The sequence below is a fragment of the Pseudonocardia sp. ICBG1142 genome (assembly GCF_020496255.1).
In the GTDB taxonomy this organism is placed as follows: Bacteria; Actinomycetota; Actinomycetes; order Mycobacteriales; family Pseudonocardiaceae; genus Pseudonocardia.
This window is the reverse complement of sequence record NZ_JAHLJC010000030.1, coordinates 962,375-1,185,472: the sequence shown is the minus strand read 5'-3', so window position 1 is coordinate 1,185,472 and position 223,098 is coordinate 962,375. Positions and strand designations below refer to the sequence as shown.

Sequence of the window (223,098 nt, the reverse complement as noted above, 5' to 3'; positions counted from 1 at the left end):
GGCTGGCTGCTGCGGCTGTCCGTGGGCGGGCCCGCGCGGACGGCACTGACCCTGCCGCTGCTCGGGGCGCGGACACCCGTCGTCGCCCGCCGGGACGGGCGCCCGGTGCGCCTGGGCCTGCGCCACGCCGAGGTCCTCGCGCTGCTGGCGCTGCACCCGGAGGGGCTGACCGCCGACCAGCTCGCGGCCGCCCTCTACGGCGACGGCGGCCGCGCCATCACCGTGCGCGCCGAGGTGCACCGACTGCGGCGTGCCGTCGGTGAGGACACGGTGCGGACCCAGCCCTACCGGCTCGTCGCCGACGTCGACGCCGACTTCCTCCGGCTGCGCTCGGCGCTGCGGGAGGGTCGGGTCCGCGACGCCGCGGCCGAGGCCGCCCGTGGGCCGTTGCTGCCGACCTCCGACGCACCGGAGATCCGCCGGGCCCGCGAGCAGCTCGCCGTCGCGGTCCGGTCGGCGCTGCTGCGGGCCGACGACCCGGACGCGCTGTGGACCCTGGTCCGGGCCGGTCGGACCGCGGGCACCGACGACGAGGAGCTGCGCCACCGGCTGCGGGGTCTGCTGCCGTCGTCGGACCCGCGGCGCGACGAGCTCGGCTGAGGGCTCAGCCCGGGATGGTGGTCGGGGATGCCGTCGTCGTCGGTGTCCGGGAGGCGGCGACGCGGATCGAACCGGAGCAGGGCCGTCACCACCGCGACGACGAGTGCGGGCGGGCCGACCGGACGGAGCTCAGGACACCTGGACGGCGTCCACGACGAAGACGAGGGTCTCGTTGGGCGCGATGCCGCGGCCGCCCGGCCCGTACGCCTTGTCCGGCGGGATCACCAGCAGTCGGCGGCCGCCCTCGCGCATGCCGACCACACCCTCGTTCCAGCCGTCGATGACCGGGGCGTCGCCAACCTTCTCCAGTGGGAAGGTCTCGCCGCGGAACCAGGAGGCGTCGAGCTCCCGCTTGTCCGACCAGGTCACGAGGTCGTAGTGGGTCTGCACAGTGGAGCCGAGGACGACCTCGGGACCGGTGCCGACCACGAGGTCCTTGCTCAGGAGCTGCGCGGGCGGGGTGCAGGTGTCCGGCACGGTGATCGTCGGCTTGCTGCCGGGGTCCCCCGCCACGCCGATGTCGTCCACCGTGCAGACGGGCGGCGGCGCGGGGGCGGCCGCCGGTGCGGGGGCCGGTTCGGGGGCCGGGGAGGAACAGCCCGCCAGAGCGACGAGCAGGCCGAGGACGGCGAGGGAGCGCATGGAGTCGACCTTAGGGAGGGCGAGAATGACGGCCGTGGACACCCCGGCACGGATCGACCGCTTCGACGAGCTGGTGGAGCGCGCGCGGGCGCTCACCGCCGGACGACGACGGGCGCTGCTGGGCATCGCGGGCTCGCCCGGGGCCGGGAAGACGACCGTCGCACTGGCCCTGGTCCGCGCGCTCGCCACCGCGCCCCCGGCCGGGCTCGGCCCGGGCCGGGTCGCCCACGTCCCGATGGACGGCTACCACCTCGCCGACGTCGAGCTGGACCGGCTGGGCCGCCGTCACCGCAAGGGCGCCCCGGACACCTTCGACGCCGACGGCTACGCCGCACTGCTCGCCCGCCTGCGGGCCACCCCCACCGACGGCGCGGGCCCCGTGTACGCCCCGGCGTTCGACCGGGAGATCGAGCAGCCCGTGGCCGGGTCGATCCCGGTGCACCCGGAGTGCCGCCTCGTGGTCAGCGAGGGCAACTACCTGCTGCTCGACACCCCCACCTGGCGGGCGGTGCGGGCCGGGTTCGACGCGGTGTGGTTCCACGAGACCGACGAGGTGCTCCGGCTGGAACGCCTGGTCGCCCGGCACGTGCACTTCGGCAAGACCCCGGAGGCGGCGCGGGCCTGGGTGGAACGGACCGACGAGCCGAACGCCCGCCTGGTCGAGGCCTCCCGGGGCCGGGCCGACCTGGTCGTCGCGCTGCGCTCGGCGTAGACCCCGCACACGACGGCGGGCCGCCCCGGGAACTCCCGGGACGGCCCGCCGTCGTCGTGCGTGGGTCCTGCTACTCCTCGCCGGCCAGCGCGGTCGGCGGGGAGTCCGGCACCGGCTCGGACGGCTTGCGCTCACCGCGGAAGGTGAACTTGGCCTTGTCCGACCAGGCGTTGGAGCCCTCCTCCGCGGAGGTGTCGAGGCCCTCGACGTCGACGATGACGATCTGTCCGGCCTCGATCTCGCCGAACAGGATCTTCTCCGACAGCTGGTCCTCGATCTCCCGCTGGATCGTCCGGCGCAGCGGCCGGGCGCCCAGGACGGGGTCGAACCCGCGGTGGGCCAGCAGCTTCTTGGCGTTGTCGGTGAGCTCGATGCCCATGTCCTTGTTCGCCAGCTGCTTCTCCACCCGCCCGATCATCAGGTCGACCATCTGGATGATCTGTTCCTGGTTGAGCTGGTGGAAGACGATGATGTCGTCGATGCGGTTGAGGAACTCCGGCCTGAAGTGCTTCTTCAGCTCGTCGTTGACCTTCGTCTTCATCCGCTCGTAGTTCGACTTCTCGTCGCCGCCGGAGGAGAAGCCCAGCCCCACGGCCTTCGAGATGTCCTGGGTGCCCAGGTTCGAGGTGAAGATCAGCACGGTGTTCTTGAAGTCGACCGTGCGACCCTGGCCGTCGGTGAGACGGCCGTCCTCGAGCACCTGCAGGAGCGTGTTGTAGATCTCCTGGTGCGCCTTCTCGATCTCGTCGAACAGCACCACCGAGAACGGCTTGCGTCGCACCTTCTCGGTGAGCTGGCCGCCCTCCTCGTAGCCGACGTACCCGGGAGGGGCACCGAACAGCCGCGAGGCGGTGTAGCGGTCGTGGAACTCACCCATGTCGATCTGGATGAGGGCGTCGTCCTCGCCGAACAGGAAGTTCGCGAGCGCCTTGGACAGCTCGGTCTTACCGACACCGGACGGGCCGGCGAAGATGAACGAGCCGGACGGGCGCTTCGGGTCCTTCAGACCGGCGCGGGTACGACGGATCGCCTGCGAGACGGAGCGGACCGCGTCCTCCTGGCCGATGATCCGCTTGTGGACCTCGTCCTCCATCTTGAGCAGACGGGTCGTCTCCTCCTCGGTCAGCTTGAACACCGGGATGCCGGTCCAGTTCCCCAGCACCTCGGCGATCTGCTCGCCGTCGACCTCCGCGACGACGTCGAGGTCGCCCGACTTCCACTGCTTCTCGCGCTCGGCCTTCTCGCCGAGCAGGGTCTTCTCCTGGTCGCGCAGGTGCGCGGCCCGCTCGAAGTCCTGCGCGTCGATCGCCGACTCCTTGTCCCGGCGGACGTTCGCGATCTTCTCGTCGAACTCCCGCAGGTCCGGCGGAGCGGTCATCCGGCGGATGCGCATCCGGGCGCCGGCCTCGTCGATCAAGTCGATCGCCTTGTCCGGCAGGAAGCGGTCGTTGATGTAGCGGTCGGCCAGCGTCGCCGCCGAGGTCAGCGCGTCGTCGGTGATCGTGACGCGGTGGTGCGCCTCGTACCGGTCACGCAGCCCGCGCAGGATCTCGATCGTGTGCTCGACCGACGGCTCGGACACCTGGATCGGCTGGAAGCGGCGCTCCAGCGCGGGGTCCTTCTCGACGTACTTGCGGTACTCGTCGAGCGTCGTCGCACCGATGGTCTGCAGCTCGCCGCGGGCCAGCATCGGCTTGAGGATCGAGGCGGCGTCGATCGCGCCCTCGGCGGCACCCGCACCCACCAGGGTGTGGATCTCGTCGATGAACAGGATGATGTCGCCGCGGGTGCGGATCTCCTTGAGCACCTTCTTGAGGCGCTCCTCGAAGTCACCGCGGTAGCGGGAACCGGCGACCAGCGAGCCCAGGTCGAGGGTGTAGAGCTGCTTGTCCTTCAGCGTCTCCGGGACCTCGCCCTTGACGATCGCCTGGCCGAGGCCCTCGACGGCGGCGGTCTTGCCGACGCCGGCCTCACCGATCAGCACCGGGTTGTTCTTGGTCCTCCGCGAGAGGACCTGCATGATCCGCTCGATCTCCTTCTCCCGGCCGATGACCGGGTCCAGCTTGCCCTCGCGGGCCTGCTGGGTGAGGTTGCGACCGAACTGGTCCAGCACCAGCGACGAGGACGGGGTGCCCTCGCCACGGCCACCGGTGCCGCTCTCCTGCGGCTCCTTGCCCTGGTAGCCGGACAGCAGCTGGAGCACCTGCTGGCGGACACGGTTGAGGTCGGCGCCCAGCTTGACCAGCACCTGGGCCGCGACGCCCTCGCCCTCACGGATGAGCCCGAGCAGGATGTGCTCGGTCCCGATGTAGTTGTGGCCGAGCTGCAGCGCCTCGCGCAGCGACAGCTCCAGCACCTTCTTCGCCCGGGGGGTGAAGGGGATGTGGCCGGACGGGGCCTGCTGCCCCTGGCCGATGATCTCCTCGACCTGCTGTCGCACGCCCTCCAGAGCGATACCGAGGGACTCGAGCGCCTTCGCGGCGACGCCCTCTCCCTCGTGGATCAGGCCAAGGAGGATGTGCTCGGTCCCGATGTAGTTGTGGTTGAGCATCCGGGCCTCTTCTTGGGCCAGGACGACAACACGTCGCGCTCGGTCGGTGAACCTCTCGAACAATTCGCACTCCTTGCCTGCTGCGCCTCACTGACGGCGCGACCAGCATCTGTCGTACGGTCCGGGGCTCGCCCGAACCGACACTGCGCCCTCGCGTGACACCGCGCCAGGCCACCCTCGCGGGAGACCTCATACCACTGTATCGGTCGAAGGGGCCCCGGCGCCTCCACCTGACGTGCACCGGGGTACGTGCCGGCGGTAACACGGGGGACACCTGCCGTGTTCCCGGCGACTGTCAGCCGGTCGTGGCGGCGGCCTCCTCGCGTTCCCGCTCGGCCGCCTTGAACTGCCGGAACCCCTCCTCGTCGCGCCCGCGACGCCAGTAGCCGGAGATCGACAGGTCGTCCTTGGCGACGCCGCGCTCGCGGGTGAGATGCCTGCGGAGTTCGCGCACGGCGATCGCCTCGCCGTGCACGAAGGCGTGGACACGGCCGGGGAGGAACTCCAGATCCGCGACGACGGCGGGCAGCTGCTCCGAGTCCGGGTCGCCCCCGGCGTCGCTGCGGTACAGCCACCGCACGTCCACGTCGGGGCCGGTCGGCACGGCGATCTCGTCGCCGGGGGCCTCCACCTGCAGGACGGCGACGACCGGCCGGCCGGCCGGGATCCGCTCGAGCGCGGCGCAGATCGCGGGCAGCGCGGCCTCGTCGCCCACGAGCAGGTGCCAGTCGGCGTCCGGGTCCGGGGCGTAGGCGCCGCCCGGGCCGACCATCCGCAGCCGGTCGCCGGGGCGGGCCGCGGCCGCCCACGGGCCGGCGAGGCCGGTGTCGCCGTGGTGGACGAAGTCGATGACGAGCTCGCCGGCGGCGTGGTCGAGCGAGCGGACGGTGTAGGTCCGCTGGGCGGGCCACTGGTCACGCGGCAGCTCGGCGTGCACCCGGTCCATGTCCAGCGGCTCGGGGTACTCGACGCCGGGGAGCGGGAAGAGGATCTTGACGTAGCGGTCGGTGTACTCCGTGTCGGGGAACGCCGCCAGACCGTCGCCACCGGCGACGACGCGCACCATGTGCGGGCTCAGGCGTTCGGTGCGGAGCACCCGGAGATCGGTGACGGGGCGGGCCATCGGGCTGCCTCCCAACGACGAAGGGGAAGGGGCCGTCGCGACGGTACCCCTCCCCCGACCCCGTCGGTGAGGTAGACCTTAGTTCTCCTGGTGGTAGGCCTCGAGGACCTCGGCCGGGATGCGGCCGCGGTCGGAGACCTTCATTCCGCGGTTGCGGGCCCACTCGCGGATCGCCTGGTTCTGCTCGCGGTCGACCGACGGGCGGCGGGCCGCCGTGCTCGCCGAGCCGCTGCCGCGACGCCGGGTCGCGCCCCCGGCCCGGCGGGCCGCGGCGACGTAGTCGGCGAGCACGTCGCGCAGCTTCTTCGCGTTCCCGTCCGACAGGTCGATCTCGTAGTTGCGCCCGTCGATACCGAACTCGATCGTCTCGTCCGCCGCGTCACCGGTCAGATCGTCGACGAGCCGGACTTCCTTGATCTGCGCCATCTCCGCAGCCTCCTTGAATGGCCGAACACGTTCATGATGAGGGACCGGGGCCGACATCGGCGACTGCGCGACGCAATAGCAGGACGCAATACGACACCACCGGGTACCGGTTCCGACTCGAATCAGAGAGTATCCGAGAAATGATCGTGGCGTCGACCCGGGTCGGGAGAATGCGGCGAAACGAGCCCCACACCACTCGTACGGGTCCGACAAACACGACGTCCCCGGTCGCTGTTCGCGGCCGGGGACGTCGTCGGATGTGCGTTCGGAACCGGTTCAGGACTCCCCGCGGACCAGCGGGAACAGGATCGTCTCGCGGATTCCGAGGCCGGTCAGCGTCATCAGCAGACGGTCGATACCCATTCCCATGCCGCCGGTGGGCGGCATGCCGTACTCCATGGCACGCAGGAAGTCCTCGTCGAGCTGCATGGCCTCGGGGTCGCCCGCCGCGGCCTTGAGCGACTGGGCGTACAGGCGTTCCCGCTGCTCGACGGGGTCCACCAGCTCGGAGTAGGCCGTGGCCAGCTCCACCCCGAAGACGATGAGGTCCCAGGACTCCGACAGCCGGGGGTCGTCGCGGTGCGCACGGGTCAGCGGCCGCACCTCGACCGGGAAGTCCCGCACGAAGGTCGGCTCGAGCAGGGTGTGCTCGACCAGCTTCTCGAACAACTCGAGCACGATCTGGGCGGCCGTCGGATAATCGGTGATGTCGACGTCGTGCTCGTGCGCGATCCGTTGCAGTTCAGTCAGTTCGGTGTCCGGCGTCACATCCTGGCCGACGGCCTCGGACACCGATCCGTAGATGGTCACCGAACGCCACTCGCCACCGAGATCGTGCTCCGTGCCGTCGTGGTGGCGCACCGTGGTGGAACCGAACAGCGCCTGTGCCGAGGCCTGGATCAGCTCACGGGTCAGGACCGCCATGTCGTCGTAGGTCGCGTAGGCCTGGTAGGCCTCCAGCATCGCGAACTCCGGGGAATGCGTGGAGTCGATGCCCTCGTTCCGGAACACCCGGTTCAGCTCGAAGACGCGCTCGATACCGCCGACCACGCAACGCTTCAGGAACAGCTCCGGGGCGATCCGCAGATACAGATCGGAGTCGAGTGCGTTCGCGTGCGTGACGAACGGGCGCGCGGTGGCGCCGCCGTGCAGGTTCTGCAGCATCGGCGTCTCGACCTCGATGAAGTCGCGGCCGGTGAGCGACTCGCGGACGGTCCGCAGCACGGTGGACCGCGCGCGCACGGTCTCGCGGGCCTGCGGACGCAGGATGAGGTCGACGTAGCGCTGCCGGACCCGGTTCTCCTCGGAGAGCTCCTTGTGCGCGGTCGGCAGCGGCCGGACCGACTTCGCGGCGACCGACCACTCGTCGACCATCACCGAGAGCTCGCCCCGCCGCGAGGTGATGACCTCGCCGCGCACCGCGACGAAGTCACCCATGTCCACGACGGCCTTCCAGCCGGCCAGCGCGTCGGCGCCGACCCGGTCGAGCGACAGCATGGCCTGCAGCTCGGTGCCGTCGCCCTCGCGCAGCGTCGCGAAGCAGAGCTTGCCGGTGTTCCGCACGAAGATCACCCGGCCGGCGACGGCGACGGTCTCGCCCGTCGCGGTGTCCGCGGGCAGGTCCGGGTGGGCCTCGCGGACCTGGCGCAGCGAGTGCGTGCGGGGGACCTCGACGGGGTACGGGTCGGTGCCCGCGGCGATCAGCTCCGCGCGCTTGGCCCGGCGCACCCGCATCTGCTCGGGGAGGTCGGCCTCGGTCGCCGGGTCGGTCGGGGTGCCGGGAGTGTTCACGGCAGGTCAGGCTATCGGCGGTACCCGGGAGCGCCCGTCGTCACCCCCCTGACCGGCGACCGGCGCACGCGGCGGGCGTCGGGACCTCGCGCGGCGGCCGATCACCGGCCTACCGTGGGACGGTGCCCGACGACGAGGTGGACCGGGGCCGCACGTTCGGCGCCGTCGCCCCTGCCTACGACGACCACCGGCCCTCCTACCCCGACGCGGCCGTCGACCTGGCGCTGGCCGGGACCGGCCCGGGGCGGGTGCGGGTCCTCGACCTGGGCGCGGGGACCGGGAAGCTGACCCGGTCACTGGTGGCGCGCGGGCTCGGCGTCGTGGCGGTGGAACCGGACCCGGAGATGCTCGCGGTGCTGCGGGCACGCACCTCCGGCGCCGACGCCAGGGCCGGGTCCGCGGAGGCGATCCCGCTGCCCGACGGCGACGTCGACGCCGTGCTGGTCGGGCAGGCCCTGCACTGGTTCGACCTGGACCGGGCCGTACCGGAGATCGCCAGGGTGCTGCGCCCCGGCGGGGTGCTGGCCGGGCTGTGGAACAGCGGCGACCCCGACGTCGGCTGGGTCCGCGAGCTGGGCGAGCTGAGCGTGCACGGACGGCGGGTGCCCGACAACCCGGCCGGGGGTGGCAGCCCCACCCGGATGCCCGGCGAGCCCTGGTTCACCGACGCCCACCAGGAGCAGGTCACCTGGCCGCGGGCGACCGGCGTCGAGGAGCACGTCGCCGACATCGCCACCCACTCCTGGGCGCTCCTGAGCACCCCCGACGAGCGCGACGCGGTGTTCGCCGCCGTGCGCGGCTTCCTGCGCGAGCGGGTCGCCGACGCCGACGGCCGGTTCACGATGCCGATGCGCACCATCGTGTGGCGGGCCCGGCGCGCCTGAGCCCGTCAGCGGGTCCGGTGGTGACGCAGGTGGGTCAGCCGCAGCCCGTGCAGGGTCAGGTCCGGGACGTGGTGGGTGACGGTGTCGGCGCGCCCGTGCACGAGCTCCGCGAGCCCGCCGGTGACGATCACGCTGACCGGCAGCGCGTCGGGCCCCAGCTCGGCCAGGATCCGGCGGACCAGCCCGTCGACCTGTCCCGCCGCCCCGTAGAGCACCCCGGCCTGGACCGCCTCGACCGTCGTGCGGCCGATCACCGAGCGCGGCTCGACCAGGTCCACCGGCCGCAGCGACGACGCCCGCTCGGCCAGCGCCTGCATCGCGATGTCGACGCCCGGGGCCAGCGCGCCGCCGAGGAACTCGCCCTTCGCGGTGACCACGTCGATGTTCGTGCAGGTCCCGAGGTCGACGCAGATGCAGGTGGTGCCGAACAGGTGGTGCGCGGCGAGCGAGTTCACCACCCGGTCCGCGCCCACCTCGCGCGGGTGGTCCACCAGCAGCGGCACGCCGGTCCGCACCCCCGGCCCGACGACGAGCGTCCGCATCCGGTCCGACCAGCGCGCGAGCAGGGTGCGCAGCTCCCGCGACGGCCCGGGCACCGTGGACAGCGCGGCGACCGCGGTGACCTCGGGGAAGCGCGCGCCGAGCATCCCGGAGACGGTCAGGTCCAGCTCGTCGGCGGTGGCGGAGGTGTCGGTGCGCAGCCGCCAACGCCGCTCCGGCACCGGGTCGAGCCCCTCCGCATCGGTCCCGGTGTCGGGGTAGAGCCCCAGCGAGACGTGGGTGTTCCCGACGTCGATGCAGAGCAGCACCGCGTCGTCCCTACCGGGCCGCGCTGGTCAGCAGACCCGAGCCCGCCGGGGCGTGCCCCGGGTCGGCGCCCAGGTCCGCGATCCGGTTGTCGGCGTCGACGAAGACGACGCGCGGGCTGTAGTCGCGCAGCTCGGCCTCGTCGTAGGAGCCGTAGGAGATGAGGATGACCAGGTCACCGGGGTGCACCAGGTGCGCGGCGGCGCCGTTGATGCCGATCACCCCGGAGCCGGGCTCACCGGTGATCACGTAGGTCTCCAGGCGGGCGCCGTTGGTGATGTCGACGATGCTGACCTGCTCGCCCTCGAGGAGGTCGGCGGCCGCCATCAGGTCGGCGTCGACGGTGACCGAGCCGACGTAGTGCAGGTCGGCCTGCGTCACGGTGGCGCGGTGGATCTTGGACTTCATCATCGTGCGGTTCACGGCGGTTCTCCTCGGGAGGCGGTCAGAACGCGATGGGGGCGTTGTCGATGAGCCGGGTGGTGCCGACCCGGGCGGCGACGAGCAGGCGGCCGTCCCCGCACCCCGGAGCGGGAGCGGGGCCGAGGTCGGCGTCGCGCAGCTCCAGGTAGTCGACCTCGACCTCCGGCTCGGTCGCCAGCTCGGCGCGGGCGGCCTCCAGCACCGCGTCGTGCCCGCGGACCGACACCGCGGCACCGGCGGCCAGCGCCCGCGACAGCACGGCGGCGGCGCGACGCTGACCGGGGTCGAGGTAGACGTTGCGCGAGGACAGGGCCAGCCCGTCCTCCTCACGGACGGTCGGGACGCCGACGACCCGGGTCGGGAAGTCCAGGTCGCGCACCATCCGCCGGATCAGCGTGAGCTGCTGGTAGTCCTTCTCGCCGAACAGCGCGACGTCCGGGCCGACGATGTGGAACAGCTTCGACACGACGGTGAGGACGCCGTCGAAGTGGCCCGTGCGGGAGGCGCCCTCCAGCTCGTCGCCGAGCGGTCCTGCGGTGACCCGGGTCTGTGAGCCCGGCGGGTACATGTGCTCGACCTGCGGGGTGAACACCAGCTCGACGCCCTCGTCGCGGCAGGCGTCGAGGTCGGCCTCGATCGGGCGCGGGTAGCGGTCGAGGTCCTCGTCCGCACCGAACTGCAGCGGGTTCACGAAGATCGACACGACCGGGACGACGGCGCCGGGGATCCGCTTGGCGTGCCGGATCAGCTCGCGGTGGCCCTCGTGCAGCGCGCCCATCGTGGGGACGAGGACGACCTTGCGGCCGGCGCCGCGCAGCGCACGGGTGACCGCGGAGAGCTTCGCCGGGTCGCTGTGCACGGTCAGCCGGCCGGTGCCGTACCCGTTCCGGGTGGAGCCGGGGGTGCTCACTTCTCCTCCAGTGCGGTCTCGATGTCGCGGACGCCGTCGGGCCCGAGGAGCCCGGCGGCGGCGGCGCGGTGGGCGGTCCGCCCGGCCAGCGCGCGGTAGACGGCGGCCAGGTCGGGGTCGGCGTCGCCGATGCGGGCCAGATGGGTCCGGACGGTGCCGGCGTCGCCGCGGGCGACCGGTCCGGTCAGCGCGCGGTCGCCGTGACGCAGCGCGTTGTCCAGCGCGGCCGACAGCAGCGGCGCGACCAGACGCTCCGCGGGCGCGATGCCCGCGGTCTCCAGCAGCTGCACGCAGTCCCCGACCAGCGTGGTCAGATGGTTGGCGCCGTGGGCGAGTGCGGCGTGGTACAGCGGACGCATCGCCTCCGGGATGCGGACGGGCTCGGCCGACATCTCCAGCACGAGCGCCTCGGCGACGCTCCAGCCGACGGCGTCGCGCGGGTCGCCGTGCTCCGGGTCGCCGGGCGCGGTGACGCCGATGCAGCAGGCGGCGAGCCGTTCGACGTCCTCGGGGCGGCCGGTCACGGTCATCGCCGGGTGCAGCGCCAGCGGCAGTACGCCCTGCTCCGTCGCGGGGTCCAGCACCGCGACGCCGCGCGACCCCGCCGTGTGGACGGCGATCTGGCCCGGGCGGAAGCAGCCGGCGGCGGCGAGGCCGCGGACCAGGCCGGGCAGCACGTCGTCGGGGACGGCGAGCAGGACCAGGTCGGCACGGGAGCAGACCTCGTCGGGCGGGAGCAGGGGGACGTCGGGGAGCAGGGTCTCCGCCCGGCGCACCGAGGCCTGCGAGACCCCCGATGCGGCGACGACGACGTGGCCCGCACGGGCGAGCGCCGCACCGAGCACCGCGCCGACCCGACCGGCCGAGACCACCCCGACCGCGAGCCGCGCGGGGCGACCGCCATCGATCGCAGAGTCCATCACGAGAATCCGTTTCCTCCCGTTCCGGTCCTGGAGGCTTATTCAGGCTCCGTCAGGTAAGTGTGTAGAAGATGAGTCCGATGACTGCCGAGATTGTCGTTTTAAATGTGGCGTAGGGCCGCCGGTAGTCTGTGTGGAGAACTTTCCACGTTTTGATATGGGCGATGACTCGTTCGATGGTGGCGCGTGTGTGGTTGAGGCTCTTGTTGAATGTTTTTTGCCAGTCGAGAAGTTCCCGGCCGGGTGGTTTTTTGAACGGGGTGAGCATGCCGCGCCCGATGTATCCTTTATCGCCGATCGGGGGGTATGTGGCGAGGTGGTCGAGGGCGCCGGATTGGTCGAGGCAATATAGGTCGTGTCGGGAGCCTGGGGTCGGGTCGGAGATCCACGACAGCTGCCCTTCCAGGGTGGCTGCGACCTGGACGACGACGCCGGTGGTGCGATGCTTGCCCGACCACAGACCCGGCACCGCGGCCCATGACCAGCAGGGCAGCAAGGTTCCATCGATGATGTACTGCCGATCGGCACGAAGCTCCTCTGCCGTCGGAACGACACTCCGCAGCGCCTGTGCCAGCAACGGTGTCACCCCCGTGATCGCTCGACTAACCGTCGACTGCGACACCCCATAGGTTTCCGCCAACTCCCACTGCACACGATTCCCGCGCAGATACGCCAACGTGATCACCACCGACCAGAACAACCCCAGAACCGGCGGCCAAGACAAACATGCCTCCGTCGCGTCCCGCTGATCCTGCTCATACACTATAGCGACAAGATCCTGAATTTCATCACGCCGGAAACCAGTGGTATAGTACATACTGCGGCAGCCCGTTCATCTCGGATTGATTCGGCAAACCAATATTCGCGATGGACGGGCTGTCGCCCAACCCGACACGCCGGGCTAGATCGTTATTTCACGGGGCCTGAATAAGCCTCCTGGTGGGGTACCGGTCGGGCAATCCGCGGTCGGCGCGACCTCCGGTGGCCGCGCGCCGGACGCGAGGGTAGACGGGCCCCGGGTCCGGGGCGCGCTCCTGAGACCGGCCTCACCCCGGCCCCGCCCGTGATCGACGGTCGTGGAGGGGAGGGTTCGCGAGGCGGACGCAGGGCTCCACGACCGGTGATCACCGGCTGGTGGTCAGCGGGGGCGGTCCGGCTCGTCGTCCGGGCGGCGCATCGGGCGGGTCGGGCCGGGGTCGGACGGGTCGTCGTGGTGGCGGCCCCGGTGCTCGGTGGCCGGGGACTCGGGGCGGCCGACGGGCCGGGTGACGTCCTCTCCCGGGCCCGGACCGGGGCTCGCCGGCCCGGTACCTGGCCCCGGACCGGGGACGGGAGGCCCGGACGTGCCGGAGCGGAACCCGCGCCCAGCGCCGTCGTGCCCGGCGGAGCGGGCCGTGGTGGAACCGGATCCTCCCGAACCGGGTCCTCCCGAGCCGGGCCCTCCCGAGCCGGGCCCTCCGGAGCCTGCCGCCGGGGAAGCCGGGGCCGGGGAGCCGGACTGTGCGGGCCGAGCCCCCGGGGAGCCGGGGGCCCGGGAGCCGGTGCCGGAGCCGCTGCCGAGGCCGGGGCGCGCGGTCGGGTCCTGTGGGCGACCGGGAGCCCCCGGGCCACCGGCAGGCCGGGTGTCCGGCGCCGGCGGGGTGGTGCTCCGCCGGGCTTCCGCCCACCGGGGCGGGCGCAGCTCGTCGGGCCGTCCCCACGGCGCGGCGGCCGCCAGGGTGACGGGGCCGGGCGGGAGCGGCGGTACGGGCGGGCCGGCGGCGGCCGAGCCGCCGCCGTCGGGGAAGGTCGGGACGCGGAACTGGCCCGAGAAGCTGCCGTCCGGCGCGGCCGGGGGCGGCGGCTCCCAGTCCGACGGACGCTGCCGTGCCCAGGCTGCGACCAGCGCCTCCGGCACCCCGACGGCGACGGCGCGGGCCCGCAGCAGCGCGGCCAGCTTCTCGTCGTGCAGGGCGTGGGCGCTCTCCCGCACCGCGCCGCGCGCGATCCGGTTCCGCATGAACGCGAGCTCCGTGACCGCGGACTGGTAGTCGGCGACGGCCTTCGCCGCGGCCGTGCCGGAGCGGCGCCGCACCAGCGTGCGCCAGCCCCTCCGCCGGGACAGCCGGGCCAGCAGGGGCACCTCGCTGGGCGCGATCCACCCCGCGGCGGCGAACCCGGGCAGCTGGGCGGCGACGATCCGCGCCTCGCGGCGACGGGCGAACACCACGAGCAGGATCAGCCCCACGAAGATCGGGACCATCACGAACAGGTAGATCTGGTAGAAGCCGCCGGGCGTCGCGGCCAGCACCGACGCGCCGTTCCAGAGCGCGTGCAGCACCACCGCGGCGACGTAGCCGGCGATCATCGCCAGCACCCGGACCCCGATGCTGCGGCTGGCCGCCGCGATCCCGGCCGCGATGCCGATCATGCAGGTGAACAGCGGGTGCGCGAACGGCGAGGCGACGCCGCGGACGAACAGCGTCGCGAGGACCCCGGCCGACTCCGGCTCGGACACCGCGCGGCCCAGGTAGAGGATGTTCTCGCTGAACGCGAACCCGGCGGCGACGATCCCGGCGTAGACGACGCCGTCGACGATCCCGTCGAACTCACGGCGCCGGAACACCAGGAGCCCGATCAGGAACAGCCCCTTGGTGAACTCCTCGACGACCGGGGCGACCACGACCGGGCCGAACAGGTCACCCGCGCCGCGCCCGGCGGCCGCGTCGAGCACCGCCGAGGCGCTCGTGTTGATCAGCAGGGCGACCAGTGCGGCGAACCCGGCGCCCCAGAGGAACGCCCCCATCAGCATCCGAGGCGGCTCGGGCTCCCAGCGGTCCACCCAGAGGAACGCCGCCACCACCGGCACGACCGGCAGCAGCGCGGCCAGGGTCCCGACGACCACTCCCGGCGTCCCGATCGCGCGTTGCAGCACCCCGAGCGTGATCACCGCGAGCAGGGCCAGCACCACCAGGCCCACGACCGGCAGCAGCACGCCCCGGCGCTTGGCCGACGGCGCCGGCACCGGGGCGTACGGGCGGCCGAGCGTCGGGGACGTCATGACCCTCCAGCGTAGAGAACCGCCCCCCGCTGCGCGGGGGGACGCGCCTCAGCCGGCACGGATCCCACCGTCGGTGTCGTCCGGGTCGTCGGGGGAACGACAGCAGTACTCCAGCCAGAACGCGGCGCCGACCAGCAGCAGCGCGCTGACCACGCCGACCCCGGCGACGACGCTGTCCCGGAACGCGGCCACCACGACCGCGGCCCGCGGCAGCGTGTGCATCAGCACGCCCACCCACAACCCGGCGACGACAGCGCCCCCGACAGCGGAGGCCTTCGCGAGCAGCACCGCCCGAGCCGCGACGAGCGGCGGCACCGGCGCGGCCCCGTTCCGGCGGTCGATCCGGCGCCGCAGCACGACACCGCCCGCGGCCTCGGCGGCGGCGAGCACCGCGACGACGACCGCCGCGGCGACCGGCAACGTCGGCAGCATCCCGTAGGTCAGCTGGACGAGAATGTTGCCGAGCAGGGCCGCGACCACCGCAATGGCGGCGACGTCGCGGACCCGGGTCGGGCGCACGGTCGGGCGCGGGTCGTCGTCCGGGCCGTGCCCGGAGCGCCGACCGCCCGGTCCGGGCGCGGTCATGCCGGGTCCCGCAGCACGACGTCGTCGCGGCGGTGCACGCCCGCGCAGCCGTCCGGGCCGAGCCGGTCCAGCAGGTCGGCGACCGGGCCGTGCCCGTGCAGGACGGCGCCGGGCTCGGCGAGTAGCCACGGCAGCAGCACGGTGGCCCGGTCGGGGGTGCCGGGGTGCGGCAGGAGCAGCTCCGGGTCGTCCGAGGTCACCGGGGCGCCGTCGTCGGTCACCTGCACGATGTCGACGTCGAGGGTGCGCGGCCCCCACCGCTGCTCGCGGACCCGGCCCGAGGCGTCCTCGAGGGCCTGCCCGCGGCGCAGCCAGCCCCGGGCGTCGAGTGCCGGGTCGTCGGCGACGAGCACCGCGTTGAGGAAGTCCGGTTGGTCGGTCACGCCCCAGGGCGCCGTCTCGAACACCGGCGACACCGCCACGACGGCCGCCCCCAGGTCCGCAACGACCGTGCGCAGGTGCGCGGCCCGGTCGCCCAGGTTGGAGCCGAGGGACAGGACCGCGCGGGTCACGCCCGGCTCCGGGCCAGGACCACCGCGACGTCGTCGAAGGTCAGCGGGATCGGCGCCGACGGCTTGTGCAGCGTCACCTCGACGGCCGCGATCCGGGCGTCGAAGTCGAGCACGGCCTGCGCGATCTCCCCGGCGACGGCCTCGATCAGGTCGCGGGCCGGGCCGCCGACGATGCCCGCGGCCAGCTCGGCGAGCTCGCCGTAGTGCAGCGTGTCGGCCAGGTCGTCCGAGGCGGCGGCGGGCGCGAGGTCGGCGTGCACCACCAGGTCGACGACGAACTCCTGGCCGTCGCGGCGCTCGTGGTCGAACACGCCGTGGTGGCCGCGGACCCGCAGCCCCCGCAGCTCGATCCGGTCGCTCACCGCCCGGTCTCCCGCGGGGAGCGGGCGCGCGAGGCGCCGAGCCGGCAGGCGGCCGCGACCGCGATGGCGTCCATCGTGGACTCGACGTCGTGCACCCGCACACCCCAGGCGCCCGCGTTCGCCGCGAGCGCGCTGATCGCGGCGGTCGCGATGTCGCGGCCCGCCGGCGTGCGCGGATCGCCGTCGGCCGAGGCCAGCAGCTCGCCGAGGAACCGCTTGCGCGAGGCCCCGACCAGCACCGGGAAGCCCAGGTCGACGAACACGTCCAGCCGCCGCAGCAGCGCCCAGTTGTGCGAGGCGTTCTTGGCGAACCCGAGGCCGGGGTCGAGCACGATCCGGCCGGGGTCGACCCCGGCCATCACGGCGTGGTCGACCCGGGCGACGAGCTCGGACCGGACCTCGCCGATCACGTCCTCGTAGCCCGCGAGCTGCGCCATCCCGGCGCTGTGCCCGCGCCAGTGCATGATCACCCAGGGCGTCCGGGACTCGGCGACGACCGCGGCCATCCGCGGGTCGGCGAGGCCACCGGAGACGTCGTTGACCATCGCCGCACCGGCCTCGACGCAGGCCAGGGCGACCTCGGACCGGGTCGTGTCGACGCTGACCCGCACGCCCGCGGCGACGAGTTCGCGCACCACGGGCAGCACGCGCTCCCGCTCGGTCTCCGCGTCGATCCGCTGCGCGCCGGGCCGGGTCGACTCCCCGCCGACGTCGACGAGGTCGGCGCCGGCGTCGCGCATCGCGACGCCGTGCGCGACGGCGTGCGACCGGTCGACGTAGCGGCCGCCGTCGGAGAACGAGTCGGGGGTGACGTTCAGGATCCCCATGACCGCGCAGCGGCCGAGCTCGGGCAGCGCCCCGCCGGGGGCGACCACGTCAGCGCCCCCTGATCAGCGACAACGCCTCCGCGCGGGAGGACGCCGAGCTCTTGAACAGCCCGCGCACCGCCGAGGTGGTCGTGCGCGACCCCGGCTTGCGGATGCCGCGCATGGCCATGCACAGGTGCTCGGCCTCCAGCACGACGATCACCGCGCGCGGGTTCAGCTTGCGCACCAGCGCGTCGGCGATCTGCGCGGTCAGCCGCTCCTGCACCTGCGGGCGCTTGGCGTACAGATCCACCACCCGGGCCAGCTTGGACAGGCCGGTGACCTGCCCGTCGACGGCCGGGATGTAGCCGACGTGGGCCACTCCGTGGAAGGGCACCAGGTGGTGCTCGCAGGTGGAGAACATCGGGATGTCCTTGACCAGGACGAGCTCGCCGTGGCCCTCGTCGAACGTCTTCTCCAGCACCGAGTCCGGGTCGACGAACAGCCCGGCGAAGATCTCGCCGTAGGCGCGCGCGACCCGGGCCGGGGTCTCCTTGAGGCCCTCGCGGTCCGGGTCCTCCCCGACCGCGATCAGCAGCTCGCGGACGGCGCGTTCCGCACGGTCCAGGTCGATCCCGCCGGGCACGGCCTGGGTCACCCCGGCCGCCACCGCGGCGGACTCCACCGGACCGAGGCGTCCGTCCGTCGTCGACGTGCTCAGTGTCCTGCCTCCGGGTCGTGTCCGCGCCGCTGCTCGCCGGCGCCGGAGTCGTCCGCACCACCGGGCGCGCCGTTGCCGTGCACACCGTTGCCACTGCCGTCAGCAGTGCCGTTACCAGTGCTGTTGCCACTGCCGTTGCCGCCGTTGCCCGGTCCGGACCACGGACCGCCCTGGGCCGGCCCCTGCGGGCCGCCCTGCTGCGGCGGCTGCGCCCAGTTCGGCGGCGGCCAGCTCTGCCCCTGCGGGGTCGTCGCGGGCCGCCAGTCCGGCGGGGCACCGTAGTTCGGGGCGACGGCGGGCGGCGGGGGCTGCCCCGGGCCGCCGTAGGAACCGGCCCGGCCGTAGCCGTGTGCCGGGGCACCGTGCCCGTTGCCGGGCGCGCCGTAGCCGTTGCCGTTCCCGTTGCCGGAGCCGTACCCGCCGTCGTTCGGGGCGTCCGGGCGGCTCGGGACCGGGCCGCCGGCCGGGAACGGGGAGGCGCCGGGTGTGCCGGGCGCGTCGCCGTAGCCGTTCGCGGAGCCCGAGCCGACCTCGGCCGGGGTGCGCTCCTCCTCCTCGGGAGGCAGCACCTCGCCGCGCTCGTACGCCAGCTCGCGCCGGGTCTTGATCGGCGGCTTCTCCGACGGCGTGCGCACGCCGAAGTCGTCGAACGCGGTGATCCGCGGCCGCTTCTCCACCGACCCGAAGATCCGCTCGAGGTCCTTGCGGTTCAGGGTCTCCTTGTCCAGGAGCTCCAGCACCAGGTCGTCGAGCACGTCGCGGTAGGTGTTGAGGATCTCCCACGCCTCGGTGTGCGCGGCCTCGATGAGCTTGCGCACCTCCTCGTCGATCTCGTGGGCGACCTCGAGCGAGTAGTCGGCCTGGTTGCCCATCGAGCGGCCGAGGAACGGGTCGCCCTGCTCCCGGCCGTAACGGACGGCGCCGAGCTTGGCGCTCATGCCGTACTCGGTCACCATCGCGCGGGCGATCTTGGTGGCCTGGTCGATGTCGGAGGACGCACCGGTCGTGGGCTCGTGGAAGACGAGCTCCTCGGCCGAGCGACCGCCCATCGCGAACACCAGCCGCGCGATCATCTCGGCGCGGGTCATGAGGCCCTTGTCGTCCTCGGGGACGACGAGCGCGTGCCCACCGGTGCGACCGCGCGGCAAGATCGTGAGCTTGTAGACCGGCTCCAGGTCCGGCATCGCCCACGCGGCCAGCGCGTGCCCACCCTCGTGGTAGGCGGTGATCTTCTTCTCGCGCTCGGAGACGATCTTCGACTTGCGCCGGGGGCCGCCGACGACCCGGTCGACCGACTCCTCCAGCGCGGCGCCGTTGATCAGCGTCCCGTGCTCGCGGGCGGTCAGCAGCGCGGCCTCGTTGATCACGTTGGCCAGGTCGGCGCCGGACATGCCCACGGTGCGCTTGGCCAGCGACTCGAGGTCGACGTCGTCGGCGAAGGGCTTGCCCTTGGAGTGCACGGCCAGGATCGCGCGACGGCCCGCCAGGTCGGGGGCGCCGACCGGGATCTGCCGGTCGAACCGGCCGGGACGCAGCAGCGCCGGGTCCAGGATGTCGGGCCGGTTCGTCGCGGCGATCAGGATGATCCCGCCGCGGGCGTCGAAGCCGTCCATCTCGACGAGCAGCTGGTTCAGGGTCTGCTCGCGCTCGTCGTGACCGCCGCCGAGGCCGGCGCCGCGCTGGCGGCCGACCGCGTCGATCTCGTCGACGAAGATGATGCAGGGCGCGTTCTGCTTGGCCTGCTCGAACAGGTCACGCACGCGGGAGGCACCGACACCGACGAACATCTCGACGAAGTCGGAGCCCGAGATCGTGTAGAACGGCACGCCCGCCTCGCCGGCGACCGCACGGGCCAGCAGCGTCTTGCCGGTGCCGGGCGGGCCGTAGAGCAGGACGCCCTTGGGGATCTTCGCGCCCAGGGCCTGGTAGCGGCCCGGGTTCTGCAGGAAGTCCTTGATCTCGTAGAGCTCCTCGACCGCCTCGTCGGCGCCCGCCACGTCCGCGAACGTGTTCTTCGGCATGTCCTTGTTCAGCTGCTTGGCCTTGGACTTGCCGAAACTCATGACCCGGTTCCCGCCGCCCTGGGCGTTGTTCAGGAACCAGAACAGCAGGATCAGCACCAGCGCCAGCGGGATCATCGTGATCAGCAGCGTCGACAGGAACGAGTCCTGGCGCACGACGGTGTCGTACTCGGCGATCCCCGGGACCTGGCGGATCTGGTCGAAGATCTGGCCGGAGATCTGCGCCGGGTACTGGGTGAGGATCTGGGTGGTCTCGTTGCCGTTGACCTCGATCGGGCGGTCCAGCGTGAGGCGGAGCTGTTGCTCACGGTCCTCGACGAGGGCGTCCTTGACATTGCCCGACTGCACCTGGGAGAGCGCGACCGACGTCGTGACCTCGGTGTATCCACGGGTGTCGTCGAACAGCTGGCTGAACCCGAGATAGATCAGGAGCGCGACGAGGATCCAGATCAGCGGGTTGCGGAGCAGGCGCTTGCGGTCCATGCAACGTCGGCCTGGGTGGCCTTCACCTTCCCGGGAGTGGTTCTCGGCAGCGGCGGCGGACGGTGTACCGCCCCGCCGGAGGGCCCTGACCCGTCAGGATAGCCCCACGGTGGGTGGAGTGCTCCGGACGGACCTGGCCGGACCGCCCGGTGTGGGGGCGGACGTCCGGTGAACGAACCGGCGAGCTGCCCGGTTCCCCCACAGGGGTGTCCCGACGCACACGTCGGCACCGTCGTGTGGGACAACTGTGCAGCACGCTCGGTACCCGGACGGCGGCGGAGGGCAGCGGCGCCCTGCTCCGTCCGGACCAGCGGCGACGATCTGCGGGCCGGGAGGGACGATCGGATGGCGCTCGACACGGTGGCCGGACCTCGGCGGACGGTGTCGCTGCTCGCCACCGGACTCGCCGCCGCGGCGGCACTGGCGGTCTTCACCGCGCCGGCCGGGGCGGCCGTCGCCGTGCCCGTGACCGCGCCGCCCGCGGCCGCCGCACCGGCGCCGCCGGTCGTCACCGCGCCGCCGGCGACCACCGCCCGGGCCGACGCCGGCCCGCTGACGCCGCGCCCGGCCGTCGTCGCGGGGCCGGGGTCGATCGGGCCGGGCACCGTCACCGAGACCACCGGCGCGGGCCTGTGTACGGCCGGGTTCGTGTTCACCGCGGGCGAGCGCACCTTCCTCGGCCAGGCCGCGCACTGCGGCGGCACCGGCGACGAGACCGAGACCGACGGCTGCACCTCCGACGCGGTGCCGCTGGGCACCCCGGTGCTGGTGCACGGCCGCGGCGGGACCGTCACCGGGACGCTGGCCTGGAGCTCGTGGAACACCATGCAGGCCCGGGGCGAGCGCAACCCCGACGTCTGCGCCTACAACGACCTCGCGCTCGTCGAGCTGCCCGCGGGCGCCGGCCCCTCGGTGGGTGCCGCGGTGCCGTTCTTCGGCGGCCCCGGCGCGGTCCGCACCGCGCCGCTGCCCGCAGGGACCCCGGTCTTCGGCCTCACCAACCCGCCCGACGCCGACGGCGTCCGCACGGTCGGGGTGCGCGCCGGTGCAGCCGCCGCCGAGGTCGGCGGCGGCTGGGGGCACGCGATCTTCGCCGTGCAGGACGGTGTGGCCGGGGAGTCGGGCAGCCCGCTGCTCGACGCGCAGGGCCGCGCGGTCGGCGTGCTGTCCAGCCTCACCACCACCGACGACCTGCCCAGCATCGAGTACACCGACCTGGCGAAGGCGCTGGACTACGCCGCCCGCACCGACGGCCCGGCCGGTCTCGCGCTCGCCGGCGGGCACGCGTTCACCGCCGCCCCGCCCGGGGTGGACCCGCGGGCGCTGGCCACCCCCGCCGGGCCCGGGCTCGGCTGAGCCGCCCTCAGGCGTAGACCGACCGGTCGAGCGTGCCGATGTAGGGCAGGTCGCGGTAGCGCTCGGCGTAGTCGAGGCCGTAGCCGACGACGAACTCGTTCGGGATGTCGAAGCCGACGTAGCGGACCGGGACGTCGACCTTCACCGCGTCCGGCTTGCGCAGCAGCGTCACGACCTCCAGCGACGCGGGCGAGCGGGTCTGCAGGTTGCCCAGCAGCCAGTTCAGGGTCAGCCCCGAGTCGATGATGTCCTCGACGATCAGCACGTGCCGCCCGGCGATGTCGCGGTCGAGGTCCTTGAGGATCCGCACGACGCCCGACGACGACGTCGACGAGCCGTAGGAGCTGACCGCCATGAACTCCAGCTGGGCCGGGATGGGCAGCGCGCGGGCGAAGTCGGTCATGAACATGACGGCGCCCTTGAGGACGCCGATCAGCACGAGGTCGGACTCGCGGCCGTCACGCACGAGGTCGGCGTAGTCACCGGCGATCTGCTGCGCCAGCTCCGCGGTCTTCTCGCGCACCTGCTCCTCGGTGACCAGCACCGAGGAGATGTCCCCGTCGTACACCCGACCCCCTCGCACGGACCGTGTGCCGGTCCGGTCGACGCCTCCACCGGGTCCGCGGTCACGCCCGGTCACGCGGCCGACTGTGGCGGCGCAGCACGAGCCTGCCACGGGCGCGGGTCAGCACCAAGCCGCCGCCCAGCGCCGGCCCGCCCTGTCCGCGCCACGCCCCGACGAGGTCGTCGGCGGCCCGCAGCTGCGCGTCGGTGAGTGCCCGCGCGCCGGCTCCGGCGAGCCATTCCCGCAGGACCCGGCGTCGTACGGCGGGCTCGGCACCGGCCAGGACCCCGGCGTCGAGGGGGGTGCCGACGGCCTCACCGGCCCCCGCCCCGGGCCCGGCCGGCTCCGTCACTGCGATACCCGGCGGTGGGCCGTTGTCACCGGAATCACCCGGCCCCGGCTCCCCCGCCCGCGCGGCCCGCTCACCGTCCGTGGCCACGCGGGCCGCGGACAGCAACCGGGCAGCGGCCGCGGAGAGGGCGGCGTCGTCGTCGTGGAGCTGGTCCGCGGTGCGCGCCAGCGCAGCCGCGACCCCGCCGCCCAGCACGTCCTCCAGCAGCGGCAGCACCTCGTGCCGCAGCCGGGAGCGGACGAAGCGGGGGTCGGCGTTGTGCGGGTCGGCCCACACCTCGACGCCCGCGGCCGCGCAGGCCGCGACCGTGTCCGCCCGGCGCACCCCGAGCAGCGGGCGCAGCCACGGCTCGGACCACTCGCGCATCCCGGACAACGACCGGGCCCCGGAGCCCCGGCCGAGGCCCAGCAGCACGGTCTCGGCCTGGTCGTCGAGGGTGTGCCCGAGCAGCACCGGGGACGACGGCGACGGCCGCGCCGCCCGCAGCGCCGCGTACCGGGCGGTCCGGGCCGCGCCCTCGGGGCCGCCCGCGTCACCGACGACGACCGGGCACACCGACGCCGTCACGCCGAGCCCGCGCAGCCGCGCCGCGAGCGCGGCCGACCGCCCGGCGGACCCGTCCTGCAGCCCGTGGTCGACGACGACGGCGTGCACCGGCCCCGCGACGACCTCCCGGACCGCGAGCAGCAACGCGGTGGAGTCGGCACCGCCGGAGCAGCCGACCAGCGGCGGGGCGGCGGCCACGGCGGCGGGCAGCCGGGTCAGTGCCGCCCGCACCGCCCGCCGGACCCGGGCCGCCGCGGACTCATCACCCGTCAGGCGACGCGGCGCAGCCACGCGGGCGGGTCGTCCAGCTCGGCGCGGGTCGGGAGCGTCTCCGGCGACTCCCAGGCCCGGTTGATCCCGGCCATCCCGGCCTCGCGCTCGACGGCCCGGCAGAACGCGGCGCCGACGGCGTACTGGCGCATCTTCGCCTCGACCCCGAGCAGCGCGCGCAGGATCCGGTCGATGAGCCCGCCGCCGCGGCGGCGCTCGGTGAACCGGCGCCGGATGAGCGCGACGTCGGGGACCACATCCGGCCCGACGGCGTCCATGACGTGGTCCGCGTGCCCCTCCAGCAGGGTCGACAGGGCCAGCAGCCGGTCGAGCACGGCCCGCTGCTCGGGGCCCTGCAGCAGCTCGACCAGGGCGAGCACGTCGGCCTTGCGGCCGTCCTCGCCGCGCAGCGCGCGGATCGCGTCGGGCAGCCGGGCGAGCCGCGCGGTGTCGGGCTCCTGCAGCGACAGCAGCTCGGTGACCAGCCCGGCGAAGTGGTCGCGCAGCCAGGGCACCGCGGTGAACTGGAGCCGGTGGGTGGCCTCGTGCAGGCAGACCCAGAGGCCGAACTGGTCGCCGTCGACGTCGAGCGAGCGGGAGGCGGCGTAGACGTTCGGGGCGACGACGACGAGCCGGCCCGCCCCGCCGGGCCCGCCGAACGGGTCGTACTGGCCGAGCACGCGGGCGCCCATGTAGGCGAGCAGCGCGCCGAGCTGGACCCCGGAGCCGGCGGCGGTGACCGTGCGCAGCGGCCACGGCGAGTCGGGCAGCCGGGCGCCGGAGGTCAGCGCCTCCATCCCCCCGACGGCGGCACGTGCCCAGGCGGGCCGGTCCAGCACGTCGGCGGGCAGCAGCGGCAGGTCCGCCCCGAGGCCGGTGACCTCGCGGACGTGCCCCTCGGCGCGGGCTGAGTCGGCACGCAGGCGCTCCACCAGCGCACCGGCCACCGCGGGGGTGGTGCGGGGCCCGGCCGGCATCAGTGAGGCCGCCGTCGACGCGGCCAGGGACCAGTTCACCGGCAGCCCGGCGCCGGGGCGGGCGGGGCTGCGGCCGGTGACCGGGCCGGTCGTGTCGGTCTCCATGCGGCCCACGCTACCCGCGACGACGGGTGCGCGAGACCGGGTCAGCCGCGGCAGCCGCAGCGCGACAGCGTCGCCGCGATGCGGTCCAGCGCGGGCCGGGCGTCGGCCGGCGAGGTGCCGTTGGACAGCAGCGCGAACACCAGCAGCCTGCCGTCGACGTCCGTGACGACCCCGGCGAGGCTGGAGGCGCCGGACAGCGTGCCGGTCTTCGCGCGCACGACGCCGCGCCCGGCGACCGACCGCGGGTCGCCGAACCGGTCGGCGAGCGTGCCGCCACCACCGGCGACCGGGAGACCGGTGAGGATCGGGCGCAGGAACTGCACGTCGGTGGGGCTGTCGGACTGGGCCGCGGCCGAGGCCAGCACCGCGCCGAGCAGCCGGGCCGGGATCAGGTTGTCCCGGGACAGGCCGCTGCCGTCGGCGAGCCGGAGCCCGGACACGTCGTAGCCGGCCTGGACCAGGGCCTCGGTGACGGCCTTCGAGGCGCCGTCGAAGGACGCCTCGGCGTCCTTGGACACCGCGACCTGGCGGGCCATCGCCTCGGCGGTGACGTTGTCCGAGGCGGTGAGCATGTACTCGATGAGGCTCGCGACCGGCGGGGAGGACACGCTGCCGAGCACCGGCGCGTTCGCCGCGGCGACGCCCTCGCGGACGTCGGAGGCGCCGAGCGCGCGGGCCAGCGCCCTCCCGGCGGCCGCGGCGGGGTCGGTGCTGCGCGGGCCGTCCTGCTGCAGCGGGTCGGTGCGGCCGCCGTCGAGCATCAGCGCCGACATCGGGGGGACGTAGCCGTCCGCGACGTCGGTGGGCCCCCAGCCCGGGGCCTCGGCCGGGCCCTTCCAGAGGCTGGCGTCGGTGTAGACCGTGGTGATCGGCCGGCCGACGGCCTTCTTCACCTGCTCGGCGAGGTCGGCGATCCGTGCGGGCTCCGGGTAGAGCCCGTCCTGACCCTCGGGCAGCGCGGTCAGCGACGGGTCGCCGGAGCCGACGAGGACCACCGAGTCCGGGGTCGGGCCGGGCACGACCCTGGTCGCGAGCCGGTCGGTCGGGTTCAGCGACAGCAGCGCGGCCGCGGCGGTGAGCAGCTTCGTCGTCGAGCCGGGGACCATCCCGCGGTCGCCGTCGCGCTCCCAGATCGGCTTCACCCCGCGCGGGGCCGCGGAGTCCATGACGACCCCGGTCACCTCGCCGAGCTCTGGCGCGTCGAGCTGGGAGGACAGGGCCTGGGTGATCCCGGCGGCGCTCGGCACCGGCGCCGTCGGCGTGAGCGGGCGCAGGGCGGGCATCGGGACCGGCGGGTACTGGGCCGCGGTGGTGCCGAGCCCGAACGAGCTGCGGGCGTCCGGCCCCGCGAGTGCGACGGCACCGAACAGCGAGGCCAGTGCCATCACCGCGACGGCGACCACGGCGAACCGCCGGTAGCTGCGCTCCGGCCGGCGATGCCTGCGTCCCACGGACCCTCCTGTACCTGCTCGTCCGGCGGCCGACCTGCCCGCACGGGGGTGCGACGCGGGCCACATCGGCCCGCTCCGCCCTCACCGGCGTGCACCCGTGCCCACCCGGTCCCTCACACTAGGGGGCAGCACCGACACCGCCGGAGCGGGCGGGCCAGCGGCCCCGCCCCGGATCCGGTGGAGCCGTGACACAAGACCGCTGACCCTCTTCAAGGAGCAACGAACCGTGGACTTCGACGTCACCATCGAAATCCCCAAGGGCGGCCGGAACAAGTACGAGGTCGATCACGAGACCGGACGCATCCGGCTCGACCGCACCCTGTTCACCGCCACCCAGTACCCCGCCGACTACGGGTTCATCGACGACACCCTGGGCGAGGACGGGGATCCGCTGGACGCACTGGTCCTGGTCCAGGAGCCGACCTTCCCGGGGTGCGTCATCCGCTCCCGCGCGATCGGCATGTTCCGGATGAAGGACGAGAAGGGCGGCGACGACAAGGTCCTCTGCGTCCCCTCGGACGACCCCCGTCAGGAGCACCTGCGCGACATCCACCACCTGGCCGAGTTCGACCGGGCGGAGATCCAGCACTTCTTCGAGATCTACAAGACCCTGGAGCCGGGCAAGAGCGTCGAGGGCGCGTCCTGGGTCGGGCGGGCCGACGCCGAGCGCGAGATCAAGGCGTCCTACGAGCGCGCGAAGAGCGCCGGGCACTGATCGGTCGCCGGGGCGGCCGTCACCGGCCGCCCCGGACACCGGGTCACACCTTCTCGAACACCGCGGCGAGGCCCTGGCCACCGCCGATGCACATCGTCTCGAGCCCGTAGCGGGCGTCGCGGCGCTGCATCTCGCGGGTGAGGGTCGCCAGGATGCGGCCGCCGGTCGCGCCGACCGGGTGGCCCATCGAGATCCCCGAACCGTGCACGTTGGTGCGCTCGAAGTCGGCGTCGGTGAACTTCCACTCCCGCGTGCAGGCCAGCACCTGCGCCGCGAACGCCTCGTTCAGCTCGATCAGGTCGATGTCGGCCAGGGTCAGCCCGGCCGCGTCCAGGGCCTTGGCCGTCGCCGGGACCGGGCCGATGCCCATCGTCTTGGGCGGGACACCGCCCAGGCCCCAGGACACGACCCTCGCCAGCGGGCGCAGCCCCAGCTCGGCGGCCTTCTCCGGGCTGGTCACCACGCAGATCGCGGCGCCGTCGTTCTGGCCCGAGGCGTTGCCCGCGGTCACCGTGGCGTCCGGGTCGTCCTTGCCCAGGATCGGGCGCAGCGTCGCCAGCTTCTCGACCGTCGAGTCGGGGCGGACGTGCTCGTCGCGTTCCACGACGGTGTCGCCCTTGCGGCCCGGCACGGTCACCGGGACGATCTCCTCGCCGAACACCCCGGACTCCTGGGCCGCGGCAGCCCGACGGTGCGAGCGGACGGCGTACTCGTCCTGCTCGGCGCGCGGGATCGCGTACTCACGGCGCAGGTTCTCCGCGGTCTCCAGCATCCCGCCCGGCACCGGGAAGTTCTTCCCTCCCGCGGTGACGCGGCCGCGGGCCAGCGAGTCGTTCAGCATGACCCCGCCGCCCTTGACCCCCCACCGCATCCCGGTGGAGTAGAACGACGCTCCCGACATCGACTCGGCACCGCCGGCCAGCACGACCTCCGCCGCGCCGGTCCGCACCTGGGCGGCCGCGTAGAGCACCGCCTGCAGACCCGAGCCGCAGCGACGGTCGATCTGGATGCCGCCCGCGGTCACCGGCAGGCCCGCGTCGAGCGCGGCGACCCGGCCGATCGCCGGGGCGTCCATCGTCGGGTAGCAGTGGCCCAGCACGACGTCCTCGACCACATCGGGGTCCAGCCCGGTCCGGTCCATCACCGCGCGGATCACCGTCGCGGCCAGGGTGTGCGCCGGGACGTCGCGCAGCGACCCCCCGAACCCGCCGACCGGGGTCCGCAGCGGTTCACAGATCACCGCATCACGCATGGGGTCTCTCCTCCTAGACGAACTGCCGGGTCAGCCACTCGGCGACCAGGGCGGGCTTCTCGGAACCCTCGACCTCGACGGTCACGCCGATGGTGAGCTGGACACCGCCGGGGACGTCGCTGACGTCGGTCAGCTCGACCCTGGCGCGGATCCGGCTGCCCACCGGCAGCGGGCTGGTGAACCGGACCTTGTTCAGGCCGTAGTTCACGCCCATCTTGACCCCGTCCACCTTGTAGACGGACTGGACCAGCTTGGGCAGCAGCGACAGGGACAGGAAGCCGTGGGCGATCGTGGTCCCGAAGGGGCCGGACGCGGCCCGCTCGGCGTCGACGTGGATCCACTGGTGGTCGTCCGTGGCGTCGGCGAAGCCGTCGATCCGCTCCTGCGTGACGGTCAGCCAGGGCGAGGTCCCGATCTCGGTCCCCTTGGCCGCCCGCAGCTCGTCCACTCCGTCGAAGACGCGCATCTGTCACTCCGTTCGTGGTGCGTGGTCGGTGATCTGTCTCCCGCTCTCCCTACCGCACCGGGGGCCGTCCGGGGTGCGCCACGTCGTCGAACACACATGCCCCGCACCACACGAGGCGTGCAGCTTGGTTATGGTCACCTCGTCAGGAGCCGCCTTGAGCAGACGGGCACCGCTTCGACGTGGAAGGCCGACGCCCCATGACCCCGACCGCCCGCCGCCGATGACCAGCACCACCGCCCCGCCTCCCGGCCCGGACGGCCTCGTCCACCGGGCCGTGCCGTACCGGGACCCCGAGCACCAGGCCGTCGCGATCGCCGGGCCGGTGACCGAGGCGCTGGAGACCGGGCGCCGGGCGCTGGTGATCGTCGACCCGCGGTGCGCGGCGGTGCTGCGCCGCTCCCTCGGCCGCGACGCCGGGGTGGAGTTCCGCTCGCCGGACCGGATGCACTCGGCCCCGCCGTTCACGGTCGCGGGGCGCTGGAGCCGCGCGGTGCGCGAGGCACTCGCCGACGGCGCGTCCGGGGTCTGCACGGTCGGCCAGCCGGTCGAGCTGCCCCATGCGGACCCCGCCTACTGGACCCGCCTCGATCTCGCCCTCTCCCACGCCCTGCGCACGCTGCCCGTCGAGCTGCTGTGCTGCTTCCCCGACGCCGAGGCCGACCGGGCGCGCGCCGGGGCCCTGCACGACGAGTTCCTCGTCGACGGCGCCCCGGTCCCGAGCGACTGCCGGCGCGACGACCACGAGCTGCTGGCGGAGAACCCGCAGCGCCCGCCGGACGAGCTGGGGCCGCCGATCATGACGCTCCCGGTGACCCTGGACGACCTCGGGTCGATGCGGCGCGTCGTCGAGCGGCAGGCCGAGCTGTCAGGGCTGGGGCCCTCCCGGGTCTCCGACCTCGTGCTGGCGGTCAACGAGCTGATCAGCAACGGCGTCGAGCACGGGTCGGGCCACCCGGTCCTGCGGATGTGGCGCACCGAGGCGGGGCTGGTCTCGGAGATGAGCGACGCCGCGACGTGCCGGCTCGCGTTCCCCGGGCTGGCCGCACCGCCGGTCTCCGGGGAGCGTGGCCGCGGGATGTGGCTGGCCTCGGAGCTGTCGGACGTGCTGCAGGTGTGGACCGCGGAGGACGATCCCGGTCAGGTGACGGGCACGGTCGTGCGCGTCACGATGTCGCCCCCGTGAATCCCGGTACGGTCCCGGGGTGACCCGGCACGACCGCGCCGACCCGGTGACCCGCTTCCTGCGGATGGTGACCGGGCCGGAACCGCCGCTCGACGAGGCCGCACTGGCGATCGCCGCCGGCGGCGCCCCGGACCCGGAGGTCGCAGCGCTGTCCACCGCGCGGGCCCGCGCGACGCTCGACGAGCTCGCCGACGGCGTGACCGGGTTCGAGTCGCTGCTGCACCGGCTGTTCACCGAGGCCGGGTTCCGCGGCAACTCCACCGACTACGCCGACCCACGCAACTCCTTCCTGCCCGACGTCCTCGAACGCCGCACCGGCATCCCGATCACGCTGTCGGTCGTCGCGATCGAGGTCGGCCGCCGGGCCGGGGTGCCGCTGGAGGGTGTGGGCATGCCCGGGCACTTCCTCGTGCGGGTCCCCGGCACCCAGCGCCTCGTCGACGCCTTCGACGGCGGCAGGCGCCTCGATCCGGCGGGCTGCGAGGAGCTCTTCCGCGCGACGACGGGTGCCGGCCCGGAGGTGCCCTTCGACGCCGGCATGCTGCCGCGCAGCTCGACCCGCCAGATCCTCGCCCGGATGTTGGAGAACCTGCGGGCGACCTACGGCCGCGCCCGTGACCACGACGGCCTGGAGTGGGTGCTCCGGATGCGGCTGGGCCTGCGGCACCAGGGCCCGGAGCTCATCCGCGAGCTCGGCGAGATGCTCGCCGCGCAGGCCAGGTGGGACGAGGCGGCCCGGCTGATGGAGTCCTGGGTGGACGGTCCGGGGCGCGGGTCGCGCTCGGGCGCCGAGGTGCTGGACGAGGTGCGCACCGAGGCGATGCGGCACCGGGCCCACCTGAACTGATCAGGTGTGCGGGGCCCGGGTCGGCGCGCCGGAGTCCTCGCCGAAGCGCCACGGCTGCCCGGTCGACTCCAGCACGGCCATCCACAGGTCGCCGTGCGGGTCGACCTGGTTGCGACGGCTGACGGCCAGGCTCATGGGGATGTGCACGAACCGGCGTCGCACCCGTCCGACGACCATCGCGGTGCGCCCGGACATGGCCGCGTGCACCGCGGCCTGGGACAGCCGGACGGTGTAGACGCTGTCGTAGGGGTTCGCGGGGACGCTGCGGATGATGTAGCTGGGGTCGACGTAGCGGACGGTGGTCTCCATCCCGGCCTCGGCGAAGGAGTCGGCGATGCGCTCCTTGAGCCACGGGCCGACGTCGGAGAGCTTGGCGTTGCCGGAGGCGTCGGTGCGCCCCACCGGCGGCAGCATCTCCTGCCCCGCCCCCTCCGCGACGACGACGACCGCGTGCCCGCGCTGGGACACCCGTCGTCGCAGGTGGTGGAGCAGGCCGGTCTCGCCGTCCAGCTCGAAGGGCACCTCGGGGATCAGGACGGCGTCGGCGTCGGAGCGCACGAGCGAGGCGTAGCAGGCGATGAAGCCGGAGTGGCGGCCCATGAGCTTGACCAGCCCGACCCCGCCAGGGGTGGACTTGGCCTCCACGGTGACCGACCGGATGGCCTCGCTGGCCTGGGAGAACGCCGTCTGGAAGCCGAAGGACTGGTCGATGAACGGGATGTCGTTGTCGATCGTCTTCGGGATCCCGACGACGGCGATCCGCAGCCCCCGCTCCCCCACCACGCGGGCGATCTCCATCGCACCGCGCATGGTGCCGTCGCCGCCGATCACGAACAGCACGTTGAGGTGCATCTGCTCGAGGCAGTCGACGATCTCCTCGGGGTCCTGCGGACCGCGCGAGGTGCCGAGGAAGGTGCCGCCGTCGACCGGGATGTCGCGCACCGACTCCGGGGAGAGCTCGACGACGTCGTGGCCGTAGGAGGAGACGAAGCCGCGGTAGCCGTTGCGGAACCCGACCACCCGGCGCACGCCGTAGTGGTAGGTCAGGGTGCGGACCAGGCCGGAGATGACGTCGTTCAGACCCGGGCACAGTCCGCCGCAGGTGACGATCCCGGCGCGGGTCTTCGACGGGTCGAAGTAGATCTGCCGGCGGGGCCCGCACGGCTCCAGCCCCGGCAGCTCCTCCGGTTCGACGCCCCGGGCGCGGATCCCGGCGGCGGTGTCGTCGAGCAGGACCCGGTCGCCGGCGTCGACGTAGTGCTCGGTGGTGCGGCGGGCGTCGAGCAGCGGCGCCAGCGGTGAGGTGATGCGGGCCGGACCGAGCGTGTCGATGGCCAGGTCCCCGGGGGTGATGCTGCTGTACTCCGAGGTGGTCACGCGCACGCTCCGTCTGGATCGATTCGCCCGGGGGCCGGGCGATCATCGTGACGCACACCGGGCCGCTCGTCGATCCGACCCTCCGGGGACGACGCGGCGGGACCACCCGCGGGTGCGCCGGATCCGGCCGATCGGACCACCGTCGTCGCCGCTGGGTCATCGGCCGGTGCGCGGACCGCGCACATCGTTGCGTCGAGCATCGGCAGAGGTCACCGGTTTCGCCCACCCGCTCGCACACGCGCTGTGAACGGTTCGAGCACCCGGGGTGAACACCGCAGGTCGCATAGGGCAAAATTCGTCCATGCGGAGCAACGACCCCCGTCACACCTGGTCCACCGGATTCGCCCGCACCATCGCCGAGGAGCTGCGTCACGGCGTCGCGACCGGCGCGGTCACCTGGAGCGAGGCCGACGAGCTGCTCAACCGCCTGCGCACGGTCATCGACCAGGCGCTGGACGTGCATCCGCAGCCGCTGTGACGGCGTCGGCGTCCCCGACGGGTACGGCGCGGTAGGACCGCCCGACCCACACCAGCGGACGGCCGCGGCGGCGCAGCCCGAGCAGCTCGACGACCTCGGCCGCGACCAGCAACGACGCGCCGACCTCGGTGACCGACAGGACCCGGCAGCGCAGTGCGGTGCCCACCTCGACCAGCCACGGCTCCCCGGTCGGCAGGGTCACCCACCGGACGCCGGAGCCGAACCGCTGCGCGCCCGGGACGGCGAACGCCGCGGCGAGCCCGGTGTCGGCGTCGTCGAGCAGGTGCACGACGACCGTCCCGCCCCCGGCGAGCGCACGGGCCAACCGTGAGTCGCGGGCGGTCGAGAACGACACCGCCGGCGGGTCCACCCCGACCGAGGCGACCGACGACGCCGTCATCCCGACCGGCCCGTCGGGCCCGGTCGCGGTGAGCACCGCGACCCCGGCGGGGTGCCCGCGGAACGCCGTCCGCAGGCCCCCCGCCGGATCCGCGACGGTCACGCCCGCGCCAGGGCGAAGCGCTCCGCGGCGTCGGCCCAGTTCACGACGTTCCACCAGGCCTTGACGTAGTCGGGCTTCACGTTCTTGTACTGCAGGTAGAAGGCGTGTTCCCACATGTCGAGCAGGACGATTGGGGTCTGTCCGGCGGGGAGCTGGGACTGCTGGTCGTAGAGCTGGTGGATCAGCAGGCGGCCGCCGAGCTGGTCGTAGCCGAGGATGGCCCAGCCGGAGCCCTGGATGGTGGTGGCGGCGGCGGTGAAGTGGGCCTGGAATCCGTCGAAGGAGCCGAAGTCCTCGTCGATGGCGGCGGCGAGGTCGCCGGTGGGCTTGTCGCCGCCGTCGGGGGAGAGGTTGTTCCAGAAGGCGGAGTGGTTGACGTGGCCGCCGAGGTTGAACGCGAGGGTCTTCTCGAGTCCGACGATGGCGCCGAAGTCGTTGCGGTCCCGGGCCTCGGCGAGCTTGTCGAGGGTGGTGTTGAGGCCCTGGACGTAGGTGTTGTGGTGCTTGGAGTGGTGCAGCTCCATGATCTCGGGCGCGATGTGCGGGGCGAGCGCGGAGTAGTCGTAGGGCAGGTCCGGAAGCGTGTAGTCGGCCATGCCAGGAGCCTGGTAGCTGAACCCCACTTCAGGTCAAGTGTGACGACGGCCGCAGCCGTCAGCCGAGCCGTCCCGCGGCGATGATGCGGGCGAGGAACCGGCGGGTGCGCTCCTCGACCGGTTCCCCGAGCACCTGCTCCGGCGGGCCCGACTCCAGGACGACGCCCTCGTCGAGGAAGCAGACCCGGTCCGCGACCTGGCGGGCGAACCCCATCTCGTGGGTGGCCATCAGGATCGTCACCCCGTCCCGGGCGAGCTCGCGCACGATCTCCAGGACCTCACCGACCAGCTCCGGGTCGAGCGCGGAGGTGATCTCGTCGAGCAGCAGCAGCCGCGGCTGCACGGCCAGCGCCCGCGCGATCGCGACCCGCTGCTGCTGACCGCCGGAGAGACGGTCCGGGTACGCGTCCGCGAAGTCGCCGAGCCCGACCCGCTGCAGGAGCTCCCGGGCACGCCCGTCGGCCTCGTCCGACCCGACGCCGTGCACGACGTGCGGGGCCAGCGCGACGTTCTGCAGCGCCGTCATGTGCGGGAACAGGTTGTAGGACTGGAAGACCACCCCCATCCGCCTGCGGGCCGCGGCGTCGTCGGCGCGGGGGTCGGACACGTCGGTGCCGTCGAGCAGGATGCGGCCGTCGTCGATGTCCTCCAGCAGGTCGACGCAGCGCAGCAGGGTGGACTTGCCCGAGCCGGAGGCCCCGATCAGCGTGACGACCTCGTGTTCGGCGACGGTCAGGTCGATGCCGCGGAGCACGACGCGGTCGCCGTAGGTCTTCACCAGACCCGACACCTCGAGCACCGGGGTCACGAGCCGCTCCGGGCGCGGGTGGCGCGGCGGGCGAACGCGTCGGCGATCCGCCCGGTCGGGGCGGCGAGGGCCACGAACAGCAGCGCGGCGACCACGTAGGGGGTGAAGTTGAACGTGCGGGCGGACTCGATCTGGGCGGCCCGGATCGCGTCCACCGCACCGAGTACGGAGATCAGACCCACGTCCTTCTGCAGCGCGACGAAGTCGTTGAGCAGCGGCGGCAGCACGTTGCGCACCGCCTGCGGGAGCACCACCAGACGCAGCGACTGCCGTTGGGTCAGCCCGAGCGAGCGGGCGGCGGCACGCTGGGAGGGGTGCACCGACTCGATGCCGGCGCGGAACACCTCCGCCACGTAGGCGGAGTAGACCAGCACGAGCGTGAGGGTGCCGAGCACGGCGGCGTCGGTGGGGACCCCCTGCAGACGCAGGGCCGGGAGCCCGAACCCGATGAGGTAGAGGGCCACGAGCAGCGGGACACCGCGGAACAGGTCGACGTAGCCGGTCGCGAGCAGCCGCACCGGGAGGAAGACCGGACCGCGCAGGGTCCGCAGCACCGCGATCAGCAGGCCGAGAACGAGCACCCCGATCTCGGCGACGACCAGGACCCGCAGGTTCAGCCACAGACCGGACAGCACGGTGGGCAGCGACTCCCAGGCGATCTGCGGGTCCAGGAAGGTCTCCCGGACCCGTGGCCAGCCGGGTGATCCGGCCACCGCGGCGACGAGCAGTCCCGCGAAGACCAGGGTCGACGCCAGCGCGATCAGCGTGGACCGGCGGGACCGGGAACGGCGGTACGCGGCGCGTTCCCGGGCCAGCGGGCTCGGGGGCGGCGGCCCGGCGGCCGCGGCGGATGCGCTCATCGCAGCTCGGGAGCCGCCCCGTCGGCCTGGATCCACTGCTGCTCCAGCGCCGCGAGGGTGCCCCGCTCGCGGAGCCGGTCGACGGCGGCGGAGACGCACCCGGTCAGCGGGCTGTCCTTGTCCAGCACCGCGCCGAACTGCTCGGGGGTCCCCCCGGCGGGGAGCTGCCCGACGATCGTCGCCTCGGGCAGGTCACTGCCGACGATCTGGAACGCGGTGGGCAGGTCGACGACGAGCCCGTCGATCTGTCCGTTGGACAGCGCGAGCTTGCCGTCGTCGTTGGTGTTGTAGACCGCGGCCGGGGTGGTCGGGGCGACGGAGGCGTTCAGCTGCTCCAGGCTCGTCGTACCGATCTGGGCGCCGAGCCGGGCGCCCTTCAGCTGGGCGACGGTCGTGGATCGGGCCAGTGGCGAGGTCTTCAATGCGACGACGGCCTGCCGCACGTCGTAGTACGGGCTGGAGAAGTCGACCGCCCGCCTGCGCTCCTCGGTGATGGAGAACTCGGTGAGGTTCAGGTCGTAGGTCTTGGGGCCCGGCGCGATGGCGGCGTTGAACGGGACGCGCACCCAGGTGACCCGGTCGCGCGGGTACCCGAGATCGTCGGCGACGGCGTAGGCCACGGCGGACTCGAAACCGCGGCCGGACGTCGGGTCGTCGTCGAGGTACCACGGTGGGTAGACCGGCTGGTCGGTGCCGATCGTCAGGGTGCCCTGCGCCAGGGTCGGCAGGGCACCGGGCGCGCAGTCCGCCGCGGCGCCTCTACCCGTCGCGGCCGGGTCGGGCTGTGGCGCACAGCCGGCGATCGTGGCCGCGAGCAGCGCTGCGAGCAGGATCGTCGTCGTCCGGGCGCGCGTCATCCCCACATCCTTCACAGGGCGGCGGCCCCGGTCTTCGTGAACCGGGTCACGACACGGTGACGTCAGTGGTCGTCGCGCCCGGTGAGCGCGTGCTCCAGCTCGTCGGCGAGGTGGACGACCTGGCGGAACGGGAACTCGAACCCGTCGAGCGCGGCCGGGCCGAGCGGGATGGAGTGCCGGAACACCACGACGCCCTCCTCCGCGGCCAGCCCGCCGACCACCGACGGCCCGGCCAGCTCCAGGGCACGGCCGAGGTCGACCTCGCCGAGCCGGGCGACCGGGGACTCGATCTGCACCCACTCCTGGTCCGGGTCCGCGACGGCGGCCGCCGCGTCGGTGACCTCGACGCCGGGGCGGCCCGCACCCTCCCGCACCCGCTTCACGACGACGAGCTGGTCCCGGTCCTCGGTCGTCGGCAGCCGGAAGCGCAGCTCGTCCGCACCCTGGCGCACGATCTCGTACCGGACCACGACGTAGGCCTTCAGGTCCTCCCAGGTCGCCACGCCCGTCTCCCCCTCGATCGTCCGACGGGGCCCACCGGACCCCGTCGCCGACCCTAGCGTGATCCGGCCCCCGCACGGCCGGCCTCAGCTTCCCCGGTGGTGCGCCTCGCCCCGGTGGGCCCCCGCCGCACCCGAGGCTGCTCGGCAACTGCACCGAATCGTCCGAGCCCGGACTGATTCCACCGAGACGAACGGCCGGCAGGCCGACGGATCGTCCGTGCTCGGATCACCGGTGCCGAGATGCAGCTCAGCGGGCGCTGAAGATCCACAATTCCCGCTGAGCTGCATCTCGGCGGGTGTGGTCGCGGGGTCTGGCGGGGCGCGGTGTGGCGGGGCGCGGTGTGGCGGGGCGCCCGGCAGGCCGGCGACGGAGGCGCGGCACAGCGGGCCCCGGCGTGCAGCCGAGCGGGGCGGGGGGCAGGCCACGCGGGACAGGGCGAGCGGGGCACAGCACCCCGGGGCACGGAGGGGTCGGCGCCCTACCCCGCCAGCCCCGTGGTGATCAGCTGGTCCACCGGGGCGCGGTCGTCGGTCAGGACCGGCGTCCCCGCGGTGAACGCGGCGGTGCGGGCCGGGTCGAGGACCGCGCCCGCTTCGCCGGAGCGGGCGACGGCGGCGTCGAGCGCGGCCGGGTCGAGCGGCCGGTCCGAGGCGACGACCACGACGTTCCCGCCCCCGCCGGGGGCGAACTCGTCGGGGCGGGCGAGGAGCATCGTCGTCGCGAACCGGGACTGGACGGTCGCGGTGGCGGCCCGGACCAGGTCGAGCGGGTACCGGTCGATCACGTTGAGCACGTAGACCCCGCCCGGGCGCAGCACCCGCGCCACCTCGTCGAGGAACTCGGTGGTGGACAGGTGCCAGGGCACCGAGCGGGCACCGAAGGCGTCGCCCACGACGAGGTCGGCGGAGTCGTCGGGCAGCGCGGCGAGGTTCACCCGGGCGTCGCCGGTCCGGACTGTCGTGCCGGGGATCGCGCCGGCATCGAGCGAGCGGACCCCGAGGTCGATCACGCCGGGGTCCAGCTCCAGCACGGTCGAGGTGCTGCCGGGACGGGTCGCGGCGAGCCAGCGCGGCATGGTCAGCGCGCCGCCGCCGACGTGCACCGCGTCGACCGGGCGCGGCTGCGGGAACGCGGTGTCGATCGCGGCGGCGAACCGCTTCGTGTAGGCGAACTCCAGGTGCGCGGGATCGCCGAGGCGGACGTAGGAGTGACGCAGGTCGTCGAGCACCAGGTAGCGACCGGCCGGGTCCGCGGGGTCGGTCCGGACGGCGGCGCAGTAGTAGGTGGTGTCGGCGTCGCAGCGCCCCGGGAGCGCGACGAGCGCGACGGCCAGTAGGAGCGCCGCGGCGCCGCCTTTCGCGATGTCCGAGCGCCGCCGGCGGGGCGCGAGGACGAGCCCGAGCACGAGGCAGGCGGCGGCGGTGACCAGCAGGATCGCGCTCACCGGCAACAGTGCGACCAGCACGAACCCGGTGAGGAAGGTGCCGGCGAGCGACCCGAGGGTGCCCGCGGCGGACAGCCCGCCGACGACCTCGCCGGAGCGGTCCAGCCCGGTCAGCCGGGCCTTGGTGACGGCCGGGGTGACCGCGGCCAGCGCCGTCACCGAGACCAGGGTGGACGCGGCGACGAGCACGACCGCGGCGTACGGCCCGGCGCCGAGCAGCGGCCCGAGGAGCCGGACCACCGGCCGTACGGCCAGGGTGCCCAGCCCGCCGACGACCATCATCAGCGCGGCGACGGCGACCGGGTCGCGCTCGTCGGCCCACCGCCCGCCGAGCGAGGCTCCCGCCGCGATCCCGGCGAGGGCCACCCCGATCACGGCGGTGGTCGACTCGAGGGTCAGTCCGACGTAGGGCGCGACGAGCCGGGTCGCGAGGGTCTCGACGACGAGGATCGCCGCCCCCGAGACGACGACGGCGGTCCGGGCCATGGCGAGGCGCACCCCGCCATGGTGCCGGTCGGGGTCAGCCCTGCTTCAGCCGGAGCACGAGCTTGCCCGTGTTCTCGCCGCGGAACAGCTTGAGGAAGACCTCCGGGAAGTCGTCGACGGTGCCGTCGACGACGTCCTCGCGGCTGTGCAGGCGGCCCTCGGCGAGCCAGCCGGCGAGCTCCTTGCCGGCCTCGCCCCAGCGGGGGACGTAGTCCCCGACCAGGAAGCCCTCCATCCGGGCCCGACTGACCAGCAGGTTCATGTAGTTCTTCGGGCCGGTCATGCCGCCCTCGGCGTTGTACTGGCTGATCGCGCCGCAGAGGACGACGCGGGCGTGCATCGCGAGCCTGCCGAGCACGGCGTCGAGGATCTCCCCGCCGACGTTGTCGAAGTAGACGTCCACGCCGTCGGGGGCGAGCTCCTTCAGCCGCTGCGACACGTTCTCCGAGCGGTAGTCGATCGCGGCGTCGAACCCGAGCTCGTCGGTGATCCACGCGCACTTCTCCGGACCGCCCGCGATGCCGATGACCCGGGCGCCCTTGACCTTCGCGAGCTGCCCGACCACCGACCCGACGGCACCGGCCGCACCGGAGACGACGACCGTCTCCCCCTCCTTGAGGGCACCGACGTCGAACAGCCCGAAGTAGGCGGTCATGCCGGTCATGCCGAGCAGCGCGAGGTAGCGCTCCGGCGGCACGTCCGCGGTCGGCGAGACCTTCTGCAGGCCGCGGCCGTCGCTCTCGACGTACTCCTGGACGCCGAGCACGCCGGTGACGGTGTCGCCGACGGCGAAGTCCGGATTCTTCGAGGCGACGACCTCACCGAGGCCGAGCGCGCGCATCACCTCGCCGATCCCGACCGGGGGCGCGTACGAGCGACCCTCGTTCATCCAGCCGCGCATCGCCGGGTCCAGCGAGATGTGGCTGACCCGGACGACGATGCGGCCCTCGCCGGGCTCGGGCACCGGCTCGGTGGTGTGCTCCCACACCTCCGGGCCGGGGGTGCCCTGCGGGCTCGCGGCGAGCCGTACCTGGTGGTTGACCTCGTTGCTCATGACACCGGTCTACCCCGGACACGGGCGCGGCACCGCATCACGGTCGTCACGCGCGTGACGGGAATGTCGTTCGGTGACCGAACGGATCGTCGTCACAGGCCCAGGTGGCGCGCGATCAGCATCTTCTGCACCTCGGAGGTGCCCTCACCGACCTCGAGGATCTTCGCGTCGCGGTAGAACCGCCCGACCGGGTACTCGTTCATGAAGCCGTATCCGCCGAAGATCTGGGTGGCGTCGCGCGCGTTGTCCATCGCCGCGTTCGACGACACGAGCTTGGCGATCGCCGCCTCCTTCTTGAAGGGCGCGCCCGCGACGAGCAGCCGCGCGGCGTGCTGCCAGGCCAGCCGGGCGGTGTGCGCGCGGGCCTCCATCTCGGCGATCTTGAACTGGATCGCCTGGTAGGAGCCGATGGTGTTCCCGAACGCCTCGCGCTCGCCGGCGTAGCGCACGGACTCGTCGACGCAGCCCTGGGCCAGCCCGGTCGCCAGCGCCGCGATCGCGACCCGGCCCTCGTCGAGGATGGACAGGAACTGGGCGTAGCCGCGACCGCGCTCGCCGAGCAGGTTCGCCTCGGGGACGCGGACGTCGTCGAAGAAGAGCTCGCGGGTGTCGGAGCAGTTCCAGCCGACCTTGGAGTACTTCTCGCTCACCGTGAACCCGGGGGTGCCGGCCGGGACGAGGATCGCCGAGATCTCCTTGCGGCCGTCCGGCTTCTCACCGGTGACGGCGGTGACGGTGACCACCGAGGTGATGTCGGTGCCGGAGTTGGTGATGAAGCACTTCGACCCGTTGATCACCCATTCGCCGCCGTCGAGCCGGGCGGTGGTGCGGGTGGCGCCAGCGTCGGAGCCGCCACCGGGTTCGGTGAGCCCGAAGGCGCCCAGCGCGCGGCCCGCGGCGAGGTCGGGCAGCCAGCGCGACTTCTGCTCGTCGGTGCCGAACCGCAGGATCGGCATGGCACCGAGCCCGACGCCGGCCTCGACGGTGATCGCGACCGAGGAGTCGACCCGCGCCAGCTCCTCCAGGGCCAGGCAGAGGGCGTGGTAGTCGCCGCCCTGCCCGCCGTACTCCTCCGGGACGGGCAGGCCGAACAGGCCCATCTCGCCCATCTTCGCGGTGATCGCGTAGGGGAACTCCTCGCGGATGTAGAGGTCCCCGATGACCGGGGCCACCTCGGTGCGCGCGAACTCCTCGACCGCGGCGCGCAGCGCCTCGTACTCCTCGGCGGTGGTGGTGTCCTGGGCGACGGTCATGCCTGCTCCTCCGATACGGGCTCGACCACGAGCAGCACAGCGTCCTTCGCGACGGTGGCTCCGGCCCGGGCCCTCAGCTCGCGCACCGTCCCGTCGACGGGGGCGGTGAGCACGTGTTCCATCTTCATGGCCTCGACGACGACCAGCTTCTGACCTGCGACGACGGCGTCCCCGTCGGTGACCTCGACGACGGTGACCGTCCCCGGCATCGGCGAGACGACCGGACCGCCCGCGCCGCCGGCGATCGCGGCGGCCTCCGTCGGCGCCTGCTCCCGCAGGCTCCAGGCGTGCCCGTCGCGGCCGATCCAGACGACCCCGTCGGCACCCTCAGCGACGGCGAACCGGCGGGTGCGCCCGTCCTGGGTGTGCTCCACGACCCCCGGTGCGACGGCGGCGGTGCGGCACCGGACGACGGCCGCGGCGGGTGCTACCGACGCCGGGACGGCGGTGTCCCCCGGAACCCCGTCCGCCGGCCCGTCCGCGGCGGGCAGCGCCAGGTCGAACCCGGCCGCCCGGCCGCGGGCGCGCACCTCGACGGCACCGTCGGCGCCCCCGGTGACCAGGCGGCTCACCGTCCAGGCGGGCTCCCCTACCCGCCAGCCACCGGGGACGTCGAAGGGGTCCACCACGGGCCCGGCCGGCTCCCGGCGCAGCAGCCCGAGACCGGCGAGGGCACCGAGGACGTCGGCGGGGACCGTGTCGTCGACGAGTGCGGCGCCGCGCCGGGCGATCAGCCCGGTGTCGAGGCGCCCGGCGCGGACGTCGTCGTCGGCGAGCAGGGCCCGCAGGAACCCGATGTTGGAGTCGAGCCCGAGCAGCACCGTGTCGCGCAGCGCGGCGTCGAGCCGGCGCAGCGCCTCGTCGCGGGTGGCGCCGTGGGCGATCACTTTGGCCAGCATCGGGTCGTAGTCCGACCCGACCACGGTGCCGGTCTCGATCCCGGCGTCGACCCGCACCCCGGGCGGCGGTGTCCAGGCCAGCACCGGTCCGCCGGACGGGAGGAAGGTGAGCGCGTCACCAGAGACGGCGGCGGCCTCGGCGTACACCCGGGCCTCCACCGCGTGCCCGGTGAGGACCACGTCGTCCTGGGTGATCGGCAGCGGCTCCCCGGCGGCGACGCGCAGCTGCAGCTCGACCAGGTCCAGGCCGGTGACCTCCTCGGTGACCGGGTGCTCGACCTGCAGACGGGTGTTCATCTCCAGGAAGAAGAACTCCTCGGGCCGGTCGGAGCTCACGATGAACTCGACGGTGCCCGCGCCGGTGTAGCCGACCGAGCGCGCCGCCTCGCAGGCGGCGCGGCCCATCTCCGCGCGCTGCGTGGGGGTGAGCAGAGCCGACGGCGCCTCCTCGATGATCTTCTGGTGGCGGCGCTGCAGCGAGCACTCGCGCTCGCCGAGGTGCACGACGGTGCCGTGCGCGTCGGCCATCACCTGGATCTCGATGTGCCGCGGCGTGGTGACCAGCCGCTCGACGAGCAGGGTGTCGTCGCCGAAGGAACCGCGGGCCTCGCGACGCGCACCGGCGATCGCGTCGGCCAGCTGCTCGGGGGTGTGGACCTCGCGCATGCCCTTGCCGCCCCCGCCGGCCGACGGCTTGAGCAGCACCGGGTACCCGATGTCGGCGACGACGGCGGCCAGGTCGTCGTCGGTGAGGCCGGCGCCGTCGGACCCGGGCACGACCGGCACCCCGGCCTTCGCGACGGTCTGCTTGGCGCGGATCTTGTCGCCCATCGCCTCGATCGCCGACGACGGCGGCCCGACGAAGGCGATCCCCGCCCGTTCGCAGGCGGCGGCGAACGCGGTGTTCTCGGACAGGAAGCCGTAGCCGGGGTGGATCGCCTGCGCACCGGTGACCCGGGCGGCGGCGATCACGTTCTCCACCGACAGGTAGGACTCGCCCGCGGCGGCCGGGCCGATCCGGACGGCCTCGTCCGCGGCGCGGACGTGCGGGGCCGCGGCGTCGGCGTCGGAGTACACGGCGACCGACCGGACGCCCAGCGCACGCAGGGTGCGGATGACGCGGACCGCGATCTCGCCGCGGTTCGCGACCAGGACGGTGTCGAACAGTGCCGATCCCATGGGGGGCCTCACATCCGGAAGACGCCGAAGGCCGGGTCGGCCAGGGGCGCGTTGGCGGCGACGGACAGCGACAACCCGAGGACGGTGCGGGTGTCGGCGGGGTCGATGACGCCGTCGTCCCACAGCCGGGCGGTGGAGTAGTAGGGGTGTCCCTGCTCCTCGTACTGGGCGCGGATCGCGTCCGGGTCGGCGTTGCCGACGGTGCCGAGCACGGTGGCCGCCTGCTCGCCGCCCATGACCGAGATCCGGGCGTTCGGCCACATGAACAGGAACCGGGGCGAGTACGCCCGCCCGCACATGGCGTAGTTGCCGGCGCCGAAGGACCCGCCGATGACGACGGTCAGCTTCGGCACCCGAGTGGAGGCCACCGCGGTGACCATCTTCGCGCCGTTGCGGGCGATGCCGCCCGCCTCGTACTCGCGGCCGACCATGAACCCGGAGATGTTCTGCAGGAACACCAGCGGGATGCCGCGCTGGTCGCACAGCTCGACGAAGTGGGCGCCCTTGAGCGCGGACTCGGAGAACAGGATCCCGTTGTTGGCGACGATCCCGACCGGGTGGCCGTGGATCCGGGCGAACCCGGTCACCAGGGTGGTGCCGTACTCGGACTTGAACTCCGCGAACCGGGAGCCGTCGACGACGCGGGCGATCACCTCGCGCACGTCGTAGGGGGTGCGGGTGTCGGTGGGCACCGCGGCGTAGAGCCCGGCGGGGTCGACGGCGGGCTCCTCGGTGGGGCGCACCTCCCACGGCCGCGGGGCGCGCGGGCCGAGCGTCGCGACGATCGCGCGGACCCTGGCGAGCGCGTCCGCGTCGTCGACGGCGAGGTGGTCGGTGACGCCGGAGACCTTCGCGTGCAGGTCCCCGCCGCCCAGCTCCTCGGCGGTGACGACCTCGCCGGTCGCGGCCTTCACCAGCGGCGGGCCGCCCAGGAAGATCGTGCCCTGGTTGCGGACGATCACGGCCTCGTCGCTCATCGCGGGGACGTAGGCGCCACCCGCGGTGCAGGACCCGAGGACGGCCGCGATCTGCGGGATGCCCCGGCCCGACATCTGCGCCTGGTTGTAGAAGATGCGCCCGAAGTGCTCGCGGTCGGGGAACACGTCGTCCTGCTCGGGCAGGTACGCGCCCCCGGAGTCGACCAGGTACACACACGGCAGCCGGTTGTGCAGCGCCACCTCCTGCGCGCGCAGGTGCTTCTTGACCGTCATCGGGTAGTAGGTGCCGCCCTTGACGGTCGCGTCGTTGGCGACGACCACGACCTCCCGGCCGGCGACCCGCCCGACCCCGGTGATCATCCCGGCGCCGGGGGCCTGGTCGTCGTACATGCCGTGGGCCGCCAGCGGGGACAGCTCCAGGAACGGCGACGACGGGTCGACCAGCGCGTCCACCCGGTCGCGCGGCAGCAGCTTCCCGCGTTCGACGTGCCGGGCCCGCGAGCGCTCCGGCCCGCCGAGCCGGGTCCGCTCCAGCCGGTCGCGCAGGTCGGCGACCAGGGCGCGGTGCGCGGCGTCGTTCTCCACGGCGCGCGGGTCAGCCGGGTCCACCGCCGTGCCGAGCCGCGGGGCCTCCGGGGCCGGCGCGGGTGGGGCCTGCGGTGCCGTCATCGGACCTCCCGGGGAACGCTGTCTGTTAATGACTGTTAACAGGTTAGCGGTTGTTAACACGCGTCGTCCAGAGCCGGGGTCGGCGACCTCTACTCTGGGAGACGTGCGCCTGCTGCTGGTCGAGGACGAGAAGCCGCTCGCCGAACTGGTCCGCCGGGGCCTGACCGGGGAGGGGCACGAGGTGGAGGTCGCACACGACGGCCCCACCGGGCTGCAGCTCGCGCTGACCGGCCGGCACGACGTGGTCATCCTCGACATCATGCTGCCGGGCCTGTCGGGCTACCGGATCCTGCAGCACCTGCGCGACCGGGGCGTGTGGACGCCGGTGCTCATGCTGACCGCCAAGGACGGCGAGTACGACGAGGCCGACGCCTTCGACCTCGGCGCGGACGACTACCTGACCAAGCCGTTCTCGTTCGTCGTGCTGCAGGCCCGGCTGCGCGCGCTGTTGCGCCGGGCCGGGGAGGCCGCACCGACCGTCCTGCGGGTCGGGGACCTCACGCTGGACCCGGGGACCCACCGGGTGCACCGCGGCGAGACCGAGATCCCGCTGACCCCGCGCGAGTTCGGCGTGCTCGAGCACCTGATGCAGAACACCGGGCAGGTCGTGACCAAGACCGACATCCTGCGCTCGGTCTGGGACGCCCACTACGACGGCGAGGTCAACGTCGTCGAGGTCTACGTCGGCTACCTGCGCCGCAAGATCGACGCTCCGTTCGGGACGCACAGCATCGAGACGCTGCGCGGCGTCGGCTACCGGATGTCCGAGCCCGCGCCCGCGCCGCCCCGCTGACCTGCGGGGACCCGCTCAGCGACGACGGTCGGACGGCCGCCGCGGCGACGGCGTGACGACCGGCTCGCGCCCGGCCAGGGCGGGCTGGCGCCCGGCGGCCCGGGTGTCACGTGCCTCGCGGGTCGTCTCCCGGCCGGCGACGGCGGTGCCGGCGCGGCCCCGCTGCTCCCGCGGCGTGACGACCGGCAACGGCCGGGTGGCGTTCTCGTCGAACGGGCTGCCGACGGTGTTCGGCCGGATCGGCAGCGGGCCGGTCGGCGGGTCGAGACGACTGTGGGCGGGCGGTGCGGACACGTCGTCCTCCGGGTCGGGCGGGGCCGTCCCCTGAGCGCTGTCCGAGGGCCGACCGTCCGTGCCCGAGCCGTGGGTGACGGCCGGGTCACCGGGCGTGCACATCATGCCACCCGGACCGGCGGTCCCGCGCGGCGACGCACCCTGCACCGCCCCGGACTGCACCGCCCCGGCCTGCGCTGCCCCGGGCTGCACCGCCCCGGACTGCACCGCGACGTGCTCGGGCGCCCCGCGGTCGGCGTCGTCCTGCCCGCCGTGCCCCACCCAGGCGTCCGGGCCGAAGTCGGCGGGCTCCTCCTCCCGCGCCCACCGGGACCTGGTGGTCACCCGCGGGATCGGACCGGAGGGCCGGTCGTCGCACAGCTCCGCGGAGGGCCCGGCGTCGGCGCCGGCGTGCTCGACACCGACCGGCTCGGGGGTCTCCTCCTCGGGCAGCGGCGCCGGCGCGGCGGGCACGGTGACCCGGAACCGGGCCCCGCCCAGCTCCGGCGACGACGTCGCCTCCACCGTCCCGCCGTGCGCCGCGACCAGCTCGGCGACGATCGCGAGGCCGAGCCCGGAGCCGCCGTCGCCGCGGGCGCGGGCCTCGTCGAGCCGGACGAAGCGCTCGAAGACCCGGGCGCGGTCGGCCTCGGGGACGCCGTTGCCGTCGTCGTCGACCTCGATCACGGCGACGCCGTCCTCGGCGCGGACCGACACCGCGACCGTCGACGACGCGTGCCGCTTGGCGTTGTCGACCAGGTTGCGCAGCACCCGGACCAGCTGCCCGCGGTCACCGACCACCCGGACGGGCTCGCTGGTCACCCGGACCGCGACGGCGGTCTCGGCCGACGGACGCTCCCGCTCGGCGTCGGCGATCTCGTCGAGGTCGACCTCCTCGCGGCGCGGCGCGATGCCGCGCTCGTCGGCGCGGGCGAGGAACAGCAGGTTCTCGACCAGGCCGGTCAGCCGGGAGGCCTCCCCGCGCAGCACGTCGACGGTGGCCCGGTCCGCGGAGGACTCCGGCATCCCGGAGCCGAGCAGCTCCAGCCCGGTCGACACGGTCGCGAGCGGGCTGCGCAGCTCGTGGCTGGCGTCGGCGACGAAGCGGCGCTGGGTGGCCTGGGAGGACTCGAGCCGCCCGAGCATCTGGTTCATGGTGCGGGCGAGGCGGCCGACCTCGTCGCGCGCGACGGGTTCGTCGACACGCTGGGACAGATCCTTGTCCCCCATGCCCGCGACCCGGGCGCGCATGTCCTCCACCGGGCGCAGCGCGCGACCGGCGAACAGGTAGGTGAAGCCGCCGGCGACCAGCACCAGCAGCGGCACGCCGCCCGCGACGAGCCAGGTGACCAGGTCAACGGCCCGGTGCATCTGGTCGGTCGGCTGGGCGGAGTAGATCGTGATCGGCCGGTCGAAAGCCCGCACACCGAGCCCGACGACCATCATGTCCTCGGTCTCCAGCGGGCCGGACCGGGGGTCGAGCCCCGGGCCCCCGGCGTCGTGGTAGGTGACCGGCACGTCCATCTGGGACCGCGTCTCGTGCGGGGCGAGGACCCAGTCCACCAGCTGCGGCCGGTCGTCCAGCGGCTCGGAGGCGGCGAACACCTCGATGTTGCGCCCCTGGCCGTTCGACCCGACGCGGTCGTCCGGGGCACCGGTCCGGTCGCTCCAGGCGGTCACGACCTGCACGAAGTCGGTCCGGCGGGCGGTGGTGACCACCGCGTTCTCCTTGGCCGGGTCACCGGGGCGGTAGTCGGCGAAGTTCGCCTGGATCCGCTCGGCGACCTGCTGGGCGTTCGCCAGCAGCGCCTCCTCGGTGTTGCGCTTGAGCTGGCCCTCCAGGATCAGCACCAGCGACACACCGGCGACGACGAGCACCATCGCGACCGCCGCGGCCGCCGCCAGGGCGGACGCCGCGCGCACGCCGAGACGCTCACGCATCCGGCGCAGGGTCCTCATCACGCCCACGAGGGTATCGCCGTCGACCTGTGCGCAACCTGAGACGGACCGCACCAGGCGTTAACATCCGTTAACCGACGACGCTACGATCACCCGATGGCCGCAGCAGGAGCCTCTCCCCCGGACGGCGCGGGCACGCGCACGGAGGCCCCGTCGCGGCGCGAGCAGATCCTCACCGAGGCAGCCCGACTGTTCGCCCGGCACGGCTTCCACGGGGTGAGCATCGCCGACCTGGGCGCCGCGGTCGGCGTCAGCGGCCCCGCGCTCTACCGGCACTTCCCCGGCAAGGAGGCGCTGCTCGCGGAGCTGCTCATCGACATCTCCGAGCGGCTGCTCGACGGCGGGCGGGCCCGCGTGCACCACGACGACCCGCGGGCCGCGCTGGCCGACCTCGTCGACTTCCACGTCGCGTTCGCGACCCGCGAGCCGGAGCTGATCGTCGTGCAGGACCGGGACCTCGCGAACCTGCCCGAGGAGCCGCGCCGGACCGTGCGACGGCTGCAGCGCACCTACGTCGAGCTGTGGGTGGACACCCTGCGCCGGGTGCACCCCGACGTCGCCCCGGCCGAGGCCCGCACCGTCGCACACGGGGTGTTCGGCCTGCTCAACTCCACGCCGTACGCACCGCGAGCCGAGCAGCCGTCCGCGCGCGGCGCGGACGCCCGGGCCGCGGTGCTGCGCCGGATGGCACTGGCCGCGCTGGTCGCCGCCCCCGCGTGAGGGGCGGGCCTCAGACGCCGACGCGCTCCCGCTCGACCGGCACGGCCGGCGCGACGGCGGACCGGGCCCGCCGGTCCTCCCGGCGCGCGACGACGAGCAGCCGCAGCCCGTTCAGGCACACCAGCACCGTGGACAGCTCGTGCCCGGCGACGCCGACGACCAGGGGCAACGTCCCGACCAGGTCCCACCCGACCAGGACGACGATCACCGTGGCGGCGAAGGCCAGGTTCGCCCGCGCGATCCGCCGTGCCCGCCGGGCCAGCACCACCAGCGGCGCGAGCGAGCCGAGCGGGTCCCGGGTGAGCACGCCGTCGGCGGCCTCCAGGGACAGCGCCCCCGCCCCCTCGGAGACGACGAGCCCGACGTCGGCCGAGGCGAGCAGCGGTGCGTCGTTGATGCCGTCACCCGCGGCGAGCACTCGGCGACCCTTCGCCTGCTCGGCGCGGACGACCTCGACCTTGCCGTCGGGCAGCAGCCCGGCCCGGACCCGGGTCAGGCCGAGCCGGCCGGCGAGCACCCGGGCCGGGCGCTCGGCGTCGCCGGTGAGGACCTGCGGCTCGCCGCCGACCTCCCGGCGCAGCGCGGCCAGCGCGTCCGCGGCACCCGGGCGCGGCTCGTCGGACAGCCCGAGCACCCCGGCGGGCTCGCCGTCCACCAGCACCACGACGGCGGTCCGCCCCGCCTCCTGCAGCGCCGCGACCCCGGGGACCTCGACGTCGCCGGCGAGCTCCGGGCGCCCGACGGCGACGCTCCGCCCGTCGACGACCGCCCGCACCCCCTCGCCCGGGACCGCGGTGAACCCTTCGGCCCGTGGCAGCCGCAGGCCGCGTTCCAGGGCGTGCGCGCGGACCGCCCGGCCCAGCACGTGCTCGCTGCCGGCCTCGGCGGCCCCGGCCAGGGCGAGCAGCTCGTCGGCGGACCGGGACCCGAGCGGGGTCACCGACACCACCTGCGGGCGGCCGGAGGTCAGCGTGCCGGTCTTGTCCAGCACCACGGTGTCGACCTCGGCGAGCGCCTCCAGCACGGTGACGTCCTTGACCAGCGTCCCGCGCCGGCCGGACACCGCGACCGCGGCGAGCAGCGGCGGCATCGTCGCGAGCACGATCGCGCACGGCGAGGCCACGATCATGAAGACGATCGCGCGGAGCAGTGTCTCGGTGAACGGGGCACCGAGCAGCAGCGGCACGGTGAGCAGCAGGACCGTCCCCGCGACGACCAGCACCGAGTAGCGCTGCTCGACGCGCTCGATGAACAGCTGGCGGCCCGCCTTGGTCTCCGCGGCCCGCTCGACCTGCGCCGCGACCCCCGCGACGACCGTGTCCGCCGCGTCCCGCGAGACCCGGACCCGCAGCACGCCGGTGCCGTTCACGGTGCCCGCGAGCACCGTGTCGCCGGGGCCGGTGCGGGCCGGGACCGGCTCCCCGGTCAGCGCGGAGGTGTCGACCTCCGACACCCCGTCGAGCACGGTGCCGTCGCCGGGGATCCGCTCTCCCGGACGGACGACGACGACCTGTCCCGCGACGAGCCCGGCCGCGGGGACGGTGCGCTCGGCACCGTCGTCGTCGACGACGACGGCCGTCTCCGGGGCGAGGTCGAGCAGCGCGTCGATGCTGGCCCGGGTACGGGCGGTCATGACCGACTCCAGCGCCCCGGACGTCGCGAAGATGACGATGAGCAGGCCGCCGTCGAACCACTGTCCGATCGCCGCCGCCGCGACCGCGGCGACGATCATCAGCAGGTCGACGTCGAGCCGCTTCTCGCCGAGCGCACGCAGTCCCTCGAGCGCGGGCTCCCAGCCGCCGAGGACGTAGCAGGCCAGATAGAGGCCGACGACCACCGCGGACGGCGCGCCGAGCAGGTCGGCCCCGAGCGCGGCCAGGAAGGCCAGCAGGGCGGCCCCGGCCCAGCGGACCTCGGGGAGGGAGAGAGCGGATCGCATGCGTGGAACCGTACCTGCGCATGCACGAAGATATGCAGTCAGCCATCCAGATGCTGAGACGGTGGACCATCCGCGCAGTCACGCAGGTATCCTCGGCGGCGTGCACGAGTCCATTCCCGGCTTCGCGATGCCGCCCGAGGACGAGGTCCGCCGGGTGGCGGACGCGATGCGCATGCTCTCCGACCCGACCCGGGTCAAGATCCTCTGGGCACTGATGCAGGGCGAGTCCTCGGTGGCCTGCCTGGCCGACCTCGTCGGCGCCGCCCCCACCGCGGTGAGCCAGCACCTGTCGAAGCTGCGGCTCTCGGGCCTGGTGGAGAACCGGCGCGAGGGGACCTACGTCTACTACACGGTGGAGGACGCGACGGTCCGCGCCGTGCTGGAGCGCGTGCTCGGGCAGGTCGACACCGTCGAGTGATGACTCCTCGCCGGGGAGGCGTAGGCTTTCGGTTGCACACAACCGATCTCCCAGGGAGGGCCCCATGCCCCAGCTCAGCATCGGCACCGAGAGCGGCAGCCCGCTCGAGCTGCACTACACCGACCAGGGGTCCGGTGCGCCCGTCGTGCTGATCCACGGCTGGCCGCTCTCCGGCCGCTCCTGGGAGAAGCAGGTCCCGGCCCTGGTCGAGGCCGGCCATCGGGTCGTCACCTACGACCGTCGCGGCTTCGGGCAGTCCTCGCAGCCCTGGGACGGCTACGACTACGACACCTTCGCCGACGACCTGCACGCCCTGCTCGTGCACCTCGACCTGCGCGAGGCCACCCTCGTCGGGTTCTCGATGGGCGGCGGCGAGGTCGTCCGCTACATCGCGAAGCACGGCACCGACCGGGTCGCCCGCGCCGTGCTGGCCGCGGCCGTCCCGCCGTACCTGTACAAGTCCGACGACAACCCCGACGGCGGCCTCGACGACGCCACCATCGAGCAGTTCCAGGACGGTGTGACCGGCGACCGGATCGCCTTCCTGGACGGGTTCACGACGAACTTCTTCGCCGCGGGTGACCGCACCGACCTGATCAGCGAGCCGAGCCGGGTCCACCACCGCACGATCGCCGAGTTCGCGTCGCCGAAGGGCACCCTGGACTGCATCGCCGCGTTCGGGCGCACCGACTTCCGCGGCGACGTGCAGAAGGTCTCCGACGCCGGCATCCCGACCCTGGTCATCCACGGCGACGCCGACGCGATCGTCCCGTTCGAGGTGTCCGGCAAGCGCTCCCACGAGTCGATCAAGGGCGCGCAGCTCGTGCTGATCGAGGGTGGCCCGCACGGCCTCAACGCCACCCACCCCGAGGAGTTCAACGCCGCCCTGCTCGACTTCCTGAAGGCCTGACCGCCCGTCCCCGGGTTCCGCTGTGGGCGGAACCCGGGGACGACGGGGACCGTCCGGTCCTACCGTGCCCCCATGAACGAACCCCTCTGGCGGCACGCACTCGGCCGCGAGCTGCGACGACGCCGGCACGCCCGCGGCGAGACCCTGCACGCGACGGCCGGGCGCGCCGGGGTGTCCCCGCAGTACCTCTCGGAGGTGGAGCGGGGCCGCAAGGAACCCTCCAGCGAGATGATCGCCGCCGTCGCCGGGGCGCTCGGGACCGACCTGGCCGGGCTGACCGGCGGCGTCGCCGACGGCCTGGCGGCCGCGCCGCGACCCCGTGGGCCGCAGTGCGCCTACGCGCTCGCCGCCTGACCCTCACCGGCGTTCCCGGGTCCGCGGCGGCTGCGGCTCGAGCACCGTGTCGAGCAGGCCGTAGTCGCGCGCCGCGGCCGCGGTGAACACCCGGTCGTGGTCGGTGTCGGCACGCAGCCGTTCCACGGTCTGCCCGGTGTGGCGGGCCAGGATCTCCTCGATGTCGGCGCGGATCCGGACCAGCTCGTCGGCCTGCAGGATGAGGTCCGGGATGGACCCGCGGCCCTGCGCCGCGGGCTGGTGCAGCACGACCCGGGCGTGCGGCAACGCGCCCCGGCGGCCCTCGGTCCCGGCGGCGAGCAGCACCGCGCCCACCGACACGGCCTGGCCGACGCACGTCGTCGCGACCGGGCAGCGGACGTGGCGCAGCGTGTCGTAGATGCCGAGCATCGCGCTGGGGTCCCCGCCCCCGCAGTTGACGTAGAGCTGCACCTCGCGGTCGGGGTCGTCGGCCTCGAGGAACAGCAGCTGGGCGATCAGCGCGTTCGCGACGCCCGCGTCGATCTCGGTGCCCAGGTAGACGACACGCTCGGTGAGCAGGTGGGAGTAGACGTCGAGGACCCGCTCGCCGCTGGGGGTGCGGGCGATGACGTTCGGGATCGTGTAGGTGCTCATCGCCGTCACCGCCCCACGCCGAAGCCGGTCGGGACGGCACCGCGGCGCGGCACCACCTGGTCGAAGGAGTCCACGACGGCGTCGACGAAGCCGTAGTCGAGCGCCTCGGTCGCCGAGTACCAGCGGTCGTGCAGCGAGTCGGTGAAGATCCGGTCGACCGGCTGTCCGGTGTCCTGGGCGATCAGGCCGAGCACGGTGTCCCGGGTGTGGCGCAGGTCGTCGGCCTGCAGCTCGATGTCGACGGCGGTCCCGCCGATCCCCGACGAGCCCTGGTGCATCAGCACCCGCGAGTGCGGCAGCGCGCGCCGCTTGCCCGGCGTGCCCGCCGAGAGCAGGAACTGCCCGGCGCTGTAGGCGATGCCGAGCACGAGCGTCGACACGTCACAGGGCACCAGCCGGAACAGGTCCCGCAGCGCCAGCATCGCCGGTACCGACCCGCCGGGCGAGTGGATCCAGAAGGCGATGTCGGCGTCCGGGTCGCGGGCGGCCAGTGCCACGACCTGGGTGGCGAGCAGAGTGCCGTTGTCGTCGTCGAGGGGGCCGTCGAGCACGACGACCCGCTGGTCGTAGAGGTCGCGGCGGGCCCGGTCGTCGAAGCGGGGGCTGCGTGGTGAGTCGCTCATGACCCCACCGTGGCCGGGGTACGGCCCGGTCCGCGCCCGGTTCTGCCCTGGGCAGCTCCGCCCAGGGCGAACGGAGGCCTCAGCCGTCGAGGGCGGCGACGGCCCGGCGGGCCGCGATCGGGTCGGCGGCGGCGCAGGCCGCCCTGGCCCGCTCCCGGCACTGCTCCACCGTCAGCCCGGCCAGGGTCGCCCCGACCGCGGCGAGCGCCCCCGAGCCCATCGACAGGCTCGCGACGCCGAGCCCCACCAGCACCGCGGCGAGCCCCGGGTCGGCCGCGGCCTCGCCGCACACCCCGACCGGGGTGCCGGTGCGCGCCGAGGCCTCGCCGAGCAGCCCGATCAGCCGCAGCAGCGCCGGCTGCCACGGGTCGTTGAGCGCGGCCACCGGACCGGACTGGCGGTCCGCGGCGAACAGGTACTGGGCCAGGTCGTTGGTGCCGACCGAGACGAAGTCGACCTCGGCCATGATCTCGTCGGCGGTGAGCACCGCGGCCGGGATCTCGATCATCACGCCGGCCTGGGTGATCCCGTGCGCCCGGCAGCGCTCCACGAACCAGCGCGCCTCCTCGGCGGTGGCGACCATCGGTGCCATCACCTTGAGCTCGACGTCGGTCTCCTTCGCCGCGGCGGCGAGCGCGGCGAGCTGGCGATCCAGCACGCCGTCGCCGTTGCCGGGGACGCGGGCGATCCGCAGACCACGCACGCCGAGGGCGGGATTGGGCTCGCCGTCGAGCGACAGGAACGGCAGCGGCTTGTCCGCGCCGGCGTCGAGGGTGCGGGCGGTGACCGGCCTGCCGGCGAGCGCGGACAGCACCGCCGTGTAGACCTCGCGCTGGGCGGCCTCGGTCGGCTCGTCGGCCGCGGAGAGGAACGCGAGCTCGGTGCGGAACAGACCGACGCCCTCGGCCCGCGCGTCCGCAGCCTTCACCGCGCCGGGGCCGTCGCCGACGTTGGCCAGGACCGGCACGACCAGGCCGTCGGCGGTGCGGCCGACGCCGTCCCACTCGGCGGTGACCGAGGCGGCGGCGGCGAACGCGGTCGCCTCGTCCAGGGTGGCGACCTCGACGACCTCGCCGGTCCCGCCGTCGACGGTCAGTGCGGCGCCCTCGGCGATCCCGGCCGCGCCCGCGCAGCCGACGACCGCGGGGATCCCCAGCGAGCGCGCGAGGATCGCGGTGTGGCTGGTCGGGCCGCCCTGCTCGGTGACCAGGGCGAGCGCGACTCCCGGCTTCAGCCCGGCGGTGTCGGCCGGGGCCAGGTCGGTCGCGACGAGCACGGCGGGCGCGTCCAGGTCGGCCACGCCCGGTGCGGGCAGCCCCAGCAACTCGGCGACGATGCGGTCCCGCACGTCGTGGATGTCGCGGGCACGCTCGGCCATGTAGCCGCCCATCGAGGACAGCATCTCGGCGAAGGCGTTCGCCGCCTCCCACACCGCACGCGCGGCGGGCCGGCCCTGCCCGGTCACCAGGTTCTCCGCGTTCTCCAGCAGCGTGGGGTCCCCGACCATCGACACGGTCGCCTCGAGCACCTCCTTCGCGTCGCCGGTGACGGTCGCGGCACGTGCGCTCAGGCGCTGCGAGACCAGCTCGACGGCCGGCGCGATCCGCGCGGCCTCGGCGGCGGCGTCGGCCGGGGCGGGACCGGCGGCCGGCTCACCCGGCGGCTCGGCGACGCGGACGACGCGGCCGCCGGCGCGGCCGGGGCTGGCAGGGATTCCGGTGAGGGCGGTCGTGCTCGGCATGGAGTGGCTCCCGGGGTTACGTCGGCGTGACCCGTTGACAAACACAGTAAAATCCACATACTCAGACACAAGCAAGCATCGAAGCGGGAGCGAACAAAGATGTACGCAGCGGAGCGTCAGCAGTGGCTGCTCGACCGGACCCGGGACCGGGGCCGGGTCGACGTGGCCGCCGTCGCCGAGGAGCTCGATGTCACCCCCGAGACGATCCGCCGGGACCTCGGGGCCCTGGAGCGCCAGGGGCTCGTCCGCCGGGTGCACGGCGGGGCGATCCCGTCGGACCTGCTGAACTTCGAGCCCGGGGTCGGCCAGCGCGACAGCCAGTTCGGCGCGGAGAAGGAGCGGATCGCCAAGGCCGCACTCGCCGAGCTGGGCACCGCCGCAACCGTCCTGCTCGACGCCGGGACCACGACCTCCCGGCTCGCAAGCACGCTGCCCCGCGAACGCGACGTCACCGTCGTCACCAACTCGCTGCCGATCGCCTCCTCGCTGGCCGGACGTCCGAACGTGGACCTGCGGCTGCTCGGCGGCCGGGTCCGCGGGACGACGCTGGCCACCGTCGACGACTGGGGCACCGAGGTGCTGGCCGGTCTGACGATCGACGTCGCCTTCCTCGGGACCAACGGCTTCTCCGTGGCTCGCGGCCTCACCACACCCGACACGGGCGAGGGCGCGACCAAGCGGGCGATGCTGCGCGCCGCGCGCCGCACCGTCGTCCTCGCCGACGCCAGCAAGTTCGGCTCCGACCAGTTCGTCCGCTTCGGCACGCTGGCCGAGGTCGACACGCTGATCACCGACACCGGCCTCGCCGCGGCGGACGCCGCCGTGCTCGAGGCCGCCGGCCCCAAGGTGGTACGCGCATGACACCCCGTTCCGTCCCCGCTCCGCGGATGTTCGTGACGGTCACCCCGAACCCGAGCCTGGACCGGACCATCGCGCTGCCGCACCTGGTGCGCGGCGAGGTCCACCGGGCCGGATCGGTCCGGATCGACCCCGGTGGCAAGGGCGTCAACGTCGCCCGCGCCCTGGCCTCGGCCGGGCACCGCACGGTGGCCCTGATACCGTCGGGTGCCACGCCCGGCGAGCGGCTGGCCGCGCTGCTGGAGCCGACCGACGTCACGACCGTCGCGGTGCCGATCACCGAGGCCACCCGGGTGAACATCACCCTGGTCGAGCCGGACGGCGTCACCACGAAGATCAACGAGCGGGGTCCGCACCTGTCCGCCGACGAGGTCGAGGCCCTGATGGACCGGGCCTGCGCGCTCGGCGCGGGCGCGACCTGGCTGGTGGGCTGCGGCTCGCTGCCCTCGGGTGTGCGCGACGACTTCTACGCGGAGCTGGTCCGGCGCTGCCGCCGGCCCGGCCTGCGGATCGCCGTCGACACCTCGGACGCGCCGCTGCACCACGCCGTCACGGCGGCCCCCGACCTCGTGAAGCCCAACCACGCCGAGCTGGCCGAGCTCGTCGGGCGCCCCCTGGGCAGCCTCGGCGACGTGCTGCTGGCCGCCCGCGAGCTGCGTGCCCGCGGGATCGGCGCGGTCCTGGTCAGCCTGGGCGCCGGTGGCGCCCTGCTGGTCGACCGGTCCGGCGAGTACCACGCCCGGACCCCTCCGATCACCGTGCTCAGCACGGTGGGCGCCGGTGACTCCACCCTGGCCGGGTTCCTGGCCGCGGGCGGGGAGGGACCCGACGCCCTGCGCCACGCCGTGGCCTACGGCGCCGCCGCCTGCCGACTGCCCGGCTCCGCCACGCCGGGTCCGGCCGACATCCGAATCGACGACGTCGAACTGGCACCCACGCCGGACGTCACCCTCGCTCTCACCGGAGATGCCGCATGACCGCACTGATCACCGCTGATCTGGTCGACCTCGACGTGCCGTCGGCCGACAGGAAGACCGCCGTCACCGCCCTCGCCGAGCGCCTCGTGCGGGCGGGCCGGGTCACCGACCTGGACACCTTCCTCGCCGACATCGAGGCCCGCGAGGCCCAGATGCCGACCGGCCTGGAGGGCGGCATCGGCATCCCGCACTGCCGCTCCGCGGCCGTCACCGAGCCGACCCTGGCCTTCGGCCGGGCTCCGTCGGGTGTCGACTTCGGCGCCGAGGACGGCCCCGCCGACCTCATCTTCATGATCGCCGCCCCGGAGGGCGGGAACACCGACCACATGACGGTGCTCGCCGCGCTGGCCCGTCGCCTGGTCCGTGCCTCGTTCAAGAACGAGCTCCGCAACGCCACCGACCCGGCCGCCGTCGCGACCTTCATCCAGCAGGAGGTGGGAGCATGAAGCTCCTCGCCGTCACCGCGTGCCCGACGGGCATCGCCCACACCTACATGGCCGCCGAGGCCCTCGAGGTCGCCGCCGAGGAGGCGGGGCACGAGATCGTCGTCGAGACCCAGGGTTCGGCGGGCTCGACACCTTTCACCCAGGCCCAGCTCGACGAGGCCGAGGCGATCATCCTCGCCGCCGACGTCGAGGTGCGGGACAAGGAGCGCTTCGCGCACCTGCCGACCGTCACCTCCCCGGTCAAGAAGGCCATCGGCGGCGCGCCGGGGCTGATCGAGCAGGCCGTCGCGAAGGCCACCGCGCAGCCGAAGGGCTCGGCCGCGGCCGCCGTCCCGGCCCAGCGCGACGGGTCCGACCTGGACACCAAGAACTTCGGCTCGGGCTTCGGTTCCAAGCTCCGCGGCTGGCTGATGACCGGTGTCTCCTACGTCATCCCGTTCGTCGCGGCCGGCGGTCTGCTGATCGCGCTGGGCTTCGCGCTCGGCGGCTACCAGATCAACGAAGCCCCCGACGTCGTCTCCTTCGACGACAACGACGTCGCCTCGGTCGTGTTCGACCCGGGTGCGGTGCAGTCCTGGGCCGCGCTGTTCTTCCAGGTCGGCGGCCTGGCGTTCGGCTTCCTCGTCCCGGTCCTGGCCGGCTTCATCGCCTACGCCATCGCCGACCGCCCGGCACTGGTGCCCGGCTTCGTCGGCGGCATGATCGCCGTCCAGACCCATGCCGGGTTCCTCGGCGGCCTGGTCGCCGGCCTGCTCGCCGGTGCGGTCGTCTACGGCCTCAAGCTGTGGCAGCCGCCGCGCGCCCTGGCCGGGATCATGCCGGTGCTGGTGCTGCCGCTGATCGGCACCGCCGTCGTCGGCGCGATCATGTTCCTGGTCGTCGGCACGCCGCTCGCGGCCGCCACGACCGGCCTGACCAACTGGCTCAACGGCCTGTCGGGCACCAACGCGATCCTGCTCGGCGCCCTGCTCGGCCTGATGATGGCCTTCGACATGGGTGGCCCGGTCAACAAGGCCGCCTACGCCTTCGCCGTCGCCGGGCTGTCCACCGGGTCGGAGACCGCGCTGATGATCATGGCCGCGGTGCTGGCGGCCGGCATGACCCCGCCGCTGGCGCTGGCCCTGGCCACGACCGTCCGCAAGAACCTGTTCACGAAGGTCGAGCAGGAGAACGGCCGCGCCGCCTGGCTGCTGGGCGCCTCGTTCATCACCGAGGGCGCGATCCCGTTCGCCGCGGGCGACCCGCTGCGGGTCATCCCGTCGCTGATGGCCGGGTCCGCGGTCGCGGGCTCGCTGTCGATGGCCTTCGGCGCGACGCTGCGAGCCCCGCACGGCGGCATCTTCGTGGTCCCGCTGATCGGCAACCCGTTCGCCTACCTGCTGGCGATCGTCGCGGGCACCCTGGTCTCCGCCGCCCTGGTCGTCGGCCTGAAGTCGGCCCGCCGCACCCCGGCCCCGGCCGCCGTCGAGCAGCCCGCCGCCGCCCCGGCCGCCGCGCCGGTCGCCGGCTGACACCCACCACCCACATCGAGAGGAACACCGACATGGCCGAGCGCCGCGTGAAGGTGGGGTCGTCCGTCGGGCTGCACGCCCGCCCCGCCAACCTGTTCGTCACCGCCGCCAAGGAGCAGGGGGTGAAGGTGCAGATCGGGACCGCCGACGGTGAGCGTGGACCGGTCGACGCCGCCTCCATCCTGTCCGTGATGGGCCTGGGCGTGCAGTCCGGCGAGGAGGTCGTGCTGACCTCCTCCGACGACGAGCAGGGCGAGGCCGCCGTCGCCGCCCTGGCCGAGCTGCTGGAGCAGGACCTCGACGCGAGCTGACCCCGCGTCACCCCGTACGACCCGGACGCCCCGCCACGCCTCCCGCGCGGCGGGGCGTCCGGTCGTCCGCGGCCCGCTCCTGCCGCTGCCGCCACCGAGAGGCACGTTTCTGCCCTCCCAGGGGCGGGAACGTGCGGCTCAGTCCCGCAGGACGGTCACCCCACGCGGAGGCAGGGTCCCGGCCGGGCCGGTGAGCACCTCCGCCGCGCCGAGCGGCCCCAGGTCGACGGGGGCGTCGGTCCGGTTGACGACGAACCGGAACCCCTCGCGGCGGACCAGCTCCACCCGTCCCACCAGCTCGCCGGGCAGCTCGGACCCGATCCCGGCGGCGGACAGCAGGCGTCGCAGCAGCGGAGCACGGTCGGCGAGCCGGGTCGGGACGTAGGTCGCCGACCCGTCCCCGACCGGACGTCGGGTCACCGCGGGCAGCCCGGCCAGGTCACCCGCGGCCGGGTCGGTGCCACCGCCGGTCCAGCGGACGAGCACCTCGACGGCCGGGTCCACCACCTGCACGGCCTCGCTCCACAGGTCTCCGGTGGAGCCGTCGTCGAGCTCGACGACGGCGCCCGGGTCGAGCGGGGCGAACTCCTCGACCCGGATGCCCAGCAGGTCGCGCAGGGCGCCCGGATAGCCGCCGAGGACGGCGTGCGCGTCGTCGTCGACGGTGCCCGAGAAGTAGGTGGCGACCAGGTGCCCACCGGCCTCGACGTAGGCGGTCAGCGCGGCCGCGCGGTCCGGGCCGACCACGTGCAGCACCGGGGCGAGGACCAGCCCGTAGCCGGACAGGTCGGCGTCGGCCGGCACGACGTCGGCGCGGACCCCGACGTCGAGGAACGCCCGGTACCAGCCGAGCGCCTCAGCCTTGTAGCGCAGCTCGGCGGTCGGGGTGAACGGCTGCTCGGCGGCCCACCACGACGGCCAGTCCCACAGCACCGCGGCCGGCGCGGGGACCCGCCGCGCCCCGGCGACCGGGGCCAGCTCACGCAGCGTCGCCCCCAGCGCGGTCACGTCGCGGAACAGCGCCGAATCCGGCCCGGCGTGCGGCACCATCGCCGAGTGGAACTTCTCCGCGCCCGCCGCGGACTGGCGCCACTGGAAGAAGCAGAGGGCGTCGGCGCCGTGCGCGAGGTGGGTCAGCGCGTCGCGGGCGAGCTCCCCGGGGCGCTTCGCGCGGTTGACCGGCTGCCAGTTCACCGCCGACGTCGAGTGCTCCATCAGCCACCACGGGTGTCCGCCGGCGAGGTTGCCGGTGAGGTTGCCGGTGAGGTTGGCCGAGAACGACAGCTCGTCGCGGGCGTCCGGGCCGGGGAACACGTAGTGGTCGTTGGCGACGATGTCGACCTGCGGCGCCCACGTCGCGTAGTCCATGCCGTTCGTCTCGCCCATCACCATGAAGTTGGTCGTCACGGGCACGTCCGGGGTGAGCTCGCGCAGCAGGTCCCGCTCGGCACGCAGGTGGTCGAGCAGGGCGTCGGAGGAGAAGCGGGCGAAGTCGAGCTGCTGGGTCGGGTTCGGGTGGGTGCCCGGGCCGGTGCGGCGCGGGGTGCCGATCTCGTCCCACTCGCCGTAGTGCTGGGACCAGAACGCGGTGCCCCAGGCCTGGTTGAGCCGGTCGAGGTCGCCGTAGCGGCGCTGCAGCCAGGCCCGGAACGCGCGCTGCGCGTCCTCGGAGTGGTCGTGGACGTCGTGGCAGCCCAGCTCGTTGGACACGTGCCAGGCGGCGAGCGCGGGATGGTCGCCGTAGCGGCAGGCGAGGCGCTCGACCAGGGCGAGTGCGTGGCGGCGGAACACCGGGGAGGTCGGGCGGTGGTGCTGGCGCCCGCCCGGGGCGAGGATCCGGCCGTCGGCGTCGACGGTGAGGATCTCCGGGTGCCGGTGGTGCAGCCACGGCGGGGGTGAGGCCGTCGCCGTCGCGAGGTCGACGGCGATCCCGCCCGCGTGCAGCAGGTCCAGCACGTCGTCGAGCCAGCCGAGGTCCCAGCGGTCCGGTGCGGGCTGCAGCAGCGCCCAGGAGAAGACGCCGACGGTCACGATCGTCACCCCGGCCTCGCGCATGAGCGCGACGTCGGACTCCCACACCGCGCGCGGCCACTGCTCGGGGTTGTAGTCGGCCCCGAACTCGATGCGAGGACGGGAGGCACCGGGGGTGCGACGCAGCCAGCGGGTCATGCACACAGTGTGTCCGTGGCGATGTGCGATGTCGTGCGGATGTGTCCGACTTCGTGCAGATCAGGTTTCCCCGCGGTTACGGGCGGCGCCAGAGATGGCCCCGCCCCACGACGGCGGGGGACGATGCCGGGGCCCGACCCCCGTTCCCGACGACGCGAGCGGCCCGTCCCCGAACCGCGTCACCGCGCGGAGAACCGGAGAGCCTGCGTGAGCCCCTCGGAGACCACCGCACTCGCCCCCGACTCGCTGGCCGCGCACTCGGGCGTCGTCAGCGAGAGTGAGCAGAAGGCGCTGCGCGCCGACATCCGGCGGTTGTCCACGATGCTCGGCCGGACGCTGGCCGACGAGGCAGGTCCCGAGGTCCTGGAGCTGGTCGAGAAGGTGCGACGGGCGGCCCGGGACTCCGCACGCGGCGAGGCGGGGCCGGACGTCGTCGCGGCCCTGCTCGACGGGATCGACACCGGTACCGCGGTGCTGCTGGCGCGGGCGTTCTCCCAGTACTTCCAGCTGGCCAACGTCGCCGAGCAGCTGCACCGGTCACGGGAGCTGCGGGAGCTGCGACCGGCCGACGCGCGACCGCTGCGGGCGGTGCTGCGCCGCCTGGCGACCGAGGCCGACCCGGACGAGGTCGCCGACGTGCTGGCCAGGGCCGAGCTGCGCCCGGTGTTCACCGCGCACCCGACCGAGTCGACCCGGCAGTCGGTGCTGGGCATCCTGCGCCGGGTCGTGGACGCGCTCGACGCCCAGGCGCCCGACGAGGAGCTCGCGGCCCTGGTCGACCTGCTGTGGCAGACCGACGACATCCGCCCCGGCAAGCCGATGGTGATCGACGAGGCACGCAACGTCGCCTGGTTCGCGGCCCGGCTCGGCGAGCGGACCGTCCCGGACCTGCTGGGCGAGTTCGCCAGGGAGGCCGCCGACGCCGGGCTGGAGATCCCCGCCGACGCGCGTCCGCTCGTGCTGGGGTCGTGGGTCGGCGGCGACCGCGACGGCAATCCCAACGTCACCCCGGCGGTGACCCGTGAGGTGCTGGAGCTCAACGCCGACCGGGCGATCCGGATCCACACCGCGCTGGTGGAGAAGCTGGTCTTCGAGCTGTCGGTGTCGACGCGGGTGATGGGGGTGTCGGAGGAGCTGCGCGGCTCGCTGGCCCGGGACCGGCGCGCGCTGCCCGCGGTGCACGACCGCTTCATCCGGCTCAACGCGCACGAGCCGTACCGGCTCAAGCTGTCCTACGTCGCGGCCCGGTTGGAGAACACCCGCCGGCGGATCGCGACCGGCGCCGCGCACGAGGCGGGCGTCGACTACCTGGGGTCGGCCGGCTACCTGGAGGACCTGCTGGTCGTGGACCGATCGCTGCACGGCCACCACGGGGCCCGGATCGCCGGTGGCACCCTGGCCAGGGCGATCCGCTCGGCCCGCGCGCTGGGCCTGCACCTGGTCGAGCTGGACGTGCGCGAGCACTCGCAGAAGCACCACGACGCGCTCGGAGCGGTGTTCGACGGGCTCGGCGAGCTGGACCGACCCTACGCCGAGCTGACCCGCGACGAGCGGCGGGAGCTCCTGTCGGCGGAGCTGCGGAACAAGCGGCCGCTGTTCCGTCGCCACTACGGCGTGCCCGAGGCCGCCGCACCGGTGCTGGACCTGTTCGACACGGTGCACGCGCTGCAGCACGAGTTCGGCGAGGAGGTCGTGCGGACCTACATCGTCTCGATGGCCCGCGACGTCGACGACCTGCTCGCCGTCGCCGTGCTGGCCCGCGAGGCGTACATGGTCGAGATCGGCGACGACCCGCGCTCCTCGATCGACCTCGTGCCGCTGTTCGAGACGGTCGAGGAGCTGTCCCGGGCCGGGGAGCTGCTGGAGGGGCTGCTGTCGGACCCGGGGTACCGGCAGCAGGTCCGCAACCGCGGTGACCTGCAGGAGATCATGCTGGGGTACTCGGACTCGAACAAGGGCGCGGGGATCACCGCGTCGCAGTGGCAGATCCACCGGGCCCAGCGCCAGCTGCGTGACGTGGCCGCCGAGCACGGGGTGCGGCTGCGGCTGTTCCACGGCCGCGGCGGGTCGGTCGGACGCGGTGGCGGCCCGGCCGGCGAGGCGATCGCGTCGGCGCCGTTCGGGTCGGTCGACGCCACGATGAAGCTCACCGAGCAGGGCGAGGTCATCTCCGACAAGTACTCGCTGCCCAGCCTGGCGCACGACAACCTGGAGATCCTGCTGGCGTCGATGCTGGACGCGTCGCTGCTGCACCAGGCATCCCGCTGGCCCGCCGAGACCCTGAAGCGGTGGGACGAGGTCATGGACTGCGTGTCGGAGGCCGCCACCGCGACCTACCGGACCCTCGTCGACGACCCGGCCCTGCCGCTGTTCTTCACCGCGGCGACGCCGGTGGAGGAGCTGGGGCGGCTCAACGTCGGGTCGCGGCCGTCGAAGCGGCCGGGGCAGGGCGAGCCGACGCTCGACGACCTGCGCGCGATCCCGTGGGTGTTCGGCTGGACGCAGACCCGGATGGTGGTGCCCGGCTGGTACGGCCTGGGCTCGGGCCTGCGGGCGGCCCGCGAGGCGGGCTACGCCGAGGAGCTGGCCGAGATGCGGGAGTGGGCGTTCTTCCGGAACCTGATCGGCAACGTGGAGATGACGCTGGCCAAGACCGACCTGCGGATCGCGTCGAACTACGTCGCGACGCTGGTCGACCCGGAGCAGCAGGGACTGTTCGCGCAGATCCGCGCCGAGCACGAGCTGACCCGCCGCGAGCTGCTCGCGGTGACCGGCGAGGACCAGCTGCTCGCCAGGCACCCGGTGCTGCGCGGCACGCTGTCGGTGCGCGACGCCTACCTGGAGCCGCTGCACCACCTGCAGGTCGAGCTGCTCGCCCAGCGCCGGGCCGCGGGCAACGACCCGGACCCCGACCTGGAGCGCGCCCTGCTCCTGACCATCAACGGGATCGCGGCCGGGATGAAGAACACCGGCTGAGCCGCATCCCGCGGCACCGGAGGTGGCCGGGTACGTTCCGGACATGGAGCACGATCGGAACACACCCGGCCCCGAGGGCCCCGCGACCCGCCGGGTGGTCGCCTGGGTGCTGATCATCGCGCTGGCCGGGCTCCCGCTCAGCTACCTGGCCGGGACTGCCGGACCGCAGGTCGTCGTTGCGCTGGTGGTCGTCGCGCTGCTGGTCGGCGGCGTGGCGTTCTGGCTGCACCGCCGTACCCGCTGACCGGCCACCCGCCGGAACCGGTGCGGCCGCGGGCTGCTGGACTGCCCCGGTGCAGTACCGCCACGCCCCGGCCGCGAACCACGCGGCGCTCGACGCGGTGCTGGCGTCGGCACCGGGCCGCCCGACCCTCCCGGTCCGCCTGACCGTCGAGCTCGCCGGTCGCGCCCGCGCCCATCTGCCCGCCGACGCGCCGCTCACCGTGTGGGACCCGTGCTGCGGCGCCGGGCTGACCCTCACCGTGCTGGGCCTGCTCGTGCCCGGCATCGCGCGTCTGGTGGGCACCGACGCCGACCCCGAGCCGCTCGACCTGGCCCGCCGCAACCTCGCCCTGCTCGACCCCGGCGGTCTCGCCGCCCGCGCCGCAGACCTCGACGCCCTCGCCACCCGGCACGACAAGCCGTCCTACGCCGACGCCGCGACCGCCGCCCGGACCCTGGTCCCGGCGAGCACTCCGGCCTGGTCGGTCGCCGTCGCCGACGCCAGGGACACCGCCGCCGTCCGCGGTGTCCTCGCCGAGGCGTCCCCGGACGACGCCGGCCCGGACCTCGTCCTGGCCGACCTGCCACACGGGATCCGGACGACCTGGGCCGCCGCCCCCACCCGGCCCGCCGGCGCGGCCGCCGACACCCCGGCCCCCGACGCCGGGCCCGCCCGCGCCGCCGACCAGGACCAGGCCCCCGGGGTCGAGTTCCTGCGCGCGGTCGCGACCGCGCTCCGCCCGGACGCCGTGGTCGTGGCCGTCGGGCGCGGGCGGACGGTGCCGCTGCCGGGCGGGGTCCGGCCCCTCGACCGGGTCCGCGTGGGGCACCGGGCCGCCGTCCTGGTGCGGGCGGGCGCGCTGCTGGACGACTGAGCTGGACAGGGCTGCTCGCCACCCTCGCGCCGGGGCCGGGCCGCGCGACAGGGGTGCCGGCGGGGCGACGCGCCTCCGTGCCGGCGCGAACCGGTCCGCCGGCACCCTCCTTCCGAACTCGCTTACCGGGTAAGCGAGTTCGGAGAACCAGCACCCCGCGCGGCGCCGAGCAGGGCCACCGCCCCGCAGGTTCGGAGGCCGCCGGCGCGTGCCCGTCCGGGGCGCGCCCCGGACGGCGGCGGTCCGGGCGTGGCGACCCGATCCCGGTCACACTGGACCCCGACCCGACACCGACACCGAGGACGCATCCGTGAGCACGATCGACCTGAACGCCGACCTCGGCGAGTCCTGGGGCCGGTGGACCCTCGGCGACGACGAGGCGATGCTCGGGCTCGTCACCTCGGCGAACGTCGCGTGCGGGTTCCACGCCGGGGATCCCTCGACGCTGCGGGGCACGACCGCGGGGGCTGCCGGGGCGGGGGTCGTCGTCGGGGCGCAGGTGTCCTATCCGGACCTGCGCGGGTTCGGGCGCCGGTTCCTCGACATCGAGCCCGACGCGCTGACCGACGACGTGCTCTACCAGATCGGCGGTCTCGAGGCGCTCTGCCGGGCCGCGGGCACCCGGGTCCGCTACGTCAAGCCGCACGGCGCGCTCTACAACGCCACGCGGACCCACACCGCGCAGGCTCGCGCGGTCGTCCGGGCGGTGCTGGCGTACGACCCGTCGCTGCCGGTGCTCGGGCTGCCCGGGTCCGCGCTGCTCGCCGAGGCCGAGCGCGCCGGGCTGCGCGCGGTGGGCGAGTTCTTCGTCGACCGCGGCTACACCCCCGAGGGCGGGCTCGTCCCGCGCGGCGAGCCGGGAGCACTGCTCGACGACGCCACGGAGGCGGCCGAACGGCTCGTCCGCATGGTCGGGACGGGGACGGTGCGCGCGGTGGACGGCAGCGAGGTCGCCGTCCGCGCCGAGTCCGCCTGCCTGCACGGCGACTCCCCCGGTGCCGTCGCGACCGCCCGGCGGGTCCGTGACGAGCTCGCCCGGACCGGGATCGCCGTCGCACCGTTCGTGTGAGCGATGATCGGGCCATGACGAACGACCCGCACGCCTGGCTCGAGGACGTCACCGGCACCGAGGCCCTGGAGTGGGTGGCCCGGCGCAACGCCCGCACCGAGGCGCGGCTGACCGGCACCCCACTGTTCACCGAGCTGGAGTCGGGGATCCGCGAGGTCCTCGACTCCCGCGACCGGATCCCGTTCGTCACCGCCCGCGGCGGGTACTACTACAACTTCTGGACCGACGAGCAGCACCCGCGCGGCCTGTGGCGGCGCACCACACCGGAGTCCTACCGGAGCGCCGACACCGAGTGGGAGGTGCTGCTCGACGTCGACGCGCTCAACGAGGCCGAGGGCGAGAACTGGGTCTGGCACGGCGCCCGGTTCCTGCGCCCGGACCTCGACCGCGCCCTGGTCGACCTTTCCCGCGGCGGCGCCGACGCCGACGTCACCCGCGAGTTCGACCTGCCGACCCGCACCTTCGTCGAGGACGGGTTCTCCCGCCCCGAGGCGAAGGGCGGGATGAGCTGGATCGACCGCGACACCGTCTACCTGTCCACCGACCTCGGTCCGGGCACCATGACGACGTCGGGCTACCCGCGCACGGTGCGCCGGCTGCGCCGCGGCGAGGCCCTGGAGTCCGCCGAGCTGGTCTACGCCGGCGAGGAGACCGACCTCAGCATCTCGGCATTCCGCGACCACACCCCGGGCTTCGAGCGGGACTTCCTGCGCCGGGCACTGGCCTTCTACGCCGACGAGCTCCACCTGATCGGCGCGGACGGGAGCCTCACCAAGATCGACGTCCCGGACTCCGCGATGACCGACGTGCACCGCGAGTGGTGCACCGTCGAGCTGCGCGAGGACTGGGGGTCGTTCACCGCGGGCTCGCTGCTCGCCGCCCGCTTCGACGACGTCCTGGCCGGCACCCCGGACTGGGAGGTGCTGTTCGAGCCCACCGACTCCTCCTCGCTGGCCGGGTACACCTGGACCCGCCACCACCTCGTGCTCGACGTGCTGGAACACGTCGTCGACCGGCTCGTCGTGCTCACCCCCGGCGAGCAGGGCTGGGAGCGGTCACCGTTCGTCGGGGCGCCGGAGTTCGGGAGCGTCACGGTCGCCGCGGTCGACGCCGACGAGAGCGACGACGTCTGGCTGATCGTCACCGACTACCTGACCCCCTCGACGCTGTCGATCGCCACGGTCGGCGAGGCACCCCGGCCGCTGCGCAGCGCGCCCGCGTTCTTCGACGCGTCCCGCCACGTCATCGAGCAGCACTTCGTGACCAGCGACGACGGCACCCGCGTCCCCTACTTCCTGGTCCGGCCCACGGACCTGTCCTTCGACGGCTCCGCCCCGACCCTGCTCTACGGCTACGGCGGCTTCGAGATCCCGATGACGCCCGGCTACTCCGGCGCGACCGGCCGGTCCTGGCTGGAGCGCGGCGGCGTGTACGCGGTCGCGAACCTGCGCGGCGGCGGCGAGTACGGGCCGCGCTGGCACCGGGCGGCGCTGCGGGAGAAGCGCCCGCGCGCCTACGAGGACATGGCCGCCGTCGCACGGGACCTGATCGACCGCGGCATCACCTCACGCGCGCACCTCGCCGTGCAGGGCGGCAGCAACGGCGGGCTGATGGCGGGGAACATGCTGGTCCGCTACCCCGAGCTGTTCGGTGCGGTGGTGATCCAGGTGCCGCTGCTGGACATGAAGCGCTACAGCCACCTGCTCGCCGGCGCATCCTGGATGGCCGAGTACGGCGATCCGGACACCGACGACTGGGAGTTCATCCGGACGTTCTCGCCCTACCACCTGATCGACCCGGACGCCGACTACCCACCGACGATCCTGCTGACCTCCACCCGCGACGACCGGGTGCACCCCGGCCACGCCCGCAAGTTCACCGCCGCGCTGGAGGCCGCCGGCCACGACGTCACCTACTACGAGAACATCGAGGGCGGGCACGGCGGCGCCGCGGACAACGCGCAGGCCGCGAGGATGGCCGCACTGGCCTACGGATTCCTGTGGGAGAAGCTGGCATGAGCGACGTCGTGATCCGGGTGCGGGGCGAGCACGAGCGGCAGGTCCCCGCCGAGCGGGGTACCGCGCAGGTCGTCGTGGAGGCACAGGGCCCCGAGGCCGCGGCGGTGCGGTCCGAGGTCGAGCAGGGCACCGCGGCGCTCGTCGCCGACGTGCGCACCCTGCACGACCCCGGCGCGGGTCCGGTCCGGCGCTACGTCGTCGACCAGGCCCGCAGCTGGGTCGAGCAGCCGTCGTTCGAGGGCCGGCCGCAGCCGCCGGTGCACCACGCGTCGGTCTCGGTGTCGGTGGAGTTCGACGACGTCGCCCGGCTCGGCGCGTGGCTGTCCGGGGTGGGCCGGTTCGCCGGCGCGCAGGTGCGGGGGATCTCCTGGGACCTGGCTCGGGAGCACCGCCGCGAGATCGAGCGGTCGGCCCGCCAGGACGCGCTGCGTCAGGCCGTCGAGCGCGCCCAGGACTACGCCGACGCCCTCGACCTGGGCCCCGTCGCGCCGCGCTCGGTCGCCGACACCGGCATGCTCGGCGCGCACCAGCCGGTCGGGCTGAGCTTCAGTGCCCGCGCGATGTCCGCGCCGGGCGGGTTCGCCGAGGCCGACGGTGCTCTCGGCACGCTCCTCGCCCCGGACGACATCACCGTCCGGGCCGAGGTCGAGGCCGAGTTCGTCGTGCGCCGGGAGGGCTGAGCCCGCTCAGCCCTCCCGGGCCGCGATCTCGCCGTGCTCGGTGCGCAGCTCCCGCTTGAGGATCTTGCCGCTGGGGTTCTTCGGCAGCGCGTCGGCGAACACCACGTACTTGGGCCGCTTGTAGCCGGCGAGCTTCTCGCGGGCGTGCGCGTCGACCTGCTCGCGGGTCAGCGTCACGCCCTGCTTCGGCACCACCACCGCGGTGACGGCCTCGATCCAGTGCGGGTGGCTGACGCCGAACACGGCGACCTCGGCGACACCCTCGAGCAGGTAGAGCGCCTCCTCCACCTCGCGGGAGGCGACGTTCTCCCCACCAGTCTTGATCATGTCCTTCTTGCGGTCGACGACGGACAGGTACCCGTCGGCGGTCATCACGCCCAGGTCACCGGAGTGGAACCAGCCACCGGCGAACGCCTCGGCGGTCTTCTCCTCGTTCTCGTAGTACCCCAGCGTCACGTGCGGGCTGCGGTGCACGATCTCGCCGACCTCTCCCGGCCCGACCTCGTTGCCCTCGTCGTCGACGACGCGCGTCTCGACGTTCAGCGACGCCCGCCCGGCCGACCCGGCGTGGCTGAGCTGCTCGTCCGGGCCGAGCAGGGTGGCCAGCGGGGAGGTCTCGGTCTGGCCGTAGAAGTTCCACAGCCGCACCTCGGGCAGCCGCCGGGACAGCTCCTGCAGCACCTCGACCGGCATCGCCGCGGCACCGTAGTAGCCCTTGCGCAGGCTCGACAGGTCCCGGGTGTCGAAGTCCGGGTGGCGCAGCAGCGAGATCCACACCGTCGGCGGGCAGAAGAGCTTGGTGACCTTCTCCCGCTCGATCGTCTCCAGCAGCCGGGCCGGGTCCGGTGCCGGGAGGATGATGCTGGTGGCGCCCAGGTAGACGTCGACGGACAGGAAGCAGTCCAGCTGTGCGCAGTGGTAGAGCGGCAGCGAGTGCAGCTCGACGTCGTCGTGCTCCATGCCGCCGTCGACGACGCACGACACGTACTGGGCGATCAGCGATCGGCTCGGCAGCATGACGCCCTTGGGCCGCGACTCGGTGCCGGAGGTGTACATGAGGCGCAGCGGGTCGTCGTCGGTGATGTGCACGTCGGGCTCGCCGGGGTCGCCGTCGCCGTCGATCCAGGCGTCCAGGTCGGCCCAGTCCCCGGTCGGTGCCTGCCCGGACAGCCCGATCCAGGCCCGGACCGACGCCGGCTCCGAGGACTGTGCGAGCGCCTTCTCCCCGGTCGCGGCCAGCGCGTCCTCGACGACGAACGCCGTCGCCCCGGAGTGGTCGAGGATGAACGCGATCTCCTCGGCGTTCAGCATGAAGTTGATCGGCACGAGCACGACGCCGAGCCGCGCGGTGGCGTAGACGAGCACCGCGAACTGGCGGCAGTTGTGCGAGAGCAGCGCGAGCCGGTCGCCCTTGACCAGGCCCTGCCCGGCCAGTGCGGCGGCGCAGCGGTTCACCGCGGCGTCGAACTCGGCGAAGGTCCAGCGGGTGTCGCCGTCGACGACCGCGGTCTTGCCCGGGTACCGGACGGCCGTCCGGTGCAGCAGGTCCCCGAGCGTGTGCCGGCGCACCCGCCGGATCGACGCCGCGGTCAGCTCACTGAACTCGGTAGCACCGTTGCCCATGGGCGCATCCTGCCCGAGGACACCCCCGTCGTCACCTACGACCGTTCTCCGCGGATCCGACGACGTCGGCGGGGTCCGTGGCTTCCGCGCTGTCTTTGCCGTCCGCGCTGTCCGCGCTGTCTGTGCCGTCCGCGGCGTCCCGATCGTGCCCGGCCGGGACCCAGATCCCGGTCGGCTCGTCCCGCCCGCGCAGCGTCACCGACTCCGATGCCCGCCACCGCGCGGCCTCGCTCCCGGCGGCGTCGACGGCCCGGGCGGCCGCGACGACCCGCCCCGGCACCGACTTCGCCAGCTCGGTGAGCCGCGCCGCCTCGTTCACCGGGTCGCCGATCACCGTGTACTCGAAACGGCGCGGGTCGCCGATGTTGCCGGCCACCGCGTCGCCCGCGGAGACACCGATGCCGGCCTCGATCTCGGGCATCTCCTCGGCGAGGCGGGCGCCCAGGCAGCGGGCGGCGCTGAGCGCGGCGCCGGGGGCGTCGTCGAGGTCGAGCGGGGCGCCGAACACGGCGAGCGCGGCGTCGCCCTCGAACTTGTTGATCCACCCGCCGGCCTGCTCGACGCACTCGACGACCACCCCGAAGAAGCGGTTCAGCACCGCCACGACCTCCTCCGGCGGTCGGCGGGCGGCCATCGTCGTCGAACCGACGAGATCGACGAACAGCACCGCGACCGGCCGCACCTCGCCGCCGAGCCGGATGCCGTCACCGCGCGCCGACGCGGCCTCGGCGACGTCGCGGCCGACGTGGCGGCCGAACAGGTCACGGATCCGCTCCCGCTCGCGCAGCCCCTCGACCATGCTGTTCGTCCCGGCCTGGAGCTGCCCGAGCTCGGTGTTGTCGTAGACGGGCAGGCTCACGTCGAGATCACCGTTCTGCACACGGGCCAGTGCACGGCGCACGGCCAGCACCGGGTCGGCGATGGCGCGGGCGGCCCCGAGCGTCGTGATCAGTCCGACCCCGATCGCCGTGCCCCCCAGCGCGAGCATGGTGACCGCGAGCTGGGTGGGCGAGGAGTCCCCGAACACCAGGGCGACGAGCCCGGCCAGCATGATCCCGGAGATCGGGACCGCGGTGCCGAGCGCCCAGAACCCGACCGAGCGCAGCATGACCCCGGTGATCAGGCGACGCCGCTTCGGCGGCCGCCCGGACAGCACCCGGGCCGCAGCGCGGCGCAGGATCCGCTCGACCAGCAGGTAGGACAGGGCCGAGGTGGTCACGCCGCCGATCAGCACGGTGGCGGTGACCGAGAAGCCCAGCCGCCCGGAGTAGCGCAGGTTCAGGAAGCAGAACAGGACCGCGCCGACCACCCACAGCAGGGCGACCATCGACGAGATGCGGGCGGGTGCCCGCAGCACCAGCTGCCGCTCGTCGGCCTGGGGGTCCCGCGAGGAGCGACGCACGGTCAGCTTCCGGCGACCGAACCAGATCCCGACCGGCACCGCGACGAGGAGGTAGATCGCGAGCACGACGAGGTTGACCAGCCGGATCTCGACGGCGTCGAGCAGCTGTTCCCGGGGAAGCACGAAGGCCGCGATGACCAGCACCACGGCCGCGCCGATGACGTTCGCCGACGCCACGACGAGGGCCAGCAGCGCTCGTACCGGCAGGCCGACGACCTGGCGGCCCGGCCGCGTCGCGGGTCGCTGCGCATCCATGCGGCGAGTCTAGGCCGATCGAGTGAGCCCGGTCGCCGGAGACGGGAGGACGCCCGCCACCACGGTGCTGCGCAACAGGATGGCCGCCCACCCTCCGCACTCCCCCCACTGGGCCGAACATGCGACATCCCCTCCCCGATCGCGTGCTCCCGCCGGGCCGACGTTGTGGCCCGCACCTCACGGGTACTGGCTCCGGGTAGGACGCACGTCACCGACGGCCCGGCTCGCGCCGGGTCGTCACACAGAGGGGAACACCGGATGACCAGCACGTACGGCAGGACCGCGGGCGGACCGGCGGAGCACGCGGGCGCGGTCGCCCCCGGGCACGCCGACCCCGCGCACACCGACACCCTGCACACCGAGCACCGGCACGAGCACTCGACCGTGGACCCCCGTACGGGCGGTGTCCACCACGCGGGCGGTGTCCCGATCGCCGGCGGCCCGCGGCTGGACCGCATCCGCTGGGGCGCGGTGTGGATCGGCGCGCTGACCACGTTCGCGGTCAACATCGTCCTGCAGCTGCTGTTCTTCGCCTTCGGCTGGCTCACCATCGGTGGCGCCCCCGGCACGACGACGGCGGCCGTGGTCTCGGTGGTGATCGGTCTGCTCGCGTTCTTCCTCGGCGGGATGGCGACCGGCTCGTCGACGGTCTGGGACAACCCGGCCGACGGCGTGGTCAACGCCCTGGCCGTCTGGGTCCTGACCACGATGCTGCTGGTCGGGCTGGCCCTGGCCGGGGGCGGCGCGCTCGCCGGCTACGCCGGTTCGGCGTTCCCCGGCCTCGGCACGGGTGGCGCGGGTGTCGTCGGCCTCGCCCGTGAGGCCGCGGGCTGGTCGGTCCTGGCGATGGGTGTCTCGGCCGTCGCCGCGGCGATCGGTGGCGCCGTCGGTGCCCGCATGTGGCCGGGCGCCGCGCAGCGGACCGCCCGCGTCTGACCCGCCGGTCGCCCTCCGCGGCGGCCCAGGCACGTCGACCGCCCCCGCCACCGTCGCACCGCGACGGGGACGGGGGCGTCGTCGTGTCCGGGCGGCGAGGTGGAGCCCGGATCTCCACCCGGGGTCGATCCCGGGGTGGATCCGGCGGGGGCCCTCGCGCGGAAGTGTCGGAGAGGTCCGACCCCCGCGACGGCAGGAGCCATCCGATGACCACGACCACTCCCCCGACCGCGCCTGCGCCCGCCGCGGGCCGTGGCACCGTGCTGCGGCAGACGGCGATCTCGCTGCTGGTGGACGCGGGTCTGCCGTACCTGGTCTACGTGGTGCTGACCGGACAGGGCATGTCCGACGTCGCCGCGCTGGCCTGGTCCGCGCTGCCGCCCGCGCTGAACGTCCTGGTGCAGGCGGTGCGGCACCGCCGGCTCAACCCGGTCGGGGTGATCGTGCTGGTCACCATCGCGGCCGGGCTGGTGACGTCGCTGCTCAGCGGCGACGCCCGGTTCGCCGTCGCCCGCGACGCGATCCAGAGCGTCGCGTTCGGACTCCTGCTCGCCGGGTCGCTGGTGGTCGGGCGCCGCCCGCTGATGTTCCACGTGTGCCGGTTCTTCGGCGGCGCCCAGCGCCCCGACCTGCCCGCGCTGATGGAGCGCCAGTGGGACGCCAACCCGGTGTTCCGCCGGACGCTGCGCCGCGCGACCGGGGCCGCCGCCCTGGTCATGGCGCTGGAGGCGGCCCTGCGGATCACGCTGGCCTACACACTGGCGCCGGTGGTGGCGCTGCCGATCCTGTCGGTGCAGTCGGTCGTGGTGTGGACGGCGATGTCGGCGCTGCTGGTCGTCAGCGTGAAGCGGGCGGTGCGGGCGGGTCGCTGACCGGCCGAACGGGCAGCTCACCGTCGGAGACGACGGCGCTCACGGCCGGAGCCCCGCGAGCCGCTCGGCGGCCTGCTCCAGCACCTCGTCGCGCTTGCAGAAGGCGAACCGCACGTACGGCCGGTGTGCCGCGGCGGCCTGCGGCGACGGGCAGAACACCGACACCGGGACGGCCGCGACCCCGCACAGGCCGGGGAGCTTCCAGGCCAGGTCGACGCCGTCGTCGTAGCCGAGCGGGCGCGGGTCAGCGGTCACGAAGTAGGTGCCGCGCGGGGTGAGCACGTCGAACCCGGCCGCCCGCAGCCCGTCGGCCAGCAGGTCGCGCTTGCGGGTGAGATCGGCCGCGAGACCGGTGTAGAAGTCGTCGCCGAGGCCGAGGGCGTGCGCGACGGCCGGCTGGAACGGCGCCCCGCCGTGGAAGGTGAGGAACTGCTTGACCGCGCGCGGGGCGGCGACCAGCTCGGACGGGCCGTGCACCCAGCCGACCTTCCAGCCGGTCACCGAGAAGGTCTTCCCGGCCGAGGAGATCGTGAGGGTGCGGTCGGCGAGGCCGGGCAGCGACGCCATCGGGACGTGCTGCACGTCGTCGAAGACCATGTGCTCGTACACCTCGTCGGTGACGACCACCGCGTCGTGGGCGACCGCGAGCTCCCCGACCCGGGTCAGCTGGTCACGGGTGAGCACCGCGCCGGTCGGGTTGTGCGGGGTGTTGACCAGCACCACCCGGGTGCGGTCGGAGAACGCGGCGGCCAGCGCGTCGTCGTCGAAGCCGAACCCGGGCGGGAGCAGCGGCACGGTGCGCAGCGTGGCACCGGCCAGCGCGACGGCCGCGGCGTAGGAGTCGTAGGCCGGCTCGAACGCGACGACCTCGTCACCGGGTCCGCAGAGTCCGAGCAGGGTCGCGGCGATCGCCTCGGTCGCCCCCGTGGTGACGACGACGTCGGCCGGGTCGACGTCGAGGCCGTACCAGCGGTGCTGGTGCGCCGCGACGGCCTCGCGCAGCGCGGGCACGCCCGGGCCGGGCGGGTACTGGTTGCGGCCGCGCTCGGTGATGTTGGCGGCCGCGTCGGCGAGCAGCGATGCCGGACCGTCGGTGTCCGGGAAGCCCTGGCCGAGGTTGATCGCACCGGTCTCGACCGCGAGGCGGGAGATCTCGGTGAAGATCGTCGAGGTGAACGGGCGCATGCGCTCGACCAGCATGGGCCCGACACTATCCGGGTGTGCGGGTGGCGCAGCTCCTGATCGAGGTTCTGCGCGAACCCGTGCCGGTCCACGGACGCCGGTGGGTTCCACCGCGCCGGGACGAGCTCCTCCGGTGACCCGGTCGAGTCCGACTCAGTCGAGTCCGCGGACGATGTGGGACTCGTCGTCGTGCTGCTCGTCGTTCTCGATCGAGATGTCGTCGTTCATCGCATGGCCTCCTCACGGATGTCGGGTGACGAATGATGGACACACGGGGAGACGTTCGTCATCGGGGAAACGTTGCTGAACCGGCCTGTGGACCGATCCAGAGCCACCCGATCGGGTGAGCAGACCTGCCCACCCGATCGGGTCGTCCCGCGTCGTCGTCCCGCGTCCATGCCTCCGGTCTACCCGCTGATGCGGCCGACCAGGTGCAGCTTTTCCGCGTCCTTGGCGCTGCGCAGCGCCAGCCCCCACGCCCCCTTGGCGTCGGACCCGGTCACGAGCTCGACCTTCGCCGGGAGCAGCACCGGCTTGCGGAACACGACGTCGTAGGTGCAGGCGTCGGGGATCCGGCCCTCCAGCGAGGCGACGGCGTGCGCCGCGGTCCACATGCCGTGCGCGATCGCCCGCGGGAAGCCCATCGCCTTCGCGGTGAGCGAGTGCAGGTGGATCGGGTTCACGTCACCGGAGACGGCCGCGTAGCGGCGTCCGATGTCGCCCGGGACCCGCCACAGCGCGTTCGCCGACCCGGTGGGCACCGGCGGCTCGGCGATGTCGGCCGTGTCGGCCGTGTCGTCGCCGCCCGCCGTGCCGTCCGGGGCCTTCGCCCCGCGGGCCAGATAGGTGCTGCGGCCGGACCAGACGGTCTCCCCGTCCGCGGAGACCTCGCCGACCAGGTCGACCTGCGCCCCCTTGGGGTGCCGGGTGAACCGCTGCGCCCACACCCGGACGTCGAGCGTCTCGGTCGGGGCGATCGCCCGGTGCACGGTGATCCGATTGGCGATGTGCACCAGCCCGGGCAGCGGCAGCGGGAACGACCGGCCGGCCATCAGCACGACCTGCAGCGGGAACGTCAGCATGTGCGGGTAGGTCACCGGCAGGGCGTTGCCGACCCGGAACCCGCAGACCCGGGCGTAGTCGGCGAGGTGTCCCTGCTCGACCGTGACGCCGCGGCGGACCAGCTCGGTCGCGGGCAGCGACCGGCCGGAGCCGCCGGGGAGCGCCGCCCGGGCGGCCGCGGAGGCGTAGTACTGCCCCAGCGACGGCGGCCCGGGCAGCTCCGTGACCTTCCGATCCTCGGTCACGGTCATCAGGCCCCCAGCATCGACTGGCCGCAGACCCGCACGGTCTGCCCGTTGAGCCCGCCGGACTCGGCGCGGCCGAACCAGCCGATGGCCTCGGCGACGTCCACCGGCAGCCCGCCCTGCTTGAGGGAGTTGATCCGGCGGCCGCCCTCGCGGGTGGCGACGGGCATCTTCGCGGTCATGTCGGTCTCGATGAACCCGGGTGCGACGGCGTTGATCGTCGCGCCGCGCTCGGCGAAGCGCGGGGCGAGCGCCCGGACCATGCCGATCACACCGGCCTTGGAGGCGGCGTAGTTGGTCTGGCCGCGGTTGCCCGCGATGCCCGACTGCGAGGACACGCAGACCACGCGGCCCGCCTCGTGCAGCGGGGAGCCCTCGGCCAGCAGCGCCTCGTTGATCGTCAGCTGGGCGCCCAGGTTGACCGCGAGCACCGAGTTCCAGCGGTCGGCGGTCATGTTCGCGAGCAGCTTGTCGCGGGTGATGCCCGCGTTGTGCACCACGATGTCGACGCCGTCGTGCCGGTCGGCGAGGTGGCCGAGCAGCCGGTCCGCCGCGTCGGGGGCGGTGATGTCCAGCTGCAGCGCGGTGCCGCCGGTGCGGTTCGCGGTGCGGGCCAGTCCCTCACCGGCCGCCGGGATGTCGACGGCGACGATCGTCGCGCCGTCGCGGGCCAGGGTGTCGGCGATGGCCGCGCCGATGCCGCGTGCCGCACCGGTGACCACTGCGATGCGCCCGGCGAGCGGCTGCTCCTCGGCGCGCGGGTCGTCCACCTCGGCCGGCTCCTGCGGGGTCCCGACCGGCGCCGCGACGTGCGCGACCTGGCCGTCGACGTAGGCGGAGCGGGCCGACAGGAAGAACCGGACCGACGAGTCGATCGCGGCCGGGGTGACGTCGGAGGCCACGACGAGCAGGTTGGCCGTCGCGCCGAAGCGCAGCTCCTTGCCGATCGAGCGGACCAGGCCGTCGAGCGCCTGGGCGACGGCGGCCGCCTCCGCACCGGACGCCTCGCCCGGCTCGGCACCGATCAGCAGCACCCGGCCCGACGGGCCGAGCTTCTTCACCGCGGGGGTGAGGATCTGCTGGGCGGCGGCGAGGTCGGCCAGCGTCGTGGCACCGGACAGGTCCAGGACGACCCCGTACAGCCGGTCCTCGCCGGCCGCCGCGAGCGCGGGGACACCGTGGCTCTCGACGAACGCGGTGAGCGCCTTGGCGAACCGGCCCTCGCCGACGGCCGCGACGAGCACCGGGCCGGCCAGCAGCGGGTCCCCGGGGCGGTGCCGGCGCAGCGTCGGCACCGTGGGCAGCCCGAGCTGCTTGGCGATCGGGGTGTTGGACAGGGTCGCGAGCAGGTCGCTCATGCCGTTGCCTCCAGGATCGCGACGACGCCCTGGCCGCCGGCGGCGCAGATCGAGATCAGGCCGCGCTGGTTCTTCTTCTCGGTGTCGGCCTTCTCCCGCAGGAGCTTGGCCAGGGTCGCGACGATCCGGCCGCCGGTCGCGGCGAACGGGTGCCCCGCGGCGAGCGAGGAGCCCGCGACGTTGAGCTTGTCGTCGTCGATCGCGCCCAGCGGCGCGTCGAGGCCCAGGCGCTCCTTGCAGAAGCGGGGGTCCTCCCAGGCCTTGCGCTGCACGAGGACGACAGAGGCGAAGGCCTCGTGGATCTCGTACAGGTCGAAGTCCTGCAGGGACAGCCCGTTGCGCTCCAGCAGCCGCGGCACGGCGAACACCGGCGCGGTGAGCAGCCCGTCCGGGCCGTGGACGTAGTCGACGCCCGCGGTCTCGGCGTCCACGACGTGCGCCAGCACCGGCAGCTTGTGCTCGGCGGCCCACTCGTCGGAGCCGAGCAGGACCAGGGCGGCACCGTCGGTGAGCGGGGTCGAGTTGCCCGCGGTCATCGTGGCGTCGGGGCCCTTGCCGAAGACCGGCTTGAGCTTCGCGAGCTTCTCCACCGAGGAGTCGGCGCGCAGGTTGTTGTCCCGGGTCAGCTTCAGGTACGGCGTGACCAGGTCGTCGAAGAAGCCGCGGTCGTAGGCGGCGGCCAGGTTGTGGTGGCTGCGCACGGTGAGCTCGTCCTGCTCGGTGCGGCCGATGCCCCACTCCAGGGCGGTGCGTGCGGCGTGCTCGCCCATCGACAGGCCGGTGCGCGGCTCGGAGTTCTCCGGGATGTCCGGCACGATCTGCCCCGGGCGCAGCTGCCCCACCAGCTTGAGCCGGTCCACCGTGGTCTTCGCCGCGTTGAGCTTGACCAGCACGCGCCGCAGGTCGTCGTTCAGGGCGATCGGCGCGTCGGACGCGGTGTCCACGCCGCCGGCGACACCGGACTCGATCTGGCCGAGCGCGATCTTGTTGGCGACGGCGATGGTCGCCTCCAGACCGGTGCCGCAGGCCTGCTGCACGTCGTAGGCCGCGGTGGCGGGGCTCAGCCGGGAGCCGAGGACCGCCTCGCGGGTCAGGTTGAAGTCGCGGGAGTGCTTGAGCACGGCGCCGGCCACGACCTCACCCAGGCGCTCGCCGGCCAGCCCGAAGCGGGCCACCAGACCGTCGAGCGTCGTGGTGAGCATGTCGAGGTTCGAGGCGCCGGCGTAGGCACCGTTGGCCCGCGCGAACGGGATGCGGTTGCCACCGATGACGGCGGCGCGCCGGGTGCTGGCTGGCATGGGGATCGTCCCTCCTGGGTTCGGGTCCCGCCCCACCCGATCGGGGTGACCACGCTGCGCGCGGGCCCCGGTGGGCGGAGCATCGGGTCGTGGTTCGTCGTTACCACGGGGTAGCCGGTACTCAAGGTACACGGTACTATGGGTTTCGTGAAGGCCGGACGGGACAAGCGCGACAGCCGATGGGACGCCCACCGCGAGCAGCGGCGGGCCGCACTCGTGGGCTCTGCGATCGGTGCCATCCGCCGGCACGGCGCCGGCATCGGGATGGACGAGATCGCCGCGTCCGCCGCCACCAGCAAGACCGTGATCTACCGGCACTTCGGCGACCGGACCGGCCTCTACACCGCGATCTGCGAGTCGGTGGCCGGGGTCCTGCTCGCCGAGGTCCGCCGGGCCACCGCCGCGGCCCTGGCCGACTCCGGCCGTGGGCCGCGCGCCGCCGTCGCCGCCGGCATCGACGCCTACCTGAGACTCATCGAGATCGACCCGGAGCTGTACCGGTTCGTGGTACAGCGCCCGCTGCTCACCCAGGGAACCGCACGCCGCAGCCCCGCCACCGACGGCGGGCACGACCCGGTCAACGACCTCGTGACCGTGATCGGGGACGAGGTGGCCGCGGTCATCGCCGGCAACCTCGGCGACCCGGCCCCCGGGGAGACCGACCGGCGGGCCGCGGCCCGCATCTGGGGCCACGCGATCGTCGGACTGGTGCGCGGCGCCGCCGACGACTGGCTCGCCCGCCCCGACGGCACCCCGCGCGAGCAGCTCGCCACCCATCTCACCGACCTGGCCTGGTCCGGACTCTCCGGCCTGGCATCGCACGTGCAGGAGGTTCACCCGTGAACGCCCAGACCAGCACCCTGCCCACGCCCGACCGGATCCCCGCGGAGACCCTCCGCACGGTCGTCGACGGACGGTGGGCGCACGTCCGGCAGCAGACCCGCGAGCAGCTCGCGGCCAACGCCGACATGCGCGCGGACCCCGACCTGTCCTCGGCCGACTACCGCGGGCGCATCACCGACTCGCTCAAGTTCCTGACCTCCTCCGGCCGCCCACACACCGGCTTCGACCCGTCCGTCGGCGGCGAGGGCGACGTCGGCGGCGTGGTCACCGCGTTCGCCATGCTCGCCTACGGCGACCTGTCGCTGCTGGTCAAGGCCGGTGTCCAGTGGGGACTGTTCGGCGGCGCGGTCCAGGTGCTCGGCACCGAGCGCCACCACGAGCAGTACCTCCGCAAGATCATCGACGGGGAGCTGCTCGGCTGCTTCGCGATGACCGAGTCCGGCCACGGCTCGGACGTGCAGCACCTGCACACCACGGCCACCTACGACGCCGCGGCGGGCGAGTTCGTCGTCCACACCCCGTACCCGCAGGCACGCAAGGAGTACATCGGCAACGCCGCGCGCGACGGCCGGATGGCCGTGGTGTTCGCCCAGCTGGTCACCGGCGACGAGAAGCCCGGCGTGCACGCCTTCCTCGTGCCGCTGCGCGACTCCGACGGCAACGCCCTGCCCGGCGTGACCATCGGCGACGACGGGCGCAAGGCCGGCCTGAACGGCGTCGACAACGGGCGGCTGACCTTCGACCACGTGCGCATCCCGCGCGAGAACCTGCTCAACCGCTTCGCCGACGTCGCCCCGGACGGGACGTACTCGTCGTCGATCGAGAACGAGACCGCCCGCTTCTTCACCATGCTCGGCACGCTGGTCCGCGGCCGGATCTCGGTCGCCGGCGGTGCCGGCGGGGCCGCGCAGAAGGCACTCGCCCTGGCCGTGCGCTTCGGCGAGCGCCGCCGCCAGTTCGCCGACCCGGCGACCGGCGAGGAGATCGCCGTCCTCGACTACCTGGCCCACCAACAGAAGCTGCTGCCCGCGCTGGCGACCACGTACGCGCTGCACTTCACCCAGGACGACCTGGTGAAGCGGATGCACGACATCCAGGCGCCCGGCGCGGGCCCGGTCGGTGCGCGCGAGCAGCGCACCCTGGAGCAGTCCGCGGCGGGCATCAAGGCGATCGCCACCTGGCACGCCACGCACACCATCCAGACCTGCCGCGAGGCCTGCGGCGGCGCGGGCTACCTGGAGGAGAACCTGCTGCCCGCACTCAAGGCGGACACCGACGTGTTCACCACCTTCGAGGGCGACAACACGGTCCTGCTGCAGCTGCTGGCCAAGGAGCTGCTGTCGGACTACGGCCGCACGATCAAGAAGGGCAACCCGCTCGAGATCGCGCCGCTGCTCGGGCGTCAGCTCGCCGGGGTGCTCGCCGAGCGGACCGGCGCCGCGTCGCTGACCCGGCGGATCCCGTTCCGCGGGATCGACCTGACCGACCGCAGGCGCCGCCGGGAGCTGCTGGAGATCCGCCGCGCGGACACCCTGGCCGCCGCGATCCGCAACCTCGCCCCCGCGATGCGCAAGGGCAACGACGAGTTCACCGTCTTCAACTCCGCGCAGGACCTGCTGCTCGTCGCCGCGCGGGCGCACGTGGACACCCTCGTCGAGCGCTCGTTCTCCGACAAGCTCGCCACGATCGACGACCCGGCGGTGCGGGCACTGCTGGAGCGGGTCTACGACCTGCACGTGCTGAGCGTGATCGACCGCGAGCGCGCCTGGTACCTGGAGACCGGGCGGCTCACCGTCGCCGAGTCGCGCTCGATCCGGCCGCTGGTCAACGGCCTGTGCCGGGAGCTGCGGCCGTACGCCCGCACGCTGGTCGACGGCTTCGGCATCCCGGACGAGTGGCTGGCCTGCCCGATGCTGGACGACGAGGCCTGGACCCCGGCCCCCGGGCGACCGGCCGAGCCGCTGACCGAGCAGGTCGAGGCGGGCTGACCCGCCCCCGACCCGACACGACGACGGCCGGCCCCGGTGACCCGGGGCCGGCCGTCCGTCGTCGAGCCCGGGTCAGGCCGCGAGGCCCAGGGCGTCGAGGACCGCGCCGAGGGTCGACGACAGGTCGGCGACGGTGCTGTCGACGACCTCGGCGATCGGGGTGATCTCCGCCGCGCTGGCGGTGCCGGTGAGACCCAGCATCAGCAGCGGGGCGGCGACGGCAGCAGCGGCCAGACCTGCGATACGACGCTTGTCCATGGTGGTTCCTTCCTTCGGGGGGCTTTCGTACGGACCGACAGTGAAAGACCGGTGCACCCGATTTCCAGGTTCGGGCGGTACCTGTAACTGACCGCTTACATCGATGCGTTTGCCGTCATCTGTCGGACACACTCGGCGAGACCATGATCACGTCGATTTCTGGACATCTCATATCCAGGATGTGTAGTGTCCAGATCATGCGGATGGGACAGGGCGTCGAATGGGCACTGCACTGCTGCCTGAACCTGGCCTGGGTCGGTGACGCGGTGCCCGGCGCCCGGCTCGCCGGGTTCTACGACCTGCCGGCCGCGTACCTGAACAAGCAGCTGCAGACGCTGGTCCGGGCCGGGATCTGCGAGTCCGTCCCGGGTCCGCGCGGCGGCTTCCGGCTCGCCCGACCGACGGAGCAGGTGTCGCTGCTCGACGTCGTCGTCGCGGTCGAGGGACCGGAGGACGCGTTCCGCTGCACCTCGATCCTCGGAGCGGCACCGGGCGGCGACCCGTCGCTCGACTACTCCGGCCACTGCGCGATCTCACTGTCCATGCGCTCGGCCGAGCTGGCCTGGCGCCGGGAGCTGGCCGGCCGCTCGCTCGCCGACGTCGCCGCGGACGTCGTCCGCACCGCCCCGGAGGCGCCGCAGCGCGTCCGGGCCGCACTCGCACCGTGACCGCACCGGCCACGGCCACCACCCACCCGGAGGAGAACCTCATGGAACCGCGCATCACCCGGCCCTACCGCCACGTCCCGGACGGCTACCGCGCGCTGCTCGCGCTGGAGTCCTCCACCCGCGACGACACCGTCCTCCCCCGCGCCCTGCAGGAGCTCGTGCGGCTGCGCGCCTCACAGGTCAACGGCTGCGGGTTCTGCGTGGACATGCACTCCCACGACGCGCTCGACGCCGGGGAGAGCGTGGAGCGCCTGCTCTCCGTCGCCGCCTGGCGGGAGGCCCCGTGGTTCAGCAGGGCCGAGCGCGCCGCGCTCGCCCTGACCGAGGAGCTCACCCGGCTCGCCGACCGCCCCGACGCGGTGCCGGACCCGGTGTGGGACGAGGCCGCCGCCGTCTTCGACGAGAAGGCCCTGACCCAGCTGGTCCTCTCCGTCGCGACCATCAACGCCTGGAACCGGATCAGCGTCGCCACCCGGCAGGTGGCGGGGAGCCACCGCCGCGCCGCGGCCGCGGCGCGGCCCTGACCTTTCCCGCGCATCCGCGGACCGGCTGGTCGTCACGTCCCACGGCGGGGCAGCATCGTTTCCCTGCCCCGCCTCCGTGGGTAATCTGGCCCGTTCCGCCGTCGTTGTGTTCCAGATGAGGTGCCCGTGTCCCCCACCCCGGTCAACAGCGCCCCGATCCACCCCCCGGTCGACACCGAGGAGTCCGATCTGCGCGTCTCGGAGCGGAAGACCTCCGCCGCCGGGGCGAAGGCCGTTGCCATCTCCATGAAGCGCTCCCTCGCCGAACAGGGCGTGGTGAAGTCCGCCAAGAACCTGCTCACGATGAACCAGGTCGACGGCTTCGACTGCATGAGCTGCGCCTGGCCGGACCCGGCACCCGGCGAGCGGCACACCGCCGAGTTCTGCGAGAACGGCGCGAAGGCCGTGGCCTGGGAGGGCGACAACCGTCGCGTCACCCCGGAGTTCTTCGCCGAGCACTCCATCGCCGACCTGCGGGAGCGCAGCGCGCACTGGCTGGAGAGCCAGGGCAGGCTGACCCATCCGATGGTCCGCCGGGCCGGCGGCACGCACTACGAGCCCATCTCGTGGGACGACGCGTTCGACCTGGTGGGGACGCACCTGCGCGGCCTGTCGAGCCCGGACGAGGCGCTGTTCTACACCTCCGGCCGGGCCTCGAACGAGGCCGCGTTCGTCTACCAGCTCTTCGCCCGTGCCTACGGCACGAACAACCTGCCCGACTGCTCGAACATGTGCCACGAGTCGACCTCGGTCGGGCTGGCCGAGGCGATCGGCATCGGGAAGGGCTCGGTCTCGCTGCAGGACCTGCACGACGCCGACCTGATCGTCATCTCCGGGCAGAACCCGGGCACCAACCACCCGCGCATGCTCTCGGCGCTGGAGATCGCCAAGAAGAACGGCGCGCGGATCCTCGCCGTCAACCCGCTGCCCGAGGCCGGGCTGTTCAAGTTCGACAACCCGCAGACCGTGCGGGGCATGAGCGGCATCGGCACCCACCTGGCCGACGAGTTCCTGCAGATCCGCTCAGGTGGCGACCTCGCGCTGTGGCAGGCGTTCGGACACCTACTGCTCGCCGCCGAGGACCGCAACCCGGGCAGCGTGCTGGACCGCGACTTCATCGAGCGCCACACCCACGGCTTCGAGGCCTACGCCGCGCACGTGAAGGACCTGGACCGCGACGCCGTCGTCGCCGCGACCGGGCTCACCTGGGGCGAGATCGAGAAGGCCGCGGAGATGCTCGCGACCTCGAAGCGGATCGTGAACTGCTGGGCCATGGGCATCACCCAGCACCGCAACGCCGTGGCCACCATCAAGGAGTTGGTGAACGTCGCCCTGCTCCAGGGCATGATCGGCAAGCCGGGCGCGGGCCTGTGCCCGGTCCGCGGCCACTCCAACGTGCAGGGCGACCGCACGATGGGCATCTGGGAGCGGGTCGCGGACAGCTTCCTCGACGCGATCCGCGACGAGTTCGGCTTCGAGCCGCCCCGCGAGCACGGCTACGACTCGGTCGCCGCGGTGCAGGCGATGGCGGACGGGCGGGCGAGCGTCTTCGTCGGGCTGGGCGGCAACTTCTCCCAGGCGATGTCGGACACCGGCGTCACCGAGCCCGCGCTGGAGCGCTGCGCGCTGACCGTGCAGATCTCCACCAAGCTGAACCGGTCGCACGTCGTCGCCGGGACCGACGCGCTGATCCTGCCCACCCTCGGCCGCACCGAGAAGGACCTGACCGGCGGCCGGGCGCAGCGGGTCACCGTCGAGGACTCGATGTCGGCGGTGCACGCCTCGCACGGCCGCTCGGAGCCGGCCGGTGAGCTGCTGCGGTCCGAGGTCGACATCCTGTGCGGGATCGCGCGGGCCACCCTCGGCGCGGACCACCTCGTCCCGTGGGCCGACTTCGCCGCCGACTACGACCGCATCCGCGACCGGATCGGCCGGGTCGTCCCGGGCTGCGAGGCCTACACCGAGAAGGTCGCCCGCTCCGGCGGGTTCACCCTCCCCCACCCGCCCCGGGACAGCCGCACCTTCCCGACGGCGTCGGGCAAGGCGGAGTTCACCGTCAGCCCGCTGGAGGTGGTGACCCTGCCCGAGGGCCGCCTGGTCCTGCAGAGCCTGCGCAGCCACGACCAGTTCAACACCACGATCTACGGCCTGGACGACCGCTACCGCGGCATCCACTCCGGTCGTCGGGTCGTGTTCATCTCCGACGCCGACCTGCGTGAGCTGGGCTTCGCCGACGGCGACCGGGTGAACCTGGTCAGCGAGTGGACCGACGGCAGCGAGCGGCGCGCGGACGACTTCCGGCTGGTGTCCTACTCGACGCCGAAGGGCTGCATCGCCGCGTACTACCCGGAGACGAACCCGCTGATCCCGCTGGAGTCCTACGCGGAGTCGTCGCGGTGCCCGACGTCGAAGTGGGTCCAGGTCCGGCTGGAGCCCGCCACCCGGTGATCGACGTGTGAGCGCGCTCACCCGCCCGGTGACCCCCGGGCGGAATCGGCGTCACCCCTCGTGAGGTTGCACCGTGCGGCCACACGAGGGGGGACACACCGGTGACCACAACCGCAGTCACGGCGCCGAGCCGGTTACGGATCGCGCTGATCCTGGGTGCGTTGATCGCACTCGGCCCGCTCACGATCGACACCTACCTGCCAGCACTGCCCGACGTCGGGCGCGACCTCGTCGCGTCCGAGCCGGTCGTGCAGCTGACGCTGACCGGCACGCTCGCCGGTCTGGCGCTCGGCCAGCTGGTGATCGGCCCGCTGTCCGACGCCTACGGCCGCCGCAGGCTCCTGCTCGCCGGCACCGCCGTGCACGTGCTGGCCTCGGCGCTGGTCGCCGTCGCCCCGAGCATCGAGGTGCTGGCGGTGCTGCGGGTCCTGCAGGGCGTCGGCGCCTCGGCGGGCGCGGTGATCGGCCTCGCCGTGGTGCGCGACCTGTTCACCGGCCGGGCCGCGGCGACCATGCTCTCGCGGCTGATCCTGGTGATGGGCGCCTTCCCGGTGCTCGCCCCGACCCTCGGCGCTGCCCTGCTCAACTGGGTCTCCTGGCGCGGGGTGTTCCTGTTCCTGGCCGGCTACGGCCTGGTCATGCTGGCCGTGGTCACCTCGGGGCTGCCCGAGACCCTCCCCGTCTCCCGACGCCGGTCGGCCCGGTTCGGCGCCACCGTGGCGACCTACGGCGGGCTGCTGCGCGACCGGACCTTCGTCGGGCTGGTGCTCGTCGCGGGGCTCGCGATGGGCGCGCTGTTCAGCTACGTCTCCGGCGCCGCGTACGTCTACCAGCAGCAGTTCGGGATGGACCAGCAGACGTTCGGCATCGCCTTCGGCGCCGGTGCGATCTGGCTGGTCGTCGGCACCCAGCTCAACCCGGTGGTGCTGCGCCGGGTCGAGCCCCGCCGGGTGATGTCGATCGCCGTCGCCGCCGGCGTGCTCGTCGGGCTCGTGCTGGCCGTGCTCACCGCGACCGGCACCGGCGGGCTGCCCGCTGTGCTCGCCGGCGTGTGGGCACTGCTGCTGGCCTGCGGCTTCGTCCTGCCGAACGCGCCCGCGCTGGCACTGGCCCGGCACGGCGAGTCCGCCGGGACGGCGTCGGCACTGCTGGGGTCGCTGCAGTTCGGGATCGGCGCGGCGACGTCCCCGGTCGTCGGGCTGCTCGGCAACGACGCGGCCGCGATGGGCACCGCGATGTTCGGCGCGATCGCGCTCGCCGGGATCGCGCTGGTCGCCGTCGCCCGGCCGTGGACGCTGCCGGACCTGAACGAGGAGCCGGAGCTCGCGACCGCATGACGGCCGGCTCTTGACCTGAAGTCAGCTTCAGATCATAGCGTCCCGCACCATGGACGCGAGCACCTGGACGGCCCTGCGCACCGCGAGCACCGAACCCGGCAGGCGCACCCGCCCTGCGGGGGAGACGGCCCGCCGGATCCTGGACTTCGCCCGGCCGCACCGGCGGCGGATCGCGGCGTTCCTCGCCGTCAGCACCGCCGCCGCCGTGCTGACGGTGGCGGTGCCGCTGCTCGCCGGGCGGGCCACCGACGCGGTGACCCGCGGCGAGCCGCTGTCGGTGCTCGCGCTGCTGGCCGGTCTGATGGCGGCCGTCGCGCTGGTCGAGGCGGCGCTGTCGATGCTGACCCGCTGGTACTCGGCGAACCTCGGCGAGAGCCTGATCCACCAGCTGCGGACCACCGTGTTCGACCACGTACAACGGATGCCGGTCGCGTTCTTCACCCGCACCCGCACCGGCGCCCTGGTGTCCCGGCTGAACTCCGACGTCCTCGGGGCGCAGCGGGCGTTCTCCGACACCCTCGCCGGGGTGGTGTCCAACGTCGTCGTGCTGGCGCTGACGCTCGCCGCGATGCTGGTGATCTCCTGGCCGGTGACCCTGCTGGTGACGCTGCTGCTGCCGGCGTTCCTGGTCCCGGCCCGGCTGATGGGACGGCGGCTGGCCGCGCTGGAGCGGGCGGCCGCGGACCACAACGCGGCGATGAGCACCCGGATGACCGAGCGGTTCTCCGCGCCCGGCGCCACCCTGATCACGTTGTTCGGCCGCCCGGAGCAGGAGTCCGCGGAGTTCGCCGAGCGGGCCGACCGGGTCCGCGCGATCGGGGTGCGCTCGGCGATGCTGCAGTGGACGTTCGTGACGGCGCTGACGCTCGCGTCCTCGCTGGCCGTCGCCGTCGTCTACGGCGTCGGGGGCGGGTTCGCGCTGGCCGGGGCGCTGTCCGCGGGGAACGTCGTGGCGCTCGCGCTGCTCCTGACCCGGCTCTACCAGCCGCTGACCGCGCTGGCCGGGGCCCGGATGGAGATCATGGCGGTGCTCGTGAGCTTCGAGCGGGTGCTCGAGGTCCTCGACCTGGAGCCGATGATCACCGACGCGCCGGGCGCGCGCCTGGTGCCCGACGGGCCGGTCGGCGTCGAGTTCGACCGGGTGTCGTTCGCCTACCCGACCGCCGACCAGGTGTCGCTGGCGTCGCTGGAGGAGGTCGCGACGCTCGACACCCGCGGCGGTGAGCAGGTGCTGCACGACGTGTCGTTCACCGCGGCGCCCGGGGCGATGGTGGCGGTCGTCGGTTCGTCGGGGGCCGGGAAGTCCACCGTCGCCCAGCTGCTCGCCCGGCTCTACGACGTCACCTCCGGGGCGGTCCGGATCGGCGGTGTCGACGTGCGGGAGCTGACCGCGGCGTCGGTGCACCGCGCGGTCGGGTTCGTGACCCAGGACGGGCACCTGCTGCACGACACGGTGGCGGCGAACCTGCGGATCGGGGCACCGGAGGCGACGGACGCCGAGCTGTGGGCGGCGCTGCGCCGGGCCCGGCTCGACGGCCTGGTCGCGTCGCTGCCCGACGGGCTCGCGACGGTCGTCGGGGAGCGGGGGTACCGGCTCTCCGGCGGGGAGCGCCAGCGGATGACGATCGCCCGGGTGCTGCTGGCACGCCCGCGGATCGTGGTGCTGGACGAGGCCACGGCGAGCCTGGACACTACGTCGGAGGCCGCGGTGCAGGCGGCGCTGGCCGAGGCGCTGGACGGGCGGACCGCGCTCGTCATCGCGCACCGGCTGTCCACCGTCCGCGACGCCGACGAGATCCTCGTGCTCGAACAGGGCCGGATCGTCGAGCGCGGGGACCACGCCGCGCTGCTGGCCCGGGGCGGGCGCTACGCCGAGCTGTGGTCCGGTGCGGCGCCGGCCGCGGTCTAGCGGAAGTCCTCCGGAGACACCTCGTCGATGAACTCCCGGAACTCCTGCATCTGCTGCTCCGGTGGGGCGTCCGCCGGTCCGGCGGTGGCGGCGCGGGCCTGCGCGGCGGCGCCGGTGGTGTCGTCGCCGTCGGGGGGCAGGACGTCGTCGACGGCCTGGCCGACCTCGTCGAGGACGTGCTCGGCCATCCCGATCGGCAGCCCCTCGCGCACGGCCAGCGCCAACGCGTCCGACGGACGCACCACCAGCCGGGTGTCGCCGTCGAAGACCAGCTCGGCGGTGTAGACGCCGTCGACGAGGTCGGAGATCTCCACCCGTTCCAGGGTGCGCCCGAGCGCCTCGACGACCGGGAGCAGCACGTCCTGGGTGAGGGGGGTGCCCTCGTCGGCCCGCGGGCCGACGGCGATGACCTCGGCCTGCGGCGGCCGCAGGAACACCGGCACGCAGCGGTCGCCGTCGGCCTCGCCGAGCAGCAGCACCGGCTGGCGTGATCTGGCGTGCACGATCAGGCGCAGGACGTGCATCGTCCGGGTCATCTGCCCAGTGTCCCCCGCGACGGGGGGTGACGGAAGTCTCAGAACGAGACGATCCTCAGCCGCGGGCGAGCCAGGGCATCGTCGTCGCGGCGATGGTCAGGAACTGCACGTTCGCCTCCAGGGGGAGCCCGGCCATGGAGACCACGGCGTCGGCGACGTGCCGGACGTCGAAGGTGGGCTCGGGCCGGACCGAGCCGTCGGCCTGCTTCGCGCCGGTGGCGATGCCCGCGGTCATCTCGGTGGCCGCGTTGCCGATGTCGATCTGCCCGCAGGCGATGCCGAACGGACGGCCGTCGAGCGAGAGCGACTTGGTCAGCCCGGTGATCGCGTGCTTGGTGGCGGTGTAGGGCGCGCTGCCCGGCCGGGGGACGTGCGCGGAGATCGAGCCGTTGTTGATGATCCGGCCGCCCTGCGGGTCCTGGCCGCGCATCGCCCCGAACGCCGCCCGGGCGCAGAGGAACGAGCCGGTGAGGTTGACCGCGACGGCCGCGTTCCAGTCGTCGACGGAGATCTCGTCGACGGTGCCGCCCGCGCCGAACGTGCCGGCGTTGTTGACCAGCAGGTCGACCCGACCCCAGCGCTCGTGCACCGCAGCGAACAGGGCCTCGACCGACCGGGGGTCGGTGACGTCGGTGGGGACGACGAGCGTCCCGGCGCGGCCCGCCGCGACCTCGGTCAGTGCCTCGCGCCGACGACCGGCCAGCGCGACCCGCCAGCCGGCGTCGAGCAGACCGCGGGTCACCGCCTTGCCGATGCCCGACCCGGCCCCGGTCACCACCGCCACACCGCTCATGGGCCCACCCTGCCACGGCCCCGGCCGGTGCCCCCGGACGCAGATCGTCACGCGGCCGGCCCGGTCGACGGCACCTCGGGCTCTGCTTCCTGTTCATTGATCATTGTTGATCAGAACGGATGTTTCGCTCTCCGCACCTGCAGTAGCCAGCGGTGCTGGAGTCCTGGTCCGGCAGTCTGGACCGGTGACGATCGCGTTCCTGGATGATCTGTTTCACCTGCGTGTGCGGGGTCCACAGGGAGATGTCGGGGTCTCCGTCTCGATCCAGGATGTTGATCGCGGCAGCATGATCAGCATCCCACACGACCCCGCCCTTATGAGGGCAGTGAAGCCAGTCTCCGGAGCGACGACCGAGGGTCGACGTTCCGGGGATGACTTGCGACGTGTAGGCAGCGTTGACCAGCCGTAACGACGAACCTCGCCGTTCCGACACGTCATGGAGTGCTTGCGCGGTGATACCTTTGGTCCAGGCGGCCAGCCGACGGTTGGTACCAGGGCCTCGATCCCGGTTGTTGATCCGTCGGGTGAGGTCCTCGGCCACGATCACGTTCGCATTGTCAGCGACAGCATTCACTGCGCGATATGTGATATCCCGGACGCGGGTTTTCCAGGCTCGTTCTTGCCGGATTTTCTTGATCGTCCCGAGGTTATGACGGCGAACCCGTAGCGCTTTCGCATGATCACCGCGTAGGTCGGCGGCGTTCGCGATCGAGCGTAGTTTCGCCCGCCGGGCGTTACGCATCTTGAGCTGGTCGGAACGGGCACTCAGTAACGGGCCGAGCCCTTGACCATGGCGGCGGCCATCGGAATCGGTGAGTACTTCAGTGTATCCTTTGTCCACGCCGATGGCGCGATCACCGACGGGCCGGTGACTCGACCGCAATGATTGGTCGTCGATCTGGTAATGGACTTCGACCCGGCCACCGCGCAGGATTAGCCGGAGAGTTTTCTCTGGCGCGATTGTAGTGTTCAGCGGTACCGTGATCGGCGCACAGCCGGAGCCCCCAGGAACCTTGAGCCAAACATTTCCGCCCTCGGCGCGTGTGAACGTGCGAACCTGATCCGAACGGATGATGATTTGGTTTGCAGTATGGTTATGCCCGCGGCGCCAGCACTGCCGCATCCATCGGGACAGCAGCGGATCATCGACCCATTGATCCCGTTTCAATGCTGCGTACAGTCGCTTCCTCTCCTGGGGGGAAGCGGTACGCCGGTGGATCTTCTTCCGTACCTCGACCTTCGCGGCATCACGGTGCGCGCGGATGTCCGCGACCGCGTCCCGTACGGTCTCTTTCCAGGCGTTAGCTGGCACGTCGAATTCCTCAGCAGTGCCATCAGCCATCCATCGATCTCGAATAAACCTATCCGAGAGCCCTACCCCAGCGATCGAACCGAACTGGTTCCATACCATTGACCGCACACGCCCTAGACGCTGTGCCTGTTCAAGCAAGGCAGTGTACTTGCCTGCATTAATCCCTGCGGAGTAAGCAATTCTGGTGACCTTCATCAGGCCCCGCCCTCTATGAGGTCACGGTCTGCTTTAATCTGTTTCTCGTAACGCCGAAGCCCGTACAGACGGCATGAGAACGTATGAACGATCGCCAATAGGTCCTCCACGAGTTCCTGCTGCGGCGACAGAGACTCGGTGTTGGCGACAGTAATCTGACATCCGTTGCGGTCCGCAACATGGGCGATCAAGTCAAACCCGAAACGCGTCAATCGATCCTTATGTGCCACGACAAGACGCTCGACGCCGCCATCAGCGATCCGGTCGATCAGCCGCGTGAACTTCTTGCGTTTGAAGTTCATTCCACCGCCGATCTCAGTGACCCACTCCGTGACTGCAATTCCAGCATTTAAGCAAAACATTTCCATTGCCGCGACTTGCGACGCTAAATCATCTTTCTGTCCCGGTGACGACACTCGGCAATACACGACCGTCACCCGTTCCGCATCTGGTGCCCCCAACTGCAACACCGCCCGCACATCCGACTCGTCGAAGTAGCGCTGCCCGCTCGCCGTCCGCTTGGCCGTGATCCGGCCCTCGTACTCCCACCGACGCACCGTCGACGCGGACCTCCCCACTCGGGAAGCGAACTCGCCGATCCTGTACGTGGTCATAATAGACAAGTATAGAGAGCTCTAGAGAGGAACTCAATCACTAGTCACAGCTCTCCGGCCGTCTCGCGCGCGCACTAGAGAGCCGCAGACGACCCGAGCGCGCGGGCGTACGTAGCGCCCTCTAGCCCCGTCTCGGATCAACCCGAGAGAAGCGCAGACGAGTGCATCGGCCGTCGATCCAACTCTGTACCGCTCTCTTGCCCAGGAACTAGACAGCCCCATACGGCGGCATCGACACGCGCACATGCCACCGCATACCGCTGTCTAGGACGGTCGCGAGAGATCCGGATACGAGACGATCGACTCGATGCACTGCTCCTCTCCTGGCGGCGTCGCCGCAGCGTAGCAGGCCTGTGTCGAACGTGTGTGCGAGGGCCCGGATCAGGCTCGGAAGGCGGCCAGGGCGTCGGCCGTGCCTGCGAGCCCGTGTCGGCGCACCCGTCCGGCGGGTTCCCCGACGACGCGGGCGAAGGCCCGCGCGAACGCCGCCTCGGAGCGGTAGCCGAACCGGTGGGCCGCCTGCGCCACCGTCCCACTCCCCCCTGACAGGAACTCGGCGGCAGCGTGCATCCGCCACCGGGTCACGTAGCTCATCGCGGGCTCGCCGACGAGCTCGGTGAACCGGGCGGAGAACGCCGAGCGCGACATGGCCGCCGTCGCGGCGAGCGCGGCGACGGTCCAGTCCCGCTCCGGCTCGCGATGCACCGCGGCGAGCGCGCGGCCGATCCGGTCGTCGGCGAGCGCCCCGAGCCAGCCGGTGCGGGTGGCCGCGTCGGCCTGCAGCCGGCCGCGCACCGCCTGCAGGACCAGGACGTCGGCCAGCCGGGTGATCACCGCGTCGCTGCCGGGGCCACCGTGCTCGACCTCCGCGGCCAGCAGCCGCAGCGTGTCCTGCACCCGGTCCCCGATCGGCGACGGCTCCACCCGGACGAGGTCGGGCAGGCTCGCGACGAGGTCGCCCGCGGCGGGGTGGGAGAACCGGACCGCGCCGCACACCATCCGGGTCACCGGACCGTCGCCGCCGTGCCGGAGCAGGGCGTAGCGCCCGTCGAGCATCGGGTGCGGGATCGACCGGATGTCCGGAGCGAGCACGCCGGGCGCGCTGCGCAGCGCGTGCCCGGTCCCCCGCGGCACGACGACGAGCTCACCGGGCCGCAGCTCGCGGTCGGTCCCGTCCGCCGCCCCGCGGGCAGCGCCGCCGGCAGCGTCATCCCCCACGGTTCGCCGAGCTCGGAGCGGCAGTAGAAGACGCCGTCCATGCGCAGCACGTGCAGCGCCTCCCCGAGCGGGTCGGCGGCCGGGAACGGCGGCGCGGTGGACACGGTGCACAGCATGACAGTTCGTCCACAGCTCATCCCCACCTGTGGGCGAATTAGCATCATCTGTGGATACACAGCCATTCTGCGTCCGCTCGTTGGCGGTGATCGTGGACGGACACCGACGAGAGGAGTTCGACATGATCACCGTGCTGGGAGCGACCGGGAACGTGGGAGCACAGGTCGTCCGGGAGCTGACCGCCGCCGGGGTGGACGTCCGTGCCGTCGCCCGCCGCCCGGCCGTCGCCGCGCCGGGGGTGCGGCCGTGGCCGGGCGACCTCGGTGACCGGGACTTCCTGCGCCGGGCGTTCGACGGAGCGGCCGCAGCCTTCGTGCTGCTGCCCTTCGACGTCACCGCGCCCGACCACGCCGCCCACCAGGCCCGGCTCGGGGAGTCCGTCGTCGCCGCGCTGCGCGACGCGGCCGTGCCCCGGGTCGTCGCGCTGAGCTCGCTCGGGGCGGAGGTCCCGGGCGGCCCGGACCTCGCCGTGACCGGCTACCTGGGCAGCCTGCACGACCAGGAGGCCCGGCTGGCGACGCTCGACGCCCACGTCACCCAGGTCCGGCCGGGCCTGTTCCTGGAGTCGTTCCTGTGGTCGCTCGCCGCCATGCGGGCGCACGGGGTGCACGCGGACTCCGTGGACCCCGACGTCGCGCTGCCGATGGTCGCCACCCGCGACGTCGGATGGGCCGCCGCCGCGGCGCTGCTCGCCCCGGACGCGCCGGAGGTCGTCGAGGTGCAGGGCGCGGCGGACCGGACGGCGCCCGAGGTCGTCGCCGCGCTCGGGCCCGCACTGGGCCTGCCGGACCTGACCTACGTGCACGTCCCGGACGAGGAGATGGAGCAGCTGCTGCGCGGAGCCGGGATGCCGGCGGACGGGGCGCGGCTGCACGTCGCGATGAACCGGGCGTTCAACCGCGGGGAGATCCGCGCGCACGGGCCGCGGGGCGCCGTCGACGACGTGCTGACCGTCGAGCAGTGGGCGGCGGGGGTGACGCGATGACCGGGTTCCTCGACGGCGCCGCCGCCACCGGGGCGGGTCTGCTCGGCGGGATCTACCTGGCGTTCTCGGTCGCGGTGCTGCCCGCCCTGCGCCGTCGTCCCGCGGCGGAGGCGGTCGCGGTGATGCGCGGGGTGAACCGGGCGATCGTGAATCCGCTGTTCGGGACGCTGTTCGCCGGCACAGCGCCGCTCGCCTGCGCGGTGACGGTGGCCGGTGTGCTCGACGGGCAGCCGCTGCGGATCGCCGGCGGGGTCGCGGTGCTGGCCGGCTTCGTCGTGATCGCCGCGGTGAACATCCCGCTCAACAACGCCCTGGAACGCGACGGCGACTGGGTCGCCTTCGCCCCGCGCTGGAGCGCCGCGAACCACCTCCGGGGAGCGGTCTCGACACTCGGCGTGGCCCTGCTGCTGCTCTGAGTCGAACGTGTGTGCGACATCTCGGGGACCCGCCTGGCGCCGGCCGGGGAGGGCGGGGCACGCTGGTCGCCGCGCCCGCTCCCCCGGGTGCGGACCGGCCGTCGTCCGCGACGGCTCCGCGACGACGACCGGGGGAGCATGAACATCCACGAACGACAGCGACTGGCCGCCCTGCGCACCGACCGCGAGACGGTGCTCGCCGCCGCGGCGGCCCTGCGACACGAGGCCGTGCAGGCGCACTACGCCGGGCTCAGCCGACCCGAGATCGCGTTCGGGCTGGCCTCGGTGCTGGAGATGCTGGCGCTGCGGATCGCCGACCAGCCCCCGGACATCCGCGCGCACGTCGTGCGGATCGCCCGGGAGATGGCCGGCGACACGATGGACTCACCGACGGTCCGGCGCACCCGTCGTCGGTGATCCACCGGAGTTGTCCACAGGACTGTGCACAGCTGGGGACGGATCGAACCGGTGTTCGATCAGAGTCTAGCGGACGCCCTCCATCAGCACCTTCAGCTTCGGCACGAGCGCAAGCACCACGATGCCGACGACGATCGCAGCGGCCCCGGTGATGCCGAAGTACGCGGCTTCGTTCTCTTCGCTGTAGAAGTCTGCCAGGACTCCGGCGAGTACCGTCCCCATCGAGACCGACAGGAAGAACAGGGCCACCATCTGGGTGCGGAACGCCGCCGGGGCCAGCTTCGTCGACAGCGACTGACCGACCGGCGACGTGAAGAGCTCGCCGATGCAGAACACCAGAAGGATCCCAGCGACGGCCAGCATCGGGGTGCCGTTCGCTCCGGTACCTGCCAGCGGCACGAACAGCAGGAAGCCGACACCGATGATGATCGTGCCGATCGCCATCTTCGCCGGCGACGCCGGCTGACGCGGGCCGAGCTTGGTCCACACCGCGGCGAACACCCCGGCCAGCAGCACGACGAACAGCGGTTCGATCGCCTGGACCGATCCGGCCGGGATCTCGAACAACCCGAGTACCGAGCGGTTCAGGCGCTCGTCCGCGTAGATCGTCAACACGGTGAAGATCTGCTGGAAGATCGCCCAGAAGACGGCGCTGGCGATCCACATCGGCAAGAAGGCCAGCACACGGCGGCGCTCGACCCGGTTCACCTTGGAGCTGGTCAGCATGACGGAGAAGTAGGCGATCGTGGCGACCGCGACGACCCCGGTGACGATGTAACCCAGGCGCCCCGCCGTGATCACCCCGGTGACCGTGAGAATCAGCAGCACGACGACGACGGCCACACCGATCAGCCCGGCACGGGTCCGCTGGGCGGCTGGAAGTGGGTTGGGCGCAACCTTGCCCGCTGCAGGAAGGCTCCGACGGAAGAACGCGTACTGGACCAGACCGATCGCCATGCCGACCGCGGCGAGACCGAATCCGATGTGGAAGCTGTCCGTCCGGCTCTGCACTACCGGGGTGAGAATCTGTCCGAGCAACGCGCCGATGTTGACGCCCAGATAGAAGATCGAGAACCCGGCGTCGCGGCGGTCGTCACCCTCGCCGTAGAGCATCGCGACGATCGTCGATGCGTTGGCCTTGATTCCCCCGCTGCCGAGCGCAACCAGCACGAGACCACAGGCCAGGCCTACACCGCCTGGCAGGAGCGCCAGAGCGATGTGCCCGGCCATAACCGACACCGCGCTGCCGAAGAGAACCTGCTCCGGGCCGAACAGCCGATCGCCGAGCCATGCGGCGAGGATCGTCGAGAGGTAGACGGTCCCGCCGTAGGCTCCGACGACTCCTGCCGCAACTCCCTGGTTGTAGCCGAGGCCGCCGGCGGTGACCTCGTAGTACATGTAGTACAGCAGGATCGCCTGCATGCCGTAGAAGGAGAACCGCTCGAACATCTCGACGCCGAAGAGCGTCGCGAGCTGGACCGGATGGCCGAGAAAGGTCCTCTCCCGGCGCTGAGGGTTGGTCGTTGTATCGGACACCCGCTCGGTCTACCCCCTGCGTTTCAAGAGGTAAAGATCGGACACCCGCTGGTGGCTCACCGCCGCTCGGCGGAAGTCGTACGTGCCGCTGCGGTCCACTGCGGCCAGTGCGTCGGCGCAGCCGGGGCGAGCCGGGTCGACTGCGCGCGGGTCCTGCGTCCGCAGCCGACGACCTGCTGAGTCACGGTACCGCCTTGCAGGGCATGCAGACCGTCATCGGCTTCGTACAACAGCCGTCGACGGTGGCGGCACAGCCCGCAATACACGCTGCACATGCAATGTAGGCCGACGAGTCCCGTCCCGCTCACTGCCATGGCCTGCATCACCAAGACGTCATCGCCCTGCTTCTGCCATATCGCAAAGTCCCGGTGTCCGGCAGCTTGAGACCCTGAGAATTCTCGCGCCACGAGAACACGATTCTCGTCAGCCGCGAGCGCAGTCACCGTCATCTCTCCGCCGCCTCGCAGCCGATGACGTGCACCTTGTACCGCCGCAGGCTGAAAGGTGAACGCGTCCATTCCTGCACTATCCATGAGCAACCGAAAGTCGGAGTCGACCGCGAGCCGGTCCATCGCGCCGACGAGGTGACCGGCAGAGAGATCGTGATACCCCGCGGAGTGAAGTGCGGTGGCGCCGACCGCGAGCCGGCGAACAGGAGCGCCGGCCGCCGAGTTGACCAGCCTCGGCGAGGCCACAGCCGTCACCGCGACCGCCCCGCCCACACAGGCAGCTCGGAGAAAACTCGCCCGAGACACACCTGCTCGATCGACCGGACGGCTCGCCCGCTCACCGAGCGCGAGGACGATCTTCCCAGCACGATGAAATCCGAGGAGGCGGACCAGCGTCGCCACCATCCCAGCACCGACCTGACACCGGACCCCTGTTTCGTCGACCTGGACGAGAGTCGGCCTCCATGGAGGATTCTCGCCGTAGCAGACTTTGCGGAGATCAACAATCATCGGATCCGTAAGCGGTACGACCTCGATCTCCGATGCGATCTCATTCGAGACTATCTCGCTGATCCGGGCACACCGACCGCACGACGAGTCGAACGCAAGATAGAAGTGAACGGGAGCCATGACAACCACCCTCGCCTCGACGACCTCACCATCGACGTTAGGTCCAACCATATCGGAGTGCAATTACGATCCGTATGGGAACACTATCGAGTGAATTTGTCTCGCGATCGTTGAATAACACCCTTGTCGCCCGACGTGGGCTCGACGAGCCCCGCCTACAGGTCAGCAGGTCACGTGAGCTCTGCCGGCCCCTCTTCCGGGATCATCCCGATCCGGTCCGCCACGGCGGCCATGACGTCCTGGACGGCGACGGTGTCCGCCAGCGGCATGACCGGGCTCTCCGTCTCCCCCGCCGCGACCCGCCGGGTCACCTCCTCGATCTCGTGGCTGTAGCCGCGCCCGGTGGCCGGCAGCACGAGCTCCTCCGGGTCGGCGCCGTGCCGGTGCACCACGATCCGATCCGGGTGGTGGAACCGCGGCGGCACCTCGATCCAACCCTCGGTGCCGATCACCCGGGCCGAGCCGGGCATCGCGCACTGCAGGCTGACCTGCAGCGCGGCGCTGCGGCCGTCGGGCCAGCCGAGCAGGATCGACTCCTCCAGGTCCACACCGGACGGGGTGAGCGCGCCGCTCGCGGCGACCGTGCTCGGGCTGCCGAGCATCATCTGGGCGAAGGAGACCACGTAGACGCCGAGGTCGAACAGGGCACCGCCGCCCAGCTCCGGGGAGAAGAAGCGGTCGTCGTCGGCGGTGCGGTTGCGCACGCCGAGATCGGCCTGCACGGAGCGGACCTCCCCGATCGCGCCCTCGGCGACGAGCTCGCGCAGCCGGACGACGGCGGGGAAGAACCGCGTCCACATCGCCTCCATCACGAACACGCCCCGGTTGCGGGCGGCCGCGGCGATCTCGCGGGTCGCGACGGAGCTGACGGTGAACGCCTTCTCCACCATCAGTGCCTTGCCCGCCTCGATCGCGGCCAGGGCGATCGCCCGGTGCTGCGGGTGCGGGGTCGCGACGTAGAGGACGTCGACGTCCGGGTCGTCGAGGATCGCCCGGTAGCCGGTGTGCACCCGCGCGATCCCGTGCCGGCGGGCGAACTCCGCGCCGCGTTCCGCGGAACGTGACGCGACGGCGACGAGCTCGGCGCCGGGCACGTGCGCGAAGTCCGGCGCGACGGCGTCGGCGATGCGGCCCGGACCGATGATTCCCCACTTCACGCTCATGGCCCCGATCCTGCCCGGCCCCGGCGGGAAGTTCCCGGCGGCCGGCCGATGAGTCCGGTCACCGCGCCCGGTCCACCCCTTCGAACGGCGCCGGAACCCCCGGAGCCCAGATCCACACAGGAGCCCGCGATGCCGAACATGATCTTCGTCAACCTGCCGGTCGCCGACCTCGCCGCGGCGAAGGCCTTCTACTCCGCGCTCGGTTTCGGGCTGAACGAGCAGTTCTCCGACGAGCGCACCGCCTCGTTCGTCGTCAGCGACGCCATCGTCGTGATGGTGATGACCCAGGACCGGTTCCGGGAGTTCACCGAGCAGCCCGGCGTCGCCGACCCGCGGACCGCCCGTGAAGTCATCAACGCCTTCGGCGTGGACAGCCGCGACGAGGTCGACCGGCTGATCGAGGCCGGTCTGGCCGCCGGCGGCACCCTGTCCGGCAAGACCGAGGACCACGGCTTCATGTACGGCCGCGGCATCGACGACCCGGACGGCCACCACCTCGAGTTCGTGTGGATGGACCCGTCGGCCGTCGCCGGGGAGTGAGCCCGGGTCAGACCGCGCGCAGCGGGCGCACCTTGCGGACGAGTCCGTCGATCGCGAGCGCGTAGCCGTCGATGCCGAACCCGACGACGATCCCGGCCGCCACCGGCGAGACGAACGAGTGGTGCCGGAAGGTCTCGCGACCGTGCACGTTGGAGATGTGCACCTCGACCGTGGGGAGCTCGGCGCCCTCGATCGCGTCGTGCAGCGCGACCGAGGTGTGGGTGTAGGCGGCGGCGTTGAGGACCAGGCCGATCGCGTCGCCGCGCTTCACCGCGGTACCGGCCTCGTGGATCCAGTCGACGAGGACGCCCTCGTGGTTGGTCTGGCGGAAGTCCAGCTCGAGGTGGTGCGCGGCGGCCGACTCCCGGCACAGCGCCTCGACGTCGGTGAGCACGGTGGTCCCGTACACCTCCGGCTTGCGGGTCCCGAGCAGGTTGAGGTTCGGGCCGTTGAACACGAAGACGGTGGTCACACCCGCGATCCTCTCAGCCGCGCCAGCCGGGGCGGACCAGGCCCGACTCGTAGGCCAGGACGACCAGCTGCGCGCGGTCCCGCGCACCCAGCTTGGTCATCGTGCGGCTGACGTGGGTCTTCGCCGTCGTCGGACTCATGTGCAGGCGGGCGGCGATCTCGTCGTTGGACAGCACGGCCGCGACCTCGGCGAGGACCTCCCGCTCGCGGTCGGTGAGCTCGTCGAGCCGGACGGTGCCGTCGGGGCCGCCCCGCGAGCGCGCCGCGAACTCGGCGATCAGGGTGCGGGTGACCGCCGGGGCGAGCAGGGCCTCCCCGCTGTGGACGACCCGGATGGCGTGGATGAGGTCGGCCGGTTCGGAGTCCTTGACCAGGAAGCCACTGGCACCGCCGCGGATCGCGTCGAAGACGTAGGAGTCGTCGGTGAACGTGGTCAGGACGACGACCCGGGTGCCGGCGAGGTCCGGGTCGCCGGTGATCTCCCGCGTCGCGGTGATGCCGTCGGTGCCGGGCATCCGGATGTCCATGAGCACGACGTCCGGGTGGTGGTCGCGGACCGCGGCGACGGCCTGCGCGCCGTCGGCGGCCTCGGCGACCACGTCCAGGTCGGGCTGGGAGCCGAGCAGCGCGCGGAACCCGGAGCGGACGAGCGCCTGGTCGTCGGCGAGCAGGACACGGATCACCTGTCGGCTCCCGGGGTCGTGGGGTGGTCGGGGACGCGGCCCCGCGCGAGGAGGTCGGCCGGGGCGGGTTCGGTGGCGGCGGGTTCGGTGGCGGCCGGATCAGCGGTGGCCGGGTCAGCGGTGGTGGGGCCGGTGGCGGCGGGGCCGGCCGGGGGTGCGGGCAGGTGGGCGTGCACCCGGAACCCCTGCTCCGGGCCCGGCCCCGCCGCCAACGTCCCGCCGACCGAACGCGCACGCTCGCGCATGCCGGTCAGCCCCGTGCCGTCCACCGCGCCGGGGGCGGGGCCGGCACCGTCGTCGTCGACGGTCAGGTCCAGCGCGTCGTCGCCGAACCGCAGCGTGACCACCGCGGTGCCCGCCCCCGCGTGCCGACGCGTGTTGGTCAGCGACTCCTGCACGATCCGGTACGCGGCCAGGTCGACCCCCGTCGGCAACGGCCGCGGGGTCCCCTCGGTGGCGCGCCGCACCGGTAGCCCCGCGGCGCGCACCTCGTCGAGCAGCGCGTCGAGCCGGTCCAGACCGGGGGGTGGGCGCACGCGGGGCCTGCTCGTCGACCCCACGCAGCACCCCGAGGGTGGAGCGCATCTCGCGCAGCAGGTCGCGGCTGGCCCGCTTGATCTCGGTGAGCGCGGTGCGGGCCTGCTCCGGATCGTCGTCCATCAGGTAGAGCGCGACCCCGGCCTGCACGTTGATCAGGGAGACGTGGTGGCCCAGCACGTCGTGCAGCTCCTGGGCGATGCGCAGCCGCTCGGCGGCGGCGCTGCGCCGACGCTCGGCCTCGGCGGCCCGCCGGGCCTGCGCCGTGCGCTCGCGCCGCACCCGCCACAGGGCACCGGCCGCGACGAGCGCCGCCAGCCAGGCCAGCACCGGGGCGGTCGCCGGCCACGGGATCGGCCGCCCGGTCACGAGCAGCCACCCGGTCAGCACCGCCGCCGCGACGACCACCACCGCGAGGGCCCGATGGTGGTGCCCCGCGGCGACCGCGGACACCAGCGCCACGGCGAACGCGAACCCCAGCGGCCCCATCAGCGGGTACCCCAGACCCAGGTAGACGACGACCGCGGCCGCGCACACCGCGAGCGCCACGACCCGGTCCAGGTGCCGGAACAGCAGCGCGACCGGCCCCGCCGCGAGGAGCACGACGGCGAGCACGTCGAGCGGGAGCGCCGTCGTGCCCGGGTCCGGGTACCGCGCGATGCGGGCGACGGTGAACGCCGTCCCGCCCGCGGTGAACAGGCCGACGACCAGGGCAGGGACGAGGACCCGCGCGATCGGACCCCACATCGGACGTCGGTCGGCGAGCACGCGGGACACCGTAGACCGGGGCACCGACAGCAGGCGTCGTCCGGACGATGACCGGTGCCGTACACCCGGGGGAGTACGCGGACCGGCGCTCCTCCCCCGGTGGCGGCAGCGGGATCGGCGACCGAGGGCGGACGCCCGCGACCCCCCGGCACCGCGACGCTGGCTGTCATGACAGCGACTCCGGACACCCGTCCCGCACCCGGACCGGACAGCACCCCGGTACCGGCCACGCCCCTCCCGGCCGCGACCACACCGACCGCGCAGGGCCCGGCGACTCCGCTCCGGTCGGACGCCGTGCTCGCCTCCGACTCCGAGCGCGAGCACGTCACCGCCCGGCTGCGGACCGCCGCCGCCGAGGGGCGGCTGACCCTCGCCGAGTCCGACGAGCGGCAGGCCGCCGCCTACGCCGCCCGCACCCGCGACGAGCTCGTCCCGCTGCTCGCCGGGCTGCCCCGCCCGCCGCGGCCACGGCACCCCCGGCGTGGTCCGCTCACCCCCCGCGCTCGGCGCAACCTGCGCATCCACGCCGGGGTGACCGTCGTCGTGCTGCTCCTGCTGGTCCTGGGCGCGGTGCTCGGGCCGGCGCCGCTGTTCGCGCCGATCGGGCCGGCGTTCTGGCTGGGACTGATCCTCTTCGTGCACTCCCGGCGGGCCGAGCGCGAGGTCTCGCCGGACGAGGAGCTGCCCGAGGAACTGCGGTGACCGCCGTCGCCGAGCAGGCCGGGCGGACGGTGCGCGTACTGCTCGCGGTCGCCTGGACCGACGACGATTGACAGGCAACCAAATAGTTGCATAATTGGTCGCGTGGCCGACCTGGACCCCGTCTTCCGCGCACTCGCGGACCCGACGCGACGGCGCATCCTCGACCGGTTGCACGAGCAGGGTGAGTCGACGCTCGGCGCGCTGTGCGCGGGGTTGGACATGAGCCGGCAGGCCGTGTCCAAGCACCTCGCGCAGCTGGAGGCCGCCGGACTGGTGACGACCCTGCGGCGCGGCCGGGAGAAGCTCCACCACCTCGACCCGGTCCCCATCCAGGAGATCCACGACCGGTGGATCGGGAAGTTCGAGCGCAGCCGGGTGCAGGCGGTCACCGCCCTGCGCGCGGCGCTGGAGGAGAACGATGAGTGAGCGTCGCTACGTCTACACGACCTACATCCGCAGCACCGCCGAGCAGGTGTTCCGGGCGCTGACCACGCCGGAGTTCACCATGCAGTACTGGGGCGGCGCGGAGCTGACCTCGGACTGGCGCGTCGGGAGCCCGCTGGAGGCGGTCCACCCCGACCACGACGACTTCATCGGCGAGATCCTCGCCGTCGAGCCGCCGCACCGGCTGTCCTACACCTTCACCGGCCGCGCCGAACGGGCCGCGGGGCGGCCGCCGACCGTCGTCGAGTTCGCGCTCTCCCCGTTCGGCGACGAGGCGGTGAAGCTGCAGGTCGTCCACACCGGTTTCACCGACGACGAGCAGGGCGCACGGGACGCCCGCGACGTCGGCGAGGGCTGGCCCGCGATCCTGTCCGCGCTCAAGACGCTGCTGGAGACCGGCCGTCCGCTGGCCTCCCCCGGTCACTTCGCACCACGGACACCAGCGGCGCCTGCCCGGTGAGGCCGCGCCCGGACCTGCTCACCGTCGGTCCGGACCGCCGACCGGGCCCGGCGACGGCCCGGTCCCGGTGGCCGACGGGCGCCGTGATCGCCGGTCTCAGCGGCCGAACAGGCGGGCCCACCAGCCGCGGGACCGTCTTCCGGGCTCCGACCCGGTGCCGGGCCCCACCGTCGCGGGCCGGGCGGCGGCGCGGCGGCGTTCCCGGGCCGCGTGCCACCGCGCGACGACCTCGTCGGCGTCGAGCCTGCGGATCGGGACGCGCGGGCCCATCGGGTGGCGCATGTGGTCGACGACCCGGGAGTTGACCTCCTCGACGTGCTCGCGCACGCGGCGCTCGTCGACGAAGCGGGTGACGGTCTCGTCGATCCGGTCCAGCTCCTTGCGCAGCTGGAGCGACGGCGGGAGCAGCGCGTCACCCGGGACGCCCTCCCGCTCCAGGTAGCCACGGATCCACCAGTTCTCGTCGACCGGGCCGATCCGTCCCGCGCCGGGCAACGGCTTGCCCTTGCCGGGCAGGTCGTCGAAGTCGCCCCGCTCGACGGCCTCCCGGATCGTCCGGTCGACCGGCGACTCGAACCGCGGGTCAACACCGTTCATGGCTGCACCACCCCGTCACGAGGGTACCGGCGGGCACCGATTCCTGTCGGTGCTCGGGTGCACACTCCCGGCCATGACGACCACCTCCTCGGCGAGACTCACCACCGATCGTTCCCGCGACCTCGACCTGGCGCGCCACTACCCCGGCCGGCGGGCCGGGCACGTCGCGGCGCAGCAGCGGAGCGCGGGGTTCCCCGACCGCAACTGGCGCCTCGGGGCCGACGGGGAGCAGCGCACCGCGCACCTGTTGACCGCGCTGACCGGGCGGACCCGACGGGACCGGCTGCTCGGCAGGCCCGCGGCGTGGCAGGTCCTGCACTCGGTCCCGCTCGACGGCGGCGCCGCCGATCTCGACCACGTCCTCATCGGGCCGCCCGGCATCTGCGTCATCGACACCCGCCACCACCGCGGCCGCTCCCTGCTGCTCGACGGCGAGCGACTGGTCGTCGCCGGGACGGCCACGGACGCCGTCCCGCGGGCCCGGGCCGAGGCGCAGCGGGTCCGTGAGCTGCTGCTCCCCCGCCTCGGGCCTGCCGCCGCCTCGACGCCGGTCCGCCCGGTGATCGCGCTGGTCGGGGCGCCGATCCGGGTGCGCCGCTGGCCCGACGACGTCGTGGTCGCCACCGAGGGCGCGCTGGTGCATGCCCTGCGCGGGCTGACACCGGTGCTCGACCCGTGGGAGGTGGACCGGATCCACGCCGTGGCACGGCGCCCGGAGAGCTGGGGGTGAGGCGTGCGCCGGGTCACGGCGCCTTCCCCGCGCGGGGGCGGATCAGCATGCTCTCCCGGTGACCTCGACCGCACCGGCCCGGACCGGGCTGCACCGTGTCCCGATCCCGGCGGACGTCGCGCCGTCCGGGGTAGCGGCGGCGGTGCGCCGGCTCGCCCACCGGCCGCGGCTGGTCGCCTTCGGCGGGAGCTGGTCCTGGGGGGCGCTCGTCGCCACCGACCCGGTGTTCACCGCGCCGGCCGGGGCCGACCCGTTCGCCGTGCTCGACGCGCCGCCGCGGTCCGCGAGTCCGCAGGCGACCCCGGGCTCGCCCCGGGACGCGGGGGCGGACACCGGAACCGGCACCGGGACCGACGCAGGGATCGACGCAGGGATCGACAGGGCTGTCGGGGGCGGCTGGTTCGGGCTGGTGGACCACGCCCCGCCCGGCGTGCGACCGACGGCGGCGCTGTCCTGGTACCGCGACGTGCTGCGCCACGACGGCGAGCGCTGGTGGTTCGAGGCGCTGGTCGCCTGCGGCGCCCCGCTGCCGGGCCCGCCCGACCACCCGGGCGCGGTACACCCCGACTCCTGCTCGGCCGAGCGCCGGTACGCACGGCTGTGCGCCGACCTCGCCCGACCGGCGCCGGAACGGACGGCCCGGATCGCGGTCACCCGGTGGCCCGACCGGGACGCGCACCTGGCCGCGGTCGAGCGGTGCGTCACCGAGATCCGGCGCGGCGAGATCTTCCAGGCCAACATCGCGACCCGGCTGGAGGTCCGGCTCGACGGCGACCCGCACGAGGCGTGGGCCCGGCTCGTCGAGCCGGTCGCGCCCGCCCGCGCCGCGCTCGTCGTGACGCCGGAGCGGGCGGCGGTGGGCGCGAGCCCGGAGCTGTTCCTGCGCCGTGCCGGCGACCGGGTCACCACCGCACCGATCAAGGGCACCCGGCCGCGCACCGGCGGCGACGCCGACGACGCCGAACGTGCCCGGCTCGGCGCCTCGGTGAAGGACGCGGCGGAGAACGTCATGATCGTCGACCTGATGCGCAACGACCTGGCCCGGGTGGCGCGGCCCGGCGGGGTGCGGCCGGGGCGGCTGCTCGCCGTCGAACCGCACCCGGGGGTGTGGCACCTGGTGTCGCGGGTGCACGCGACCCTGCGCGAGGACGTCACCGACGCCGACCTGCTCACCGCCACGTTCCCGCCGGGTTCGGTCACCGGGGCGCCGAAGATCCGGGCCTGCGAGGTGATCGCCGACTGCGAGGACGGCGACCGCGGGCTGTTCACCGGCGCCGTCGGCGGGGTGAGCCCGCTGGCCGGGCTGGAGCTGAACGTCGCGATCCGCACCCTCGACCTCGGCCCCGCCGGGCCCGACGGCAGCCACACCGGCCGGCTCGGGGTCGGTGGGGGCATCACCGTCGACTCCGACCCGGCGGAGGAGTTCGGCGAGGTCCTGACCAAGGCGGCCCCGGTCCTGGCCGCGCTCGACGGCCCGCCACGGCCGGTCCGGCCGCACGTCGTGCGGCCCGCCGACCGGGCCGCGGGCCTGTTCGAGACGCTGGCCTGCGTCGACGGCCGGGCCCACCGGGTCGGCGAGCACGCGGCCCGGCTGCGTCGCTCCTACCTCGCGGTCACCGGCCGCCCCCTCGACGCGCGGGTCGAGGCCGAGGCCGCCGCGGCCGTCGCGGGGGCTGCCGGACACCACCGGGTCCGGGTCGAGGCGGCGCCGGACGACCCGTCGCGGGTCACGGTGCGCGCGGTCCCCTGGCCCGGGCCGGTCCCGCTCGACGCGCAGGGCGGTGTGGTCGCCGTGGTCCGGCGCAGCACCGACGGCGAGTCCCACAAGTTCGCCGACCGGCGGTGGCTCGACGCCCACGAGGCCACGGCGGCGGGCGGGGACGGCACGCCGCTGCTGTGCGACCCGACGGGGCTGGTGCTGGAGACGACGCGGTCCGCCGTCGCCGCCGTGCACCGCGGCCGGCTGTGGGTCCCCCCGCTCGACGGCCGCATCCTCCCGGGCACCGGCCGACGCGCGCTGCTCGACCTGCTCGGCCCCGACGCCGTGCGCATCGCGCCGCTACCCCTGGCCGCGCTCGCTGAGGCCGACGGGTTCCTGCTGGTCAACGCGCTGCGCGGAGTGCAGTGGGTGCGCCGGGTCGACGACGACGGCCGCACCGTCGCCGCCTGGACCGCCCCGGACCCGCTGACCCGCCGGCTCGCCGAGGCCCTGTCGGGCTGACCCGTCGCCCGGCGTCGGCGCCGCCCGGCCGGCTCGCCACCGCGCCCCCGCTCCACGGACGTGGTCCCCGCGCCCCGCCCGACCTCGCACGGTAGTCCCCCACCTCGTACACCTTGCAGACCGTGCGAGGTCCTCGGAAGATGTGCGAGGTCCGCCGCACCGGCAGGATCGGGTCGTGAGCACCGACCGGATCGCCACCGAGCTGCGCCGCCCCCTGCGCTGGGTCCCGCCGCTCCCGCTGCACCGCCCCCGGTTCCTGCGCCTGCTGCAGCGACTGTCCCGGCGCGGCAGGCCCGCCGCCGTCGACGGGGTCCGGTCGACCACGCATCCGGGCCCGCCGCTGCTGCGCGTGCACGTCCCCGACCACCGCACGACGCCCACGGCGCTGCTGTGGTTCCACGGCGGCGGCCTCGTGCTGGGCTCCCCCATGATCGACGACGAGCGGTGCGGCGAGCTCGCCGCGGAGCTGGGGATCGTCGTCGTCTCGGTGGACTACCGGCTCGCCCCCGGTGACCCGTTCCCGGCCGCGCTCGACGACTGCCACGCCGGCTGGACCTGGTTGCGCGACGCCGCCGGCCGGCTGGGGATCGACCCGGCGCGGATCGCCGTCGGCGGGGCGAGCGCCGGGGGCTGCCTGGCTGCCGCGCTGGTCCAGCGCCTGCACGACGAGGGCGGCCCGCAGCCGGTCGCGCAGTGGCTGGTCTACCCGATGCTCGACGACCGCACCGCCGCCCGCCGCGAGCTCGACCGGCCCCCGCACCGGGTGTGGAACAACCGCAACAACGAGGTCGGCTGGCACGCCTACCTGGGGCGCCCGCCCGGGACCGGTGAGCCCGCCCCGTACGCGGTGCCCGCCCGTCGCCCCGACCTGTCGGGGCTGCCGCCCGCCTGGATCGGCGTCGGCGACGTCGACCTGTTCCACGACGAGGACGTCACCTACGCGCGGCGGCTGCGCGAGGCCGGGGTGCCGGTCGAGCTCGACGTCGTCCCCGGCGCCCCGCACGGCTTCGACGGCTGGGGCAAGGGCATCGCGATCGCCGACGACTTCACCGCGCGCTCGGTCGCCTGGCTGCGTGGCGCGCTCGGCGGCTGACCACCCGGCCAGGTCCGGCAGCAGCGCGACCGGCTCGCGGACCGGTTCCGCGGGACCAGGCGCCTACCGGCCGAGGAACTCGCCCAGCGCCCGGGCCAACTCCGCAGGGCGCTCCATGTTCGGGTAGTGGGCGGTGCCCGGCACCGTCACGAGCCGCCCGTCGGGGACCCGTTCGACGGTGTCGGTAACGATCCGCAGGTGGTCGTCGGAGTCCAGCTCGCCGACGACGCCGAGCAGCGGCACCGCCAGGGCCGGGGCACGGTCCAGGGCGTCGTCGAGGAAGCCGATCGGCGGCGGCGGTGCGGCCGGGTCCGCGGGCAGGTGGTGGGCGAGCATGTCGACGGCCATCAGCCGGACCTCGGCGAGCACCTCCGGGTCGACGTCGGCCGCGGTCCGGTGCGGTCCGGGCACGAACTCCAGGAACACCGAGATCCAGCGCTCGGCGCCGAGGTCGAGGCGGGCCTGCTCCCAGCGGGCCAGCCTGTCGAGCATCCAGGGGCCGGTCCAGGTGGGCGCACCGGCGCCGGCGCCGCTGAGCACGACCCGGTCGACGAGGTCGGGCCGCTCCAGCGCGGTGTCGACGGCGGTCCGCGCGCCCATCGAGAGCCCCACCAGCACCACCGGCCCGGTACCGAGGTGGTCCAGCAGCGCGGCGACGTCGTCGTGCGGGCGGTATCCGTCGGGGCCCGGGTCCGACGAGGCGCCGTGCCCGCGCGCGTCCGGGACGACGACCCGGTGCCGGGCCGACAGCGCTTCGACCTGCCGGGCCCACATGCGGCCGTCGAGCGCTCCGCCGTGCAGCAGGACCAGCGGCGGCCGCCCGTCGGGGTGCGGACCGGTGTCGCGGTAGGCGATGCGACCGCCCGGTACGGGCAGGAACCCCGGGACGGTACTCCGGGCGAGAGCGAGAGTCATGACACCCAAGGTGTCATGCTTCGGCCGTTTTGACAACCGAGGTGTCATACTTGCCGGGTGACCGACATCGACCGGACCGCCGAGAAGCTCGCCGAGGTGTACGTCCTGGTGGGCCCGCTCTACCGGCGCGTGCTGCACGAGGTGGAGGGGATGGCGCCGGAGAACCGGGTGTCCGTCGGGGTGCGGGCGGTCCTCGACCAGCTCCGGCGGCACGGCCCGATGACCGTGCCCGAGATCGGCCGGTCGCAGTCGCTGAGCCGCCAGTTCGTGCAGCGCATGGTGGACGAGGCCCTCGCCGCGGGGCTGGTCGAGCGGATCGACAACCCGCGGCACCGCAGATCCAAGCTCGTCGCCGCGACCGCGGCCGGCCGTGCGGTGATCGACGACGTCGTCGGGCGCGAGCACGCCCGGCTGCGGGCGGTCGCCGAGCGCCTCCCGGCCGCCGACGTCGACGCCACCCTGCGCGTCCTCGCGACGATGGTCGCCGACCTCGCCGAGGTCGAACCCGGCGGCGGGCATTGACCCCCTCGGCCCCGTGACGCACGATCCGACCGAGATCGACCCCTCACCACTGGCGGTGCCCACGCATGTCCGACACGTTCACCTTCTCCGGCCGCGACGGCACCGCCGTCACCGCCTACCGCTGGCTCCCCGGCGAGGCGGGCGACCCGGTGCGCGGGATCGTCCAGATCACCCACGGCATGGGTGAGCACGCCCTGCGCTACCTCCCCCTGGCCGAGGCGCTGACCGCCCGCGGTTTCGCCGTCTACGCCCAGGACCACCGCGGCCACGGCGCCACCGCGGGCGGGCCCGAGAACTTCGGCGTCCTCGGCGACGACGGCTGGGCCCAGCTCGTCACCGACATCGGACTGCTGTCCGCGCACGCCCGCACCGAGCACCCCGGCGCCCCGCTGGTGCTGCTCGGCCACAGCATGGGCTCGTTCGCCGTGCAGCAGTTCCTCGTCGCGGACGGGACCCCGCCGGACGCGGTGGTGCTGTCCGGCACCGCGCTGCTCGACCTCATGGAGCAGGGACTGGACCTGTCCGCGCCGCTGGACCTGTCGTCGTTCAACGCGCCGTTCGAGCAGCGCACCGGCTTCGAGTGGCTCAGCCGCGACCCCGCGCAGGTCGACGCCTACGTGGCCGACGCCCGCTGCGGCTTCGGCATCGACCTGCCCGGCACGCAGGCGATGTTCGCCGCGGGCCGGCCGCTCGGCGACGTCGCCACCCTGAAGCGGATCCCGGGCGGGTTGCCGGTCTACGTCGTCGTCGGGGACGAGGACCCGGTCAACGCCGGGCTGGCCCTGGTGCGGCCGTTGGTCGAGCGCTACGCCGAGGCCGGGCTGCACGACGTCACGCTGAAGGTGTGGCCGGGCGCCCGGCACGAGGTGTTCAACGAGACCAACCGCGACGAGGTCGTCGCGGACCTGCTGTCCTGGCTCGACCGCGTCGTCCCCGGCAAGCGGGACGCCTGAGGTGCGCGTCGACACCACCGGCGGTTTCTCCGCCTCCCCGCTCGAGACCGAGGCGGCCGCGGTCGCCGCGGAGGCCGCGGGCTACGACGCCCTGTCGGTCCCCGAGACCGCGCACGACGCGTTCGTGTCGCTGGCGCTGGCCGCCCGGGCCACCAGCCGGATCCGGCTGCAGTCCGCGATCGCGGTGGCCTTCGCCCGCACTCCGATGACGCTGGCCTACCAGGCCAACGACGTGCAGCTGCTCTCCGGCGGTCGGTTCGACCTCGGGCTGGGCTCGCAGGTCCGCCCGCACATCGAGCGCCGGTTCGGGATGCCGTGGAGCCGGCCCGCGGCCCGGATGGAGGACTTCGTCTCCGCGCTGCGGGCGATCTTCCACGCCTGGGCCACCGGGGACCGGCTGCACCACCGCGGCGAGTTCTACTCCCACACCCTGATGACCGAGTTCTTCTCGCCGGGGCCGAACCCGCACGGGATGCCGCCGGTGATGCTGGCCGCGGTGGGCGAGCGGATGACCGAGGTCGCGGGCCGGGTCACCGACGGTCTGCTGGCGCACTCGCTGACCTCGCCGTCGTACCTGGCGGAGGTGACGCTGCCCGCGCTGCGCCGCGGGCGGGGCCGGGACGACCTCACCGGCTTCGACGTCTGCCTGCCGGTCTTCACCGTCCTGGGCGCCGATGCCGACGCCCGGGCCGTGGCCGAGGCCGGGGTGCGCCGTCAGATCGCCTTCTACGCCTCCACCCCGCCGTACCGCCCGGTGCTGGAGCACCACGGCCGCGGGGCGCTCGCCGACGAGCTCAACGGGCTGTCGCGCCGGCAGGCATGGGACGAGATGGCCGGCCTCGTCGACGACGACCTGCTGGGCCTGTTCGCCGTCGCCGGGGACCCGGCAACGGTCGCCTCCGGGATCGCGGACCGCTACCGGGACCTCGTCGACCGGGTGTCGCTCTACACCCCCTACGACGCCGACCCCGCCCTGGTGCTCGACGTCGTCACCCGGCTGCGCGCGGCCTGAGCACGCACGACGGCGGCCGGTGACCCACTCGGGTCACCGGCCGCCGGTCGTGCTGCGTACTACCGCAGGCCCAGCTTCTTGGAGCAGGCCGGCCACGCCTTCCAGCCCTGGGCCTCCAGGACGTTCTCGGCGACGCGGATCTGCTCGGACTTGCTGGCGTTGTGCGCCTTGCCCGACCCACCGAAGGCCTTCCAGGTGGACTGCGTGAACTGCAGGCCGCCGGAGAAGCCGTTGCCGGTGTTGGTGTTCCAGTTCCCGCTGGACTCGCACTCGGCGAGCTTGTCCCACGTCGAGGTGGAGACGGACTGCGTCGGCGCCACGACCGCCGCGGGAGCGACCTGGGCCGAGGTCTCGGGGGCGGCCGACGCGGGCCCGGCCAGGGCGAGCGGAGCGCCGAACGCCAGGACACCGGCGACGAGAGTTCCGACGAAACGCCCACGGATGGACATGCGAGTGCTGCTCATTGTTGATCACCTGAGGTCCGGACCCACGGCTTTCCGGGCGGGCCGGTCGCGCGGGGAGCGCAGTGCCGGTGTCGACGCGAGAGGACTCGCGGCCCGCGGCCCCGTCCCGGTCCGTGCAGATCGACTGGCCGGGGACCGCGGGACGGGGCCGTGGTGGCGTGGGCGGTTCCGGCGCTTCGGTGCAGCCCGGTCCAGTGGACCGGAGCGACCACGAAGGTCGCCGACCGGCCGAGATCAGGTCAAGCGGATGACCAGTGACGTATCACACGACAATAACGGCACAGCAAATCATCGCAGCTCAGAGGCATCTTCTGCCGATCACGGAACCGACCGAAAAGGCAGCGATACTTTCGATCCGGAGATGTTCCACCGGTCTCAACGGCGCTGTACGCCCTCGGCCCGGCGCAGGGTGAACACCGCGATCCGCACGACCATCGCGTCGAGCAGCAGACCGCCGAACGACCACGCGTCGAGCCAGGCGGTCCAGTTCGTCCCCTGCGCGACGGCGAGGAGCCCGGGCACGAGGAACAGCGCGACACCGAGCCCGCCGGCGACGGCGCAGGCGAGCAGCGCCGGACCGTCGGTCCGGCGCAGCAGCAGGAGCAGCGACACGACGGCGGCCGCGGCGACGAGCCCGTCGAGCCCGGCCAGGACCGGCCCGGTGGCGCCGAACGCGAGCCGGACGTGCACGGCCGCCGAGAGCACCAGCAGCACGGTCAGGATCCGGCGTCCGGTCACCAGGCCGCGGTCGTCGCTCATGGGGCCATCCTCGCCTACCGCACCCGCAGCACCAGGAGGCGGCAGTCGACCTGCTGCCCGGACCGGTAGGGCGCGACCTCGATCGAGACGGCCTCGAAGACGTCGGCGGCGGCGAGCCGGTCGACCTCGGCACGGTAGCCACCGGACTCCCAGACGTCGTCGAGGACGGTCGCGACCAGGTACCCGCCCGGCCGCACGACCCGGGTGAACTCGGCGAGCGCCGAGGGTCCGACGTGGGCGTGGGTGAGCGTCCCGACGCAGACGACGACGTCGTAGGAGTCGTCGGGCAGTGCCAGCGCGGCGGTCAGGTCGGCCTCGCGCAAGTCCCGGTACGCCCCGGTGGCGCGGGCCCGCTCCAGCATCCCGGGCGACAGGTCGATCCCGTCGACGGTGGTCGCACCGCGCTCGCGCAGGGCGACGCCGACGAGCCCGGTGCCGCAGCCGGCGTCGAGGATCTCGCCGCCGGGGCCCGCGGCCGCGACGACGGCGTCCGCGGTGACCGCGGGCGCGACGTAGCCCTGGGCCTCACCGGAGAGGTCGGCGTCGTAGGTGGGGGCCCACTCGTCGTAGAGCGCCCGGGCGTCGGCCGGGCCGCTCAGCGAGTAGGCGCGTTCCAGATGGGGGTCGCCCCCGGTGCTCGTGGCCATCGCCCGATCATGGTGGACGGCCCGTGGGCTGTCATGCGCGCCCGAGCAACCCCCGGCGCGGCGGGTCGGCGGCGAGCAGGGAGAGCGCGCACAGCGCGCCCCAGCCGGCGGCGACCATGGTCGCCTTCTCCCTGGCGTCGCGGTCGGGGAGCTGCGAGCCCAGCACCACGAGGTCGACGACGTCAGCGCCGACCCGCACCGCGATCGCGGCCTTGAGCGGGGTGCCGGCCGGGGCCAGCGCCATGGCCAGGCCGGACGCGAGGTCGCGCCCGCCGACCGCCCGCGCGAGCAGCGTGGTGCCCGCGGACGGGGTCCGCCCGCCGCCGGACAGCTTCGTCGGCGACAGCAGCACCTCCGGCTCCGCGGCGACGGCCGCACCGTAGGCGGCGGTGGCGGCGCCCAGCAGGCGGGGGATCCAGGTCAGGTCACGACGGGGCATGCACCCGGTGTACCCGTTCCGCGGCGGTTCTCGCCCGCCCGCACGGACCGGCGACCGAGCGGCCGGTGAGCGTGCCGAGTGCGAGCAGGGCCCCCCACGGCCCGATCACCCAGATCGGCCAGAAGTACCCCCCGCCCCCGCCCAGTGCGACGGCGGCCCAGATCGTCAGGACGATCACCGCGGTCAGCGCCCACGGCCCCCAGGTCGCGGCCAGGACGACCCGGCGGGCCCGGCGCTCGCGCTCCGGGTCGACGGGACGCGGCAGCCGGGGCAGGTCCGCCTCGACGGCGGCCAGCTCGGACGCCGTGCGCGCCGCGGCCACCTGCTCGCTGCGGGTGGAGAACTCGGCGAGGTCGAGCCGCCCGTCCCCCACGTGCCTGCCGAGCCGTTCCAGTGCGCGCTCCCGCTCGGCGTCACCGATGCGTACGTCCACCACGACCACCCTCCCACTCGGATACCAGAACTATCCACTATCCGTTTCGGGAGCACAAGTCAGAGTTCGTCGAGGAAGGCCAGCGCCGCCTCCGCCGAGGTGCGCCGCCAGGCGGCCAGCATCCGGTCGAACTCGTCGCCGCCGTCCCCCGCCGCTGCGGCGCGGTCCTGTTCCGCCCGCAGCGCCGCGACGATCGGGGCCAGCTCGCGGCGCTGGGCCTCGACCAGCGCGGTCGCGTCCCGGCCGTGCCGGTGCAGCACCGCCAGCTTGAGCAGGAACTCCGAGCGCAGGTCCCGCACGTGCGGCACCGGGATGCCCAGCCACGCGTCGACGTGGCCGCGGCCGGCGGGGGTGGCGGCGTAGAGGGTGCGGGGCGGGCCGCCCTTGGTCTCGACGGCCTCGGCGGTGATCAGGCCGGCGTCGACCAGCCTGCCGATCGCCCGGTAGACGACCGGGCGCGGGATCTGCCAGACCCGGCCCAGCTCGCCGTCGGCGGCGGTGAGCGCGGCGACGGCGAAACCGTGCACCGGGCGCTCGCCGGCCACGGCCAGCACGACCCACTCGGCGAGCCCGAGCCGTGGAAGCATCGGGCCAGCGTAGGGCCTCAGCGGTGGACGGCCGCCTCGTTCCCCGCATCCCAGGAGAAGCCGCGGTCGTAGAGGAAGCGCAGCTCGGGGTCGCTCTCCAGCACGAGCCGCTGGCCGTCCCCGGTCAGCTCGACCCGGCCGTCGGGCCGGGGCGTCCAGGTCAGCTCGGCGGTCCGGACGGCGGGCTCGACCAGTGAGGTCGCGCCGGACTGCGGCGCGTTCCACTCGACCCGGATCGTCCGGTCCCCGACGGGCCGCCAGGTCCCGCGGACGACGGTGCTGTCGGCGAGCCGCCCCGAGATCCCGGCGGAGCCGGTCTGCGGGTAGCCGGGTACCGGGAGCGACGGGCCGACGTAGGTCCACTGCCCCACGGCCACGTGCTGCCAGCGGCGGTCGTCGGCGAGCCGCCCGGCGGGGGCCGTCGGGTCCTCCACGACCCGGTAGACCCCGGCGAGCGCGATGTCGGAGCGCTGGAACGGGGGCTGGAACTGCTGGAACAGCGCGCCCTGCGCGGCGATCAGCACCAGTCCGAGCACCGGGACCAGCCATCGGGTCACCCGGCGGACCCGCGGCCACGGCAGCAGCCGCGGGGACCCCTCGGTCGCCGCCGTCGGACGCCCGGCCAGGAACCGGACCACCCGTGGCAGCTCGGGGGCCGCGACGAGCGCGAACCCGACCGTCAGGGCGAGTGCGAGCTGCTTGACCGGCACGTCGTAGGTCATGTTCAGCAGGAAGACCGTGCCGAGGGCGACGGTCCCGAGCAGGCCGCCGATCCACGCCGTGCGCCGGAACACCAGCAGCAGCACGACGACGAGCTCGGCGAACCCGGCCAGGAACTGGATCACCGGGGAGTAGGCCATGAACCCCCACAGCAGCCCCATCGGGCTCTTCTCGCCGGTCATGACGAGCGCCTCGGAGTAGTCGGCCCGACCCATCTGGGTCAGGTTCAGCTTGGACCAGACGTAGGGCTGCATGAGCAGGATCAGGACGAACCGCAGCAGCGCGTGCAGCGCCCACGCCACCCGGTTCCACCACGGCCGCGGCGCCGCCGCCTCCGCCGCCCCGGCCACCGCGGCGCCGTCCACAACGTCCTCCCGCCGCACCGCGGCGTCCCCCCTCGTCCCGGTCATGGGCCGACGGTAGGGCGCCACGGCACGGTCACGGATCCCTCGTCCGACCGATCCTCGGCGCCCGGCGCTCCTCCGCGAGTGGGAGACGTGTCGCACAGCCCGTCGATGCATCGCACACAACGATCAATGGGTAGACACATGGCGATGCGGCCGTACGACCGGCCGCGCATCCCGCCGCGGCACCGGCGCCCGGCCACACCCGAACCACGGCGTCGGCAGCGACGCCACGAGGAGGAACCGTGCCCACGACCGTGTCCGCCATGAAGACCGCCGGCCCGAACAAGCCGTTCGAGCGCGGCACCGTCGAGCGCCGCGACCCGCGGCCGCACGACGTCGTCATCGACATCGCCTACGCCGGGATCTGCCACTCCGACATCCACCAGGCCCGCGACGAGTGGGGCGAGGGCATCTACCCGATGGTCCCCGGCCACGAGATCGCCGGAGTCGTCTCCGCCGTCGGCGACCAGGTCTCGCGCTACGCGGTGGGCGACCGCGTCGGCGTCGGCTGCTTCGTGGACTCCTGTCGCGAGTGCGAGACTGCCTCGCCGGTGAGGAGCAGTACTGCCTCAAGGGCGAGGTGCAGACCTACAACGGCCGGCAGTACGACGGCGAGCCGACCTACGGCGGCTACTCGACGCGGATCGTGGTCGACGAGAACTACGTGCTGCGCATCCCGGACGGCGTGGAGCTCGACGTCGCCGCTCCGCTCCTGTGCGCCGGCATCACCCTGTACTCGCCGCTGCGCCACTGGAACGCCGGCCCCGGCAAGCAGGTCGCGATCGTCGGCATGGGCGGCCTCGGCCACATGGGCGTCAAGATCGCCGCCGCGATGGGTGCCGAGGTGACCGTCCTGTCCCGCACGCTGTCCAAGCAGGAGGACGGGAAGCGGCTCGGCGCGGACCACTACTTCGCCACCGAGGACGAGAGCACGTTCAGCGAGCTGGCGGGCCGTTTCGACCTGATCGTCAACACCGTCGCCGCGCAGATCCCGGTCGACGCCTACCTCGGGCTGCTCAAGCTCGACGGGACGATGGTCAACGTCGGCGTGCCGGAGGGCCCGCTCTCGTACCACGGCTTCTCCCTCGTCGCGAGCCGCAGGAGCCTGGCCGGTTCGAAGATCGGTGGCATCCGCGAGACCCAGGAGATGCTCGACTTCTGTGCCGAGCACGGCCTGGGCGCCGACATCGAGACGATCTCCTGCGACCAGGTCGACGAGGCCTGGGAGCGGGTCGTGCGGGGCGACGTGCGCTACCGCTTCGTGATCGACACCGCGACGTTCTCCTGAGCGCTGTCAACCCGGTGGGCGTCCCTGATTGAGACGCCCGCACGCCACCGATCCGTGGAACGATCCCCGCGACGTTCCCGACGACCGTGACCGGAGGCTCACATGATCCTCATCGTGCTCAAGGCACAGATCCGCCCGGACAAGCGCGAGGAGTGGCTGACCGGCATCGCGCAGTACACGAAGGACGTGAACTCCGAGCCGGGCAACATCTCCTTCGACTACTACGAGAACTTCGAGAAGCCGAACGAGTTCGTGATCGTGGAGGTCTTCAAGGACAGCGCGGCCGGCGACGCCCACGTGAAGACCGACCACGCGCAGAAGTTCTTCGACTTCATGGGCTCGGTCGTGCCGGAGAAGCCGCTCATCAACTTCCAGAGCGAGGACGGCAAGGACGTCTGGGTCGAGATGGGCGAGGTCACCCCGCACTGACCCGACCCTCCCGACGATGCCGGCGGCCCCACGGGTCGCCGGCATCGTCGTGTCCGGGCGCAGCGAGCAGGTGGTCCGCCTGCACCGGACGGCGGAACCCGGGCGGACCGGACATCGGAACCGAGACGGTCCTTCCGGGTGATCGGGACGGGAGCGCACCGCGTCCGGGCCGGTCGGGAACGGGGTGCAGACTGACCCGGCACGGCCGAACCTTTCGTCACGCAACCTGAGCGCTCCCCACGCGTCTCCCACGGTGACGGAACGATCACGTGGCGTCGCCGCCCCGGGCGACGCGGACGAACAGGAGCACCCCATGGACACCGTCCGGCAGCGGCCCCGCCGCCTCGTCGCACTGGGCCTCGGACTGGCCACCATCGCGGGTGTCGCCGTCGCCGGGACCGCCCTGGCCGCCTCCCCCGCGGCCGAGCAGGCCCGCGCGCAGCCGCTCGTCCCCGGCACCCCCTGCTCGATCACCGCCAAGGCGTGCGTCGACCTGGACTCGCAGCGGTCCTGGCTCATCCAGGACGGCAAGGTCATCCGCGGCCCGATCGGCATCTCTTCCGGCGGCAACGGCCAGGAGACCCCGGTCGGCCACTCGCTGCGCGTCTACCGCAAGGACGCCGAGCACAAGAGCGAGGAGTCGCGCCTGCCCAACGGCGACCCCGCTCCGATGCCGTGGTCGGTCTTCTTCAACGACGGCGGCATCGCCTTCCACAGCGGCGACCCGAACCGCTCCTCCGCGGGCTGCATCCACGTCCCGCCGGCCGACGCCAAGGCGTACTTCGACTACCTGCAGATCGGCGACCAGGTGCAGGTCGTGAAGGCCTCCGAGGAGACAGCGGCCCGTAAGGGCTAGCTCGCGGGGAGTCACCGCATCGGGGGCTGCTGGGACGTCCGGCGTAACGCGGAGACGGTCGTGCGGCGACACACCGGACGTATCACCCGCACGTCCCCCGGAGCGCCCGATGGCCGAGAGCCGACCCGTCCGTCGCACGCCGATCGACCACGCCCGGCGGGTCGCCCGGCTCTCCCTCAGCGGCGGCGCACGGGCCGCCGCGGTCCCGGTGCGCGGCCTGGCCCGGCTCGGCCGCGACGCCCACGACCCCCGCTGGACCGGCCAGACCTGGCTCTGGCAGCCGGGCTGGGGGCGCCGCACGCACGACCGGCTCTACCGCAGCCCTGACCCGTACTCGATCGGGCTGTCGGCCTACGAGCAGCAGAAGTACGGCACCGTCATGGACGCGCTCGCCGGCCGCCGTTTCGACCGGGTGCTGGAGGTCGGCTGCGGCGAGGGAGACCTCTCGGTCCGCCTCGCCGGGCACACCGCGGCCCTGCTCGGGGTGGACATCTGCTCGGCCGCGGTCGAGCGGGCCGCCGCCCGGGTGCCGTCGGGGACCTTCGTCCGTCGCACGCTCCCGCACGAGATGCCCGAGGGCGACTTCGACCTGATCGTCTGCTCCGACGTCCTCTACTACTGGGAGACGGTCACGCTGCGGGTCGGTCTGACCGCCCTGCTGGACCGCCTGCGGCCGGGCGGGATGCTGCTGGCCTACCACTACCGCGGGGCGTTCGGTCAGGCCGGGACGGCCGACCGGGTGCACGAGGCGCTCGTCGCCGCCGCGACCGCCCGCGGACTGACGGTCCGGGCGCACGAGACCGTCGACGGTGTCGGTCCCGACGGCGCCGGGGCCCGCTTCGCCGTCGTCGTCCACCCCGAGGTCGCGGTGCCGTCCCCGCGCCGCCCGGAGCCGGGCGTCGCAGTCCGCGCACGTCGTTCCTGAGGGGTCGGCTGGGCCGGGTGGCGGTGCGGTCGCTGGACCGTCCGGGCGTTCTCGTCAGGTCGACGTGGACCTGTCGTGACCGGGCGGTTCCTGGTTACCGTCCGGAGCCATGACGGTCGACGCCGACGGACCCGCCGGGATGGCCGACGCACAGCGTGTGGTCACCATCCCCGAGCTGAGCGCACCGAGCTACCTGCAGGCGGTGCTGTCGATCGCCTACCGCGACGAGCGCAACAGCGTCCCGCTCACCGTCGCCACCCCGGCCGGGCTGGTGTTCGGCAACGCCGTGCACCCCTCGGCCTGGCTGCGCGGCCTGGGGGACCAGCTGCGCCGGCTCACCGCCGACGATCCGGGCAACGAGTCCGCGGCGTCGATGGCCGACATGTTCGACGAGATGGCCGGCGGTCGCGGCGACGAGCGCCCCGGCCCGGACGTCCCGACGAAGGACATCCACTGGATCTACTTCACCGACGCACTCGTGGTCCCGACCGCGGCGGGCGGGCCGAACTACGGCGAACCCGCCTGCTGGCAGGTGGCACTGCGCGACGTCACCGGCTGGACGATCGGCCTGCCGCCCGCCTGACCACCACGTCCGATGAACACCCGAACACGTGATCGCAAACTCGCAGGATCCGGACCCCGCCACAGCCTCCCTTCGCAGGTCAGACGCTCTCTACCCAGGTCAGCGGCCCATCGGCGGAGCGCAGGTGTGACGACGACCACCCGAATTCGTCCGTGAGGATGCGCCACCCCCGGGACTCCCATGTGTGTCGAGCGGATCGACAGGGCACCACCGGTGCGAACCGGCCCCCGATCCGGCCACTGTGAGGCCCGATACCGGGCCATGACCTGGAGGCACACATGAGCACCACCGAGACCAAGGCGACCAAGGCCCCGGCTGTCACCGGCACCCCGTCGGCCCTGCAGTCCGAGCACGGCAGCACCCGCATCGCCGAGACCGTCGTCTCGAAGATCGCCGGGCTGGCCGCCCGCGAGGTCAGTGGCATCTACGCCCTCGGCGGCGGCGCGGCCCGCGCGTTCGGCGCGCTGCGCGAGCGCATCCCGGGCGGCACCACCAACGCCTCGCAGGGCGTGTCGGTCGAGGTCGGCGAGAAGCAGGCCGCCGTCGACATCAACGTCGTCGTCGAGTACGGCGTCTCCATCGCCGACCTGGCGAAGGCCGTGCGCCGCAACGTCATCTCCGCCCTGGAGCGGATGACCGGGCTCGAGGTCGTCGAGGTCAACATCTCGGTCGACGACGTCCACCTGCCGTCCGAGGACGACGGCAAGGACGAGGAGCCGAAGAAGATCGAGTCCACCTCGCGGGTGGCGTGAGCGCCCGTACCGCCGCGGGCGGCGACGGGATCGTCGCCACGGGTGCGATCGACACCGACCGGATCGCCGACGCGGTGCTGGGCTGCCCCGGCGTCGCGCAGCTGCACGGCGGCCGGTTCGGTGAGGTCGCCACCTACCTGCCCGGACGCCGGGTGAGCGGCATCCGCGTGGACCCCACGGCCCCGGCCGTCGAGGTGCACGTGGTCGGTCGCTACCCGGCCTCCGTGGCCGAGATCGACCACCAGGTCCGCACCGCGCTGCTCCCGGTCGTCGGGGGCGCGCGGGTGGACGTGGTGGTCGGCGACTACGCCGGTCCCACCGAGCCGACGCCCGTCCGGCAGTCGGACTCGGCACCCGCCACCGGCGAGTTCCCGGTCCCTCCCGCGGCCACCCCCTGACCCGCCCGGACGCCCGTCCACATCCCCGGACGTCCGGTACCTCCTCGTCTCGAAGGACGTGACTGTGATGTCCCTGTCCACCAACACCCAGATCGGCCTGATCGCCGGTCTCCTCCTGGCCATCGCCGGCATCGTCGGCGGCTTCGGCGGGTTCGTCCTCGCCCTGATCCTCGGCGCGATCGGGCTCGGCGTCGGCCGCTGGCTCGACGGCGACCTCGACCTGTCCGAGCTCTCCGAGCGGTCGGGGCTGTCCGGACGCGGCCGCGACAAGGTCCGGTGAACCCGGTGAGCACCGTCGAGCCGACGGGGACGGCGACCGGGGACCCGGACACGATCCGGGCCACCCGTCTCCCCCCGCCCCCGCCGGACGACACCCCGACCCGCTCGATCGACACCGGCACGGGCTCCGCGGACGCCTCCGCCGGGACGGCCCCGGAGGACCGGGGCCGGGTTGATGTCGCCGACCAGGTCGTGCAGAAGATCGCGCTCGGCGCCCTGGAGGAGACCGAGGGCGTCGGCGGGAGCACCGGCACGGTCGGGCGGATGCTTGGCCGCGACGACGCCGACGGCCACCCGCGCGTCGAGGCCACCGTCTCCGGGCAGTGGGCTCGGATCGACGCGCGGATCTCCGTCGCCTACCCGTCCCCGGTCGCCGCGGTCTGCGACCGCGCCCGCGCGCACGTCGTGCGGCAGGTCGAGGCGCTGACCGGGCTGTCCGTCGCGCGGGTCGACGTCGTCGTCACCGCGCTCACCGTCCCGGGCGCCGCCCGCCCGGCCGGGAGGGAGCTCGAATGATCCGCCGCCCCCGCAAGTCCCTCGCCGCGGGCATCGTGGCGCTGGTCCTGCTCGCCCTCTGCGTCGTCGTCGCCGTCGCGGTCGTGCAGCTGCTCCTCGGGCAGCAGCCGATCGTCGACTTCGGCCTGCTGGGCTCCACCGTCGCCGGGTACACCGGCGCCGACGTGCCCGTGCTCGTCGCCTCCGGCGTCGTCGCGCTGGTCGGGTTGGTGCTCGTCGTGGTCGCGCTGCGGCCGGGCACGCCGACCGTGTTCCCGCTGGCCTCGGCGGACGGGGCCGAGAAGCTCGACTCCGGCATCACCCGGCGCAGCCTGAACCGGGCGCTGGCCGACGCCGCCACCGACGTCGACGGCATCACCAAGGCGTCGGTGAAGAACACCGGCCGCCGCGCCGCCGTCACCGCGCACGCCGCGTTCGGCGACCCCAGGGACCTGCGCGACCGGGTCCGCAGCGCGGTCGCGCAGCGGCTCGACGCCGTCGGACCGGCCCGCAGCCCGAAGGTCACGGTGTCCGTGACCGGCACGAAGCAGCAGGAGGCGTGATGGCCAGCGCGACCCCACCGTCCCGGCTCAACCGGACCCTGCTGTTCCTGATCGGGCTCGTCCTGCTCGCCGCGGGGGTGTTCGGGCTGCTGTTCGGCACCGGCGTCCTGCGCCAGGTGCTCCCCGGGATCGACCCGTCGGTCCCGCTGCTGCCCGCCGGTCTCACGCTGCCCGGGTGGGCGCCGTGGGTGACCCTCGCCGTCGCCGTCGTGGTCGGGCTGCTGGCCCTGCGCTGGCTGCTCGCCCAGGCTCGTCGCACGCCCCGCACCTCGGCATGGACGCTGCCGTCGGCGCAGGTCGCGGGCCGGGACGCCGGGACGACCCGGATCCACTCCGACCACGCAGCGGACGCCCTGGCCGCCGACATCGAGAGCTACGAGGGCGTCCAGCGCGCCGCCGCCGCACTCGTGGGCGACCGCCGTCGTCCGGAGATCCACCTGGACGTGACGGCGGACGACGGTGCCGACCTCGCCGCGCTGCGCACCCGGATCACCGACCACGCGCTGCCGCGGCTGCGGTCTGCACTGGACATCGAGTCCGGTCGCGCCGACCTGGTGTTGCGCCTGGCCGAGGAGAAGGCGCACTCGCGGGTGGGCTGAGCGACCGCACACCGACGACGACGGGGCCCCGGATCACCGGGGCCCCGTCGTCGTGTGCGGGTGGGTCAGCGGGACCGGTCGACGAACCCGGCGCCGGCGATCCGCAGGCCGCTGCCGCCCGCCATGCGGAGCAGCCCGGCCATGGCGATGACCAGACCGACCATCTCGAGGGTCTCCTCGGTGCCGGCCAGGACGTTGTAGGTGAAGGACTGCACGTCGCCGGTCTGCTCGAACAGCGCCCCACCGGCCGACTCCAGCCCGACCGCGCCGAGCAGGAACACCGCCGCCCCGGCGACGACGAGCCAGGCCCCCGGCCGGCGCAGCACCATCGGCAGGCACAGCACCGCGACCACCGCGACGAGCGCCACGGCCGGGATGATCCAGGCGTAGGTCAGGAAGCCGCTCGTGCCGAACGTGGTGTGGATGATCCAGCCGACCTGCTCGTGGTTCGCCGCGGTCTCGTCCATCGCGACGACCGCGCAGGACAGGCTGAGCAGGATCCAGCGCCACCGCTCGCGGCGCACCGAGTTCGCCGCGATCAGCGCGAGCAGCGCCGCGTTGGTCAGGTGCAGCGCCGAGCTGAACCAGGTCGAGATGTTCAGCTCGGTGCCCAGCCGGATCGGGGCCGGGATCTCGAAGCCGGGCCGCCCGATGCCGTAGACGGCGGCGCCGTAGTGGGCCAGCGCCAGCACGGCGACGATCGCGGCGGCGGTGCCGACGACCGGTCCGCGACGCACCAGCGCCAGGTGCGGTGCGCCGGGCGCGGCGGCCTGCGCCTGCGGTGACGGCTCCGCGGGGGCCGGGCTCGCGGCCCCGGAGGCCCCCGCGGGCCGCGGACCGGCCCCGGCGTCCTCGGTGACGCGCGGGATGACGACCGTGGCCGGGTCGTCGTCGGCGCTGTGCGCGCCGCCGCCCTGGGCGCTGCGGCCCCGGGCGAGATGGTCCTGGGCGGTCATGTCCCCTCCTCCTCACCGGCGGCCGGGCGGCATCAGCAGGCGACGTCGACTCCGACCGCAAGGTGGCTGGAAGGTAAACGAGCGTATGACCGCCGGGAAACGCCGGGTCAGCTCCAGGGGCGCGCGGAGCGGGTGCGCCAGTAGCTCTCGGCCGGTTCGGCCAGCGCGGCGAGCTCCTCGGCCACGTCCGCTGGCAGCGTGAGCTCCGCGCCCGCGAGGTTCGACGCGAGCTGGTCGGTCCCGACCGGGCCGAGCAGCACCCGCCACGCCCACGGGTTCGCCAGCGCCGCGGCGACGGCGATCCGGTCCAGCCCGATCCCGGTCCGCGCGGCCAGCGCCGCGGCCGCACGGGCCCCCTCGGTGCCGTCCTCACCGCCCGGGGCGAGCCTGCCGTTGGCGAAGACCTCCTTCAGGATCACCCGGGCTCCGGTGTCGGCGGCCTCGGCCAGCGCCGGACCCACCGAGGGTTCGAGCGGGTTCCAGGTGCTCTGGAACGAGGTGAACAGCGGCTCGCCGTCCACCCGGACCTCCAGCGCCCGGCGCACCGCGTCGGCCTGGGCGGGGCCGGAGGTGGAGATCCCGACCCGGATCCCCCGGTCGCGCAGGTGGGCCATCGCGCGGTGGACGCGCTCGTCGTCGAGGACGCCGGTGTCGAGCGTCGCGGAGTGCACGTGGTAGATCCCGAGGTGGTCGCCGAGCAGCTGGTGGCTCATCGCGTACTGCTCGGTGAAGGCGTCGAGCGAGTGGTCCTTGATCTCGTGGGTGTCGGCGTCGGTCCGCCACCCGCCCACGTAGCGGTAGCCCCACTTCGAGCCGATCTCGACGGGGTCCTCGCCGCCGGTCACCCCGGGCCGGTCGGCGAGCCAGCCGGCGAGGAACTCCTCGGCGCGGCCGTAGGAGCGGGCGACGTCGACGTAGCGGACGCCCGCAGCGTACGCGGCGTCGAGCAGGGCACGGGAACGGTCGCGCAGGTCGGCGACGTCGCGGGCGTCGCCGAGCTCGGCGGCGCGGCCGGAGGTGATGTAGGCGGGGCGGGCGATCGCGGCCAGGCCGAGACCGAGACGGTGGGCGGGGGCGGGCATGCCCCCAGCCTGCCCCACCCGACGCCGGCGCCCCACCCGACGAAACACCTGTTGCACGCCGCTGGCGGCCGGTACCGTCACCCGGCATGACCGACGCGCCGTCCGCCGGCTGGGTCCTGCTGCTCGCGCAGCTGCCCGCCGCGCCCTCGAGCCCACGGGTCACGCTGTGGCGCCGGGCCCGCGCCGCGGGCGCGGTCGGCCTCCAGAACGGCGCGTGGGTGCTGCCCGCGACCGACGAGCACCGCACGTTCCTGGAGGGGCTCGCGACCTACGTCCGCGAGGCCGGCGGCACCGCGTTCGCCCTCGACGTCGCCGCCGGGAGCAGCGACGAGGGCATCGTCGCCCGGATCCGCGCCGAGCGCGGCAAGGAGTTCGCCGAGTTCACCGAGCGCGGCGAGGCGCTGCTGGCGGAGCTGGCGAAGGAGTCCTCCCGGGACAACTACTCCTTCGCCGAGCTGGAGGAGAACGAGCAGGACCTGGAGCGGCTCACCCGCTGGCTGGCGACGATCTCGTCGCGGGACTTCTTCCCCGACGAGCGTGGCAAGGACGCCGAGGCCCTGCTCGACCGCTGCCGGCACGCACTCGATGCGTTCACCGCCGCCGTGTACCGCGCCGAGGGCGTGGCCCCCGACCTGCCACCGCGTACGGACTGAGGGCCGTGGGCAGCCGGTGAGCACCGGGGCGCACGCCGCGACCGGCGCGGCGGTGGTGGACGACCTCGGCACGGACGCCGTGCGGGGTCTGACCGACGCCGAGGCCGCGGCCCGTCACCGGCGGCACGGCCCCAACCGGTGGGTGGTCCCGCGCCGGGTCACCTTCCTGCGGGTACTGGCCGACGAGGTCACCGAGCCGATGATGCTGCTCCTCGCGGCGATCGCGGTGCTCTACGGCGTCTGGGGCAGGTTCGACGACACCGTCGCCGTCGTCGTGATCATCGCGGCGGTCGTCGGGGTCGAGGTGTTCGCCGAGTTCCGGGCGAAGTCGGTCATCGCCTCGCTGGGCGAGCTCACCGCCCCGACGACGCCGGTGGTGCGCGACGGGAGCACCGTCTCTGTCGATGTCACCGATGTCGTGCCCGGCGACCTCGTGCCGCTGGCCGCGGGCTCGCGGGTGCCCGCCGACCTGCGCCTGGTCGAGTCCTGGGGGCTGCGCGTCGACGAGTCGACCCTCACCGGGGAGCCCGTCGCCGCCCCCAAGGACGCCGCCAGGGTGCTGCCCGGCGACGCCGCGCTGGCCGAGCGGACGAACCTGGTGTTCGCGGGGACGACGGTCGTCGCGGGGCGGGCCCGCGGTGTCGTCGTCGCGACGGGGACGGCCACCGAGCTCGGCACGCTGACCGGGCTCGTCGTCGCCGGGCGACCGCCCCGGACCGCGCTGCAGCAGGCCATGCGCGAACTCGCGGGCAGCCTCGCGACGCTGGCGATCGCGTTCAGCGTGCTCGTCCCACTGATCGGGGTGCTGACCGGTCGGCCGTGGCGGGAGATGGTACTGACCGGGCTCACCCTGGCCTTCGCGACGGTCCCGGAGGAGCTGCCGATCATCGTCAGTCTGGTGCTCGGGCTCGGCGCGCACCGGCTGTCCCGGCGACGCGGGCTGGTCCGGCGGCTGCGCGCGGCGGAGGCGCTCGGACTGGTGACGGTGCTGGCCACCGACAAGACCGGCACACTCACCCGCAACCGGATGGCCGTCGCGCGGGTCGAACCGGCTCCGGGCACGGACGGCGACACCGTGGTCGCCCTCGGCGCGGCCTGCACCGAGACCGCCCCCGAGCCCGACGGCGGCTGGTCCGGCGACCCGACCGACGTCGCGTTCCTGGTCGCCGCCCGCGACCGTGGCCTGCCCACGCCCGCCGAGCCGGTCGCCCGGTTCCCGTTCGACCCCGGCCGGGAGACGATGACCGTCGTCCTGCCCGCCGGCCCCTCCGGCACCGCCACCGTGGTGACCACCGGCTCGCCGGAGTCGGTGCTGGCCCGGTGCGCGGCGCCGTCGCCGGAGACCGCGGGCCGGGTCGCGGTGCTCGCCGCCCGCGGCCTGCGCGTGATCGCGGTGGCGAGCAGGCCCGCGCCGCAGGTCCCGGCGACGGTCGGCGACGCCGAGCGCGACCTCGTCCTCGCCGGGCTCGTGGCGCTGTCCGACCCGCCGCGCCCGGGTGCCGCCGAGGCCGTCGCCGCCGCACGACGGGCCGGGGTGCGAGTGGTGATGCTGACCGGGGACCACCCCGCCTGTGCCCGGGCCGTCGCCGCCGAGGTCGGCATCGACCCCGACCCGGTGCTGACCGGCCGCGACCTCGACGGTCTCGACGACGCGACGCTTGGCCGCCGCCGTCGCGTCGACGCCGGTGTTCGCCCGGGTCACGCCCGCGCACAAGCTGCGCCTGGTCACGGCGCTGCAGGCCGGCGGGGAGGTGGTGGCGGTGACCGGGGACGGCGTGAACGACGCCCCCGCGCTGGCCCGGGCCGACGTCGGGGTGGCCATGGGCTCGTCGGGCACCGACGTGGCCCGCGAGGCGGCCGGGCTCGTGCTGGCCGACGACGTCTCCACCCTCACCCGTGCCCTGCACGAGGGCCGCACGCTGCACGGGAACCTGCGCAAGGGCGTCGCCTACTACCTGGCCTGCAAGGCCGGGCTGGTCGCGACCGTCGCCGCCGGGGTGCTCACCGGGATGGCCGTGCCGTTCACCCCGATCCAGATCGTGGTGCTGGAGATGTTCATGGACATCGCGGGCAGCGCGACCTTCGCCGCGGAACCCGCCGAGCGCGACGCCATGACCCGCCCGCCACGCGACCCGGGCGCACGCTTCCTGGACCGGGCCCTGCTCGGCGACCTCGCCGCGGGGGCCGTGGCGCTGTTCGTCGCCGTCGGCGGTCTGTACCTGGTGACCGCCTCGCAGACGGTGGCGTTCGTGGCGTGGCTGTCCGGGCACCTGGCGCTGGCCTGGGTGATGCGGACCGAGCGGACACCGGTGCTGCGGTCGGGTCTGTTCGCGAACCGGTTCCTGCCCTGGTGGACGGCGGTGACCGCCGCGGCCGTGTGGGTGGCCACGACGGTGCCGGCGCTGCGGGAGACGCTGCGGCTGACCCCGCTGACCGGTCCGCAGTGGATCGCGGCGGTGCTCGTGCCGGTGGCCGCGGTCGCGGTGCTGGAGCTGCGCACGGCCCGCCGGCGGCGGGCCGCCACGGCACGCCCGGCGGGGTGATCCGTGCTAGACCACCGGTCGTGAACGGATCGGTCCTCTCCCGCCCGGCCCCCGAGCCGCCCCGTGTCGTCGCCGTCGGCGACGACCCCGACCAGGTCATGGACCTGTGGCCGGACGGCGGGCCAGGCCGCCCGCTGGTCGTGCTGGTGCACGGCGGGTTCTGGCGGCCTCGGTTCGACCGGGTACACCTGCGGTCGACGGCGGGTGCGGTGAACGCGCTGGGGCTGCCCGTCGCGTCCCTGGAGTACCGCCGGGTGCCCGGCGACCCGGACGCGACCGTCGCCGACGTGCTCGCCGGACTGCGGGCCGCCCACGCGATCGCCGGACCGGTCGTCGCGGTGGGGCACTCGGCGGGCGGGCACCTCGTGCTGCACGCCGCGGCCGTCGAGCCGTCGCTGATCAGGGCGACGGTGTCGCTCGCCCCGGTCGCGGACCTGGCGCTGGCCGACGCGGAGAACCTCGGCGACGGCGCGGTCCGCGCCTATCTCGGCGGTCCCGCGGCCGGGCGCACCGACCTGGACCCGGCGGCGGGCCCGACCCCGCCCGGACCGGTGACGATCGTGCACGGCGACGCCGACGAGCGCGTCCCGCCGGCCGTCTCCCGCTCCTACGCCGGCCGGCACCCGTCGGTACGGCTGGTCGAGCTGCCCGGCTGCGACCACTTCGCGGTGGTCGACCCGCTGTCGGCGGCCTGGCGGACGGTGACCCGGGAGATCCTGGCGGCGGCGACGTGAGCGCGCCCGGCGGCCTGCCCCGTCACCAGCTGACGATGACCGTGCTGATGACGCCGGACATGGCGAACTTCTCCGGCAACGTCCACGGTGGCGCGATCCTGAAGCTGCTCGACCAGGTGGCGTTCTCGTGTGCGAGCCGCTGGGCCGAGACCTACGTCGTGACGCTCTCGGTGGACCGGGTCCGCTTCCGCGAGCCCATCTACATCGGCGAGCTCGTGACGTTCCAGGCGTCGGTGAACCACACCGGGCGCAGCTCGATGGAGGTCGGCATCCGGGTCACCACGGAGAACATCACCGAGCGGACCCAACGGCACGCCAACAGCTGCTACTTCACGATGGTCGCGATGGACGAGCACCGGCGTCCGGTCCCGGTCCCGGAGCTGGTCCCGTCGAACGACACCGAGCGCCGTCGCCGGGACGACGCGCGCCGGCGTCGCGAGGTGCGCCGGGCCGGGGGCTGACCCCGGACACGACAGTGCCCCGGGACCACGTCGTCCCGGGGCATGTCGAGGCGCGGAGAGATCAGTTGATCGAGTCGCCCGCGCCGGAGGTCTGGCCGCAGCTGTCGGACTGGTCGGTGGCCGAGTCGCCGGAGACGGCCTTGGCCTTGCCACCCAGGCCGAGGGCCCCGGTGATGCCGCTCAGCAGGTTCGCGTCCTCGACCGGGACCTGCACGCCCAGGACGTTGACCGGGATGTTGTTGTTGCAGAGCTGGATCGGCACGTTGATGTTGTTGCCGCTCAGACCACCCGCGAGCAGGCCCTTGGCGTCCTTGTCGATGTGGCCCGACTCGTGCTTGCCGTGGTGCTTGGCGGAGTCGCCCGCGTAGTCGCCGGCGAAGGCCAGCGGGGAGACGGCGAGCAGGGACGCGCCGGACGCCGCGACGATGATTCCGGCCTTCTTCAGCACAGTTCTTCTCCTGATGAGGTGTCAGGGCCGTGGTGAAGGCCCCGTTCCATGTCGGCACGCTGACAGAAAAGGGGGGAGCCCGTGCCGACTGGCTGCGAATCTAGCAAGGCGGGAGTGCCCGAACAATTCTTCTACCACCATCGGGTGGCCGAATTACTTTCCGTTCGGATACTCCCACGATGGGGTCGGATGTGATCGGTGCGAAACGCCCGGAACGCCACCCGAACCGGCGACGACGACCACGGCGGGTACCCACAGGTCCCCACCCCGGACACGGACGTGTCCCGGAGCCACGGAGGCCCCGGGGCACGTCAGCGAGAGGATCCGGTCAGTTGACCGAGTCGCCCGCGCCGGCCTCCTGGCCGCAGTTGTCCGACTGGTCGGGGGCGGAGTCGCCCGACTTGGCCTTGCCCTCGCCCAGGATGCCGGCGCCACCGGTGAGGCCGTTGGCCGCAGCCGCGTCCTCGACCGGAACCTGGACACCCAGGACGTTGACCGGGATGTTGTTGTTGCACGCCTGGACCGGAACCTGGGCGTTGTTGCCGTTCAGGCCGGCAACGAGGCCCTTCGCGTCCTTGTCGATGACGCTGTCCGAGCCGGCGAACGCCAGCGGCGACAGGCCGATCAGGGCGACGGCGGACACGGCGGCGACGAAACCGGCCTTCTTCTTCTGCACAGTCTTCTCCTGGTGAGTCACGGATCCATGCGGATCCGGGCACGTGCCGGTCCGACGACAAAGGGGGGAGCCCGAACCGGCTGAGGAGAACGATAGGGGGCGGAAAGCGCACGGATCAACCCGGGAAACACCATCGTGGGGAACAATCACCGAGGGTCGGTTATTCACACGATACGGTTTCGTCGCCGAGTCGGCCGTTCTGCACGACGACGGGGCGGAAACCGGCGCCCCGGCCTCCCGGCCGACGCCGACCGGCGGGTCGGGAACCGACAACACGTCCTGGACCCTGACACGGACGGCCGGCCCGTCGACCGTGTCACCGTGTCATCGTCACGCGGACGCGACCCGGCCGAGCCTCAGCGCCGACACCAGGAAGAAGACACCACCGAGCAGGGCGTAGCCGGCGACCCCGGTCAGGGACGCCTCGCCGCCCGAGGCCATCAGCACGAACGAAGCGCCCGCGACGACCGAGAGGGACCCGCTCGCGATCATGGCCCCCTGGCCGCCCGCCGCACGGCGCCGCAGGGCGACGACGAGCTGGGCGACCCCGGCGACGACGGCCCAGGCACCCCAGACCCGCAGCACCGCCGGCACGCCCGAGCCGAGGACGACGACGAGCCCGACGGCCGCGAACCCACCCAGGACGATCGTGGCGTACAGGCCCGGGGTCACCCCGGTCGCACGCGAGGAGCGGGCGTCGATCACGGCCGCGGCCACGTCCACCAGCGGGTAGAGCACCAGCAGCGCCGCGGTCAGCGGGCCGACCTCCGCTGCGTTCGGCAGCAGCAGCGCCGCCCAGAGCAGCGCGAACGCGAACCGCGCGAGGTACAGGCGCCGGAGGGCGACGGTGCCGTCGACCGGTCCCGGGCGGGGGGTCCGCACGGTGCGCCGACCGGTGGTGGGCGAGCTCGGCATGATGCCTCCTGGAGAGAGAAAGACCGTTCTTCCTATGCACCCGAGCATGCACGCCCGACTCGTCGTAAGCAAGACCGATCGTTCTTTCTGCTAACGTGGGGCCGTGGCTGCACCGACACGCACGACGTCCGGGGCCGGGCACTCGGAGGCCCGCGAGCGGCTGCTCGCTACGGCGAGCGGGCTGTTCTACCGCGAGGGCATCCGGGCGGTCGGGGTCGAGCGGATCCTCGCCGAGACCCCGACCACGCGCGCCACGTTCTACCGGCACTTCCCCTCGAAGGAGGCGCTGGTCGTCGCCTACCTGCGCGGCGTCGACGCCCACACCCGTGCCACCCTCCAGGACGCCGTCGCCTCGGCCGCCACCCCCGACGACGCCGTCCGCGCCGTCGGCACCGCGCTGGTGGACGACCTGACCGGTGCGGACTTCCGGGGGTGCGCGTTCCTCAAGGCCGCGGCCGAGTTCCCCGACCCGGAGGACCCCGTGCGCCGGGTCGTCGCCGAGCACCGCAGCTGGTACGTCGCCAGCCTCACCGAACTGTTCGCCCGGGTCTTCGGGGCCGCACCGGGACGCGGGCGGCCCGAGCACGCGGCCCAGCACTTCCTGATGATGCGCGACGGGGCCATGGCCGGTGCCGACATCGACGGGGCGGGCCACGTCGGCGCGGCGTTCCGGCGCGGACTGGAGGGGTTGCTCACGCTGACCCACTGAGGTCGGCGATCGCGGGCCTGCTGCACCCCGCAGTCGGTGCACTCCGCCGGGCCGAAAGGACGGCCATCCGACGCCAGGCAGGGCGATGTGCGGCCGCCGGCGCGGCTCGTCGACAGGGCCGGGACGACACGCCCCGGCATCACGTGCGCAGAAGTGCCACGAGCGCGTCGGGCCGGTCGAGGGGCACGATGTGCCCGCAGTCGTCGAGCAGGTGCCCGTCCAGAACGTCGGTGACCCCGCGCAGCTGGTTCTCCAGCGCGCGACCGACCGACGCGGCGCCGACCGCGGTCGTGGGCACGGTCAACCGGGCCTCGGCCACCGCCGCGGCGAGCTGGCGTCCCGTCTCGGGCAGCGCCCGGTAGACGGCGAGCGCGCAGCGGAGGGCGTCCGGGCGCGCGAACGTGTCGGCCATCGCGGCCCGCAGCTCCGGACGGATCCCGCGCCCGCGGGTGCCCTGGTCGAGGAACCACCCGGCGTAGGCGGCCTCGTTCCCGCGCAGCACGCTCTCCGCCAGCCCCGGGACCCGGTGGAATCCGAACCACCACGGGGGTCCGCCCTCGAAGAACTCCTCGGCGCCGGGGAGTGTCCCCAGGGTCGACTCGACCAGCACGAGCCGCGCGACGAGGTCCGGGCGGCGCAGGGCGAGCAGGAACGCGGCGGGGACACCGGCGTCGATCGCCACCACGACCGCCGGCGCGGCTCCGAGGGCCACGACCAGCTCCTCGAGGTCGCGGGACAGGGTTCCCGCGTCGAGCCCCTCGGCCGTGCGGGTGCTCGCCCCGAACCCGCGCAGGTCCGGCACGACGACCCGGTGGTCCACCCGCAGCGCGTCGCGCACCTCGGACCACACCAGGCCGGTGTGCGGGAAGCCGTGCACGAGCACCATCGGCGGCCCCTGCCCCACCTCGTCGACGGCCAGCTCGACCCCGTTGACGGCGACCATCCGCGCGACGACCTCCCAGTCGGTAACTTCTGGTGACCAGATCACCTAAGCTCACCGACCATGGAGGCGGAAGACGGCACGTCGACGGCACCTGGTGAGCCCGGGGTGACCGACCCCCGTCGCGGGGACCTGTTCTCCCCGGACTGCCCCACCCGTCGCCTGCTCGACCGGCTCGGCACGAAGTGGACCTCGATGGTGGTCGGATCGCTGGCCGACGGCGGGGAGTTGCGGTTCGCCGAGCTGCGACGACGCGCACCGGGGATCTCCCAGAAGATGCTGTCCACGACGCTGCAGAACCTCGTGCTCGACGGCCTGGTCGCCCGCCGCGTCGAGGACACCGTTCCGCCACGCGTGCACTACCGGCTCACCGAGCTCGGTGCCTCCCTCGAGATCCCGCTCTCCGCGCTGCGCGAGTGGGCGCAGCAGAACATGGCCCGCATCGACGACCACCGCACACGGACCGAGGCGTCCCGCACGGGCCGATGAGCACGGGCGCCCGCCGTCAGGGACCCGCCGGGACCAGGGACACCGCACAGGAGCGGATCCGGTCGAGGTCGACGTCGTCCGCGAGCGTGACCGGATCCGGTCGACGAGGGAGGGGCGGGCGGACCCCGAGCAGGCAGCTCATCACCTCCGGGTACACGGTCCGTGCCACGAGAGCCCGGGCCGTGGCGTCGGCCGCCTCGGGCGCGAGGCCCGTGCGCTGTTCGAGATACGCCGCCAGCCGCGCGGTCGGGATCTCGACGACGGACTCGTAGTAGCCGGCCGCCAGCTCGGGCACCCTCTCGGCCTCGGCGATCCCCATCCGCAGGCTCTGGACCGAGGTCGTCCACAGCAATACCTGCAGCAGCCGGCCGCAGTAGCGCACCACGGCGTCGACGGGGTCCGCGATGTCCTCGTCGGGCACACCGATCTGTTCCAGGTAGAGCTCCCTCGACAGCTCCACGATCCCGGCGAACAGCGCGTCCTTGCTGGGGAAATGCGCGTAGAGCGAGCGCTTGGACGTCTCCGCCCGTGCGGCGACCGCGTCCATCGACGTCCGCTCGAAACCCGACTCCAGGAACTGGGCCTTGGCGGTTCGCAGGATGTGCTCCCGCAGCTGCGCGCCTCGACGTGCCATGGTCTTGCCACTCCCCAAAGTAAACGGTACGGTCGAGTTTACTTACTTGCCGGCCCCCGAAGGACCCCCATGATTGCCGTCACCGCCCCCACATCCAAGATCGGCCGGCAGGTGCTCGAGCGACTGCTCGCCGCCGGGGAGACCGTGCGCGTCGTCGTCCGGGACCCGGACCGGCTGCCCACCGCCGTCCGCGAACGCTGCGAGACGGTCGTCGGATCGCACCGCGACCCCGCCGTCATCGGCCCCGCGCTGCGCGGTGTCGACGCCCTGTTCTGGCTCATGCCTCCCGACCTCACCGCACCCGATCCCGTCACCGCCTACCGCGACGCGAGCCGCCCCGGCGCGGAGGCCGTCGCCACACACGGCGTCGGCCACGTCGTCGGGGTCTCCGCCCTCGGTCGTGGCACCCCGCTCGCCCACCGGGCCGGCCACGTCACCGGATCGCTGGCCATGGACGACCTCTTCGCCGCCACCAGCCACTACCGCGCGCTGGCCAACCCCACCTTCATGGACAACACCCTGCGTGCAGCCGGCGCCCTGCACGACACCGCGACACTGACGTCGACCACGGCTCCCGACCACCGGCTGCCCCTCGTCGCGACCCGCGACATCGCCGACGCCGCCGCCCACCTCCTGCTCGACCGCTCCTGGAGCGGGTTCGCCGAGACGCCGTTGCTGGGCCCCGAGGACCTCTCCGGCAACGACATGGCAGCCGTGCTCTCCGACGTACTCGCCGACCTCCTCGGTCGACCGGTGCGCTACACGCAGACGGACCCGGAACTCGCCGGCCGCGCGATGCTCGACCACGGCGCATCCCCCGGCATGGCACGTGCCATGGCCGACATGGCCACCGCGAAGAACGAGGGTCTCGACGAAGGCGTCACCCGCACTCCCGCCACGACCACCCCGACCACCTACCGCGACTGGTGCACCGAGAACCTCAGGCCGGTCATCGCCGCCCTCGGTCCCGCCCGGGACGCCCGACAGGAGACGGCATGACCCTCATCTGCATCGAGGAACACGCCCTGCACGGCCCGACCGACACCGCGGCCGGCCCCACGCTCGGGCAGCAGGCTCCGTACATGTCCGGGCAGAGCAGGAGCGACGCGCCCGTGCCCCGCGTCGACGGACGGCATCCCGCCGTCGACATGGACACCGCCCGACGGCTCGGCGCCGACCTCGGGGCCGGCCGCATCGACGACATGGACCGGCACGGCATCGACATGGCCGTCGTGTCCTGGACGAGCCCCACCCAGCTCGTTCCCGGGGACGCCGCGGTAGAGCTGGCCCGCGCGGCCAACGACCGTCTCGCCACCGCGGTCTCCGAGCACCCCGACCGTCTCGCCGGATTCGCGACGCTGCCCTGGCAACGTCCGGCCGAGGCGGTCGCCGAACTCGACCGTGCCGTCGGGGAGCTGGGTCTGCGCGGCGTACTGATCGTCGGACGACCCGGTGCCGGATTCCTCGACGACCCCGTCCACCGGCCGCTCCTGCGCCGCCTCGCCGACCTCGGCGTGCCGCTCTACCTGCACCCCTTTCCTCCGCTGTTCGAGGTGCAGCAGGCCTACCACTCCGGCTTCAACGACAAGGTCACCGCGGAACTGTCGCTCGGCGGATGGGGCTGGCACCACGAGGCGGGAATCCACGCCCTGCGTCTCGTCCTCGCCGGGATCTTCGACGAACTCCCCGGCCTGCAGATCATCAGCGGACACTGGGGCGAGATGGTGCCGTTCTTCCTCCCGCGCCTCGACGACGTCCTCTCCCCCGGCGACACCGGACTGTCCAGGACCATCAGCGACACCTACCGGTCCCACGTCTGGGTCACCCCCAGCGGCATGTACCACCGGCCCCAGTTCGACTACGTCCGCGAGGTCGTCGGCATCGACCGCATCATCTGGTCGACCGACTACCCGTTCCTGCACCTCGACGGCACCCAGGAGTTCCTGAGCGGACTCGATCTCTCCCACGGGGAACGCGAGCAGATCACCCACGGCAACGCCGCCCGACTCCTGGGTCTCTGACGACGCGGCGGCGCCGACGGCCCGTGGCGCGGCGGACGGGAACGGTCGGCGGGCCTCGGGGAGGGGCATCGAGGCCGCTCTCCGTCGGACGCCCGTGGCGCTCGGCCACCGGACGCTGTTCGGGCTAGTCGGGCTGTTCGGGCACCAGGAGGTCGACCGCGACGGCGAGGCGTCGGCGATAGGCCTCACGGGTCTCCACCTCGTGCTTCACGCCCACCGATGTGCTGATCAGGGTGTCGGCGATGTCGACAGCCCTACGGCGGTCGACCGTCCGGGCGAGTGCGTCGACGATCAGCTGCCGGAACCTGGCGGGCGCCGTCTCGACGATCTCACCGAGCAGGTCCGGGTTGGCGGCGACGACGTCCTCGACGTCGCGCGCGGGGCCGACGTAGCGGCCCGCCCAGTGGTCGAACGCGTCCACGATCCGGTGGCGCAGCGGCTCGGCGGTCGACGCGAGCGAACGTTCTGCGGCTGCGAGGTCGCGGTCCAGAGCGTGGGTCGCCGCGGCGCGGAACAACTCCTGCTTCGAGGAGAACAGGAAGTACAGACCGGGCCGGGAGATCTCCGCCGCGCGCGCGACCTCGTCCATGGACGTCTTCCGGTAGCCGAAACGGGCGAAGCTCAGCAGCGCCGACTCCAGCACGCGCTCACGACGGCCGACCGCCTCCGACGCTGTCACGGGCCGAGTCTAGCCGCCACTGATCGCACTAGACAGAAAGCGTTCATCTTGTACAGTTTAGGCATGCGTCGCGGCCTCCGCTCCACACCCTTCTCCGCCACCAGCACCGCCGACGACGTCCTCTCTGGGCACAACCTGACCGGCGTGCGCGCCGTCGTGACCGGGGCGGCGTCCGGGCTCGGGGCCGAGTCCGCCCGCGCCCTGGCCGCCGCGGGGGCCGAGGTGACCCTGGCGGTCCGCAACACCGTCGCCGGTGCGGCCGTCGCCGCCGACATCGCCAGGTCGACCGGGAGGCCGGCGCCCGCGGTGGCACCGCTCGACCTCGCCGACCGTTCGTCGGTCGAGGAGTTCGTCGCGGCGTGGCGCGGCCCGCTCCACCTCCTGCTCGCCAACGCCGGGGTGGTCACCGGGGGTCCCGAGCGCACCGCCGAGGGCTGGGAGCTGCAGTTCGCGACCAACCACCTGGGCCACGTCGCCCTGGCGACGGGCCTGCACCGCGGGCTCGTCGCCGGTGCCGCGGATCGGGGCGGAGCGCGGATCGTCGTGGTGAGCTCGACCGCGCACATGCGAGCGGACGTGGACTTCGACGACCTCCACTTCGACCGCCGCGCCTACGACCCCCAGATCGCCTACGCACAGTCGAAGACCGCGAACTCCCTCTTCGCGGTGGGGGCGACCCGACGATGGGCCCGGGACGGCGTCGTCGCGAACACCGTCAACCCCGGCGGGGTCGCCACCGGGTTGCAGCGGAACTTCACCCGTCGTCAGAAGGACTCCCTGGCCGCCGCGGAAGCGGCAGGAGTGTTCACCTACAAGACCGTCGAGCAGGGAGCGGCGACGAGCATGGTGGCCGCGGTCGACCCGCAGTTCGCGACGTCCGGAGGCCACTACCTCGACGACTGTCAGGAGGCCTACGACGTCCCGAACGACGCCGACCTCGCCGACCACCCCCACGGCGTGAAGGCCTGGGCGCTCGACCCCGACCGCGCCGACCGGCTGTGGACGGTGTCGGAGCAGCTCCTCCGTCCGTGAACTCGTCCGTGCCCGCTCAGCGTTCTCCCTGCGTAGCTGCGCGGACTCCTCGAACTGCTCGGTCGTCGAGCGGGCCGGCGCCACGGACGCGGTCCAGCAGCGCGATCGGGTCGTCGGGCGCACTCGCTCCGCGCCACGCGACGTGGCCGTCAGGTCGGACGAGCACCATCGGCGCCGCATAGAGCCGGACGACGGCAGGACGGTCGATACGCAGCACCCTCAGCGGCACCCCGAGGGTGCTCGCGGCACGGACCATCGGAGCCGGGTCGGCGGTGGCCGTGGCGACCAGCACGAAGCCGTGGCCGAAGTGATCGAGAGTGGAGCTGCCGTCGGGGAGCCAGGCGTGCGGCGCGCGGCACCCGGGCCAGGTCGAGGGAACATAGGCGTCCGGCTCGTCGGGCGGCTCGGGGGTGCCGTCCGGCAGGCAGATCGGCGAGCCGGCGTAGCGGTGGCCGAGCTGCACCCCGATGCTGCGGAACTCACGTCCACGCAGCCGTTGGATGAGATCGCCGGTCGCTCTGCGCGCCTGCGCGCCGATGTCGTCCGGGCGATCGAGGAGCGGGTCGGGGGTCAGCCTGGCATCCGAGGTCCAGTTGCTCGACGCCTCGGAGACGTTGCGCACCGCCACCGGGCGTCGCTCGATCTCGTAGCTGTCCAGCAGGTCGGAGCCGCCCCAGCCGTGCAGGACGGCCGCGAGCTTCCAGCCGAGGTCCACGGCGTCTCCGATCCCGGTGTTGGCGCCGAAGCCGCCCTTGGGCCACAGCAGGTGCGCGGCGTCGCCCGCCAGGAACACCCGGCCGTCCCGGTAGCGGTCGGCCACGACCCGGTGCCCGCTCCACGGCTGGGCCCGCAGGATCTCGGTCTCGATCGGCTCTCCGACGGCCTCGTGCACCCAGCGGACGGCGTCCCCGTCGGCCGGCTCGTGGTCGAGGTAGACCGACAGCCGCCACTCGTCGACGCCGTCGACGACCGTGATGTAGGGCCGCTTCTCCGAGGCGAGGGTCTGGATCTGTGCCGCCCGCCCGCCGGTGCGCTCGATCAGCAGCTCCCGTAGCCGCGGGGCCCGGAAGTGCAGGGCGAAGTTGTGGCCCTGGGCGAAGTCGCCGACGAGCTCGATCCCGAGCGCGCGCCGGATCCCGCTGCGGCCGCCCTCGCAGCTGACGAGGTAGGCCGCCGCCTCGGTCCGTTCGGCGCCGGTGACGACGTCCCGGACGCGGGTGGTCACGCCGTCGGCGTCCTGGGTGAAGTCCTCCAGCCGGTTCCCGTAGGCGATCTCGACGGCCGGCAGTCCGGCCGCGATCCGCTGCAGCAGCGGCAGGAGGGAGAACTTCGAGATGAAGGCGGGACCCTCGGGGGTCACGTCGGCGTACTCGCCGGGGCTGGAGTTGGTGACCCCGTGGTCGAACTCGGCGAGCACGTGCCCGACCACCTGGGTCATGAACAGGATGCGGTGCGGGTGGTCCGGGCCCGGCAGGCATTCGCGACGCGCCTCGGCCGCATGGCCCCACCGCCGCAGGTGCTCCATGGAGCGGGAGAAGATCGCCTCCCCGGCCGGGAAGGCCACCGACCCGTCGGTCTCGTCGACGAGCAGCACCGGCACGTTCCGCCAGCCGAGCTCGATGGCCGTGCAGAGGCCCACCGGGCCGCCGCCCACCACGATCACACGCCCCGGCCCTGGCGTCCGGTGCGCGCTGTCCGCTGCAGGTCGTGTCACTCCGGCACCTCACACGTCGTCGTCGATCGAGCTGGGCACTGCCGCCACCGGGAGCGGCGGGAGCGCCGCCGCCGTGCGTTGACACCCGCCATCGAAGCACTACTCTTGAGTGATACTCAAGAGAGGAGCTGCCCATGGGTCTCATGCTCGACGACGACGTCAGCCAGTGCCGGCAGCACGTGATCGGCTACCACCTCGCGATCGACCGGGGACGAGCCACCACGGGGATCGACGCCTTCACCGACGACGCGGAGTTCGAGATCCGCGGCGAACGGCTCCACGGGCGCGCCGCGATCCTCGAGTTCCTGACCCGCCGGGAAGCCATGCCGGACCGGCAGACGGCCCACCTGATCAGCAACGAGCACCTCGTCGAGCGCAGCGCCGACGAGATCACGCTCAGCTGCCTGGTGCTGCTCCACCTGCGCGGTGCCGACGGCACCTACGACCTCGAGAAGATCCTCGACACCACCCATACCCTGCGCCGCACGGCCGAGGGATGGCGCATCGCGCGACGGACCTCGCGTCCGTTGCACGGACCCACCGGAGGTGCGGCATGACCGCCGCGACCGACCGGCCCGCACCGGGGCAGACCTCGACGCGGGCCGTCCCGCGGCAGATGGCGGAGCTGGTGCTGAAGACCGGGCGCTTCGAGCAGATGCACGCCTGGTACTCGCACGTCCTGGGCGCCGGCCCGTTCTTCGAACGCACCCCCGACCCGGACGCCCCGCCCCGCACCGCGGGCATGCCCGAGCGCGCGGTGGACGTCCGACTCGCCTTCTTCCCCGTCCGGGACGGTCAGGTCCTCGCCCTGTTCGGGATCGACTCCCTCGCGGGCGTCGAGCCCGCCGGGCCGGGCCTGCACCACTTCCAGTTCGGCGTCGCGTCCCTCGCCGACCTGATCGCCCAGTTCGAGCACCTGCGGGCCGCCGGAACCCATCCGCACCGCGCGGCCAACCACGGTCAGGCCACGAGCTTCTACTTCCGCGATCCGGACGGCAACGTCGTCGAGTTCTCCTGCTCGAACTTCGACACCCCGGAACAGGAACGGGAGTTCATGGCGAGCCCGGAATTCGCCGCGAACCCGTCCGGGCTGGAGCTCGATCCCGACCGGTTCGCCGAGCACTTCCACGCGGGCGATCCGGACATCCTCGACCTCGACAACCAGGCGGTGGCCCGATGAGCAGGCTCGTCAGCACCACGAAGGGCATCGGCAGCCACGACGGCGAGACCGTCGCCCTGCTCGACGTCGACGCCCCCGACCTGGGCGAGGCCCTGCGCGCGGGGTACGACGTCGCGGACATCGCCGCGGCCACCGTGCGCGAGCGGATCCCCCTCGCGCAGGTCGAGCTGCTCCCGACGATCCCCAGGCCCTCGAAGATCTGGGCCGTCGGCTTCGCCTACGCCGCGCATCGCAGCGAGGTCGGGCGCACCGAGCACCCGGACGAGCCGCACATCTTCCTGAAGGCGCCCTCGTCGGTCATCGCCTCGGGGCAGGCGATCCGGTTCCCGCGCGTGGCTCCCGAGCACGTGGACTACGAGGGCGAACTGGCCGTCGTCGTCGGGCGGCGCGCCACGGACGTCGAGGTCGGCGACGCGATGAGCCATGTCGCGGGCTACACCATCTGCAACGACGTGAGCGCCCGGGACGTGCAGAAGGGCCTCGTCCCGGGACGTGGCGCGGACGTGAGCGCGGCCAAGAGCTTCGACACCTTCACCCCCATGGGGCCGTGCCTGGCCACCCTGGACGAGTTCGACGATCCCGGAGACCTGCACCTGCAGACCTGGGTCGACGGCGAGCTGCGCCAGGACGCGCGCACCTCCGATCTGATCCACCCGGTCGGACCCCTGATCTCCTACCTGTCACGGCAGACGACGCTGGAGCCCGGCGGCGTCGTGATGACCGGGACCCCGGCGGGCGTCGGGCATCCACAGGGGCGCTACCTGCGGTCCGGCTCGGAGGTACGGATCGCGATCGAGGGGATCGGCACCCTGGTCAACCGCTGCGCCTGATCGACCGCTGCGCCTGGTCGACCACCGCGCCCGAGTCGCGCGGCCGCCGCGGTCGGGCGGGCTCAGTCCGACGGGACCGGCGCCGGCAGGTCGCGGGCGCGGGCGGAACCCAGGACCGACTCGAGGAGGAACCGCATGAGCTGAGCACCCGGGCGCGGCGGCGCGCCCTCCACGTTGAAGCCCTCGAAGAGGGTGACGGCGGTGTCGGCGACGAGCTCACGATCCACCGACGGGTCGTCGAGGTCGTCGACCATCTTCCGGACGAGGTCACGGATCCAGTCGAGGAAGCGGTCGTGGGCCTCGCGCACGGCTTCGGACTGCAGGAGCCTGCCGTGCATGGCCTGGTGCAGCGGCCGGAACACGCGCATGTCGTTGAGGCCCCGGACCAGGTGCGACATCGGGTCGTCGTCCGCGTGGTCCTCGTCGAGGATGCGGATCTCCCGGCTGAGCATGCGGTCCATGACCGCGGCGAAGACGTCGTCCTTGGACGGGAAGTACCAGTAGACCGCCGCCGGCGCGACGCCGGCGGCGCGGCTGATGTCGGCCATCGTGGTGCCGGCGTACCCGTGGCTGAGGAACAGCTCGGTGGCGACCGCCAGCACCTCGGCCTTCCGCTCCTCGCGCGGGATGTGCTGCCTGTTCCGGGGCACGGCCGATCGCCTCCTTCGGGTGCTCCGCGCGGCGCAGAGGCGGCTCCAGCTTAGCCATCCGCGGCGAGACGGTCGGAGGTACCTCTTGATCGATCCTCATCCTCTTCGCCGGGATGCCGCCGATCCCGCAGCCAACCGCACCACAGCGACATCCTTGACACTGCTCTTGATCGCCATTCATCATTCGTCCCCATCGCAGCGGCACGGCCCGGCGCGCCCCTCCGCCCGCCGGTTTCCCGACCCCACCGTGATCACGCCGAGCACGGCAGGTCTCACGCACGAACACTCACGACAGAGGAGTCCAGTGTTCCCGCAGAGCGAATCCCCACCCGCCCCCGTGAGGTCGGGCACGCGCCACACCCGTCGGGTCGCCACGGCGAGCTTCGTCGGCACCGCGATCGAGATCTACGACTTCAACATCTACGGCCTGACGGCGGCGCTGATCTTCGGCCCGCAGTTCTTCCCGACCTTCTCGCCCGTCGCGGGCACCCTGGCCGCCTTCGTGACCTTCGGCGCCGGGTTCATCGCCCGGCCGCTGGGCAGCGTCGTCCTCAGCCACCTCGGTGACCGGGTCGGCCGCAAGTCCACACTGGTCGCGTCGCTGGTCATCATGGGTGCGGCCACGTTCCTCACCGGGCTGCTGCCCACCTACGCGGTGATCGGCGTGTGGGCACCTGTCCTGCTGGTCGTGCTGCGCCTGGTGCAGGGCTTCGCGGTCGGCGGGGAGTGGGGCGGTGCGGTGGTGCTGGGCGTCGAGCACGCCCCGACGCACCGGCGCGCCTTCTTCGGCTCGTTCACCCAGATGGGCAACCCGGTCGGCATCGTCCTGGCCTCGCTGACCTTCGTCCTGCTGACGACATACCTGCCCGCCGACGTGTTCAGCTCCTGGGGCTGGCGGATCCCGTTCCTGGCGAGCATCGTGCTGATCGGCATCGGCATGTGAGTGCGACTCGGGGTCGCGGAGAGCCCCGACTTCACCGCCGTGCAGCGCTCCGGCGCCATCAGCCGCTCACCGGTCCGGGACCTGATCACGAACAACTGGCGGGAGATGCTCCTGGGCGGTCTGTCGTCCACCGCCGCGCCCACCCTCGGGTACCTGATGTTCGTGTACATGCTCGCGTACTCCAGGCAGGCCCTCGGGCTGCCCCCGACGTACGTGCTCTGGCTGACCGTCGCCGCCGGGGTGGTGTGGATCCCGCTGGTGCTGGTCACCGCGCGGCTCGCGGACCGCATCGGCCGCAGACCGGTCCTCCTCGGCGGGCTGATCGGCATCGTCGTGTGGGCCCTCCCGTTCTTCGCCCTGGTCAACACCGGGTCGCTGGCCGCGATGATCGTCGCCTACCTGGGCGGCGTGATCGCCGTCTCGTTCGCCACCGGCGCCCAGGCCGCCTTCATCGCCGAGCTCTTCCCGGCCCCGGTGCGCTACAGCGGGACCTCGATGGCCTACCAGATCGGCTCCATCCTCGGCGGTGGCGTGGCGCCGATCGTCTTCGCCCTGCTCTACGCCAGGAGCGGCTCCTCGACCCCGATCGCCGGCTACCTGCTGGCCACCGCCGCGCTCAGCCTCGTCGCCACCTTCGTGCTGTTCACCAGGGGCAGTGCCCGCAACGGCGGGACCGCGTCGACGCGCCCCGAACCCACACCCGCAGTGGAGGGAACTGCCGATGCGCACTGACCACGATCCGACACCCGCCCTCGACCACGACGTCGTGGTGGTCGGGGGCGGCCCGACCGGCCTGAGTGCGGCCATCGGTCTCGGCCGCCTCGGGGTGCGGACGCTGCTCGTCGAACGGCGGGCGACGACCTCGTACCACCCGCGAGGGCACGTGGTGAACGGGCGCTCCCTCGAGATCTTCCGCAGCTGGGGGGTCGCCGAGGAGGTGCTGGCGGCGGGTCTGCCGCGGGAGCGCAACCGCGGCAGCGCATTCGTCACCCGGCTCGCCCACCCCGAGTTCGGCGCGCTGGTCACCCACGGCCACTCCCCCGAGTTCGACCGTGAGGTGGCCGGATACGCACCGCACGTCAAGAGCTCCTGCCCGCAGGACGTGCTGGAGCCGATCCTGCTCCGGGCCGCCTCCGCCCTCCCGGCCGTGGACGTCCGGTTCGGCACCACGGTGCTCGGTGTCGATCACGTCGACGACGTCGACGACGCCGAGGGCGCCGACGGCGCCGACGGCGCCGTCACGGTCCGCCTGTCCGCGGACGGAGGCCCCGAGTCGCAGGTCAGGGCCCGGTTCGTGATCGCGGCCGACGGAGCGGCCAGCCCACTGCGCGACCAGCTCGGCGTGCGGCTGGAGGGCCCGGAGCGCCTGGGCGCACAGATGGGCATCTACTTCCACGCCGACCTGTCGCGCTACGTCGCCGACCGCCCCTACCTGCTGTGGTGGGTCTACAACCCCGAGACCACCGGCGTGCTCATCACCCTCGACGGCCGCCACAGGTGGACCTACAACTTCGCCTACGACCCGGCCACGACCGAACCCGCCTCGTTCACCACCGAGCGCTGCGTGGAGATCGTCCGCGCCCTCGTCGGTGACCCCGATCTCGACGTCGACGTCCGCAGCGCCCGGCCCTGGCAGATGCAGGCGCGCGTCGCCACCCGGATGCGCGTCGGGAACGTCTTCCTCGCGGGCGACGACGCGCACCCGCTGCCGCCCACCGGCGGGCAGGGGATGAACACCGGTGTCGGCGACGTACACAACCTCGCGTGGAAGATCGCCGCGGTGTTGCGGGGGCGGGCCGGCCGGCACCTCCTGGACACCTACGAGGAGGAACGCCGTCCGGTCGCCCGGTTCAACGTCGACCAGAGCCTCGCCAACGCCGAGCGGATGGCGCGCGCCGGGCTCGGCGGGATGCTGGAGAACGACCTCGACTTCGTGGCCCGGATCGAGACGCTCGACGACGCCGAGCTCGGGCCGGTCCGGGCGGCGATCGCCGAGCAGCGCGAGCACTTCGAGTACTACGGCCAGGTGTTCGGCATTTCCTACGAGTCACCCGGGATCCGGCCGGACGGTACCGAACCCGTCCCCAGCCCCGTCGGCCGCTACCTCCCGGTCGGGCGGCCCGGCGCGCGTGCCCCCCACCTGTGGCTCGACCCCGACCGCACCCGCTCCCTGCAGGACCTGTTCGGCGCCGGGTTCGTGCTGCTCACCACCGCGGCCGGGAAACGGCGGTGGACGGCACCGGAGGAGGTCGACGTCGTCGCGGTGGGAGCCGAGGCGCGGCACGCCGGCGTCGAGGACGACTTCCGCGCCGTCTACGGCATCGGCGCCGACGGGGCCGTGCTCGTCCGCCCGGACGGGCACATCGCCTGGCGCGCCTCCGCGTTCGATCCCACGATCGACCTGAGCGACGTGCTCGACCATCTGCTGCTCCGGCAGCCCGACCTCATGGAGGCAACCGCATGACCTCGACCGACCAGCACACAGGGGCGGCGCGCACGCTGCCGGACCCGACCGTCGCCCGGCCCCCGGTGGGGCTCGCCCACGTGGTGTTCCGCACCAACGACCTGCCGCGGATGCGGGAGTGGTACTGCACGGTGCTGGGCGCGCACCCGGTCTTCGACAACGGCAAGCTCGCGTTCCTGACCTACGACGAGGAGCACCACCGGGTGGCCCTCATCGCCACCGGGCCGTACCCCGTTCCGAGCGACGAACCGCAGGTCGGCTTCTACCACTCCGCCTTCACCCATCCCGATCTCGGCGCGCTCCTGGCCACCTACCGCCGGCTGCGGGACGCGGAGATCCTCCCCGTCCGCGCCATCCGCCACGGTCCGACCGTGTCGCTGTACTACCGGGATCCGGACGGCAACCACGTGGAGCTGCAGGTCGACAGCTTCGCGACCGCCGACGAGGCGACGGAGTGGATGAAGGGGCCGGTGTTCTCGGTGAACCCGATCGGCACCCTGTTCGACCCGGAGGAGATGGTCGCCGACTACGAGCGCGGCGTCCCGTTCGAGGTCCTCGTCCGGCGCGACGACGACCCCGTGCCGGCCTCCTGACCGCGTCAAGGTCGCCGGGCCGACGGAGGCGACGATGTCGGGGATCGTGGGGAGGAGGTCACCGCGAGGAGTAGGCCGCTCGCGTCGTGCACGCGTCCACACAGCCGACCACGAGAATCGCGGCGTGTCGTCGAGGTCCGGGCACGTCACGAGGCCCCTGCTCTTCGAGGTTTCCTCCTGGACGAACCCGACCCGGGTCGGGTTCGATGACGGTGCGCCCGGCCGCCCGATGACGACCCTCCGGCTCGGGCCACCGAGCCGAGAACCGGAGGCCGCCGAGATGGGCATGGACGCCAGCCTCGTGCACGTCGAGAACCCCGGTACCAGCCCACGACGTCGCCGGCTCACCGTCCTGGACAGCGTGTTCGACGACAACGGCATCGTCAAGGAGTTGTGCGAGCGGGCCACGTCCCCAACGCTCCTACGCACTACCCCGTGGAGCACTCTTCGTCTCACCAGCAACGACATGCCACAGCTGATCCTTGAGCTCGACGCACTCAGGACGACCGCCGACGACTCCGCGACACGAGACGTACTCGACGCAGTACTGGCACTCGCGCATCGTTGCTCAGACCTTCCGGGCTCTGAGCTTCACCTCGAAGGGGACTGATCCGCGGGAGACACGAGCCGGAAGTGCTTCTCGATCTCTCTGAGCCGGTCATAAGGCTCGAAATGGTCCTCTGCTGTGGAACCGAGATGTCGTCGGCCCCATGGCGCACACTGACTCCAGTGGCAGCCGGACTCGTCGTCCTCACCGGGCCAAACGAATCCGCAGCCACTCACTCGAACACCAGGCTCTACTCGATCACGGCGTGCGAGCGTGCTTCCAGACCACCGGCTGTCAGGTGCCCCTGTTCGAGCAGCTCCGCCTCTGGCAGGGTCGGTCACCACATGCCGAATGACGCCCCCGACCCGTTCGATGCACCGGGATCGCTCCAAAGAACCTGGTCCAGCGTCGTCGATCGCGAGGACTACCGCGACGACATCGCACGCGACCTCGACCGAGTCGCGCGGTTCGCATGGGCCGGGGCCTGGGAGGATCTGCTCGCTCTGGCGAAGCAGCCCGACCCGCAACACAACATCGAGCTGGTCAACACCCCACGGTTCGGCACGAGGAGCGGCTACGCCTCGCTGCACCACGCTGCGTGGCACGGAGCCGACCGCGCCGTCGTCGAGCAGCTCCTCGGTCTGGGAGCGTGGCGCACTCTGCGGACCCTGAACGGTCTCCTACCGCGCGATATCGCCCGGGAACGAGGTCACCGTCACCTCGAAGACCTCCTCGCCGTTCCGGACGAGACCCGCTGGGAACGGGCCGACCGGATCGCCACCGAGGGTCTGCTGCACGCAGTCATGCAGTCCCGTCTCACCCGCCACTGCCTGGACGGACAGTTCCGACTCCCCCAGCTCGGGCCACTTCGTGAACTCGACAGCACCGAGTTCCTCTGGTCCAGCATCCCCGGGATGTACGGCGGTTTCCGCCTCAAATGGGACGACGGGGCGATCGTCATGGACAGCGTGAGCCGGATGTACGAGGGCAGCGAGGAGCGTCACCGCGTCACGCCGAACGAGGCGCGAATCGTCAAGAAGGGCTGGGGTGCGCCGACCTTCGTGATCGAACCGCGTTCAACCAGCTGAGCGAACGTGTCACTGCTCTGCGTCTATCCACGAGGCTCGGCCCGAGCGCCCGGACCACGTAATGGTCGGGTTCGTAACGCCGGGCGATGTCGGCCATCCGAATGTGACCGGTAGCCCGTCTGCCTGGCCCGGACCGTCAGACCGGCTGCCATGCGCGACGGTTCACCCTCACGAGGTCACCTGTTCGTGACCACTCGTCGCAGAGAGCTTGCCGCTCGTGGCTACGCAGCAACTTCAGTACATGTAATCGAGCGACATCGGCGCCTCCACTGGGCAGCTTGCGGAAACGGTGTCAACCAGGCGTTTCTACAAGATCGAGATTTGATGGAGGACAGTGTGGAGAACCAGGAGGCTTATTCAGGCTCCGTCAGGTAAGTGTGTAGAAGATGAGTCCGATGACTGCCGAGATTGTCGTTTTAAATGTGACGTAGGGCCGCCGGTAGTCTGTGTGGAGAACTTTCCACGTTTTGATATGGGCGATGACTCGTTCGATGGTGGCGCGTGTGTGGTTGAGGCTCTTGTTGAATGTTTTTTGCCAGTCGAGAAGTTCCCGGCCGGGTGGTTTTTTGAACGGGGTGAGCATGCCGCGCCCGATGTATCCTTTATCGCCGATCGGGGGGTATGTGGCGAGGTGGTCGAGGGCGCCGGATTGGTCGAGGCAATATAGGTCGTGTCGGGAGCCTGGGGTCGGGTCGGAGATCCACGACAGCTGCCCTTCCAGGGTGGCTGCGACCTGGACGACGACGCCGGTGGTGCGATGCTTGCCCGACCACAGACCCGGCACCGCGGCCCATGACCAGCAGGGCAGCAAGGTTCCATCGATGATGTACTGCCGATCGGCACGAAGCTCCTCTGCCGTCGGAACGACACTCCGCAGCGCCTGTGCCAGCAACGGTGTCACCCCCGTGATCGCTCGACTAACCGTCGACTGCGACACCCCATAGGTTTCCGCCAACTCCCACTGCACACGATTCCCGCGCAGATACGCCAACGTGATCACCACCGACCAGAACAACCCCAGAACCGGCGGCCAAGACAAACGTGCCTCCGTCGCGTCCCGCTGATCCTGCTCATACACTATAGCGACAAGATCCTGAATCTCATCACGCCGGAAACCAGTGGCATAGTACATACTGCGACAACCCGTTCATCTCGGATTGATTCGGCAAACCAATATTCGCGATGGACGGGCTGTCGCCCAACCCGACACGCCGGGCTAGATCGTTATTTCACGGGGCCTGAATAAGCCTCCAGGTACAGAACCTCGACGAGATGGAGAGCGCGGGCGGATCCTCGCGCGACCAGCCGAGCTACCACCTCGTCCTGAATGGACCGGGCCTGACCCTGGACCGTGACGTGACCGAGGCGCAGGCATGGGAAGTCATGGCCGTCATCTTCGGGCAGAACGTGTCGGCGCCGATCAACAACGGGCATGGCCCGAACGGCGCTGGTCCCACGGCTCCGAGCAAGGAGACCGGCGCCCAGGCCGCCGCCCCGCAGAGGAAGCCCCGCACCTCGGTCGGCGAGTACCTGCGGGCGACCAAGGCCACGAAGAACACCGAGAAGATCGCGGCCTTCGCGGCCTACTTCCAGGAGCACGAGGACAAGGAGCTGTTCACTCGCGAAGAAGTGAGTCAGCAGTTTCAGGCGGCGCGGGAGAAGAAGCCGGGAAACTTTCACCGGGACTTCAACGCGGCGATCCGCAATCAGTGGATCGCGGTGGACTCCGACGGGAGCAACTTCTACCTGACCAACACGGGCTACGACGCCGTCCACAACGGGTTCAAGGGCGATTCCGAGCAGGAGCGATAGGGAGTGCCTGTATCCGCCACCGCAGCACTCGGCCAGTTACCGACCGAACTGCGCGGCGAGTTGATCACTGAATTCGAGAAGGTCACTCGGAACTTCCGGGAGCGGCGCTGGGAGGCCACCACGCTGGACAGCGGCCGCTTGTGCGAGATCGTCTACACAATCCTGGCCGGCCATCTCGATGGCGACAACTTCCCGGCAACCGCATCGAAGCCCGCGCAGTTCGATACTGCCTGCAAGGACCTGGAGAAGAAGCCGAAGACGGCTGGCTCGGACTCGGCCCGCGTGGTGCTTCCCCGCATGCTCGTCCCGCTGTACGCCCTCCGGAACAAACGAGGCGTCGGCCACGTCGGCGGGGACGTAGACGCGAACTTCATGGACGCCACCGTCGCGGTCCACATGTCGCAGTGGATCATGGCCGAGTTGGTTCGGATTTTCCACGCCATCTCGGTGGAAGAGGCCACGAAGGTTGTCGAGTCGCTCGTGGATCGGACCGTGCCGATCCTCTGGCAGGTTGGCGACGTCGTCCGCGTCCTCGACACCGGTCTTGGCCTCGAGGACAGCACGTTGCTGCTCCTCTACTCAGACGTCGTCGGCGTCCACGAGAAGAAGCTCACCGCCAGCCTGGAGCAGGACAAGCTGTTCAACTACCGCCGGGTCCTGTCCCGGCTTCACGGCCGCAGGTTGATCGAGTACGACAGGGACTCAGGCATGTCGATGATCTCGCCGACCGGCATTACGGACGTCGAGGAACGGTTACTGAAGCCGTAGTCACCACGGCCAGCTGCGCCCCCTCTGCCCCTCCCATGGTGGCGGCCACGGCGGAAGTAGACGCGGAGCCTGCGCCAGAAGTTGATCATGATAGGAACGCTCCGTGGCCGAGCACTACAGCGTGTAGCCGAGCGGTCGCCATGTGCCCCCGCCAGCGGAGGGAGAGGCGTGCCGCCAGTGAAGGGGACCTAAGGGAAATGGATCTTCCCCGCTACATGAAGAAGCCCCCGGAAGCGTCGCTACCAGGGGCTTCTCGGAGCCGCCTTGGGGAGTCGAACCCCAGACCTACGCATTACGAGGCCCTGGCGTCACCGTTCAGGCCCGTTCGACTCATGGTTGAACGCCTGGTCAACACGACTCACGAACACCTACGGACCGCACTGATCGGGCATGAACTGGTCCCCTGATTGGTCCCCGGCTGCCGTTAGCCGGGAGGTGGCTACGCGGACCGGATGGCGTGACTCAGCTCCGCCATGTCATCCACGATGACGTGAGCACCGGCGCGCCTGAACGCCTCGCGCTTGCCCGGCTTGTTGGCCAGAGCGATGCACCCCACCCCCCCAGCGAGGCACGCCTCAACGTCGGTCACGGAGTCACCGATCAGGACAGCTCGGACGGGTGAGCCGCCTACCAGCTCAACGGCACGGGCGAGCGGCCAGGGATTCGGCTTCATGAGATCGGGCCGTCGGAAGTGACGACCAACTACCGCACTGACAATTTCCGATAACTCGTTCACGGCGAGAAATTGACGAACGGCATCTGCCGAGTTGTTCGAAACAATCCCTATGGAGAACCCCGCTTTACGTGCTTCGCGCATTGAGTCGACGCCAGTCGCATTAGTGCGCGCCGACTCGATCGCGAACACCTCGTTTTCAATCAACGCGTCCTCAACGATGTCCGCCAACTCTCGCTCAACGACACGGCGACATTCATGCATGACTACCAGGGGATCGTCGGTATCAAAACACCGACCCGCGATAGACTCAAGGCGACGCGCGATCGACGGCGCACTCAAGCCAGAAAAAACGTCACACAATGGCCCGTCGAAGTCAAATAGCAGACAATCGGCGGCGTTAAGTATCGCGCCCACATTGCTCGCGGCGCTCATGCGGATTCGCAGCTCCGGGCCACCGACGACCAAACGCTTTCAAACCAGATTTGAGCCTGCTCGACATACTGTGACTCAATCGATTCTGGATCATCCGACTTAGCGAAGTGGAAGAGCGTTGCATCCTTGCCCATCGGGTCATAGATTTCTGTCGGGTTACCCTTCACGGCCACGGCGTGCTGAACGACCGGATAGAATCCGAAGAAGGCTTCTGTAGAGTTCAGAATAAAGAGCTTGAAAAGTGGCGCCATGTGAACCGTTCGAACTTCGGCCGAGCCGGACTTTATGAGTCCGAGTGCCGCTAGTTCGGACACGGTGTCAGCGATCGATTGCGTCGACCTCTGAACGATCCGATCCATGCGTGCGCGCACTCCCGGCGAGTCCTCGCCATCTGGCGCCAGCGATGGCAATCCGATCGGCAATGAGAGGTCCGGCACCAGGATTCGAATCGTGACGGTCTCGGCGCCGAGCGTCCCACTACGGAGTTTGTCCAATGGCTCTTGGATCACCCCGAATAGCGTCTCAGCGGAGAACCCGGCGAAGTCAATCACCACATCACCGCTCACGAATATTTGTTCGACGTGTGGTCGCAGACCGACTGATCGCTCCGTGCGTTGGCGCACGAACACGCCCTTACCCTGACGGCCGACGATGAGGCCCTCCGCCTTGAGGAGGTCCGTTGCCTTCTGGATGGTCGCGCGGGCTACGCCGAAGTGCTGCATCAGCTCCGGCGTGGAGGGGAGCTGCTCCCCCGGCTCCAGGATCCGCGTGACGATCTGGGCTCTCAAGATGGCCGCCACCTGCTGAAACTCCGGTCGCGGATCGTCTGGATTGAGGCTGTCCATGGAGGCATCATACCCAGCCTTGCTAGGCCAGTTGGGTGAAGCCCCAGCTACCTAGCCTTGCTGTGTTGACCGTACTAGGCATGCTGTCCTAGCTTGATCTGTGTCGCCGGGAAACCGGTCGACGCAACTCAACTCAGCGAGGAAGCCGGATGCCCCCGGCTTATTTCGCCATGCCCTGAGGAGCCCAGTGAAGAACGCAACAGACCCGGCCGCGCTCGCTGAGTGCGTCGGGCAGCTCAACGAAGAGGGAGCGCGCGCGGTGCGCCGGTACTGGCACCGCGTGGTCCGGGAGGTGGCGGCCGAGCCTGTGGTTCGGCCCGTGGCCTACCCGGTGCCGTTCGCGGCCGACATCCGTCGGGAGCGTCGCGAGGCGCGCCGGGCCATCGCTCGGATCGTGGCGGCTGGCCGTCGGCCGGTGCTGCTGCCGGGCTGTGGCCCTGCCACCACCGACGTCCGGCTCATCGACGAGGCCGCGTAATGGGCGGGTACAGCACTGTCCCCCGACCGGCGCCGCGCTCGACGGTGAGGCTCTGGGACGGCCGCCAGTGGCCGTGCGCGGGCCGCTACGCCGGTGCCCCGGTGTTTACCTACGGCTGGGCGCCCACTGGCCTGGCCACGGTGCGGCAGCTTGCCGCGCTGGGCCTGCGACCGGCCGGGCAGGACGTCGCCGGATGGCTCGTGTGGGGTCCGGGCAACCGGCCGCGCTGGGCCTACCTCTACCGCGTTGATCTGGCCGTGCCGAAGCGGCCGATGACTCCGGCTCGGTGGGCCTCCGTGGCCCGGTGCAACGCCGCTCAGCAGGTCTGCCCGACGTGCGGGCTCGACGCCGGCTACCGCATCCCGCGCTCGCTCGGGGAGTGCTGGGACTGCCACGCCGCCGCTGCTGCGGCCCGCACGTCGCTGGCGGGTGCGGCATGACCGGGCAGGGGCTGCTCATCGCCTTCGGAGTGCTCGCCCTGCTCGGCGTCGCCTCGCTGTTCACCTCCGGCGGCGGTTCCCGCACCAGCGGCGCCGACCGGTCGGTCCGTCGAGTCGAGCGCATGGGCGGCTCCGCGATGCGCACCCTGATCTCCACCTCTGTCGTGGTCGGCATCCAGTGGGCCGTCCTCGCCCACAGCACCGACCCAAGGGTCTGGGCCGTCGTGTTGGGCGTCCCGGCGCTGTTCGCCGGGGCCACCGTCGCGCGGCTGCTCGCCATCACCGACGTCATGCACACCACCAACCGAGGGGGCCACCGATGACCAGCGCCTACCCGCTACCCGTCGACGAGCTGACCGACCGAGTGCGCGAGCACGCCATCCGCATCCAGGCGTGGCCGTCGCTGCGTCAGGTCATGGCCGAACACCGCGTCGGCCGACCGAAGGCAACCGCCGCCATCGACGCCCTTCGCGCCTGCGGGTTCAACCCCACTGAGGCCACGAGCCCGACCACCGACAGCGCGGTCACGGCACTGCACCTCGTACCAGCGACCGCTGCCGCGTCCGACAACGACGATGCGGCGACCACCGCCGAGTCGATCGACGAGCGCACCGACGAGGCGGTGTTCTCGCCGGTCACGTCGGTCACGGACGCACCCACCACCGCACCGGCAAAGCGCTCACGGATCGGGACGTGGCCGGTGGTGTTGATCGCGCTCGGCGCGTTCGTGTCCATCTGGGGTGGCTGGGTCGGGCTCGGTGAGCTGACCGGCTTCGGGCCCATCCGGCTGCTGCCGGGGATCGCCGACCAGGTGGTGGTGAACTCCGCGATCACGCTGCCGATCGCCGTGGAGGCCTACGCCGCGTTCGCACTGCGCGCCTGGCTCGCCCCGGCCGGAGCGGTGAGCGATGCCGCCCGCCGGTTCGCTCGCTGGTCGACCGTAGCCGCGCTCGCGCTCGGAGCGGCCGGGCAGATCGCCTACCACCTCATGGTCGCTGCCGGGATGGACCGCGCGCCCTGGCAGATCACCGCGTTCGTGTCCTGCCTGCCCGTGGTCGTGCTCGGCTGCGGCGCGGCCCTGTCCCACCTCATCCGCGACACCGACACCACCAACGACAGCACCGACGGAGAGGCCGTCTGATGACCGTCACCGCTCTGGCCGCACCCGGCCCCGACGACCCGCACGACCCGACCACCGAAGGGTCCACGATGGACACGCCGATCGTGATGCGCAAGTCCGGCGACGACGACCAGGAGCCCGCTCGTACCGACCTCGACGAGGTTGCCGAGGACGAGAACGGGCAGCCACTGGTGCCGGTTGACTCGCCCACCGACGTCGTCGGGGCCCGCGTCACTGAGGGCTCCCACGCTGAGGGGCTGCTGCCGTGGCAGCGCCGCGAGATCGCCCGTCACTCGATCATCGCGCCGTGGCTGACGCGCACCGTCGACGTCCGTGCTGCTGCTCGGTGGGCGCTGGGCTGGGCCTGGCACGTGACCGGCTTCCACGCCATCCGCGCACCGCTGTACGGGGCCAAGCTGCTGCGCTGGTCTCTGCGCGGGGCGTGGGTGGCGCTGCGGGCGGGGGCGCGGTGGGTCAACGACTCCGAGGCCGCGACCCTGCGCACCGCCGCCGGGGCGGGCAAGGAGTACGACACCTACCTCAAGCTCACCGCCGACCGCGCCCAGCGGGTGGCGACCCGCCGCCGGGCCGCGTTCGTCGCGACCATGCTCACCGGCGCCACGGTCGTGGCCGCGCTGATGTGGCTGCCCGCCCTCTATCTGTGGACCGCCGCGCTGGTGCTGGCGCTCGTGCTCGGGAAGGTCGGTACCCCGGTAGACCGGCCGATCACCGGCGCGTCGGTGGTTCGCACCCGTGTGGAGCGCCTGACCTCGGAGGTCGTGATCCGCTCACTCGCCGCGCTGGGGATCTCCGGGATCAACCAGGCCATGAGCAAGGGCGGTCAGGGCATCACCTTCCCGGCCCCGATCACCCGTGACGGCCCCGGCTGGCGCGCGGATGTCGACCTCCCACACGGGGTGACGGCGGTGGACGTCATCGAGCGCCGTGACCGGCTCGCCTCCGGCCTCCGGCGGCCGATGGGGTGCGTGTGGCCCGAGCCCAACCAAGCCGAGCACGCCGGGCGGCTGGTGCTGTGGGTTGGGGACAACGACCTGGCCACCTCCAAGCCCGTCGCGTGGCCGCTAGCCAAGCGGGGCACGGTCGACCTGCACCGACCCGTCCCGTTCGGAGTCGACCAGCGCGGACGCTCCGTCGACATCCTGATGATGTTCGAGTCGGTGCTGATCGGGTCCAAGCCCCGCATGGGCAAGACGTTCGCCATGCGCGTGCTGATCCTGGCCGCTGCACTCGACGCGGGTGCCCAGCTCCGCGTGTTCGAACTCAAGGGCACCGGCGACCTGTCCATGGTCGAGCACTGCTGCCACCGCTACGGCTCCGGCGCCGACCCGGCCACCCTCGAAGCCTGCATGGACACCCTGCGGGAGGTCTACGCCGAGCTGGACACCCGCGCGGCGACCATCCGCCGCCTGCCTCGTGAGCGGTGCCCGGAGAACAAGGTCACCCCGCAGCTCTCGGCGCGCCGTGAACTCAAGCTGCACACGCAGGTCATCGGCATCGACGAGCGCCAGGAGCTGTTCAGCCACCCCGACCACAAGGACGAGGCGGCCCGCCTGGCAGAGGCCATCATCAAGCGCGGCCCCGCGCTGGGCATCATCCTCATCTTGGCCACGCAGCGCCCGGACGCCAAGTCCATGCCGACCGGCGTCTCGGCGAACATCGGCATCCGGTTCTGCCTGCGCGTGATGGGGCAGGTCGAGAACGATATGGTGCTCGGCACCTCGTCCTACCAGCAGGGCCTGCGGGCGACGATGTTCACCGCCAAGGACAAGGGCATCGGCTACCTCGTCGGCGCCGGGGACGACGCCCAGATTGTCCGCACCGCCTACATCGACGGCCCGGCCGCCGAGGCCATCGGCGCCCGCGCCCGCGCGCTACGGGAGGCCGCCGGGACCATCACCGGCCACGCCGCCGGTGAGGTCGACGAGACGACCGAAACCACGGCACGGCGGTCGATCCTGGCCGACATGGCGGCCGTGTTCGGCCCCGACGAGGACCGGCTGTGGTCCGAGGTCATCGCCACCCGCCTCACGGCCCAGTGGCCCGACATCTACGCCAAGGCCACCCCGGCCACGCTCGCGGCCGGGCTCAAGCCCTACGGCCTCAAGCCCGGCCAGGTATGGGGCACCGACCCGGAAACCGGCGACGGCGCGAACCGGCGCGGCTACCTGCGGGAGGCCATCGTCACCACGTGGCTCGCCACCCGCACCGACCGCACCGTCGAACCAGACGCCCCGGAAGGTCACGCAGCGTAGTCGGAGCCGGTCAGATCGGAGATGGGCGCTGGCGATCTTGCCTAGCGGCACCGCCCGCTAGACCTAGCGGCCCCCGCTAGCGCCCCATCTCCGATCTGACCAGCCCGCTAGCTCCTAGCACCACCACAGCAAACCCCCTGCATATCGGCCTCACGCGGCACCCCGGAGGGGTCCCGTGCCGCTAGACCCATGCCATCTCACGGTCACCCCTGGAGTTCCTATGTCTACGTACAGTAACCACTTTGACCTCAGCGAACGAACAGAAGTGTTCATGGCGGCGGCGGTCGCTGCCGTGGATCGCGGCTGGCCGCTGTTCGTGCTTGGCCGGTCGAAGCGGCCGGTCGCCAACTGCGCACGCTGCCGCGCCGCCGACCCATCGCATGACCGGCAGGCCTGCGGATGCCTGACCTGCCACGGCTTCTACGCCGCCACCCTCGACCCGGCCCGCATCGCCGCCATGCTGGCCGCCGTCCCCGGCGGACTGTTGGCCGTGCGTACCGGCGCACCGTCAGGTCTGGTTGTGGTCGATATCGACCCCCGCCACGGCGGGCGCCTCGACCCGGCACTGATGCCGCCCACCCTCGGCGCCGCCACCGGCGGAGGTGGCTGGCACCTCTACTACCGACACCCCGGCATACCCGTGGTCTCCCGCGCCCTGCCCGGCCGGGACGGCGTGGACATCAAGGCCGACGGCGGCTACGTCGTGCTCTCGCCGTCGGTGCATCCCGACACCGGTCAGGCCTACCGGTGGCTGCCCGCACCACGACCAGTCATCGAGATGCCCCCCGCCCTTCGCGGCCTGGTCCTCACCGCACCGACCTCGCAGCCTGAACCCAGCGCACCACCGACAGAGAGCCCCGCTCCACGCCCGATACCCACCGGCAACTGGGGCAGGGGCATCTCATCCCCGGACGCGCTGCTCGCTGCGACCCTGGCCACCGTCCGGACCGCCCCGAAAGGCCGCCGCCGAGCCACCTTGTACGGCGCCGCACGCGGCCTGGCCCGCATGGTCGCCGCCGGGGCCCTCACCCGCACCGCCGCCGTCGCCGCCCTCACCGATGCAGGCCACGCCGCCCAGCAAACCGAACGCGACATCCACGCCGCGATCACCGGCGGCTTCCGAGACGAAGGAGTCCCCGCATGAGCCCCGCCCCTGACCCCACCCCCACCGCAAACGGCCCACAGGAAGGCAGTCAGAGCCCCGTGAACGCGCCCGAGACCGCACCCCCTACCACCCGACACGAACCAACCACCACCGACGAGAACACGCCCCACCGCCCCACTCCGGGCGACGCCATGGAGGACACCGAGGGCACCGAGAACGCTGGGGCCGAGCTGCTCGACGACGTGCTCAGCGTGCTGCGCCGGTACGTGATCCTGCCGTCCGAAGCCGCCGCCCACGCCGTCACGCTCTGGATCGCAGCCACCCACGCCCAACCCGCATGGGCTCACGCCGCTCGCCTGGTCATCCGCGCGCCGGAGAAGCGCTGCGGCAAGTCTCGACTGCTCGACATCGTCGAGGCGCTGTGCTGGAACGCGTTCATCACCGTCAACAGCAGCCCGTCGGCCATCTTCCGATCGATCACCGACGACCCGCCCACGCTGCTCGTCGACGAGGCCGACACGATTTTCGGCCCGGCCGCCGGAGCGAACGAAGACCTGCGAGGGCTGCTCAATGCCGGTCACCAACGCAACCGGCCCGCGATGCGCTACGACGCGGCCAAGCAGCAGGTGGAGCGCATCCCCACGTTCGCCATGGCCGCGCTCGCCGGGATCGGGACCATGCCCGACACCATCGAGGACCGGGCCGTCATCGTGCGGATGCGCCGCCGCGCCGACGGTGAGCACGTCGACCCGTACCGCTTCCGCCGGGACCGGCCCGCCTTGCAGACCCTCTGCGGAAGCCTGCACCGATGGGTCCGGCAGGTGCTGCCCGCCCTGGAGCAGGCCGCGCCCGCCATGCCGGTCGAGGACCGGGCCGCCGACACCTGGGAACCCCTCGTCGCCATCGCCGACCACGCCGGAGGCGACTGGCCCGACCGAGCCCGCGCAGCCATCATCGCCCTGCTCGGTGAAGCCTACGACAACGACCAGGGCTCCGAACGAGTCCGGCTCCTCATCGACTGCCACGCTGCGCTCGCCGACCTGCAGGCCATTCCCTCCAAGCTGCTGCTGGAACGGTTGCGCGCCGATCCAGACGCCCCGTGGTCGGAGTTCGGCGGACCAGCCGGGCTGACCATTCGCAAGCTCGGGCTGATGCTCGCCGACTTCGGGATTCGCTCGACCACGCTCCGATTCACCGAAGGGCAGATGAAGGGCTACCGGTGCGTCGACTTCTCCGACGCCTGGCACCGCTACACCCCCTCGGTGTTCGACTCCGACGGCGCCGAGACCGATGTCGAGGCAGCCGACACCGAGCCGGGAGGACCAGACATCCGTACCAAGCGTCCCAAGCGTCGCACCGCAGGTCAGGCCCGGGACGCTTGTTCTCCCGGTACGGATACAAGCGTCCCACCCGACGAGCCCCGGTACGGATACAAGCGTCCCACCGAAACATCCGTACCACCCCTGACCAGGCATGCAACGCTTGGGACGCTTGGTACGGATACCCCGCACCTCCGCGCCGTCGGAGGTGGAGCGTGAGTGCCGTTCCCGCGCCGAGCGGTCGCGCTGACACTGCTGAGATCGTCGGGCTCTTGGCCCGGCTGGCCGAGCTACTGACTCCTCCGGCGCCTGTCGTTGTCGAACGGCGCTCTTTTCCATCGCGGACACTTCTCACCGTTGAGGAAGCGGCCGAATGGCTGGGGATCGGTCGAACACGGATGTTCGCGCTCGTGAAGTCCGGCGACATAGAATCCGTACGGATCGGGCGATTGCGGCGGATCTCAATCGACGCACTGAGGCTTATTCAGGCTCCGTCAGGTAAGTGTGTAGAAGATGAGTCCGATGACTGCCGAGATTGTCGTTTTAAATGTGGCGTAGGGCCGCCGGTAGTCTGTGTGGAGAACTTTCCACGTTTTGATATGGGCGATGACTCGTTCGATGGTGGCGCGTGTGTGGTTGAGGCTCTTGTTGAATGTTTTTTGCCAGTCGAGAAGTTCCCGGCCGGGTGGTTTTTTGAACGGGGTGAGCATGCCGCGCCCGATGTATCCTTTATCGCCGATCGGGGAGTATGTGGCGAGGTGGTCGAGGGCGCCGGATTGGTCGAGGCAATATAGGTCGTGTCGGGAGCCTGGGGTCGGGTCGGAGATCCACGACAGCTGCCCTTCCAGGGTGGCTGCGACCTGGACGACGACGCCGGTGGTGCGATGCTTGCCCGACCACAGACCCGGCACCGCGGCCCATGACCAGCAGGGCAGCAAGGTTCCATCGATGATGTACTGCCGATCGGCACGAAGCTCCTCTGCCGTCGGAACGACACTCCGCAGCGCCTGTGCCAGCAACGGTGTCACCCCCGTGATCGCTCGACTAACCGTCGACTGCGACACCCCATAGGTTTCCGCCAACTCCCACTGCACACGATTCCCGCGCAGATACGCCAACGTGATCACCACCGACCAGAACAACCCCAGAACCGGCGGCCAAGACAAACGTGCCTCCGTCGCGTCCCGCTGATCCTGCTCATACACTATAGCGACAAGATCCTGAATTTCATCACGCCGGAAACCAGTGGTATAGTACATACTGCGGCAGCCCGTTCATCTCGGATTGATTCGGCAAACCAATATTCGCGATGGACGGGCTGTCGCCCAACCCGACACGCCGGGCTAGATCGTTATTTCACGGGGCCTGAATAAGCCTCACTGACTTCGTACATTGCACAGCTCGCAGTGGCGTCCAGTCCCGAATGCCCGATCGACGAGAGCGAGAACAGCGATGCCGCGTAGGAAGCGGGAGGAAGGTACGCGCGCACCAAACGGTGCGTCATCGATCTTCTACAGCACATACGACAAGTGCTGGATCGGCAAGGTCACGATGGGAGTGCGCGACAATGGCAAGCCCGACCGCCGGACCGTCAAGCGGAAGAACGAGACGGAGGCGATCCGCGCTGTTCGCGAGTTGGAGAAGCAGCGCGACTCCGGCAAGGTGCGCAAGCCTGGACAGGCCTGGACCGTCGAAAATGGCTCACGCACTGGCTCGACAACATCGTGGGTCCAGCACTGCGCCCGAAGACGGTTGCCCGGTACCGCACGGACGTCGTCGAGTACCTCATTCCAGGGCTCGGCGCGCATCGCCTCGACAAGCTCCAGCCAGAGCACATCGAGAAGCTGTACGTGAAACTCCGCGCGCGGCGACCCGCGCTGGCGTCATCGTCGATCTACCACGTGCACGCCACGCTGCGGACGTCGCTCAACGAGGCATTGCGACGCCGTCATATCGTCGAGAACCCGGCTCTCGTCGCGCGGGCACCACAGCTCGTGGAGCCAGAAATCGAACCGCTGACATTGGAGGAAGCGCGGCGCATCCTGGCCACCGCCAGCGAACGCCGAAACGGCGTCCGCTTCGCTCTCGCGCTGGCGATGGGCTTCCGTCAAGGCGAGGCAATCGGGCTGAAGTGGTCCGACCTTGATGTTTGTGGCGGAACCATCACGGTCCGGCGCGCCCTTCAACGCGGGACGTGGCGTCACGGATGCGCTGATCCGCGCGCGTGCGCTGCAGATTGGCACAAGACAGAGCGCTGCCCGATCGATTGCCGCCACCACACGCGGGCTTGCCCACCGCTGTGCCCCGACGATTGCAAGGGGCACGCGCGCCACTGCCCGCGGCGACAGGACGGGGGTGTATTCGAGGCCGACACGAAATCGCGCGCCGGGCGCCGTGTCGTGAGTGTTCCGCGCCCGCTCATGCTGTGGCTCGAACGCCACCGCCAAGAACAGCGGGCGGAACGGAACCTGGCGGTGGAGATGTGGCAGGACGGCGATTGGATGTTCGCTCAACCGACCGGTCGACCACTCGACCCGCGCCGCGACTACCAGGAATGGCGAGACATGCTCACGGCGTCATCCGTGCGGCCCGCCAGGCTGCACGACGCGCGCCACACGGCCGCGACGATGCTGCTCGTCCTGAAGGTCCCCGTACGGGCCGTTATGGACATCATGGGATGGTCGGAAGCGTCGATGGCTTCCCGGTACATGCACGTGCCGGACGAGCTGAAACGGGAGATAGCCGGGCAGGTCGGCGGGCTGCTGTGGGCGTCACCGTCGGACATAGCTGACGCTGCCCGCCAGGAGGGCCTGAGTCGGGTCCAGGAGGCCGCCATCCGGGATCTCGCGGACACGCTGCCGGACACGTGGCGGAGTCGACTGCTCGACCTCTTGCAGGACGGTGGGGACGACGGTCCGGCGGGCGTGCTGATGCCTGCCTAGCGGGTACAACTGGTCCCCAAACTGGTCCCGACATGCGACCAGGGACTTCCGATAGTCGGGAAGTCCCTGGTGAGAGGCGAGCCGCCTTGGGGAGTCGAACCCCAGACCTACGCATTACGAGTGCGTCGCTCTAACCGACTGAGCTAAGGCGGCGTGGTGCGGAACTAGTGTAGCGGCGCCCTCCACGCCACCGGAGCACCCCCCACCGGCTCCCCGACCGATACGGTTCGGCCGAACAGTGCCCCACCGCGTCCACGGCCCCGGGATCATCCGGAAGTCGGACGCCCACTGCGTCGTCCGGAGACAGGATCACCCCCGTGACGATGCGGCTGCTGGCGGTCCTGGCCCTACTCCTGGTGAGTGCGGCGACGTGGCTGGACGGACGTGCACCAGTTCCCGTCCCGACTGACGCGGACCCCGGCGTGTTCAGCGCGGACCGGGCGATGCGCACGGTGCACGACCTGGTCGACGGCCCGCGCCCGGGCGGGAGCCAGGCCGCCGGTGCCGCCCGGGACGCGATCGCCGCCCGGCTGAGCGCGGCCGGGCTGACCACACGGCTGCACTCCTCGACCGGCATCGGCGGGGCCGACGACAGGCTGACCGCGGCACCGGTCGACAACCTCGTCGCCACCCTGCCCGGCACCGACCCGACCGGGGCGGTCGTTCTGTCCGCGCACTACGACTCGGTCGCGAGCGGGCCCGGCGCCGCGGACGACATGGCGTCAGTGGCAGCGATCCTGGAGGCGGTGCGCGCGATGCGGGAGGGCCCGCCGCTGCGCAACGACCTCGTCGTGCTGATCACCGACGCCGAGGAGGTCGGTCTGCTCGGCATGCAGGCCTGGGTGCGCGACGAGCTGAGCCCATCCGCGCGCCCGACGGTCACCGTGAACTTCGAGGCGCGCGGGGTGTCCGGGCCGTCGCTGATGTTCCGGACCTCCCCGGGCAACACCGGGCTGGCCCGGGTGTTCGCCGACGCCGTCCCGCACCCCACGGGCGACTCGTCACTGGTCGAGATGTTCCGGCTGCTGCCCAACGACACCGACCTCACCCGGGTCATCGACGCCGGCCGGCCCGGCATGGACGTCGCGTTCGTCGAGCAGCCGGTGCAGTACCACACGACGGGCGACGCTCCGGAGAACCTGAGCGCGGCAAGCCTGCAGGGGCACGGCGAGGCCGCGCTGGGTCTGGCCCGTGCCCTGGGGAACCAGGATCTCGCCCCGCTCGACCCGGCGGCGTCCGGTGCCGCACCACAGGGCGACGCGACGTACTTCCGTCTCGCCGGGACGACCGTCGTGTACCCGTCGTGGCTGGCGTGGCCGGTGGCGACGCTCGGGGCGGTCGCGGTCGTCGCCGCAGTGCTGGTCGCGCGTCGGTGCGGGGCGACGACGGTGCCGCACGTCCTGGGTGCGGCGGTGCTGCTGCTCGTCGCGGCCGTCGCCACGGTGTTCGCGTCGGTGGGGCTGTGGCAGGCGCTCCTGGCGGTGCACCCGGTCTGGGCGGACACCGGGCCGTTCCTGCACCGCCCGATCCCGGTGCAGGCAGCCGCGGTGGCGCTGGCCGTCGCAGTGACGGCACTGTGGTGGCTCGCGGTGCGCCGCTGGGCGGGCACCGCCGGCGCGGCGACGGCCGGGGCGCTGGTGCTCGCCGTGCTGGGCCTGGTCACAGCGGCCACGGTGCCGGGCGCGTCGTACCTGTTCGCGTGGCCCGCGGCCGCCGCGGGCGCCGGGCTCGCTGCCGCCCTGGCGCTACGGGGGCGCCCGGTCGGCGCGACGGCAGCCGCCACGCTGGGCGCGGTACCGGTGGCGGCACTGCTGGTGCCGCTTGGCTGGGATCTGTTCGTACTGTCCGGGGTGTGCGACGGCGTCCCGGCCGCGGCGCTCGTGCTCACCGCCGCGGCGCTCACGCTCGTTCTCGTACCGGAGGGGGTGCGACGCGCGGCGGCCGGAGACCGGCCCGGGCGGGCGTGGCCGGTGCCCGTCGCGGCGGTGCTGGCCTCGGTCGTCCTCGCCGGGGTGGGGGCGGCGCTGAACGGTCCGTCGGCGGAGCGGCCGCAGGCCTCGCACCTGTCGTTCCTGCAGGACGACGAGGGTGCCCGCTGGGTCAGCAACCAGACCGTCCCTGCGCCCTGGACTGCCCGCTACCTGGACACCCCGGCGCGGGAGGTGCCGGCCTGGCCGGGGCCGGACGAGGTCCGGACCGGGCCGGCGCAGCCGCTGGCCGTGCCGGGGCCGCGAGCGGAGGTCCTGAGCCGCACCGCGGACCGGGCGGTGCTGCGTGTGACGAGCCCGCGCGGGGCGCCGGGGATCACGCTACGACCGGACCGGGCCGTCGCCGCGGCGACCGTGACCCCCGCCGGACGGCCCGCGGTGTCGGCCGCGCCAGCGGACGGGCTGACCGAGGTGCGGCTGCACGCGGTGCCGGCCGCGGGTGCCGTCGTCGAGCTGGTGACGGGGCCGGGGCCGCTGAGCGTGGCCGTCGCGGACCTCTCGCCGGGGCTGAATGGGGTGCCGGGCTTCGTGCCGCGGCCGCCGGAACTGCGGGGGGCGCCGGACCCCACCAGCGACCAGGTGGTGCTGGCGACGCGGGTGGAGCTCAGGGGGTGAACGGGAAGCAGTGTGAGGTGGCCGGTCATCCACGGTGCAGCGCGGTCATCATGGCCTCGACGGCGATCCGCGGCTTCACGTTCTGCTCCAGCGCGTCGCGGCAGGCGAGCACCGCCTCCAGCCGGCGCAGGCTCGACTCCGGGCCCCACTCGGCGGCGGCCACCCGGATCTCGCGGTCGCGGTCCGGGTTGGTCAGCGGCACCGTCGCACCGGTCGCGGCGACGATCGCGTCCCGGTAGAAGCCGGCGAGGTCGACCAGGGCACGGTCGAGCGCGTCCCGCTGCGTACGGGTGGCGCGGCTCTTCTGCCGCTTCTCCAGGTCCCGCTCGGCCGCCTTCGCCGAGCGGGCCGCCGCGGCGGCGCCCTTGCCGGTGCCCCCGGCCCCCATCGCGACCGCCAGCTCCTCACGCTCGGACTCGTCACGGGAGGAGCGCAGCTCCTCGGCCTCGGCCTCGGCCGCGCGGATCAGCACGTCGGCGTGGAAGAACGCGTCGCCGAGGCGACGGAGCTTCGTCGGCACGCCGAGGATCTCCTCGCGACGGGCACGGGCCTGCGGGTCACGGGCGAGGCGCCGCGCCCGGCCGACGTGGCCGCCGCACACCGACGCGGCCCACCGGGCCTGCTCGGGATCGATGCCGTCGCGGTCGCGCAGCACCCCGGCGACGGCGTCGGGCGCCGGGCTGCGCAGGTGCACCATCCGGCAGCGCGACCGGATCGTGACGGGCACGTCGTCGGGATGGTCGGACGGCGCGCAGAGCAGGAACACCGTCTCCGGGGCCGGCTCCTCGACCGCCTTGAGCAGCGCGTTCGACGCGCCCTCGGTGAGCCGGTCGGCGTCGGCGATGATCACGATCTGCCAGGTCCCGGTGGCGGGCTTGCGGGCGGCGAGCTGCACGAGCGAGCGCATCTCGGCGACCGAGATGGACAGTCCCTCGGGGACGATCTCCCGGACGTCGGAGTGCGTGCCCGCCATGACGGTCCTGCAGGCCGCGCACTCGCCGCAGCCGTGGTAGCGGCACTGCAGGGCGGCCGCGAAGGCGCGCGCGGCGTTGGACCGGCCGGAGCCGGGCGGGCCGGTGAACAGCCAGGCGTGGGTCATCGCCGACGGGTCCGATGCCGCCGCGTCCAGCTCGGCGACGGCGGCGGGCTGGCCCACCACGTCGTCCCACACACTCACGACGATCCCTCCTCCGTCATCTGCCGGCGCGCGACGACGCCGACCGCCGCCGCCAGGACGCCCGCCCCGGCGAGCACGAACCGCGTGCCGTCGACCAGCAGCGCGGTATCGCCGACGGTCACCGTCCGGGTCGCGACGACGCCGACGACGACCGGCACCACCGACATCGCCCCCAGCAGCACCAGCCGGACCAGGGACTGCACGAACGCGTTGACCCGGCCGCGGATCCCGTCGGCGACCTCGGTGCCGATGATCGTGAGCCCGGTCAGGAAGGCGATCCCGGCGAACGCGCCGACGACCAGCACCGCGGCGATCGCCATGAACAGGTGCACCGCCACCGCCACGACGACGAGCGACACCCCGGCCCCGACGATCGCGCTGCCGAACAGCCGCCGGTGCGGCACCTGCCGGGCCAGCACCGGGCCGAGGGCCATGCCCGCGGCGAGTCCGGCGAAGACCGACGCGAACAGGATCGAGTACGCCGCGTCCCCACCGCCGAGGCTCGACGCGTAGAGCTTGGCCGTCGCGATCACGGCGCCGCCCGCGGTGAACCCGCCGACGACCCCGACGACCAGCCCGCGCACGAGCGGGGTGCGGACGACGTAGGTGTAGCCGTCGCGCAGCAGGTACAGCAGCGACGGCGGGGCCTGCTGCCGCTCGGCCTCGGTGGCCCGGCCGGAGATCTCGGGGATCGCGAAGTACACGACCAGCGCCGAGAGCAGGAACGCGAACCCGTTGAGGCACAGCGCCGCGTAGACGGTGGTCTCCTGGTCAGCCCCGAACATCGGGCCGACCTTGCTGACCAGCGCGAACAGCCCCGCACCGCCGACGACCGCGACGCCGTAGGTCACGAGCAGGCCCAGCTGCGCGGCACTCTCCATCTGCGCCGGGCTGCGCAGCAGGTTCGGGACGGCCGCGTCCTTCGCCGGGATCCAGAACATGGTGCACAGCTCGAGGAGCAGGGTCACGACCAGCAGCCACCACAGCTGCCCGACGAACGGGATCGACAGCAGCAGCACGAACTTCGCGAGGTCACAGGTCACCATGACCTTGCGCCGGTCGAAGCGGTCGGCGAGCACCCCGGCGAGCGGCCCGAACAGCAGCGACGGCACCAGCTTGGTCGCGACGACGCCGCCGAGCGCGAAGCTCTGCGCGGTGAACCCGGCGCCCGCGGTGAGGTGGGTGGCCAGCGAGGTGAGTGCCAGCAGCGCCAGCCACTCGCCGGTCGCGGTGACCGCGGTGACCGACCAGAGCCTGCGGAAGGCGGGGATCGCGAGGACCGACGTCAGGCGGTGCGACGACGTCGACGACGACGGGGTCGTGATCGCGGCTCACCTCCTCGCCCGGTGCGGCGTGCGGATGTTCAGGCTAGACGGGGCCACCGACGGCGACCGCGGGACCTCAGACGATCGTCGACAGTGTCTGGACCAGGATCACCAGGTAGATCAGTACGAAGACAATCGTGAACACCCGCGCTCCGACCCGGCCGCGGGTGAGCCGGGAGAAACCGAGCAGTCCCTCGTCGAGGTCGACCGGGGGCCGGGCGGACACCGCGGGCGGCCGGTAGACCGTCCCGACGGGTTCCTCGTCGCCGGAACGGGGTCGGCGCGGGGCGGGCAGCCGGGGCACCGGGCCGGTCGGGGACCGCCGGGGCACGGGCGGGACCGGCGACGACGGGGCGGGCGTCACAGGGCGGCGGGGCCCGGGGACCGAGTCGTCCGCGTCCTCGTCCGGGGTGGGGATGGCGGCGGGGCCCGGCCTGCGGCGCCGGACCGCGGTCAGGGTCCGCCGGGTGGGGCCGTCGATGTCGGGCCCGCCCGCAGCGGGCTGCTCACCGTCCGAGGACGGGTCGGGGTCCGGCCGGTCCGCGGGCGCGTCCTGTGCCGCCCCGGCGGGGCCCGCGGGGTGGGCACCCCGCTCCCGGGCCCGCCGGTCCGCCTCGCGCTCGGCGACCAGCCGCGCCACGCCCCAACGCCCGTCGTCGGCGGGGGCCGGCGCGGGGCGGCTGTTCCTCCACCGCACGGCCATGACGGCATGCTAGGCCGCGACCAGCGGTGACGCCTGCTTCCGACGGGGTATGGCGCGCGGTGCCGCCCGGCCGGGTGACCCGCCCGGGCGGAGCGTCACCCGCCGTCGGGCAGGCGGTTCCCCTCGTCCGGCCGGCCCGGCTGCGGCCCGGAGTCCGGCGCGGGCGCCGGAGCAGGTGCCGGAGCCGGGCTGCCCGGGGGCGGCGGCGGAGCGGGCACCGACCCGCTGCTGACCTGCAGCGTCACCTGCTCACCCGGGAGCGCTGCGCCGCGGGGCTCCTGCCCGACGACCGTCCCCTCGGGAGCGTTGTTGTCGACGGTGCGGGTGGTGACCTGCCACCCGGCACCCTCCAGCTCACCGCGGGCGTCGCTCACCGACCGGCCGACGACGTCCGGGATGCGCGACTCGGCGCCGCCGTCGAGGTAGCGCGGGTCGGTCGGCGGCAACGGGGTCGGCGGGGTGTTCGCGACGAGCGGGCCCACCGCGCCGTACCAGGTGCGGGCCGGGGTCTTGCCGCCGAAGATGTTGCCGTTCCCGCAGGCGAAGGGGGCGCCGCCGCCGTCGCAGAGGGGTCGCGGCCGGTTGGAGTTGTCGAAGGTGATGACCGCGCCGGCCATCTCCGGGATCGCACCCATGAACGCGGCCGACTTGTGCTGCTGGGTCGTCCCCGTCTTGCCCGCCATCGGCCGGGTCCAGCCCGCGGCCCTCGCCGCGGCGGCGGAGGTGCCGGCGACGTCGTCCTTGCTCAGGCCGGTGACCAGGGTGTTCGCCAGCGCGGGATCGACGGCCTGCTGGCAGGGCTCCTCGGTGATCGGGACGGGCTTGCCCTCGGCGTCGGTGATCGAGTCGATCGGCGTCGGCGGGCACCACTTGCCCTGGGAGAACAGGGTGGCGCCGACGTTGGCCAGCTCCAGCACCGACGTCGGGGTGACGCCGAGCGTGAACGACGCGAGCCGCTGGTCCTTGATCACCTCGGCGATCGAGCGGTCGGTGCGCTTGCCGGTGCCCGGGTCGACGAACGGCGTCGTGGCCAGCGACTTCATGCCGAGCCGGACGGCCATGTCGACCACGTCCGGCACCCCGGTGAACTCCTCGAGCTTGATGAACGCGGTGTTCGGCGACTGCGCGAGCGCATCGGTGAGGCTCATCCGGCCGGGGTAGTTGCCAGCGTTCGCGACGGGGACGGGGCGGCCGCTGCCGTCGACGTAGATCGGGGAGGCGTAGCCCGAGGGCGGCACCTGCATCGAGTAGTTGATGCCGAGGCCCTTCTCCAGCGCGGTGGCCGCGGTGAAGATCTTGTACGTCGACCCGGCACCGAGGTTGACCGGCTGGTACGGCAGGCCGTAGCTGGTCTCCTCGGCGTCGGCGTTCAGGCCGAACGTGCGGCTCGACCCCATCGCGAGCACCCGGTGCTTGTCCTGGCCGGGCTGGACCAGCGACATCACGTTCGCGACGTTGGGGGTGTCCGGCGGCACCTCCTTGTCCAGGGAGCGCTTGACCTCGGTCATCGCGCGGCGGTCCAGGGTGGTGCGGATGGTGTAGCCGCCGCGCTGGATCTGCTCCTCGGTGAAGCCGGCCTCGGTCAGGTACTGCGTCACGTACTTGCAGAAGAAGCCCATGTCGCCGGCGCCGATGCAGCCGTTCGGCACCCGGACCAGCGGGTTCGCGACGCCGAGCGGAGCGGCCATGGCCTGCTTCGCCTGGGCGTCGTCGATCATCTGCTGCTGGCGCATCTGGTCGATCACGACGTTGCGCCGCTGCAGCGCGGTCTGCGGGTTCTGCACCGGGTCGAACTGGGTGGTCGAGCGGACCATCCCGGCGAGCATCGCGGCCTGCGGGACGGTCAGCTTGTCCGGTGTGGTGTTGAAGTACGTGCGCGCCCCGGCGGCGACGCCGTAGGAGCCGTTGCCCAGGAAGACGATGTTGAGGTAGCGGTTGAGGATCTCGTCCTTGGACAGCTGGCGCTCCAGCTGCAGGGCGATCCGCGCCTCCTTGAGCTTGCGGGCCGGTGTCTGCTCGGTGGCCTTGAGCCGCTCGGCCTCGCTCGTCGCGTCGACGTAGAGCATGTAGTTCTTGACGTACTGCTGGGTGATCGTCGAGGCACCCTGGACGACGTCGCCGGACGCCGAGTTCGCGACGACCGCGCGCAGCGTGCCCTGCCAGTCGACGCCGTCGTGCTCGTAGAACCGGCGGTCCTCGATGGCCAGCATCGCGCCCTTCATCGCGGTCGAGATCTGGTCGTTCGTGACCTCGGTGCGGTTCTGGTCGAACAGATAGGCGATCGGGCGGCCGTCGGAGTCGGTGAGCGTCGTCGTCAGCGGCGGGCGGGTGCCGACCAGGTCCGCCGAGCTCGAGGTGACGCTGTCACCCGCCTCGTTGGACAGCATGCCGAGGCCGCCGACCAGTGGGAAGGCCATGCCCGCCGTGATCACACCGAGCAGGACGCACAGGCCGGCGAGGACGCCGAGCGGGCGGAGCAGACGCCGGGGGAACCTCACGGGACCAGCCTACGGGCCACGGCGTCAGGAACCGGTCAGGCCGACACCCCCCGGGTTGCGTAGTTTTGCGCGCTGACCCGGACACCCTCCGCGGTCGAGGATCGACGCATCACGTCGCGGGCCACCGGGCCCGCACCGGCCCGAGAGGCGACCCGATGCTCGACACCCTGCGTCCCGTCACCGGCAGGCCCCGCCTGCGTCCCGCCGTCGTCGTCCGCGCCTGCACCGCGGTCTGGAACTGGCGGTCGGCCGCACGCTGCCGCACCGAGGACGCCGAGAACCTGTTCGTCACCGGCGCCGACCAGCGCGAGGCACGTGAGTTCTGCCTGTCCTGCCCGGTCCGCACCGAGTGCCTCGCGCACGCACTGGACCACCAGGTCGAGTTCGGTGTGTGGGGCGGGATGACCGAGCGGGAGCGCCGGGCGCTCCTGCGGCGGCGCCCGGACGTGCGCGACTGGGCCGCGCTGCTCGGACGCGCGCGCTCCGACCACTACGCCGGACGCAGCAGGAGCGCCTGACCCGATAGCGTCAGCGGCGTGCTGGAGTTCCTGGCCGGTCTCTACCGGACGCACGCCGACGATCTCGCCACGGTGATCGACCAGCAGCGGGCGCTCCTCGCCGGCGGCACGATCACTCCGCAGCTCGACGACGTCGAGGCCGAGCTGACCTACCTGCTGCTGCGCCACCACCGGCCGTCGCAGGTGGTGGAGGTCGGCACCTACTACGGCTGGTCCACCACCTGGATCCTGTCCGCGCTGCGCGACAACGGGGCGGGTCACCTGCAGTCGTTCGACCTGGTCGACCACGTGTGCGGCACCGTGCCCGAGGAGCTGTCGGCCGGGCGCTGGACGTTCCACCGCGGGGACCTGCGCGAGACCGTCGAGAAGGTCCCGGCCGGCACCGGCTACCTGTTCGTCGACGCCGACCACGGACGCCGCTTCGCCCGCTGGTACCTGGAGCACCTGTTCGGGCGGATCGCGACGGGCACGCCGACCAGCGTGCACGACGTGTTCCACCTGCCCCGGGCACGGCCGTTCACCGAGGGGGCCGAGGTCCTGCGGCACCTGGGGCGCAGCGGCACCGGCTGGTTCACACCGTCGCGGGCCGCGGCACCGCGGAACCTGCGTGCGCTCGACGCCGTCCGGGCCGAGCTGGGGATCACCGGGGCACGCGGGACCTCGCGCAACCCGATGATCTTCTTCTCGATGCCCTGAGCTCAGCGGGCGGGATCGCGCAGCCCCTCGACGACGCCCTCCAGCACGGTCGCGAACCGGTCGGCCTCGGTCCGGTCCAGCCCGGACAGCAGGCGTTCCAGACGCGCGTCGAGCCGTCCACGGGTGCGGTCGACCGCGGCCCGGCCCGCGTCGGTGAGTGCGACGGCGACCGCCCGACGGTCGGTCCCGTGCGGACGGCGGAGCAGCAGTCCGTGCGCCTCGAGGGTGCTGACGTGCCGGCTGGCGACACTGCGCTCCAGCCCGACGGCGGCGGCCAGCTCGGTGGTGCTGACCCCGTCGCCGAGCCGGGCCAGCCCGGACAGCACCGGGTAGGTGGTCGCGTCGAGACCGTCGATGCCGCCGGTCAGTGCCGCGTGCAGCCCGGTGCGGGTGTCACGCAGCAGGAGCCGGCCGAGGGCGTCCGCACAGCGTCGTTCGGGGGTCACACTCCCCACGATACGTGCATCTTGCACGCTCCCCACCGTCCGGCGTACCGTCCGAATGCGTGCACAGTGCACGCTCATGGAGGGAGTGGTCATGACCGGAGCGGTGGATCCCGAGGACGTCCTGCCGGACGGGGTCGAGTACGCGGAGCTGGGCGGGACGCCGGTGCGCAAGGGCACGGTCGCCGCGTTCGTCGCGACGGCGCGGTCCCTGGAGGCGCTGCCAGCGGGCGACCCGGCCGAGGCCGGTCTGGCCGCGCACCTGCGTGATCTGCTGCCGGGCCTGCGCGCGGTCGGAGTGCTGGAGGTGTTCGCGCCCCGCTCGGCCCGGCTGCGGGCCGCGCTCGGCGTGTCCTGAGCTCAGCCCGCCGACGCCGCGGCGCGGGACTCGGTCTCGCCGGCCAGCAGCGCGCCGACCCGACGCAGCCCGTCGAGGTCGGCGATGTCACCGGCCAGCGCGGGCACCCGCGTCACCGCCACACCGGGGTGCGCGGCGGAGAACCGGGTGAGCAGGTGCTCCTCCCGTTCGTGCAGGTCGACGCGGTCGGCGTGCAGCCGCAGCACCGCGGCCGCGATCTGCGACCCCGGTCCGCCGACCTGCTCGGCCGCGGCCCGCGCGCGGGCCGCGGAGACCGGCGCGAGCACCGGGTGGGTCCGGTTCAGCACGAGCCCGGCCAGCGGCATGTCCTCCGACGACAGCCGCTCGGTGAAGTACGCCGCCTCGCGCAGCGCGTCCGGCTCCGGTGCGGCGACGACGAGGAACGCCGTGCCCTCCGAGCGCAACAGCGCGTAGGTCTTGTCGGCCCGCTCGGCGAAGCCGCCGAACAGGGTGTCGAAGGCCTGCACGAACGCCGACGCGTCCTGCAGCATCTGCCCGCCGATGATCGAGCCGACGGCCTTGGCGAACAGTCCGAACCCGGCCTCGACGATCCGGCGCAGCCCGCGGCCGCCCGCCCGGGCGGGCGCGGCGAGCAGCTTGATCATGCGGCCGTCGAGGAAGCGGGACATGCGCTGCGGGGCGTCGAGGAAGTCCAGCGCCGAGCGCGAGGGCGGTGTGTCGACGACGACGAGGTCCCACGTCCCGGCGCCGGCGAGCTGACCCAGCTTCTCCATCGCCATGTACTCCTGCGTCCCGGAGAACGAGGAGGAGACCGTCTGGTAGAAGGGGTTCTCGATGATCTTCTGGGCCCGCTCGGGCGGGGCGTGCGACTCCACCATCTCGTCGAAGGTGCGGCGCATGTCCAGCATCATCGCGGCGAGCTCGCCGTCGACCGCCTTCACCGGGGCGGGGTCGTTCGACAGCTCGTCCACCCCGAGTGCCTGGGCCAGGCGCCGCGCCGGGTCGATGGTGAGCACGACGACCTGACGGCCACGCTCGGCGGCGCGCACCGCGAGCGCCGCAGAGGTGGTCGTCTTCCCGACGCCCCCCGAGCCGCAGCACACGATGACCCGGGTGGCCGGGTCGTCGATCAAGGCGTCGACGTCCAGCACCCCGTCCGGCGCCGGGTCGGTCCTGCTGGTCATCGGCGGGCCTCCAGGTGCACTCCCTGCGCGGTCATCGACTCGGCGAGCTCGTAGAGCGAGCCGAGGTCCACACCGCCGAGCAGCGCGGGCAGGGTGATCCGCGGCAGCGGTGGGGTCGGCTCGGTCTCCAGCCGGCGCAGCGCGGCGGTCTCCCCCTCGACGGCGACGGCGTGTTCCACGGTCTCGGCGACCAGGCCGTCGATCTCGGCGGGGGCCAGCTCGATCCCGGCGCTCTGCAGGCCGTTGCGGATCCGGGTCGCGTCGACCCGGCCGCCCGCGGCGGCGGTGACCGAGCGGTCGGGCAGCCACTGCTCGCGCATCCGGTTCACCACGACCGAGCCCAGCGGGATCCCGGCGGCGTCGAGCTCGGCGACGTCGTCGAGCGTCTCGGTGACCGGCAGGTCCGACAGCAGTGTGACCAGGTGCACCGCGGTGAGCGGGGAGTGGATCAGCGCCTCGACGCCCTTGGCCTGCCCGTGGATCGGCCCGACCTTGGCCAGGTCGGCCATCGCCCTGGTGACGTCGAGGAACGACACGAGACGACCGGTGGGCGGCGCGTCGAGGACCACCGCGTCGTAGGCGGGGAGGCCGTCGGACTCCGTGCGGGTGACGCACTCCTTGGCCTTGCCGGTGAGCAGCACGTCACGCAGGCCGGGGGCGAGCGTGGTCGCGAACTCGATCGCGCCCATCCGGCGCAGGGTCCGCCCGGCCACGCCGAGCCGGTAGAACATCTCGAAGTACTCCAGCAGCGCGGCCTCGGCGTCGACGGCCAGCGCCCGCACCTCGCCACCGCCGGGAGCGACCGCGATCCGCCGCTCCTCGTACGGCAACGGCGCGGTGTCGAAGACCTGGGCGATGCCCTGGCGGCCCTCGACCTCGACGAGCAGCACCCGCTTCCCACCGCCGGCCAGGGCCAGCGCGAGGGCGGCGGCCACGGTGGTCTTGCCGGTTCCCCCCTTGCCGGACACCACGTGGAACCGCACGCGGGAGAGCGCATCGGGCCACGGGTCGGGGCGGGTTCCGGGCTCGGGCCGGACGGTCGTGCTCACGTCGACCAGCGTACGAGCGCCCACCGACAGCGGCCCGTCGGCGAGGTGCGTCCCACAACGGACGGGCGCGTCCCACGCTCCGGCGGTGGGCGTCCGTCGCAGCGGGACGGCCATCCGTCGCGCCACGGCGGTTCGGTGTCGGGTGCCCGGGTTACAGTCCCGCCCATGAGCTCCCCGGTCGTGAAGTGGGAATACCTGACCGCCCCCCTGCTGATCCACAACACCAAGGCGATCCTGGACAACTTCGGCCGCGACGGCTGGGAACTGGTCACGGTGACCAGCGGCGCGAACGCCGAGCAGCTGGTGGCGTTCTTCAAGCGGCCGGTGCAGCAGTGAGCGCACTCGCCCGGCTGACGGAGCTGGGGTTGACCCTGCCCGCCGTGGCCACACCGGCCGGCGCCTACATCCCGGCCCGGCGCAGCGGGAACCTGGTCTTCACCGCGGGCCAGGTCCCGTTCGTGGACGGCAAGGTCGCCGCGACCGGCAAGGTCGGCGACACCGTCACCCCCGAGCAGGCCTACGACCTGGCCCGGATCTGCACGCTGAACGCGCTCGCCGCGATCGACGGGCTGGTCGGCCTCGACAGCGTCACCGGCGTGGTGAAGGTCGTCGGGTTCGTCGCGTCGGACCCGTCGTTCACCGGCCAGCCCGGCGTGATCAACGGTGCGTCGGACCTGCTCGGTGAGGTGTTCGGTGAGGCCGGGGCGCACGCCCGGTCGGCCGTCGGCGTCGCGGTGCTGCCGCTGGACGTACCGGTCGAGGTGGAACTGACCGTGGAGATCGAGGACTGAGGTCGGGTCGACATGGGTGTGTCCGCCGGGGTCCCGGCCGGTCACGAGCTGCTGCTGCGGCTCGCCGGCCGGGTTCCCGACGAGCTGCTCTGGCGGCTGCGCGACTGGCTGGCCGCCGGGGACACCACGGCGCTCGGCGCGGTCCTGCCGCGCACACTGCTGCGGCACCGGATCGGGCTGACCGGGCACGAGCGCACCCTGCTGGCCGAGGTCGTCGGGCCGGACGCGCCGTCGCGGCGCCTGGTCGACGCGGTGCTGCCCGGCACACCCCCCGCCCCGCCCACGTTCACGGCGGGCGAGCCGGACCTGGCCGCGTGGTCGGCCCTGTCGGTTGTGCGCGACGAGGCCTCCGCGCTGCTGCTGGCCGTGCGCGACGACGGAGCCCGCGTGCTGCTCGTGCGTGACGCGCAGCGGCCGCACCTGCTCGCCGCCGCGGTCGCGCGGCTGCTGCGCGTCCACGGTGACCGTGTCCCGCGCGTCGAGGCCCTCACCGGCGACGCCCCGACCGAGTACCACGAGGCCGCGTGCACCGCGGCGGCGGCGTTGTGGAGCCGCGAGCCGGTCCCCACCGGCTGACGCGGGACCGCGAAGGAGGCCCCATGTCCGACCCCACGTACCGCCTGCTGCGGGAACTGGCCGGCCGGGTGGACGACGACCTGCTCGCCACCGGACGCGAGCTCGTCGCCGTCGGCGAGGAGGGGCACGCGCTGGAGCTGCTGGTCGCCGAGCTCGTCGCGGGACGGGCGGTGCTGCCGCACGCGGTGCGCTCCGAGCTGGTCACCGAAGCGGCCGCCCGCCGGGTGCAGCCCGACGCCGACGCCTGCCTGCCGCCCGCCGCGGACGTCGCCGCGGGTCCGCACCGGTTCGACGGCGACGGTCCGCCCGGTGCCGCGGAGGCGGTGGCCGCCGCACTCGCCGGCGTCCCGGTCCCGGAGTCGGGCTGGACGCTGGCCTGGCGCACGACGCCCGCCGGTGCCGCCCCCGGCCCGCTGCCGCAGCCGGTGCTGCTGGCCCGCACCGGACCGCACGACGCACCCGAGGTCCTGACCTACCAGGCGCAGGCGGCGCTGGCCCGGGCCGGGCTGGTCGTGTCGGTCGAGGTCGGCGACGACAGCCCGGACCCCGACTACCACCGCACCGCCCGGGAGGTCGCGCGGCCGCTCCCCGCCGCTGCGCCGCTCCCCGCCGCGCCACTCTCCACGGCACCACCCACCGCCGCACCACTCTCCGCCGCACCGCCGCTCCCCGCAGCCGCCTCCTCTGCGCCGTCCCACGACACTCCGTCCCACGACGCCCCGTCCCGTGACGCCCCGTCCCGTGAGGCTCCGTCCCGTGACGACGTGTCGGCGGAGGGCGCCCTGCCCACCGGCGACCGGCCGGCCCCACCCACCTCGGCCCACTCGTCCGACCGGGCTCCCGACGACCGGCCGTCCGTCCGGGCCGGGCTCGTGTCCGCGGCGGTCCCCCCGGACCCGCGGCCCGACCGGGACGCGCCCTCCATCGACCCGGACCCCGAGCCCGACGCACTCGGCGGCCTGGGCAGCGACGCGGCGCCGGCGTTCGATGCCGTACCGGCCCGGGACCGCGCCGACGGCTCGCCCGTCCGCCCCGCCGTCGCTGCGGAGGTCCCCGACCCGGGGCGATCGCCCGCACCGATCCCCGACGACCGCCCCGCGCCCCGCACCGACGGCCCCTCCACGCAGGTTCCGGAACCGGCGGACCGACCCGGCCACGTCGATCCGGTGTCGACGGGGAGGACCACCACCTCGCCGGGAACGAGCGGGCCCGGCGACCGGCCGGTCCGGTCCTCCGACGCTGCCGCCTCCCGCACCGGCGCGGACCCGGGCACCCCCGCGACCGGCTCCGCGACGAGCCCGTCCGACGCGACCGGTCCGGGCCCGGACACCGGCACCTCGGCCGGCACCGCACACGGTCCGGAGACGGCCACCGCCGACCCGGCCGTTCACGGCCCGGAGGCGGGCACCGCCGATCCGACCGGCACGACAGTGCGCCCTGCGACCCGCGGCCCGCGGGCCGGCACCCCCGACAGCGCCGATCCGGGTTCGGCGGGGTCGCGCGGCCCCGCGGCCCGACCGGTCGCGGTACCCGCCGAGGGCGAGGACACCGCGCATCCGGCACCGCGGCCGTCGCCGCCGATCCGGGCGTTGCGGGAGGCCACGGGGGGCGACTGGTTCGACTCACCCCCGGAGGCCGGCAGCCCGAACCCGACGCCGGCGAGCGGCGTCGCCGAGGTCTCCGACGTCCCCCGGCACCGGTTCGTCGCCGAATCCGTCGGTCCCGGCAACGGCCACTCCCCGGACCAGAACGGGGCGCACCCCGCGACCGCGGACCGCGGGCCCGTGGCGGGGCCGCCGGAGCGTCCGGTCGCGCCCGACACGTCGCCGTCCGGCCGGCCACCGCGCCCCTCCGACGGACCGCCGACACCACCGGTCAACCGGGCACGTCCCGGGCCCCCGGGGTCTCCGACTGCGCCGGAGACCCCGACTACGCCTGAGTCCCCGACCACGCCCGTTCCACCGGTCGCCGCCACGGATCCGTCCCCGGTCGGCCGCCGGTCGACCCGGCGTGACCTCGACGTACCGCCCCGCGGGGCGGCCGGGCGGGCGCCCGCGGGCAACGGGCCTGCCCCGGTCGTCGCGCATCTGCCCGTCGGAGCACCCGCGGCGCCGGGCCCCGACGAGGCGTCCTGGCTCGCGGACTGGGCCTCGGGCGCCTGGGTCGGGGAGATCGGGCCGCCGGAGGAGCCGGCGCGGACCGATCGGACCGACCTGAGCGATGTCGACCGCACCGTTCCGGGCACGCCGCACGTCGTCCCCGCTGTGAACGGCACCGCGCCGGCTTCCTCGGAGACCCCGGCGGACGCGGACCACGCCGTCCCCGCCCCGCACGCACGCGCCGGACTGCCCGACACCGGTCGGGCCCCGGACGAAGCAGGATCCGACCCCGTCGACGAGGCACCCACCCCACCCCCGGGCGTCCCGATCCGGCGCGCCCCGGCTCCCCCGGCGCCGGCCGACCGGGACCGCCGCCCCCGCCACCTCCTGCTCACCGATGACGAGCCGGACGAGCCGAAGGAGCCGGACGAGCCGGACGAGCCCGTCGCGGACACCACCGAGCCGGCCGACGTCGTGACGCCCGCACCGGCGACGGACCAGCCCGCGCCGCGCCCGCCGGAGGAGCCCGCGGCGGGGCTCGCGACAGGGCCCGCGGAGGCACCCGCCCCGAGGCCGCGACCACGACCCCGCCCGTCCGGGGGCCTGGCCGACCGGCTCACCCCCACCGAACAGGACCTGCTGCAACGGCTGCACGAGGAGCTCGCGGCCCGCGAGAACGGCGGCGAACCGACCCCCCGCAACGGCACCGCCCGCACCGACCGGGGCTGATCCGGCCGGGTTCCGGGGGACCGTCACCCGCGAACTCGCTTACCCGGTAAGCGAGTTCGCGGAACAGCGTCCCCCGGGCGAGAGCGGGAGCTCGGCCAGGCGGGGCGGGAACTCAGCCAGGCGGCGGGAACTCGGCCGAGCGGGAGCCGGAGCGCAGCAGCCGGGCCGGAGCAGGAGCGCAGCAGCCAGGCGGGAGCAGGAACTCCGCCGGACCGGAGCAGCAGCTCAGCCGCTCCGGAGCGGGCACTCAACCGACCGCGCGCACGATCCGGTCGATCACCCGCTGCAGGTGCAGCGCCCGGGCGGCGTCCACCGGGAGGTCCGCACCCGAGCCGATCGCGTCCGCGAGGTCGTCGAGCAGCGCACCGAAGCAGGCGACCGCATCGGCCGGGCGTCGGTCGAGCACGTACCGGCCGCGGCCGTCCGCTCCGAGCCCGCCGACCAGCGCGACCTCGAACTCGGTCGGGTCCACCGGGACGCGCAGCGACAGCACCACCGAGCTGCGGGCGCCGCCGTCGTGGACGAGGCCGATCCGCCACAGGTCGGGCTCGTCGCGGTGGGCGTGGTCGACGTCGACGACCGGGCCCAGCGCCGCGTCCAGCAGGTCCACGACGTGCGGACCGACGTCGAGCAGCGCCCCGTGCTCGGCCCGCCACGACGACGCCGCGAACGGCCCGCCGAGCAGAGCCCCGGACAGCCAGCGCGCGGTCGCGGTCGTCCCCGGTCCGCCGGCGCCGGTCGGGACCGCGTCGAGCCAGGCCCGGATCGCCGGGTCGAACCGCAGGGTCAGCATCGTCGCCGACCGGACGCCCGACGCTGCGACCGCGGCCGCGGCCCGTTCGGCGGCGGGCAGGTCCGCGGCCAGCGGCTTCTCCAGCACCACGTGCTTCCCGGCGGCCACGACCCGCTCCAGCAGCTCGGCCTGGACGGCGGGCGGGACGGCGAACGCGACGGCGTCGCACGCGTCGAGCAGGTCCTCGACCGAGGCATGCACGGGACCGCCGGAGACCGCGGCGATCTCGGCGGCCGCCTCCGGTCGTCGCGCCCACACCCCGGCCGCCGACCAGCGGGGATGCGCCGCGATGGCGGGGGCGTGCACCTGTCGCGCCCACGGCCCGGCGCCGAGCAGTCCGATACGCATGCGGGCATTCTCACCGCCGACCGGCCCCGCTCATGACCTAGGGTCGGCGGCCATGAGCGATGATCCGGCGACGCAGCCGGTCGAGCCGAGGGCCGCCGCGACCGTCCTGTTGGTCCGCGACGAGCCTGCCGGCGGTGACCTGCAGGTCTTCCTGCAGCGACGAGTGGCCGGGATGGCGTTCGCCGGCGGCATGACCGTGTTCCCCGGCGGCGGTGTCTCCGCCGGGGACGAGCCGGACCCCGCCCGCTGGCGCGGCCCGGACCCGGCCCTCTTCGGCGCCCGGCTCGCCCAGCCGGCGGACCTGGCCGCCGCGCTGGTGACCGCGGCCGTCCGCGAGACGTTCGAGGAGTGCGGCGTGCTGCTGGCCGCCCCCACCGGCTCCGAACCCGGCCCGCTGGAGGCCGCCGCGGCCTGGCGGGACGACCTCGTCGCCCACCGCACCACGCTGCCGGAGCTGCTGGCGGCCCACGACCTGGAGCTGCGCGCGGACCTGCTGGTCCCGTGGGCCCGCTGGATCACCCCACCACGCAACCCGAAGCGCTACGACACCGCGTTCCTCGTCGCACGGGTGCCGGACGGCCAGGTCGCCGACGACGCCACCACCGAGGCCGTCGAGGCGCGCTGGTGGACCCCGGCCGAGGCGCTTGCCGGCTACGACGACGGCGAACTCAAGCTGATGCCGCCCACCCTGCGGACCCTGCAGGAGCTGGACTGCCACACCACCGCCGACGACGTCCTCGCCGCGGCGGCCGAGCGCGACATCGAGCCGATCACGCCCGAGGTGCGGCGCGAGGGCAGGGTCGTCACGATCACCCTGCCCGGCGATCCCGACTGGATCTACGAGGAGGCCGTCCGGTGAGCCACCCGCTCTACGGAACCCTGCGCACCGCGCACCCGCTGGCGTCGGTGCTGCTGCAGGACAACCCCGGCCCGATGACGCTGGAGGGCACCAACACCTGGGTGCTGGCGGCTCCGGACGCGCACGACCGGATCGTCGTCGACCCGGGTGAGGACGACGGCACGCATCTGGAGGCGCTGGCCGACGGCCCACCGGTCGCCGCGGTCGTCCTGACCCACCGGCACCACGACCACGCCGGCGGGATCGGCCGGTTCGTCGAGCTGACCGGCGCACCCGTGTACGCCGCGGACCCCTCGCTGACGTCGGGGACCACCCCGCTGCTCGACGGCGCCGTCGTCACCGGTGGCGGGGTCGAGCTGGAGGTGCTGAGCACCCCCGGCCACACCTCGGACTCGGTGTCGCTGCTGCTGCGCGGCCCCGGCGCCGACGGCGTCGCACTGCTCTCGGGCGACACCGTGCTCGGCCGCGGCACCACCGTCATCGCCCATCCCGACGGCACCCTCGGCCCCTATCTGGACTCGCTGCGCCGGATCGCGGAGCTGCCCGCGGGCACCCCGGTCCTCCCCGGGCACGGGCCGGAGCTCCCGGACGCCGCCGAGACGGCGCGCCACTATCTCGCCCACCGCGAGCAGCGGCTGGAACAGGTCCGGGCGGCGCTGGAGCGGCTCGGACCGGACGCGTCGGCCCGCGACGTCGTCGAGGTCGTCTACGCCGACGTCGACACCTCGCTGTGGGACGCCGCCGAACTGTCGGTCCGGGCACAGCTGGATCACCTGCGTGGATGAACGGGGCTCCGCGGAGCGTTGGACCGGCGAGGCCCGATCGGCCTAAGGTCCCCGCATCCGCGGGGGCGTCGCGACCGTCCGCCCCGTTCCGCCCGAAGGAGACCCCGTGCGTCGCACGATCCTGGCCCTGGCCGCCGCGCTGCTGGCCCTCACCACCCTCGTCGGCTGCAGCAGCGGTGGGTCCGACACGCTGCGCGTCGGCACCGAGGGGACCTACAGCCCGTTCAGCTTCCAGGGCCCCGACGGGCAGCTGACCGGCTACGACGTCGAGGTCGCCCGTGCCGTCGGCGCCAAGCTGGGCAAGGAGGTCGAGTTCGTCCAGACCCCCTGGGACTCGATCTTCGCCGCGCTCGAGTCGCAGCGGATCGACCTCGTCGCCAACCAGGTCACGATCAACGACGAGCGGAAGGCGAAGTACGACCTCTCGACGCCCTACACCGTGTCCGAGGGCGTGATCGTCACCCGCGCCGACGACACCGCGATCCGGAGCCTGGCCGACCTGCGGGGCCGCACCACCGCCCAGTCCGCGACCAGCAACTGGGCCGAGGTCGCCCGCGGCGCCGGGGCGAACGTCGAGGCCGTCGAGGGCTTCGTGCAGGCCGTCCAGCTGCTCAAGGACGGCCGCATCGACGCGACGGTCAACGACACCCTGGCCGTCGGCGAGTACGAGAAGTCGACCGGGGACAAGGGCGTCAAGGTCGCCGCCACCACCGGGGACACCAGCGAGCAGGCCTTCGCCGCCCGCAAGGACAGCGGCCTGATGCCCGACGTGGACCGGGCACTGGCCGAGCTGCGGGCCGACGGCACCCTGGCGCAGCTGTCCGAGAAGTACTTCGGCAGCGACGTCAGCGGGAAGTAGATGGATCCCGCCACCTGGGAGCTGATCGGCCGCAACCTGTGGCCGATGCTGAAGGCGACGGTCACGATGACCATCCCGCTGACGGCGATCAGCTTCGTGATCGGGCTGGCGCTGGCCCTGCTGCTGGCGCTGGCCCGGATATCGTCGATCGCGGCGTTGTCCTGGCTGGCCCGCGCCTACATCTCGGTCGTGCGCGGCACGCCGCTGCTGGTCCAGCTGTTCATCGTGTTCTACGCGCTGCCACAGCTCGGGCTGGTGATCGACCCGTTCCCGTCGGCGGTGATCGCGTTCAGCCTCAACGTCGGTGGCTACGCGGCCGAGATCATCCGGGCGGCGATCCTGTCCATTCCGAAGGGGCAGTGGGAGGCCGCGCAGACCATCGGCATGGGGTACGCGACGACGCTGCGCCGGGTGATCCTCCCGCAGGCCGCGCGGACCGCCGTCCCGCCGTTGTCGAACACGCTGATCTCGCTGGTCAAGGACACGTCACTGGCCTCGACCATCCTGGTGACCGAGCTGCTGCGGGTCGCCCAGCTGGCCGCGGCGCCGACGTTCGACTTCTTCGCCCTCTACGGCGTGGCCGCGGTGTACTACTGGATCGTCTGCCTGATCCTCTCGTCCGTGCAGGTGCGGGTGGAGGCGCGGCTGGAGAGGTACGTGGCGCGATGAGCGACCTGCTGACCGTCCGGGGCCTGCGCAAGTCCTTCGGGACGCTGGAGGTCCTGCGTGACATCGGGTTCGACGTCCCCGCCGGGACCGTGACCGCCGTGATCGGGCCGTCCGGCTCGGGCAAGACGACGGTGCTGCGCACCCTGAACGCGCTGGACCGGGCCGACGCCGGGGTGATCACCATCGGCGATCTCGCGGTCGACTTCGGCGCCCCCGTCGACCGGGCCACGCTGGCCCGGTTCCGGTCCCGGACCGCGATGGTGTTCCAGTCGCACAACCTGTTCCCGCACCGCACCGTCCTGGAGAACGTCATCGAGGGCCCGGTGATCGTGCAGAAGCGGCCCCGGGCCGAGGCGACCGCGGACGCCCGGCGGCTGCTGGACCAGGTGGGGCTGGCCGAGAAGGCCGACCAGTACCCCTACCAGCTCTCCGGCGGCCAGCAGCAGCGCGTCGGGATCGCCCGTGCGCTGGCCCTCGACCCGCAGCTGATGCTGTTCGACGAGCCCACCTCGGCGCTGGACCCCGAACTCGTCGGCGACGTCCTGCGGGTGATCAAGGACCTCGCGACGGCGGGCCGGACGATGGTCATCGTCACCCACGAGATCCGCTTCGCCCAGCAGGTCGCCGACCAGGTCCTCTTCGTCGACGGCGGGGTGGTGGCGGAGTCCGGTCCGCCGTCGCAGGTGCTGGTCGAGCCGGCGCAGCCCCGCACCCGGCAGTTCCTGAAGCGGATCCTGGACCCGCTCTAGACCTCGGGCGGGGCGCCGCCTTCATCGCCGTGGACCTCGATCCACTCCTCGCGGAACCGGCGCAGGAACTCCTCCAGGGCCGCGTGCCGCCGCTCGCCCATCTCGCGGCCGGCGGCGGTACGCAGCTCGCCACGCAGCCGGAGCAGCTTCTCGTGGAAGTGGGCGACGACCGAGCCGGTCGGCCCGGACCGGTAGCCACCGCTCGCGACGCCCGCCCCCGGGTCCCACAGGGGTTCGCCGATCGCGCCGCCGTAGGCGAACGCGCGGGCGATGCCGGTGGCGCCCATCGCGTCGAGCATGTCGGCGTCGTGCAGGCAGGCGGCGATCCGGTCCGCGGTGGGCGCCGTGGCCGCCTCGGAGAACGAGTACCGGCCGGTGGCCTCGACGGCGTCGAGCACCGGGTCCCACAGCTGCTCGGCGACCCCGCCGCGGCGCAGTGCGTCCCGGGCGTCGTTGCGGACCTCCGCGGGCGCGACGACCCGGCCGAGCCGGGCCTCGGCGGCCCGGTGGTGGTCGTGCACGTACGCGGCGACGGCGGCGACGAACCCGTCGAGCCCCTCCCGCACCGACAGCCGGGCCGACAGCCCGGCGACCCGGTCGAGGTGTCCGAGGTCGTGCGCGACGTCCGCACCGGCCATGTCACCGGCGACGACGTCGCGCAGCCGCCGCAGCTCCCCGGCGCCGCTCACGCCGGGCTCCCGGCCGCGACGACACGGGGCTCGGTGTCGGCGACCGAGCCGCGACGCAGCCACAGCAACCCGGCGACCAGCAGCCCCAGGGCGCCGCCCGCCGCGTACCCGCCCGGCCCGACGAGGTCGATCATGACGCCGGACAGCGCCTGCCCGACCGAGACACCGAGCACCGCGGCCATCACCATCCAGTTGAACGCCTCGGTCGCCGCCCCGGCCGGAGCGGTCTGCTCGACGCCGAGGGAGTGCGCGGTCACCTGCGGGGTGATCAGCGCGCCTGCCGCCATCATCACCACGGCCAGCAGCACCAGCGAACCGAGCGGGGAGACGAGCCCCATCGCCGTCACCAGGACGGCGAAGCCGGCGAGCAGGACCGGCAGCCGCAGGTGCAGCGGCCGCGGCCAGGGCCGCATCCCGTAGAGCACCCCGGTCAGCACCGAGACCACCGACCAGAGCGAGAGCAGGAGCCCTCCGGCGGCGGGCGAACCGGCGAACGCGGTCGCGGCGATCACGCCGACCTCGGCGGTCCCCGCCACCAGCCCGAACCCGAGCGACGCCAGCGCCACCGTCCGCAGCCCGGGCCGCCGGAACACCCCGAGCAGCCCGGCCTCGACCGGCAGCGACCCGTCGGCGCGCTCGGCGCGGATGCGGGCCGAGCGGCGGCGTACGGCGGCGGTGAGCGCGAACCAGGTGGTGCCGACGATCTCCGCGGTCGCCGCGGCGACGAGCGCGGTGCCCGGCCACGGCGTCGCCACCACCAGCACAGCGGCCAGCGCGGGCCCCATGATGAAGAAGATCTCGAGGCTGATCGCCTCGTAGGTGTAGGCGGCCTCGCGGCGCGGCCCGGGCGGGGTCAGGTCCGACCACAGCGCTCGTGACGACCCCTCGAACGCCGGCGTGACGAGCCCGGTGACGACCGCGACCGCCACGGCGAGCGGCAGCGCCGCCCGGAACTCGATGCTCAGCACCAGCCCGGTGACGCACAGCAGGTACGCCGCGACGAGCACCAGCATCGGCCGGGTCGGGCCCAGCCGGTCCAGCACCCTCCCCTGCACGACCGTGCCGACGGCGGTCCCGACGAGCAGCGCCGCGGAGACCGCTCCGGCGACGGCGTAGGAGCCGTGGACCTCGCGGACGTAGAGCAACGTGGCGAGGCTGTGCATCGCGATCGGGAACCGACCGAGGACGGAGGCGCAGACCGGCGCGGCCGCCCCGGGGGTCCCCAGGGCGGCGCGGTAGTCGGAGAGGGCGGCGGGCACGCCCCAGGATCACATGTTCTGGGACGTCCGTACCAGAGAATTCAGCGAGCGCGTCGCGCGAGCCGCTCCGGCTCCAGGATCAGCACGCTCTTGCCCTCCAGCCGCAGCCAGCCGCGGTGCGCGAAGTCGGCGAGCGCCTTGTTCACGGTCTCGCGGGAGGCGCCGACGAGCTGGGCGATCTCCTCCTGCGTAAGGTCGTGGGTGACCCGCAGCAGACCCGACTCCTGGGAGCCGAACTGGCGCGCGAGCTGCAGCAGCGACTTCGCCACCCGGCCCGGCACGTCGGTGAAGATCAGGTCGGCGAGCATGTTGTTGGTGCGGCGCAGGCGGCGGGCCAGCACGCGCAGCAGCTGCTCGGCGATCTCCGGCCGCTTGCCGATCCACTCGCGCAGCGCGCTGCGGTCCATGGTGTAGCAGCGCACCTCGGTGACCGCGGTCGCCGACGACGTGCGCGGGCCCGGGTCGAAGATCGACAGCTCGCCGAACATGTCCGACGGACCGGCCACCATGAGCAGGTTCTCCCGGCCGTCGGGGGACTTCCGGCCGAGCTTCACCTTCCCACCCGACACGATGTAGAGGCGGTCACCGGGCTCTCCCTCGGAGAAGATGACCTGCCCGCGGGAGAACTCGGCAGTCTCCAGAGCTTCCGCCAGCGCCTCGGCGGCCTGGGGCTCCACACCTTGGAAGATCCCTGCCCGGATCAGAACCTCGTCCACTGCAATGCTCCTCGTTCACCGGCCGTGTCGTCACGGCGGGTCGTCGGCGCGTCAGTGTAGAGGTCTTCGCCACACACGTGCGCACCACTGGCCCGATCGGATTGACATCCGATCGGGTCCGATTCGTCGCGGGGCGCTGTAGCGCCTCCTGCACCCGATCTTGTCAGGCCGACGGGACCTGGCTCCGACGAGCCCCCCGACGGCGCCGGTTGCGCAGCCGGAACAGCTCCAGCGCGCGGCCCGTGCCGGACCGGAACAGGGCACGGACCTCGTCCGGCCGGGGCTGTTCGAGCATCTCGTCCAGCTCGTCCTGGCGCACGGTGGACTCCCGCATGCGGGACTCCACGCGCTCCATGCCGAGCGCGAAGAACATCACGAGCAGCGGGACGAGAACGCTCAACCAGGCAGTCATGGCGACTCCGATCCTCTCGTACGGGTTCGGAGCCCGGCCGGTCGGGGGTGGTCGCGTCGGAGGCTTCGTGACGCGTTCGTGACCTCGTAGCCCGTTCGGCGCACACCCGACCGGGGGCGGGCGCCGCTCGTCGGACGCGTCGCCGCGCCGGACGGTCGACCACGCTCCGACGCGAACCGGACCGCGCGCGGCGACGAGCGGTGCACGGCGCGACACCGTGACACGACTGTCGGTGCCCACCCGTACGCTCGGTCACGTGAGCACCTCCGCCGGACGGACGTCGCGGGCGTCGCGGCCCACCCCCCGCGCCGCAGCCGGTCTGGCCGCGCGCGTCGCGGCCGGGGAGAGCCCGATCGGGCGAGCACGCCGGGTCAACCGCATCCTGCGGGCGTTGGCCGAGGCCTACCCGCACGCGCACTGCGAGCTGGACTTCACCACCCCGCTCGATCTCGCCGTCGCGACGATCCTGTCCGCGCAGTGCACCGACGAGCGGGTCAACCAGGTCACCCCGGCACTGTTCGCCCGGTACCCCACCGCCGCGGACTACGCCGGCGCCGACCGGACCGAGCTCGAGGAGCTGATCCGCTCCACCGGCTTCTACCGGAACAAGGCGACGTCACTGATCGGGCTCGGGGCCGCCGTCGTCGAGCGGCACGGCGGGGAGCTGCCGTCGACGCTGGACGAGCTGGTGAAGCTGCCGGGCATCGGGCGCAAGACCGCGAACGTCATCCTCGGCAACGCGTTCGGCGTCCCCGGGATCACCGTCGACACCCACTTCGGACGCCTGGTGCGCCGCTGGGGCTGGACGACCGAGGAGGACCCGGTCAAGGTCGAGCACGCGATCGGCGAGCTCGTCCCGCGCCGGGACTGGACGATCGTGTCCCACCACGTGATCTTCCACGGGCGCCGGGTCTGCCACTCACGCAAACCGGCCTGCGGCGCCTGCACGCTCGCGGCGGACTGCCCCGCCTTCGGCCTCGGCCCCACCGATCCGGGCGAGGCCGCGGCGCTGGTCAAGGGGCCGGAACGGGACCATCTGCTCGCACTCGCGGGGATCGCGGGGCCCTCCGGGGACGGCCGGTGACCAGGACAGGCGCCTCCCGCTCCGAGATCGTGTCGACCGTGGTCGTCGTCGTCCTGGTGGCGATCGCGGTCTGGGCGCTGTGGCCCTCGGGATCCACCACGGGCGGGGGCGCCGGCAGCGATCCCGCGGCGAGCGCGGCCCCGGCCGACCGGCCCGAGACCGACCTCGCCGCCGCGGACCCGCAGGCGCTGGCCGCCGCGCGTTCCTCGGCCCGGCTGGCCCCCTGCCCGGTCCCGTCCGGCGCGACACCGGCCGGTCCGCTCGCCGGGATCACCGTGCCGTGCCTGGGCGCCGACGGCCGCACCGACCTGGGCGCCGCCCTGGCCGGGCGTCCGACGCTGGTCAACTTCTGGGCGTCGTGGTGCGTGCCGTGCCGCGAGGAGCTGCCCGCACTGCAGGCCTACGCGCAGCGGCCCGGCGCACTGCCGGTGCTCACCGTCGACGTGCAGGACGACCCGGTGGCCGCGCTGACCCTGTCCGCGCAGCTGGGGGTCACCCTGCCGGCCGTGACCGACCCGCAGCGGGCCGTGCGCCGCGCGCTGGACACCCCGCCGCTGCTGCCGGTCAGCTACGTGACCCGCGCCGACGGCGGCGTCGCGATGGTGGACCCGCCCGTCCCGTTCCGGACCGCCGACGACGTCGCGGCCGCCGTGGAGCGGTTCCGGTGACCGCGCACGCGGACATTCCGCGGGTGCCCGAGCCCGACCCCGCGGCGACGCCGGCGTCGCTGCGCCCGCTCGTCGACGGGGCGCTGGGCCTGGACCCGGCCTGGTTCGGGTGGCGACGCCTACCGCCCGACAGCGGCGAACCGCGCCGGGCCTCGGTGCTGATGCTGTTCACCGACGCGGAGTCCGGGGGACCGGACGTGCTGCTCACCGAGCGCGCGGCGACGCTGCGCTCGCACGCCGGGCAGGTCGCCTTCCCCGGCGGCAGGCTCGACCCGACCGACACCGGCCCGGTGCACGCCGCCCTGCGGGAGGCCCGGGAGGAGACCGGGCTGGACCCGTCGGGGGTCGTGCCGCTGGCCGTCCTGCCCGACCTGTTCATCCCGCCCACCGGCTTCCTGGTGACCCCGGTGCTGGCGCACTGGGCGTCGCCGTCGCCGGTGCGGGTGGTCGACGCCGCCGAGGTCGCCCGGGTCGTCCGGGTCCCGGTGGCGGTCCTGACCGACCCGGCGAACCGGTTCACCGTGCGCGGCCCCAGGGGGCACACCGGCCCCGCCTTCGACGCCGCGGGCCTGATGGTCTGGGGTTTCACCGCGGGCCTGCTGTCCGCGCTGCTGCAGCGGTCCGGTTGGGAGCGTCCGTGGGACGCCGGCCGGGTCCTCGATCTCGACGACGCCTGGGCCCGGGCCCGGCGGCACGAACCGGAAGGAGTCCGGGTGGACGACCACGGCGTGGTGGACCGGTGAGCATCAGCTGGGTCGACGTCGTCGTCGTGATCCTCGCTCTGCTGGCCGCGGCGTCCGGCTGGCGGCACGGGGTCGCGGTGGCGCTGCTGTCGTTCGCCGGCGTGCTGACCGGCGCGGTGCTGGGGCTGCGGCTCGCCCCGTTGCTGGCCGGGCAGGTGGAGTCCCAGCAGGGGAAGGTGCTGCTCGGGATCGGTGTGGTGGTGCTGCTCGTCGCGCTCGGTGAGGCGACGGGCGTCTATCTCGGACGGTTCATCCGCGACCGGATCCGCGGCGAGGGCACCCTGAAGGTCGACTCCACGCTGGGCGCCGGCGTGCAGGCGGTCGCGGTGGTGGTGGCGGCCTGGCTGATCGCGCTGCCGCTGTCCTCGACGAGCTTCTCCACCCTGACCAGCGGCCTGCGCGACTCGCGGGTGCTCGCCGGGGTGGACGACGTGATGCCGGACGCGGCACGCAAGCTCCCCGCCGAGCTGCGCCAGCTCCTCGACGACTCCGGCTTCCCCGACGTCGTCAGCCCGTTCTCGCGGACACCGGTCGCCGCGGTCGGCCCGCCGGACTCCGCGCTCGCGCAGTCGCCGGTGGTCACCGAGGTCCGCGACCGGGTGCTGAAGGTGCGCGGGCGCGCCCCGTCCTGCCGTCGCGCGCTGGAGGGGACCGGGTTCGTCGTCGCCCCGCAGCGGGTGATGACCAACGCGCACGTCGTCGCCGGGACCTCCAGCACCACCGTCGAGGTGACGACGTCCAGCGGACGGACCCGCCAGCTCGACGCCCAGGTCGTCTACTACGACCCCGAGGTCGACGTGGCCGTGCTCGACGTGCCCGACCTCGACGAGCAGCCGCTGCAGTTCAGCCCGGACCCGGCCGCCGTCGGCGACGACGTGATCATCCTGGGCTACCCGCTGGACGGCCCGTACACGGTCACCCCCGGCAAGATCCGCGAGCGGATCCGGCTCCGCGGACCGGACATCTACGAGCAGGGCAGCGTGCTGCGCGACGTCTACACCGTCCGCGCGGTGGTGCGCTCCGGGAACTCCGGCGGTCCGATGATCACACCCGACGGGCGGGTGGTCGGCGTCGTGTTCGGCGCCGCACTGGACGACACCGAGACCGGTTTCGTACTGACCGCCGAGCAGGTCGGGCAGGCGTTGAACGTGGCGGCGAGCGGCGCATCGTCCCCCGCCGACACCGGGAACTGCGCCTCCTGACCCCACCCCACGTCGTTCCACGATCCGGGAGGGAATGGCCGGATCGTGGGACGGATGCTTAGCGTGGGTACATGACCTCCGTCGACGTGACCCGCACCCGGCGTCGCTGGCTGGTGCTCGCGGTGGGGGTGTTCGCGCAGACGGCGGCCTGCTCGTTCGTCTACGGGCTGCCGTTCGTGGTGCCGCTGCTGCGCGACTCGGCCGGGCTGACGCTGGCGCAGGCCGGTGCCTACGTCGGGGCCCCGACGGTGGGCCTGCTGTGCACCCTCGTCCTGTGGGGGCGGCCGCGGACCGGTCCGGTGAACGCGGCGTGATGACGATCGGGCTCGTGCTGTGCGCGCTGGCCGTCGGGGCGGCCGCACTGCTCCCGCTCGGGCCGGGCCCGGCGCTGCTGGTGCTGCTCGGGCTCGGCGGGGCGGGGGCCGCGTCGGTGTTCGCCGCCAGCGGCCGGATGGTGATGGGGTGGTTCGCCGTCCACGAGCGCGGGACCGCGATGGGCATCCGGCAGACCTCGCAGCCGCTGGGGGGCGCGCTGGCCGGCCTGACCCTGCCGACGCTCGGCGCGGCCGTCGGGCCGTTCCGGGCGCTGGCGCTGCCCGCGGTGCTGTGCCTGGTCGCGGCGGTGCTGGTGCTGACGCTGGCCCCGGATCCGCCCCGACCGCAGCGGCCTGCCGGTGCGGAGCCGGAGCGTTCCCCGTACCGGACGTCCGTGCTGTGGCGGGTGCACGGCGCCAGCGCGCTGCTGGTCGTCTCGCAGTTCGCGGTGTCGGCGTTCGGCACCGAGTACCTGGTCCGGGAGCAGGGCTGGCACGTCGCCGCGGCGGGCGCCTTCGTCGCGTGCGGCCAGGTCGCCGGCGCGGCCGGGCGGATCGCGACCGGGGTCTGGTCGGACCGGGTCGGGTCGCGGCTGCGCCCGATGCGCCAGGTCGCGGTGGCCGCGACCCTGGTGCTGCTGCTGTTCGCCCTCGGCGACGCCGTCGCCGGGTGGCTGGCGGTGACGATGCTGGCCGTCGGGGCGGTCGTCACCGTCGCCCCGAACGGCCTGGCGTTCACCAGCACCGCCGAGATCGCCGGCCCGGCCTGGTCCGGGCGTGCTCTGGGTGTGCAGAACACCGGGCAGAACGCCGTCGCCTCGGTCGTGCCGGCGGCCCTGGGGCTGCTGGTCGGCACGACCGGCTACGCGGCGGCCTTCGCGATCGCCGCGGTCGCGCCGCTGGCCGCGGTGCTGGTCACCCCGGTCCGCGAGGAGCGACGGCGTCAGGGCGACGGCGTGTAGGCGAAACCGTCCCCGGCCCGGCGGACACGGCCGGGGGGAAACGCGGGACGGCAGCGGCAGCCCGGACCCCATGGGGCCCGGACGGCCGGTGTGCCGGCTCAGCGGGTGATCGTCTGGTCCCGCCCGGGGCCGACGCCGATCGCGGACACCGGCGCGCCGGTGAGCTCCTCGATCCGCGCCACGTAGGCCTGGGCGGTGGCCGGCAGGTCCTCCCAGGTGCGGGCGGCGGACAGGTCCTCGACCCAGCCGGGCATCTCCTCGTAGACCGGGACGGCGTGGTGGAAGCCGGTCTGGGTCATCGGCATCTCGTCGACGCGGTGGCCGTCGACCTCGTAGCCGACGCAGATCGGCACCGACTCCAGCCCGGACAGCACGTCCAGCTTGGTGAGGAAGAGGTCGGTGATGCCGTTGACCCGCACCGCGTAGCGCCCGATGACGGCGTCGAACCAGCCGCAGCGCCGCGCACGGCCGGTGTTCACACCGACCTCGCCGCCGGTCTTGCGGAGGAACTCGCCCATCTCGTCGTGCAGCTCGGTCGGGAACGGGCCGGAGCCGACGCGGGTGGTGTAGGCCTTCAGGATCCCGATCACGCGGGTGATCTTGTTCGGGCCGATGCCGGACCCGACCGACGCGCCGCCCGCGGTCGGGTTCGAGCTGGTCACGAAGGGGTAGGTGCCGTGGTCGACGTCGAGCAGGGTGCCCTGCGACCCCTCCAGCAGCAGTGTCTCGCCGCGCTCCAGGGCCTCGTTCAGGAGCAGCCGGGTGTCGACGATCTTGTCGGCGAACTCCTTCGACTGCTCCAGGACGGTGTCGACGACCTCGTTGAAGTCCAGCGCGCGCCGGTTGTAGACCTTGACCAGGATCTGGTTCTTCAGCTCGAGCGCGGCCTCGACCTTCTGGTGCAGGATCTTCTCGTCCAGCAGGTCCGCGGCGCGGACGCCGACCCGGGCGACCTTGTCCTGGTACGCCGGGCCGATGCCGCGACCGGTGGTGCCGATCTTGGCCTTGCCCAGGTAGCGCTCGGTGACGCGGTCGATCGCCACGTGGTACGGCATGATCAGGTGCGAGTCGGCCGAGATCAGCAGGCCGGAGGTGTCGACGCCGCGCCGCTCCAGGCCCGCCTTCTCCTCGATCAGCGCCTCGGGGTTCACGACGACCCCGTTGCCGATCACGTTCTTCACGCCCGGGGACAGGATCCCGGACGGGATGAGCTTCAGCGCGAAGTCGCGACCGTCCGGCGTGACGACGGTGTGGCCGGCGTTGTTGCCGCCCTGGTAGCGGACGACCCAGCCGAACTGTCCGCCCAGCAGGTCCGTCGCCTTGCCCTTGCCCTCGTCGCCCCACTGGGCGCCGATCAACACGATTGCGGGCATGTAAGAGACTCCAGTTCACACACGCTCGTCACGGTCGCGGACCCGGGCGTGATTTCCGGTTTCCGCGGCGAGGAGGGTACTCGATCAGTGGTTCCGACCGATCCCGAAGCGGTGCTCCTCGACTGCCTGCCGCAGCGGCGTCACCGTCTTCCCTTCCACGGTATCCGGCCCGGCGCGCGGCGGGAACGCCCACCGTCGGCGCTGGTGTCCGATCCCGCGGTGCGTTCGGTCACCGTGGGTCCGCGCCCCGGGAAAGCGGAGGTCGACGCCCTCCTCCCGGCGCGGCGGCTCATCGTGCACGGTGACGACGCCGACCTCGCCGCCGTCCTGGTCCGGTTGCTGCGGCGCGACGCCCTCGACACCGAGGTCGCCTACCTGCCGGTGTCGCGCCGGTCCCGCGCCGCCGCGAACTGGGGACTCCCGACCCGGTTCGACGACGCCGTCGCCCTGGCCCGGTCCGGCGCCGCCCGCGAGATGCCGCTGGTGCGCGACGACAACGGCGGCGTCCTCGCCGGCCGCGGGGAGATCCCCGACCTCTACGGCGAGGCCTACTGCGATGCGACGCGGGTGCTGCACGGCCGCGTGAAGAGGCTCGTCGTCGACGCAGGGCCGGAGGGAGTCCAGGTGCGTGCGGGGCGTGGGGTGACCGGAGCGACCGGGCGGGCGATCCAGATCGGGACGACGGGTGCGACGCCCGTCCGGGACGGCGTCCCGCACCCGCGGGAGATCAAGCGCTGGGCCTGGTACAAGCACACCGAGCCGTGGCGACCGGTGCTGCCGGGCTGATCAGCGGCCGGGGTCCTCGGGGGCGAGGACGGCGTCGGTCGCGGTGACACCGACGTCGAACACCTCGTCGGTGGGGACGACGTAGCGGTTGCGGTGGTCCTGCCCGCCCGCACGACCTCCCGGGACGCCACCGGTCATCGGGCCGTAGCCGGCGGCGCCACCCCGTGCCTCCGCCGCCCGGGTGCCGGTCCACTGTTCGGTCGCACCGCCGCTCCGCGGGCCGGTGGTACGGGGCTCGGTGCCCCACGCCGTCCCGGGCCCCACACGGCTCCCCGGAGATTGCGGCTCGGCCGACGCCCCCGGCAGCCGCGCGGCGCCGCGGGAATCGCCGAACGGGGAGCCGTAGCCGCCGCGGCCCGATCCGGTGCCGCCGCCGTAGGAGCCGGTCCCGCCGGGTCGGGGCTCCGTGACGGGCCGGACGAGCTGCTGCCGCCGGGCCTGGTCGCCGAACCGGCGTGCCAGGTCCTCGCGGGTACGGGCGGCGTCCAGCATCGGGGCCCGGGTCGGGATCCGCGTGCGGTCCGATGCGGGCGGGGTGCGGAAACCCGGGGCCGGGACACCCCCTCCACCGGTGCCCGGCGCCGGTCCGTTCGGCAGCGGGACGACGGGCGAGGGCCCGCCACCGGGTCCGGCCGCGGGTCCGGCAGCCGGTCCGAGACTGCCACCCGGCCCGCCCCCGAGGGCTCCGCCTGCCCCGCCGACCGGCGGGCCGGGGGGCGCCGAACCGCCCGGGGGAAGCCCGATCCCGGCCGGTCCCGGCACGGCGGCGGAGCCGCTGCCCGCAGCGACGGGGACGTTCGCGCCGACGGAGACGCCGGGGTGCGGCCCCGACGCTCCGCCGCCCCCGGACGTCGCACCCGGGGTCGACCCGGCCGGGGGCGCGACGGCGGCCTCGGTGGTGAAGCGGTCGTCGATGGCCGAGGTCTCGGACTCGTACTGCTGGAGCGCGCGGTTCGCGATCTCGTCGTTGATCTGGTTGTGCTCGGCGATGGTGACGTGGTCGGTGCCCCGGCCCTGGAGGGACTGCCAGGCCTCGCTGATGTTGTCGCCCGCGCGCTGGATCCACGAGAACTCGGCCGGGTCCATGAACCGGACCTGACCGCGCATGCGCTCGAACGCGCTGCCGTGGTCGAGCATGCGGTCGGCGCCGTTCTGGGCGACGGTCGCGGTGCCGTCGACGCCGGTCGCGGTGCGGTCCAGGGATTCCTGGGCCGCCTGGGCGGCGGGGCCCTGCCACGAGATGCCGAGGTCGGCCATGCCGCGGTCGAGGGTCTGCTTGGTCGCCGCCATGTCGTCGACGAGGGAACGCAGGCTGTCCGCTGTCTGCCGGGTCGCCTCGGCGCCCGGTTTGCCGAGGATCCATGCCGACTTCGTGGCGATGTCGAAGGCTTCGTAGTTGTAGCAGCGGGGGAGAGGCACGGTCGGGTCCCTAACGCTCGAGCAGCGGGCCGTTGTACGGGGGAGCGGTGGATTTCAGGGTCGCCGTGTTCTCGTCCTCGATCAGGCCGTACTCCTGGGCGGCCCTCTTCAACCGGTCACGGGCCTCCGCAATCTCGGTGACGTACTCCGCGTGGATCTTCGTAATAGAGTCGATCTTCGGTTGGAAGACAGTCACCGCGTCGAGGGAGACGGGGTCCTCCGCGCAGGGAGGAACATTCTTCAGGTTCAACACATCGTGTCGCTTCGTCCTCAGCGCTCGAACCTGCTCGTCCAGCCGCTGGTACACAGCCATGACGTTCTCTACATCGACCTGGAGCATCAGTGAATCGCTGGCTGAGTTCCGAGGCTCATGGGCGGAGGTCCGCATGCTGTCGAGGCTATGTCGGCTGGCAGGCCACGACGCCGAATTGGTCAAGTAGGTTCGCAGGCGCGAACGCCGTCATCGAGAACGAGCGGCCTTCAGGTAGCTCTGCGCGAGCATCTCGGCTCGCCGGCATACGTCATCCGACGATCCACGTGTCAGCTCGTCATACCCGAAATCCTGAATCTGGACCCGAACGCTGGCGTTGTCGGCCGCGTCGAGATACAAGGTGCATAGCGGCGCCGTGTCCTCACTCTCGACCATCCGGACGGCTCCGTATCCGTCGATGACTGTGACCGTGGCACCTCGCGCCGTCGCGACTTTAGTGGCGGGCGTCTGGATAGTCTGCACAGAGTAGTTGTCGACGGAGTCGTTGTTGCCCCACCCGCACACACGACTCGGACCGTCCGCGAGGGCAACAACCGAGGGCTCATCGCCCTCGACACCGAAGCGTTGTCGAAGCTCGGGGGTCATCGCCACACAGGGGTCGACGTTCGCCACATCGATCTCCGCCGGCCTCTTCGGGAACGGCCCCTCCGGCTCCGCACTCCCACACCCCACGACCACCCCGCACACCACCAGCAGGACGAGAACGAGTCGGACCACCAGCGACGCTCCCCCGGACAGGAACAGGACCGCAGCAGGCTAGCCCGCCGCCGTCGTCCCCGGGCCCGTTCCGGTCAGGCCGCGGCCGCCGAGTCGTCCGGACGCCGGTGGTAGCTGTCCACATAGGTCTGCTCCGAGAGGTCCGCGATGGCGTCCATGATCTCGTCGGTGACCGCGCGCCGGATCGCCGGCGCGCCCTCCAGCCCGTCGTAGCGGCTGAACTCCAACGGCCGCCCGAAGCGGATCTCGACGCGGGCCAGGCGCGGGAACAGCCGTCCGATCGGCTGCACGCGCTCGGTCCCGATCAGGCCGACGGGCACGACGACGGCTCCCGTAGACAGGGCGAGCGACGCGACGCCGGTGTGCCCGCGGTGCAGCTTGCCGTCAAGGGAGCGGGTGCCCTCCGGGTAGATGCCGAACGCACCGCCGCGCTCCAGGACCTCGCGTCCGGCCGCGAGTGCGGCGAGGCCGGCACGGGCGTTGGCCCGGTCGACCGGGATGTAGCCGAGCGCTCCCAGGAACGCCGCCATCAGGCGTCCGCGCAGGCCACGACCGGTGAAGTACTCGGCCTTGCCGAGGAAGGCGACCTTGCGCGGGGCGACGAGCGGGATGAACGCCGTGTCGACGGCCGCGCGGTGGTTCGCCGCGAGGATCACCGGCCCGGTGGCCGGGATGCGGTCCGCCCCGCGCACGCGGGGCCGCCACACGAGCCGGACGAGTGGCGCGAGGACGTAGCGGATGAACAGCTGCACCGTGAACCCCGATCGATGAGCGACGTCCACAACTCCGTGCAGGGGGACCCGACGTCCCGGCGCCGAACGACGCCCGATTCTGCTCCGTGACCGACCGGTGACGGAAGCCCCGCAGCCCGTTCAGTCCACGTCAGGATCGGCGAACTGGGCCCGCAGGGCCCGCAACGCCTCGCTGCGGGTCAGCCCGGTCGCCTGCAGCAGATCGATCGCGATCGAACGGACCTGCGCGACGAGCACCGCCGCCGACCCCGCGGGCGCCGTCTGACCCTCCGCCGGCCGCACGACGACCGCACCCGGGTCGGCGAGGACCGGCGCGTGCTGCACGGCCTCCAGGATCGGGCCGCGGGCCTTCTCCCGGTCGCCGTCCTGCCCGAGCTCCCCGATCAGCGCCTCGACGGCGGCGGCCAGCTCGGTGATGGCGTCCGGCAGACCGGGCGGGACCGGTTCGCCGTCCTCGATCGCGGTCATCGCGCGCCGGGCGAGCACCCGGGCGTTGCGGTGGGCGTAGTCGGCCCGTTCGGCGAGGGTCCGGTAGCGGCGCAGCATGGCCCGGCGCGGCCGGTGCATCGGCGAGACCGTCACGACCTCGCCCGCGGAGCTGACGGCGGTGCGCAGCTCGTCGATGACGGCCTGGGTGTCGCGGGCCCGGGCCAGCGCCCGCGACGCGTTCTCCCGGTCGCCCTCGCGCAGCGCCGTCGCGGTCTCGGTGAGCACGGTGACGAGGTCGTCGAGCACCCGGCGGGCGACCCGGCGCACGATCCGGACCGGGTGCGCGGGGATGACCGCGGCCACCAGGATCCCGGCGAGCCCACCGATCAGTGCGTCGATGCAGCGGTCGATCCCGCCGGTCTCGGTGGGCGGGAGTAGCGTCGTCACCAGCACCGCGGAGACCGCGGCCTGGTTGACGAACAATGTGCCGCCGTCGGTGAAGACCGCGACGACCAGCGCGAGCGCGACGACGAGCACCAGCTGCCAGAGGCCGCTGCCGATCCGCGCGATCAGCAGGTCACCGACCAGCACCCCGATGCTCACCCCGACGACGAGCTCGGCGGTGCGGCGCAGCCGCGAGTTGAGCGACATGCCCAGGCTGAGCACGGCCGCGATCGGCGCGAAGAACGGCCGCGTGTGACCGACCAGGTCACCGGCCACCCAGAGGGCGAGCCCGGCGGCCATGGAGCACTGCAGGATCGGCAGCCACGACGTGCGGACGCGCCGGGCGCCGGCCCGGCCACGTGAGCGGACCCGATCCCACGCGGCCACGGGCGTCAGGACACGCCGAGGGCGGCGAGCGCCTCCGGGTCCGAGTCGGAGATCAGCGTGCGCAGCCGCTCGACCTCGGGGGCCTCCCCGATCGCCGTGGCGGCGCGCAGCAGCGCCCCGCAGGACCGCAGGAAGCCCTGGTTCGGCTCGTGCGACCACGGGACCGGGCCGAAGCCCTTCCAGCCGTTGCGGCGCAGCTGGTCCAGGCCACGGTGGTAACCGGTGCGGGCGTAGGCGTACGCGGCCACGGTCTCGCCGGCGTCGAGGGCGCGCTCGGCGAGCACCGCCCAGGCGATCGACGACGACGGCGACCCCGCCGCCACCTCCGACGGGTCCTTGCCCGCCGCCAGGTCCGCCGCCGCGGGGTCGACCGGGAGACGCGTGTCGTCGGGCTCGAGCAGGTTGCCGTGCAGACTCATGGCGCCATCCTGGCGCGTGCCCACCGGTCGTCGCCAACCGGTGGGCACGCGATGAGGATCCGGACCAGGGCTCAGAGGGCCTTGCCCGCCGACTTCAGCGACTCGCAGGCCTCGATGACGCGCTCGCTCATCCCGACCTCGGCCTTCTTCAGGTACGACCGCGGGTCGTAGACCTTCTTGTTGCCGACCTCGCCGTCGATCTTGAGCACGCCGTCGTAGTTCTCGAACATGTGCGACACGATCGGCCGAGTGAAGGCGTACTGGGTGTCGGTGTCGACGTTCATCTTCACGACGCCGTAGGTCAGCGCCTCGTGGATCTCCTCGAGCAGCGAGCCGGAGCCGCCGTGGAAGACCAGGTCGAACGGCTTGGCGCCGGCGTCGAGGCCCAGCTTCTGCACGGCCACCTCCTGGCCCTGCTTGAGGATCTCCGGGCGGAGCTTCACGTTGCCCGGCTTGTAGACGCCGTGCACGTTGCCGAAGGTCGCGGCCAGCAGGTAGCGGCCCTTGTCGCCGGCACCGAGGACGTCGACGGTGCGCTCGTAGTCGCCGGGGGCGGTGTAGAGCTTGTCGTTGATGTCGTTCGCGACGCCGTCCTCCTCACCGCCGACGACGCCGATCTCGACCTCGAGGATGATCTTCGCCTTGGCCGCCTGCTCCAGGAGCTCGGCCGCGATCTTCAGGTTCTCCTCGAGCTCGACCGCGGAGCCGTCCCACATGTGCGACTGGAACAGCGGGTTCTGCCCCTTGTCCACGCGCTCCTGGCTGATCGCGATCAGCGGACGCACGAACGAGTCCAGCTTGTCCTTGGGGCAGTGGTCGGTGTGCAGCGCGATGTTGACCGGGTACTTGTCCGCGACGACGTGCGCGAACTCGGCGAGCCCGACCGAACCGGTGACCATGTCCTTCACCCGGGTGCCGGACAGGAACTCCGCACCACCGGTCGAGACCTGCACGATGCCGTCGGAGCCCGCCTCCGCGAACCCGCGCAGCGCCGCGTTGAGGGTCTCGGTGCTGGTCACGTTGATCGCCGGGTAGGCGAACTCGCCGCTCTTGGCGTTGTCCAGCATCTGGTTGTAGATCTCGGGCGTGGCGATGGGCACGGGGCCTGCCTCCTCGTCGTCGGCGGTCGCTGCTCCGCGCAGCGCTCCTTGTCTCCGGGTGAGTATCACGTACCCACGGCGAAGGGGGAGCCATCGTCGGTGATGGGCCTGGTCTCACCGCGGACGACGTCGCCGACCGCCGCAACGGGTGACACTGCTGCGTGAGACTGCTGCACCGGGTAATGCTGCGAAGGCTGTCGGTGGTGGTCGCTAGGGTGGTGGTCGTGGAGGAGGAGCGCGCCGAGAACGCCGTCGACCGGACGCTGGGCCGGTTGCGCGCCATCGACAGCCGACCGGCGCCCGAGGGCACCGGGCCGCATCAGTTCGCCCCGGGCACGGCGCCCGACCCGGTCGACGGGCCGGGTGGATCCGGAGCCCGGCAGGGGCCGGACACGCCGCTGACCCTGGCCGACCTCTACCGCGACCACCGGCTGCGGCTCATGCGCCTCGCGATGCTGCTGGTGGACATCCCGGCCACCGCGGAGGACGTGGTGCAGGAGGCGTTCACCGGCCTGCACCGGCACTGGTCCGGGCTGCGGGACGAGACCGCTGCCGTCGCCTACCTGCGCGCGGCCGTGGTGAACGGGTCGCGCTCGGTGCTGCGGCGCCGTCGCACGGCGCGCGAGTACGTGCCCCCGCACGCGGCGAACGCCCGCTCGGCGGAGTCGCTGGCCATGCTGTCGGCCGAGCACCAGTCGGTCGTCGACGCGCTGGCCCAGCTCCCGCCGCGCCAGCGCGAGGTCCTCGTCCTGCGCTACTACGGCGGGCTGACCGAGTCCGAGATCTCCGAGGCCGCCGGGATGAGCCGCGGCACGGTGAAGTCCACCGCCAGCCGCGCGCTCGACGCCGTCGCCCGGATCATGGCCGAGCGCGCCGGGACCGAGGCCGTCCGGCGTCCGGGAGAGCTGCGATGACCGGCCCCCAGCCGCCGCAGCCCGGCCGCGACGACGCCGCCCGCCGGATCGGCGAGGCGCTCCAGGCCCAGGCCCGCGGGCGCCCGATGCCGCGGCGTCCCGCGGCGGGCCCGGCCCCCGTGCCACCGCGCGTTCCCGGCCGGATCCCGCCGCCGGTCCCGCGTCCCGCGCCGCCCCCGCAGCGCCGGCCGCAGCAGACCCCGGCGCCGGCGCCCGCCCGTTCGGCGACCGGCCAGATCGTCTGGGCCGCTGTGATCGCGCTGCTCCTCGGTGCCCTGCTCGGCGGGGGTCTCGCGCTGGTCTCGGTGCTCCTGCCGGGTGCGCTGCCCGCCCTCGGCTGAACCGCTCACAGCACCTCCACAGCGACGGCGACGTCGGCCCCCGTCACCCGGCCGGTACCGTTTCTCGACGTGACGGTTCTCGCCGCGACGCAGACGCTCGCCCTCGGTCCCGACTGGCTCGACCCGGCGGTGATCATCGAGTCCCTGGGCCCGTGGGCCCTGGTGGGCGTCGCCGCGATCATCTTCGCGGAGTGCGGGCTCCTGCTCGGGTTCTTCCTCCCGGGCGACTCGCTGCTGTTCACCGCGGGCCTGTTCGTGGCGCAGGGCGCGATCGACGTCCCGCTGTGGCTGGTCAGCCTGGTGCTGGTGGTCTCGGCTTTCGCCGGCAACGCCGTCGGCTACGGGATCGGCTACCGCGCCGGCCCGGCGATCTTCGACAAGCCCAAGTCGAAGCTGTTCAACCCCAAGCACGTCGAGAAGACCCACGAGTTCTTCGAGAAGTACGGCAACCGGGCCATCGTCCTGGGTCGGTTCGTGCCGATCGTGCGGACCTTCATCACCGTCAGCGCGGGCGTCGCGCGGATGGACCCGAAGCGGTACCTGACGTACTCGCTGATCGGCGGCGTCGCCTGGGCGGCGGGCGTGACGGTGCTGGGCTACTTCCTCGGCCAGTTCACCTTCGTCCGTGAGCACATCGACCTGATCCTGGTCGCGATCGTGCTGGTCTCGGTGCTGCCGATCGTGTTCGAGGTGCTGCGGGCGCGGGCCGCGTCGAAGCGCGGGGGTCCCGCCGGCCCGGTCGACGGCGTCGCGGGCGCCGCGGCCGGTGCTGCCGCCGCCACCGTCACCGGCCACAGCGCCGACGACGACCCGGCCGCGGTCACCATGCAGATGCCCGCCGTCGGGAACGGCCCGGCACCGCAGCACGGGCAGCCCCGGGACGGTCAGGCCCCGTACGCACCGCGGCCCGGTCGCGCACCGCAGAGTGGTCACGCCCCGCAGAGTGGTCACGCCTCGCAGAGCGGTCGCGCCCCGCAGCACGGCGGGCCCGCGCCCCGGCCCGGCGCCGGGCCCCGTCCCCAGGACGGCACCGAGCCGCCGTACCGCCACACCACCGGCCGCCCCGCGATGCCACCCCGCGCGGGCGGCTGAGCGTCGACCGGCACGTTTCCGCCCCCGGCGGGGCGGAAACGTGCTGATCACCAGGCGTCGGACAGGTCCGCGTGCTCGCGGATCCAGCTGTGCATCACGATGCCGGACGCCACGCCGGCGTTGACCGAGCGCGTCGAGCCGAACTGGGCGATCGACACGACCAGGTCCGCGGCGTCGCACAGCTCCGGGGAGAGTCCCGGGCCCTCGGCGCCGAACACCAGCACGCAGTCCCGCGGCAGCGACGTCCGCTCCAGCCGGGCCGCCCCCGCGACGTTGTCCACCGCGACCACGGCCAGACCGTGCTCCCTGGCGAACGCGACGAGCCCGCCGGCGTCGGCGTGGTAGTGCAGCCGCAGGTAGCGGTCGGTGACCATCGCGCCGCGACGGTTCCACCGCCGTCGTCCGACGATGTGCACGCCGGCGACGCCGAAGGCGTTCGCCGTGCGCACCACCGTGCCGATGTTGTGGTCGTGGCCGAGGTTCTCGATCGCCACGTGGAACGGGTGCGCCCGGCGCGCCAGGTCCGCCGCGACCGCCTCACGACGCCAGTAGCGGTAGCGGTCGACGACGTTGCGCCGGTCCCCCTGCTCCAGCAGCTCCGGGTCCCAGTGGTCGCCGTCGGGCCACGGCCCGGCCCACGGGCCTACACCGACCTGGCCGGGGACCGACCACTCGCTGGGCCCTGGCTCGCTCATCCCAGCTGCAGGTCCGCCAGCCCCAGCAGCGCGCGGTACGGCACGCCCTCCGCCTCGACCGCCTCCCGGGCGCCGGTGTCGCGGTCGACGACCGTGCACACGCCGACGACGTCGGCGCCGGCCGCCAGCACCGACCGGACCGCGGTCAGGACCGAGCCGCCGGTGGTGGAGGTGTCCTCGACGACCAGCACCGGGAGACCGGCGATGTCCGGGCCCTCGATGAGCCGCTGCATCCCGTGCTTCTTGGTCTCCTTGCGGACGACGAACGCGTCGACCGGGTCGGTGTCCGGCTCGGCCGCCGCCGCGTGCAGCACCGCCGTCGCGACCGGGTCCGCGCCGAGTGTCAGCCCACCCACCGACCGGTAGGTCCAGTCCGCGGTGAGCTCGCGCAGCAGCCGCCCGATCAGCGGGGCCGCCTCGTGGTGCAGCGTGACGCGGCGCAGGTCGATGTAGTAGTCGGCCTCCGCGCCGGAGGAGAGCGTGACCCGCTCGTGGACGACGGCGATCTCCCGGACCAGCGCGGCCAGCCGGGAACGATCGGTGTGTGCGGAGCTCATGTGCGATCCCTGTCGAACGTCGCCGTGATGCGTCGCAGCAGGCCCCGGGGCAGCACCCCGGTCGCCCCCACGATCGCCTTGTACTGCCGGGAGGGCACCGAGACGACCCGCCCCCGGCCGAGGTCGGCGAGCGCCTCGTCGACGACCTGGGAGGCCTCTAGCCACAGCGGGCCGCGGCGGCGCCGACGTCGATGCCCGCGCGCTCGTGGAACTCGGTGCGCACGTAGCCGGGGCACAGCACCATCGCGCGCACCCCGGTGCCCTGCAGCGACGCGGCGACGCCCTCGGTGAAGGAGATGACCCACGCCTTGTCGGCCGCGTAGGTGGAGCCGCGCCCGGCCAGGAAGCCCGCGACGCTGGCGACGTTCAGCACCGCGCCGGTGCCGCGGTCGACCATTCCGGGCAGCACGGCCCGGGTCAGCTCCAGCACGGCGGCCACGTTGACCTGCAGCTGCCGGGCCAGGTCGGCGGCGTCGTTGTCCAGGAACGACGAGCCCAGCGCGAGCCCGGCGTTGTTGACGAGCAGGTCGACCGGGGCGAGGTCGGGATCGGCGAGGCGGCGCACGACGCGGGCCCGCTGGTCCGGTTCCGACAGGTCGGCCGGCAGCAGCTCGACGACCACGCCGAGGTCGCGGTAGCGCTGCGCGGCGGCCTGGAGGCGGTCGGCGTCGCGCGCCACGAGCACGAGGTCGCGGCCGTCGGCGGCGAGCCGATCGGCGAACGCGGCACCGATCCCCGACGACGCGCCCGTGATCATGACGGAGGGCACGCGGAGAGCCTAGTGCGTCCGCACCCGACCGGCGCAGGCGCGACGGTGGCCGACGGGCCCGGTGTGACCCGCACGACACGGGTGTCCGGCGACCTGCGTGAGACCGGCCGCTCTCGCGTGCCGGTGCACCACGAAGCCTTTACCGTCGAGGCCATGACGTCCGAGGCGCTGCCGATCCAGCGGCCGGTCGATCCCGCCGCTCCCCCCCGGCTCCTCCGACGGGCCGCACGGCCCGTCACCCCGTCATTCGAGGGTCGCGGTCGTGGGGGCCGGGTTCACCGGACTCGCCGTGGGCCTGGCCCTGCTACGGCGGGGTGTGCACGACTTCATCCTGCTGGAGCGGGCCGACGACGTCGGCGGCGTGTGGCGCGACAACACCTATCCCGGGGTCGGCGTCGACACGCCGTCGCCGCTGTACCAGCTGCGGGCCATGACCAACCCGGGCTGGAGCGAGCTCTACGCGCCCGGTCACGAGGTGCAGGACTACGCACGGCGCCTGGCCCGCTCGACCGGTCTGCTCGACCACGTCCGCTTCGACGCCGACGTGCTCTCCGCGCGCTGGGACCCCGCGGACGCCCGCTGGCGGATCGCGACCCCGTCCGGCGAGTTCACCGCTGACGTGCTGGTCAGCGCGGCGGGGCTGGTCGCGGACCCGAAGCTGCCCGACGTCGAGGGCCTCGCGGACTTCCCCGGACCGGTGTTCCACTCGGCCCGCTGGGACCACGACGCGGACCTGACCGACTCGCGCGTCGCGGTCGTCGGGACGGGGGCGACGGCGGTCCAGCTCGTCCCCGAGCTGCAGCCGCGCGTCGCCGAGCTGCACGTCCTGCAGCGCACCCCGGCCTGGATCCTCCCCAAGCCCGAACGGCCCGTCGGCGAGCGCACCCGTCGCACGCTGGCGGCGAACCCGCTGCTGTGCCGGATGCAGTTCGACGTCATGTACGTCGGCGCCGAGCTGCTCGCCGCCACCCGCCGGTCGCGGCTGCTGCGCGAGGCCCTCACCCGGGTCGGCCGCCGGCACCTCGCCGCCCAGACGCCCGACCCGCAGCTGCGTGCCCGGCTGACCCCCGACTTCGACTACGCCTGCAAGCGGCCGCTGGTCTCGAACGACTACCTGCCCGCGATGAGCGCGCCGAACACGACGCTGCACACCGGAGGACTCACCCGGGTCGAGGGGCGGACCGTCGTCTCCGGCGACGGCAGCCGCGCCGAGGTCGACGCGATCGTGCTGACCACCGGGTTCGAGGTCGGCGCGACCGCCCCGATCGCGCGCCGCATCCACGACGCGCACGGCCGCTCGCTGCACGACCACTGGGGTTCCTACCCGCGCGCCTACCTGGGGATGAGCTACCCCGGTTTCCCGAACCTGTTCCTGATGCAGGGTCCGAACGCGACCAGCGGGGCCAGCTCGACACTGCTGTTCTCCGAGGCCCAAGCCCGCTACGTCGCCGACGCCGTGTGCCGGATGGCGGCCGAGGGCATCCGCGCGCTCGACGTGAAGCCCGCCGTCGAGGAGCGCTGGACGCGGCGGATCCGGCGCCGGTCGGCCCGCACCGTGTACGAGACCGGCGGCTGCGCGAGCTACTACCAGAACGACGAGGGCGTCAACGTCGTGATGTGGCCCGCCAACACCGCGGAGTACCAGCTGCGGACCCGCCGGTTCCGACTGTCGCCGTTCGACGTCGAGCGGGGCCGGACCGGTGCCGGGCGCCCGCTGCACCCGTTGCGCCCGGTCCGGCTCGCCGCGACGGCCTGACCGTAGGATCGGCCGGTGCCCACCGGAGGCGACCGCACACCCGAGCCCGCATCGCCGGACCTGGTCGGCTCCTTCTCCGACGCCTGCGAGGCCGTCTACCGGCGGATGCACCGTAACCGGGCCCGTGCGTCGGCGTTACGGGCCGACGGTGCGTCCCTGTCCGATGCCGAATTCGCGGTGATCACCCCGCTGACCGAGACCCCGGGACTGACCGTGGGCAGGCTCGCGGCCGAGGTCGGCGTCAGCTCGCCGACGCTGAGCCGGTCATTGTCCCGGCTGGAGGACGGCGGGCTCGTGGTGCGCGAACGGGTGGGTCCGTCCGGGCACCGGGTCGAGGTGCGGGTGACCGACGCCGGGCTCCGGGCGTGGGCGCAGGCACGGGACCGGACCATGGCCCGCCAGCGGCAGGCGCTGGAGATGCTGCCGCCCGGGCGGCGCGACGCCGTCGTCGTCGCGCTGCGGGAGCTGGCCGCAGCGATCGACGCGGCGGACGCCGCGGGGCCGGACGGCACGGCGCCCGGCACCCCGGTCCGCCCGGCCTGAGCGCTCAGAGCCCGAGCAGCCGCTCGGCATTGCCGTGCGCGATCCGGGCCAGGTCGGCGTCGTTGAGCTCGAGGCGGTCGAACCAGGTGGCCGCCTCGCGCATGTCCTCGAAGGGGTGGTCGGCGGAGAACAGCACCCGGTCCGCGCCGATCTCCTGCAGCGTGTTGAGCAGCGCCGGGGTGCGGAAGTTGCCGCTCGTCGTGACGTGGAAGTTGGTCCGCAGGTAGTGGCCGAAGCCGTGCCGGACGTCGAGGCCGCGCGGTGCGACGGCGAGGCGGTGCTCGACCCGCCAGATCACCCACGGGAGCACCTCGCCGAGGTGCCCGAGGATCACCTGCAGGCCGGGGTGGCGGTCGAACAGACCGCTGCCCATCAGCCGCAGCGCGTGCGTGGCGGTCTCGACGGTGAACGCCCACGCCGAGCCGTAGAGCCACGGGTGGCCGTCGTACTGCGGGCTCGTCGACTCCAGCGGGTCGCGGGGGTGCAGGTAGAGCGGCACGCCCAGCTCCTCCAGCGTCGCCCAGAACCCCGCGTAGCGCGGGTCGTCGAGGTAGACGACGGTCTCGGCGTCGCCGACCTGGGAGAAGCCGTTCACGAGCGCACCGACCAGTCCGAGGTCCTGCACCGCACGACGGAGCTCGGCGGTCGCCGCGTCGGGGTCCTGCATCGGCAGGGCGGCGAACGCGGCGAACCGGTCCGGCCGCTCGGCGACCCGGGCGGCCGCGTAGTCGTTGAGCCGGCGGGCCCAGTCGACGGCCCGGGGTGCGTCGTGCAGGGACTGGATGCCGGGGGAGAGCAGCGACAGCACCGACTTCTCGATGGCGCACTCGTCCATCAGCGCGAGGCGCTCGTCATGGATGTCGAGCAACATCGCCCGGTGCCGGGGCCACTCCTGCGGGGTGAAGTGGGTCTCGGACTGCTCGACGATGTCCGGTTCGGTGGCGCCGAAGTGCTCCTCCAGCGCGATCTTGCGGATTGGGGTGGTCATGGTCGCCTCCAAGTCGTTAGCTAACTATATAGTAGCTAGCTAACGACTTGTCGACGAGAGGTGTGCCTGGTCCGTCAGCGCCAGGCGTGCACCTCGGCGAGCAGCCGCTCCGTCGCCGCGTCGTCGAGGAACGACGAGCTGAACGAGTTCGCAGCCAGCGTGCGGAGCTGGTCGTCGGTGAAGCCGAGGCCCTCGCGGACGGCGGCGTAGTTCGCGTCGGCGTAGCCGCCGAAGTAGGCCGGGTCGTCGGAGTGCACCGACACGTTCAGCCCGGCCGCGAGCATCTCCGGCAGCGGGTGCAGCCCGATCCCGGGGACGCAGGCGAGCCGGACGTTGGACAGCGGGCACACCGTCAGCGGGGTGCGGTCGCGGACCAGGCGGGCGACCAGCGCGTCGTCCTCGATGGCGCGGATGCCGTGGTCGACGCGCAGCACGCCCAGCTCGTCGAGGGCCTCGGTGACGTAGCCGGCCGGACCCTCCTCCCCGGCGTGCGCGACCGGCTTGAGCCCCAGCCCGCGGGCGCGGTCGAACACGGCGGTGAACTTCGACGGCGGGTGGCCCACCTCGGCCGAGTCGAGTCCGACCCCGACGATCCGGTCCAGGTACGGCTCGGCGGCCCGCAGGGTCTCCTCCGCCTCGGCCGCCGAGCGGTCGCGCAGGAAGCACAGGATCAGCCCGGCCGACACCTCGCCGGCGTGGGCCTCGACCGCGTCGGTCAGGCCGCCGATCACGTCACCGATCGCCACGCCGCGGGTGGTGTGGGCCTGCGGGTCGAAGAACATCTCGACGTGCCGCACGCCCTGCTCCGGGCAGGTGCGCAGGTACGCCGAGGCGAGCTCGGCGAAGTCGTCACGGGTCCGGAGGACGGCCATGTTGGCGTAGTAGACGTCCAGGAAGGACTGCAGGTCGGTGAAGTCGTAGGCGGCCCGCAGGTCCTCCACCGAGGCGTACGGCAGCGCGACGTCGTGCCGCCTGGCCAGCTCGAACACGGTCTCGGGTTCGAGCGTGCCCTCGATGTGCAGGTGCAGCTCGGCCTTCGGCAGCGGCGGGGTCCCGGTGGTCGTCACCGCGACATCATCCCGCGCCGCCCGGGACGGTCAGGAGCTGGTGACCGTCGACGTCATGTAGGCCGAGATCCGGTGGCCACGGGAGCGGTCGCGGGCCGCGGCGCTCGCCCGGGCCCGCTGCGCGGCGGTCCGCACCGGACCGGCCGCCCAGTGCCGCCCGCAGTCCCCGGCCGCGACGACGGCGCGTCCCGCACCCGGGCGGGACGGCAGGTCCGGCAGCCGGGCCGGCTCCCGGTACCCGGCACCGCCGAGCAGCTCCTCGGGCGTGGCCGGCCGGGCCTGCGCAGCAGGGGTCGTCGAGGCGGCCGTGTCGGCAGCGTCCGGGGCGGCAGCGTCCGGGGCGGCAGCGTCCGGGGCAGTAGCGGCTGCGGTGCCGGTGGGCTGCCAGGTCGCGTCGGCGAACAGCTCGACGGCGCGCCGGGCCACCCGGACCCCCGCGGCGACGGCGCGCCGGGCCGGGTCCGGACGGGCCGGTGCGGTCTGCGGGGCGCTCACGACGAGGCCGGCGTCGAGGTCGTCGAGCACCGCGTCGGCGGCGTCGGCGGCCCACTCCGGCCGGTCGTCGCCCCGGACGGCGACGACGTGCACCTCGCCGGTCAGGGTCGGTGCGAGCGCGGTGACGAACGAGACCGCCCACGCGGCCGACTGCTCGTCCCCGCTGATCGCGACGACCCCACCGGCGCCGCGGCGCAGCATGCCGGGCAACGCGGCGTGGGTGAGACGCATCGTCGCGGTCGTGCCGAGGTCGACACTCGCCTGCGCGGGGTCCGACGCCGCGGCCGCGTCGGCGAGTGCGTCGTGCACGAGGACGTCGACGGCCGGGGCCTCCGGGCCGGCGAGGTGGGCCTCGAGCCGGAACAGGCCGTGCCGGGTGCCGAGGTCCGCGACGAGGACGTCGGCGCGCACCCCGTACCGGGCGGCGAGCTCCCGGGCGGTGGGGGCGACCCGCTCGGGGTCGCGGGTGACGAGCAGGAGGTCGTGTCCGCGCGCGGCCAGTCGGTCGGCCAGAGCCGCGCCGAGTCCCGTACCGCCGCCGGTGATGAGAGCCAGAGCCACACGATCAGGCTAGCGGTACCCGTTCGGCTTAACGCGTTCGGGTGGTCACATCGCGTTGTGATCAGTCAACGCTGCGTAGATTTCGCAGGTCAGGAATCGATCGTGGGACGACGGGCGTGCAGCCCCTCCTCCAGAGCGGTGGCGACCTCGGCCAGGTCGGCGAGCAGGTCCTGCATCCGATCGGCGGAGATCCCGACGGGCGCGGCGGCCAGCACCCAGGCGTCCTCGGCCCAGAGCAGCTCGACGTCCTCGCCGACCGCGTCGCTGGCGGCGGCGACCCGCGGGGTCAGCAGCGGGCGGACGGCGTCGGCGTCGCTGACGAAGGCGTAGCGCTCGCCGACCGGCTCGAGCAGGTCGAGGCCGGCGTCGTCGGGCAGCGGGGCCGAGGGCAGCCGCAGCTCGACGGCGGCGGGCAGCGACTCGTGCACCTGCACGGCGCAGAGCACCGAGCTGATCCGGCCGGCCTGCTCGTGGTCGAACGCGTAGGCCTTGCGCGGGCCGTCCGGGGTGGGAACGTCGCCCGAGACCAGGTTGCGGGCCACGCCGGGGCCGCCCTGGTGGATCGTCCCGTAGCGCCAGCGGCTGGGCAGGACGGGATCGGACTCGAGGTACTCCCACTCCCGCATGGAGGCCCAGCGGCGGCGGTCCCGCGTCGCACCCCCGCGGAACCGGTCGAACAGCAGCAGACCGACGCCGAGGACGATCGCGACGAGGGCGATGACGAACCAGACCGACATGCCGGGGAGCGTAGTCCCGACCGGGCTCGTGGAGTGGTAACGCCACGACACGGACGTGCACGTTCGACGCGGTCGGGGTCTCAGCCGGATGCCTCCTCGTCCCACTCGGCCGCCGTGGCCCGGCGCGCCGCGTCGTTCTTGCCGTACTCCAGCACCGTGTCCTGCCCGAGGGTCACGGCCTTGTCGACGGCCTTCCGCGCCGCCGGGTCCGCGATCCCGGGTAGCAGCCCGGTCCGCATCGTGTCCTCCAGCCGGCGTGCCACCGCGGCGGACTTCTCCAGCAGCCCGATGACCTCCTCGACCCGGCGGACGATCGTGCGCGCCAGGTCGACGGCGTCGAGGACGAGGACCGCGATGCCGACCGGCGCGGCGACCCCCACCGTCACCACGGCGCCCGCGGCCCACGCGAGCAGCTTCGGAATGAGCCGCACGACGAACTCGGCGATGATGTCGCGCACGACCGCGCGTTCGGTGCCGACGTTCGAGGCCGAGGTCAGCACGATGTCGGCCACCTCGTGGGCGGTCTCGGACAGGCGTCGCGCGGCCTCGACGCGTGTCGCGGCGGCACCGCGGAACGCGTCCCCGGCCGCGCCGGTCCAGGCGCCGGGGGCGGCGAGGACGGTCTCGATCTCCGGGACGAGGGCGGCCAGTTCGCGGGAGATCTGCTGCCAGTCCTTCGCCCGGGCCTCGATCTGCTTCGCGTCACCGCAGAGCCAGTCCAGCGGTTCGCGCAGGAAGTCGAAGTGCTCGATGGCCCAGCCGACACCGGCCGCCCCGAGCTCCTTCAGCGGGTCGGCGACCACGCTCAGCGTGTCGAGCCCGGCGACGGCCGTGGCCGTGACGACGCCGCCGGTGTCCTGCTCCCCGACCGCCTTCCCGACGTCCTCGAACGAGGAGAACACCCCCGCACCCTCGAGCGGGCCGGGCCCCTCCACCTCGACCGGCGCCGTCACCGGTCCGCCCCGACCGGTGACGGGGCCGTCGGGACGTCGACGCCGAGCAGGCCGTCGACCACCCGGCTCTCCACCTGGAGGTAGGCGGCGACGGACTCCCGTGCCGCGGTCGCCAGCTCGTGCAGCTCCGAGGCGAGGCGGTCCACGGCCTCGACCCCGGCCCGCATGGCCGAGGTGGCCTGGGCGGAGAAGAAGTCGCCGATGACCCCGTAGGCGTCGGAGTCGAGCTCGGCGAGCGACGGGCGCATCCCGGTGACGGTGGAACCGGCGTCGTCGAGAACCTCGGCATGGGTCGAGACCGTGCCGGTGTCGACCGAGAAGCCGGGGCCCGTCACCGCCCGCCGCCCGCCGTCAGCGGCTCCACGATGGCCGCCACCTGCGCCGCGGCGTCGGCGGCGGCCTCCCGGCTCAGCCGCAGGACCGTCTCGGCGAGCCGGGCCCGCGGCAGCTCCTCGGCCCGTACGCCGAGCTGCAGGTCGGTCAGCGTCCCGGACGCGTCGACGGTGACGACGACCGCGCCGTCGCGGGTGCGCGCGGTCGCCGTCACCGTCGCCACCCGGTCCCGGGCCTCCTCGGCCCGGAGCCGGATCGTGTCGATGCGGGTGCGGTACTCGTCCAGCCAGGTCCGCCCGGCGGAAGGCTGCTCGGCGGTGAAGGACTCCATGGGCCCCGACGATGACGTGCACCGTCGGGGCCCACGGGCGAACCGGTGGATCAGTTCGCGATCGCGACCGGCTCCAGTGCCTTGCCGACGACCAGGGCACCGGTCCCGCCGTCGGCCGCGGGGTCCAGGTCCACCCGGACCGTGTCGCCCTCGCGGACGCCGCCGGACAGCAGCTCGCGGGCGAGCTGGTCGCCGATCGCGGACTGCACGAGCCGGCGAAGCGGACGCGCGCCGTAGACCGGGTCGAACCCGTTGAGGGCGAGCCACTCACGGGCCGCGTCGGTGACCTCCAGCGAGAGCCGCCGCTTCGCGAGCCGCCGCGCCAGCACACCGACCTGGATGTCGACGATGTGGGTCAGCTCCTCGGTCGACAGCGCGTGGAAGACCACGACGTCGTCGAGCCGGTTGAGGAACTCCGGCTTGAAGTGCGACCGGACGACCGACATGACGGCGTCCTTGCGCCCCTTGTCGTCCAGCGAGGGGTCGGCGATGGCCTGGCTGCCCAGGTTGGACGTCAGCACCAGGATCGTGCTGCGGAAGTCCACCGTGCGGCCCTGGCCGTCGGTGAGCCGGCCGTCGTCGAGCACCTGCAGGAGCGTGTCGAAGACGTCCGGGTGGGCCTTCTCGACCTCGTCGAGCAGCACCACGCTGTAGGGACGCCGCCGCACCGCCTCGGTGAGCTGACCGCCCTGGTCGTACCCGACGTAGCCGGGAGGGGCACCGACGAGGCGGGCCACCGAGTGCTTCTCGGAGTACTCGCTCATGTCGATGCGGATCATCGCCCGCTCGTCGTCGAACAGGAACTCGGCCAGCGCCTTGGCCAGCTCGGTCTTGCCGACGCCGGTGGGCCCGAGGAACAGGAACGAGCCGGTGGGCCGGTTCTCGTCCGCGACGCCGGCACGCGTCCGGCGCACCGCGTCGGACACCACGCGCACGGCCTCGGCCTGGCCGACCACGCGCCGGCCCAGCTCGTCCTCCATGCGCAGGAGCTTGGCGGTCTCGCCCTCCAGCATCCGGCCGGCGGGGACGCCGGTCCAGGAGCTGACGACGTCGGCGACGTCGTCCGGGCCGACCTCCTCCTTGAGCATCACGTCCTCGTGCTTCTCGACGACGGCGGTCTTCTCCGCGAGCTCCTTCTCCAGCGCCGGGATGCGGCCGTAGCGCAGCTCCGCGGCCCGGCCCAGGTCGCCGTCGCGCTCGGCCCGCTCGGACTCGCCGCGCAGCTGCTCCAGCTGCTCCTTGAGCTCGCGGGTCGCCTCGATGGCGCCCTTCTCGTTCTGCCAGCGCGCGGTCAGCGCGGCCAGCTCCTCGCGCTTCTCGGCCAGCTCGGCGCGCAGCGCGACGAGCCGGTCAGCCGAGGCGGCGTCGGACTCCTTCTCCAGCGCCATCTCCTCGATCTCGAGGCGACGGACGGCCCGCTCCACGGTGTCGATCTCCACCGGGCGCGAGTCGATCTCCATCCGGAGCCGGGACGCGGCCTCGTCGACCAGGTCGATGGCCTTGTCCGGCAGGAACCGGGCGGTGATGTAGCGGTCGGACAGGGTGGCGGCGGCGACGAGCGCGGCGTCGGTGATCCGGACGCCGTGGTGCACCTCGTAGCGCTCCTTGAGCCCGCGCAGGATGCCGACGGTGTCCTCGACCGACGGCTCCCCGACGAGCACCTGCTGGAAGCGGCGCTCCAGCGCCGGGTCCTTCTCGATGTGCTGGCGGTACTCGTCGAGCGTGGTCGCGCCGACCATCCGCAACTCACCGCGGGCGAGCATCGGCTTGATCATGTTGCCGGCGTCCATCGCGCCCTCACCGGACGCGCCCGCACCGACGATCGTGTGCAGCTCGTCGATGAAGGTGATGACCTCGCCCGCGGAGTCGGTGATCTCCTTGAGGACGGCCTTGAGCCGCTCCTCGAACTCGCCGCGGTACTTCGCGCCGGCCACCATCGACCCCAGGTCGAGGGCGACGACCCGCTTGCCGCGCAGCGACTCGGGCACGTCACCGGCCACGATCCGCTGGGCCAGGCCCTCGACGATCGCGGTCTTGCCGACGCCCGGCTCACCGATCAGCACCGGGTTGTTCTTGGTGCGCCGCGACAGCACCTGGACGACGCGGCGGATCTCGGTGTCCCGGCCGATGACCGGGTCGAGCTCACCCTCGCGCGCGCGGGCGGTGAGGTCCTGGCCGTACTTCTCCAGGGCCTGGTAGCTGCCCTCGGGATCGGGGCTGGTCACCCGGGCGGAGCCGCGGACCTTGCCGAACGCCTCGCGCAGCGCGTCCGGCGTGGCGCCGTGGCGCTGCAGGAGCTGGGCGACCGGGCCGCCGGACCGCGCGAGCCCGACGAGCAGGTGCTCGGTGGAGACGTACTCGTCACCCATCTCGGTGGCGAGCTGCTGGGCCGCGGTGATGGCGGCCAGCGCGTCACGGGACAGCTGCGGCGCGCTCACCGACGAGCCCGAGGCCGACGGCAGCCGGTTGCCCAGCGCGGTCAGCTCGGATCGGACGGCGTCCGCGTCCGCCCCGACGGCGGCCAGCAGCGGCGCGGCGATGCCGTCGCCCTGGGCCAGCAGGGCACCCAGCAGGTGGGTGGGCCCGACATCGGGGTTCCCGGCCAGCGTCGCGGCCTGGGCGGCTGCGGAGATGGCCTGCTGGGTACGGGTGGTGGGGTTGAAGGAGTCCATGCTCCGCGTTCCTCCCGGTCCTTCTGTGTCGACGATCTGTGCATGGGGAGCGGCACCCCGGGCCACTGCTCTCACAGTGTGCCGGAGGGTACGCCTCTCGACAGGTTCAACAGCAGGAAAGTTGAGTCTGTTCCACTCAGGGTGAGGGAGTTCGGAGGAACGACCGCGGCCCGCCCGGAAGGATCCGGACGGGCCGCGGGGTGGAACGGTGGCGCAGGGCGCGCTCAGCGGTGGTTGTCGCCGAGCACCGCGATCTGGGTGCCGTTCAGGTTGTCCTTGACGTCGACGACGTCGTTCAGGAAGTCGCTGCAGTTGCCGATGTTGGCAATCTGGTTGCCCGCGATCGGGGCGAGGACGTTGAGGCCGGCGAGACCACCCTCGGCACCGCCGCGGGCGGACGCGTCGCCACCCTCGAAGGCGCAGTTCTTGTCGCCGCCACCGTGGTGGTGACCCTTGTCGTTCCCGTAGTCACCCGCGAAGGCGAACGGTGCGGCGGCGGCGAGGGCGGCGGCGGAGCCGGCCACGACCATGCCCAGCTTCTTCTTCGACAGCATTCCTGCTTCTCCTGTGTATCCGATTCAGGACGGGTGGTCGCGACTCCCGGAGCCCGTGGGAGCCGCAACCCGTCCGATCGCCCGGATTCGACCAGACGTGCCCGGTCGGTGACGATCTGCAGCGATCAACGAGGCCGCGCCTCGGAAGTGACGGTCCGAACGTCACCTAATCGGCGCACTGTCGCGCCATCCTCGTCACCGCAGGTCAGCGACGGGTAGTACGACCGCGCAACGAACGTGATGCGCCCGACACCAGATGGGTCGTGCTCGGGAACCGCCGGCGCGGCGGTCGCGGCACGCGCGGCGCCGTCCCCCGCGCACCGAAGAAGTCGCCGCCCTTGCGGGCCGGGTCGTCGGTGCCCCAGGCCCGCCGCTGCGTCACCCGCTCCATCCGCGGGATGTGCTTGCGGCAGTGGATGTAGGCCTCCTCGACGTCCACCACCACCCAGCGCTCGGCGCGGCGGCCCGCGGCGTGGTCGTCACGCGCGCGCCCGGGGTAGACGGCACGGAAGGCGTCGTCGTCCATGATCCGGGCGCGGCCGTTGACGTGCAGCCCGATCAGCGACTCGGTGAAGTCGACCATCAGCAGCCCGATGTGCGGGTTCTCCGTCAGGTTGCCGAGACTGGCGTAGACGCCGTTGCCCCGGTACTCGGGGTAGGCCAGCGTGTGCGGGTCCAGCACGTGCAGGAACCCGGGCGGGCCCGCCCGCAGCGAGCTGTCGCACTCGCCGTGCGCGTCGGACGTCGCGACGAAGGCCATCTCCATCCGCCCGACGAACTCGATCATCCGGGGCAGCAGCCGGTCGCGGAGCTGGTCGTCGTAGAACCGGTCGGCGCGGGCGGAGCTGCCCACCTCGGCCTGCACCACGTGCTCGCCCGCGGAGCCGGGGCGGTGCGGACCGTCCGGGACCTCCCGGACATCGGAGGACGGGCCCCGCTCCGAGGGGGCGGGGACGACGACCCGCGGCACGGCCGGACGGCCCCGTCCGGGCAGGACGACGGCGGGGATTCGCAACGGCACGGGACAACCGTGCCATCCGGCACGGCCAGGACCAAACGATCACCATTCCGACCGGCCGGGCCACCGCCACGTCGGCTTTCCGCACGATGGGCGCTATCCTGAGCCCGGCGCCCCCCACGCCATGACGAGTGACCGCCGTCCCCGAACGGATGATGAGTGACGATGCGTACCCGCTCACCACACCTTGGTGAGCCGGTCGGCGTACGCCGTACCGGCGGACGGAGTCTCTCGCGTACCCTAACCGGCGGAACGCGGGCGTCGACGCCCGGTGTCACCGCGGCACGGAGCACGACCGAGGAGAGTGTCCGCCAGGCATGGCTGCTGACCAGCTGATCGCCGGCGACGTCGCCCCGCCGCGACGCCCCGCCTCGGAGGCGGATCGCACCGTCGAGCTCATCCGGACCAGCTTCGCCCTCGTCGAGCCGCAGGCCGAGGAGATCGGCAAGCACTTCTACGCCACGCTGTTCAGCAAGGCACCCGAGACGCGTGACCTGTTCCCCGTGAACATGGAGGTGCAGCGCAGCCGGCTGCTGCGCGCCCTCGTGCACGTGGTGCAGATGGTCGACCAGCCCGACGACCTCGTCCCGTTCCTGCAGCAGCTCGGCCGCGACCACCGCAAGTTCGGCGTGCTGTCCCAGCACTACGACGCGGTCGGCGCGGCGCTGCTGTCGGCGATCGCCACGTTCGCGGGCGAGAACTGGACCCCGGAGATCGAGAAGGCCTGGGTCGGCGCGTACGGGATCGTCGCGGACGCGATGCAGCAGGCCGCCGCGGCCGAGCGCGGGCCGGCGTCCTGGCTGGGCCGGGTCGTCGAGCACCGCCGGATCGGCTGGGACCTGGCCGTGGTCACCGTCGCGACCGACCAGCCGGTGCCGTACCAGGCCGGCCAGTACGTCTCGGTGGAGACGCCGCACCGCCCGCGGCTGTGGCGCTACCTGTCCCCCGCCAACGCGCCGCGTCGCGACGGGACCATCCAGTTCCACGTCCGCGCGGTCGAGGGCGGCTGGGTCAGCCGCGCGATCGTCGCGCACAGCCGGGTCGGCGAGACCTGGCGGATCGGCCCGCCGATGGGCCGGATGGCCGTCCCGCAGAACACCCGGCGCGAGCTGCTGATGGTGGCGGGCGGCACCGGCGTCGCGCCGATGAAGGCCCTGCTCGACGAGGTCGGCCGGCGCCCCCAGCCGCCGCGCACCCAGGTCTTCGTCGGCGGCCGGACGTGGGACGACCTGTACGACTTCACCTCGCTGCGCAAGCTGTCCTACAACTACCCGTGGCTCGACGTCATCCCGGTCGTGGAGTACGAGGACGAGCCCTCCGGCGCCGAGACCGGCACCCTGGCCGACGTCGTGACCCGGTTCGGTGCCTGGAGCGACCACGACGTCCTGGTCTGCGGGTCGCCGGCGATGATCCGCTCCACGGTCTCGCGGATGCTGGTCGCGGGCACGCCGCTCGACCGCATCACCTACGACCCGTTCACGATGGACTGAGCGACGCCGTACGCCACGACGGCCGCCCTCCCGCACCGGGAGGGCGGCCGTTTGCGTCGGGGGTGGGCTCAGAACGCCTCGGTCGTCCGCACCGAGAGCACGTGCAGCTCCCGGGTTCCGGTGAACGCGTCCCGGCCGTGCAGGAAGCGGTAGTTGTCCAGGACCAGCAGGTCGCCGCTCTCCAGCCGGAACCGCGGCGCCGCGTCGAACGCGGTGGCGAGCACGTCGGCGTAGGACTCGATGTGCGCGAGGTGGGCGTCCCAGTGCGGCTCGCGCGGCACCGGCAGCACGTAGTCGCTCGCCCGGACCGCGCGCCGGCCACCCCGTGTGTGCTCGATCATCCGGCGCAGCAGCGGCGTCAGCGGGACCCCGCGCGGCGGGTTCGTGCGGCTGCCGAAGAAGTCGACGTCGCTGCCGGTCAGGAACCCGTACAGCGACGGGTGCTCCGCGGCGAGCCGGTCGGCCAGCGCGTAGCCGTCGACGAGCACCGAGTCGCCCCCGGACGGCGCCGGCGACGTGCAGTGCATGAACAGGAAGTCCTCGTCGGGGTCGCGCAGCCGCACGGTGCGGCCGTGCACGTCGGCCTCCAGGTAGGCGCCGTCGTTGTGCAGACCCAGGACCGGGGAGTCGGTCCCGCCCTGCGGCCGGATGCCGAACAGCTCGCGCAGCCGTCCGCCGAGCAGGGTGGCCGCGGCGACGACCATCGCCTCCGGATCCGGACCGGCGCCGGGGATGTGGACGACGCCGTCGCGGGCCAGCACCTCCCGGGCCTCGCCGAGCTCCGCCGCGCGGGGCACCACCCCGGTCTCGTCCACCAGGCTCTTGAGCTCCGGGCGCGCCTCACCCGTGCGCCGCCCGTCGGTTCCGATCCTCGCCACGACGTACCTCCTGCCGTTCATCCGTACTCGCAGCAGTGTGGCAGGAACGAAGCGCTGTCAGAACTGTCCGGTCGGACCGGTCGTCCACCGGCGTTCCAGCCCGCGGCCGAGTGCGGTGACGAGCAGCGCCGTCCCGACGACGGCCAGCGCGGGCAGCAGGACGAGCTGCGGGGCGTTGAACAGGAACTGCCGGCCGTCGGCGAGCATCGCCCCCCACTCCGGGGTGGGCGGCTGCGGCCCGAGCCCGAGGAAGGACAGCCCGGCCACGGTCAGCAGGACGTTCGCGAACCGCAGGCACAGGTGCGACAGCAGCGGCCGGGCGAGGTTCGGCAGCACGTGCCGGAACGCGATCCGCAGCGGCCCCGCGCCGACGGCGACGGCGCCCTCGACGTACTCCCGGGCGCGTTCGCGCACCACGAGCTGGTAGGTGAGCCGGGCGAACGGCGTCCACCCGGCGACGACGATCGCCACCAGCAGCGACCACACCCCCGGGGCCCCGCCGGACGCGGCGACCACCACGAGCCCGATCAGCACCGCCGGGATCGCGACGAGCACGTCGATGGTGCGCTGGAACAGCTGGCCGACGGCCCGTCCGCACCAGGCGGCGAGCACGCCCAGCACCGTCCCGAGCCCCGCGCACAGCGCGAGCGCGACCAGGGTGAACCCGACCGAGAGCCGGGCGCCGACGGCCAGCCGCGCCAGCATGTCCCGGCCGAGCTGGTCGGTGCCGAGCGGGTGCGCGGCCGACGGCCCGGCGAAGCGGTGGGACAGGTCGTTGGCGACCGGGTCGAGCGGCAGCAGGGCGAACAGCACCAGCACACCGAGCAGGACCAGCGCCCCGACCTGCAGGACCGCCGCGCGCCGGGTGGTGCGCGCGGCGGCGCCCGCGGGGCGGGCCAGCACCGAGGCGGTCACCGGACGGCGCTCCGGGCCACCGGGTCCAGCGCGAGCGCGAGCAGCTCGGCGAGGATCCCGGCGACGGCGGCGACCAGCACGATCGCGAGCAGCCCGGCCTGCACGACCGGCAGGTCCTGGCCGAGGACGGCGTCGTAGAGCAGCCGGCCCAGGCCGGGGATCGCGAACAGCACCTCGACCACGACCGAGCCGCCGAGCAACCCGCCGAGGAACAGCCCGGACAGCGAGGTGACCGAGGTCAGGGCCGGGCGGCCGCCGTGGCGCCACAGGACCCGCCCGTCGCTGATCCCCTTGGACCGCGCGACGGCGACGTGCGGGCGGGCCAGCGCGTCGACGGTCTCGGCGCGCACCAGCTGGGCGGCGAGCGCGGCCGGGAACGCGGCCAGGGTGACCACCGGCAGCACCGCCTGGTCCACGTCACCCCAGCCGGTCGCGGGCAGCACCGGCACGGTGACGGCGAAGGCGAGCACCAGCGCCGTCCCGAGCACGAACTCGGGGATCGCGACGCCCAGCACCGATCCGGTGGTCAGGGCCCGGTCGAGCCGGCCACCGGGGCGACGCGCGGCGCGCACCCCGAGCGGGATCCCGACCAGGGCCGCGAGTACCAGTGCGGCGACGGTGAGGGTCAGCGACACCCCGAGCGCGGGCCAGAGCAGGCCCGAGACCGGGGTGCGGCTGGTCCAGGAGATCCCGAGGTCGCCGCGCAGCAGCGCGCCGGCCCAGCCGGTGAACTGGTCCCACCAGGTGCCGTCGAGGCCGTACTGCTCCCGCAGCGCGGCCAGGACCGACGGGTCCGGGTCGGACTCCCCGGTCCGGCTGCGCATGATCGCGAGCGCGGTGTCCTGTCCGGAGAACCGCGGGAGCAGGAACACCAGCACCGCCGCGGCCACGGCGACCAGCGGCAGCGCCAGCAGCCTGCGTGCGACGAGTGCGGTCACTCCGTGGTCGCCAGCCCGGGGACGACGAGCGACTTGGCCAGCGGGTCGACGGTGTAGCCGGTGACCCGGTGCCCGACGCCGTTGGCGTTGGTGTGCACCAGCGGGACTCCGACGACGTCGGCGTTCAGCTTCGCCGCGGCCTCGGTGAAGACCTTCTGTCGTGCGGCCGGGTCGGTCTCGGTGGCCAGCGGGGCGAGCAGGGCGTCGAACTGGGGCGAGCAGTAGTGGTTGAGGTTGTAGGAGCCCTGGCAGGTGTAGTCGGTGGCCAGCGTGGCGCCGGCGTCCGGCACGTCGACCAGGTAGCTGCGCGAGAGCAGGTACATGTCGAAGTCACCGGCGAGCAGCTGCGGCTCGCGGGCGTCGTAGTCGCCGATGCGCACGGTGACCTCGATGCCGGCCCCGCGGAGCATCTCCTGGACGGCGGTGACCAGCGTCGGGAGCTCGGGGCGGGCGCCGTAGGACCCCAGCTCGATGCGCAGCGGGTTGCCAGGGCCGTAGCCGGCCTCGGCCAGCAGCTGCCGGGCGCGCGCGGGGTCGGCCGGCGGCGGGGCGTCCTGCGAGCCCCACGCCACGGCCGGGCCGAACAGCTCCGAGGCCGGGATCGCCGACCCGGCGAGCGCCTGCTCACCGAGCGCGGTGCGGTCCACGGCAGCCGCGACGGCCTGCCGCACCCGGATGTCGGCGAAGGGCCTGCGGGACTGGTTGAGGACCAGCGACGCGGTCCGGGGCGCGGCGACGGTCTGGTTCACGTACTCGTCGCCGGTGAACTCCAGCGCGCTGGACTCGGGGAGCTCCTGGGCGATGTCGGCGTCGCCGGCCCGCAGGGACAGTGCCCGGGCGGCCGGGTCGGGCACGAAGTTCGCGGTGACACCGGCCAGCTGCGGGCGCTCACCCCAGTAGCGGTCGTTGCGGGCGAGGGTCACCGACTGGGTGCCGTTCGTCCGGGTGATCGTCATCGGGCCGGTGCCGGTCTGCTGGACCGACGGCGGCGTGGCCCGGTACGCCGACGGCGCCAGGATCGCGGTGTTCACGCTGGACAGCCGCAGCGGCAGGATCGGGTCGGGCTTCGCCGTCGTGACGCGCACGGCAGCCGCGCCGTCCGCGGCGGCCTGCAGGCCGATCCCGCGCACCGCGCGCGGCGGCGCGGCGACGCCGGCCACCCAGTTCAGGGCGGTCGCGGCGGCCTGCCCGGTGAGCGGCTCGCCGTTCTGGAAGGTCACGCCGGGGCGCAGCTCGAACCGCCAGGTCCGCGGGTCGGACTGCTGGGCCCACGCCGTCGCCAGCGCGGGTCGGGGCTTCCCGTCCGGGCCGGACGCCACCAGGGACTCGGTCACCCCGAGCTGGGAGAGGACGAACGCGTCGTCGGTGTCCACGCCGTAACCGGCCGACGGGCCGAAGGCCATCGCGATCGTGGCCTGCCCGTCCGGCACGACCCGACCGCTCTCGCCACCGGTGCCGCCGCACGCGGTGAGGACCGCGGCGCTCACCACCAGGGCGGCGGCGACCCGCAAGCGGGAACGACGGGGTGCTACGACGGCGCGCACGGCGGCGGGCATCACGACCTGGCCTCTCCGGCGCCCTCGACCGTGTGTCACCCGGCGCCCGGGAGATCTTCGGTAAGCCTGTACAGACGGTCAAGCATCTTCATGCATGCGCATATGTCGTTGTTGCCATCGAGTCGCGACTGCCGACGGCGACCTGGTACCACTTCGTGGTGCTCCGCAGCCTGCTCCGCCGACCCGCCGA

The 223,098-nt window shown here is 73.3% G+C and carries 229 protein-coding genes, 1 tRNA gene and 5 pseudogenes (2 of these 235 only partly in view); 114 read left to right on the top strand and 121 right to left on the bottom strand.

Going from position 1 to position 223,098, the window contains the following annotated elements:
• Positions 1-600, top strand: partial view of a helix-turn-helix domain-containing protein gene (locus tag KPL59_RS19870; protein WP_226361643.1) — the end only. Its footprint begins 849 nt before the window's first position; 600 of the gene's 1,449 nt are visible here — the last part of the coding sequence; its start codon lies beyond the left edge, outside the window; it ends in the stop codon at positions 598-600.
• 129 nt (positions 601-729) lie between these two features.
• Here KPL59_RS19870 and KPL59_RS19865 read toward each other — a convergent pair whose 3' ends face one another.
• The gene (locus KPL59_RS19865) at positions 730-1,242 is read right to left on the bottom strand and encodes an FKBP-type peptidyl-prolyl cis-trans isomerase (RefSeq protein ID WP_226361642.1); all 513 of its coding nucleotides are present in this window, start codon (positions 1,240-1,242) and stop codon (positions 730-732) included.
• 25 nt (positions 1,243-1,267) lie between these two features.
• On the opposite strand from KPL59_RS19865, the gene KPL59_RS19860 reads away from it, so the two are divergent.
• Positions 1,268-1,954, top strand: coding sequence for a nucleoside/nucleotide kinase family protein (locus KPL59_RS19860; protein ID WP_226361641.1), 687 nt, complete (start codon positions 1,268-1,270; stop codon positions 1,952-1,954).
• Positions 1,955-2,024: 70 nt separating this feature from the next.
• Here KPL59_RS19860 and KPL59_RS19855 read toward each other — a convergent pair whose 3' ends face one another.
• The 4 genes from KPL59_RS19855 to lysS form a co-directional block, all read right to left on the bottom strand.
• Positions 2,025-4,568 (bottom strand): ATP-dependent Clp protease ATP-binding subunit, encoded by a 2,544-nt coding sequence (locus KPL59_RS19855; RefSeq protein WP_060714044.1) that lies wholly within the window; start codon positions 4,566-4,568, stop codon positions 2,025-2,027.
• A gap of 232 nt (positions 4,569-4,800) precedes the next feature.
• Positions 4,801-5,628 (bottom strand): siderophore-interacting protein, encoded by an 828-nt coding sequence (locus KPL59_RS19850; RefSeq protein WP_075309669.1) that lies wholly within the window; start codon positions 5,626-5,628, stop codon positions 4,801-4,803.
• A 78-nt stretch (positions 5,629-5,706) separates the two neighbouring features.
• The gene (locus KPL59_RS19845; protein ID WP_020622267.1) at positions 5,707-6,054 is read right to left on the bottom strand and encodes an Lsr2 family protein; all 348 of its coding nucleotides are present in this window, start codon (positions 6,052-6,054) and stop codon (positions 5,707-5,709) included.
• A 276-nt stretch (positions 6,055-6,330) separates the two neighbouring features.
• A complete protein-coding gene (lysS, locus tag KPL59_RS19840) occupies positions 6,331-7,788 on the bottom strand; it encodes a lysine--tRNA ligase (protein WP_226362111.1) in 1,458 nt (485 codons plus the stop codon).
• Between the two features lie 179 nt (positions 7,789-7,967).
• Here lysS and KPL59_RS19835 point away from each other — a divergent pair, with 179 nt between their 5' ends.
• A complete protein-coding gene (locus tag KPL59_RS19835) occupies positions 7,968-8,729 on the top strand; it encodes a class I SAM-dependent methyltransferase (RefSeq protein WP_226361640.1) in 762 nt (253 codons plus the stop codon).
• 5 nt (positions 8,730-8,734) lie between these two features.
• Here the strand turns inward: KPL59_RS19835 and KPL59_RS19830 are convergent, their stop codons facing one another.
• The 12 genes from KPL59_RS19830 to ftsH all read right to left on the bottom strand — a co-directional run bounded on the left by KPL59_RS19830 (position 8,735) and on the right by ftsH (position 20,319).
• Positions 8,735-9,538, bottom strand: a complete 804-nt coding sequence (locus KPL59_RS19830) for a type III pantothenate kinase (protein ID WP_020622270.1) — start codon at positions 9,536-9,538, stop codon at positions 8,735-8,737.
• Positions 9,539-9,548: 10 nt separating this feature from the next.
• A complete protein-coding gene (panD, locus tag KPL59_RS19825; protein WP_020622271.1) occupies positions 9,549-9,959 on the bottom strand; it encodes an aspartate 1-decarboxylase in 411 nt (136 codons plus the stop codon).
• A 22-nt stretch (positions 9,960-9,981) separates the two neighbouring features.
• A complete protein-coding gene (gene panC, locus KPL59_RS19820) occupies positions 9,982-10,869 on the bottom strand; it encodes a pantoate--beta-alanine ligase (RefSeq protein WP_374111641.1) in 888 nt (295 codons plus the stop codon).
• The gene (locus KPL59_RS19815) at positions 10,866-11,789 is read right to left on the bottom strand and encodes a Rossmann-like and DUF2520 domain-containing protein (protein WP_020622273.1); all 924 of its coding nucleotides are present in this window, start codon (positions 11,787-11,789) and stop codon (positions 10,866-10,868) included. Before KPL59_RS19815 ends, panC begins: the two co-directional genes overlap by 4 nt.
• A gap of 52 nt (positions 11,790-11,841) precedes the next feature.
• Positions 11,842-12,606: a transposase gene (locus KPL59_RS19810; protein ID WP_226359754.1), complete on the bottom strand. Its 765-nt coding sequence runs from the start codon at positions 12,604-12,606 to the stop codon at positions 11,842-11,844.
• A gap of 321 nt (positions 12,607-12,927) precedes the next feature.
• Complete coding sequence (locus KPL59_RS19805) at positions 12,928-14,829, bottom strand: PrsW family intramembrane metalloprotease (RefSeq protein ID WP_226361639.1); 1,902 nt, start codon at positions 14,827-14,829, stop codon at positions 12,928-12,930.
• Positions 14,830-14,877: 48 nt separating this feature from the next.
• Positions 14,878-15,414 (bottom strand): DUF3180 domain-containing protein, encoded by a 537-nt coding sequence (locus tag KPL59_RS19800; RefSeq protein WP_226353356.1) that lies wholly within the window; start codon positions 15,412-15,414, stop codon positions 14,878-14,880.
• Positions 15,411-15,926, bottom strand: a complete 516-nt coding sequence (folK, locus tag KPL59_RS19795) for a 2-amino-4-hydroxy-6-hydroxymethyldihydropteridine diphosphokinase (protein WP_226353357.1) — start codon at positions 15,924-15,926, stop codon at positions 15,411-15,413. Before folK ends, KPL59_RS19800 begins: the two co-directional genes overlap by 4 nt.
• Positions 15,923-16,288: a dihydroneopterin aldolase gene (gene folB, locus KPL59_RS19790; RefSeq protein WP_226353358.1), complete on the bottom strand. Its 366-nt coding sequence runs from the start codon at positions 16,286-16,288 to the stop codon at positions 15,923-15,925. Before folB ends, folK begins: the two co-directional genes overlap by 4 nt.
• A complete protein-coding gene (gene folP, locus KPL59_RS19785) occupies positions 16,285-17,115 on the bottom strand; it encodes a dihydropteroate synthase (protein ID WP_226353364.1) in 831 nt (276 codons plus the stop codon). Before folP ends, folB begins: the two co-directional genes overlap by 4 nt.
• A 49-nt stretch (positions 17,116-17,164) precedes the next feature.
• Entirely contained in the window at positions 17,165-17,779 is a 615-nt protein-coding gene (gene folE / locus KPL59_RS19780; RefSeq protein WP_020626238.1) for a GTP cyclohydrolase I FolE, read from the bottom strand.
• 32 nt (positions 17,780-17,811) lie between these two features.
• On the bottom strand, positions 17,812-20,319 hold the full coding sequence (gene ftsH, locus KPL59_RS19775; protein ID WP_226353359.1) for an ATP-dependent zinc metalloprotease FtsH: 2,508 nt from the start codon (positions 20,317-20,319) through the stop codon (positions 17,812-17,814).
• Positions 20,320-20,664: 345 nt separating this feature from the next.
• Between ftsH and KPL59_RS19770 the strand changes: the two genes are divergently transcribed.
• Positions 20,665-21,675 (top strand): S1 family peptidase, encoded by a 1,011-nt coding sequence (locus KPL59_RS19770; RefSeq protein ID WP_226361638.1) that lies wholly within the window; start codon positions 20,665-20,667, stop codon positions 21,673-21,675.
• A 7-nt stretch (positions 21,676-21,682) separates the two neighbouring features.
• Here KPL59_RS19770 and hpt read toward each other — a convergent pair whose 3' ends face one another.
• The 4 genes from hpt to dacB all read right to left on the bottom strand — a co-directional run bounded on the left by hpt (position 21,683) and on the right by dacB (position 25,941).
• Entirely contained in the window at positions 21,683-22,243 is a 561-nt protein-coding gene (hpt, locus tag KPL59_RS19765) for a hypoxanthine phosphoribosyltransferase (RefSeq protein WP_226361637.1), read from the bottom strand.
• Positions 22,244-22,301: 58 nt separating this feature from the next.
• The gene (tilS, locus tag KPL59_RS19760) at positions 22,302-23,411 is read right to left on the bottom strand and encodes a tRNA lysidine(34) synthetase TilS (RefSeq protein ID WP_226351189.1); all 1,110 of its coding nucleotides are present in this window, start codon (positions 23,409-23,411) and stop codon (positions 22,302-22,304) included.
• Positions 23,408-24,385 carry a zinc-dependent metalloprotease gene (locus KPL59_RS19755; protein WP_233147812.1) on the bottom strand — a complete coding sequence of 326 codons (978 nt, stop codon included), beginning with the start codon at positions 24,383-24,385 and terminating at the stop codon, positions 23,408-23,410. The genes tilS and KPL59_RS19755 overlap by 4 nt, the downstream gene beginning before the upstream one ends.
• A gap of 146 nt (positions 24,386-24,531) precedes the next feature.
• Positions 24,532-25,941, bottom strand: a complete 1,410-nt coding sequence (gene dacB / locus KPL59_RS19750; RefSeq protein ID WP_226361636.1) for a D-alanyl-D-alanine carboxypeptidase/D-alanyl-D-alanine-endopeptidase — start codon at positions 25,939-25,941, stop codon at positions 24,532-24,534.
• Between the two features lie 226 nt (positions 25,942-26,167).
• Between dacB and KPL59_RS19745 the strand changes: the two genes are divergently transcribed.
• Positions 26,168-26,656 carry an inorganic diphosphatase gene (locus KPL59_RS19745; protein ID WP_020628413.1) on the top strand — a complete coding sequence of 163 codons (489 nt, stop codon included), beginning with the start codon at positions 26,168-26,170 and terminating at the stop codon, positions 26,654-26,656.
• Positions 26,657-26,699: 43 nt separating this feature from the next.
• On the opposite strand, the gene KPL59_RS19740 is transcribed toward KPL59_RS19745, so the two are convergent.
• Both KPL59_RS19740 and KPL59_RS19735 read right to left on the bottom strand, forming a co-directional pair.
• Positions 26,700-27,908, bottom strand: a complete 1,209-nt coding sequence (locus KPL59_RS19740; protein ID WP_226361635.1) for an acetyl-CoA C-acetyltransferase — start codon at positions 27,906-27,908, stop codon at positions 26,700-26,702.
• A gap of 13 nt (positions 27,909-27,921) precedes the next feature.
• Positions 27,922-28,374, bottom strand: coding sequence for a MaoC family dehydratase (locus KPL59_RS19735; protein ID WP_075309653.1), 453 nt, complete (start codon positions 28,372-28,374; stop codon positions 27,922-27,924).
• 220 nt (positions 28,375-28,594) lie between these two features.
• Between KPL59_RS19735 and KPL59_RS19730 the strand changes: the two genes are divergently transcribed.
• Entirely contained in the window at positions 28,595-29,557 is a 963-nt protein-coding gene (locus KPL59_RS19730) for an ATP-binding protein (protein ID WP_226361634.1), read from the top strand.
• A 19-nt stretch (positions 29,558-29,576) separates the two neighbouring features.
• The gene (locus KPL59_RS19725; protein ID WP_226361633.1) at positions 29,577-30,404 is read left to right on the top strand and encodes a SirB1 family protein; all 828 of its coding nucleotides are present in this window, start codon (positions 29,577-29,579) and stop codon (positions 30,402-30,404) included.
• Here the strand turns inward: KPL59_RS19725 and KPL59_RS19720 are convergent, their stop codons facing one another.
• The gene (locus KPL59_RS19720) at positions 30,405-31,781 is read right to left on the bottom strand and encodes an ATP-dependent 6-phosphofructokinase (protein ID WP_020624791.1); all 1,377 of its coding nucleotides are present in this window, start codon (positions 31,779-31,781) and stop codon (positions 30,405-30,407) included. It lies immediately after the preceding gene.
• Positions 31,782-32,082: 301 nt separating this feature from the next.
• On the opposite strand from KPL59_RS19720, the gene KPL59_RS19715 reads away from it, so the two are divergent.
• Positions 32,083-32,259 carry a hypothetical protein gene (locus tag KPL59_RS19715; protein ID WP_020624792.1) on the top strand — a complete coding sequence of 59 codons (177 nt, stop codon included), beginning with the start codon at positions 32,083-32,085 and terminating at the stop codon, positions 32,257-32,259.
• Here KPL59_RS19715 and KPL59_RS19710 read toward each other — a convergent pair.
• From KPL59_RS19710 to KPL59_RS19660, 11 genes are all read right to left on the bottom strand, one after another.
• On the bottom strand, positions 32,219-32,761 hold the full coding sequence (locus tag KPL59_RS19710) for a flavin reductase family protein (RefSeq protein WP_226352722.1): 543 nt from the start codon (positions 32,759-32,761) through the stop codon (positions 32,219-32,221). The genes KPL59_RS19715 and KPL59_RS19710 overlap by 41 nt on opposite strands.
• Positions 32,758-33,357, bottom strand: a complete 600-nt coding sequence (locus KPL59_RS19705) for a superoxide dismutase (RefSeq protein WP_226352721.1) — start codon at positions 33,355-33,357, stop codon at positions 32,758-32,760. The genes KPL59_RS19710 and KPL59_RS19705 overlap by 4 nt, the downstream gene beginning before the upstream one ends.
• Positions 33,358-33,415: 58 nt before the next feature.
• Positions 33,416-34,165, bottom strand: a complete 750-nt coding sequence (locus KPL59_RS19700; RefSeq protein ID WP_075309645.1) for an amino acid ABC transporter ATP-binding protein — start codon at positions 34,163-34,165, stop codon at positions 33,416-33,418.
• Positions 34,162-35,025 carry an amino acid ABC transporter permease gene (locus tag KPL59_RS19695; protein WP_226352720.1) on the bottom strand — a complete coding sequence of 288 codons (864 nt, stop codon included), beginning with the start codon at positions 35,023-35,025 and terminating at the stop codon, positions 34,162-34,164. The genes KPL59_RS19700 and KPL59_RS19695 overlap by 4 nt, the downstream gene beginning before the upstream one ends.
• Positions 35,022-35,882 (bottom strand): ABC transporter substrate-binding protein, encoded by an 861-nt coding sequence (locus tag KPL59_RS19690; RefSeq protein WP_226361632.1) that lies wholly within the window; start codon positions 35,880-35,882, stop codon positions 35,022-35,024. Before KPL59_RS19690 ends, KPL59_RS19695 begins: the two co-directional genes overlap by 4 nt.
• 62 nt (positions 35,883-35,944) lie before the next feature.
• Positions 35,945-36,385 carry a hypothetical protein gene (locus KPL59_RS19685; RefSeq protein ID WP_020627019.1) on the bottom strand — a complete coding sequence of 147 codons (441 nt, stop codon included), beginning with the start codon at positions 36,383-36,385 and terminating at the stop codon, positions 35,945-35,947.
• 479 nt (positions 36,386-36,864) lie between these two features.
• Positions 36,865-38,328 (bottom strand): fused MFS/spermidine synthase, encoded by a 1,464-nt coding sequence (locus KPL59_RS19680; protein ID WP_226352718.1) that lies wholly within the window; start codon positions 38,326-38,328, stop codon positions 36,865-36,867.
• A gap of 22 nt (positions 38,329-38,350) precedes the next feature.
• Positions 38,351-39,370, bottom strand: a complete 1,020-nt coding sequence (locus KPL59_RS19675) for an NADP-dependent oxidoreductase (RefSeq protein ID WP_226361631.1) — start codon at positions 39,368-39,370, stop codon at positions 38,351-38,353.
• Between the two features lie 92 nt (positions 39,371-39,462).
• Positions 39,463-40,623: an acyl-CoA dehydrogenase family protein gene (locus tag KPL59_RS19670; RefSeq protein WP_020627022.1), complete on the bottom strand. Its 1,161-nt coding sequence runs from the start codon at positions 40,621-40,623 to the stop codon at positions 39,463-39,465.
• The gene (locus KPL59_RS19665; protein ID WP_226352716.1) at positions 40,620-42,701 is read right to left on the bottom strand and encodes a biotin carboxylase N-terminal domain-containing protein; all 2,082 of its coding nucleotides are present in this window, start codon (positions 42,699-42,701) and stop codon (positions 40,620-40,622) included. The genes KPL59_RS19670 and KPL59_RS19665 overlap by 4 nt, the downstream gene beginning before the upstream one ends.
• Positions 42,702-42,709: 8 nt before the next feature.
• Positions 42,710-44,308 (bottom strand): carboxyl transferase domain-containing protein, encoded by a 1,599-nt coding sequence (locus KPL59_RS19660; protein WP_308187921.1) that lies wholly within the window; start codon positions 44,306-44,308, stop codon positions 42,710-42,712.
• Between the two features lie 103 nt (positions 44,309-44,411).
• Between KPL59_RS19660 and KPL59_RS19655 the strand changes: the two genes are divergently transcribed.
• Complete coding sequence (locus KPL59_RS19655; protein WP_020627727.1) at positions 44,412-45,101, top strand: response regulator transcription factor; 690 nt, start codon at positions 44,412-44,414, stop codon at positions 45,099-45,101.
• Positions 45,102-45,116: 15 nt separating this feature from the next.
• On the opposite strand, the gene KPL59_RS19650 is transcribed toward KPL59_RS19655, so the two are convergent.
• Positions 45,117-47,315 carry an ATP-binding protein gene (locus KPL59_RS19650; RefSeq protein ID WP_226361630.1) on the bottom strand — a complete coding sequence of 733 codons (2,199 nt, stop codon included), beginning with the start codon at positions 47,313-47,315 and terminating at the stop codon, positions 45,117-45,119.
• A 114-nt stretch (positions 47,316-47,429) separates the two neighbouring features.
• Between KPL59_RS19650 and KPL59_RS19645 the strand changes: the two genes are divergently transcribed.
• Positions 47,430-48,053, top strand: coding sequence for a TetR/AcrR family transcriptional regulator (locus KPL59_RS19645; protein WP_226352715.1), 624 nt, complete (start codon positions 47,430-47,432; stop codon positions 48,051-48,053).
• Between the two features lie 10 nt (positions 48,054-48,063).
• Here the strand turns inward: KPL59_RS19645 and KPL59_RS19640 are convergent, their stop codons facing one another.
• Positions 48,064-49,992 (bottom strand): heavy metal translocating P-type ATPase, encoded by a 1,929-nt coding sequence (locus KPL59_RS19640; protein WP_226361629.1) that lies wholly within the window; start codon positions 49,990-49,992, stop codon positions 48,064-48,066.
• A gap of 100 nt (positions 49,993-50,092) precedes the next feature.
• Here KPL59_RS19640 and KPL59_RS19635 point away from each other — a divergent pair, with 100 nt between their 5' ends.
• The 3 genes from KPL59_RS19635 to KPL59_RS19625 all read left to right on the top strand — a co-directional run bounded on the left by KPL59_RS19635 (position 50,093) and on the right by KPL59_RS19625 (position 51,674).
• On the top strand, positions 50,093-50,410 hold the full coding sequence (locus KPL59_RS19635) for a metalloregulator ArsR/SmtB family transcription factor (RefSeq protein ID WP_020623405.1): 318 nt from the start codon (positions 50,093-50,095) through the stop codon (positions 50,408-50,410).
• 64 nt (positions 50,411-50,474) lie between these two features.
• Complete coding sequence (locus KPL59_RS19630; protein WP_226352713.1) at positions 50,475-51,320, top strand: alpha/beta fold hydrolase; 846 nt, start codon at positions 50,475-50,477, stop codon at positions 51,318-51,320.
• A gap of 72 nt (positions 51,321-51,392) precedes the next feature.
• Positions 51,393-51,674: a helix-turn-helix domain-containing protein gene (locus KPL59_RS19625; RefSeq protein WP_226352712.1), complete on the top strand. Its 282-nt coding sequence runs from the start codon at positions 51,393-51,395 to the stop codon at positions 51,672-51,674.
• A gap of 3 nt (positions 51,675-51,677) precedes the next feature.
• On the opposite strand, the gene KPL59_RS19620 is transcribed toward KPL59_RS19625, so the two are convergent.
• The 3 genes from KPL59_RS19620 to KPL59_RS19610 all read right to left on the bottom strand — a co-directional run bounded on the left by KPL59_RS19620 (position 51,678) and on the right by KPL59_RS19610 (position 54,653).
• Complete coding sequence (locus KPL59_RS19620; protein ID WP_075312677.1) at positions 51,678-52,289, bottom strand: ClpP family protease; 612 nt, start codon at positions 52,287-52,289, stop codon at positions 51,678-51,680.
• A 5-nt stretch (positions 52,290-52,294) separates the two neighbouring features.
• On the bottom strand, positions 52,295-52,912 hold the full coding sequence (locus KPL59_RS19615; RefSeq protein ID WP_060714014.1) for a ClpP family protease: 618 nt from the start codon (positions 52,910-52,912) through the stop codon (positions 52,295-52,297).
• Positions 52,913-52,991: 79 nt separating this feature from the next.
• Positions 52,992-54,653 carry a putative PEP-binding protein gene (locus tag KPL59_RS19610; RefSeq protein ID WP_226352710.1) on the bottom strand — a complete coding sequence of 554 codons (1,662 nt, stop codon included), beginning with the start codon at positions 54,651-54,653 and terminating at the stop codon, positions 52,992-52,994.
• Between the two features lie 99 nt (positions 54,654-54,752).
• Here KPL59_RS19610 and KPL59_RS19605 point away from each other — a divergent pair, with 99 nt between their 5' ends.
• The 5 genes from KPL59_RS19605 to KPL59_RS19585 are packed head-to-tail and all read left to right on the top strand — an operon-like array spanning position 54,753 to position 58,756.
• Positions 54,753-55,514, top strand: a complete 762-nt coding sequence (locus KPL59_RS19605) for a DeoR/GlpR family DNA-binding transcription regulator (RefSeq protein ID WP_020621686.1) — start codon at positions 54,753-54,755, stop codon at positions 55,512-55,514.
• 26 nt (positions 55,515-55,540) lie between these two features.
• A complete protein-coding gene (gene pfkB / locus KPL59_RS19600; RefSeq protein WP_226362108.1) occupies positions 55,541-56,488 on the top strand; it encodes a 1-phosphofructokinase in 948 nt (315 codons plus the stop codon).
• Complete coding sequence (locus KPL59_RS19595; protein ID WP_060714010.1) at positions 56,485-56,934, top strand: PTS sugar transporter subunit IIA; 450 nt, start codon at positions 56,485-56,487, stop codon at positions 56,932-56,934. The genes pfkB and KPL59_RS19595 overlap by 4 nt, the downstream gene beginning before the upstream one ends.
• A complete protein-coding gene (locus KPL59_RS19590; protein WP_226361628.1) occupies positions 56,931-58,445 on the top strand; it encodes a PTS fructose transporter subunit IIC in 1,515 nt (504 codons plus the stop codon). Before KPL59_RS19595 ends, KPL59_RS19590 begins: the two co-directional genes overlap by 4 nt.
• A gap of 32 nt (positions 58,446-58,477) precedes the next feature.
• On the top strand, positions 58,478-58,756 hold the full coding sequence (locus KPL59_RS19585; protein ID WP_020621690.1) for an HPr family phosphocarrier protein: 279 nt from the start codon (positions 58,478-58,480) through the stop codon (positions 58,754-58,756).
• 138 nt (positions 58,757-58,894) lie between these two features.
• Here the strand turns inward: KPL59_RS19585 and KPL59_RS19580 are convergent, their stop codons facing one another.
• Complete coding sequence (locus KPL59_RS19580) at positions 58,895-60,925, bottom strand: beta-galactosidase (RefSeq protein ID WP_226361627.1); 2,031 nt, start codon at positions 60,923-60,925, stop codon at positions 58,895-58,897.
• Between the two features lie 207 nt (positions 60,926-61,132).
• Here KPL59_RS19580 and ppc point away from each other — a divergent pair, with 207 nt between their 5' ends.
• The 6 genes from ppc (at position 61,133) to KPL59_RS19545 (ending at position 68,765) form a co-directional block, all read left to right on the top strand.
• On the top strand, positions 61,133-63,901 hold the full coding sequence (gene ppc, locus KPL59_RS19575) for a phosphoenolpyruvate carboxylase (protein ID WP_226361626.1): 2,769 nt from the start codon (positions 61,133-61,135) through the stop codon (positions 63,899-63,901).
• 43 nt (positions 63,902-63,944) lie between these two features.
• On the top strand, positions 63,945-64,145 hold the full coding sequence (locus KPL59_RS19570; RefSeq protein WP_020621693.1) for a hypothetical protein: 201 nt from the start codon (positions 63,945-63,947) through the stop codon (positions 64,143-64,145).
• Positions 64,146-64,194: 49 nt separating this feature from the next.
• Complete coding sequence (locus KPL59_RS19565) at positions 64,195-64,998, top strand: rRNA methyltransferase (RefSeq protein ID WP_308187920.1); 804 nt, start codon at positions 64,195-64,197, stop codon at positions 64,996-64,998.
• Between the two features lie 310 nt (positions 64,999-65,308).
• A complete protein-coding gene (locus KPL59_RS19555) occupies positions 65,309-66,067 on the top strand; it encodes a LamB/YcsF family protein (protein ID WP_075309615.1) in 759 nt (252 codons plus the stop codon).
• A gap of 14 nt (positions 66,068-66,081) precedes the next feature.
• Entirely contained in the window at positions 66,082-68,085 is a 2,004-nt protein-coding gene (locus KPL59_RS19550) for a prolyl oligopeptidase family protein (RefSeq protein ID WP_226352707.1), read from the top strand.
• Entirely contained in the window at positions 68,082-68,765 is a 684-nt protein-coding gene (locus KPL59_RS19545) for an SIMPL domain-containing protein (protein ID WP_226352706.1), read from the top strand. The genes KPL59_RS19550 and KPL59_RS19545 overlap by 4 nt, the downstream gene beginning before the upstream one ends.
• 6 nt (positions 68,766-68,771) lie before the next feature.
• Here KPL59_RS19545 and KPL59_RS19540 read toward each other — a convergent pair whose 3' ends face one another.
• Positions 68,772-70,388, bottom strand: a complete 1,617-nt coding sequence (locus tag KPL59_RS19540; RefSeq protein ID WP_226352705.1) for an acyl-CoA synthetase — start codon at positions 70,386-70,388, stop codon at positions 68,772-68,774.
• Between the two features lie 31 nt (positions 70,389-70,419).
• Positions 70,420-72,045: a mononucleotidyl cyclase gene (locus KPL59_RS19535; RefSeq protein WP_226361625.1), complete on the bottom strand. Its 1,626-nt coding sequence runs from the start codon at positions 72,043-72,045 to the stop codon at positions 70,420-70,422.
• A gap of 258 nt (positions 72,046-72,303) precedes the next feature.
• Here KPL59_RS19535 and KPL59_RS19530 point away from each other — a divergent pair, with 258 nt between their 5' ends.
• Complete coding sequence (locus KPL59_RS19530) at positions 72,304-72,981, top strand: hypothetical protein (RefSeq protein ID WP_226361624.1); 678 nt, start codon at positions 72,304-72,306, stop codon at positions 72,979-72,981.
• A gap of 206 nt (positions 72,982-73,187) precedes the next feature.
• The gene (locus KPL59_RS19525; protein WP_226361623.1) at positions 73,188-73,853 is read left to right on the top strand and encodes a VC0807 family protein; all 666 of its coding nucleotides are present in this window, start codon (positions 73,188-73,190) and stop codon (positions 73,851-73,853) included.
• A 39-nt stretch (positions 73,854-73,892) separates the two neighbouring features.
• On the opposite strand, the gene KPL59_RS19520 is transcribed toward KPL59_RS19525, so the two are convergent.
• The 4 genes from KPL59_RS19520 to KPL59_RS19505 all read right to left on the bottom strand — a co-directional run bounded on the left by KPL59_RS19520 (position 73,893) and on the right by KPL59_RS19505 (position 78,998).
• Complete coding sequence (locus tag KPL59_RS19520; protein WP_226361622.1) at positions 73,893-75,053, bottom strand: pyridoxal phosphate-dependent aminotransferase; 1,161 nt, start codon at positions 75,051-75,053, stop codon at positions 73,893-73,895.
• A gap of 389 nt (positions 75,054-75,442) precedes the next feature.
• Positions 75,443-76,348: a MaoC/PaaZ C-terminal domain-containing protein gene (locus tag KPL59_RS19515; RefSeq protein ID WP_226361621.1), complete on the bottom strand. Its 906-nt coding sequence runs from the start codon at positions 76,346-76,348 to the stop codon at positions 75,443-75,445.
• On the bottom strand, positions 76,348-77,700 hold the full coding sequence (locus KPL59_RS19510) for a 3-oxoacyl-ACP reductase (protein ID WP_226361620.1): 1,353 nt from the start codon (positions 77,698-77,700) through the stop codon (positions 76,348-76,350). Before KPL59_RS19510 ends, KPL59_RS19515 begins: the two co-directional genes overlap by 1 nt.
• Entirely contained in the window at positions 77,697-78,998 is a 1,302-nt protein-coding gene (locus KPL59_RS19505) for an acetyl-CoA C-acetyltransferase (protein ID WP_226361619.1), read from the bottom strand. The genes KPL59_RS19510 and KPL59_RS19505 overlap by 4 nt, the downstream gene beginning before the upstream one ends.
• A gap of 138 nt (positions 78,999-79,136) precedes the next feature.
• On the opposite strand from KPL59_RS19505, the gene KPL59_RS19500 reads away from it, so the two are divergent.
• Positions 79,137-79,841: a TetR family transcriptional regulator gene (locus KPL59_RS19500; RefSeq protein ID WP_226361618.1), complete on the top strand. Its 705-nt coding sequence runs from the start codon at positions 79,137-79,139 to the stop codon at positions 79,839-79,841.
• A complete protein-coding gene (locus tag KPL59_RS19495; protein ID WP_226361617.1) occupies positions 79,838-81,829 on the top strand; it encodes an acyl-CoA dehydrogenase in 1,992 nt (663 codons plus the stop codon). Before KPL59_RS19500 ends, KPL59_RS19495 begins: the two co-directional genes overlap by 4 nt.
• A 72-nt stretch (positions 81,830-81,901) precedes the next feature.
• Here the strand turns inward: KPL59_RS19495 and KPL59_RS19490 are convergent, their stop codons facing one another.
• Complete coding sequence (locus KPL59_RS19490) at positions 81,902-82,087, bottom strand: hypothetical protein (RefSeq protein WP_020622302.1); 186 nt, start codon at positions 82,085-82,087, stop codon at positions 81,902-81,904.
• A 197-nt stretch (positions 82,088-82,284) separates the two neighbouring features.
• On the opposite strand from KPL59_RS19490, the gene KPL59_RS19485 reads away from it, so the two are divergent.
• The 5 genes from KPL59_RS19485 to KPL59_RS19465 all read left to right on the top strand — a co-directional run bounded on the left by KPL59_RS19485 (position 82,285) and on the right by KPL59_RS19465 (position 88,973).
• Positions 82,285-82,755, top strand: a complete 471-nt coding sequence (locus tag KPL59_RS19485; RefSeq protein ID WP_226361616.1) for an Rrf2 family transcriptional regulator — start codon at positions 82,285-82,287, stop codon at positions 82,753-82,755.
• A 41-nt stretch (positions 82,756-82,796) separates the two neighbouring features.
• The gene (locus KPL59_RS19480) at positions 82,797-83,279 is read left to right on the top strand and encodes a carboxymuconolactone decarboxylase family protein (protein ID WP_226362107.1); all 483 of its coding nucleotides are present in this window, start codon (positions 82,797-82,799) and stop codon (positions 83,277-83,279) included.
• Positions 83,280-83,405: 126 nt separating this feature from the next.
• Entirely contained in the window at positions 83,406-85,727 is a 2,322-nt protein-coding gene (locus tag KPL59_RS19475) for an FdhF/YdeP family oxidoreductase (protein WP_020622305.1), read from the top strand.
• Between the two features lie 101 nt (positions 85,728-85,828).
• Positions 85,829-87,064: a multidrug effflux MFS transporter gene (locus KPL59_RS19470; protein ID WP_226352273.1), complete on the top strand. Its 1,236-nt coding sequence runs from the start codon at positions 85,829-85,831 to the stop codon at positions 87,062-87,064.
• 49 nt (positions 87,065-87,113) lie between these two features.
• Positions 87,114-88,973 carry an ABC transporter ATP-binding protein gene (locus KPL59_RS19465; protein ID WP_226361615.1) on the top strand — a complete coding sequence of 620 codons (1,860 nt, stop codon included), beginning with the start codon at positions 87,114-87,116 and terminating at the stop codon, positions 88,971-88,973.
• Here KPL59_RS19465 and KPL59_RS19460 read toward each other — a convergent pair.
• The 5 genes from KPL59_RS19460 to KPL59_RS19440 form a co-directional block, all read right to left on the bottom strand.
• The gene (locus tag KPL59_RS19460; RefSeq protein ID WP_226361614.1) at positions 88,970-89,509 is read right to left on the bottom strand and encodes a bifunctional nuclease family protein; all 540 of its coding nucleotides are present in this window, start codon (positions 89,507-89,509) and stop codon (positions 88,970-88,972) included. The genes KPL59_RS19465 and KPL59_RS19460 overlap by 4 nt on opposite strands.
• A 55-nt stretch (positions 89,510-89,564) precedes the next feature.
• Positions 89,565-90,302, bottom strand: a complete 738-nt coding sequence (locus KPL59_RS19455; RefSeq protein WP_226361613.1) for an SDR family oxidoreductase — start codon at positions 90,300-90,302, stop codon at positions 89,565-89,567.
• A gap of 100 nt (positions 90,303-90,402) precedes the next feature.
• A complete protein-coding gene (locus KPL59_RS19450) occupies positions 90,403-91,644 on the bottom strand; it encodes a zinc ribbon domain-containing protein (RefSeq protein WP_226361076.1) in 1,242 nt (413 codons plus the stop codon).
• Between the two features lie 164 nt (positions 91,645-91,808).
• Positions 91,809-92,426, bottom strand: coding sequence for an IS607 family transposase (locus KPL59_RS19445; RefSeq protein WP_226362080.1), 618 nt, complete (start codon positions 92,424-92,426; stop codon positions 91,809-91,811).
• A gap of 378 nt (positions 92,427-92,804) precedes the next feature.
• Complete coding sequence (locus KPL59_RS19440) at positions 92,805-93,641, bottom strand: cupin domain-containing protein (protein ID WP_226361612.1); 837 nt, start codon at positions 93,639-93,641, stop codon at positions 92,805-92,807.
• 238 nt (positions 93,642-93,879) lie between these two features.
• Here KPL59_RS19440 and KPL59_RS19435 point away from each other — a divergent pair, with 238 nt between their 5' ends.
• Genes KPL59_RS19435 through KPL59_RS19425 form a run of 3 tightly spaced genes read left to right on the top strand, consistent with a single transcriptional unit; the run spans position 93,880 to position 95,576 of the window.
• On the top strand, positions 93,880-94,743 hold the full coding sequence (locus KPL59_RS19435; RefSeq protein WP_226361611.1) for an NAD(P)H-binding protein: 864 nt from the start codon (positions 93,880-93,882) through the stop codon (positions 94,741-94,743).
• The gene (locus tag KPL59_RS19430; RefSeq protein WP_226361610.1) at positions 94,740-95,159 is read left to right on the top strand and encodes a DUF1772 domain-containing protein; all 420 of its coding nucleotides are present in this window, start codon (positions 94,740-94,742) and stop codon (positions 95,157-95,159) included. Before KPL59_RS19435 ends, KPL59_RS19430 begins: the two co-directional genes overlap by 4 nt.
• Before the next feature lie 9 nt (positions 95,160-95,168).
• The gene (locus KPL59_RS19425) at positions 95,169-95,576 is read left to right on the top strand and encodes a hypothetical protein (protein ID WP_060713987.1); all 408 of its coding nucleotides are present in this window, start codon (positions 95,169-95,171) and stop codon (positions 95,574-95,576) included.
• Between the two features lie 66 nt (positions 95,577-95,642).
• Here KPL59_RS19425 and KPL59_RS19420 read toward each other — a convergent pair whose 3' ends face one another.
• The 3 genes from KPL59_RS19420 to KPL59_RS19410 all read right to left on the bottom strand — a co-directional run bounded on the left by KPL59_RS19420 (position 95,643) and on the right by KPL59_RS19410 (position 99,354).
• Entirely contained in the window at positions 95,643-97,112 is a 1,470-nt protein-coding gene (locus tag KPL59_RS19420) for a peptide MFS transporter (protein WP_226352268.1), read from the bottom strand.
• Between the two features lie 56 nt (positions 97,113-97,168).
• Positions 97,169-98,191, bottom strand: coding sequence for a hypothetical protein (locus KPL59_RS19415; protein WP_226361609.1), 1,023 nt, complete (start codon positions 98,189-98,191; stop codon positions 97,169-97,171).
• A 170-nt stretch (positions 98,192-98,361) separates the two neighbouring features.
• Positions 98,362-99,354, bottom strand: coding sequence for a Gfo/Idh/MocA family protein (locus KPL59_RS19410; RefSeq protein WP_226361608.1), 993 nt, complete (start codon positions 99,352-99,354; stop codon positions 98,362-98,364).
• Between the two features lie 129 nt (positions 99,355-99,483).
• Between KPL59_RS19410 and KPL59_RS19405 the strand changes: the two genes are divergently transcribed.
• Positions 99,484-99,894 (top strand): VOC family protein, encoded by a 411-nt coding sequence (locus KPL59_RS19405; protein WP_020622320.1) that lies wholly within the window; start codon positions 99,484-99,486, stop codon positions 99,892-99,894.
• Positions 99,895-99,901: 7 nt separating this feature from the next.
• On the opposite strand, the gene aroQ is transcribed toward KPL59_RS19405, so the two are convergent.
• From aroQ to KPL59_RS37755, 4 genes and pseudogenes are all read right to left on the bottom strand, one after another.
• Entirely contained in the window at positions 99,902-100,375 is a 474-nt protein-coding gene (gene aroQ, locus KPL59_RS19400) for a type II 3-dehydroquinate dehydratase (RefSeq protein WP_205015831.1), read from the bottom strand.
• A 4-nt stretch (positions 100,376-100,379) separates the two neighbouring features.
• Positions 100,380-101,048, bottom strand: coding sequence for a response regulator transcription factor (locus KPL59_RS19395; RefSeq protein ID WP_226361607.1), 669 nt, complete (start codon positions 101,046-101,048; stop codon positions 100,380-100,382).
• The gene (locus KPL59_RS37760) at positions 101,045-101,446 is read right to left on the bottom strand and encodes an ATP-binding protein (RefSeq protein ID WP_374111640.1); all 402 of its coding nucleotides are present in this window, start codon (positions 101,444-101,446) and stop codon (positions 101,045-101,047) included. Before KPL59_RS37760 ends, KPL59_RS19395 begins: the two co-directional genes overlap by 4 nt.
• Positions 101,447-101,612: 166 nt before the next feature.
• Positions 101,613-102,074: pseudogene (locus KPL59_RS37755) on the bottom strand (histidine kinase dimerization/phosphoacceptor domain-containing protein); the annotation flags it as partial.
• Between the two features lie 447 nt (positions 102,075-102,521).
• Between KPL59_RS37755 and KPL59_RS19385 the strand changes: the two are divergent.
• The 3 genes from KPL59_RS19385 (at position 102,522) to KPL59_RS37030 (ending at position 103,959) form a co-directional block, all read left to right on the top strand.
• Complete coding sequence (locus tag KPL59_RS19385; protein WP_226361605.1) at positions 102,522-103,055, top strand: DUF1707 domain-containing protein; 534 nt, start codon at positions 102,522-102,524, stop codon at positions 103,053-103,055.
• Positions 103,056-103,157: 102 nt separating this feature from the next.
• Positions 103,158-103,481, top strand: coding sequence for a metalloregulator ArsR/SmtB family transcription factor (locus KPL59_RS37035; RefSeq protein WP_308187919.1), 324 nt, complete (start codon positions 103,158-103,160; stop codon positions 103,479-103,481).
• Positions 103,474-103,959 carry an SRPBCC family protein gene (locus KPL59_RS37030; RefSeq protein WP_075309569.1) on the top strand — a complete coding sequence of 162 codons (486 nt, stop codon included), beginning with the start codon at positions 103,474-103,476 and terminating at the stop codon, positions 103,957-103,959. Before KPL59_RS37035 ends, KPL59_RS37030 begins: the two co-directional genes overlap by 8 nt.
• Before the next feature lie 96 nt (positions 103,960-104,055).
• Here the strand turns inward: KPL59_RS37030 and KPL59_RS19375 are convergent, their stop codons facing one another.
• Positions 104,056-104,556 (bottom strand): DUF1992 domain-containing protein, encoded by a 501-nt coding sequence (locus tag KPL59_RS19375; RefSeq protein ID WP_226352755.1) that lies wholly within the window; start codon positions 104,554-104,556, stop codon positions 104,056-104,058.
• A gap of 73 nt (positions 104,557-104,629) precedes the next feature.
• On the opposite strand from KPL59_RS19375, the gene KPL59_RS19370 reads away from it, so the two are divergent.
• The 3 genes from KPL59_RS19370 to KPL59_RS19360 all read left to right on the top strand — a co-directional run bounded on the left by KPL59_RS19370 (position 104,630) and on the right by KPL59_RS19360 (position 108,600).
• On the top strand, positions 104,630-105,286 hold the full coding sequence (locus tag KPL59_RS19370; protein WP_226361604.1) for a nuclease-related domain-containing protein: 657 nt from the start codon (positions 104,630-104,632) through the stop codon (positions 105,284-105,286).
• A gap of 58 nt (positions 105,287-105,344) precedes the next feature.
• Positions 105,345-107,507 (top strand): chorismate-binding protein, encoded by a 2,163-nt coding sequence (locus tag KPL59_RS19365; RefSeq protein ID WP_226361603.1) that lies wholly within the window; start codon positions 105,345-105,347, stop codon positions 107,505-107,507.
• 175 nt (positions 107,508-107,682) lie between these two features.
• Positions 107,683-108,600: an alpha/beta hydrolase gene (locus KPL59_RS19360; RefSeq protein WP_226361602.1), complete on the top strand. Its 918-nt coding sequence runs from the start codon at positions 107,683-107,685 to the stop codon at positions 108,598-108,600.
• Between the two features lie 63 nt (positions 108,601-108,663).
• Here the strand turns inward: KPL59_RS19360 and KPL59_RS19355 are convergent, their stop codons facing one another.
• Positions 108,664-109,515, bottom strand: a complete 852-nt coding sequence (locus KPL59_RS19355; RefSeq protein ID WP_226361601.1) for an alpha/beta fold hydrolase — start codon at positions 109,513-109,515, stop codon at positions 108,664-108,666.
• Between the two features lie 57 nt (positions 109,516-109,572).
• On the opposite strand from KPL59_RS19355, the gene KPL59_RS19350 reads away from it, so the two are divergent.
• The 3 genes from KPL59_RS19350 to KPL59_RS19340 all read left to right on the top strand — a co-directional run bounded on the left by KPL59_RS19350 (position 109,573) and on the right by KPL59_RS19340 (position 112,002).
• Entirely contained in the window at positions 109,573-110,037 is a 465-nt protein-coding gene (locus KPL59_RS19350; protein ID WP_226361600.1) for a MarR family winged helix-turn-helix transcriptional regulator, read from the top strand.
• 65 nt (positions 110,038-110,102) lie between these two features.
• A complete protein-coding gene (locus tag KPL59_RS19345) occupies positions 110,103-110,990 on the top strand; it encodes an alpha/beta fold hydrolase (RefSeq protein WP_020627415.1) in 888 nt (295 codons plus the stop codon).
• Position 110,991: 1 nt separating this feature from the next.
• On the top strand, positions 110,992-112,002 hold the full coding sequence (locus KPL59_RS19340) for a TIGR03617 family F420-dependent LLM class oxidoreductase (RefSeq protein ID WP_226352750.1): 1,011 nt from the start codon (positions 110,992-110,994) through the stop codon (positions 112,000-112,002).
• A 59-nt stretch (positions 112,003-112,061) separates the two neighbouring features.
• Here KPL59_RS19340 and KPL59_RS19335 read toward each other — a convergent pair whose 3' ends face one another.
• The 7 genes from KPL59_RS19335 to KPL59_RS19305 all read right to left on the bottom strand — a co-directional run bounded on the left by KPL59_RS19335 (position 112,062) and on the right by KPL59_RS19305 (position 116,461).
• Positions 112,062-112,466, bottom strand: a complete 405-nt coding sequence (locus KPL59_RS19335; RefSeq protein WP_308187918.1) for a transglycosylase family protein — start codon at positions 112,464-112,466, stop codon at positions 112,062-112,064.
• A 375-nt stretch (positions 112,467-112,841) separates the two neighbouring features.
• On the bottom strand, positions 112,842-113,225 hold the full coding sequence (locus KPL59_RS19330; protein ID WP_226361599.1) for a hypothetical protein: 384 nt from the start codon (positions 113,223-113,225) through the stop codon (positions 112,842-112,844).
• 14 nt (positions 113,226-113,239) lie between these two features.
• Positions 113,240-113,872, bottom strand: coding sequence for a class I SAM-dependent methyltransferase (locus KPL59_RS19325; protein WP_226361598.1), 633 nt, complete (start codon positions 113,870-113,872; stop codon positions 113,240-113,242).
• 31 nt (positions 113,873-113,903) lie between these two features.
• Positions 113,904-114,311 (bottom strand): hypothetical protein, encoded by a 408-nt coding sequence (locus tag KPL59_RS19320; RefSeq protein WP_226352747.1) that lies wholly within the window; start codon positions 114,309-114,311, stop codon positions 113,904-113,906.
• Positions 114,298-114,747: a DUF1707 domain-containing protein gene (locus KPL59_RS19315; protein ID WP_226361597.1), complete on the bottom strand. Its 450-nt coding sequence runs from the start codon at positions 114,745-114,747 to the stop codon at positions 114,298-114,300. Before KPL59_RS19315 ends, KPL59_RS19320 begins: the two co-directional genes overlap by 14 nt.
• Positions 114,748-114,803: 56 nt before the next feature.
• Entirely contained in the window at positions 114,804-115,331 is a 528-nt protein-coding gene (locus tag KPL59_RS19310) for a PadR family transcriptional regulator (protein ID WP_075309553.1), read from the bottom strand.
• 17 nt (positions 115,332-115,348) lie between these two features.
• Positions 115,349-116,461: a hypothetical protein gene (locus tag KPL59_RS19305; RefSeq protein WP_226361596.1), complete on the bottom strand. Its 1,113-nt coding sequence runs from the start codon at positions 116,459-116,461 to the stop codon at positions 115,349-115,351.
• Positions 116,462-116,721: 260 nt separating this feature from the next.
• On the opposite strand from KPL59_RS19305, the pseudogene KPL59_RS19300 reads away from it, so the two are divergent.
• From KPL59_RS19300 to KPL59_RS19250, 11 genes and pseudogenes are all read left to right on the top strand, one after another.
• A pseudogene (locus KPL59_RS19300) lies at positions 116,722-117,746 on the top strand (NAD(P)-dependent alcohol dehydrogenase).
• A gap of 102 nt (positions 117,747-117,848) precedes the next feature.
• Positions 117,849-118,175, top strand: coding sequence for a putative quinol monooxygenase (locus KPL59_RS19295; protein WP_020627426.1), 327 nt, complete (start codon positions 117,849-117,851; stop codon positions 118,173-118,175).
• A gap of 313 nt (positions 118,176-118,488) precedes the next feature.
• Positions 118,489-119,031 carry a L,D-transpeptidase gene (locus KPL59_RS19290; RefSeq protein ID WP_020627427.1) on the top strand — a complete coding sequence of 181 codons (543 nt, stop codon included), beginning with the start codon at positions 118,489-118,491 and terminating at the stop codon, positions 119,029-119,031.
• A 109-nt stretch (positions 119,032-119,140) separates the two neighbouring features.
• Positions 119,141-119,956, top strand: coding sequence for a trans-aconitate 2-methyltransferase (locus KPL59_RS19285; RefSeq protein WP_226361595.1), 816 nt, complete (start codon positions 119,141-119,143; stop codon positions 119,954-119,956).
• Between the two features lie 109 nt (positions 119,957-120,065).
• Positions 120,066-120,539, top strand: a complete 474-nt coding sequence (locus KPL59_RS19280) for a hypothetical protein (protein ID WP_075309545.1) — start codon at positions 120,066-120,068, stop codon at positions 120,537-120,539.
• Between the two features lie 278 nt (positions 120,540-120,817).
• A complete protein-coding gene (locus tag KPL59_RS19275; protein ID WP_020627430.1) occupies positions 120,818-121,291 on the top strand; it encodes an Asp23/Gls24 family envelope stress response protein in 474 nt (157 codons plus the stop codon).
• The gene (locus KPL59_RS19270) at positions 121,288-121,689 is read left to right on the top strand and encodes a hypothetical protein (protein WP_226352262.1); all 402 of its coding nucleotides are present in this window, start codon (positions 121,288-121,290) and stop codon (positions 121,687-121,689) included. The genes KPL59_RS19275 and KPL59_RS19270 overlap by 4 nt, the downstream gene beginning before the upstream one ends.
• A gap of 67 nt (positions 121,690-121,756) precedes the next feature.
• Complete coding sequence (locus tag KPL59_RS19265) at positions 121,757-121,969, top strand: hypothetical protein (protein ID WP_020627432.1); 213 nt, start codon at positions 121,757-121,759, stop codon at positions 121,967-121,969.
• A 5-nt stretch (positions 121,970-121,974) separates the two neighbouring features.
• Positions 121,975-122,484: an Asp23/Gls24 family envelope stress response protein gene (locus KPL59_RS19260; RefSeq protein WP_226352263.1), complete on the top strand. Its 510-nt coding sequence runs from the start codon at positions 121,975-121,977 to the stop codon at positions 122,482-122,484.
• Positions 122,481-123,026 carry a DUF6286 domain-containing protein gene (locus KPL59_RS19255; protein ID WP_020627434.1) on the top strand — a complete coding sequence of 182 codons (546 nt, stop codon included), beginning with the start codon at positions 122,481-122,483 and terminating at the stop codon, positions 123,024-123,026. The genes KPL59_RS19260 and KPL59_RS19255 overlap by 4 nt, the downstream gene beginning before the upstream one ends.
• Positions 123,026-123,625, top strand: a complete 600-nt coding sequence (locus KPL59_RS19250) for an alkaline shock response membrane anchor protein AmaP (protein ID WP_226352264.1) — start codon at positions 123,026-123,028, stop codon at positions 123,623-123,625. The genes KPL59_RS19255 and KPL59_RS19250 overlap by 1 nt, the downstream gene beginning before the upstream one ends.
• A gap of 65 nt (positions 123,626-123,690) precedes the next feature.
• Here KPL59_RS19250 and KPL59_RS19245 read toward each other — a convergent pair whose 3' ends face one another.
• Together KPL59_RS19245 and KPL59_RS19240 are read right to left on the bottom strand one after the other, a co-directional pair.
• A complete protein-coding gene (locus KPL59_RS19245) occupies positions 123,691-124,581 on the bottom strand; it encodes a hypothetical protein (RefSeq protein WP_226352265.1) in 891 nt (296 codons plus the stop codon).
• A 107-nt stretch (positions 124,582-124,688) separates the two neighbouring features.
• Positions 124,689-125,663 carry an aldo/keto reductase gene (locus KPL59_RS19240; RefSeq protein WP_226361594.1) on the bottom strand — a complete coding sequence of 325 codons (975 nt, stop codon included), beginning with the start codon at positions 125,661-125,663 and terminating at the stop codon, positions 124,689-124,691.
• A gap of 86 nt (positions 125,664-125,749) precedes the next feature.
• On the opposite strand from KPL59_RS19240, the gene KPL59_RS19235 reads away from it, so the two are divergent.
• From KPL59_RS19235 to KPL59_RS19220, 5 genes and pseudogenes are all read left to right on the top strand, one after another.
• Positions 125,750-126,316: a Chromate resistance protein ChrB gene (locus KPL59_RS19235; RefSeq protein ID WP_020623834.1), complete on the top strand. Its 567-nt coding sequence runs from the start codon at positions 125,750-125,752 to the stop codon at positions 126,314-126,316.
• Positions 126,249-127,865, top strand: a pseudogene (locus KPL59_RS37750) (HAD-IC family P-type ATPase); the annotation flags it as partial. The gene KPL59_RS19235 and the pseudogene KPL59_RS37750, both read left to right, overlap by 68 nt.
• A 109-nt stretch (positions 127,866-127,974) precedes the next feature.
• Positions 127,975-128,859 (top strand): HAD-IC family P-type ATPase, encoded by an 885-nt coding sequence (locus KPL59_RS35840; protein WP_255677197.1) that lies wholly within the window; start codon positions 127,975-127,977, stop codon positions 128,857-128,859.
• Between the two features lie 20 nt (positions 128,860-128,879).
• The gene (locus KPL59_RS19225) at positions 128,880-129,593 is read left to right on the top strand and encodes a S9 family peptidase (RefSeq protein ID WP_226361593.1); all 714 of its coding nucleotides are present in this window, start codon (positions 128,880-128,882) and stop codon (positions 129,591-129,593) included.
• 35 nt (positions 129,594-129,628) lie between these two features.
• The gene (locus KPL59_RS19220) at positions 129,629-130,054 is read left to right on the top strand and encodes an acyl-CoA thioesterase (protein ID WP_043282665.1); all 426 of its coding nucleotides are present in this window, start codon (positions 129,629-129,631) and stop codon (positions 130,052-130,054) included.
• A gap of 61 nt (positions 130,055-130,115) precedes the next feature.
• On the opposite strand, the gene KPL59_RS19215 is transcribed toward KPL59_RS19220, so the two are convergent.
• The 3 genes from KPL59_RS19215 to KPL59_RS19205 all read right to left on the bottom strand — a co-directional run bounded on the left by KPL59_RS19215 (position 130,116) and on the right by KPL59_RS19205 (position 132,093).
• Entirely contained in the window at positions 130,116-130,502 is a 387-nt protein-coding gene (locus KPL59_RS19215) for a hypothetical protein (protein ID WP_226361592.1), read from the bottom strand.
• A gap of 328 nt (positions 130,503-130,830) precedes the next feature.
• Positions 130,831-131,178 (bottom strand): hypothetical protein, encoded by a 348-nt coding sequence (locus KPL59_RS19210; RefSeq protein ID WP_226361591.1) that lies wholly within the window; start codon positions 131,176-131,178, stop codon positions 130,831-130,833.
• 330 nt (positions 131,179-131,508) lie between these two features.
• Positions 131,509-132,093: a hypothetical protein gene (locus KPL59_RS19205; protein WP_226361590.1), complete on the bottom strand. Its 585-nt coding sequence runs from the start codon at positions 132,091-132,093 to the stop codon at positions 131,509-131,511.
• Between the two features lie 103 nt (positions 132,094-132,196).
• On the opposite strand from KPL59_RS19205, the gene KPL59_RS19200 reads away from it, so the two are divergent.
• Complete coding sequence (locus tag KPL59_RS19200) at positions 132,197-132,802, top strand: TetR/AcrR family transcriptional regulator (RefSeq protein ID WP_226361589.1); 606 nt, start codon at positions 132,197-132,199, stop codon at positions 132,800-132,802.
• 139 nt (positions 132,803-132,941) lie between these two features.
• Here the strand turns inward: KPL59_RS19200 and KPL59_RS19195 are convergent, their stop codons facing one another.
• Positions 132,942-133,745: an alpha/beta fold hydrolase gene (locus KPL59_RS19195; protein ID WP_226361588.1), complete on the bottom strand. Its 804-nt coding sequence runs from the start codon at positions 133,743-133,745 to the stop codon at positions 132,942-132,944.
• Positions 133,746-133,850: 105 nt separating this feature from the next.
• Here KPL59_RS19195 and KPL59_RS19190 point away from each other — a divergent pair, with 105 nt between their 5' ends.
• Positions 133,851-134,231, top strand: coding sequence for a helix-turn-helix domain-containing protein (locus KPL59_RS19190; protein ID WP_226361587.1), 381 nt, complete (start codon positions 133,851-133,853; stop codon positions 134,229-134,231).
• Between the two features lie 16 nt (positions 134,232-134,247).
• Here the strand turns inward: KPL59_RS19190 and KPL59_RS19185 are convergent, their stop codons facing one another.
• Positions 134,248-134,865 (bottom strand): TetR/AcrR family transcriptional regulator, encoded by a 618-nt coding sequence (locus KPL59_RS19185; RefSeq protein ID WP_226361586.1) that lies wholly within the window; start codon positions 134,863-134,865, stop codon positions 134,248-134,250.
• 69 nt (positions 134,866-134,934) lie between these two features.
• Here KPL59_RS19185 and KPL59_RS19180 point away from each other — a divergent pair, with 69 nt between their 5' ends.
• Together KPL59_RS19180 and KPL59_RS19175 are read left to right on the top strand one after the other, a co-directional pair.
• Entirely contained in the window at positions 134,935-135,864 is a 930-nt protein-coding gene (locus KPL59_RS19180) for an NAD(P)H-binding protein (RefSeq protein WP_226361585.1), read from the top strand.
• Positions 135,861-136,886, top strand: coding sequence for an amidohydrolase family protein (locus KPL59_RS19175; protein WP_226361584.1), 1,026 nt, complete (start codon positions 135,861-135,863; stop codon positions 136,884-136,886). The genes KPL59_RS19180 and KPL59_RS19175 overlap by 4 nt, the downstream gene beginning before the upstream one ends.
• A 124-nt stretch (positions 136,887-137,010) precedes the next feature.
• Here the strand turns inward: KPL59_RS19175 and KPL59_RS19170 are convergent, their stop codons facing one another.
• Entirely contained in the window at positions 137,011-137,565 is a 555-nt protein-coding gene (locus KPL59_RS19170; protein ID WP_226361583.1) for a TetR/AcrR family transcriptional regulator, read from the bottom strand.
• Between the two features lie 63 nt (positions 137,566-137,628).
• Between KPL59_RS19170 and KPL59_RS19165 the strand changes: the two genes are divergently transcribed.
• Positions 137,629-138,597 carry an SDR family NAD(P)-dependent oxidoreductase gene (locus tag KPL59_RS19165; RefSeq protein ID WP_226361582.1) on the top strand — a complete coding sequence of 323 codons (969 nt, stop codon included), beginning with the start codon at positions 137,629-137,631 and terminating at the stop codon, positions 138,595-138,597.
• A 16-nt stretch (positions 138,598-138,613) separates the two neighbouring features.
• Here KPL59_RS19165 and KPL59_RS19160 read toward each other — a convergent pair whose 3' ends face one another.
• Positions 138,614-140,251, bottom strand: coding sequence for an FAD-dependent monooxygenase (locus KPL59_RS19160; protein WP_226362106.1), 1,638 nt, complete (start codon positions 140,249-140,251; stop codon positions 138,614-138,616).
• 194 nt (positions 140,252-140,445) lie between these two features.
• On the opposite strand from KPL59_RS19160, the gene KPL59_RS19155 reads away from it, so the two are divergent.
• From KPL59_RS19155 to KPL59_RS19145, 3 genes are read left to right on the top strand one after another with little or no spacing between them, the layout of a single operon-like run.
• Positions 140,446-140,868, top strand: a complete 423-nt coding sequence (locus tag KPL59_RS19155) for a nuclear transport factor 2 family protein (RefSeq protein ID WP_226361581.1) — start codon at positions 140,446-140,448, stop codon at positions 140,866-140,868.
• Complete coding sequence (locus KPL59_RS19150) at positions 140,865-141,491, top strand: VOC family protein (protein ID WP_226361580.1); 627 nt, start codon at positions 140,865-140,867, stop codon at positions 141,489-141,491. Before KPL59_RS19155 ends, KPL59_RS19150 begins: the two co-directional genes overlap by 4 nt.
• Entirely contained in the window at positions 141,488-142,321 is an 834-nt protein-coding gene (locus KPL59_RS19145) for a fumarylacetoacetate hydrolase family protein (protein WP_226361579.1), read from the top strand. Before KPL59_RS19150 ends, KPL59_RS19145 begins: the two co-directional genes overlap by 4 nt.
• Before the next feature lie 62 nt (positions 142,322-142,383).
• On the opposite strand, the gene KPL59_RS19140 is transcribed toward KPL59_RS19145, so the two are convergent.
• Complete coding sequence (locus KPL59_RS19140; RefSeq protein ID WP_226352761.1) at positions 142,384-142,971, bottom strand: TetR/AcrR family transcriptional regulator; 588 nt, start codon at positions 142,969-142,971, stop codon at positions 142,384-142,386.
• Positions 142,972-143,308: 337 nt separating this feature from the next.
• Here KPL59_RS19140 and KPL59_RS37025 point away from each other — a divergent pair, with 337 nt between their 5' ends.
• The 6 genes from KPL59_RS37025 to KPL59_RS19110 all read left to right on the top strand — a co-directional run bounded on the left by KPL59_RS37025 (position 143,309) and on the right by KPL59_RS19110 (position 148,606).
• Positions 143,309-143,914 carry an MFS transporter gene (locus KPL59_RS37025; RefSeq protein WP_226361578.1) on the top strand — a complete coding sequence of 202 codons (606 nt, stop codon included), beginning with the start codon at positions 143,309-143,311 and terminating at the stop codon, positions 143,912-143,914.
• Positions 143,915-144,646, top strand: coding sequence for an MFS transporter (locus KPL59_RS19130; RefSeq protein WP_226361577.1), 732 nt, complete (start codon positions 143,915-143,917; stop codon positions 144,644-144,646). It begins immediately after the preceding gene.
• The gene (locus KPL59_RS19125) at positions 144,636-146,378 is read left to right on the top strand and encodes an FAD-dependent oxidoreductase (RefSeq protein WP_226361576.1); all 1,743 of its coding nucleotides are present in this window, start codon (positions 144,636-144,638) and stop codon (positions 146,376-146,378) included. The genes KPL59_RS19130 and KPL59_RS19125 overlap by 11 nt, the downstream gene beginning before the upstream one ends.
• The gene (locus KPL59_RS19120) at positions 146,375-146,971 is read left to right on the top strand and encodes a VOC family protein (protein ID WP_226361575.1); all 597 of its coding nucleotides are present in this window, start codon (positions 146,375-146,377) and stop codon (positions 146,969-146,971) included. Before KPL59_RS19125 ends, KPL59_RS19120 begins: the two co-directional genes overlap by 4 nt.
• 34 nt (positions 146,972-147,005) lie before the next feature.
• Complete coding sequence (locus tag KPL59_RS19115; protein ID WP_226352764.1) at positions 147,006-147,581, top strand: hypothetical protein; 576 nt, start codon at positions 147,006-147,008, stop codon at positions 147,579-147,581.
• Positions 147,582-147,700: 119 nt separating this feature from the next.
• Positions 147,701-148,606 carry a hypothetical protein gene (locus KPL59_RS19110; RefSeq protein WP_226361574.1) on the top strand — a complete coding sequence of 302 codons (906 nt, stop codon included), beginning with the start codon at positions 147,701-147,703 and terminating at the stop codon, positions 148,604-148,606.
• Positions 148,607-148,973: 367 nt separating this feature from the next.
• Here KPL59_RS19110 and KPL59_RS19105 read toward each other — a convergent pair whose 3' ends face one another.
• Positions 148,974-149,738, bottom strand: a complete 765-nt coding sequence (locus tag KPL59_RS19105; RefSeq protein WP_226361573.1) for a transposase — start codon at positions 149,736-149,738, stop codon at positions 148,974-148,976.
• A gap of 140 nt (positions 149,739-149,878) precedes the next feature.
• Here KPL59_RS19105 and KPL59_RS19100 point away from each other — a divergent pair, with 140 nt between their 5' ends.
• Positions 149,879-150,418 carry a hypothetical protein gene (locus tag KPL59_RS19100; protein ID WP_226361572.1) on the top strand — a complete coding sequence of 180 codons (540 nt, stop codon included), beginning with the start codon at positions 149,879-149,881 and terminating at the stop codon, positions 150,416-150,418.
• Between the two features lie 3 nt (positions 150,419-150,421).
• Positions 150,422-151,186 (top strand): hypothetical protein, encoded by a 765-nt coding sequence (locus KPL59_RS19095; RefSeq protein ID WP_226361571.1) that lies wholly within the window; start codon positions 150,422-150,424, stop codon positions 151,184-151,186.
• 439 nt (positions 151,187-151,625) lie between these two features.
• Here the strand turns inward: KPL59_RS19095 and KPL59_RS19090 are convergent, their stop codons facing one another.
• Together KPL59_RS19090 and KPL59_RS19085 are read right to left on the bottom strand one after the other, a co-directional pair.
• Positions 151,626-152,294, bottom strand: a complete 669-nt coding sequence (locus KPL59_RS19090; protein WP_226361570.1) for an HAD family hydrolase — start codon at positions 152,292-152,294, stop codon at positions 151,626-151,628.
• A complete protein-coding gene (locus KPL59_RS19085) occupies positions 152,291-153,139 on the bottom strand; it encodes a GntR family transcriptional regulator (RefSeq protein ID WP_226361569.1) in 849 nt (282 codons plus the stop codon). The genes KPL59_RS19090 and KPL59_RS19085 overlap by 4 nt, the downstream gene beginning before the upstream one ends.
• Positions 153,140-153,326: 187 nt before the next feature.
• On the opposite strand from KPL59_RS19085, the gene KPL59_RS19080 reads away from it, so the two are divergent.
• From KPL59_RS19080 to KPL59_RS19045, 8 genes and pseudogenes are all read left to right on the top strand, one after another.
• The gene (locus KPL59_RS19080) at positions 153,327-153,617 is read left to right on the top strand and encodes a hypothetical protein (protein ID WP_226361568.1); all 291 of its coding nucleotides are present in this window, start codon (positions 153,327-153,329) and stop codon (positions 153,615-153,617) included.
• Between the two features lie 44 nt (positions 153,618-153,661).
• Entirely contained in the window at positions 153,662-154,057 is a 396-nt protein-coding gene (locus KPL59_RS19075; RefSeq protein ID WP_226361567.1) for an RRQRL motif-containing zinc-binding protein, read from the top strand.
• Positions 154,054-154,380 (top strand): hypothetical protein, encoded by a 327-nt coding sequence (locus tag KPL59_RS19070; protein WP_226361566.1) that lies wholly within the window; start codon positions 154,054-154,056, stop codon positions 154,378-154,380. The genes KPL59_RS19075 and KPL59_RS19070 overlap by 4 nt, the downstream gene beginning before the upstream one ends.
• Entirely contained in the window at positions 154,377-155,198 is an 822-nt protein-coding gene (locus tag KPL59_RS19065; protein ID WP_226361565.1) for an ABC transporter permease, read from the top strand. Before KPL59_RS19070 ends, KPL59_RS19065 begins: the two co-directional genes overlap by 4 nt.
• Positions 155,198-157,450, top strand: a complete 2,253-nt coding sequence (locus tag KPL59_RS19060) for an FtsK/SpoIIIE domain-containing protein (protein WP_226361564.1) — start codon at positions 155,198-155,200, stop codon at positions 157,448-157,450. The genes KPL59_RS19065 and KPL59_RS19060 overlap by 1 nt, the downstream gene beginning before the upstream one ends.
• 220 nt (positions 157,451-157,670) lie before the next feature.
• A complete protein-coding gene (locus tag KPL59_RS19055; protein ID WP_226361563.1) occupies positions 157,671-158,594 on the top strand; it encodes a bifunctional DNA primase/polymerase in 924 nt (307 codons plus the stop codon).
• A gap of 152 nt (positions 158,595-158,746) precedes the next feature.
• The gene (locus KPL59_RS19050) at positions 158,747-160,093 is read left to right on the top strand and encodes a DUF3631 domain-containing protein (RefSeq protein ID WP_226361562.1); all 1,347 of its coding nucleotides are present in this window, start codon (positions 158,747-158,749) and stop codon (positions 160,091-160,093) included.
• A pseudogene (locus KPL59_RS19045) lies at positions 160,090-160,350 on the top strand (helix-turn-helix domain-containing protein); the annotation flags it as partial. The gene KPL59_RS19050 and the pseudogene KPL59_RS19045, both read left to right, overlap by 4 nt.
• Before the next feature lie 18 nt (positions 160,351-160,368).
• Here the strand turns inward: KPL59_RS19045 and KPL59_RS19040 are convergent.
• Positions 160,369-161,133, bottom strand: a complete 765-nt coding sequence (locus KPL59_RS19040; RefSeq protein WP_226361561.1) for a transposase — start codon at positions 161,131-161,133, stop codon at positions 160,369-160,371.
• A gap of 465 nt (positions 161,134-161,598) precedes the next feature.
• Here KPL59_RS19040 and KPL59_RS19035 point away from each other — a divergent pair, with 465 nt between their 5' ends.
• A complete protein-coding gene (locus KPL59_RS19035; protein WP_308187916.1) occupies positions 161,599-162,816 on the top strand; it encodes a tyrosine-type recombinase/integrase in 1,218 nt (405 codons plus the stop codon).
• A gap of 79 nt (positions 162,817-162,895) precedes the next feature.
• Here the strand turns inward: KPL59_RS19035 and KPL59_RS19030 are convergent.
• A tRNA-Thr gene (locus tag KPL59_RS19030) sits at positions 162,896-162,969 on the bottom strand.
• 269 nt (positions 162,970-163,238) lie between these two features.
• Between KPL59_RS19030 and KPL59_RS19025 the strand changes: the two genes are divergently transcribed.
• Positions 163,239-165,419 carry a M20/M25/M40 family metallo-hydrolase gene (locus KPL59_RS19025; RefSeq protein WP_226352769.1) on the top strand — a complete coding sequence of 727 codons (2,181 nt, stop codon included), beginning with the start codon at positions 163,239-163,241 and terminating at the stop codon, positions 165,417-165,419.
• Positions 165,420-165,444: 25 nt separating this feature from the next.
• Here KPL59_RS19025 and KPL59_RS19020 read toward each other — a convergent pair whose 3' ends face one another.
• The 4 genes from KPL59_RS19020 to KPL59_RS19005 all read right to left on the bottom strand — a co-directional run bounded on the left by KPL59_RS19020 (position 165,445) and on the right by KPL59_RS19005 (position 171,122).
• Positions 165,445-166,596: a DNA polymerase III subunit delta' gene (locus KPL59_RS19020; RefSeq protein WP_226352770.1), complete on the bottom strand. Its 1,152-nt coding sequence runs from the start codon at positions 166,594-166,596 to the stop codon at positions 165,445-165,447.
• Complete coding sequence (locus KPL59_RS19015; protein WP_226362105.1) at positions 166,593-167,867, bottom strand: MFS transporter; 1,275 nt, start codon at positions 167,865-167,867, stop codon at positions 166,593-166,595. Before KPL59_RS19015 ends, KPL59_RS19020 begins: the two co-directional genes overlap by 4 nt.
• Positions 167,868-167,997: 130 nt before the next feature.
• On the bottom strand, positions 167,998-168,624 hold the full coding sequence (locus KPL59_RS19010) for a hypothetical protein (protein ID WP_226361559.1): 627 nt from the start codon (positions 168,622-168,624) through the stop codon (positions 167,998-168,000).
• A 95-nt stretch (positions 168,625-168,719) separates the two neighbouring features.
• Positions 168,720-171,122 (bottom strand): penicillin-binding protein, encoded by a 2,403-nt coding sequence (locus KPL59_RS19005; protein WP_308187915.1) that lies wholly within the window; start codon positions 171,120-171,122, stop codon positions 168,720-168,722.
• A 155-nt stretch (positions 171,123-171,277) separates the two neighbouring features.
• On the opposite strand from KPL59_RS19005, the gene KPL59_RS19000 reads away from it, so the two are divergent.
• Entirely contained in the window at positions 171,278-171,640 is a 363-nt protein-coding gene (locus KPL59_RS19000) for a WhiB family transcriptional regulator (RefSeq protein WP_082375646.1), read from the top strand.
• Between the two features lie 18 nt (positions 171,641-171,658).
• Positions 171,659-172,336, top strand: a complete 678-nt coding sequence (locus KPL59_RS18995; protein WP_226352773.1) for a class I SAM-dependent methyltransferase — start codon at positions 171,659-171,661, stop codon at positions 172,334-172,336.
• Between the two features lie 2 nt (positions 172,337-172,338).
• Here KPL59_RS18995 and KPL59_RS18990 read toward each other — a convergent pair whose 3' ends face one another.
• Entirely contained in the window at positions 172,339-172,782 is a 444-nt protein-coding gene (locus KPL59_RS18990) for a MarR family winged helix-turn-helix transcriptional regulator (protein ID WP_202968445.1), read from the bottom strand.
• A 91-nt stretch (positions 172,783-172,873) separates the two neighbouring features.
• Here KPL59_RS18990 and KPL59_RS18985 point away from each other — a divergent pair, with 91 nt between their 5' ends.
• The gene (locus KPL59_RS18985; RefSeq protein ID WP_043280967.1) at positions 172,874-173,137 is read left to right on the top strand and encodes a hypothetical protein; all 264 of its coding nucleotides are present in this window, start codon (positions 172,874-172,876) and stop codon (positions 173,135-173,137) included.
• A gap of 2 nt (positions 173,138-173,139) precedes the next feature.
• Here the strand turns inward: KPL59_RS18985 and KPL59_RS18980 are convergent, their stop codons facing one another.
• Positions 173,140-174,303 (bottom strand): ArsA family ATPase, encoded by a 1,164-nt coding sequence (locus KPL59_RS18980; protein ID WP_226352774.1) that lies wholly within the window; start codon positions 174,301-174,303, stop codon positions 173,140-173,142.
• Complete coding sequence (locus KPL59_RS18975; protein WP_226361558.1) at positions 174,300-175,352, bottom strand: ArsA-related P-loop ATPase; 1,053 nt, start codon at positions 175,350-175,352, stop codon at positions 174,300-174,302. The genes KPL59_RS18980 and KPL59_RS18975 overlap by 4 nt, the downstream gene beginning before the upstream one ends.
• A gap of 165 nt (positions 175,353-175,517) precedes the next feature.
• Between KPL59_RS18975 and KPL59_RS18970 the strand changes: the two genes are divergently transcribed.
• Genes KPL59_RS18970 through KPL59_RS18955 form a run of 4 tightly spaced genes read left to right on the top strand, consistent with a single transcriptional unit; the run spans position 175,518 to position 179,547 of the window.
• On the top strand, positions 175,518-175,688 hold the full coding sequence (locus tag KPL59_RS18970) for a DUF4177 domain-containing protein (protein ID WP_020626603.1): 171 nt from the start codon (positions 175,518-175,520) through the stop codon (positions 175,686-175,688).
• Positions 175,685-176,143 (top strand): RidA family protein, encoded by a 459-nt coding sequence (locus tag KPL59_RS18965; RefSeq protein ID WP_226352775.1) that lies wholly within the window; start codon positions 175,685-175,687, stop codon positions 176,141-176,143. The genes KPL59_RS18970 and KPL59_RS18965 overlap by 4 nt, the downstream gene beginning before the upstream one ends.
• Positions 176,144-176,155: 12 nt before the next feature.
• The gene (locus KPL59_RS18960) at positions 176,156-176,719 is read left to right on the top strand and encodes a hypothetical protein (protein WP_226361557.1); all 564 of its coding nucleotides are present in this window, start codon (positions 176,156-176,158) and stop codon (positions 176,717-176,719) included.
• A 23-nt stretch (positions 176,720-176,742) separates the two neighbouring features.
• Entirely contained in the window at positions 176,743-179,547 is a 2,805-nt protein-coding gene (locus KPL59_RS18955; RefSeq protein ID WP_226361556.1) for a hypothetical protein, read from the top strand.
• 247 nt (positions 179,548-179,794) lie between these two features.
• Here KPL59_RS18955 and KPL59_RS18950 read toward each other — a convergent pair whose 3' ends face one another.
• Positions 179,795-180,688 carry a Gfo/Idh/MocA family protein gene (locus tag KPL59_RS18950; RefSeq protein ID WP_226353363.1) on the bottom strand — a complete coding sequence of 298 codons (894 nt, stop codon included), beginning with the start codon at positions 180,686-180,688 and terminating at the stop codon, positions 179,795-179,797.
• A 52-nt stretch (positions 180,689-180,740) separates the two neighbouring features.
• Here KPL59_RS18950 and KPL59_RS18945 point away from each other — a divergent pair, with 52 nt between their 5' ends.
• The 5 genes from KPL59_RS18945 (at position 180,741) to KPL59_RS18925 (ending at position 184,609) form a co-directional block, all read left to right on the top strand.
• A complete protein-coding gene (locus tag KPL59_RS18945; protein ID WP_226361555.1) occupies positions 180,741-181,547 on the top strand; it encodes an NUDIX hydrolase in 807 nt (268 codons plus the stop codon).
• On the top strand, positions 181,544-182,332 hold the full coding sequence (locus KPL59_RS18940) for an MBL fold metallo-hydrolase (protein ID WP_226353361.1): 789 nt from the start codon (positions 181,544-181,546) through the stop codon (positions 182,330-182,332). Before KPL59_RS18945 ends, KPL59_RS18940 begins: the two co-directional genes overlap by 4 nt.
• Before the next feature lie 106 nt (positions 182,333-182,438).
• A complete protein-coding gene (locus KPL59_RS18935; protein ID WP_020628206.1) occupies positions 182,439-183,191 on the top strand; it encodes an amino acid ABC transporter substrate-binding protein in 753 nt (250 codons plus the stop codon).
• A complete protein-coding gene (locus KPL59_RS18930) occupies positions 183,192-183,860 on the top strand; it encodes an amino acid ABC transporter permease (protein WP_020628207.1) in 669 nt (222 codons plus the stop codon). It abuts the gene before it with no gap.
• Entirely contained in the window at positions 183,857-184,609 is a 753-nt protein-coding gene (locus KPL59_RS18925; RefSeq protein WP_020628208.1) for an amino acid ABC transporter ATP-binding protein, read from the top strand. Before KPL59_RS18930 ends, KPL59_RS18925 begins: the two co-directional genes overlap by 4 nt.
• On the opposite strand, the gene KPL59_RS18920 is transcribed toward KPL59_RS18925, so the two are convergent.
• The 4 genes from KPL59_RS18920 to KPL59_RS18905 form a co-directional block, all read right to left on the bottom strand.
• Positions 184,606-185,298, bottom strand: coding sequence for an HD domain-containing protein (locus KPL59_RS18920; RefSeq protein ID WP_226361554.1), 693 nt, complete (start codon positions 185,296-185,298; stop codon positions 184,606-184,608). The two genes, KPL59_RS18925 and KPL59_RS18920, sit on opposite strands and share 4 nt — an antisense overlap.
• Positions 185,295-186,557 carry an MFS transporter gene (locus tag KPL59_RS18915; protein ID WP_226351182.1) on the bottom strand — a complete coding sequence of 421 codons (1,263 nt, stop codon included), beginning with the start codon at positions 186,555-186,557 and terminating at the stop codon, positions 185,295-185,297. Before KPL59_RS18915 ends, KPL59_RS18920 begins: the two co-directional genes overlap by 4 nt.
• Positions 186,558-186,598: 41 nt before the next feature.
• A complete protein-coding gene (locus KPL59_RS18910) occupies positions 186,599-187,273 on the bottom strand; it encodes a Crp/Fnr family transcriptional regulator (protein WP_020628211.1) in 675 nt (224 codons plus the stop codon).
• A gap of 163 nt (positions 187,274-187,436) precedes the next feature.
• The gene (locus tag KPL59_RS18905; protein ID WP_043282623.1) at positions 187,437-187,685 is read right to left on the bottom strand and encodes a hypothetical protein; all 249 of its coding nucleotides are present in this window, start codon (positions 187,683-187,685) and stop codon (positions 187,437-187,439) included.
• A 352-nt stretch (positions 187,686-188,037) separates the two neighbouring features.
• On the opposite strand from KPL59_RS18905, the gene nth reads away from it, so the two are divergent.
• The 6 genes from nth to KPL59_RS18880 all read left to right on the top strand — a co-directional run bounded on the left by nth (position 188,038) and on the right by KPL59_RS18880 (position 192,658).
• Positions 188,038-188,769 carry an endonuclease III gene (gene nth / locus KPL59_RS18900; RefSeq protein ID WP_226362104.1) on the top strand — a complete coding sequence of 244 codons (732 nt, stop codon included), beginning with the start codon at positions 188,038-188,040 and terminating at the stop codon, positions 188,767-188,769.
• Positions 188,766-189,437, top strand: coding sequence for a TlpA disulfide reductase family protein (locus KPL59_RS18895; protein WP_226361553.1), 672 nt, complete (start codon positions 188,766-188,768; stop codon positions 189,435-189,437). The genes nth and KPL59_RS18895 overlap by 4 nt, the downstream gene beginning before the upstream one ends.
• On the top strand, positions 189,434-190,180 hold the full coding sequence (locus tag KPL59_RS18890) for a CoA pyrophosphatase (protein ID WP_020628215.1): 747 nt from the start codon (positions 189,434-189,436) through the stop codon (positions 190,178-190,180). Before KPL59_RS18895 ends, KPL59_RS18890 begins: the two co-directional genes overlap by 4 nt.
• A 2-nt stretch (positions 190,181-190,182) precedes the next feature.
• Positions 190,183-191,382 (top strand): MarP family serine protease, encoded by a 1,200-nt coding sequence (locus KPL59_RS18885; RefSeq protein WP_075312640.1) that lies wholly within the window; start codon positions 190,183-190,185, stop codon positions 191,380-191,382.
• 71 nt (positions 191,383-191,453) lie between these two features.
• On the top strand, positions 191,454-191,696 hold the full coding sequence (locus tag KPL59_RS37020; protein WP_308187914.1) for a hypothetical protein: 243 nt from the start codon (positions 191,454-191,456) through the stop codon (positions 191,694-191,696).
• The gene (locus KPL59_RS18880; protein ID WP_308187913.1) at positions 191,696-192,658 is read left to right on the top strand and encodes an MFS transporter; all 963 of its coding nucleotides are present in this window, start codon (positions 191,696-191,698) and stop codon (positions 192,656-192,658) included. The genes KPL59_RS37020 and KPL59_RS18880 overlap by 1 nt, the downstream gene beginning before the upstream one ends.
• Positions 192,659-192,756: 98 nt before the next feature.
• Here KPL59_RS18880 and KPL59_RS18875 read toward each other — a convergent pair whose 3' ends face one another.
• Positions 192,757-194,031, bottom strand: coding sequence for an adenylosuccinate synthase (locus KPL59_RS18875; protein WP_075309460.1), 1,275 nt, complete (start codon positions 194,029-194,031; stop codon positions 192,757-192,759).
• A gap of 219 nt (positions 194,032-194,250) precedes the next feature.
• Here KPL59_RS18875 and KPL59_RS18870 point away from each other — a divergent pair, with 219 nt between their 5' ends.
• Positions 194,251-194,817 (top strand): hypothetical protein, encoded by a 567-nt coding sequence (locus KPL59_RS18870; protein ID WP_226361552.1) that lies wholly within the window; start codon positions 194,251-194,253, stop codon positions 194,815-194,817.
• Here KPL59_RS18870 and KPL59_RS18865 read toward each other — a convergent pair whose 3' ends face one another.
• The 7 genes from KPL59_RS18865 to fbaA all read right to left on the bottom strand — a co-directional run bounded on the left by KPL59_RS18865 (position 194,818) and on the right by fbaA (position 200,755).
• Positions 194,818-196,236: a WXG100 family type VII secretion target gene (locus tag KPL59_RS18865; RefSeq protein WP_226361551.1), complete on the bottom strand. Its 1,419-nt coding sequence runs from the start codon at positions 196,234-196,236 to the stop codon at positions 194,818-194,820.
• Between the two features lie 10 nt (positions 196,237-196,246).
• Positions 196,247-196,576, bottom strand: a complete 330-nt coding sequence (locus tag KPL59_RS18860) for a PE domain-containing protein (protein ID WP_226361550.1) — start codon at positions 196,574-196,576, stop codon at positions 196,247-196,249.
• 120 nt (positions 196,577-196,696) lie between these two features.
• Complete coding sequence (locus tag KPL59_RS18855; RefSeq protein ID WP_226361549.1) at positions 196,697-197,224, bottom strand: DUF3558 family protein; 528 nt, start codon at positions 197,222-197,224, stop codon at positions 196,697-196,699.
• Positions 197,225-197,298: 74 nt separating this feature from the next.
• On the bottom strand, positions 197,299-197,976 hold the full coding sequence (locus tag KPL59_RS18850; RefSeq protein WP_226351174.1) for a 1-acyl-sn-glycerol-3-phosphate acyltransferase: 678 nt from the start codon (positions 197,974-197,976) through the stop codon (positions 197,299-197,301).
• 120 nt (positions 197,977-198,096) lie between these two features.
• On the bottom strand, positions 198,097-199,236 hold the full coding sequence (locus KPL59_RS18845; RefSeq protein ID WP_226361548.1) for an aromatic acid exporter family protein: 1,140 nt from the start codon (positions 199,234-199,236) through the stop codon (positions 198,097-198,099).
• Between the two features lie 5 nt (positions 199,237-199,241).
• Complete coding sequence (locus tag KPL59_RS18840) at positions 199,242-199,655, bottom strand: DUF3151 domain-containing protein (protein ID WP_020623386.1); 414 nt, start codon at positions 199,653-199,655, stop codon at positions 199,242-199,244.
• A gap of 71 nt (positions 199,656-199,726) precedes the next feature.
• Positions 199,727-200,755, bottom strand: a complete 1,029-nt coding sequence (gene fbaA, locus KPL59_RS18835; RefSeq protein WP_075309450.1) for a class II fructose-bisphosphate aldolase — start codon at positions 200,753-200,755, stop codon at positions 199,727-199,729.
• Between the two features lie 224 nt (positions 200,756-200,979).
• Here fbaA and KPL59_RS18830 point away from each other — a divergent pair, with 224 nt between their 5' ends.
• The 3 genes from KPL59_RS18830 to KPL59_RS37015 all read left to right on the top strand — a co-directional run bounded on the left by KPL59_RS18830 (position 200,980) and on the right by KPL59_RS37015 (position 203,102).
• Positions 200,980-201,669 carry an RNA polymerase sigma factor gene (locus KPL59_RS18830; protein ID WP_226351188.1) on the top strand — a complete coding sequence of 230 codons (690 nt, stop codon included), beginning with the start codon at positions 200,980-200,982 and terminating at the stop codon, positions 201,667-201,669.
• Positions 201,666-202,010 carry a hypothetical protein gene (locus KPL59_RS18825; RefSeq protein WP_226351172.1) on the top strand — a complete coding sequence of 115 codons (345 nt, stop codon included), beginning with the start codon at positions 201,666-201,668 and terminating at the stop codon, positions 202,008-202,010. The genes KPL59_RS18830 and KPL59_RS18825 overlap by 4 nt, the downstream gene beginning before the upstream one ends.
• A gap of 69 nt (positions 202,011-202,079) precedes the next feature.
• Complete coding sequence (locus KPL59_RS37015) at positions 202,080-203,102, top strand: VTT domain-containing protein (RefSeq protein WP_308187912.1); 1,023 nt, start codon at positions 202,080-202,082, stop codon at positions 203,100-203,102.
• Between the two features lie 47 nt (positions 203,103-203,149).
• On the opposite strand, the gene KPL59_RS18815 is transcribed toward KPL59_RS37015, so the two are convergent.
• The 3 genes and pseudogenes from KPL59_RS18815 to KPL59_RS18805 form a co-directional block, all read right to left on the bottom strand.
• Positions 203,150-203,797: an RNA methyltransferase gene (locus KPL59_RS18815; RefSeq protein WP_226361547.1), complete on the bottom strand. Its 648-nt coding sequence runs from the start codon at positions 203,795-203,797 to the stop codon at positions 203,150-203,152.
• Positions 203,794-204,354, bottom strand: coding sequence for an orotate phosphoribosyltransferase (gene pyrE / locus KPL59_RS18810; RefSeq protein ID WP_020625733.1), 561 nt, complete (start codon positions 204,352-204,354; stop codon positions 203,794-203,796). The genes KPL59_RS18815 and pyrE overlap by 4 nt, the downstream gene beginning before the upstream one ends.
• Positions 204,351-205,123 (bottom strand): annotated as a pseudogene (locus KPL59_RS18805) (SDR family NAD(P)-dependent oxidoreductase). The gene pyrE and the pseudogene KPL59_RS18805 overlap by 4 nt, the downstream one beginning before the upstream one ends.
• A gap of 262 nt (positions 205,124-205,385) precedes the next feature.
• Between KPL59_RS18805 and KPL59_RS18800 the strand changes: the two are divergent.
• Positions 205,386-206,879: an NAD(P)/FAD-dependent oxidoreductase gene (locus KPL59_RS18800; RefSeq protein ID WP_226361546.1), complete on the top strand. Its 1,494-nt coding sequence runs from the start codon at positions 205,386-205,388 to the stop codon at positions 206,877-206,879.
• A gap of 15 nt (positions 206,880-206,894) precedes the next feature.
• Entirely contained in the window at positions 206,895-207,422 is a 528-nt protein-coding gene (locus tag KPL59_RS18795) for a MarR family winged helix-turn-helix transcriptional regulator (RefSeq protein WP_226361545.1), read from the top strand.
• Between the two features lie 4 nt (positions 207,423-207,426).
• Here KPL59_RS18795 and KPL59_RS18790 read toward each other — a convergent pair whose 3' ends face one another.
• The 10 genes from KPL59_RS18790 to KPL59_RS18745 form a co-directional block, all read right to left on the bottom strand.
• A complete protein-coding gene (locus tag KPL59_RS18790; protein ID WP_075309444.1) occupies positions 207,427-208,410 on the bottom strand; it encodes an amidohydrolase family protein in 984 nt (327 codons plus the stop codon).
• Positions 208,411-208,484: 74 nt separating this feature from the next.
• Positions 208,485-209,477 carry an adenosine deaminase gene (locus tag KPL59_RS18785; RefSeq protein WP_226361544.1) on the bottom strand — a complete coding sequence of 331 codons (993 nt, stop codon included), beginning with the start codon at positions 209,475-209,477 and terminating at the stop codon, positions 208,485-208,487.
• 30 nt (positions 209,478-209,507) lie between these two features.
• Positions 209,508-210,533, bottom strand: a complete 1,026-nt coding sequence (locus KPL59_RS18780; RefSeq protein WP_226361543.1) for an SDR family NAD(P)-dependent oxidoreductase — start codon at positions 210,531-210,533, stop codon at positions 209,508-209,510.
• An 89-nt stretch (positions 210,534-210,622) separates the two neighbouring features.
• Complete coding sequence (locus KPL59_RS18775) at positions 210,623-211,270, bottom strand: hypothetical protein (protein ID WP_075309441.1); 648 nt, start codon at positions 211,268-211,270, stop codon at positions 210,623-210,625.
• Positions 211,271-211,350: 80 nt separating this feature from the next.
• Entirely contained in the window at positions 211,351-212,223 is an 873-nt protein-coding gene (locus KPL59_RS18770; protein ID WP_226351161.1) for a hypothetical protein, read from the bottom strand.
• Positions 212,220-212,558: a type VII secretion target gene (locus KPL59_RS18765; RefSeq protein ID WP_226351160.1), complete on the bottom strand. Its 339-nt coding sequence runs from the start codon at positions 212,556-212,558 to the stop codon at positions 212,220-212,222. Before KPL59_RS18765 ends, KPL59_RS18770 begins: the two co-directional genes overlap by 4 nt.
• Positions 212,555-212,887, bottom strand: coding sequence for a YbaB/EbfC family nucleoid-associated protein (locus KPL59_RS18760; RefSeq protein WP_149665337.1), 333 nt, complete (start codon positions 212,885-212,887; stop codon positions 212,555-212,557). The genes KPL59_RS18765 and KPL59_RS18760 overlap by 4 nt, the downstream gene beginning before the upstream one ends.
• A gap of 50 nt (positions 212,888-212,937) precedes the next feature.
• Positions 212,938-215,559 (bottom strand): ATP-dependent chaperone ClpB, encoded by a 2,622-nt coding sequence (gene clpB / locus KPL59_RS18755; RefSeq protein WP_226351159.1) that lies wholly within the window; start codon positions 215,557-215,559, stop codon positions 212,938-212,940.
• A gap of 224 nt (positions 215,560-215,783) precedes the next feature.
• Positions 215,784-216,113 (bottom strand): hypothetical protein, encoded by a 330-nt coding sequence (locus KPL59_RS18750; protein WP_020626996.1) that lies wholly within the window; start codon positions 216,111-216,113, stop codon positions 215,784-215,786.
• A 205-nt stretch (positions 216,114-216,318) separates the two neighbouring features.
• On the bottom strand, positions 216,319-217,134 hold the full coding sequence (locus KPL59_RS18745) for a pyridoxamine 5'-phosphate oxidase family protein (protein ID WP_226351157.1): 816 nt from the start codon (positions 217,132-217,134) through the stop codon (positions 216,319-216,321).
• A gap of 314 nt (positions 217,135-217,448) precedes the next feature.
• Here KPL59_RS18745 and KPL59_RS18740 point away from each other — a divergent pair, with 314 nt between their 5' ends.
• Positions 217,449-218,621 (top strand): globin domain-containing protein, encoded by a 1,173-nt coding sequence (locus tag KPL59_RS18740; protein ID WP_226361542.1) that lies wholly within the window; start codon positions 217,449-217,451, stop codon positions 218,619-218,621.
• Between the two features lie 68 nt (positions 218,622-218,689).
• Here KPL59_RS18740 and KPL59_RS18735 read toward each other — a convergent pair whose 3' ends face one another.
• Genes KPL59_RS18735 through KPL59_RS18720 form a run of 4 tightly spaced genes read right to left on the bottom strand, consistent with a single transcriptional unit; the run spans position 218,690 to position 222,863 of the window.
• The gene (locus KPL59_RS18735) at positions 218,690-219,499 is read right to left on the bottom strand and encodes a TauD/TfdA family dioxygenase (RefSeq protein WP_020626993.1); all 810 of its coding nucleotides are present in this window, start codon (positions 219,497-219,499) and stop codon (positions 218,690-218,692) included.
• Between the two features lie 57 nt (positions 219,500-219,556).
• Positions 219,557-220,414, bottom strand: a complete 858-nt coding sequence (locus KPL59_RS18730; RefSeq protein ID WP_226351155.1) for an ABC transporter permease — start codon at positions 220,412-220,414, stop codon at positions 219,557-219,559.
• Complete coding sequence (locus KPL59_RS18725) at positions 220,411-221,352, bottom strand: ABC transporter permease (RefSeq protein WP_226361541.1); 942 nt, start codon at positions 221,350-221,352, stop codon at positions 220,411-220,413. Before KPL59_RS18725 ends, KPL59_RS18730 begins: the two co-directional genes overlap by 4 nt.
• A complete protein-coding gene (locus KPL59_RS18720; RefSeq protein ID WP_226361540.1) occupies positions 221,349-222,863 on the bottom strand; it encodes an ABC transporter substrate-binding protein in 1,515 nt (504 codons plus the stop codon). The genes KPL59_RS18725 and KPL59_RS18720 overlap by 4 nt, the downstream gene beginning before the upstream one ends.
• Before the next feature lie 203 nt (positions 222,864-223,066).
• On the opposite strand from KPL59_RS18720, the gene KPL59_RS18715 reads away from it, so the two are divergent.
• A protein-coding gene (locus KPL59_RS18715; RefSeq protein ID WP_226361539.1) for an MFS transporter crosses the window boundary here: on the top strand, positions 223,067-223,098 show its beginning. The gene runs 1,267 nt beyond the window's last position; the window shows 32 of its 1,299 coding nt (coding positions 1-32); the start codon lies at positions 223,067-223,069; its stop codon lies beyond the right edge, outside the window.

What these genes read in the sequence shown, in the direction of transcription:
- KPL59_RS19000 (WP_082375646.1), top strand. Translation starts at nt 171,278, where the DNA reads ATGCTCGACACCCTGCGTCCCGTCACCGGCAGGCCCCGCCTGCGTCCC.
- KPL59_RS19535 (WP_226361625.1), bottom strand. Translation starts at nt 72,045, where the DNA reads ATGGATGCGCAGCGACCCGCGACGCGGCCGGGCCGCCAGGTCGTCGGC.
- KPL59_RS18930 (WP_020628207.1), top strand. Translation starts at nt 183,192, where the DNA reads ATGGATCCCGCCACCTGGGAGCTGATCGGCCGCAACCTGTGGCCGATG.
- KPL59_RS37030 (WP_075309569.1), top strand. Translation starts at nt 103,474, where the DNA reads ATGAGTGAGCGTCGCTACGTCTACACGACCTACATCCGCAGCACCGCC.
- KPL59_RS19330 (WP_226361599.1), bottom strand. Translation starts at nt 113,225, where the DNA reads ATGAGCGACGACCGCGGCCTGGTGACCGGACGCCGGATCCTGACCGTG.
- KPL59_RS19540 (WP_226352705.1), bottom strand. Translation starts at nt 70,388, where the DNA reads ATGGGCAACGGTGCTACCGAGTTCAGTGAGCTGACCGCGGCGTCGATC.
- KPL59_RS19345 (WP_020627415.1), top strand. Translation starts at nt 110,103, where the DNA reads ATGTCCGACACGTTCACCTTCTCCGGCCGCGACGGCACCGCCGTCACC.
- KPL59_RS19505 (WP_226361619.1), bottom strand. Translation starts at nt 78,998, where the DNA reads ATGCCAGCCAGCACCCGGCGCGCCGCCGTCATCGGTGGCAACCGCATC.
- KPL59_RS18950 (WP_226353363.1), bottom strand. Translation starts at nt 180,688, where the DNA reads ATGCGTATCGGACTGCTCGGCGCCGGGCCGTGGGCGCGACAGGTGCAC.
- KPL59_RS18980 (WP_226352774.1), bottom strand. Translation starts at nt 174,303, where the DNA reads ATGACCAGCAGGACCGACCCGGCGCCGGACGGGGTGCTGGACGTCGAC.
- KPL59_RS19500 (WP_226361618.1), top strand. Translation starts at nt 79,137, where the DNA reads ATGGGTTTCGTGAAGGCCGGACGGGACAAGCGCGACAGCCGATGGGAC.
- KPL59_RS19320 (WP_226352747.1), bottom strand. Translation starts at nt 114,311, where the DNA reads ATGCCCCGTCGTGACCTGACCTGGATCCCCCGCCTGCTGGGCGCCGCC.
- KPL59_RS19585 (WP_020621690.1), top strand. Translation starts at nt 58,478, where the DNA reads ATGGCCGAGCGCCGCGTGAAGGTGGGGTCGTCCGTCGGGCTGCACGCC.
- KPL59_RS19100 (WP_226361572.1), top strand. Translation starts at nt 149,879, where the DNA reads ATGGAGAGCGCGGGCGGATCCTCGCGCGACCAGCCGAGCTACCACCTC.
- KPL59_RS19770 (WP_226361638.1), top strand. Translation starts at nt 20,665, where the DNA reads ATGGCGCTCGACACGGTGGCCGGACCTCGGCGGACGGTGTCGCTGCTC.
- KPL59_RS19455 (WP_226361613.1), bottom strand. Translation starts at nt 90,302, where the DNA reads ATGAGCGGTGTGGCGGTGGTGACCGGGGCCGGGTCGGGCATCGGCAAG.
- KPL59_RS19520 (WP_226361622.1), bottom strand. Translation starts at nt 75,053, where the DNA reads ATGCTGGTCGAGCGCATGCGCCCGTTCACCTCGACGATCTTCACCGAG.
- KPL59_RS19435 (WP_226361611.1), top strand. Translation starts at nt 93,880, where the DNA reads ATGATCACCGTGCTGGGAGCGACCGGGAACGTGGGAGCACAGGTCGTC.
- KPL59_RS19690 (WP_226361632.1), bottom strand. Translation starts at nt 35,882, where the DNA reads ATGACGCGCGCCCGGACGACGACGATCCTGCTCGCAGCGCTGCTCGCG.
- KPL59_RS19800 (WP_226353356.1), bottom strand. Translation starts at nt 15,414, where the DNA reads ATGACCGCGCCCGGACCGGGCGGTCGGCGCTCCGGGCACGGCCCGGAC.
- KPL59_RS19570 (WP_020621693.1), top strand. Translation starts at nt 63,945, where the DNA reads ATGGAGCACGATCGGAACACACCCGGCCCCGAGGGCCCCGCGACCCGC.
- KPL59_RS19310 (WP_075309553.1), bottom strand. Translation starts at nt 115,331, where the DNA reads ATGCTTCCACGGCTCGGGCTCGCCGAGTGGGTCGTGCTGGCCGTGGCC.
- KPL59_RS19150 (WP_226361580.1), top strand. Translation starts at nt 140,865, where the DNA reads ATGACCGCCGCGACCGACCGGCCCGCACCGGGGCAGACCTCGACGCGG.
- KPL59_RS19605 (WP_020621686.1), top strand. Translation starts at nt 54,753, where the DNA reads ATGTACGCAGCGGAGCGTCAGCAGTGGCTGCTCGACCGGACCCGGGAC.
- KPL59_RS19730 (WP_226361634.1), top strand. Translation starts at nt 28,595, where the DNA reads ATGACCAGCACCACCGCCCCGCCTCCCGGCCCGGACGGCCTCGTCCAC.
- KPL59_RS18960 (WP_226361557.1), top strand. Translation starts at nt 176,156, where the DNA reads ATGGGTGTGTCCGCCGGGGTCCCGGCCGGTCACGAGCTGCTGCTGCGG.
- KPL59_RS19810 (WP_226359754.1), bottom strand. Translation starts at nt 12,606, where the DNA reads ATGTACTATACCACTGGTTTCCGGCGTGATGAAATTCAGGATCTTGTC.
- KPL59_RS19705 (WP_226352721.1), bottom strand. Translation starts at nt 33,357, where the DNA reads ATGGCCGACTACACGCTTCCGGACCTGCCCTACGACTACTCCGCGCTC.
- KPL59_RS19405 (WP_020622320.1), top strand. Translation starts at nt 99,484, where the DNA reads ATGCCGAACATGATCTTCGTCAACCTGCCGGTCGCCGACCTCGCCGCG.
- KPL59_RS19265 (WP_020627432.1), top strand. Translation starts at nt 121,757, where the DNA reads ATGTCCCTGTCCACCAACACCCAGATCGGCCTGATCGCCGGTCTCCTC.
- KPL59_RS18860 (WP_226361550.1), bottom strand. Translation starts at nt 196,576, where the DNA reads ATGCTCCAGGTCGATGTAGAGAACGTCATGGCTGTGTACCAGCGGCTG.
- KPL59_RS19155 (WP_226361581.1), top strand. Translation starts at nt 140,446, where the DNA reads ATGGGTCTCATGCTCGACGACGACGTCAGCCAGTGCCGGCAGCACGTG.
- KPL59_RS19195 (WP_226361588.1), bottom strand. Translation starts at nt 133,745, where the DNA reads ATGGTCGCCGTCAACGGGGTCGAGCTGGCCGTCGACGAGGTGGGGCAG.
- KPL59_RS19595 (WP_060714010.1), top strand. Translation starts at nt 56,485, where the DNA reads ATGACCGCACTGATCACCGCTGATCTGGTCGACCTCGACGTGCCGTCG.
- KPL59_RS18790 (WP_075309444.1), bottom strand. Translation starts at nt 208,410, where the DNA reads ATGACCACCCCAATCCGCAAGATCGCGCTGGAGGAGCACTTCGGCGCC.
- KPL59_RS19410 (WP_226361608.1), bottom strand. Translation starts at nt 99,354, where the DNA reads ATGAGCGTGAAGTGGGGAATCATCGGTCCGGGCCGCATCGCCGACGCC.
- KPL59_RS18840 (WP_020623386.1), bottom strand. Translation starts at nt 199,655, where the DNA reads ATGAGTCTGCACGGCAACCTGCTCGAGCCCGACGACACGCGTCTCCCG.
- KPL59_RS19295 (WP_020627426.1), top strand. Translation starts at nt 117,849, where the DNA reads ATGATCCTCATCGTGCTCAAGGCACAGATCCGCCCGGACAAGCGCGAG.
- KPL59_RS19755 (WP_233147812.1), bottom strand. Translation starts at nt 24,385, where the DNA reads ATGCCGGCCGGGCCCCGCACCACCCCCGCGGTGGCCGGTGCGCTGGTG.
- KPL59_RS19375 (WP_226352755.1), bottom strand. Translation starts at nt 104,556, where the DNA reads ATGAACGGTGTTGACCCGCGGTTCGAGTCGCCGGTCGACCGGACGATC.
- KPL59_RS19865 (WP_226361642.1), bottom strand. Translation starts at nt 1,242, where the DNA reads ATGCGCTCCCTCGCCGTCCTCGGCCTGCTCGTCGCTCTGGCGGGCTGT.
- KPL59_RS19305 (WP_226361596.1), bottom strand. Translation starts at nt 116,461, where the DNA reads ATGACCGGGACGAGGGGGGACGCCGCGGTGCGGCGGGAGGACGTTGTG.
- KPL59_RS19480 (WP_226362107.1), top strand. Translation starts at nt 82,797, where the DNA reads ATGGAACCGCGCATCACCCGGCCCTACCGCCACGTCCCGGACGGCTAC.
- KPL59_RS19255 (WP_020627434.1), top strand. Translation starts at nt 122,481, where the DNA reads ATGATCCGCCGCCCCCGCAAGTCCCTCGCCGCGGGCATCGTGGCGCTG.
- KPL59_RS19615 (WP_060714014.1), bottom strand. Translation starts at nt 52,912, where the DNA reads ATGAGCGACTCACCACGCAGCCCCCGCTTCGACGACCGGGCCCGCCGC.
- KPL59_RS19065 (WP_226361565.1), top strand. Translation starts at nt 154,377, where the DNA reads ATGACCAGCGCCTACCCGCTACCCGTCGACGAGCTGACCGACCGAGTG.
- KPL59_RS19280 (WP_075309545.1), top strand. Translation starts at nt 120,066, where the DNA reads ATGACGGTCGACGCCGACGGACCCGCCGGGATGGCCGACGCACAGCGT.
- KPL59_RS19675 (WP_226361631.1), bottom strand. Translation starts at nt 39,370, where the DNA reads ATGAGCAACGAGGTCAACCACCAGGTACGGCTCGCCGCGAGCCCGCAG.
- KPL59_RS19845 (WP_020622267.1), bottom strand. Translation starts at nt 6,054, where the DNA reads ATGGCGCAGATCAAGGAAGTCCGGCTCGTCGACGATCTGACCGGTGAC.
- clpB (WP_226351159.1), bottom strand. Translation starts at nt 215,559, where the DNA reads ATGGACTCCTTCAACCCCACCACCCGTACCCAGCAGGCCATCTCCGCA.
- KPL59_RS19090 (WP_226361570.1), bottom strand. Translation starts at nt 152,294, where the DNA reads ATGAGCGCCGCGAGCAATGTGGGCGCGATACTTAACGCCGCCGATTGT.
- KPL59_RS19665 (WP_226352716.1), bottom strand. Translation starts at nt 42,701, where the DNA reads ATGGGATCGGCACTGTTCGACACCGTCCTGGTCGCGAACCGCGGCGAG.
- KPL59_RS18775 (WP_075309441.1), bottom strand. Translation starts at nt 211,270, where the DNA reads ATGTCGGTCTGGTTCGTCATCGCCCTCGTCGCGATCGTCCTCGGCGTC.
- KPL59_RS19165 (WP_226361582.1), top strand. Translation starts at nt 137,629, where the DNA reads ATGCGTCGCGGCCTCCGCTCCACACCCTTCTCCGCCACCAGCACCGCC.
- KPL59_RS19115 (WP_226352764.1), top strand. Translation starts at nt 147,006, where the DNA reads ATGTCGGGGATCGTGGGGAGGAGGTCACCGCGAGGAGTAGGCCGCTCG.
- KPL59_RS18875 (WP_075309460.1), bottom strand. Translation starts at nt 194,031, where the DNA reads ATGCCCGCAATCGTGTTGATCGGCGCCCAGTGGGGCGACGAGGGCAAG.
- KPL59_RS19335 (WP_308187918.1), bottom strand. Translation starts at nt 112,466, where the DNA reads ATGAGCAGCACTCGCATGTCCATCCGTGGGCGTTTCGTCGGAACTCTC.
- KPL59_RS19105 (WP_226361573.1), bottom strand. Translation starts at nt 149,738, where the DNA reads ATGTACTATGCCACTGGTTTCCGGCGTGATGAGATTCAGGATCTTGTC.
- KPL59_RS19645 (WP_226352715.1), top strand. Translation starts at nt 47,430, where the DNA reads ATGGCCGCAGCAGGAGCCTCTCCCCCGGACGGCGCGGGCACGCGCACG.
- KPL59_RS19285 (WP_226361595.1), top strand. Translation starts at nt 119,141, where the DNA reads ATGGCCGAGAGCCGACCCGTCCGTCGCACGCCGATCGACCACGCCCGG.
- KPL59_RS19175 (WP_226361584.1), top strand. Translation starts at nt 135,861, where the DNA reads ATGACCCTCATCTGCATCGAGGAACACGCCCTGCACGGCCCGACCGAC.
- KPL59_RS19485 (WP_226361616.1), top strand. Translation starts at nt 82,285, where the DNA reads ATGCGGATGGGACAGGGCGTCGAATGGGCACTGCACTGCTGCCTGAAC.
- KPL59_RS19050 (WP_226361562.1), top strand. Translation starts at nt 158,747, where the DNA reads ATGGAGGACACCGAGGGCACCGAGAACGCTGGGGCCGAGCTGCTCGAC.
- KPL59_RS19060 (WP_226361564.1), top strand. Translation starts at nt 155,198, where the DNA reads ATGACCGTCACCGCTCTGGCCGCACCCGGCCCCGACGACCCGCACGAC.
- KPL59_RS19620 (WP_075312677.1), bottom strand. Translation starts at nt 52,289, where the DNA reads ATGAGCACCTACACGATCCCGAACGTCATCGCCCGCACCCCCAGCGGC.
- KPL59_RS19625 (WP_226352712.1), top strand. Translation starts at nt 51,393, where the DNA reads ATGAACGAACCCCTCTGGCGGCACGCACTCGGCCGCGAGCTGCGACGA.
- KPL59_RS19370 (WP_226361604.1), top strand. Translation starts at nt 104,630, where the DNA reads ATGACGACCACCTCCTCGGCGAGACTCACCACCGATCGTTCCCGCGAC.
- KPL59_RS19530 (WP_226361624.1), top strand. Translation starts at nt 72,304, where the DNA reads ATGACCAGCACGTACGGCAGGACCGCGGGCGGACCGGCGGAGCACGCG.
- pfkB (WP_226362108.1), top strand. Translation starts at nt 55,541, where the DNA reads ATGTTCGTGACGGTCACCCCGAACCCGAGCCTGGACCGGACCATCGCG.
- KPL59_RS19355 (WP_226361601.1), bottom strand. Translation starts at nt 109,515, where the DNA reads ATGACTCTCGCTCTCGCCCGGAGTACCGTCCCGGGGTTCCTGCCCGTA.
- KPL59_RS19610 (WP_226352710.1), bottom strand. Translation starts at nt 54,653, where the DNA reads ATGCCGAGCACGACCGCCCTCACCGGAATCCCTGCCAGCCCCGGCCGC.
- KPL59_RS19245 (WP_226352265.1), bottom strand. Translation starts at nt 124,581, where the DNA reads ATGACCGCCCAGGACCATCTCGCCCGGGGCCGCAGCGCCCAGGGCGGC.
- KPL59_RS19805 (WP_226361639.1), bottom strand. Translation starts at nt 14,829, where the DNA reads ATGACGTCCCCGACGCTCGGCCGCCCGTACGCCCCGGTGCCGGCGCCG.
- KPL59_RS19145 (WP_226361579.1), top strand. Translation starts at nt 141,488, where the DNA reads ATGAGCAGGCTCGTCAGCACCACGAAGGGCATCGGCAGCCACGACGGC.
- ftsH (WP_226353359.1), bottom strand. Translation starts at nt 20,319, where the DNA reads ATGGACCGCAAGCGCCTGCTCCGCAACCCGCTGATCTGGATCCTCGTC.
- KPL59_RS18815 (WP_226361547.1), bottom strand. Translation starts at nt 203,797, where the DNA reads ATGAGCGAGCCAGGGCCCAGCGAGTGGTCGGTCCCCGGCCAGGTCGGT.
- KPL59_RS19185 (WP_226361586.1), bottom strand. Translation starts at nt 134,865, where the DNA reads ATGGCACGTCGAGGCGCGCAGCTGCGGGAGCACATCCTGCGAACCGCC.
- KPL59_RS19850 (WP_075309669.1), bottom strand. Translation starts at nt 5,628, where the DNA reads ATGGCCCGCCCCGTCACCGATCTCCGGGTGCTCCGCACCGAACGCCTG.
- lysS (WP_226362111.1), bottom strand. Translation starts at nt 7,788, where the DNA reads ATGCGGGTGCGCCGGGCCAAGCGCGCGGAGCTGATCGCCGCGGGCACC.
- KPL59_RS19650 (WP_226361630.1), bottom strand. Translation starts at nt 47,315, where the DNA reads ATGCGTGAGCGTCTCGGCGTGCGCGCGGCGTCCGCCCTGGCGGCGGCC.
- KPL59_RS19125 (WP_226361576.1), top strand. Translation starts at nt 144,636, where the DNA reads ATGCGCACTGACCACGATCCGACACCCGCCCTCGACCACGACGTCGTG.
- KPL59_RS19275 (WP_020627430.1), top strand. Translation starts at nt 120,818, where the DNA reads ATGAGCACCACCGAGACCAAGGCGACCAAGGCCCCGGCTGTCACCGGC.
- KPL59_RS18905 (WP_043282623.1), bottom strand. Translation starts at nt 187,685, where the DNA reads ATGACTGCCTGGTTGAGCGTTCTCGTCCCGCTGCTCGTGATGTTCTTC.
- KPL59_RS18880 (WP_308187913.1), top strand. Translation starts at nt 191,696, where the DNA reads ATGACGATCGGGCTCGTGCTGTGCGCGCTGGCCGTCGGGGCGGCCGCA.
- KPL59_RS19525 (WP_226361623.1), top strand. Translation starts at nt 73,188, where the DNA reads ATGACCACGACCACTCCCCCGACCGCGCCTGCGCCCGCCGCGGGCCGT.
- KPL59_RS19235 (WP_020623834.1), top strand. Translation starts at nt 125,750, where the DNA reads ATGACCGACGCGCCGTCCGCCGGCTGGGTCCTGCTGCTCGCGCAGCTG.
- KPL59_RS19550 (WP_226352707.1), top strand. Translation starts at nt 66,082, where the DNA reads ATGACGAACGACCCGCACGCCTGGCTCGAGGACGTCACCGGCACCGAG.
- KPL59_RS19430 (WP_226361610.1), top strand. Translation starts at nt 94,740, where the DNA reads ATGACCGGGTTCCTCGACGGCGCCGCCGCCACCGGGGCGGGTCTGCTC.
- KPL59_RS19070 (WP_226361566.1), top strand. Translation starts at nt 154,054, where the DNA reads ATGACCGGGCAGGGGCTGCTCATCGCCTTCGGAGTGCTCGCCCTGCTC.
- KPL59_RS19250 (WP_226352264.1), top strand. Translation starts at nt 123,026, where the DNA reads ATGGCCAGCGCGACCCCACCGTCCCGGCTCAACCGGACCCTGCTGTTC.
- KPL59_RS18970 (WP_020626603.1), top strand. Translation starts at nt 175,518, where the DNA reads ATGAGCTCCCCGGTCGTGAAGTGGGAATACCTGACCGCCCCCCTGCTG.
- KPL59_RS19630 (WP_226352713.1), top strand. Translation starts at nt 50,475, where the DNA reads ATGCCCCAGCTCAGCATCGGCACCGAGAGCGGCAGCCCGCTCGAGCTG.
- KPL59_RS19490 (WP_020622302.1), bottom strand. Translation starts at nt 82,087, where the DNA reads ATGGACAAGCGTCGTATCGCAGGTCTGGCCGCTGCTGCCGTCGCCGCC.
- KPL59_RS19180 (WP_226361585.1), top strand. Translation starts at nt 134,935, where the DNA reads ATGATTGCCGTCACCGCCCCCACATCCAAGATCGGCCGGCAGGTGCTC.
- KPL59_RS19465 (WP_226361615.1), top strand. Translation starts at nt 87,114, where the DNA reads ATGGACGCGAGCACCTGGACGGCCCTGCGCACCGCGAGCACCGAACCC.
- KPL59_RS19120 (WP_226361575.1), top strand. Translation starts at nt 146,375, where the DNA reads ATGACCTCGACCGACCAGCACACAGGGGCGGCGCGCACGCTGCCGGAC.
- KPL59_RS19545 (WP_226352706.1), top strand. Translation starts at nt 68,082, where the DNA reads ATGAGCGACGTCGTGATCCGGGTGCGGGGCGAGCACGAGCGGCAGGTC.
- KPL59_RS18825 (WP_226351172.1), top strand. Translation starts at nt 201,666, where the DNA reads ATGACCGGCCCCCAGCCGCCGCAGCCCGGCCGCGACGACGCCGCCCGC.
- KPL59_RS19515 (WP_226361621.1), bottom strand. Translation starts at nt 76,348, where the DNA reads ATGACCGTGACCGAGGATCGGAAGGTCACGGAGCTGCCCGGGCCGCCG.
- KPL59_RS19740 (WP_226361635.1), bottom strand. Translation starts at nt 27,908, where the DNA reads ATGCGTGATGCGGTGATCTGTGAACCGCTGCGGACCCCGGTCGGCGGG.
- KPL59_RS18750 (WP_020626996.1), bottom strand. Translation starts at nt 216,113, where the DNA reads ATGCTGTCGAAGAAGAAGCTGGGCATGGTCGTGGCCGGCTCCGCCGCC.
- KPL59_RS19695 (WP_226352720.1), bottom strand. Translation starts at nt 35,025, where the DNA reads ATGAGCGCATCCGCCGCGGCCGCCGGGCCGCCGCCCCCGAGCCCGCTG.
- pyrE (WP_020625733.1), bottom strand. Translation starts at nt 204,354, where the DNA reads ATGAGCTCCGCACACACCGATCGTTCCCGGCTGGCCGCGCTGGTCCGG.
- KPL59_RS19240 (WP_226361594.1), bottom strand. Translation starts at nt 125,663, where the DNA reads ATGCCCGCCCCCGCCCACCGTCTCGGTCTCGGCCTGGCCGCGATCGCC.
- folP (WP_226353364.1), bottom strand. Translation starts at nt 17,115, where the DNA reads ATGGGGATCCTGAACGTCACCCCCGACTCGTTCTCCGACGGCGGCCGC.
- KPL59_RS19670 (WP_020627022.1), bottom strand. Translation starts at nt 40,623, where the DNA reads ATGACCGTCGCCCAGGACACCACCACCGCCGAGGAGTACGAGGCGCTG.
- KPL59_RS19640 (WP_226361629.1), bottom strand. Translation starts at nt 49,992, where the DNA reads ATGCGATCCGCTCTCTCCCTCCCCGAGGTCCGCTGGGCCGGGGCCGCC.
- KPL59_RS37020 (WP_308187914.1), top strand. Translation starts at nt 191,454, where the DNA reads ATGACCTCCGTCGACGTGACCCGCACCCGGCGTCGCTGGCTGGTGCTC.
- KPL59_RS19860 (WP_226361641.1), top strand. Translation starts at nt 1,268, where the DNA reads ATGACGGCCGTGGACACCCCGGCACGGATCGACCGCTTCGACGAGCTG.
- KPL59_RS19510 (WP_226361620.1), bottom strand. Translation starts at nt 77,700, where the DNA reads ATGAGCGACCTGCTCGCGACCCTGTCCAACACCCCGATCGCCAAGCAG.
- KPL59_RS19815 (WP_020622273.1), bottom strand. Translation starts at nt 11,789, where the DNA reads ATGGACTCTGCGATCGATGGCGGTCGCCCCGCGCGGCTCGCGGTCGGG.
- KPL59_RS19660 (WP_308187921.1), bottom strand. Translation starts at nt 44,308, where the DNA reads ATGACGGCACCGCAGGCCCCACCCGCGCCGGCCCCGGAGGCCCCGCGG.
- KPL59_RS19715 (WP_020624792.1), top strand. Translation starts at nt 32,083, where the DNA reads ATGCGGAGCAACGACCCCCGTCACACCTGGTCCACCGGATTCGCCCGC.
- KPL59_RS18740 (WP_226361542.1), top strand. Translation starts at nt 217,449, where the DNA reads ATGGCTGCTGACCAGCTGATCGCCGGCGACGTCGCCCCGCCGCGACGC.
- KPL59_RS18945 (WP_226361555.1), top strand. Translation starts at nt 180,741, where the DNA reads ATGAGCGATGATCCGGCGACGCAGCCGGTCGAGCCGAGGGCCGCCGCG.
- KPL59_RS18760 (WP_149665337.1), bottom strand. Translation starts at nt 212,887, where the DNA reads ATGGAGTCCTTCACCGCCGAGCAGCCTTCCGCCGGGCGGACCTGGCTG.
- KPL59_RS18985 (WP_043280967.1), top strand. Translation starts at nt 172,874, where the DNA reads ATGACCGGAGCGGTGGATCCCGAGGACGTCCTGCCGGACGGGGTCGAG.
- KPL59_RS19450 (WP_226361076.1), bottom strand. Translation starts at nt 91,644, where the DNA reads ATGGCTGATGGCACTGCTGAGGAATTCGACGTGCCAGCTAACGCCTGG.
- KPL59_RS19010 (WP_226361559.1), bottom strand. Translation starts at nt 168,624, where the DNA reads ATGGCCGTGCGGTGGAGGAACAGCCGCCCCGCGCCGGCCCCCGCCGAC.
- KPL59_RS19040 (WP_226361561.1), bottom strand. Translation starts at nt 161,133, where the DNA reads ATGTACTATACCACTGGTTTCCGGCGTGATGAAATTCAGGATCTTGTC.
- KPL59_RS19415 (WP_226361609.1), bottom strand. Translation starts at nt 98,191, where the DNA reads ATGGCTCCCGTTCACTTCTATCTTGCGTTCGACTCGTCGTGCGGTCGG.
- KPL59_RS19220 (WP_043282665.1), top strand. Translation starts at nt 129,629, where the DNA reads ATGACCGTGCTGATGACGCCGGACATGGCGAACTTCTCCGGCAACGTC.
- KPL59_RS18925 (WP_020628208.1), top strand. Translation starts at nt 183,857, where the DNA reads ATGAGCGACCTGCTGACCGTCCGGGGCCTGCGCAAGTCCTTCGGGACG.
- KPL59_RS19385 (WP_226361605.1), top strand. Translation starts at nt 102,522, where the DNA reads ATGACAGCGACTCCGGACACCCGTCCCGCACCCGGACCGGACAGCACC.
- KPL59_RS19735 (WP_075309653.1), bottom strand. Translation starts at nt 28,374, where the DNA reads ATGCGCGTCTTCGACGGAGTGGACGAGCTGCGGGCGGCCAAGGGGACC.
- KPL59_RS19055 (WP_226361563.1), top strand. Translation starts at nt 157,671, where the DNA reads ATGTCTACGTACAGTAACCACTTTGACCTCAGCGAACGAACAGAAGTG.
- KPL59_RS19085 (WP_226361569.1), bottom strand. Translation starts at nt 153,139, where the DNA reads ATGGACAGCCTCAATCCAGACGATCCGCGACCGGAGTTTCAGCAGGTG.
- KPL59_RS19580 (WP_226361627.1), bottom strand. Translation starts at nt 60,925, where the DNA reads ATGACCCGCTGGCTGCGTCGCACCCCCGGTGCCTCCCGTCCTCGCATC.
- KPL59_RS19460 (WP_226361614.1), bottom strand. Translation starts at nt 89,509, where the DNA reads ATGACCCGGACGATGCACGTCCTGCGCCTGATCGTGCACGCCAGATCA.
- KPL59_RS18955 (WP_226361556.1), top strand. Translation starts at nt 176,743, where the DNA reads ATGTCCGACCCCACGTACCGCCTGCTGCGGGAACTGGCCGGCCGGGTG.
- KPL59_RS19290 (WP_020627427.1), top strand. Translation starts at nt 118,489, where the DNA reads ATGGACACCGTCCGGCAGCGGCCCCGCCGCCTCGTCGCACTGGGCCTC.
- KPL59_RS19325 (WP_226361598.1), bottom strand. Translation starts at nt 113,872, where the DNA reads ATGGCCACGAGCACCGGGGGCGACCCCCATCTGGAACGCGCCTACTCG.
- KPL59_RS19205 (WP_226361590.1), bottom strand. Translation starts at nt 132,093, where the DNA reads ATGCCGAGCTCGCCCACCACCGGTCGGCGCACCGTGCGGACCCCCCGC.
- KPL59_RS19590 (WP_226361628.1), top strand. Translation starts at nt 56,931, where the DNA reads ATGAAGCTCCTCGCCGTCACCGCGTGCCCGACGGGCATCGCCCACACC.